We start from the raw sequence: 217,935 nt of genomic DNA, 5'->3' as shown, positions 1-217,935 counted from the left end.
GCGGATGGGGCTGTGCCGCGCGTTCGGCACCGATCTGCCTGCCGCGCTGGTCGAGGATCTTGCGGCAATCGGCGTCGCCGCGTTCGTGGCGGCATCGCTATGAGCCGGAAATTCGATGCGATCGTGATCGGCGCCGGACAGGCGGGGACGCCGCTGGCCGGGCGGTTGAGCGACGCCGGCATGTCGGTGGCTTTGATCGAGCGGCATTTGCTCGGGGGCACCTGCGTCAATACCGGCTGCAAGCCGACCAAGACGCTGGTCGCCAGCGCCTATGCCGCGCACATGGCGCGGCGGGCGGCCGATTTCGGCGTGACGATCGGCGGCGAGGTCGGCATCGACTTCGCCAAGGTGCGGGGGCGGGCGGACAAGATTTCGGCAGATTCGCGGGCCTCGCTGCAAAGCTGGATCGACGGGATGGCGCATTGCACGCTGCTCTTCGGCGAGGCGCGGTTCGAATCGCCGCACCGGGTCCGCGTCGGCGACGAGGTGCTGGAGGCGGACCGCATCTTCCTCAACGTCGGCGGCCGCGCGCTGGTGCCGGACATGCCGGGCGTCGACGACGTGCCGCTCCTCACCAACAGCACGATCCTCAAGCTCGACGCGGTGCCGCGGCACCTGGTGGTGGTCGGCGGCAGCTATATCGGGCTGGAGTTCGGCCAGATGTTCCGCCGCTTCGGCGCCGAGGTTACGATCGTCGAGAAGGGGCCCAAGCTGATCGGCCGCGAGGATCCCGAAATCTCCGACGCGGTGCGCGACATCCTGGAAGCGGAGGGCATAGCCGTGCGCACCGGCGCCGAGTGCATCCGCTTCGCCGCGCAGGGCGAGGACGTGCTGGTCGGCGTCGACTGCCATGAGGGCAGCCCCGAGGTGCTCGGCAGCCATGTGCTGCTGGCGGTCGGGCGGGTTCCAAATACCGACGATCTCGGGTTGGAGGCTGCGGGGGTGGCAACCGACGCGCGCGGCTATGTGCAGGTCGACGATCGGCTGCGTACCAATGTCGCGCATATCTGGGCGATGGGCGACTGCAATGGCCGCGGTGCCTTCACCCACACGGCCTATAACGACTTTGAGATCGTCGCCGACAATCTGCTCGATGGCGCGGACCGCAAGGTGACCGACCGCATCCCCGCCTATGCGCTCTACATTGATCCGCCGCTCGGCCGCGTCGGCATGGGCGAGGCCGAGGCCAAGAAGGCCGGGCACCGCATCGAGGTCGGCAAGCGTCCGATGACGCGCGTCGGCCGCGCGGTGGAGAAGGACGAATCGCTCGGCTTCATGAAGCTGGTGAGCGACGCCGATACCGGCAGAATCCTCGGCGGCGCGATCCTCGGCACCAGCGGCGACGAGGCGATCCACGGCGTGCTCGACCTGATGGTGAAGCAGGGCACGGCCACGGACCTGGCGCACGCGGTGCATATCCACCCGACCGTCTCCGAGCTATTGCCTACCATCGCCGGTGAGCGGAAGCCGGCCTGACAGGGGAAGCGCATAATGGACGAGGACAGCAAGCTCACCCGCTCCAAGCGCGCCTGGGCGGAGGCGGGCAAGTTCCTCACCGGCCGCACCGCGCGCCCCGACACCGAGCGGCTGCCGCCGGGCCAGCACCTCGTCACCAACTGGCCGGTGCTCGATCTCGGCCGCCAGCCCGAGGTGCGGCCCGAGCGCTGGCGGCTGACGATCGACGGCATGGTCGCCCGGCCGCTGACGCTCGACTGGCCGGCCTTCGAGGCACTCGCCACCGACGAGCGGACGAGCGACATCCACTGCGTCACCAGCTGGTCGCGCTACGACAATCGCTGGGCGGGCGTCGCCACCGCGCGGCTGCTCGAAATGGTCGAGCCGCGCGAGGAAGCCGCGGCGGTGATGCTCCACGGCTATGACGGCTATACCACCAACCTGCTGCTCGCCGACTTCGCCGCGCCCGACGCGCTGATCGCGCATCGCTGGGAGGGCAAGCCGCTCCACCGCGACCATGGCGGCCCAGCACGGCTGGTGGTGCCGCACCTCTATTTCTGGAAGAGCGCCAAGTGGATCTCGCGGATCGAGGTGATCGGGCGGGACCGGCCGGGCTTCTGGGAAGTGAACGGCTATCACCTGCGCGGCGACCCCTGGGCCGAGGAGCGCTATTCGCGCTGAGCCGAGCGCCAATACGTAGCTATCCGCATGACGCTGCAGATGCGGGCCGCATATTTTGGCCCCATGCGTTCTAGCGTCTGCCTTTCTCTCCTCCTTCCGCCGCGCGGGGTGCGCGCATGAAGGAGGGCGTGCCCATGCTCTCGCGAGGTGTGCGCGAACGCGTGCTGCTGGTCGATTCGCAGGACGATTCGCGCCGCGCGCTGCAATTGCTGCTCCAGGGCTGCGGGATGGACGTGCGCGCCTTTGCCTCCGCCGCGGCGGCGATGGCGGAAGCGACCCTCGAGCAGATCCGCACGCTGCTGATCGCGCGCGATCTGTCCGACGGCGATGCCGTCCACCTGCTCCGCCAGCTGGCGCTGCGCGGCTGGAAGGGGCGGGCAATCCTGATCGGCCAGAGCCATGCCGAACTCGACGACGAAGCCCGCGCTGCAGGGTTCGCGGGCGTGGTGAAGAAACCGGTCGGCCGGCTCGAGCTGCTCGGCGCGCTCGCGCGATGAACTTCCCGCTGCCGCCGTTCGACATGCCGGCGCCGGTGACGCTGGGCGGCCGGCTGCGGCGGCGCATCCCGGAGGCGATGGCGACGCTGCTGCTGCTCGTCTCCGGCCTGGCGCTGGCGCCGTTGGTCTCGCGCGGCGAGCGCTATGTGCTGGTCGGCGTGCTGCTGGCCTGGGTTGCGGCGATCCTGCTGCTCGCCTCGTACAGCCGCGCGCTGCGCCGCCGCCTGCGCGCCGAGGAGGCCGATGCCCGGAGGCGGGCCGATCGCGCCGACGAACTCGCCGCCGAGCTCAACCTGCTGATTGACGGCGCGGTCGGCTATGCGATCTACACCGTTGATCCCAAGGGCCGCGTGTCCTTCTGGAACGAAGGCGCGCGCCGGCTGAAGGGCTGGGGCGAGGAGGAGGTGCTCGGCCGCGACATGGCGTTGTTCTATCCGGGCTCGGCCGTGGCGGCGGGCAAGCCGCGCGCCGACCTCGACGCGGCGCTGCGCGACGGCAAGCTGGAGGAAGAGGATTGGCGGCTGCGCAAGGATGGCAGCGAATTCCTCGCCCAAGTGCTGATCACACCCTTGCGCGGCCCCGACGGGCGGCTGCGCGGCTTCGGCAAGGTGATCCGCGACATCACCGAGCAGCGCGCCAGCGAGCGCCAGGCGAGCGCCGCCGCGAACCATCTCCGCTCGATCCTGGCGACGGTGCTCGACGCGATGGTGATTATCGACGAGCGCGGCAACATCGTCTCGTTCAGCGCCGCCGCCGAGCGGATGTTCGGCTATGCCGAGGACGAGGTGGTCGGCGCGAACGTCAGCCTGTTGATGCCCACCGGCGACGGCGCGCGGCACGACGGCTATATCCGCCGCTATCTGGCGACCGGCGAGCGCCGGATCATCGGCACCGGCCGTACCGTCACCGGGCGGCGGCGCGATGGCAGCACCTTCCCGATCGAGCTGTCGGTGGGCGAGGCGATGACCGAGGGCGAGCGCGTCTTCACCGGCTTCATCCGCGACCTGAGCGACAAGCAGCGCGCCGAGCAGCGCATCGAGGAACTCCGCTCCGGTCTGATTCACGCCGCCCGCGTGAGCGCGATGGGCACCATGGCCTCGACGCTGGCGCACGAGCTCAACCAGCCGATCACCGCGGTGGTGAACTATGTGCGCGGCGTCTCGAACCTGCTCGATGCGGGCGATCCGGAGGACCTGCCGATGATCCGCGAGGCGCTCGACGATACCGCGCAGGAGGCACTGCGCGCGGGCACCATCGTCCGGCGCCTCCGCGAATTCGTCGCGCGCGGCGAGGTGGAGAAGAGCGTCGAGCAGATCCCCGATCTGGTCGACGAGGCCTGCAAGCTGGCGCTGATCGGCGCGCGCGAGAAGGGCGTCGTCGCCGAGTTCCTGTTCGATCCCGCCGCGGGGCCGGTGTTGGTCGACCGCATCCAGATCCAGCAGGTGCTGATCAACCTGATGCGCAACGCGATCGAGGCGATGGCCGATTCCCCCGAGCGGCGGCTGACCGTCTCCAGCCGGCTTGAGTCCCCCGGCTTTGTGCGGGTGACGGTGGCGGATACCGGGCCGGGCGTGGCCGCCGAAGTCGCCGACGACCTGTTCCGCGCCTTCCACAGCACCAAGGTCGACGGCATGGGCCTCGGGCTGTCGATCTGCCGCACCATCGTCGAGGCCAATGGCGGCCGCATCTGGCTGGCGCCGCGTGAGGGCGGCGGCAGCTGCTTTCACTTCACCCTCGTCCAAGTAGAAGGGAATACTCTGTGACCGACAAGCGCCTCGTCCATATCGTCGACGACGAGGATGGCGTCCGCCGTTCCGCCAGCTTCATGCTCAAGACCTCGGGCTTCGCCGTGCAGACCTGGCCCTCGGGCGTCGCCTTCCTCAAGGAAGCGCGCCATGTCGAGCCGGGCTGCGTGCTGCTCGACGTGCGCATGCCGGAGATGGACGGGCTGGAGGTGCAGCAGGAACTCCATGCCCGCGGCATCGCGCTGCCGGTGATCGTGCTGACCGGCCATGGCGACGTGTCGCTGGCGGTCAAGGCAATGAAGGCAGGCGCGGTCGACTTCCTCGAAAAGCCGATGGAGAGCCGCGCGCTGATCGATGCGATCAATCGCGGCTTCGAGCGGCTGGAGGCGGCCGAGGACGTCAAGACGCGCGCCGCGGACGCCGAGACGCTGCTCGGCGCGCTGACCGTGCGCGAGCGCGAGGTGCTGGACGGGCTGGCGCAGGGCTATCCGAACAAGACCATCGCCTATGACCTCGGCATCTCGGCACGCACGGTCGAAGTGCACCGCGCCAATGTGATGGCGAAGCTGGGCGCCAAGAGCCTGTCCGAGGCGCTCAGAATCGCGTTCGCGGCGGGGATGGGCGCAAGTTAAACGATTGCACAGCCGTGCATCCTTGGCGCTCTCGTGATAGGATCGGGGGACTCGGGAAAAACACGGAATCACGCACGCTGAGGAGCGGGAATGATGACGATGCACAGCGAACCGAACGCCATGGCAGCGGTGCTGCCGGAAGTGGAAGAGAGGCTGCGGTCCTGGTCGTCGGGCCTGTTCACCGCCTGGTGCGACGCGGTGGTGACGCCGTGGAACCTGGTGCCGCAACCCACCACCCATGAGGTCAGCCGCGGCGATCGGCTGACCATCCCCGAAGCGCTGGAAAGCGGGACGCTGTCGCTGTTCGCCTGAGGCGGCGCAGCAGGGGAAAGCCGGTTCTCAGCAGGCGTGCTCACCGGCGCAGATCGTGCTCGCGGTAGAAGTCGGCAATCGCTCGGGGCGAGGCAAGCAGAGCCTTCGGCAGCGCGATCTCTTCAAACATCCGTCGATAGCGTGCGCGATGGGCGCGGGTGGCGATCAGGATATAGTGGAGCATTGCCCATTTCACGCTGTCCCGCGCACCGGCAAGCGCGCCGTGGCGCTCGCGCCCGAACCAGCAGCGCCGGACATAGCGATAGAGGCTGACCGAGGTCGGCACGTCGAGCAGCAGCACGCCGGTCGCCCGCGCCAGGCGCTGCGGCAGCAGCCGGGTATAGTTGCCCTCGATCACCCAGCGGTCGCCGAGGATCGCTGCGTCGTGCAGGGCGGCGAAGTCGTCGGCGGGGCGGGGAAGCCAATCCGTGTGGGGGAGATGGTGGAGCTGATCGAGATGGATCGGCGGCAGCCCGCGTGCGGCGGCGATCGCGACGGCCAGCGTGGACTTGCCGCTGTTCGACGGCCCCAAAATGCAGAGGCGCGGGCCGAGTTGGTCGAGGGTCACGGCGGAAGCTCCTGCGCTGTCGACTGGCCTGTTCGCCGCCCCGCCATACCGATCCTGTGCCTGGAGGGGCTCGGCTACAGGACGTCCCGCTTGAGTATTTTCTTCGCGATGCGGGTGCCGCCCTTCTCGTTCGACTCGTCGGGGCAGGTGCCGGTGATCCGCGTCGCATGGATCGCGCCGCGATCGGCGCGGACCCGCAAGGTGGTTTCCTCCTCGGCGCCGTGATCGCCGCACGGCCAGTCGGCAAGCTCGGCCGGGCGCGGGTTGCGGGCCAGCGCCTCCCATTGCCAGCGATAGAGCGCCAGCGGGCGTTCGGGATGCTCGGCGCTGGTCAGCGCATGGAGGCCGGGATGCGCGCGCGAGGTGCCGACCGCCACCATCAACTGCTTGCCGCAGGGCAGCGCATCGATCTGCAGCAGGAATTCGCCCGCGACGCCGTCATGGTCATAATCGGCGAGCTTCAGGATCGGGACCGGGGGCCGGGCGCGGATCGCCTTGGGCGTGACCTCCTTCGAGACATCATCGTCGCCCATCGGCCAGCGTGGCAGGACTGCGGCCGGGCCGCCCGCGTCGGACAGCATCTCGGACCCGGCGAACAGCGGCGCCAGTGCCATTCGCTCGGGCCGTGCGCCGGGGCGCTGCCGTTCCAGCACCAGATCGCCGGTCTGCGCATAGGCGACGCCGCTGCACGGGCAGGTGATCGCCATCTCGGGATCCCGCGGGCCGCACATGCCGTCGTCGCGCGGCGCCCCGCGCCAGACCAGCCGCCAAACCTCCGGCACGCCGCCGATGGTGACGCTGCGCTGCTCGCGCACCAGCTCCGTGCCGGGCGCGGCGAGCAGCGGGGCGGCGACCAGCGCCAGCAGGGCGAGCAGGGGGCGGAACGGCATGCGCCCTTATGTCATGGGCGGCAGCGTGCCGGAAGCGTCTCCAGGTCGGTGCCGCCGCAGTTCGAGGGAACCAGCGCAGCGCAACGCTGCCAACCGCGTCGCTCCGCCTGGGGGGAACATCGCCGAACGATATAAGGAGCGGCCGCTTCCAGCAAAAAGCCGCAGGATAAACCTACGCTTAGAACGGATTTTGCAGACCGTCGTTCATCCTATGGTAACCGCATCGTACGAGACGGAAGCCGAGACGCTGTAGCGTGGGGAAGGTCAGAATGTCACATTACATGCCGACGGCTGCGATCGATATCTATGAAGTCGAAAACAACTTCCACCTGCGTTCGCACCCCTCGCGCATCGCCAAGCTTTTGGCGCACTATGAGCTTTACAAAAAGATCGTCGACATTCCAGGTTCGATCCTGGAAGTGGGTGTGTACAAAGGCGCGTCTTTCATGCGGTTCGCGAGTTTCCGCGAAATACTGGAAAATTCCTATAGCAGGCCGCTGGTCGGTTTCGACGCATTCGGCGCATTCCCGACTGACGGAGTTCAGGAGGAGACGGATCAAAGCTTCATCGAGAGGTTTGAAGCTGCGGGCGGTCCGGGTATTTCTCGAGAGTCCCTGAATGATCTTGTGGCGGCGAAGGGGTTTAGCAATACGACGCTCATCGAAGGCAATATTTTCCATACTGTTCCTGCGTATCTAAAGGAACAACCTGCCCTCAAGATCGCGCTCCTTCACCTGGATGTGGACGTCTATGAGCCGACCGCATTCGCCCTCGATCACTTTTTACCTCACATGTCTCGGGGCGGGCTGGTCGTGTTCGATGATTACGGCCTAGTCCAGGGCGCCACTCGCGCGGCGGACGAAGCTTCGGCAAAGCTCGGCGTCCGGATGAAGAAAATGTCCAATTACGTGATCCCGAGTTATTTCGAGATTCCCTGAATACCATCGGGTCCCGAGATGGCGCGGCATCGTTCCCGGAATGGCCCGCCAGATGGACGGACGATCGCTTCCGCGGGCTTGGGTGGTCGCGCTTATCAGCAGCCGAGGGGGCTAAGGCCGAAATGTCCCTGAGAACCCTTTCCCTTACCCCACCGGCGGCAGTGCCGCGAAGGTCTTGGCGATGTTCAGCACGCCGTTGCCATAGACCGGGTCGCGTCCCGGCGTGCCCGCATCGGTGGCGTTGGCGAGCAGCAGCGTCACGATCTGCGCGCCGGTCAGGTTCGGCCGGGCCTGGGCGACCAGCGCGATCGCGCCGCTGATCGCCGCGGCGGCGGGGGAGGTGCCGTCGTGCTGCGCGAGCAGGCCGTCCGAGCCTACCATGTTCACATCGTTGAACAGCGCGGTGAGGTACCAGGCAGCGTCCGGGCCGGTGCCGGCCTGGTTGGCGCGGTCGAAGGCGAAGGTGCCCGTCGCGTCGACGCCGCCGGCGATGATCACCCACCCGGGCGCGGCCTGCGCGAAGGCGCGGGCCATCAGCAGCGGCTGGCGCGGGTCGCCGTCATTGTTGCCGGCGCTGATCACCGTCACGATTCCTGCAGCGGCGGCGCGGCGGACCGCCTCCTCGAACACGTCATAACTCTGGTCGATCGAGAAGGAGAGGTTGATCACCCGCACCCTGGCGGCGATCGCCGCGTCGATCCCGGCGATCAGGCCGGCACTGAGGAAGGTGCACGCGGTCAGCCCGGTGCAGCTGGCCGGGTTGGAGAAGTTGAGCGACACCAAGGTCGCCTCATAGGCCACGCCGTGCATCCCCTGTCCGTCGCGCGCCGCCAGCGCGACGGAGGCCATCATCGTGCCATGCCCGCTGGTGTCCACGAGCCCGCGCGTGCCGGCGACATCGGCGCTGGCGGGGTCGATCCGCCCGGCGAACTCGGACACGCCCGGCGCGATGCCGGTGTCGAGGACCGCGATCTTCACCCCGCGCCCGGTAAAGCCGAGCTTATAGGCCGCCTCCGCCTGGGCGAAGCTGGCGGCGTTGGAGCGCTGGTCCTCCAGCTGCTCAGCGGTGGGGGTGGGCGCCGGCGTGCTCGCCGTCGGCCCGCTGGGCAGGACGACGACGCCCTTGCCCGAGTCGCTGCTGCCGCCCCCGCCGCTGCACGCCGATACCAGCGCCACACAACCCAAGCCGGCAGCGCGCAGCGCCCGAAATCGCTCGTGCATTTTCCCCCTCCCCCAAGACGTCGGGCGGAGAATGACACGGCGATTATGGCAGCAGCATGAATGAAATCTGTGTTTTACAGTGTGCGCGTGAGGAAACGACTATGCGGATCTTCCGCATAACTGCCGAAGGGTGCGCAGGGGACGAAGCCGTAGCGCTGATATAGCCGGTGCGCGGGCGCGAACGCCGACCCGGTGCCCGTCTCCAGGCTCAGCCGCGTCAGGCCGCGCGCCCGGGCGGTGGCGAGGATATGTTCCAGCACCGCCGCGCCGACGCCCTTGCCGAGTTGCGCCGGCACGGTGCGCATCGACTTCACTTCGCCGTGCGTCGCATCGAGCTGCTTGAGCGCGCCCATGCCGAGCAGATCCTCGCCCTCCCAGGCGCTCCAGAAGGTGACGTCCGCCGCCTGGAGGCCCGACAGGTCGAGGAAATGGCAACTCTCCGCCGGCGAGTTGGCGAGCATGCCCGATGCGTGCAGGCGCAGGAGGTCCTGCACCTGCGGCGCATCCAGCCCGCCTTCCCGGATCGTGATCACAGCGTGTCGATCATCCCTGCCAGCGTCTCGAGGCAGGCATGGGCGAGCAGCTTGCTGCGGATCGGCGACCAGCCGAATTCGGGATCGGCGTTCGCGTCATGGTCCTTGAACGGCATTTCCAGCGTCATCGACACCGCGCCGAATCGCTCGGCGACCTGGTTGGTCGACATGGCGAGGTTGGCCTTGCCCGGGGGCGACTTGTCATAGCCGAGCTCGGTCTGGAAATCGGGGGTTTGCGCCGCGAGGCGACGTCCGAATTCGTAGAATTTCTCGCCGAGTTCGTCCGTCCAGCTCGGGATGCCCTCGAAGCCGGCGAGGAAGTTGGCGGGGATGGCCTCATCGCCGTGGACGTCCATGGCGAAATCCACGCCGGTTTCGTCCATCGCATTGCGCACCGCCAGCACTTCCGGGCTGCGCTCCGGCGTCGGCGTGTGCCATTCGCGGTTGAGGTTCACGCCTGCCGCATTGGTGCGCAGATGGCCGCGCCGCGAGCCGTCCGGGTTCATGTTGGGCACGCAGTGGAAGGTCGCCTTGCTGCGGAGTGCCTGCGCCACCGCATTGTCCTCGTCGGTGAGGAACTCGAGCGCGCCTTCCATCCACCATTCGGCCATGCTCTCGCCCGGATGCTGGCGGGCATAGAGCCACACCTGCTTCGGACCCTCGCCCACGGTCAGGCAGTCGATCGGCTGGCCGTCCAGCGTCGTGCCCAGCTGGCGGTGCGTCACGCCCTCGGCCAGCGCGATGCGGCTGACGAGATCGTGGTGCCGCTCCATCGAATAGGGCGCAAAATAGGCGAACCAGGTGAGGTCCGTCTGGAAATGATGGGTGAAGCTGAGGATGCCCCCGGCATAGTCGGTGTCGGTCATCCGCCACGATTCGCGGTCGGCCGACCAGCGCGCCTTGTAGCCGGGCCAGCCGAAGGGATAGGCCGAGCTGCCCGCATTGAGGATGCGGAAGGTCAGCGTCCGCCCCTTCGCGCCGGCGACGCGGAAGTGGAACCACTGGAAGAAGTCCGACTGGTGATCGAGGACGATCTCGCAGTCGACCCGGTCGCCTTCGATGGCGACCACGCGGATGTTGCCGCTGTCGAACGCGGCGCTGATCTGGATGCTCATTTGACCGTCGTAGTGATCCCGGAGTCGCCGGGGAAGTCCTTGAACAGCGCAGCGGCCAGGCGCTGGGCGGTGGCGGCCGGCTGGTTGTCCTTGATGCCGACGCCGGTCGTCTCGGCGCGGCCTTCCCAGATCACGCTCTCGCCGGCGCGGCGGCGCAGCTGCACCCAGAGCTGCGAGACGAGGATCTCGTTCTGCTTGCGCTTGCCGAGGCCGAAGGAAATGCCGCCCCCCAGTCCGACGCCGCCGCCCCGGCCACCGCCGAAACTGCCGCCGCCCAGGCCCACCGATACCGGCGATTGCTCGCGGATCACGCCGCGCGAGGTGCGCGTGAACGAAACCGAGGCGATATAGCCCGCCGGGCGATCGCTGGTGGCGGGAACATAGCCGAGCTTGTTCAGCTCCGCCTGCACCGCATCGGCATAGGCGCGGAATTCGGGGGTGACATCCATCGCGCCCGACATCGGCACGACTGAAACGGTGGTGCGCTCGAACGGCTCGCTGAGGTGATAGCGGGTGACGTCGATCGGCGGACGACCACCGGTGGAGGTGCAGCCGGCGGCGAGCGCGGGCAGGGTGGCAAGCAGGGCAAGACGCAGATACGGATTCACGAACACGCACTCCTGTTTCGTGGGCGGAACGGGTGTATCCTGCCGGCGCGGGCCGGGTCGAGCGGATTTGCGTTGCCCATCGGCGATGGAACGTTCGGAGGGGGCGTTAGGCTGCATGGCGGCTGCATGCGACACACGCGGCCTTGACTTCCCGCCCCCGCGCTTATAGGCGAGCCGCTCTTTCCGGCATTCCAGATAATTTGAGAAGCGAATCGGTCATGAAGATCGTCAATTCATTGAAGTCGCTCAAGGGGCGGCACCGCGACAACCGCGTGATCCGCCGCCGTGGCCGGATCTACGTGATCAACAAGACGCAGAAGCGTTTCAAGGCACGTCAGGGCTGAGCCCACACGTGGGGACTGCGCCGCACGCCGTCATCTTCGACGTCGGCAACGTTCTTTTCCCTTGGGAACCGCGGCGTTTGTACGAGCGCCTGTTCGACAACGAGCAGGCGCTCGACGCGTTTCTGTCGCAGGTCGTCACCAAGGAATGGCATTTCCAGCATGACGCTGGCCGCCCCTTCGCCGAGACATCGGCGGAGCTGAGCGCGCTGTACCCGGAGCATGCCGACAAGATCGCGCTCTGGGGGCCGCGCTTTGGCGAGCAACTGGGGCCGCCGATCCCCGGCATGGCCGCGCTGGTCGAGGAACTCGATTCGGCGGGCATCGCGCTGTTCGGCATCACCAATTTCTCCGGCGAGTTCTGGCGGGCCTGGATGCCCGAGGTCGACTGGCTGTTCGGCCGCTTCCGGGACATCGTCGTCTCGGGTGACGAGAAGCTGGTGAAGCCCGATCCCGCCATCTACGCGCTGGCGCTGGAGCGATTCGGACTGCAGGGCCCGGACGCGGTGTTCGTCGATGATCTGCCGGTCAATGTCGAAGCGGCGCGGGCGCAGGGCATTCACGGCGTGGTGTTCACCGGTGCCGAGGCGTTCCGCGCCGAACTGGTGCGGCTGGGCGTGCTCGCAGGCTGAACGCTGGTCTTATTAATCCCTGCCATCAACGATCCTGCCGGCCCGCGTGCGGCCGCGCGTGCGCCGGGGCTCGCGCTGCCGCGCCGAACGCACGGAAAGATGCATGGAAGAGCAGGCTGTTAACACATGATGCGCTAGGCTCGGGCGATTTCCACGAGGTTTCATGTTCGCCATCGCCTATTGCATCGCCGGCCAGCACGATCTGCGCCTTGTCGCGCTCGCGGCCGGGATGTGCCTCCTGACGACGCTGACGGCCGTGCTGATGCTGCGGCAGAGCACCCGAGCCCCGCATGCCGCGCTGGGCTGGACGATCGGCGGGGCACTGGCGACGGCGTTCGGCATCTGGGCAACGCACTTCATCGCGATGCTGGGCTATGATCCCGGCTTCCAGTTCGGCTTTTCCATCGTCCTCTCGGCGGCCTCGCTTGCCGTCGTGGCCACGGCGATGCTGGCGGCCTTCTTCGTCGTGGAGCGTCGGAGCGGCGCGACCCGCCTCGCGGGTGCCGGCCTGCTCGCGGTCGGCGGCATTGCAACCATGCACTATATGGGCATCGCCGCCATCGACATGCCGGCGCACGTCCAGTGGCGCCCGGGCTATGTCGTGCTGTCGGTGCTGCTCGGGTGCGTGCCCTTCATCGCCGCCCTGCACGTTGCCGTACGCCGCAACTCGCTGCGCTCCGGACTCGGTGCCGCCTTGCTGATGCTCGCGGCGGTGGTCAGCCTGCACTTCACCGGCATGACGGCCATCCATCTGATCCCATGGCAGCGCGAAGCGGGTGGCGCCAATCTCTCGCCGCGCTCGATGTCGGTCGTGCTGTCGATCATCACCGTCGCGCTGCTCGCGGTGTGTTTCGGCAGCTGGTGGATCGCCCGGCGCGCCCGAGCGGCGATCGCTGCAAGCGAGCGGCAGTTCAGCATCCTGGCCAAGGGGATTTCGGACTGTGCGCTGTACATGCTCGATCCGCAGGGCCGGGTCGCCAACTGGAATACCGGCGCGGCGCGGCTGAAGGGCTATACCGAGGCCGAAGTTGTCGGCAGCCATCTCGCGCGCTTCTACACGCCAGAGGACCAGGCGGCCGGCGCGGCCGATGCGGCCCTCGCCACTGCCGTGCGCGAGGGCAAGTTCTCCGGCGGGGGGTGGCGCGTGCGCAAGGATGGCACCCGCTTCTGGGCGCATGTGACGATCGAGCGTATCCAGGACGAGGGCGGCCGGTCGCTTGGCTTCGCCAAGATCACCCGCGACATGACGCAGTACAAGCTGGACCAGGACCGCATCGCCGAGGCGCATCGCCATCTCGACGCGGCGCTGGAGAACATGCACCAGGGGCTGTGCCTGTTCGGCCCCGACGAGCGGCTGCTGCTGCGCAACGAGCGGTTCCTGAAGCTCTGGCAATTGCCGCCGGAAGCCTGCCCGCCCGGCACCACGCTGCTGGCGGTGATCCGGGCTGCGCTGGAGGGGCGCACCGGCGGCGCAGTCGCGGAAGCGCGCGTCGCCGAAGCGCGGCAACGCATCCTCGATTCGCTCGACGAGGGTGCGGATCCCACCATCGTCGCCGAATATGATGCCGATTTCGTGCTCTCCGTCGATAACCGCAAGCTGCCGGACGGCGGGTGGGTGACCACGGTCGAGGATATCAGCGAGCGGCGCCGCTCGGAGTCGCGCATCGCGCACATGGCGATGCACGATGCGCTGACCGGGCTGCCCAATCGCGTACAGTTCCATGGCTGGCTGGACGCGGAGCTTGCCCGGACGGCCAATGATCGCGCCAAGGTGGCGGTGGCCGCCATCGATCTCGACAGGTTCAAGGAGATCAATGACTCGCTGGGGCACAGCGAGGGGGACCGGGTGCTGCGCGAAATAGGCCAGGGGCTGGCGGGCGCGCTCCAGGAACAGGAGATCGCTGCGCGGATGGGCGGTGATGAGTTCGCCGTCGCCAAGCGATTCGAGCAGGCGGCGGAGCTGGAAGCCTTTGTCGCGCGCCTGGAAGCCAGTGTGTTCGGCGGGTTCGCCGCGCACGGCTCGCTGTCCGTAGGAGCGAGCATCGGCGTTGCGGTCTATCCCAGCGATGCGCCGGACCGCGAGACGCTGCTCAACAATGCCGATCTTGCCATGTATCGCGCCAAGGCCGATTTCGCCGAACGCATCTGCTATTACGAGCAGGGCATGGACGAGCAGGCCCGGCACCGCCGGGTGATCGCGAACGATCTGCGCTATGCAGCGGCGCGGGGCGAATTGCGGCTGCTGTACCAGCCGCAGCGCTCGCTGCTCACCGACGACGTGGTGGGGTACGAGGCGCTGCTGCGCTGGGCACATCCGCGGCTGGGCAACATCCCGCCGATGGACTTCATCCCGATCGCCGAGGAAACCGGCGAGATCATCCGGCTCGGCGAATGGGTGCTGCGCACCGCCTGTGCCGAGGCGGCGGGCTGGTCGTCCGGGCAGAATGTCGCGGTCAACCTCTCTCCGGTGCAACTGCTCAAGCCCGACCTGCCCGAGCTGATCACCGCGATCCTGGTCGAGACCGGGCTGGCCCCGACGCGGCTCGAACTGGAGATCACCGAAACCGCGCTGATCGCCGACAAGGCGCGCGCGCTGCACAGCCTGCGCCGCATCAAGGCCTTGGGCATCCGGGTGGCGATGGACGATTTCGGCACCGGCTATTCGTCGCTCGACACGCTCCACTCCTTCCCGTTCGACAAGATCAAGATCGACAAATCGTTCCTGGCGGATTCGGAGCGGAGCGAGCAAGCGCGGGCGATCATCCGCGCGATCCTGGCGCTGGGCCGCAGCCTGTCGATCCCGGTGCTGGCCGAAGGGCTGGAGACCGACTCGCAGCGCGAACTGCTGCTGCGCGAGGGCTGCGAAGAGGCGCAGGGCTATCTGTTCGGCCGGCCGGCACCGATGCAGGACGCGGGCGCGCTGGCCCGGACCGGGTCGTAAGGTGCGAGCCTAGCGCGACCAGCGCGCGAAGATCGCCGTCGGCAGCTCCAGCCCGCGCGCCTCTTCGCGCACCGTCAGCTCGCCCGCTTCCACCGTGCCGCCCTTGTCCGCCATCGCCTGGCGGACCAGTTCCCCGATCGCCAGCGCCGACATGCGCACCGCATAGACGGTGAGGAACAGGAAGCGCGAATCGGCATCGAGCAGCTTGGCGACGTCCTCGATCAGGGACGGCAGGCCTTCCTCCAGCTTCCACACCTCGCCGTTGGGCCCGCGGCCCCATTTGGGCGGGTCGAGGATGATGCCGTCATAGCGCCGCCCGCGGCGCACCTCGCGCGCGGTGAACTTCATCGCGTCGTCGATCATCCAGCGGATCGGCTTGTCGGTCATGCCCGAAAGCTCGGCATTGGCCTTGCCTTCCATCACCGACTTCTTGGAGGCGTCGACATGCGTCACCTTCGCCCCCGCCGCGGCCAGCGCCAGCGAGCCGACGCCGGTATAGCCGAACAGGTTCATGCACTCAGGGCTGTCCATGCCGTCGATGCGGCTGCGCATCCAGTCCCATACCGGCGCCATGTCCGGGAAGAAGCCGAGGTGGCGGAAGGGCGTGGTCTGGGCGGTGAAGCGCACCTCGCGCCATGCCAGCGGCCAGCCCTCGCGCGGCGTGGCCTTCAGATACTCCCAGCGGCCGCCGCCATCCTCGTCCGAGCCGGGGACGAACTCGGCATGCGCGTCCCAGTCGGCCGAGGCGGGGGCCCACATGGCCTGGGGCTCGGGGCGGATGAAGCGATAGGCGCCGTAGCGCTCCAGCTTCCGCCCATGGCCGGAGTCGATCAGGCCATAGTCGGCCCAGGGCTCGCCAGTGAGGGTAACGAGCTTCATGCCTTGGCGTGGGCCCGCTCGGCGATATAGCCGGTGATCGCATCGAACGTGGCGGGCAGGGTGTCGTAGCGCTCCTGGCGCTCGAACAGGTCGCCGACGCGATTGGGCACGTGCGGGCGGACGCCGGTGGCGCGCTCGACGGCGTCGCGGAACTTGGCGGGGTGCGCGGTGGCGAGGGTCACCACGGGCACGTCCTGCGCCAGCCCGGCGCGCTGGGCGGCGGCGAGGCCGATCGCGGTGTGCGGGTCGATCACCTGGCCCGCTTCGGCGCAGGCCCAGCGCATCGCTTCGTTCATGCCGTCGGCATCGATCGCGTCGCTGGTGAACAGCTTCGACGCGCCTTCGCGCTGCATGTTGGTGAGCTGCATCGCGCGGCTGCTCTCGAAGCCGCGCATCTGCTCCGCGATCGGCGCGCCTGCGAGGTCGGCCAGCAGCCGCTCGAAGTTGGAGCTGACCTGGATGTCCATCGAGGGCGCGGCAGTGGGGGTGACGGTGCCCGCCGAATAGTCGCCGGCGGAGAGCGCCCGGTGGAGGATGTCGTTGACGTTGGTCGCCACGACCAGCTTGGCCACCGGCAGCCCCATGCGCGCCGCGACATAGCCGGCGAAGACGTCGCCGAAATTGCCGGTCGGCACCGAGAAGGCGACCGCCCGCTCCGGCGCGCCGAGGCGCACGGCGGCATAGAAATAATAGACCACCTGCGCCATCAGCCGGGCCCAGTTGATCGAGTTGACGGCGCTCAGCTGGAAGCGGCCCGAAAAGTCCGCATCGTTGAACATCGCCTTCACCAGCGCCTGGGCATCGTCGAAGCTGCCGTCGATGGCGATGTTGTGGACGTTGGGGGCGAGTACGGTGGTCATCTGGCGGCGCTGAACGTCGGACACGCGGCCCTGCGGATGCAGCATGAAGATGTCGACGCCGATGCGGCCCGCCACCGCGTCGATCGCCGCGCTGCCGGTGTCGCCCGAGGTCGCGCCGACGATGGTGAGGTGCTGGTTGGTGCCGACGAGGAACTTCTCGAACAGCAGCCCCAGCAGCTGGAGCGCCACGTCCTTGAAGGCGAGGGTAGGACCGTGGAACAGTTCGAGCAGCCAGTGCTGCTGGTCGATCTGGACCAGCGGGGTCACCGCCGCATGGGCGAAGCGGCCATAGGCCTGGGTGCAGAGCTGGCGCAGCTCGTCTTCGCTCAGGTCCGGGGTGACGAAGGGCAGCATGACCCGAACCGCCGTCTCGACATAGGAGAGGCCGCGGAATCCCGCGATGTCCTCGGCCGAGAAGCGCGGCCACTGAGTCGGGACGTAGAGGCCGCCGTCGCTGGCGAGGCCGGTGAGGGTGACGTCGCGAAAGCCCAGCAAGGGCGCGCCGCCGCGGGTGCTGTGATACTGCATGGCCGTCCGCGTTACCGGGCGAGGGGCGGGACGACAAGATAGCTGTCCTTGGGGGCGGCTTGCCATTGTCGGCATGCCAGGGTGTTCCGTGCTGGACCCTGCCTGCGTATAGGCGCGTTCGACCAAGCATTCCCGATGGAGAGACACGATGGCCTATCCCCAGCCCTGGCACGCCGATGCCGACCGTTATGATGGCCGCATGCCCTATCGCCGCTGCGGCGTGAGCGGGCTCGACCTGCCGGCGATCAGCCTGGGGCTCTGGCAGAATTTCGGCGGCACCGACGTGTTCGAAAATGCCCGCGCGATGCTGCGCCGGGCGTTCGATCGCGGCGTGACCCACTTCGATCTCGCGAACAATTACGGCCCGCCCTACGGTTCTGCGGAAGAGAATTTCGGCCGCGTGCTGGCAACCGACCTCGCCAGCCATCGCGACGAGCTGATCATCTCGACCAAGGCGGGCTGGGACATGTGGCCTGGACCCTATGGAGACGTCGGCGGCAGCAAGAAGTATCTGATCGCCTCGTGCGACCAGAGCCTCAAGCGCATGGGCCTCGACTATGTCGACATCTTCTACTCGCACCGCGTCGATCCGAAGACGCCGCTGGAAGAGACGATGGGCGCGCTCGCCCAGATCCACCGCCAGGGCAAGGCGCTGTACGTGGGTATCTCCAGCTATTCGCCCGAGCTGACCCGCCAGGCGGCGGCGATCCTCGCGGACTACAAGGTGCCGCTGCTGATCCATCAGCCGAGCTATTCGATGCTCAACCGCTGGATCGAGGAAAGCCTGCTCGACACGCTGGAGGATCTCGGCACCGGCTGCATCGCCTTCTCGCCGCTGGCGCAGGGGATGCTGACGCGGAAGTACCTCAACGGCGTGCCCGAGGATGCGCGCGCGGCCAAGGGCGGCACCTCGCTCGACACGCGGCTGCTGTCGGACGAGAACATCGCCCGGATCCGCGCGCTCAACGCCATCGCCGAGAAGCGCGGGCAGACGCTGGCGCAGATGGCGATCGCCTGGGTGCTGCGCGATCCCCGCGTGACCTCGGCGCTGGTCGGCGCGCGGACGGTGCAGCAGCTCGACGATTCGCTCGATGCGGTGAAGAATCTCAGTTTCTCGGCGGAGGAACTGGCCGAGATCGACACCCATGCCACCGAAGGCGCGATCGATCTGTGGAAGGTCTCGTCGACGCTCGAGGAGCTGCCCCAGCGATGAGCGTCGCCTTCCGCCGCGAGAGCGACGAGGAACATAAGGAACCGAAGTTCGAGCTGCCGCTGCCGGCCGGGCCCAATCTGGTCACGGCGGCGGGCCCGGCGCTGATCGCGGGCAAGGTCGCGGCGCTGGAAGCCGCGATCGGGGGGGAGGGCGATGCCGAGGCCAAGGAAGTGCTCAAGCGCGAGCTCCGCTACTGGAACACCCGCGCCGCCACCGCGCAGGTCGCGCCGCCGATCGAGGACGGCGTGGCGGGGATCGGCGCGCGGGTGCGGATCAAGCTGAACGGCCGCGAGCGGGTGATCGAGATCGTCGGCCATGACGAGGCCGATACCGCGGCCGACCGGCTGGCCTTCCAGGCGCCACTGGCGCACGCGCTGCTCGGCGCGGAGGAAGGCGAGCGAGTCGATTTCGGCGGCAAGGCCGAGGCGATCGAAGTGCTGGCGGTGGAGGCGATCTAGAGCTTTGGGGGAAGTTTCCCCCTCACCCTTCCGCGCCTTCGGCGCTCCCTCCCTCTCCCACAAGGGGAGAGGGAGCAGTGCTTCCAAACTCCCTCTCCCCTTGTGGGAGAGGGAAGGGGCCCGCTGCCGAAGGCAGTGGGAAGGGTGAGGGGGACGTTTCCTCCTTCAGCTCACCCCTCCAGCTTCGCCAGGTCGAACGCGATCACGTCCTGGCGCTGGGTGCCGAGGCCGGTGATCCCCAGCTCCATCACGTCGCCGGGCTTGAGGAAGATCTTGTCCGGCTTCTGGCCCTCGCCGACGCCCGGGGGCGTGCCGGTGATCAGCAGGTCGCCGGGGTGGAGCGTGATGAAGCGGCTCATATACGCGATGCATTCCGCCACCGGGAAGATCATCGTCGACGTGTTGCCGGTCTGCATCCGCTTGCCGTTGAGGTCCAGGTACATGTCGAGCGCCTGGCAGTCGGCGACCTCGTCCGGGGTGACCAGCCACGGGCCGACGGGGCCGAAGGTGTCGCAGCCCTTGCCCTTGTCCCACTGGCTGCCGAGCTCCTTCTGGAAGGCGCGCTCCGACACGTCGTTGGCGAGGACATAGCCGGCCACGTGGTCCAGTGCATCGGCCTGGTCGACATGGCGGCAGGTCTTGCCGATGATCACGCCCAGCTCGACTTCCCAATCGGTCTTCTGCGAACCCTTGGGGATCATCACCGGATCGTTCGGGCCGGTCAGGCACGAGATCGCCTTGGTGAAGAAGATCGGCTCGGGCGGCGGCTCGAGGCCGGCTTCGCGGGCGTGATCGGCATAATTGAGGCCGATCGCGAGGAACTTGCCGATATCGGCGACGGGCACGCCGAGGCGCGGATTGCCTTCGACCAGCGGCAGCGTGGTGGGATCGACCGCGCGGATCCGCTCGATCACGTCGACGGTCAGGTCGGGCACCAGACCGGTCAGGTCGCGGATGCGGCCCTCGGCGTCCAGGATGCCGGGCTTTTCGCCCCCGCGCGGGCCGTAGCGAAGCAACTTCATGCAAGCGTCCTCATTCAGGAAAGACAGACGATTGCGCCCTAGCGCGGGCAGCCGCCTCGCCAAAGCGGGATTTGCCGATTTGTAGGATTATTAGAGACGGAGCCGGGGCGAGCGGAGGGCGGCTTTGCCCGCACCATGCAACATCAACACCCGTCATCCCGGCGGAAGCCGGGATCCAGGCGCCACTAGGGTGTGGCAAAAGCCGCGACGGCGACTCCAATGGACCCGGGCTTTCGCCGGGGTGACGGCGGTCGGACGGCGTCCGCGCTCAGCTCACGCGGCGGAGGTGCTTGCCGCCATAGCGCTGCCCCAGATAGTCGGCGAGGCGCTGGATATAGTTGCGCGCGTTCGCCGCCTTGTCCGGGCAGCAGGGCAGCGGGTTCTTGCTCACGCCCGCGGCGCGGCGCTCGACCTTCTGGCAGAGCAGCTCGAGATCCTGGCGCGAGAGCAGGTTCTTTTCCCGCATCACGCAGAGCAGGCCTTCAAGGATGATCATGCTCTCGTCGGCGGTCTGCACCGGCAGCGGCGGCAGATCCTGCTCCTGGTTCGGGTGCACTTCGTTCAGCGACACGACACCTCTCCTTCTCCTATTGGATCCAGAGAGTATGCCGATTTTCGCAAGTGGCAAGCGTCTAGTCGAGCCCGCCGCCTAAGGTTCTGTACAGGGTCACCAGATTGCTCGCGCGGGTGAGCCGGGTGGTGACCAGGCTCTGCTCGGCGGCATAGGCGCTGCGCTGCGAATCGAGCACGGTGAGGAACGAATCCACCCCCGCCCGGTAGCGCGCGTCGGACAGCCGCGCCGCGACCTCGGCCGCATTGGCCCGGGCGCTCTGCGCGCGCAGCTGCTCCTCGATCGTACCGCGCTGGGCAAGCGCATCGGCGACTTCGCGGAAGGCGGTCTGGATCGTCTTCTGATAGGTGGCGACGGCACCTTCGCGGGCGGCCCGGTAGTAATCCAGATTCGCCTGGTTCTTGCCGAAATCGAAGATGTTGACCGAAGCCGACGGCGACACCGAATAGGTATCGCTGCCGCTGCCGAACAGCTTCCCGAGCGTCGCGCTGATCGTGCCGACCGTCGCGGTGAGCGAGATGCGCGGGAAGAAGGCCGCGCGCGCGGCACCGATATTGGCGTTCTGCGCGATCAGCTCGTGCTCGGCCTGGAGCACGTCGGGGCGACGCAGCAGCACTTCGGAGGGCACGTTGCCGGGCAGTGCGTCGATCGTCGCCTTGGCGTCGCCCAGCGTCTCGGGCAGCAGCTCGGCTGCGACGGGGGCGCCGGTGAGCAGCTGGAGCGCGTTGATGTCCTGCGCGATCCGGGTCTGCGCCGTCGCGACGTCGTTGCGCGCGGATTCGTAGCTCGTCTCGGCCTGGCGCGACTCGAGTTCGGACGCGGTGCCGATGCGGAACTGCGCACGGGTCAGATCCAGCGACTGCTGGAAGGCCTTGAGCGTGTTCTGCGCGATGGCGAGCTGCTCGCGATCCGAGGCGAGGGTGAGCCAGGCGCTGGCGATCTCGCCGATCAGCGTGACGCGGGTGGCGCGCTGCGCCTCGGTGCTGGCGAAATATTGTTCCTGCGCGGCGGTGCTGAGATTGCGCAGCCGGCCGAACAGGTCGACCTCGAAGGACGAGATGCCGGCATTGAGGTTGAAATACTGGATGTCGGCGACGCCACTGCCCGCCGCGCCTCCTGCGCTGGCGGCGAAGGAGGCGGTGTTGGTGTAGGTGCCCGCGCCGCTGACGCCCAGCGTCGGCAGGATATTGGCACGCTGGCCGCGATATTGCGCCCGCGCCTGCAGCACATTGGCGGCGGCGAGGCGCAGGTCCTGGTTGTTGTCCAGCCCCAGCTGGATCACCCGGCGCAGGCGATCGTCGACGAAGAAGTCGCGCCAGCCGATCTTGCTGATGTCCGGCGCGTCGGAGGCGGCGGCCGGGTAGACGTCGCCCTGGGGCAGCGCCGCCGGGATCGCTGGCTGGGGCCGGCTGTACTTGGGCGCCAGGTTGCAGGCCGAGAGCGCGGTGCTCGCGGCCAGCGCGAGGAGCAGGGGAAAGCGGTTGGTCACGGCCGTCAGGCTCCCTGCGGCGCCGTAGCGCCGCCATCATGGTTGGTATCCGGGCCCGTCTGGTTCCGGTTGCGGCGGCGATCGAACAGATTGCGCACCACCACGAAGAACATCGGCACGAAGAAGATCGCCAGCACCGTCGCGGAGAGCATCCCGCCCACCACCGCACGGCCGATCGCGTTCTGGCCGCCGGCGCCCGCGCCGGTGGAGATCGCCAGCGGCAGCACGCCGAAGATGAAGGCAAGGCTGGTCATCAGGATCGGGCGCAGACGCAGCTTGGCGGCTTCGATCGCCGCGTCGAAGGCGCTCATGCCCTCGCGCATCCGCTCCTCGGCGAACTCGACGATCAGGATCGCGTTCTTCGCCGAGACGCCGATCGTGGTGATCAGGCCGACCTGGAGGTAGATGTCGTTGTTGAGCCCGGTGAGCCATGCCGCGAGCAGCGCGCCGAGCACGCCGAGCGGCACCACCAGGATGACCGAGATCGGCACCGACCAGCTCTCGTAGAGTGCAGCGAGGCAGAGGAACACGATCAGCAGCGACAGCGCGTAGAGCGACGGCGCCTGGCCGCCCGACAGGCGTTCCTCATAGGAGAGGCCCGTCCATTCGAGCTGCGTGCCCGGCGGCAGCTTGGCATGGATCGCCTCCATTGCCGCCATCGCGTCGCCGGTCGAGGTGCCGGGGGCGGGCGAGCCGAGGATTTCCATCGAAGGCAGGCCGTTATAGCGGGTGAGCTGCACCGGCGCCTGCGCCCAGCTGAGCGTCGAGAAGGCGGTGAACGGCGTCATCGTGCCGGTCGGCCCGCGGACGAACAGGTTGGCGATGTCCTCCGGCGTCAGGCGATAGGGGGCATCGGCCTGGACATAGACGCGCTTGACGCGGCCACGATCGATGAAGTCGTTGACGTACGAACCGCCCCAGGCGGTGGCGATGGTGCTGTTGACCGAGGCGAGGTCGAGCCCGAGCGCCTTGGCCTTGTCCTGGTCGATGTCGACCTTGAGCTGCGGCGCGTCGTCGAGCGCGTTGGGGCGCACGCCGACCAGCCGCTTGTCCTGCATCGCCATGCCCAGCATCATGTTGCGCGCCTGGAGCAGGCGCTCATGGCCGATGCCGCCGGTATCGACGAGTTGGAGGTCGAAGCCGGTCGCGTTGCCCAGCTCCTGCACCGCGGGCGGGGTAATCGCGAAGATCAGGCCGTCGCGATATTGCGAGAACACGCCCATCGCGCGACCGACGATCGAGCTGGCGGCATTCTTGCGGCCGGGGCGATCGGACCAGTCGTTGAGCGGCATGAAGGCCAGGCCGCTGTTCTGGCCGGCGCCGGCGAAGCTGAAGCCGTTGATCGTGAAGACGCCCTTCACATTGCCCGCTTCCTCCTTGAGGAAGTGGTCGCGGATCAGGTCGAGCCCCTTGTCGGTACGCGCCGAGGTTGCGCCCGCCGGCCCTTGCACCAGCGCGATCACGATGCCCTGGTCTTCCTCGGGGAGGAAGCCGCCGGGCAGGCGCAGGAACAGGAAGCTCATGCCGCCGATGATCAGCAGATAGATCAGGCTCGACCGCTTCCAGCTGCGCGCGGTGCTGCGCACGCCCTTCTCGTACTTGGCCTGGCCTCGGTCGAACTTGTCGTTGAACCAGCGGAAGAAGCGCGCGAGCGGGCCGTTGCCTTCCAGCTTGTCCGGATTGTGCGGCTTGAGGATGGTGGCGCACAGCGCGGGGGTGAGCACCAGCGCCACGAACACCGACAGCGCCATCGCCGAGACGATGGTGATCGAGAACTGGCGATAGATCACGCCGGTGGAGCCGCCGAAGAACGCCATCGGCAGGAACACCGCCGACAGGACGAGCGCGATGCCGACGAGTGCGCTGGTGATCTCTTCCATCGACTTGCGCGCGGCATCGATCGGGCTGAGATGCTCGGTGGTGATCAGGCGCTCGACATTCTCGACGACGACGATCGCGTCGTCGACGAGCAGACCGATCGCCAGCACCATGCCGAACAGGGTGAGCGTGTTGATCGAATAGCCGGCGATCGCCATCACCGCGAAGGTGCCGAGCAGCACCACCGGCACCGCGATCGTCGGGATCAGCGTGGCGCGGAAGTTCTGCAGGAACAGGAACATCACCAGGAAGACGAGCACCACCGCTTCGATCAGCGTGTGCACCACCTGCTCGACCGACAGGCGGACGAACGGGGTGGTGTCGTACGGGTAGATGACCTTGATGTCCGACGGGAAGGTCTTGGCAATCTCGTTCACGCGAGCCTTGACCAGGTCGACCGTGGTCAGCGCGTTGGCGCCGGGGGCGAGCTTGATGCCGATGCCGGCGCCGGGCTTGCCGTTCCATTTCGAATCGAAGCCATAGCTTTCCGCGCCGATCTCGACACGCGCGACGTCGGCCAGGCGCACCACCGACCCGTCGGTGCCGCTCTTCAGGCGGATCTGCGCGAACTGGTCGGGCGTGGTGAGCCGCGACTGGACCGACACCGTGGCGTTGAGCATCTGCTCCTTCGGCGCGGGGCGGGCGCCCAGCTGGCCGGCCGAGACCTGCGCGTTCTGCGCACGGATCGCGGTGGTCACGTCGTCCATGGTGAGCGCGTATTTGTTGAGCTTCACCGGATCGACCCAGACGCGCATCGCATATTGCGAGCCGAAGATCTGGGTATCGCCGACGCCGTTCACGCGCGACAGCGGGTCCTGCAGCTTGGACACGGCATAGTCGGCGAGATCGGTGCCGCTGTGCGCGCCGTTCTCCGAATAGAGGCCGATCACGACGAGGAAGTTCTGCGTCGCCTTGGCGACCTGGATGCCCTGCTGCTGCACTTCCTGCGGCAGGAGCGGGGTGGCCGCCTGCAGCTTGTTCTGCACCTGCACCTGGGCGATGTCGGGATTGGTGCCCTGCTCGAAGGTCAGCGTGATCGTGACGGTGCCCGCCGACGAGGAGGAGGACGAAAAGTAGCGAAGGTGATCGATGCCCTTCAGCTGCTGCTCGATGATCTGCGTCGTCGTGTTTTCCAGCGTCCGGGCATCGGCACCCGGATAGGTGGCGGTGATCGAGACGGCAGGCGGCGCGATCGCCGGGAACTGCGCGATCGGCAGGCTGCGGATCGCGAGGATGCCCGCCAGCATGATGATGATCGCGATGACCCAGGCGAAGATGGGCCGATCGATGAAATAGCGCGACATGGGGCTTTACTTCCCTTGGGCAGGCGCGGCGGCACCCGGCTGGCCCTGGGCGGGCTTGGCATTCGGGTTCCACGGCTGCGGCGTGACCGGCATGCCCGGGCGCAGCATCATCGCGCCCTCGACGATCACCTTGTCGCCCGGCTTCAGGCCGCTGGTGACGATCCAGCTGTCGCCGGCGGTGCGGCTGGTCTGGATCGGGCGCGGCTCGATCTTGTTTTCGGCGCCGACGATCAGCACCGTCGGGTTGCCACGCTCGTCGCGGCTGACGGCGCGCTGCGGCACCAGCATCGCATTCTGCTGGGTGCCTTCGACCAGGTGCGCGCGGACGAACATGCCCGGCAGCAGCAGCCCATTGGGGTTCGGGAACAACGCGCGGATCACCTGGCTGCCGGTCGTCTCGTCGACAGTCACGTCGGCGAAGCGCATCGTGCCCTGCGGGCCGTAATTGGTGCCGTCCTCCAGCGTCAGCGCTACCTTGGCGTTGCCGTCGCGCGCGACCTGGCCGGCCATGATCGACTGGCGCAGCTTGAGGATGTCCGCGCTCGACTGCTGGATGTCGACATAGATCGGGTCGAGCCGCTGGATCGTGGTCAGCGCATTGGTCTGCGAGGCCGAGACCAGCGCGCCCGTGGTGTAGAGCGAACGGCCGATCTTGCCGCTGATCGGCGCGCGGATCGTGGTGCGGGCGAGGTCGATCTCGGCGGTGCTGAGCGCCGCGCGCTGGGCGGCGACATCGGCGCGGGCCTGCGCGGAGGTGGTCAGCGCGTTCTCATATTCCTGCTTCGAGATCGCGTTGATCTTGACCAGTTCGCCATAGCGACGCGCGAGCGCCTCGTTCGACGCGATCGCCGCCTGGGCGCGGGTCAGCGCGGCGCGGGCGCTGGCGACGGCGGCGCGATACGGGGCGGGGTCGATGCGATAGAGCGCCTGGCCCTGGCGCACCATGTCGCCTTCGGTGAACAGCCGCTCGAGGATCAGCCCGTTGACCTGCGGGCGCACGTCCGAGCTCTCGAAGGGGCTCAGCCGGCCGGGCAGCTCGCTGGTGAGCGGCACCGCCTGCTGCTGGACGACGACATAGGAGACGGGGGGCGGGGCGGCCTGCTGTCCGCCCGCGCCGCCTGGGGCCCCGGCACCCTGCTGCTGGGACTGACCGCCACAGGCGGCGAGGACAAGCGCGAGAGCCGGCGCGGTGTGACGGAAAAAAGTCATGCGGAAGCCTGCCGTTGTGTTATATGTGAGTGAACGTTCGCTCACATTCGCCGCTACTGCGAAGTGAGGTAAGCGGTCAAGACGGTTTCAAGGGTAACACGGATGGCAGAAGCCACGGAAGCAGGCGGGGCTCCGCACCGCGATAAAGCGCTGTTGCGGCGCGAGAAAATCGTCTCCGCAGCACGCAGGTTGTTCATTGCGAACGGTTTTCACGCCACGGGTGTGGCCCAGATCGCCAAGGAATCCGGCATTGCGATAGGTCAAATCTATCGCGATTTTTCTTCGAAGGAGGCGATCGTGAAGGCGATCGTCCACGCCGATTGCAGGGAATTCCTCGCGCACGAGTCGCTTCGGCAGGGGATCGAGCGCAACAATCCGGAGGCGGTCTGGGTATGGTTGCGCGAATTTCTCGACTCGCAACCGGACGAAGCTGACCCGCTTTTCGCCGAAATCCTTGCCGAATCCGCCCGTAACGCGCGAGTCGCGGCAATCTTCGAAGAGGTCCGCGACGAGGTGCGCGAAGCCATGCTGGCGGCACTTGCCGCATTGGCGCCCGGCAACGCGTTCGGTGAGCGCCGCTCGGCGCTCGCCAACCTCGTCCTCGCCACCTCGCTGGGCCTGAAGCAGCACCGCTTTCTCAACGATCCCCGGGAAACCCAGTGCGCTGCGGATCTCGCGCTCAAGATGATTCAGGCGGAGATCGCGGCCATGCGCGCGGAGCAGGGCGGCGACTGAGCATGGTTGATGGAAGACCCGGCGAGGATGTGCCACTAGGCGGCATGTCGTTGCGTACTCCGGCTCGCGTCGCGCTGTTCGTCACCTGCCTCGTCGATGCGATGCGGCCGCGCATCGGCTTCGCTGCGCTGCGGGCGCTGGCCGATGCCGGGTGCGAGGTGGTGGTGCCCGAAGCGCAGACCTGTTGCGGCCAGCCGGCGCTGAACTCGGGCGACCGCGCGACCGCGACCGACTTCGCGCGGCGCAACGTCGCGATGCTGGAAGCCTATGACGCGGTCGTGATTCCCTCGGGCAGCTGCGCCGGCACGATCCGCTGCCACTATCCCGAACTGCTGGCCGACGATCCCGAATGGTCGGTGCGGGCCGAGGCGGTGGCAGCGAAGACCTGGGAAATCCTCGCCTGGCTCGACGCGCGCGGCTGGCGGCCTGAAGGCGTGACGCTGCCAGCGAAGGCGACCTATCACGACAGCTGCTCGGGCCTGCGCGAACTCGGCATCAAGGCGCAGCCGCGGCGGTTGCTGGGGGCTGTGGACGGGCTCGACCTGGTGCCGCTCGCGGGCGAGGAAACCTGCTGCGGCTTCGGCGGCACCTTCTGCGTGAAATACCCGGCCATCTCGAACGCCATCGCCGACGAGAAGGCGGCGGCGGTGGAGGCAAGCGGCGCCGGGCTGCTGCTCGCGGGCGATCTCGGCTGCCTCATGAACATGGCGGGCAAGCTTCACCGGCGCGGCTCCGAGGTGCGCGCCTTCCACACCATCGAGGTGCTGGCCGGCATGGCCGACGGGCCTGCGATCGGGGAAGCGCAATGAGTCGCGCCTTCGATGCGCGGGTGGAGGCGGCGCTTGCCGACCGCCAGCTCAAGATCGCGGTTGAGCGCACCGCCGGGACTGCCGAGGCCAAGCGCAGCGCGGCGATCGGCGCGTGGCCCAGCTTCGCGGCGGCGCGCGAGCGGGCGGCGGCGATCAAGGACCATGTGATCGCCAATTTGGGCTCGTACCTCGTCCAGTTCGAGGCGGCGGCGACCGCGGCAGGTGCGACGGTGCACTGGGCCGCCACTGCCGACGAGGCGTGCGCGATCGTGGTCGAGATCTGCCGCAAGGCGGGGGCGAAGAGCGTCGCGCGCTCCAAGTCGATGCTCGGCGAGGAGATCGGCCTGCCCCACGCGCTGGAGGCGGCGGGGATCGGCCGGGTCGAGACCGATCTGGCCGAACACATCATCCAGCTCGCCGGCGAGCGGCCCTCGCACATCATCTGGCCGGCGATGCACAAGACGCGCGAGCAGGTCTCCGAGCTGTTCCACGCCCGCCACCGCGAGCCGCATGTCGAGGAAAGCATCGTCGCGATGGCGGCGAGCGCCCGGCGGCAGCTGCGGGGCGAGATGCTGGGCGCGGATGTCGGCATCTCGGGCGCCAATTTCCTGATCGCGGACAGTGGCCAGGTCTGCACCGTCACCAATGAGGGCAATGCCGAACTCTCGCTGGTGCCGCCGCGCGTGCATATCGTGACGGCCGGGATCGAGAAGCTGGTGCCCTCGATGGACCACGCCGTGCATCTGCTGCGGCTGCTCGCCCGCTCGGCCACCGGCGCGGCGTTGACCCAGTACACCACTTTCTATGCCGGGCCGAAGCGGGCAGGGGACCGCGATGGGCCCGAGGAGATGCACATCGTGCTGGTCGACAATGGCCGCAGCGCGATGCGCGACGAGGGGCTGGCGGAGATGCTCCGCTGCATCCGCTGCGGCGCGTGCATGAACCACTGCGTGGTGTTCCGCCAGATCGGCGGCCATGCTTATGACGGTACCTATCCGGGGCCGATGGGATCGGTGCTGACCCCGGCGCTCGACGGACTGGCGGCGAGCCGCGATCTGCCCAATGCGTGTACCATGAACGGCAAGTGCCAGGAGGTTTGTCCGGTCGCGATCCCCCTGCCGACCTTGCTGCGCGGCTGGCGCGAGAAGAGCTGGCGCGAGGGGCTGGAGCCGGTGACGCTGCGCTCAGGGCTGGGCCTCTGGGCCTGGGCGGCGCGGCGGCCGTGGCTGTACCGGGCAGGGGTGCGCTGGGCGATCCGGGCGATGCGGCTGGCCGGGCGTGGCTGGATTGCGAAGCTGCCGCTGGCCGGCGGGTGGACCGGCGGGCGCGACTTCCCCGCACCCGCGGCGGAGAGCTTCATGGACCGCTATCGAAAGGGCGAACGATGAGCGCGCGCGACGCCATCCTGGCGCGGCTGGGACCGGCGGCCGATCCTGCGGTGCTGGCGGCCGAGGCGGCGTGCCTGTTGGCGGGCGAGGAACGCGAGCGGCCGGCGGGGCCGGAGGATCTGGTGGCGCGCTTCCTCGCGCAGCTCGCGCTGCCGAGCGTGGCGGCGACGCATGCGCGGATCGGGTCGCTGGCGGAATTGCCGGGGGCGGTGGCGGGGTATCTCGCCGCCGAGGACGCGGCGCCGACGCTATGGCTGCCGCCCGATGCGCGGGTGGCGGGGCTCGACTGGCCCGGGCTGACCCGGCTGGCGGAATGCCCGATCGACGACGGCGCGGTGCTCGCCTTCGCCCGCGCCGGGGTGGCGGAGACGGGCTCGCTGGTGTTCGAGACGTCGCCGGAAGCGCCGATGCTGCCCAATTTCCTGGCGCTGCGGCACATCGTCGTGCTGGAAGTCGCCGGGCTGGTCCGCTGGCTGGAGGATGCCGCGCCGGGCGGGCCGAGCCCACGCGCGCACTACTGGGTAACGGGCGTCAGTGGCACGACCGACATCGAAGGCACCTATGTCCGCGGCGCGCATGGCCCGCGGTTTTTGCACGTGGTGCTGGTGGGTCAGCCTTCTTAAGCCCCTCCCCTTCAGGGGAGGGGTTGGGGTGGAGGACTTCGCTTCAAGCGTGGGGCTTGCTTCTCAGTCATGCCCCACCCCCAACCCCTCCCCTGAAGGGGAGGGGCTTCAGGGAGCGGTACGCGGCAGCCATTGCTGGTCCACCAAACGATCGTCTAGCATCGCATCATGGCCTTTCGCAGCACGCCCGAAGACGAGGCCATCTTCTACGCCTTCGGTGCCGGAATCATGCCGGTCCTGATCCCCGGCATGCTTCTAGTGTTTGGCATCATCTATCTGGCCATGCCTCGAAGCGTACCGCCGCCGCAATCCTGGGCGGACGGGACGTACGTCAACGTGTGCTGCGCGCCCTTGGTCTTACGAAACGGCGTTTTGGAAACGCAGGGCAGAAGCACGCGGTACGTCGTCTCGGAGGCGAAATACGGCTATCAGCTGGAGGTGCCGACCGGCATCGGCGTTCAACTCGGCGTCGTTCGCTTTGAAGGAAGCGCGGTGATCGTACACTTCAACAATGACAGCATGGCGCGCCCGGCACTACGTGAAGCTAAATCGCTGCATCTCTTCGATCTCGACAAGCTCACGAGCTACGAGTTCGTGAAAGTCCGGTAGGCCCGCGTTCCTCCCCTGTAAGGGGAGGTGGCAGCCCGAAGGGCTGACGGAGGGGTGTCGACGCTGGGGGCGCGGGCCTCCGCCGCAGGCCGGGACACCCCTCCACCACCGCCTTCGGCGGCGGTCCCCCTCCCCCTCCGGGGAGGATCTTATGCGCCGCTCAATGCCCCGCCGGTGCCAGTTCCACGTCCCCCGCCGTCCCTGTCGCACGCAGCCCAAACCCCAGCACCACCAGGAACGCCACCGCCGGCACCAGCAGCGCGAGGTTGATCCCCGCGAGGTCGGACACATGCCCCATCGCTGCGGTCAGCACCGCGCCGCCGATGATCGCCATCACGATCAGCGAGGCGCCGATCTGCTTGAGCGGTCCCAGCCCGCCGATGCCGATCGCGAAGATCGTCGGGAACTGGATCGACATGAAGAAGCTCGCCGCGACCAGTGCGTAGAGCCCGGTCGTCCCGCCGACGAACACCGCCACCGCCGCCAGCGCCGCCGACAGCCCGGAGAACACCACCAGCAGCTGCGGCGCCGAGACCTTGCCGAGCATCGCGGCGCCGACGAAGCGGCCGATCCCAAACAGCACCAGGCTGGCGAACAGATAGTCGGCCGCGCCCTGTTCGGTGAGGCCGGGCAGGTTCACCTGGGCGTAGCGGATCGTGTAGCTCCACAGCCCCACCTGCGCGCCGACATAGAAGAACTGCGCGATCACCGCGAACAGCAGGTTCCGGTCGCGCAGTACGGTGCGTAGCGCTTGCCCCGTCGGCACGGCCGGAGCGTCGCCGTCCTTGCGGTTGTCCGGGAAGGCGATCAGCGCGGCGGCGAGGGCGAAGGCGAGCACCACCAGCCCGATCACCAGATAGGGCGTCTGCACCGAGGCGAGCTCGCCCCGCAACGTCGCGGTCCGCTCGGCGGCGGACATCGCCGCAAGCGCCTTGTCGTCCTGCGCGAAGCTCGAAAGGATGAAATATTTGCCCACCAGCACGCCGAAGATCGTGCCGAGCGGGTTGGCCGCCTGGGCGAAGTTGAGCCGGCGCGCGGCGCCCTCGGGGCTGCCCAGTTCGGCGATCAGCGGGCTGGCCGAGGTCTCGAGAAAGGCGAGACCGCAGGCGATCACGAACAGCGCGGCGAGGAACCAGCGATATTCGCCGAAATGCGTCGCCGGATAGAAGAGCAGCGCGCCGATCGCGTAAAGCGTCAGCCCGGTGACGATCGCCGCCTTGTACCCCCGCCGCCGCGCGAGCATCGCTGCCGGCGTCGCGAGCAGGAAATAGCCCATGTAGAAGGCCTGCTGGACGAAGCTTGTCTCGAAATCGCTCAGCGCGAAGGCGCGGCGGAAATGCGCGATCAGGATGTCGTTGAGGTTGTTCGCCATGCCCCACAGGAAGAACAGCGAAACCGTCAAGATGATGGCGGGGGTATAGCGTCCGGCCTTGCTGGCCATGTGTCCTCTCCTTGGTGCGACGCCCCTGTTGGGGTCATTCGATGGCGCGGTCCAGATGCGTGTAGCCGCCGTCGACGAACAGCCACTGGCCGGTGGTATGGCTGGCCCGCTCCGAAAGCAGGAACAGCGCGGTGTCGGCGATTTCTTCCGGGGTCGTGAAGCGGTGGCCGAACGGCACGCGGCGCTCGATCTCCTCGCGCCGGGCGGCGGGGTCGTCGAAGCTCTTCAGCCATTCGGCATAAGCGGGGGTCTCGACTTCGGCGGGCACGATCGCGTTGACGCGGATGCCGTCGCCGCGCAGCGCCACCGCCCATTCGCGGGTCAGCGCCAGCACCGCGCCCTTGGCGGCGGCGTAGGCCCCGGTATGCCCCTGGCCGGTGACCGAGGTCTTCGAGCCGATATTGACGATCGCCCCGCGCGCTGCCTGCAGGTGCGGAAGGGCAGCGCGCGCCATGCCGAAATAATGGACGAGGTTGATGTCGAGCGAAGCGCGGAACTGCGCCGGGGTCGCCTCGAAGCCGAGATTGTCGTTGAGCCCGGCATTGTTGACCAGCCCGTCGATCCGCCCGAAGCGCGCCGCCACCGCGTCGACCGCGGCGACCACGGCATCGTCCTCGGCCAGCTCGCAGGGGTGGAACAGCCAGTCCTCGCCGAGCTGCGCGACCAGCTCGGGCCGGGGCGGCTCGCGCGAAACGATGGCGGGGAACGCGCCTTCGCGCGCCAGTCCCGCCGCGATCGCTGCGCCGATCCCCGACGATCCGCCGGTGACGATCACGACCTTGCCGGCGAGCCCCAGGTTCATGCGCCGAACCGATACTGGACGAGCGTCTCCGGCTTCATCTCGATCGAATAGCCGGGGCGCTGCGGCGGCATGTACGCCGCGTCCCTGATCACGCAGGGCTCCAGGAAATGTTCATGGAGATGATCCACATATTCGATGACCCTGCCGTCCATGGTGCCGGCAAAGCACAGATAGTCGATCATCGACAAGTGCTGGACGTATTCGCACAGCCCCACGCCGCCGGCATGCGGACACACCGGCAGGCCGTAGCGGGCGGCGAGCAGCAGCACCGCCAGCGCCTCGTTCACCCCGCCGATGCGGCAGGCGTCGAGCTGGATCACGTCGACCGCGCCGACGCTCATGAACTGTTTGAACAGGATGCGGTTCTGGCACATCTCGCCGGTCGCGACCTGCACCTGGCCGATGCCGTCGCGGATCGCCTTGTGGCCGAGCACGTCGTCGGGGCTGGTCGGCTCCTCGATGAACCAGGGCTTGGCGAAGGCGAGGGCGTTGACCCAATCGATCGCCTGGCCGACTTCCCAGACCTGGTTGGCGTCGATCATCAGCTTGCGATCGGGGCCGAGCACCTCGCGGGCGATGCGGACGCGGCGGATATCGTCCTCCAGGTCGCGGCCGACCTTGAGCTTGATATGGTGGAAGCCGGCATCGACCGCCTCCTGCGCGAGGCGGCGGAGCTTCTCGTCGGGATAGCCGAGCCAGCCCGCCGAGGTGGTGTAGCAGGGATAGCCGTTCGCTTTGAGCGTGGCGATACGCTCGGCCTTGCCGGCGGCCCGCTCGGTGAGCAGCGCCAGCGCCTGTTCGGGCGTGATCGCATCGGTGAGGTAGCGGAAGTCGATCGCGCGGACGAGCTGCTCGGGCGTCATGTCCGCGACGAGCTTCCACACCGGCTTGCCCTCTGCCTTGGCCCAGAGGTCCCAGATCGCGTTGACCACCGCGCCGGTGGCGAGGTGCATCGCGCCCTTGTCCGGGCCGATCCAGCGCAGCTGGCTGTCGCCGGTCAGGTGCCGCCACATCCGCGCGGGCTCCTCGGCGATCCAGGCAAGGTCGAGGCCGATGACGAGGTGGCGCATCGCCTCGATCGCCGCGACGCAGATGTCGTTGCCGCGGCCGATGGTGAAGGTGAGGCCATGGCCTTCGAGGCCGGGGACGTCGGTTTCGAGGATGACATAGGCCGCCGAATAATCGGGGTCCGGGTTCATCGCGTCCGAGCCGTCGAGCGAGGCGCTGGTCGGGAAGCGGAGGTCGACCGTGCGCAGGCCGGTGATGCGTGCCTTGAGCGCCGCGGGGGTCGTGGTCGCCATGTCCATCAGTTCACCCACCCGCCGTCGATCACATGCACCGCGCCGGTGGTGAAGCTGGCCTCGTCGCTGGCAAGATAGCAGATCAGCGCGGCGATCTCGTCTTCCTGGCCCAGCCGGCCCATCGGCTGGCGGGCGACGAAGGCGGCATGCGCTTCCTCGACGGTGATGCCCTGCTGGCCCGCCTGTTCGGCGACGCGCTGGCGGAGACTGGGGGTGTCGACCGTCCCCGGACACACCGCATTGCAGCGGATGCCCTTGGCAACGAAGTCGGCCGCGACCGATTTGGTCAGGCCGATCACCGCCGCCTTGGAGGCGCCATAGGCGTGGCGGTTGGGAATGCCCTTCACGCTGGAGGCGATCGACGACATGTTGACGATCGCGCCCCCGCCCTTGGCCAGCATGCCCGGCAGGAAGGCGCGGATCATGCGGTGCATGGCATGAACGTTGAGGTCGAAGGACAGCATCCAGTCGGCATCGGTGCCGTCGAGGATCGATCCCGCCGCCACGAAGCCGGCGATATTGGCGAGCACGTCGACCTGGCCGATCGTCTCCGGAAGCGCGGCGATGGCGTCGGCATCGAGCAGATCGAGCACCACGGGTTCGATACGGTCGAGCGTCGCGAGCGCGGCAGCGTCGCGGTCGAGCGCAAACACCTTGGCGCCTTCATCGCGCAGCCGCAGCGCGGTCGCGCGGCCAATGCCGTGCCCGGCCGCGGTTACCAGCGCGGTCTTGTTGCCGAAACGCATCGCCTCCCCAACTCCTCTAGAACGTTTTCATAGGTCAAAATGACTTTCACGTTCTTAGGCCCAAGCCGAGATCTTTCGCAAGTGGCATGACACCGCTGATCGCATTGGTTAGCGTAGTGGTCATGACCGAGATTGCATCTGCCGTTCCGGCTGACAAATCGCCCGCGTACGCCGCTCCCGCGCTGGAGAAGGCGATCGACGTGATCGAGCTGCTGGGCAGCGAGCCCCAGGGCCTGACGATCAGCGAGATCGCGCAGCGATTGGGCCGTTCGATCAGCGAGCTGTTCCGCATCATCGTCGTGCTCGATCGCCGCGGCTGGCTGCATAAGGATGGCGGCAGCGATCGCTACCGCGTGACCTATCGCGTGCTGGAGATCGCCCACCGCGCAACGCCGGCGCAGGAACTCACCCATGTCGCCTCGCCGCTGATGCACAGCCTGGCGGCGGCGACGGTGCAGTCCTGCCATCTGGTGGTGGTGAACGGCACGCGCGGTCTGATCGTCGCGCGGCAGGAGAGCCCGGGCCAGACCGGCTTCGCGGTACGGCTCGGTACCGAGATCGACCTGCTGACCAGCTGTTCCGGGCATGTGCTCCTGTCGGCGATGGACGAGGATCGGCGCGCGGCGCTGTACCCGAAGGGACTGCCCAAGGGGCTTGCCGAGCGGCTCGAAGCGGTGCGCGCCAAGGGCTATGAATCGATTCCCAGCGCGCGGATGGCGGGGGTGTCCGACATGAGCTGCCCGATCTTCGGGTTCGACGGCCATGTCGTCGCGGCACTGACCATCCCGTTCCTCGCCGCGATCGACGATGCGCCGCACGTCTCGCACGAAGAGGCGCTGGCCATGCTGCGGACGACGGCGACGGCGATTTCCTCGGCGCTCGGCTGGTTCGACCGCGTCGAGGCGCCGGTGGTGCCGAGCCTCTCGGTCGCCAGCCCGGTCCGCCGCCGCCGCGCCCGCGCGGACTAGGCTCAACCCGGGGTCACGGCATAGTAGATGTTGTAGCCGACGAATACCGTCGCGATGATCGCCAGCACGATCAGCGCGACGGCACCGAAGCCCCTGCGGGCGCGCTTCTCGATGGGTTCGTGCCTCGGGTCCACACAGCGTCTCCTCTTTGATTCTACAAGGAAAAGACGCTTCGGCGGGCGGATCGTTGCGCTCAGCCGGCCAGCAATCCCAGCCGCCGCGCATAGGCAGCGAACAGCATCGGCCATACCGAGGCGGGCACGGTCTTGGGCAGGCGCACGCCGAAGCCATGACCGCCCTGGTCGAACGCATGGAGCTCGCCCGGGCGCTTGGCAGCGAGCAGCGCCTGGTAGAGCGCGATGCTGTTCTCGATCGGCACCAGCCCGTCGTCGCTGGCATGGGTGAGGAAGATCGGCGGCGTGTCGGCGGTGACGCGAGTCTCCACCGAGGCGGCGATGAGCGCCTTGGGATCGGCACCGGTGCCGAACAGCTGGTCGCGCGAGCCGAGATGGGTGAAGGGCGCGCTCATGCTCACCACCGGGTAGATCAGCCCGGCAAGGTCGGGACGGGCGGAGAGCTGGTCGGCAGCGTCCACCGGCGTGTAGACCCGTTCGGCGTGGCGGGTCGCCAGGCTGCCGGCGAGGTGGCCGCCGGCGGAGAAGCCGATCACCAGCAGCTTGGTGGGATCGACACCGTAGCGCTTGGCCGAGGCGCGGATCAGCCGCAGCCCGCGCTGGGCGTCGGCGAGCGGCACGGTCGAACGGTTGGCCCAGCCGTCGGTGGGGATACGGTAGCGCAGGATGAAGGCAGTGATGCCCAGCGCGTTGAGCCAGCGGGCCTGCTCCTCGCCTTCATTATCGAGCGCGAGGAAGCCATAGCCGCCGCCCGGCATCAGCATCACCGCGGTGCCGTTGGGGTTGGCGGCGCGACGCACGGTGAGCGAGGGGCGATCGATGCCGCGCAGCCAGCGATCCGGCGCGGCGGGGTCCTTGGAGCGCTGCTCGGTGCTCGGCTTGGGCAGCGGGGTGGGGGCGCCGGGGGGCGAGCCGGGCCAGAGCGGCAGCACCTCGTCTTCGCCCGCAGCATTGGCCGGCAGCGCGGCAATCGTCGCGGTGGCGGCCATGCCGGTGAGCATCGTTCGGCGCGTGAGGTCTTCGAACACGGGCATCCTCTCTTCTGCAACCCGGCAATGCATCGGTGAAAATCCAGCCTTCGCGGTGCGTTGCCGCTGAATTTGGTAGCGGTACCGCGTGGTTGCAGAATCGCGATCGGCGCGCAACCGCGCAACCGATCCGCGTTCCCAAGACAAGAGCGTTGACGCGCGGCTGCGGTATCAAGATGGTATGGCCGTGGTTCAGCGGAGGTAGCAATGATCAGATCAGGGTGGCGACGGCGCGGGGTGCTGGCGGGGCTCGCCGCCATGCCGGCAGTGGCGCGGGCGCAGACGACTGCACAGGGGCCGGTGCAGGCCAACTGGCCGTCGCTGGTGGCGAACTATCGCTACCCGGACTGGTTTCGCGATGCGAAGTTCGGGATCTGGTCGCATTGGGGGCCGCAATCGGTGCCCGAGCAGGGCGACTGGTATGGGCGGCACATGTACATCCAGGGCCACCCGGCCTCGGACTTCCACCGCAAGGCCTATGGCCATCCCGCCGATGTCGGCTTCATGGAGGTCCAGAACCGCTGGTCCGCCGAGCGCTGGGATCCCGAGGCGCTGATGCGGCGCTACGTGAAGGCAGGGGCGAAATATTTCGTGTCGCTGGCCTGCCATCACGACAATCTCGACTGCTACGACAGCGCGTACCATCCGTGGAACAGCCTGCGCGTCGGGCCGAAGCGGGACGTGGTCGGCACCTGGGAGAAGGTGGCGCGTGCCGCTGGCTTGCGCTTCGGCGTCTCCAACCATGCCGCCCATGCCTGGCACTGGTTCCAGACCGCCTATGGCTATGACCCCGAAGGCGCGCGCAAGGGGCAGCGCTACGACGCCTTCCGCCTGAACAAGGCGGACGGCGCGGGCAAATGGTGGGAAGGGCTCGATCCGCAACTGCTCTACACCGGCAAGCACATCGTCGCGCCCGACGGCATCGACACGATGCAGGCGATGGGCAAGTGGCATGAGCAAAATGACGGCCAGTGGGTGGAGCATGGCCCCGCCGGCGACGCCGCCTATGCGACCCGCTGGCTGCAGCGGCAGGTCGACCTCGTCACCAAATACCAGCCCGATCTCTGCTATTTCGACGATTACGAGCTGCCCTTCGGCCCTATCGGGCTGGCGGCGGCGGCCGACTATTACAACCGCTCGATCGCGAAGAGCGGCAAGATAGACGTGGTGCTCAACGCCAAGCAGCTCAAGTCCTATGCGCGGTTCGGGCTGGTGCAGGACGTCGAGCGCGGCTTCGCCGATCGGCTGTGGGACGAACCCTGGCAGACCGACACCTGCCTCGGCGACTGGTTCTACAAGCGCAGCCTCTACACCGAGAAGCGCTACAAGTCGGCGAACGACGTGCTCCAGCGGCTGGCCGATGTGATCTCCAAGAACGGCAATTTGCTGCTCTCGGTGCCCCAGCGGGGCGACGGATCGATCGACTCGGAGGAAGAGCGCATCCTCGACGATCTCGGCGCCTGGATGGCGGTGAACAGCGAGGCGGTGTTCGGCACCCGCCCGTGGCGCGTCTATGGCGAAGGGCCGACCCAGCTCGCCGCGGGCATGCAGAACGAGGATGGCTTCAAGGGCTTCACCGAACGCGATGTGCGCTTCACCACCAAGGGCGACACGCTGTACCTGTTCTTCCTCAAGGCACCGAGCGCGCCGGTGACGGTGGAGGCGCTGGGGCTGAAGGCGGGCCGCGTGGCGCGGGCGCGGCTGCTGGGCGGCGGCGACGTGGCGTTCCGGCAATCGCAGGCCGGGCTGACGGTCACGCTGCCCCAGGGGCTGGGCACGGTGCCGGTCGTGCGGATCGACGGGCTGCGGCGCGGGTGAGGGGTGCTGGGGGTGGGGGCGGTCGGGTACGATCGCTCCCCGCCAGCTACTCGTCATTCCCGCGAAGGCGGGAATCCATTTGCCAGGGCGTTTGAGGCAGGAGCCGCGAATGCAGCGCCAATGGATCCCCGGCTTCGCGGGGATGACGTTGGTTTGAGGGAGGGCGCGCGTGCCCTCACCGTCGGCGGGTGCCCTTGCGGGCAAATTCTTCTGTCAGAAGGGGAAAATGGTGCTGCCGGCGAGGATTGAACTCGCGACCTCAGCCTTACCAAGGATGCGCTCTACCACTGAGCTACGGCAGCACTGTTTTCCAACCGCGGCGACCAGCGCCGTGCGGGAGGGGCCTATTTGCTTGCAGACCCGTGATTGTCAACCCGCATCGCCAAGGTTTATCGCTTTTCGCATGAAGGATGTGGATAAGCAGGCCCGGCTGGCCGAAAAACTGCGCGAAAACCTGCGGCGGCGGAAAGCCCAGGCGCGGGGCGTGAAGGCGGACGGGGCCGGGCAGGAGGCGGAAACCCCTCCCGAATCGGCGGACTCAAAGATCCTCCCCTGAAAGGGGAGGTGGCGCGCGCAGCGCGACGGAGGGGTGTCGACGCTGATTTGTCTCGCGTCACTGCAGCGGGGACACCCCTCCACCACCGCCTGCGGCGGCGGTCCCCCTCCCCTTGCAGGGGAGGATCAGGACGGGTTCACCCGATCGGCGCGCACTTGGCTTCCAGCCATGCCCGCTCCTCGCCCTCCAGCTGCGGGCCGACGATCGCCAGCACCTCGGCATGATAGGCGTCCAGCCAGGCGCGCTCCTCGGGGCTGAGCAGTTCGGGCAGGATCAGGCTGCGCTCGATCGGCGCGAAGGTGAGCGTCTCGAACGCCAGCATCGGCTTGTCGCCGCCGGGGATCGTCCGCTCGACGATATGGACGAGGTTCTCGATGCGGATGCCGTATTCGCCCGCCTTGTAATAGCCGGGCTCGTTCGAGAGGAACATGCCGGCGCGCAGCGGCTCCAGCGCCTGGCCGCCCGGATAGGAGGGCGGGGCGATGCGCTGCGGACCCTCGTGCACCGCAAGGTACGCCCCGACGCCGTGCCCGGTGCCATGCGCGAAATCGAGCCCCGCCTCCCAGAGCGGCCGCCGCGCGAAGCCGTCGATCTGCGCGCCGGTGGTGCCGTCCGGGAAGATCGCGGTGGCGATGGCGATATGGCCCTTGAGCACGCGGGTGAAGCGGTCCTGCATCTCGTGGCTCGCCTCGCCGACCGGCATCACGCGGGTGACATCGGTGGTGCCGTCGCCATATTGCCCGCCCGAGTCGATCAGGAACAGCTGGCCGCGCTCGATCGGCAGGCTCGATTCCTCGGTCACCTTGTAGTGCGGGATCGCGCCATTCGGCCCGGTGGCGGAGATGGTGTCGAACGACAGGTCCTTCAGCCGGCCGGTCGCCTCGCGGAATTCGCGCAGCTTGTCCGCTGCGGACATTTCGGTGAGGCCGCCCTGCGGTGCGGTTTCCTCGAACCACTTCAGGAAGCGGCTGAGCGCGGCGCCGTCGCGCGCCTGCGCGGCCTTGTGCCCGGCGACCTCGGCGGGGTTCTTGATCGCCTTGGCGAGGATCACGGGATCACGCAGCGCGACCACGGTGGCGCCGCCAGCTTCCAGCGCATCGAAGATCGCGGATACCGCCGTGCCCGGATCGGCGACGACGCGCTTGCCCGCGAACCCGCCCAGCGCCGGTGCGAACGCCGCGCGATCCTGGATGCGCACGGCGTTGCCGAGATGCTGGCGCACCGCATCGGTCACCTTTTCGGGCGCCAAGAACAGGTCGGCGGTGCCATCGGCATGGATCACGGTGTAGGCGAGCGCCACCGGCGTATGGGTCACGTCGCCGCCGCGAACGTTGAAGGTCCAGGCGATCGAATCGAGCGCGGCGATCACCACCGCGTCGGCGTTCCGCCCCTGCAGCCAGTCGGCGATCTCGGCGCGCTTGGCGGCGGAGGACTTGCCGGCCAGCGCCTCGTCCAGCACCGCGAGCGGCGCGTCGGACGGGCGGGGCTGCTCGGCCCAGACTGCGTCGATCGGGTTGCGGGTGACCGGCACGAGCGTCGCGCCCTTCTCGGCCAGCGCCGTGCGGGCTTCCTCCACCCAGGCGCGGGTGTGCAGCCAGGGATCATAGCCGATGCGGCCGCCGTCCGGGGCATGCGCGCCCAGCCAGTCGGCGACGCTGGTCGCCGGCACGCCGACATATTCCCACTGATCGGCGGAGACTTGCTGGCGGACCTGGAGCGTATAGCGCCCGTCGGTGAAGATCGCCGCTTCCTGCGGCAGCACCACGGCGGTGCCGGCCGAGCCCTGGAAGCCGGTCAGCCAGGCGAGTCGCTGCGCATATTCGCCGACATATTCGGACATGTGCTCGTCGGTGAGCGGCACGACGAAGCCGTCGAGCGCATCCTGCGCGAGTTGCGTGCGCAACGCGCTCAGACGATCGGCATAGCTGGACATAGGCGTTTCCTGCATCTTGGGGGCTGGCGCTCGGCGCCGCGACATAAGGCCGGTTACTGGCCGATGCAGGCTATTTTGGAAAGGGGCGGGACCAGGCCCGCCCCAGCCGATCGGTCAGCGGCGAACCTTGACGTAGTGGCAGCGATCCTTCGCGGTGATGGTACGGTCGATCGCGCGGCCACCCAGCGCGCCGGCGACACCGCCCGCCGCAGCGCCGAGCAGGCCGCCGCCGACCACCGACGGGCCTGCCAGCGCACCGGCGACACCGCCGGCGATCAGGCCGGTATGGCCCTTCGACTTGCGGCACGTCTTCACATAGCGATAGCCGCGGCTGGACTTGGACTTGCCTTCGTAGCGCGACTGGGCGCTGGCGACGCCGATCGGCATTGCGACGGGCGTGACCAGGGCAAAGGCGGCGAGCGCGGCGATTGTCTTACGCATATTCGGACCCCATCTTCGGTTCGTGTTCGATGCGTATCAATGTGTCATGCCACATTTCGGTTGCATGAACCCGCAACGATCGGGGCAGATCCGGTGATTTCCGGAGGCTCCCGGGCGCGCGGCGCAGTGGCGGCGATCGCGGTGGAGGCGCTGCTGGCGGCGCTGCTGTTCGCGGGATTGCGCGCGCAGACGCTGGTCCGCACCGATCCGGATGCGAACCTGCTGAGCTTCGACGTGCCGCCACCCCCGCCGCCGCCCGCGCCCGAGCCGGCCAAGCGGCGCGCGGCGCCCAAGGCCGAAGGGGCCTCGGCACCGCCCAACCGCGTTTCCAAGGCAACCGAGGTCGTCGCGCCGCCACCGCCGGTGGTGCTCCAGCCGCCGCCGCTGGTGACCGCGCCCAAGCCGGCGACCGCCAGCGATTCGTCCTCCGGCGCAGCGCCGGTGGCGGGGCCGGGGACCGGCGCGGGCGGCGAGGGCGATGGCACCGGCAGCGGCGGACGCGGCAATGGGCCGGGCGGCGGGGGCGGGGTGCCGCTGCGCTGGGTCGGTGGGCGGATCACCGACGCCGATTACCCGCGCGGCGCGCTCAACGCCGGGGCGAGCGGCACGGTGGGGCTGCGCTTCGTGGTGGGCGTGAACGGACGGGTATCAAGCTGCACGGTCACGCGGAGCAGCGGCAATCGCGACCTCGACGAGACCACCTGCAAGCTGATCCAGAAGCGCTTCCGCTATGTGCCGAGCAGGGATGCAGCGGGGCGGCCCTATGCCGATACGGTGACCGGCGAACATCGTTGGGATCTGTACGAGCGGCCGGATGGGGAGTGACTACCGTAAATCCTCCCCTGCAAGGGGAGGTGGCATGCCGAAGGCATGACGGAGGGGTGTCCACGCTGCGATTGCTGCCCGCCGCCGCCACGTTGACACCCCTCCACCACCGCCTTTGGCGGCGGTCCCCCTCCCCCTCCGGGGGAGGATCACACGCTACCCCTTCACCAGCGCGTCGATCGCCGCCGCCAGTTGCAGGTCCCGCGTCGACAGCCCGCCGGCATCATGGGTGGTCAGCAGGATGTCGACCCGGTTCCACACGTTCGACCATTCGGGATGATGGTCCGCCTTCTCGGCGATCAGTGCGACGCGGGTCATGAAGCCGAACGCCTCGGTGAAATCGGCGAACAGGAAGCGGCGGGTGATCGCGTCGCGCCCCGGCTCGTAGTTCCAGGCCGGCAGGGCCGCGAGCGACTCCTCGCGCAGGCCGTCGGTCAAACGCGCTACCATATATCCCCTCCTTGCTCCTTCTCTGCCGCTCCGCCTATGCATTCGGCCATGCCGGAGCAAGCGCCAACCTTCGCCCCCGATGCTGCCCTGATCGAGCGCCTCGCCCGCGCCGCGCTGGCCCGCATCCCCGCGCCCTTCCAGCCCCATCTGGCCGACGTGGTGCTGCTGGTGGAGGAGTTCGCCGACGAGGAGACGCTCGACGCGCTCGGCATCGACGACCCCTTCGCGCTCAGCGGCCTGTATCATGGCCGGCCGATCGGCGAGAAATCGGCGTTCGATTCGGGCGGACTGCCCGATCGCATCCATCTCTATCGCCGCGCGATCCTCGACGAGTGGGTGGAGAGCGGGGAATCACTCGAGCGGCTGGTCCATCATGTCGTGGTCCATGAGGTCGGCCATCATTTCGGCCTGTCCGACGAAGACATGCATGCGCTGGAAGAAGCCGCGGATTGAACCTCGGCCTCGCCTTTGACGACGTGACCTGCCTGCGCGGCGGGCGGATCCTGTTCGAGGGGCTGTCCTTCGCGCTGGCGCCAGGCGAGGCCGGGCTGGTGCTGGGACCCAACGGCGTCGGCAAGTCGAGCCTGATCCGCATCGCCGCCGGGCTGCTCGCACCGCTGGACGGACGGGTGGCGGGGGACGGCGCGCGGGCGCTGCTCAGCGAGACCGCTGCGCTGGATACGGAGCGGACGCTCGCGGGCGCGCTCGGCTTCTGGGCGGGGCTCGACGGGCGCGGGGACGCGGTCGCCGATGCGCTGGACGCCGTCGGACTGGCGGATATCGCCGATGTGCCCGTGCGGCTGCTCTCCACCGGCCAGCGGCGGCGCGCGGCGTTCGCGCGGGTGCTGGCGAGCGGCGCGCCGGTGTGGCTGCTCGACGAGCCGGGCAATGGCCTCGACACTGCCTCGGTCGCGATGCTGGAGGCGCGGATCGCGGCACATCGCGCGGAAGGCGGAATCGTGCTGGTCGCGACCCACCAGCCGATCGCGCTGCCGGACGCGCAGGAGATCGCGCTGTGATTGCCCTGGTCTGGCGCGAGCTGCGGCGGGCGTGGAGCAGCGGCGGGCTGGTGCTGCCGATCGCCTTCTTCCTGCTGGTCGCGATCCTCTTTCCCTTCGCGGTCGGCCCCGACGGACGCCTGCTCGCGCGGATCGGCGGCGGGGTGATCTGGGCAGCGGCGCTGCTAGCGGCGCTGCTCCCGGTCGAGCGGCTGGTGGCGCCCGATGCCGAGAGCGGGGTGCTCGATCAGCTGGTGGTGCGCGGCTATTCGGATGCCGGCATCGCGGCGGCGAAGATGCTGGGGCATTGGCTGGGCTTCGGGCCGGCGCTGCTGGCGGCGACCTGCGTCGCGGCGGCGCTGCTGCACGTGCCGGGGACGGCGCTGGCGACCATCCTGCTCGGGCTGGCGATCGGCACGCCGGGGCTGGCGGCACTGGGTGTGGCGACGGCGGCGCTGGTGGCGGGGTTGCGCGGGGCGGGGGCGCTGGCGGGGCTGGTGATGCTGCCCTTCGCGGTGCCGCTGCTGATCTTCGGCGCGGGCGCCACCGGCGGCGAGCCCGGCGCGATCAAGCTGCTGGCGGCGATCAGCCTGGTGCTGGTGGCAGGATGCCCCTTCGTCGCCGGCGCGGCGATGCGGATGGGGCGGGGGTAGGCAAGGGATAATCCTCCCCCGCCAGGGGGAGGTGGCGCCGAAGGCGACGGAGGGGGAGGATGCCAGACCCTCTCGAGCGGCGTGCTTCCGCCCCCTCCGTCAGGCTGCGCCTGACACCTCCCCCTGGCGGGGGAGGATTGCGGGGGTTAGTTCCCCTCCGGCCCTGTATAGCTGGTCAGCTCGTCGCCGAGCAGCGTCACCACGTGGAGCACGTTGGTCGAGCCCGGCGTCTTGAACGGCACGCCGGCGCAGACGATCACCCGGTCGCCCGCCTTGGCGAGGCCGTGGCGCAGCGCCATGCGCTTGGCCTTGCCGACCATTTCCTCGAACGAGTCGACATCGCGGGTCTGCACGGCATGGGTGCCCCACAGCAGGCCCAGACGACGCGCAGTGTCGCGCTCCGGGGTCAGCACCAGGATCGGCACCAGCGGCCGCTCGCGGGCGATGCGGCGCGCGGTCGAGCCCGAGCTGGTGAAGCAGATGATCGCCGAGGCCGAGACCGTCGCCGCGATATTCTTCGCCGCTTCGGCCAGTGCGTCGGCGGTCGTCGGATCGGGCTTGGTAACGGTGAAGTGGACGCGGTCGCCATGCGCGGGATCGCGCTCCACCGCATCGGCGATCGAGTTCATCATCGACACCGATTCCACCGGCCACTTGCCCGCGGCGCTTTCGGCCGAGAGCATGATCGCGTCGGCGCCGTCATACACCGCGGTCGCCACGTCCGACACTTCGGCGCGGGTGGGCGAGGGGCTGTCGATCATCGATTCGAGCATCTGCGTCGCGACGATTACCGGACGGCCCAGGCGGCGCGCCGATTCGACGATCCGCTTCTGCAGCGGCGGCACGGTCTGCGGTGGCAGCTCGACGCCGAGATCGCCGCGGGCGACCATCACGCCATCGCACTGCTCGAGGATTTCCTCGAGACGCGCGATGGCGCTCGGCTTCTCGATCTTGGCGAGCAGCGCGGCCTTGCCGCCGATCAGGCGGCGGGCTTCCATCAGATCCTCGGGGCGCTGGACGAAGCTGAGCGCGATCCAGTCGGCACCCTGCTCCACCGCGAAGCTGAGGTCGCTGCGGTCCTTCTCGGTGAGCGCGGCAAGCGGCAGCACCATGTCGGGGACGTTGAGGCCCTTGTTGTTCGACAGCGCACCGCCGACCTCGACGATCGTGGTCAGCCGGTCGGGCGTCACGTCGGTCACGCGCAGCACCAGCTTGCCGTCGTCGAGCAGCAGCCGGGCATCGGGGTGCGCGGCTTCGAAGATCTCGCGGTGCGGCAGCTCGACGCGGGTGGCGTCGCCCGGCGTGGGATCACGGTCCAGCGTGAACTGGTGGCCGGTGACCAGCATCACCTTGCCCTCGGCGAACTTGCCGACGCGGAGCTTCGGGCCCTGCAGGTCGGCGAGGATCGTGGTCGGGCGGCCGGTAGTCGCCTCCATGCCGCGGATCGCTTGGAACAGCGGGATCTTCGAGGCCTGGTCGCCATGGCTCATATTGATGCGGAACGCATCGGCGCCGGCGCGGAACAGCTTCTCGATCATTTCGGGGGACGCGCTGGCGGGTCCCAAGGTTGCCAGGACGCGCACCTTGCGCGAGCGGGGGGAGATCGCCTGTGTCATCGTTGTCTTCCTCGGCTTGTGCGTGCCCGCCTCTAGCCCCAAATGCGTTAACATCAACTCCGGAGGTGCCGAATGGATGAACTTGATCGCCTGGACGACGCAATTGCGGCCAAGGCGTTCCGCCGGCTGGTGCGCCATCTGCGCCACCGTCACGATGCCCAGAACATTGATCTGATGGGGCTTTCGGGCTTTTGCCGGAACTGCCTGGGCGACTGGATCCATGAAGCGGATCCGAGCATCGCCAAGGCCGATGCGCGCCGAATCGTCTATGGGATGGAGCAGTCCGAGTGGAAGGCGAAGTACCAGAGCGAGGCCACGCCCGAGCAATTGGCCCGCATGGAAGAGAGCCTGAAGAAGAACGAGGGCCGCGACGCGGAGCTCGACGAGGCGCTTGACGAGAGCTTCCCGGCCAGTGATCCTCCCAGCATGACCGACCCCCACGCCTGAGGCGGGCCTGAACCGGGGGCGCGACAGTGGGGAGACGGGAATGAAGACGTTGTTGCTGGCCGCGCTGGCCTGTTCGGTGGCCGTTCCCGCCCTTGCTCAGTCTTCCTCCAAGGTCACCTATGTCCAGGCCGGGCGGCTGCTCGACCGGCCTGGCCAGGCGGCGCGCGGCAATAGCACCCTGATCCTGCGCGATGGCAAGGTCGCCGAAGTCCGCGACGGCTTCGTCGCGCCCGAGGCCGGGGCGACCCTGGTCGACCTGCGCGACAAGTTCGTGCTGCCGGGGCTGATCGACCTGCACGTCCACCTCTTCTCCGAGGGCGACCCGGTGAAGGAGCGGATGAACGCGCTCACCGAGGACGAGGCCGACGAGTTCGTCATCGGCATCGAGGATGCGCGACGCGATCTTGAGGCAGGGTTCACCACGGTCCGCGACCTCGGCAGCAACCCCCGCGCGATCCGGGCGCTGCGGGACGCGGTGGAGCGCGGCGCGATCGCGGGGCCGCGAATCGTCAATGCCGGGCGGATGATCTCGGTCTCGGGCGGGCATGGCGACGGCACCAACGGGCTTGCCGAGGAATTCGCCGAGGCGGTGGCGCACCGCCAGATCAACACCTGCGACGGCGCCGACGATTGCCGCCGTGCGGTCCGCCAGCAGATCGGGCTGGGCGCGCAGGTGATCAAGTTCGCCGCCACCGGGGGCGTGCTCTCGAATGTCGCCGGGGGCCTGGGCAAGCAGATGTCCGACGAGGAGATGAAGGCGATCGTCGATACCGCGCACGCCTTCGGCCGCCGCGTCGCGGTGCATGCGCACGCCGCCGAGGGCGTGCGCGGTGCGGTGGAGGCGGGGGCCGATTCGATCGAGCATGGCAGCTTCCTCGACGATGCGACCATCGCGGCGATGAAGGCGCACGGCACCTGGCTCGTCCCGACGATGATCGCCCCGGTCACCGCGCTCGCTAATGCCCGCGCCGGCAAGCTGCCGCCCGCCACCATCCCCAAGGCCGAGGCGGCTGCTGCGGCTGCCGCCGCCAGCCATGCCAAGGCGATCAAGGCAGGGGTGAAGGTTGCGTTCGGCACCGACACCGGCGTGTCGCGCCACGGCGAGAATGCGAAGGAATTCGCGCTGCTGGTCCGCGCGGGGCTCACGCCGGCGGGCGCGATTCGCGCGGCGACACTCGACGCTGCCGATGCGCTCGGTCGCAAGGACCAGCTCGGCTCGCTCGAACCCGGCAAGGCGGCGGACCTGATCGCGGTGGCGGGCGATCCGCTGCAGGACGTCACCGTGCTGCAGCATGTCGACACGGTGGTGCGCGCCGGCGTGGTGCACAAGCTCGGCGGCAAGCGGCAGGTGTTCCCGCAGGACTAGAGCGTGATGGCATGGTTGCGACGCGCCGTGACGGAGCCGATTTTGGCTTGTGGCTAGGAGCGAGGAGGGAGCGGGGCTTTGCCCCCGTGACCGACGAGGGACGACGCCACGGGCCAAAATCGGCCCGCCGCTTCGCGGTTGCCCTGCGCCGCCCGCCGCACGTCGTCGCACCGCTTGCACGGGCCACCAGCCCGCGCTGCGCGATGCTCCTAGCCGACGAACGGCGCAGGGCAATCACGGCGTGTCGAAACCATGTCATCACGCTCTAAGGTTGAGCGAAGGCGCCGGCTGGCGTACAGGGCCCGCCGGATTCCTTTCCCTTCGGACGATCCGGCCGGCGCGACTCTCGCGCGGCGTGCCTCGTCCGATCCCATGCTTCAGGAGCTAGAACACCCATGTCCGACAATATTTCCGCCGAGCAGCTCCGCCTCCTGATCGAGCGTGTCGAGCGTCTCGAAGAGGAGAAGAAGGGCATCGCCGACGACATCAAGGACGTCTATGCCGAGGCCAAGTCGACCGGCTTCGACGTGAAGACGATGCGCACTATCGTCCGCCTGCGGAAGATGGAAAAGCATCACCGCGAAGAGGCCGAGATGCTGCTCGAGACCTACAAGCAGGCGCTGGGCATCTAAGCCCCGCGATGGCGCTCGCCGGGCTTCCGCGCTAAGGCGAGCGCTTTCCACCTTCTCCAAACCGCAGGCAGTTCGGGTTCACCATGGCAGGCCATTCCAAATTCAAGAACATCATGCACCGCAAGGGCGCGCAGGATAAGAAGCGCTCGGCGATGTTCTCCAAGCTAAGCCGCGAAATCACCGTGGCGGCAAAGATGGGTCTGGCGGACCCGGACATGAACCCGCGCCTGCGCGCCGCGATCAACGCCGCCAAGGCGCAGTCGATGCCCAAGGACAATATCCAGCGCGCGATCGACAAGGCGAGCAAGGGCGAAGGCGATAATTACGAAGAGATCCGCTACGAGGGCTTCGGCCCGGCGGGCGTCTCGCTGATCATCGAGGCGCTGACCGACAACCGCAATCGCACCGCGACCAACGTGCGCACCGCGGTGTCGAAGAATGGCGGCAACCTGGGCACCGCCGGTTCGGTGAGCCACGGCTTCGATCGCCTGGGGCTGATCTCCTATCCGGTAAGCGCCGGCGACGCCGAGAAGGTGTTCGAGGCGGCACTGGAAGCGGGCGCCGAGGACGTGACCAGCAGCGAGGACGGCCACGAGATCTGGACCGCGCAGGGCGACCTGCACGAAGTCGCCAAGGCGCTGGAGGCGGTGCTCGGCGAGTCCGAGGGCGCCAAGCTCGCCTGGCGGCCGCAGACCATGGTGACGGTGGGCGCGGACGACGCGGCGACGCTGTTCAAGCTGCTCGATGCGCTGGATGATGACGACGACGTCCAGACGGTATGGGGGAACTACGAAATCCCCGACGACGTGATGGAGAAGCTGGGCTAGCTGGCGATCTACTAGCCCCTCCCCTTCAGGGGAGGGGTTGGGGTGGGGCATGACCGAGTAGCCAATTGCTCCGCTGTTGGTGCATCCTGTTTCCTGAGGGAGGGCAGCGATGGTCACCGAAGCCGAGCTATACGCGCGTGCAAAGGAAATGCGGCGGAACCCTACGGAACTGGAGAAGCGCCTGTGGCGGCATCTCTCCAACACCCAGCTCGGCCACAAATTTCGTCGCCAGCAGGTAGTCTTTCCCTATATCTGCGACTTCTTCTGCCCGGCGAAGGGGCTGGTAGTTGAAGTCGACGGCGACACGCATGATCCAGTGCGCGATGAGCGCCGGGACGCGCACCTTCTAAGCCAAGGATTTCTCGCCCTGCATTTTTCCAATCACGACGTATTCGACAATATGGACGGCGTGCTCGCGGCAATTGTGGAAGCTCTCCAAACCCGTCCGGATCGCTGGTCCGCCAGCCCCCACCCCAACCCCTCCCCTGAAGGGGAGGGGCTTGAGTGGTGATCATCCTGGGTCTCGATCCCGGCCTGGGAACCACCGGCTGGGGCCTCATCCGGGCCGAGGGGAACCGTCTTAGCCATCTCGGCCATGGCAAGCTGGTCACCGACACCAAGGCCACCCTGCCGCGCCGGCTCGCCCATCTCGATGCGATGCTCGCCGCGCTCATCACCGATCATGCGCCTGAGGCGGCGGCTGTCGAGGAAGTGTTCGTCAATTCCAATGCGCAGTCGACGCTCAAGCTCGGCCAGGCACGCGGGGTGGTGCTGTGCGCCGCGGCGCGGGTGGGCATCGATGTCGGCGAGTATAAGCCGAGCACGGTGAAGAAGTCCGTGGTCGGCGTGGGCAATGCCGACAAGGAGCAGGTGCATGCGATGGTCTCGCGGCTGCTGCCGGGGGTGAAGATCGTCGGCGCCGATGCTGCCGACGCGCTGGCGGTGGCGATCTGCCATGCGCATCATCTGGCGAGCGCGCGGTTCGGGGTGCTTCGGTAGGTTTTAGCTATCCCCACGCACCCTCACCCTTCCGGCGCTTACGCGCCTCCCTCCCTCTCCCGCCTGCGGGAGAGGGAGGGGACCCACCGCCGAAGGCGGTGGGGAGGGTGAGGGTGTGTGGGGTTCGCCCATACCTCACCCAAACAAAAAGGCCGGAGCGTCGCCGCCCCGGCCCTTCCGTAAACCCATCCGCGACGGGATCAGTACACCCGCTTCTTCGGCTTGATATATTCGATCGCGTCGGTGAGCGTATAGTCGTGCACCGGACGGTAGTCGATCGCGGTGGTGCCGCCCTTGCCGCCCCAGCCGTCGAACGTCGCGATGGTGTGCTTCATCCACTCGGCGTCGTCGCGCTCGGGGAAGTCCTCGTGCATGTGCGCGCCGCGGCTTTCCTTGCGGTTGATCGCGCTGCGGATCGTCACCATCGCCTGGCCGAGCAGGTTGTCCAGCTCGAGCGTCTCGACGAGATCGGTGTTCCACACCAGCGAGCGATCGCTGACATGCACATCCTCCAGGCCCTTGTAGACCTGGTCCATGTGGGCCACGCCCTCGGCCATCAGCTCCTCGGTGCGGAACACGGCGCAGTGGCGCTGCATCGTCTTCTGCATGTCGGCGCGCAACTGCGAGGTGCGGGTGCCGCCATTTGCGTTGCGGAAGTGATCGAGGCGACCCAGCGCCAGCGCTTCCGAATCCTTCGGCAGCGGGTGGTGCGGGGTGTTCGGCTTGAGGATGTCGACGATCCGCTTGCCGGTTGCCCGGCCGAACACCACGAGATCGATCAGCGAGTTGGAGCCGAGGCGGTTGGCGCCGTGCACCGACACGCAGGCCGCTTCGCCGACCGCGAACAGGCCGGGGACCACCGCATCCGGATTGCCGTCCTTCAGATGGACGACTTCGCCGTGATAGTTGGTCGGGATGCCGCCCATATTGTAGTGGACGGTCGGCACCACCGGGAGCGGCTGGCGGGTGAGGTCGACACCGGCGAAGACCTTGCCGGTCTCGGTGATGCCGGGCAGGCGCTCGGCGAGGATCTTCGGGTCGATATGGTTCAGGTGAAGGTAGATATGGTCCTTCTCCTTGCCCACGCCGCGGCCTTCGCGGATCTCCATCGCCATCGAGCGCGACACGACGTCGCGGCTGGCGAGATCCTTGGCGGACGGCGCATAGCGCTCCATGAAGCGCTCACCCTCGGAGTTGGTGAGATAGCCGCCTTCGCCGCGCGCGCCCTCGGTGATCAGCACGCCCGCGCCGTAGATGCCGGTCGGGTGGAACTGGACGAACTCCATGTCCTGCAGCGGCAGGCCGGCGCGGAGCACCATCCCATTGCCGTCGCCGGTGCAGGTGTGCGCCGAGGTGGCCGACTGGTAGACGCGGCCATAGCCGCCGGTCGCCAGCACCACCGCATGGCTGCGGAAGCGGTGGATCGAGCCGTCGTCCATGCACAGCGCGATCACGCCGCGGCACTCGCCATTTTCCATGATCAGGTCGAGCGCGAAATATTCGATGAAGAAGTCCGCGTCGTACTTCAGGCTCTGCTGGTACAGCGTGTGCAGCATCGCATGGCCGGTACGGTCCGCCGCGGCGCAGGTGCGCTGCGCGGGCGGGCCTTCGCCCATGTTCTGCATCATGCCGCCGAACGGACGCTGGTAGATCTTGCCCTCGTCGGTGCGGCTGAACGGCATGCCGGCATGTTCGAGCTCGTACACCGCGGCAGGCGCCTCGCGGGTGAGATACTCGATCGCGTCCTGGTCGCCGAGCCAGTCGGAGCCCTTGACGGTGTCGTACATGTGCCAGGTCCAGTGGTCCGGACCCATGTTGCCCAGGCTGGCGGCGATGCCGCCCTGCGCCGCGACCGTGTGGCTGCGCGTCGGGAACACCTTGGTGATGCAAGCGGTCTTGAGGCCCGACTGCGCCACTTCCATCACCGCGCGGAGGCCCGAGCCGCCCGCGCCGACGACGACGGTGTCATAGATATGGTCGATGATCTTGTAGGCGGCGGGCATCAGGCAGCCACTCCAACGGAGGTGAAGGCGATCTTCAGGATCGAGAAGATCGCGAGCACGCGGACGGTGATCGTGAAATATTCGAGCAGGACGATCAGCACGAAGCGCGTCTCGTTGTGCTGATAGTCCTCGATCACGACCTGCAGGCCGTGACGGAAGTGGGAAGTGACGCTGAGCACCAGGAGGATCAGCGGCACGGCGACCAGCGGCTGGGCGATCCAGGCCTGCATCGTCGCATAGTCATAGGCGGGCAGCAGGGCGATCGAGACGATCAGCCACAGCACCAGCAGCAGGTTCGATCCCGCCGAAACCTTGTGCTTCCACCATTCGCCCGCGCCTTCGTGCGCCGAGCCGAGGCCGCGGACGCGACCGAGCTGGGTTCCGTTACCCATGCGCCTTCTCCAGAAGCACGACCCAGAAGATCGCGGTGGCGAGGATGCTGACCGCGAAGGTGGTCAGCGCGGTGCGCTTGTTCGCGCGCAGCTCGAAATTCGCGCCGGCGTCGAGGAACAGGTGGCGCACGCCCGAGGCCATGTGCTGGAAGAAGGACAGGCTCATCCCGATCCCGACAATATAGCCGAGGATGTTGAGCTTGCCGTTCGACAGCGTGAACACGTCGAGGAACGTCGCATAGGCATCGGGGCCATAAGCGAGCGCGACCAGCCACCAGACGAACAGTCCGGTGCCCACGGTCGCCATGCCGGAGCCGGTGGCGCGGTGGATGATCGAGACCGTCATGTGCGGCCCCCAGGTATAGATGCCGAGATGCGGCGACAGCGGTCGCGCCGTGTTGCGGACGTTGGCCAACGATAAATCCTTTCGGTCGACGCGGGCTTCCTTAATCCCGCCAGACGAGGATGCAAGACGGATTGCCCTTAGGTTCAGCCGGGCGGTGGGCGCAAGATGGTGCGGATCCACCCTGGCACACCCGCTCCTAACCGCCTCTTAACCACTGAAGCGACATAGCTTGGCCGGATGCGGCCGAAGCCCGGCCGCCGACCGGGGATGAGACGTAGGTGAGCGATTCGGTTTCCACCCAGGCGCTGGCCGCCGCCGGCACGATGAGCGCGCGGATCGACGTGGCGGCGCGGCTGCACGTGTTCGATTTCGAAGGCTCGCTGCAGCAATCGAGTCGCGAATGCTGGGAGGTGCTGGAGCCCGAGATCGAGGCGGTCTCCGCCGCCTATTGGCATCAATGGGTCCGCTGCTTCCCCGAAGAGCGCGATTGGGCGCCGTCGGATACCGCAAAGATGATCGACGTTGGCGTGGTGTTCCTGCGCGCGCGCTTCCTGGAGACGACGACCAAGAGCTGGATCGAATCGATCGAGCGCTCGGTCGCCGCGGCCTATGAAAAGGGCGTGCCGCCGATGGCGCTGCTCTCGATGATCAGCGCGAGCGACCGTGCGGCGCTGGAAGTGCTGATCCGCCGGGTGGGCGGCGCCGATCCGCGGCTGCCGGTGCTGGTCGACACGCTGATGCGGCTGTCGGCGCTGGAAGCAGACATCACCGTCGAGATCTACAACATGTATCGCGAGCACAGCGCCCAGGTGGCGCGTGACCGGCTGGCGACCGAGTTCCACACGTCGATCGGCGCAACCGTGGAGCAGGCGTCGCGCGGCGGCGAAGCGTTGCGCGGTCAGGCGGTGCACACCTCCGCTTCGGCCCGGGGCATGCTGGGCAAGGCGAGCGAAGTCGCGGCGGCGGCCGAACAGTCGGCGGTGGCCATGCGCGAGGCGGCGATGACCGCCGCCGGCCTGATCCGCGCGATCGAGGATGCGCGTACCGAAGTCGAGGCGGCGGCGGCGATCGCGACGCGCGCGAGCGGCCAGGCGAGCGACGCGGTGGGCATGAGCGAGATGCTCTCCGACCATGCCAAGTCGATCGAATCGATCCTCGGCCTGATCCGCGACATCGCCGGGCAGACCAATTTGCTCGCGCTCAACGCGACGATCGAGGCGGCCCGAGCCGGCGACGCCGGGCGCGGTTTCGCGGTGGTGGCGCAGGAAGTGAAGAGCCTCGCCAGCCAGACCGCGCGCGCGACCGACGACATTGCCGCCAAGATCGCCGCGATCCAGTCGGCGACGCGCTCGACGGTGGAGACCAACGCCTCGATCCGCGCGACCGTCTCCGAAGTGCAGGAAAGCGCCAACCGCATCCGCAGCGCGATGGAAGTGCAGGCGCAGACCGTCACCGCGATCACCGCGGCGGTCGACGAGACCGCGCTCGCGGCGGATTCGATGTCGGCGACGATCAGCGCGATCCGCGCCGATACCGAGGCGGTGGCCTCCGAGATCGACCGGGTCGGACAGGGATTTGCGACGCTCGACGAACAGCTCGGCGCGCTGAAGGGCAGCGCCGGCGAGTTCGTCGCCAAGGTCGCTGCGTGATGGAGTCTGCGATGTCGGAAAGCCGCAAACCCGGCCAGTGGAGCGGCGGCGCGCGCTCCTTGGGCGAGCACCGCAAGGACTATGACTGGGACGGCACGTTGCTCGCCAGCTGCGCCGAGATCGCCGCGTTGCTCGAGCAAGAGCATGAGACGATCGCCCGGCGCTCGCAGCAGCATCTGCTCAGCGGCCGGCTGAGCAGCCAGATGCGTGCGGAGATCGAATCCGAGGCGCACGTCCTCGACGGCGCGCGGTACGATCGCGTGAAGTTCGAGCAGCCGTTCAGCGAGGAATGGGCGCAGATGGTCTGCGACTATGCCGCGCGCACCTATCTGCTCGGCGTGCCGCTGCCGGTGCTGATCTCGCACTTCGCCTATGCCCATAGCCAGACGCTCGACGTGCTGCGGAGCAAGGTGGACGGCGATCTCGATCGCTACGCCCGCCTCAGCGACGCGGTGCAGCGTATCGCCATGGCCGAGGTGGACCTGATGGCGGCGCATCTCGGCGCGCGCGACGCCGAGTCGGTGCATGACGAACGCCGCGCACGATCGGACCAGTTCCGCGCGAGCATCGCCGAATCGATCGAAGGCGCGACGATGCTCGGCAACCGCATCCGGGTGCAGGCGCAGGGCGCCTCCAGTGCGGCGCGCGGCATGTTGGGCAAGGCGAGCGAAGTCGCGGCGGCGGCCGAGCAGTCGGCGGTGGCGATGCGCGAGGCGGCGATGACCGCGGCCGGGCTGATCCGTGCGATCGAGGACGCGCGCACCGAAGTCGAAGCGGCGGCGGGCATCGCCACGCGCGCCTCGGGCCAGGCGAGCGAGGCGGTGGGGATGAGCGAGATGCTCTCCGAGCACGCCAAGTCGATCGAATCGATCCTCGGCCTGATCCGCGACATTGCCGGGCAGACCAATTTGCTCGCGCTCAACGCGACGATCGAGGCGGCACGGGCAGGGGATGCGGGCCGCGGCTTCGCGGTGGTGGCGCAGGAAGTGAAGAGCCTCGCCAGCCAGACGGCACGCGCCACCGACGACATCGCCGCCAAGATCGCGGCGATCCAGTCGGCCACGCGCTCGACGGTCGAGACCAACGCCTCGATCCGGGCAACGGTGTCCGAGGTGCAGGAAAGCGCCAACCGCATTCGCACCGCGATGGAAGTCCAGGCGCAGACGGTGACCGCGATCACCGCCGCCGTCGACGAGACCGCGCTGGCGGCGGACTCGATGTCCGCCACGATCGGCGCGATCCGCGAGGACACCAAGAGCGTCACCAGCGAGATCGACACGCTCCAGCACGACGTGACCGAGGTCGACGACCGGCTGAACCAGCTGCGTGCTGCGGCGGACGACTTCTCGACGGCGGTGGCGGCCTAGGCGCGGCGCACGGTCAGGCCTTGGGGATGCGCGCCACGACCTTGATCTCGAAGTCGTAGCCGGCAAGCCAGGTGACGCCTACTGCGGTCCAGCTCGGGAAGGGTGCCTGAGGGAAGGCATCGGCCTTGCACGCCATGATCGTCGGGAACTGCGTTTCCGGATCGGTGTGGAAGGTCATGACGTCGACGACGTCGTCGAAGCTGCAGCCGGCGGCCGCCAGCACCGCCTCCAGGTTGCGGAACGCCTGCCGCACCTGATTTTCGAAGCCCGGCACCGGCTCGCCGTCGAGACCGCTGCCGACCTGGCCTGAAACGAACAGGAGGTCGCCGGCACGCACGGCGGGCGAATAGCCGTGCTTGTCGTACAAGGCATGGCGGCTTTCGAGATGGATGGCGTCACGAGGCATGGGAGCTTTCCTTTGCTGCGTTGAGCCGATCGTTCGACGGGACTTCCAGTCGCCCGCAGCGAACTATATACGGCGCGTATGTGAAACTGGCGACATACGTGCCGTATGTCAAATCAAATACGCCACGTATGTGAACTGGAGCGACGAACATGCCTCCCATCAAGCGTGCCCAGACCATGGCCGAAAACCGCGCCAGGCTCCTCGCAGCGGCGCGGCACGCCTTTGCCACGCAGGGGTTCGCCGATGCTTCGATGGACGAGTTGACTGCCGCTGCGGGGCTGACGCGGGGAGCGCTCTATCATCACTTTGGCGACAAGAAGGGGTTGCTCGCCGCGGTGGTCGCGCAGATCGACGACGAGATGGCGGCGCGTGCGCGGCAAGCGGCGCAGCAGCAGTCGAACGATTGGGATGCGCTGATCGTCGAGGGTACCGCCTATATCGAGATGGCGCTCGACCCGGAGATCCGGCGCGTCGTGCTGCTTGATGGTCCCGCCGTTCTGGGGGACCCTTCGCAGTGGCCGAGCCAGAATGCCTGCCTGGACCTCACGCAGCAGAGCCTGGCGCGCCTGGCATCGGAAGGCCTGCTCAAGCCGGTCGACGTCGAGGCGGCGGCGCGGCTGCTCAACGGTGCGGCGCTCAACGCGGCGCTGTGGGTCGCAGCGAGCGACGCGCCCGCGGCGACGCTGCCCAAGGCGGTCGCGGCGTTCAAGGCACTGGCCGCCGGGCTGCTGGCTGAGGCGCGCTGACGCACGGATCGCCGCAGGCGGCTGCGTCGGGCTTGATTGCCGATCCCCGCCCGTGTCATCGCTGCTTGGATGTCCCGCACCTTTCTTTGTGCCGCGCTTCTGTTGCTCATTGGTGTCGCTCCGGCGCGCGCGCAGCAGGAAGATCGGCAGGCCTGGGAGCAGCTCAACGTCATCGTGCCGATGACCAAGCAGGTCCGCGTCACGCTCGAGCAGATTGCGCGCACGAGCGATCGGCAGGACGGCATCTACACCACCGAATATGGCGCGCTTCTGGGGTGGCAGGTCGCCAAGGGTATCGAGATCGGCGTCGGCTATCGTCGGGTGGGCTTTCACAGCGCCAACCTCGCGCCCGACGAGGACCGCGTGCGCCAGCAGATCGTGTTCAATCGCGGGCGGTTTGCCGGGCGGTTCCGGATCGACGAGCGGTTCAGCACGGTCGGCAGCGGCATCGGCGTGCGGATCCGGCCGCTGCTCCGCTACAATCTCCCGCTCGGGCGGCCGCGACTGGCCCTGTTCGCCAGCCATGAGAGCTTCCTGCTGCCCAACAGCACCAGCTGGGGCCAGCGGGCGGGCTATGAGCGGATGCGCAACCTGCTCGGCCTCGCGGTGCCGCTGGGCAAGGCGCTGAATGCGGATATCGGCTATCTCAACCAGTATCGCTTCGGGCGAAACGGCGCGCGGCCGCAGATGGACCATGCGCTGAGCGTGCAGCTGACGGTAAACCTGGGCGCGCTGGGCGTGGCGGTGCTGCACGACTGAGCCCGCCGTGCCGGGGTGACGCGCCACCGCGCCCGCGCTAGGGCTTGCCCCATGAAGACCCATATCCTCCTCACCGGCAGCAGCCGGGGCATCGGCGCGGCGACGGCCTCGCTGCTCGGCAACGACGTGCGCGTGACGCTGGTCGGCCAGGGTACCCGCAGCGGCATCCCCGCCGACTTCACCGATCCCGCGGCACCCCAGCAGCTCTGGCAGCAGGCGCTCGACGCGCTCGACGGCCGGATCGACGTGGTGATCAACAATGCCGGCATCTTCGAAGCCAATCCGCTCGACGCCGAACATGACGACTGGGTCGAAGGCTGGGAGCGCACGATGCGCGTCAACCTCACCGCCTCGGCCGAGCTCTGCCGGCTGGCGGTGCGCCACTGGCAGGAACGCAAGAGCGGCGGCCGGATCGTCAACGTCGCCAGCCGTGCCGCCTATCGCGGCGACAGCCCGGCGCACTGGCATTATGCCGCCTCCAAGGCGGGCATGGTCGGCATGACCAAGTCGATCGCGCGTGGCTATGCGGGCGAGGGCATCCTCGCCTTCGCGATCTGTCCCGGCTTCACCATGACCGGCATGGCCGAGGACTATCTGGCGAGCCGCGGCGGCGACAAGCTGCTGGCCGACATCCCGCTCGGCCGCGTCGCCAGCCCGGAGGAAATCGCCGCCATCGCCAAATTCTGCGCGCTCGATGCGCCCCCCTCGATGACCGGCGCGGTGCTCGACGCCAATGGAGCCAGCTATGTCCGCTGAGATCGACAGCTGGAAGGTCAGCCTGCCCTGCACCCGCGCCGAGGCCGAAGCGATCGACGCGGGCACGATCGAGATCGACGCGGTGCTGATGACCACCGAGACGGTGGAGGACGATGTCGAGCATTGGCGGCTCGACGCCTATATGGAGCAGGAGCCCGATGCGGCGATGCTCGCGGCGCTCAAGGCGCTGGTGCCGAGCGCCGCGGGAATCGAGCCCGAGGTCGAGGCGCTGACCGCGCAGGACTGGGTGACGCTGAGCCAGGAAGGCCTGGAACCGATCCGCGAGGGCCGCTTCGTCGTCCATACCAGCGCGCATCCGGTGGAGGCACCGGCAGGCGGCCGCGCGTTCCTGATCGATGCGGGCCGCGCCTTCGGCACCGGGCACCATGCGACGACCTCGGGCTGCCTGGCGATGCTCGACGGGCTTTCGGACCGGCAGTTCGCCAACATCATCGATGTCGGCACCGGCACCGGGCTGCTGGCGTTCGCCGGCGCGCATCTCTGGCCCGCGGCCAAGGTGATGGCGACCGACATCGACCCTGCAGCCGTGGACGTGACGCGCGAGAATGCGGTGGCGAACGGCATCGAAGGCGTCGACCTGGTGGTGGCGGACGGTGCGCTATCGGACGCGATCACCGCCAAGGCGCCGTATGACCTCGTCATCGCGAACATCCTTGCGGGGCCGCTGGTCTCGATGGCGCCCGAGCTCGCCGCGATCGCTGCGCCGAACGCGACGATCGTGCTGGCCGGGCTGCTGGAGACGCAGCGGCCGCAGGTGGTGGAGGCGTTCGAGGCTTGCGGCTGCACGCTGGAGGCCATCGACCGCCGCGGCGACTGGACGATCCTGCGGCTCGCCGCCGGGGCGGTGCGCTACGTGCCGGTCACCCCGCCCGACCCCAAGGGCCGCGACGGCTGGGCGCTGGATATTTGAGACTCGGCGACGTCATGCCTCACGGACAAGGAAGGGGTCCCGCGTAGGGGATTGGGGAGCGGGTCCCTCAAAAACCATCGTCATTCCCGCGAAGGCGGGAATCCATTCGCCTGTGCGCTGGTAGAAAGAAACGACGCATCAGCGCCAATGGATCCCCGCCTTCGCGGGGATGACAGAGTAGTTTGCCAAGCGACTGCTCTGCTTTGATGGCGGGGCAAACGGCCGCCCCCTCAGCCTCGATGCTGGCTCACGTAGTGTACGATGTCCTCCGGCGTACGGAACACCGCGTCGGGGGACATGCCGGTCAGCAGGTCCTCCGCGGCATAGCCCCACAGCACCGAACCCGCCCGCATGCCAACTTCGCGCGCGGCATCCACGTCCCGGGTCTCGTCGCCGATCGCCAGCGCGGCTTCGGGTTGGACCCCCATCTTGCGCAGCACGCGGCGGAACTTGGGCGCCTTGCCGAACAGCGAGGAGCCACAGGCAAAATAATCGATCTTGGCGGCGTGGCGCGGACCCAGGATCTTGCGGGCATTCTCCTCCGAGTTGGAGGTGACCAGCGCGAGCTTGACGCCGCTTTCGACCAGCCGTTCCAGCAAATTGGGCGTGCCGGGGAAGAGCTCGATCCGGTGCGCCTCGCGGCTCACCAGCTTGCGCACATAGCGGGCGATCCACGGCATCTTCCACCGGGAGATGCCGAGAAAGTCGATGACTTCGCGCGAGCTCTTGCGGCGAAGCATCTCTACTTCCTCGGGCGCGATCTTGCGGAAGCGGAAACGCTCGGCGAGGTCGTTGGCGACCGAGACGAACCAGTCGCCGCTGTCGGACAGCGTGCCGTCGAAATCGAAGATGACGAGATCCAGCGGGCGGGCCGCTATGGCGCTCGTCTCAACCATGTCCGCTACCAGGTCCATGCATCCGGCACTCCGCCCCGTTGCCCAACTCTATCTGTACCGTACTGTGCTCGATCCGGAAATCGTCCGCGAGCCGATGTTGAAGATGAATTAGAAATGCGTCACCGGGATGACCATCGGGCATGACCAGATGCGCGGTGAGCGCCGCCTCGGTGGTGCTCATCGGCCAGACATGGAGATCGTGGACGCGGGTGACGCCGGGCTGGGCGAGCAGCGTCTGCTCCACCGCCTCCAGGTCGATCCGGTCCGGCACCGCCTGCAGCGCCATGGTGAGCGATTCGCGCAGCAGCCCCCAGGTGCCGACCAGAATGACCACGACGACCACGAGGCTGATCGCCGGATCGATCCAGCGCAGCCCGGTCCACCAGATCAGCGCCCCGGCGACCACCACCGCCGCCGAGACGCCGGCATCGGCCGCCATGTGGAGATAGGCGCCGCGGACATTGATGTCGTGGTCGCGACCGCGGGCGAAGAGCAGCGCGGTGCCGAGGTTCACGACGATGCCCGCCCCCGCCACCAGCATCACCGGGATGGGCGCCACGGCGGGCGGGTCGGTGAAGCGCTGAACGGTTTCGAGCAGGATCGCGCCGATCGCGATCAGCAGCAGCAGCGCATTGGCGAGCGCGGCGAGGATCGAGGAGGCGCCGAGGCCATAGGTGAAGCGCGGCGTCGCCGGCCGCTTGCCGAGCTCGGCGCCCACCCAGGCGATCAGCAGGCCGAGCACGTCGGAGAGGTTGTGGCCGGCATCGGCCAGCAGCGCCATCGAATTGGTCCACAGCCCGGCGCCGCCTTCGAGTACCACGAAGGCGATGTTGAGCGCGGTCCCGATCGCGAAGGCGCGGCCGAAATCGGCGGGCGCGTGGCTGTGGCCATGACTGTGCGAGTGGCCGTGGCTATGCCCGTGTGAATGGCCATGGTGATGGCCGTGCGCGTGATTTCCCGACATGTCGGGCGATCCTAGCGGGCGTCCCCCATGTGATGCTAGCGCATTGCGGCAAAAGTGTTTCGGCAGCCGTGCCCCTGCAGCCGTGCCCCTGCGAAAGCAGGGGCCCAGGGTAGGAGAGGACGCCGCTTGTGGCCCTGGGCCCCTGCTTTCGCAGGGGCGCGGTAAGGCACGCTCAGCGGCGCTTGCGCTTGCCGTCCATCGGGTTGAACGCAGGCGGGCGGATCGTCACCAGCTCGCTGCGCTCGATCACCCCGTCCTTGTTCTTGTCGAACCGCGCCCAGATCAGCGCGAAGCGGTCCTGGAATTCGGTCCAGCTGACCTTGTTGTCGCCGTCGCGGTCCATCTCGAACGGGCTGGGCAGGGTGTTGCGATCGCCCATCCAGCGCAGCGACCAGTCCGAATAGGCGATATAGCCCAGGCTCCCGGTGTGGCCGGTATCGGCGCTGTCGAAGCTGCGCTTGAGCCCTGCGTCGAACTCGGCGCGGGTGACGCGGGCGTCGCCATCGCTGTCGAACCCGGCGATCAGCAGCGCCACCGGCTCGGCGATCACCGTCGCCTGGGGCTGCGCGCCGGGTGCGTTGACCGTGATCGCGTCGGGTGCGGGCCGTTGCTGCGCGGCGGCGGGCAGGGCGGCGGTGCAGGCGGCGAGCAGCAGGAACAGGCGCATCGATTTCCCTTTAGCGGGCGGGCAGCAACAGGCTGGAATCACCATAGCTGTAGAAGCGATAGCCGGTTTCGATCGCATGGGCATAGGCCGCCTGCATGCGATCCAGCCCCATCAGCGCGGAGACCAGCATGAACAGCGTCGAGCGCGGCAGATGGAAGTTGGTGACCAGCCCGTCGACCCCCTTGAAGCGATAGCCGGGGGTGATGAAGATGGCGGTGTCGCCCTCGAACGGCTGGATCACGCGAGTCTCGTCCGCCGCGCTTTCGAGCAGGCGCAGGCTGGTGGTACCCACCGCGATGATGCGGTTGCCCGCGGCGCGCACGGCGTTGAGCCGATCGGCGACCTCAGGGGTGATGCGGCCCCATTCGGCGTGCATCTTGTGGTCCGCCGTATCCTCGGCCTTGACCGGCAGGAAGGTGCCCGCGCCGACATGCAGCGTCAGCGTGGTATGGCCGATGCCCGCCGCTTCCAGCGAGGCCATCAGCGCCGGGGTGAAGTGCAGCGCAGCGGTGGGCGCGGCGACGGCGCCCGGCTCTGCCGCGAACATCGTCTGGTAATCGTCGGCATCGCGCGCGTCGGTCGGGCGCTTGGAGGCGATATAGGGCGGCAGCGGCATGCGGCCGCAGCGCTCCAGCAGCAGCTCGACCGGCTCGTCGCCCTGGAAGTCGAGTGCGAAGCTGCCGTCCTCGGCGCGGTCCGAGGCGATGGCGATCGCATCGGGGCCGAAGGTGATCGCATCGCCGTCGCGCAGCCGCTTGGCGTTGCGGATGAAGGCACGCCAGCGGCGCGGCCCCTCGCGCTTGTGCAGCGTCGCGCCGATCCGCGCCTCGCCGCGCGTCCCCTCCAGCTGGGCGGGGATGACGCGGGTGTCGTTGAACACCAGGCAGTCGCCGGGGCGGAGCTGGGCGGCGAGCTCGCGGACGATCGCGTCGCGCGTCTCCGCACCGTCCAGCACCAGCAGGCGGGCGGAATCGCGCGGGGCGGCGGGGCGCAGCGCGATCCGTTCGTTCGGCAGTTCGAAATCGAAAAGGTCGACGTTCACGAGGAGAGGTCGATCACTTCTTCTTCGGTGCCGGCTTCTTCGCGGCAGGCGCCGGCTTGGCAGCCGGTGCGGCCGGGCCCACCGGGATCAGCGTCGGGCCGGTCGCCGCCGGGGTGGCGGGCGCCAGCGGCTGATAGGGCGGGGGATTGTCCGACTCGATATAGGCGTGGATGATCACGGTCGGGTGCTGCGGCGGCTCGCCGCGCTCGATCTTGTCGACCCATTCCATGCCCGAGGTGACGCGGCCGAACACGGTATAGTCGTGGTCGAAGGCGAGCTTGGGCTGCATCATGATGAAGAACTGGCTGTTCGCGCTGTTCTCCGCCTCGGTCTTCTGCTCGGCCGTGGCGTTGTCGGCCGCGCCGCGGCGGGCGGCCGAGACGGTGCCGCGGACGTGCGGCAGCGAGCTGAACTCGGCGGGCACGTTGGGCAGGTCCGAATCGCCGGTGCCGTCGCCCTTGGGATCGCCGCCCTGGGCGATGTTGTAGGGATCGTCGACCACGCGGTGGAAGGTCAGGCCGTCGTAGAAATGCTTGCGGGTGAGCGTCTTGATCCGCTCGACCATCTTCGGCGCGACGTCCGGGCGGAGCCGGATCAGCACGCGGCCGCCGGTCGACAGGTCCAGCGCCCAGGTGTTCTCCGGGTCGGCGGGAACCAGCACGGCGGGGCGGGTGTTCACATCGGCGTTGACGCCCTTGAACGGTTCGATGACGGGCTTCGGCTTGCCCCCGCCGCCTTGGGCCAGCGCCGGCACGGCGAACAGCGTGGCGGCCATGGCGGCCATCGTGGCTAGGAAACGCATCGAACTTCCCACTCGTTTTTGGTGAATGCGCGGCTCTACCGCAATCGCCGGGCAGCGCAAAGCCCGGCGCACGTCAGGTTGATGTTAGTTGCTGCCCTTGCGGCCGAGCAGCTCGACGCGGGCGGCGACATCGGCCTGGACCGCCTCGGTGACGAAGCGGTGGATCGGGCCGCCGTACATCGCGATCTCCTTCACCAGCCGGCTGGCGATCGGCTGGAGCGACACGTCGGCCATCAGGAAAACCGTCTCGATCCGGTCGTTGATCTGCTGGTTCATGCCGGCCATCTGATATTCGTATTCGAAGTCGGCGACGGCGCGCAGGCCGCGGACGATCACGCTGGCGCTCTCGCGCTCGGCAAAGTCCATCAGCAGCGAATCGAAGCTGACCACCTCGATCGTGCCGGGCAGCCCCTCCACTTCACGGCGCACCATCGCCATCCGCTCCTCGACCGTGAACATCGGCGACTTAGAGGGGTTGGTGGTCACCCCGATCACCAGCCGGTCGACCAGCTTCGCGCCGCGCCGGATGATGTCCATATGGCCGCGGGTGATCGGATCGAAGGTGCCGGGATAGACCCCGATACGGCTGTGCATATGGTCTCTCCCCCCGGCGCCGCTCAGCGGTCGCGTTCGAGCGTGAAGCGCGCCACGTCGCGCAGCAGATCGGCCTCGGGGCCGAAGGCGTGGAGATGAGCGATCGCCTGGTCGACCAGCATCCGCGCCTGTTCGCGGGCGCGATCGATGCCGAGCAGCGACAGGAAGGTCTCCTTGCCCGCCGCGCCGTCCTTGCCCAGCTTCTTGCCGACCAGTGCCTCGTCGCCTTCGGCATCGAGAATGTCGTCGACGATCTGGAAGGCGAGGCCGATGTCGCGGGCATAGCCGCGCAGACCGGTGCGGCCCTCGTGCGCCACGCGGCCCAGGATCGCGCCGCATTCGACCGCGCAGGAGATCAGCGCGCCGGTCTTGAGCGCCTGGAGGCGGGTGACGGTGGCGAGATCGAAGCTGGCCTTCTCCGCCTCGAGGTCCATCATCTGGCCGCCGGCCATGCCTGCAGGCCCAGAGGAGCGGGCGAGTTCGGAGATGAGCTCGACGCGCACGAACGGGTCGGCATGGGTCGCCTCATGGGCGAGCAGCTCGAAGGCGAGGTCGTGGAGGCAGTCGCCAGCCAGGATCGCAGTGGCCTCGTCGAACGCCTTGTGCACCGTGGGCTTGCCGCGGCGCAGGTCGTCGTCGTCCATCGCGGGCAGATCGTCGTGGATCAGCGAATAGACATGGATGCATTCGAGCGCGGTGGCGACGCGCGCCGCGCAGCTCTTGTCGACCGCGAACAGCTGCGCGGTGGCGAACACCAGCAGCGGCCGCAGCCGCTTGCCGCCGCCGATCGCGGCGTGGCGCATCGCGCGGTACAGGTCGGCGCGGGGATCGTCCGGCACTTCGAGCAGCCGGTCGAACTGGGCGTCGATCTCGGCCGCGACCTGGCGCAGCGCCGATTCGAGCGCGAGCGATGCGTGCGTCACGCTCGCCACGCCTCAGCCGGCCGCGAAGGGCGTGGTGCCGGCGGCGCGGCCGTCGGCATCGGTGCGGATCGCGTCGATCCGGGCCTGCGCCGCGTCGAGCCGTGCGGCGCATTGCCGGCGCAGCTGGTCGCCGCGCTCATAGAGGTCGATCGCCTCCTGCAACGCCGCTTCCCCGCTCTCCAGCCGGCTCACGATCTTCTCCAGTTCCTTCAGCGCCTCTTCGAAGGAGAGCGCCGTGATATCCGCTTGGTCGGTCATGGTGCCGCTATGCGGCAGGGTGGGGCCCGATGGCAACCGGGCCCCGCCGCAATTTACTGGCCGGCAGGCTTGGTGCGGTAGCGATCGAACCAGGCGAGGATCGCGGAGGCCTTGGCCGCCGACTGGCTGGGCCGCGCCGCGATGCCGCCATGGCTGGCGCCGGGCACCTTCACCAGCGCGGTGGGCACGCCGCGGATCTGGAGCGCCGCATAATATTGCTCCGATTCGCTCACTGGCGTGCGGTAGTCCTCGCTGCCGACCACGACGAGCGTCGGCGTCTTGACGTTGCCGACCAGGCTCAGCGGCGAGCGGTTCCAATAGCTCATCGGGTCTTCCCAGGGCTGCTTGGCGAACCAGTAGCGCGAGGTGAAGCCGGTCGCGTCCATGGTCAGCGCCTCGCTGATCCAGTTGATCACCGGCTTCTGCGTGGCGGCGGCCTTGAAGCGATCATTCTTACCGACGATCCAGGCGGTGAGCACGCCGCCGCCCGATCCGCCGGTGACGAAGAGGTTGTCCGGATCCGCCACGCCCGTAGCGATCGCGGCATCGACGGCAGCCATCAGGTCCCCGTAGTCGTCGCCGGGATATTTCTTGTCGATCAGGTCCGCGAATTCTTCGCCGTACGAGGTGCTGCCGCGCGGGTTGGCGTAGAGCACTGCATAGCCGTGTGCGGCATAGAGCTGGTAATCGGTCGAGAAGCCGGGGCCATAGGCGGTGTGCGGGCCGCCATGGATCTCGAGGATCGTCGGCACGCGGGTGCCGGGCTTCACCCCGGGCGGCGTGACCAGCCAGGCGTCGATCTTGCGCCCATCCGGTGCGGTCACCGCCAGCGGGGTCACCGGCGCGAGTGTCTTGGCGGCGAGGACGGTGTCGTTGAGATGGGTAAGGCGCTTGCCGTTCACATAGATGTCGGCCGGGTGCAGTGCATCGCCGCCGGTATAGGCGATGGTGCCGCTCGCCGAGACGGTGAAGTCGCCGCCGGTATAGGGCCGGTCGAGCCCGCCGCCGGTGAGACCGGTCGCGACCGTCGATACCTTGCCGTCCAGCCCGATGCGGGCAACCTGCTTGCGGCCGTGATCGTCATAGGAAACGAACAGGCTGCGGCCGTCCTTGGCCCACACCGCGCTGTCGATGCTCTTGTCGAGCGCGGCCGTAAGCACGCGGCTACCGCTACCGTCGCGATTCATCACGTAGAGCTGCGTGTTCTGGAAGCTGCGATGCGTATCGTCGAAACCAAGATAGGCGATGCGGGCCCCGTCGGGGGAGAGCACCGGCGCGGCATCGGGGCCGTAGCGCCTGGTGATCTGGGTCAGCGTGCCCGAGGTGACGTCGACTGCGTAGATCTCGCTGTCGTTGGGCTCGCGCTCCCAGTCCTTGCGGCGGTTGCTGCCGAAGAAGAGCGTGCGCCCGTCGTTCGACCAGGCGAGCGGGCCGGCATCGTCGAACTTGCCGAAGGTCACCTGGCGCGGCGCGCCGCCATCCGCCGATACGACGAAGATATGGTCCGAGCCGGGCTTGAGATAGCCGCCGCCATCGGCGCGGTAGGTGACGCGGTCGATCACCTCCAGCGGCTCGGCCCATTTGGCGCCTTCGGGCTTGGGCGGCTGGCTGCCGAGGTTCATGCCCTCGCCGGGCACGGTCATCGTATAGGCGATCTGGGTGCCGTCGGGCGACCAGGCGATGCCCTGCGGGCTGTCCGGCAGGCCGGTGACGCGGGCGGTGGCGCCGGTCGCCATCCAGCGGACGAACAGCTGCGGCGCGCCACCCTCGGCGCTGGAGACATAGGCGAGGCGGGTGCCGTCGGGCGACCAGCGCGGCTGGCTGTGTGAGCCGGTGCCGGCGACCAGCGGCGTCTGCTGGCCGGTCTTCACATCGACCAGCCAGATGCTCGCACGGCCGCGATCGGCCATGATGTCGGCCGACTGGCGGACATAGGCGACCTTGCTGCCGTCCGGGCTGATCTGCGGATCGCTGGCCTGTTCGAGCGCGAACAGGTCGCTGCCGGTGAACAGGCGGGTCGGGCCGTCCTGCGCGAGTGCGGCCGCGGGGATCGCGGCGCTGAGGAGAAGGGCAAGGGGAACGAGGCGCATGAAGGTCTCCGGCAGGACAGATGCGGCATCGTGTTCGGGCGCGGGGCGCTTGGCAAGTCGTTCCGCGCGCAATGGACGGCAGTATGATTGCCGCCCTTGGCACCCTGCGCCTAGGTCCGCGTTGGGAAGCGCGAAGGAGACTTGCAGATGTTCGAACTCATCAACCCGGCGACCGGCGAAACCGTGAATCGCATCGCCGAGCTGGACGATGCCGGGATCGAGGCGGCGCTGGCGCGTGCTGCGGGCGGGTACAAGCAGTGGCGCGGAACCTCCATCGAGACGCGCACCGCGCTGCTATCGAAGATCGCCGATGCGTGGGAAGCCAACAAGCAGCACCTCGCCGAGCTGGCGGTGCGCGAGATGGGCAAGACGATCACCGCGGGTCTGGCCGAGGTGGAGAAGTGCATCTCGGGCTTCCGCCATTATGCCGAGCATGGCCCCGGCTATCTGGAACCCACGACCGTCAAGACGCCGACCGGCCATGCCGTCGCACGCTGGCTGCCGCTGGGGCCGGTGCTGGCGGTGATGCCATGGAATTTCCCCTATTGGCAGGCGGTGCGCTTCCTCGCACCGACGATCCTCGCGGGCAATGTCGCGCTGCTCAAGCATGCGTCGAGCGTGCAGGGCTGCGCGGCGGCGATGGAGGACATGGCGCGCAAGGCGGGCGCCCCCGAGGGGCTGTTCCAGAACCTGGCCATCAAGTCGGGCAAGGTCGACGCGATCATCGCCGACAAGCGGGTGGTGGCGGTGACGCTCACCGGCTCGGAAGGCGCGGGTGCCAAGGTGGCCGAGGCCGCCGGGCGTGCGCTCAAGAAGGTGGTGCTCGAGCTGGGCGGCTCCGACCCATTCATCGTCATGCCCTCGGCCGATCTCGATGCGGCGGTGAAGACCGCGGTGACCGCGCGCGTGCAGAATGCCGGGCAGAGCTGCATCTGCTCGAAGCGGATGATCGTCCATGCCGATGTGTACGATGCCTTCCTGGCGAAGTTCGTCGCGGGGATGGAGGCCGTGAAGATCGGCGATCCGATGGACAAGGACACGGTGATGGGGCCGCTCTCCAGCGTGCAGCAGCGCGACACCGTGCTGGAGCAGGTGGAAAAGGCCAAGGCGGCGGGGGCGAAGCTGCTGACCGGCGGGACGAAGATCGAGCGTGAGGGCGCCTGGATGACGCCGGGCGTCCTGGTCGATCTCGATCCGGAAAGCGACGTCGCCAAGGAGGAGATCTTCGGGCCGGTCGCCGCGGTCTACAAGGTGGCAGATATCGACGAGGCGATCGCGGTGGCGAACGACGTACCGTACGGGCTTGGCTCGTCGGTGTGGACGCAGGACGATGCGGAGGTGGAGCGGTTCGCCCGCGATATCGAGGCGGGGATGACGGCGGTGAACGCGCTGCTCGCCTCGGTGCCCGAAGCGCCGTTCGGTGGCGTGAAGCTGTCCGGCCATGGGCGAGAGCTCGGGCCGTGGGGGCTGCATGAGTTCATGAACCTGAAGGCGGTGATGTTTGGGGGTGGGAAGGCTGGGGATTGAGTTCGTAGTCTTCTTAGCCCCTCCCCTTCAGGGGAGGGGTTGGGGTGGGGCAGTTTCTCGCAGAGACCAAGCTGCGTCCTGGAATCCCTCCACCCCCAACCCCTCCTCCAAGGAGAAGGGGCTAGAGGATGGGACTCACCGCCCCGCCTTCACCTCGTTCAGCAGATCCTTGCGGCTGAGCTTGCCGATCATCGTCTTCGGCAACGCATCGCGGATCACCACTTCCGCCACCCGCTCATGCTTGCCGAGCTGCGCGTTGAGCCAGCCGCACATCTCCTTCGCATCCGCCGTCATGCCCTCGTTGAGCGCGACATAGGCGTGGGGCAGCTCGCCATGGTACGGATCGGGCAGCCCGAGCACGAGCGTCTCCTTCACCGCCGGATGGGTGTAGAGCACCGCCTCGATCTGACTGGGGAACACCTTGAACCCGCCGACCGCGATCATGTCCTTCAGCCGGTCGACGATGTGGATATAGCCGTCCTCGTCGATGATGCCGACATCGCCGGTGCGCAGCCAGTGATCGTCGACGAAGGTGCCGACATCCGCCTCGGGCCGGTTCCAATAGCCCTGCATGATCTGCGGGCCCTGGACGACGATCTCGCCCGGCTCGCCCTCGGGGGCGGGCTTGCGCGGATCTTCCTTGTCGACCAGCCGCACCCGGGTGCCGGCGATTGGCTGGCCGATCGTGCCGCTCTTGTTCAGCCCGACATAGGGGTTGGCCGAGACGACGCCCGAGCTTTCGGACAGGCCATAGCCTTCGATGATGTGGGCACCCGTGACCGATTCCCAGTTGAGCTTGAGCTGCTCCGGCAGCGGCGCGCCGCCCGAGATGCAGAAACGCAGCGAGGCGAAGTCCGACGGCTTCATCCCCGGCGCATCGAGCAGTGCCTGGTACATGGTCGGCACGCCGGGCAGCGAGCGCGGCTTGGTGCGGCGCAGTTCGGTGAGCACCTGCTGCGCGTTGAAGCGCGGCAGCATGACGATCTTGCCGCCGGTGATCACGGTGCGGTTGAGCACGCAGGTGTTGGCGAAGACATGGAAGAAGGGCAGCACGCCGAGCACCGAGTCGTCCGCCTGGCCGAGTTCCGGATCGAGCTCCGCCACCTGGCGGGCGTTGGCGGAGAGGTTCTGGTGGGTGAGCACCGCGCCCTTGGGCGTACCGGTGGTGCCGCCGGTATACTGGATCAGCGCGACATCGCGCTCGGGATCGATGGTCGGATTGATGCAATCGCCCTTGTTGGCGATCAGCTTGGAGAAGGCGAGGATGCGCGGATCATGCGGGCGGGCGGTCACTTCGCTGCCGCGGAACAGCTGGTAGAAGAGCGACTTGGCGGTAGGCAGCGCGCCGGCGACCGAGCCGACGACGAGGCGCTCCAGCCCGCTCTTCTCCAGCACCTTGAGCGCGGTGGGGAGCAGCGCGGTGGCCGAGAGGGTGAACAGCATCCGCGTGCCCGAGTCGGCGACCTGGGCGGCCAGTTCCTCCACCGAGTAGAGCGGCGAGAAGTTCACCACCGTCGCGCCGAGCTTGAGGATGCCGTAATAGGCGGCGACATAATGCGGCACATTGGGCAGGAACAGCCCGATCCGGTCGCCCGGGCCATAGCCCAGCGCGCGCAGCCCGCAAGCGACGCGGTTGGCGCCGTCCAGCACCTCGCCATAGCTGTAGATGCGACCCATGAAATCGAGGAGCGGAGCATGCGGATGGGCCGCCGCGCTCTCCTCGAACAGGTCTACCATGGACCGTAGCGCGTAGCTGCGATCCCACTCTCCTGGATGCCGATAGGCGGTCTTCCAGACCATTTCGGGCTTTGTCATTGACATCAGTGTAAGCAACCCGATTTTGCCATGCAAGCGCGGTTTTTACGCGCACGCAGACGGCCCGCGCACGCTGCGCGTCCTGTCTCTACGGCAATTTCCGAGGTTGGTTCCGCGCCTCAGTGCGCGATACCGCCGCTCCAGGTGACCAGCACCGAGATGGCGAGCACGCCGAGATCGACCGCTGCATGGACCTGCTGGGGCGCGGTGTCGCCGACGCGGTGCATCAGCAGCTCGAAATCGGCACGCGGGGGCGACGGGCGCGCGATGGCGACGACCAGCGCGACAGCTCCGGCAACCAGCAACAGGCGCTTGCGACGCGGCATCGTCCCCATTCTCCCTGCCGCTACGGTACACGTGCCTGCCGGCGCAGGCAAGCTCAGGCCGCGTCGAGTCGCAGCGCGCGGGCGCGGTCGCGACCGGCGGCCTTGGCCTCGAACAGCGCGGAGTCGGCGCAGCGATACAGCGCCTTCCAGTCGAGATCGGTCGCGAGCATGCCGGTGCAGCTGCCGATGCTGGAGGTGATCGTCATGTCGAACGGCATCCGGATCCGGCGCAGGCTGGCGAGCAGCGCCTCGGGCTCGATCCGCTGGACGGCGGGGGTGAGCAGCGCGAACTCCTCGCCGCCCATCCGCGCGATCAGCACCGGCTCGGGCGCGGCGTGGCGCAGCGCGGCGGCGAACAGGCGCAGCACCTCGTCGCCGCCGTCATGCCCTAGCGTCTCGTTGACGCGCTTGAAGTGATCGATGTCAACGAGCAGCAGCTGTTGCGCCTCCTCGCGGCCGATCGCACGCTGCAGGAAGGCACGGCGGTTGAGCAGGCCGGTGAGCGGATCGATGTCCGCCAACTTGCGCGCGATTACCTCGCGGGTGATCGCGGCGTCGCGCTCGTCGCGCAGGAACTTGATCCGGTAGGCCACCGCCAGCGAGGAGACCAGCGCCTCCAGTCCCATCGACAGGATGGTCGAGTTGTCGATCCAGAAGTTCCAGGGGAGGAAGTGCAGCGCGGCGGCGATCCGCACCGCGGCGAGCAGGATCGGCGCGCTCCAGGCGACCGCGAACAGCCAGAGGAAATGGGAGCGCTGGCGCCACGCGCCCCACAAGGTGGGCACCACGATCGCCAGCAGCCCGGCAAAGGCGAGGGTGTAGAGCAGGTCGGCGACGCGCAGCTGCACGGCACCGAGCAGCGCGACCGCCAGCGCCGAGAGCGGCACCGCCATCGCGGCGATCCGACTGGCGCGATCGAGCCAGCGCGGCATCGGCTGGTCCTCGAAGAAGCTGCGGGTGAACAGCGCCGCCGCCCCGCCCGCGAGGCCGATGAACAGATAGTTGAGCCGCAACCGGTCGTTGTTCGCAAGCATCGGCGCCACCCAGGCGAGCGCCCCCGAGGAGGTGAAGGTATAGCCGAGCAGCGCACCCAGCAGCAGGCAGTAATGGAGCTGGAAGCGGTGCCGCATCGCGCACCACAGCGCGAGATTGTACACGATCAGCGCGGCCGCCATCCCGGCGAAGGCGGCGTAGAGCCCGGCGAGGACGAGGTTGGCGTGTTCACTCTCGTCGTGGGTGGCGATGCGCAGCCCTGTGGCGACGCCGCGCAGATTGGCGGCGCCCTCGACATGGAACAGCACGCGCACCAGCGCGGGATCGCGGACCGGCACGGGCAGTTCCGCCACCGCGCCCAGCTGGATCAGCGGGCTGATGCCGCGCCGGTCGCTCTGCCAGCTGCGGACGGCGCCGTCCGCATAGAGGAAGTGGATCGTCTGTTGCGCCTGCCACAGGCTGGCGAAGCGCAGGGCAAGCGGGGTCGCGAAGGTCGAGCGGCGGTCGATCGTGTCCGATATCGCCCAGAAATCGCCGGAACCGAATCGATGCTGCGGCGTCGTACAGTCGAACCGTTCCGGGTGCCGGATCAGTTCGTCTTCCCGCTGCCCCTTGTCCGCCAGCAGGCACACGCCAAGCGGTTGACCGGCAACGCCCGCTTGGGCATGTGCCGGGGGCACGATGCACGCGAGCACCGCGACGAGCGCGATGCAGAGCAGCCGGCGGGATAGGGCGCTAACCATGATGGCGTGGCTACGCCTGTCGGACAAAGAAGACGTAAATGAGGCCGATGCCGGGCACTGCTGACACTGCCGGAGCGCCTCGCAACAAATCTGCGGAACCAGGATCGGGCGGCGCAGCCGCTGCGCCTGCCGGTCGTCTGGACGTTGTCGACGTGCTGCGCGGCTTCGCGCTGATGGCGCTGTTCCTCGTCCATGTCATCGAAAGTTACGAGCTGTTCTGGGCGGTCGAAAAGCCCGGCCTGATCACCGACATCGTCTTCGCGCTGTTCATGGGGAAGAGCTTCTCGCTGCTGGCCCTATGCTTCGGGTTCAGCTTCTTCATCCTGATGGATCGCGCCGCCAAGCGGGGGCAGGACTTCACCGCGCGCTTCGCCTGGCGGCTGCTGCTGCTGGAAGGCATCGGTTTCCTCCACTCGCTGATCTATCGCGGCGACATCATGCAGACGCTGGCGGCGATCGGCTTCCTGCTGCTGTTCTTCAACCGGATCCGCAGCAATGCGGTGCTGCTGGGTGGTGCGGTGTTCTGCCTGATCGGCCCCAGCCTGATCGTGCAACTGGTCGCCGGCGCGCTCGGCGCAGGCTGGGCCAATGCCCCGGCGCAATCCTCGGTCGATCCGGGCATGCCGGTCTATCTGGGCGGCGACCTGTGGCAGGTGCTGCGGGTGAACCTGTGGGCCGGGCAGCAATCCAAATACTGGTTCTTCCTCGAATATGGCCGGATGGTGCAGATCCTCGGCCTCTATCTGCTCGGGTTGGTGCTGGGCCGAACCGATTTCTTCGGCAATCTGGCCAAGAGCCGCCGCTGGCGCCGACCCGCCCTGCTCGGCGCGGGACTGCTCGCGATGCTGCTCTTCCTCACCCGCGAGCCGCTGCGCGTTTCCTTCTCGGGTCTCGGCTTCGGGCTCGGCGCCGATCGTGCCTTCTGGGCGCTGCTCAACATGTGGCTGGACCTTGCCGGCACCGCCTTCTGGGCGCTGCTGGTGATCGCGCTGTACGACGGTCCCGCCCGCCGGCTGGTGCAGCCGCTCGCCGCGCCGGGGCGGCTGACGCTGACCTACTACATCCTGCAATCGGCAGTCTTCGTGCCGATCTTCTACCATTACGGCCTGGGCAAATATGACGACTGGGACGCGGCGACGCGGCTATGGGTCGCGCTGTTCGCCGTCGCGGTGCAGATCGTCGTCGCGCATTGGTGGCTGGCGCGCTTCCAGTACGGCCCGATCGAATGGGTGTGGCGCGCGCTGACCTATCTGCGGCGCGACGTGCCCTTCCGCCGCAAGACCCCGGCGCGCGGCTGACGCGCCGGGGTCGCTTCGCTCAGATGTCCTGGACGAGCCGGCCGTACAGCTCCGGACGGCGATCGCGGAAGAAGCCGAAGGCGGCGCGGTGGCGCTTCACCCGGTCGAGGTCGAGCGTCGCGGTGATCACGCCCTCTTCCGCGCGGTCCAGCTCGGCGAGGATGTCGCCGCGCTCGTCGGTAATGAAGCTGGTGCCGTAGAAGGTCTGGCCATGTTCGGTGCCGACGCGGTTGGCGGCGATCACCGGCACGACGTTGGAGACCGCATGGCCGACCATCGCGCGGCGCCACAGACGGGCGGTGTCGAGGCTGTCGTCATGCGGCTCGCTGCCGATCGCGGTGGGATAGAACAGCACTTCCGCGCCCATCAGCATCATCGCGCGCGCGGTTTCCGGATACCATTGGTCCCAGCACACGCCCACGCCCAGCTTGGCGCCGGGGCCGTCCCACACCTTGAAGCCGGTGTTGCCGGGACGGAAGTAGAACTTCTCCTCATAGCCCGGGCCGTCGGGGATGTGGCTCTTGCGATAGACGCCGGAGACCTTGCCGTCGGGGCCGATCATCGCGAGGCTGTTATAGTGATGCGGCCCATCGGCTTCGAAGAAGCTGGTGGGAATGTGGATGGCCAGCTCGGCGGCGAGCGCCTGCATCGCCAGCACCGCCTTGTGCTCGGTCACCGGCTTGGCCGTGGCGAACAGGCCCTCGTCCTCGACCCGACAGAAATATTCGCCCTCGAACAATTCGGGCGGCAGCACCACCTGCGCGCCGCGGCCGGCGGCCTCGCGGACCAGTTCGGTCACGCGCGCGATGTTCGCGTCGATATCGTTCGAGAAGGCGAGCTGCAGCGCGCCGACGGTAATCTCAGTCATGACGGTCCTCAGAGCGTGATGCCGAACCGGGCGAGCGCCGCGGCGGTCAGGAAATACAACAGGATCGTGAGCCCGATGCCCGCGAGCAGGGCGGGCGTGAAGCCGACCCCGGATCGCATGAGCGCCGGCACGAGCAGGAACATGGGGAGCGAGGGCAGCACATACCAGAAGGTCGCCTGGAGATGGTCCGCGACGCGCACCGGATCCTGCGTGTCGCGCCACAGCCACACCACCCCGAGCAACGAGATCAGCGGCAGCGACGCGACCAGCGCGCCGAACGCGGGACTGCGCCGGGCGATCATCGCCACCACGGCGACGATCAGCCCGGAGAGCAGCGCGCGGACGGCGAAGGCGGTCATCCGATCGTCGGGATCTGCTGCGAGATGCAGTGGAAGCTGCCCCCGCCGGTGAGGATATGGTCCGCCCGCTGGCCGACGATCGCGCGGCCGGGGAAAAGGCCCTGCAGCGTCTCGATCGCGGCCCCATCGTTCGGCTGGCCGTAGAGCGGCACCACCACGGCGGCATTGCCGATGTAGAAGTTCATGTAGCTCGCCGGGATCACCTCGCCGTCCTCGTCCAGCACCGCGCCGGGGGAGGGCATCCGCACGACGTCCACGCCGAATGCCTCGGCGCGGGCGACCGCATCGGCATAGATGGCGGCGTTGGGATCGTCCTGGGCCGGGGTCGGGATCAGCAGCCGGTTGGGGCCGACGAAGCGGGCGAGATTGTCGACATGGCCGTCGGTGTGGTCGTTGGCGAGGCCGTCTCCCAGCCAGAGCACGCGAGTGTAGCCGAGGTCCGCCGCCAGCTTCGCCTCGATCGCGGCACGGTCGAGGTCCGGGTTGCGGTTGGGGTTGAGCAGGCACTGCTCGGTGGTGACGCACAGCCCGGTGCCGTCGCCGTCGATCGCGCCACCTTCGAGGATCCAGCCATGCTTGGCGGTCGCAAGCTTGCGATGCGCGGCGAGGCGGGCGCCGATCGTGTCGTCGCCTTCCAGGTCGTACTTGCCGCCCCAGCCGTTGAAGCCGAAATCCTGCGCGACGCCGTCGCCGGTGACGATGCCGGCGGTGTCGCGCAGCCAGATGTCGCCGAACAGCTCGGTCACCACCTCGGCGGCGTCGCCGGCCATGGCGCGGGCGACGTCTGCGGCGGCGTCATCGGCGGCAACCAGGATCACGCGCTCGCCGCGGCCTTCGGCATGCACCGCGCGGGCAAAGGCGATCACTTCTTCGCGGGCGGGCTCCAGGTCTTCGACCCAGAGGTCGCCATGGCTGGGAAAGCCGATCCAAACCGCGTCGTGCGGCGCCCATTCGGGGGGAGGGGTACGAGTCATGGCGCGGCCTTTAGCCCTGTAGCGTGACAGGGGAAAGGCCGGGCGTCCTCCAACCCCCGGCCGTCATCCCCGCGAAGGCCGGGATCCATTGGCCTGTGCGTTCGCAGCAGGCGCCGCGCCGTCCTGGCAAATGGATTTCCGCCTTCGCGGGAATGACGAGGTGAGGGTCAGGGAGGCGGGGGTTACTGCCCCGCCCGCGCCTTGTCGCGGATGCTGCGGAATTCGGCGTCCTTGAACCAGTTGGGCCAGCTGCTGCCCTCGGCCAGTTCGCGGCCCAGGCCGTAATAGATCCGCAGGTCCGACAGCGCGCCGTCCCAGTTCCAGTTGGGATCATATTCGTCCTGGGGCTTGTGGTAGCGCTGGTCGGTATAGTCCTCCGCCGCCTTGCCCCCGACGACCAGATCGTCACCGCTCTCGCCATAGAGCATCGGCACGCCGAGCTTGGCGAAGCTGAAATGGTCCGAGCGGTAATAGCTGCCCTTTTCGGGGGTCGACTCCACGCCGATCACCCGGCCCTCGGCGGCGACCAGCGGCTTGACCATCTTTTCCAGCTCGGACTTGCCGGCGCCGACCAGCACGAAGTCCTTCGCCTTGCCGTGGATGTTGAGCCCGTCCATGTTCACGCCGCCGACGGTCTTGGCGAGCGGATAGACCGGATGCTCGGCATAATATTGCGAGCCGATCAGCCCCTGTTCCTCGGCGGTCACCGCCAGGAATACCATGCTGCGCTTGGCCGGCCCTGCCTTGGCATTTGCCTCGGCCAGCGCGACCAGCCCGGCGGTGCCGGTGGCATTGTCGACCGCGCCGTTGCAGATGTCGTCGCCATTCACCGGCTTGCAGTGACCGAGATGGTCCCAATGCGCTGAGAACAGCACCACCTCGTCCGGCTTCGCGGTGCCGGGCAGGATGCCGACGACGTTCTTCGAGGCCTGGCGCTTGATCCCCACGCCGAAGCTGGCCGATGCCTTCACCCCCAGCGGCACCGCCTTGAAGCCCTTGTGCTTGGCCGCCTCGACCAGCGCGGCATAATCCTTGCCCGCGCTGGCGAACAGCGCCTTCGCCGAATCCTGCTGGATCCAGCCGATCAGCTGCGACTGGTCCGCATGGTCGCCCGGCGTGTCCTGCTCGAGCTTGGGGCCGCCCCAGCTGCTTTCGACCACGCCCCAGCCATAGGCGGCCGGCTCGGTATCGTGGATGATGATCGCGCCCGCCGCACCCTGGCGCGCTGCTTCCTCATACTTGTACGTCCAGCGGCCATAATAGGTCATCGCCCGGCCGCCGAACGGACCGTCCAGCGTCATCGTCTGCCAGTCGGGATCGTTGATCAGGATGACGACCGTCTTCCCCTTCACGTCGAGCCCGGCATAGTCGTTCCAGCCGCGCTCGGGCGCGTTGATGCCGTAGCCGACGAACACGACCTCGCTGTCCTTGAGGTCGATCTTCGGGGTGACGCGGTAGGTGGAGAACACCGCCTCGCTGCCATAGGCGAGCGACACCGGCGTCTTGCCGCCGGTGAAGGCGAGCTTGCTGGGCGCCTGCACGCTGAGTTCGACCAGCGGCACATCCTGCACCCACTGGCCCTTGTTGCCGGGCTTGAGCCCCGCCTTCTGGAAGCGCTCGATCAGATAGGCGATCGTCTTGTCCTCGCCCGCCGTGGTCGGCTTGCGCCCCTCGAACGCGTCGGACGACAGCGTTTGCGTCACGGTCTTCAGCGTGTCGAGCGACAGGGCGGGGGCAGCGGTCTGCGCCTGGGCGGCGGCAGTGGTCGAGAGCAGGGCAAGGGCAAGCAACGAAAAGCGCATGGAATTCCTCCTGGTGCGCCTGTTCTGCGGACTCCCGCCGGTCCGCACAACGAAAAAGGGCGGCCCCGAAGGACCGCCCCGTTCCTCGTTTCCCGAAGGAAGCCGAATTAGCGCGAGTAGAACTCGACGACCAGGTTCGGTTCCATCTTCACCGGGTACGGCACTTCGTCGAGCGTCGGCACGCGGGTGAAGGTGACCTTTGCCGCACCGTCCGGCGCGACATAGTCGGGGATGTCACGCTCGGCGAGGCTCTGCGCTTCCATGACCAGCGCCATTTCCTGCGCCTTGCCGCTCAGGCTGATTTCCTGGCCCGGCTTGATGCGGCGCGAACCGATGTTGCACTTCTCGCCGTCGACGCGGACATGGCCGTGGTTGACCAGCTGGCGGGCCGCGAAGATCGTCGGCGCGAACTTGGCGCGATAGACGATCATGTCGAGGCGCTGCTCGAGCAGGCCGATCAGGTTCTGACCGGTGTCGCCCTTCATCTTCGAAGCGTCTTCGTACGAGCGCTTGAACTGCTTCTCGGTGATGTCGCCGTAATAGCCCTTGAGCTTCTGCTTGGCGCGCAGCTGGATGCCGAAGTCCGACATCTTGCCCTTGCGGCGCTGACCGTGCTGGCCCGGACCGTATTCGCGCTTGTTCACCGGGGACTTCGGACGACCCCAGATGTTTTCGCCCATGCGGCGATCGAGCTTGTGCTTGGCGCTGGAGCGCTTCGACATGTCAATTCCTTACCAATTGCTGTGACGTTGACCCGGGCGGCAAGCCGTCCTGATCGCGATCCCGGTTTCGCCTGTGCTTCTCTTGCGGGAAAAGCGCAGGGCCACCGCTTCACCGGGGGTGCGGGGCCAATTGCGAAGCGGCGCGCCTAGCGGGGCAGGCCGGCGGAGTCAAGCATTCAGCTGTTCTTGCTGCCCTCGATCGCGAGCGAGCGATTCTGCAAGGCGCGGACGGCGGCAGGATCTTCGCGGCCTTGCAGCGCGCGCCATTCCTCGCGGGTGTGGCATTCCCGCTTCCCCATGTTGGAACCGGTGACAGGCACGCGGCGGCAAACCGGCTTTTCGACCGCCGGCGCGGCCGCGGCAGGTGCCGGCGCCGTCTGCGCGGCAAGCGCCGGCGAAGCGATCAGGCAGCACGCGAAGGCATGAATCAAACGCATAACGAGTCTCCCCCAGTGGAAGGGGCGAAATATCGCGATTCCGCACCTGCGAAAACAGAGAAATTACGAGGAAGTCACCATAGGCTTATCCTGCGCATCCTTTCGATCAGCGATCGCGGTTTGCCGCGTTACTGCCATTCCGCACGTGCGAGAGGATCTGGCTCCGCGCTCGCCCGCGCCGTGCGCTCTTCCTTCCACCGTACGGGCGCCAGTTGCCGAAGCGCCCAAATGGCCGCCCCTCGCACTACGGGGTCGGGATCGTCGAGCAGCGCCGTGACCGGTGCCACCAGCCGCGCGCTGCCGCTGTTGCCCGCCGCGATCAGGCAGTTGCGCACCATCCGGTCGCGGCCGATCCGCTTGATCGGGGAGCCGGCGAAGACCGCGCGGAAGCTGGCATCGTCGAGCGCCAGCAGATCGGCGAGGTAGGGGACAGTCAGCTCGGCCCGCGGATGAAAGGCCAGGTTCGCCTGCGCGGCGGCGGCGAACTTGTTCCACGGGCACACCGCCAGGCAGTCGTCGCAGCCATAGATGCGGTTGCCGATCCCTGCGCGCAATTTGCGTGGGATCGGGCCTTTGTTCTCGATGGTGAGGTAGGAGATGCACCGGCGCGCATCGATGCGATAGGGAGCGGGGAAGGCGTTAGTGGGGCAGGCGGTTTGGCAGGCGTTGCAGCTGCCGCAGCCGCCGCCGCTCGGGCCATCCGATGACAGGTCGAGTGTGGTGTAGATCGCGCCGAGGAACAGCCAGCTGCCATGGCTGCGGCTGACCAGATTGGTATGCTTGCCCTGCCAGCCGAGCCCGGCCGCTTCGGACAGCGGCTTTTCCATCACCGGCGCGGTATCGACGAACACCTTCACGTCCGCGCCCGGCGCCTCGGCGACCAGCCAGCGGGCCAACTCCTTCAGCCGGCGCTTGATCACGTCGTGATAGTCCGCACCCTGCGCGTAGACCGAGATGCGGCCGACTTCGCCTTCGTTCGCCAGTGCCAGCGGATCGGTGGCGGGGGCGTAGCTCATGCCGAGCGCGATCACGGAGCGCACCTCGGGCCAAAGTCCCCTGGGGCTGCCGCGCTGCTCGGCGCGTTCCTCCATCCACAGCATGTCGCCATGCGCGCCGTCGTCCAGCCATTGGCGGAGTCGTTCGGCGGTGCGCGGCGCCGCATCGGCATGCGCGACGCCGCAGGCCGCGAAGCCGATCTCCGCCGCCTTCGCCTTCAGCCGTTCTTCGATGGACTTGTCTTGTCGCACGCGCACCCGCTACCACGTTGGGATTGCTAGGGGGAGGCATCGTTGCAGCAACTCGCCGTCAGTGCCTCCGGGCTGGTCAAGCGCTTCGGCGACCGGCGTGCCGTCGACGGCGTCGGCATCGCGGTGCCCAAGGGGCTGATCTATGGGGTGCTCGGCCCCAACGGCGCGGGCAAGACCACCACGCTGCGCATGCTGCTCGGCATCATCGAGCCGGACGAAGGCGAGCGCACCTTGCTCGGCAGCCGCCATCCGCGCGACCGGAGCGACCAGGTCGGCTATCTGCCCGAGGAGCGCGGGCTCTACCCCAACATGAAATGTCGCGAGGCGATCGCCTTCATGGGTGCGCTGCGTGGCCTACCCTGGGCGACCGGGCGCAAACGGGCAGGGGAGTTGCTCGAAGGTGCGGGGCTGGGCCACGCAGCCGACGACAAGATCCGCAAGCTCTCCAAGGGCATGGCGCAGCTGGTGCAACTGCTCGGATCGGTGGTGCACGAACCCGACTTGCTGGTGCTCGACGAACCCTTTTCGGGGCTGGACCCCGTGAACCAGGAGCGGCTGGAGCTGCTGATCCGCGGCCAGCGCGATCGCGGTGCCACGATCCTCTTCTCCACCCATGTGATGGCGCATGCCGAGCGGCTGTGCGAGCGTATCTCGGTGATCGCCGGCGGCAAGGTGCGGTTCGAGGGGACGGTGGACGAGGCGCGCGCCCTGCTGCCGCTGCGGGCGCGCTACACGCCGCACCACGATGCCGACGCGATCGGGGCGATGCTGCCGGCCGATGCGGTGCGTGAGGGCGGCAGCTGGCGCTTCACCGTGCCCGACGGCGGCATCGAGGCACTGCTCGTCCGGCTGATCGACGCCGGGCACGGCATCTCGGGACTTTCGATCGAGCGGCCGGGGTTGCACGACGCCTTCGTTCGCATCGTCGGTGCCGAGGCGCTGGCCGACCAGCCGGAGACGATCGCATGATGCCGCGCTTCCTCCGCCACGCACTGACCATCGCGCGGCGCGATCTCACCGCGACGGTGATGACGCCGACCTTCCTGCTCTTCCTGCTGAGCCCGCTCCTGATGATCGGCTTCGGCATCATCGGCGGCCTCAGCGGCCAGGCGGCGGGTGCGGCCGGTGAGGCCCGCCAGGTCCTCGTGGCGATCGCGCCGGTCGGCCAGCAGGACGGCGTGCGCGCCGCCGACCGCGAACTGCGCAGCGTGTTCAGCCGCGATTCCGCGCGGCCCAGGCTGCAGCTGGAAGCGCCGCAGGGCGATGCGGCGCGACAGGCACGGGCGCTGTTCAACTCCGACGCGATCGAGGTTGCGGCCGTCCTGTACGGCCCGCTCGATCATCCGACGGTGCTGCGCCGCGCCGGTGCCGAGGCGGAAGGGCGCTATCTCGCCGCGCTCGCCACCCAGACGTTGCGCGCCGAACACGCCCCCGGCGTCCGCAGCACCGCGCGCTTCGAGACCATCGCCGTGCAGGCGCCGACGGTCAGCGGGCGTGGGCAGGCGGCCTATTTCTCCACCTTCGCGATCTTCCTGGTGACGCTGATGCTCTCGGGCCAGGCCGTCGGCGCGATGGCCGAGGAGCGCTCGAACAAGGTGATCGAGATCCTCGCCGCCGCGGTGCCGCTGGAAAGCGTGTTCTTCGGCAAGCTGCTCGGCGCGTTCGGCTCGGCGCTACTGTTCGTCGCCTTCTGGGGCACGCTGGTCGCGAACCTGCCCAAGCTGATGCCCGCGGGCATGGCGGGGGCGCTCGGCGACCTGAGCGTCGCGGTGGGGCCGATCTTCCCGTTGCTGCTGATCGGCTATTTCGTGATGGCCTATCTGCTGCAGAGCGCGGTGTTTCTGGGCGTGGGCTCGCTCGCCTCCACCCAGCGCGAGATCCAGATGCTGTCGCTGCCGATCACCATCTTCCAGTTCGCAATGTTCGGGATGGCCTCCTACGCGGCGGGCAATCCCGAGAGCTGGGTGGCGATCGCGGCGGAGATCGTGCCGTTCAGCTCGCCCATGGCGATGGCGGCGCGGGCGGCGAACGCGCCGGAGCTCTGGCCGCATGCGCTCGCCTTCGCCTGGCAGTCGCTGTGGGTGGCGATCACGCTGACCATCGCGGCGCGGCTGTTCCGGCGCGGGGTGTTGAAGTCGGGGAGCCCGAAGCGGGGGAAGAAGGCGGTGGCGTAGCGTAATCCTTGGCCGCTCTTGTCCCCCTCCCGCTTGCGGGAGGGGTTAGGGGAGGGTGCGACGTGGAGGTTCTATCTGCGCCGGCATCGCCTGCTTCCCTCTCTCACCCTCCCCCAACCCCCTCCCGCAGGCGGGAGGGGGCTTTTGATCATTGCGCTGCGTCGTCGATCGCGTTGCCCGTCCGATCCACGCCGTTGGCCAGCGCATCGCCGGTATCGTCGGCGCCGTCACGGATCGCGCGACCGGCGGCATCGGCACGGTTCTCGATCCGATCGCCCAGCCGGTCCGCCGCGTTGGCGAGCGAATCACCGGTGCGGTCGAGCGAGTTGTCGACCCGGTCTTCGGTGCTCGGCGAGCAGGCGGCGAGGCCGAGTGCCAGCGCGGGAAGCAGGACGGACAGAGTCTTCGGCATATGGTCTCCTGGGTGTCTAGCCAGCGGGCGCACACGCGCGTAGAGGGCGCGCCATGTCACATCGCATCGCCCTCGCCTCGGATCACGCCGCTTACGGAATGAAGGCAGAACTCGCCGATTGGTTGCGCGGTTCCGGCCATGACGTGCTCGATCTGGGCACCAACGGACCCGAGAGCGTCGACTATCCCGACTATGGCTACCGGCTCGGCAAGGCGATCGAGACCGGCGAGGCGGCCTTCGGCATCGCGCTGTGCGGATCGGGCATCGGCATCTCGATCGCGGTCAACCGCAACCCCGCCGCCCGCTGCGCGCTTGTCTCCGAGCCGCTCTCCGCCGGCCTTGCGCGCGAGCATAACGATGCCAATGTCATCGCCCTCGGCGCCCGGATGATCGGCATCGAGATGGCCAAGGCGTGCGTCACCCAGTTTCTCGAAACGGCTTTCCTCGGCGATCGGCACGTCCGCCGCGTGGAGAAGCTGAGCAACCCCGAAAGGAGCCCCGCATGAGCACCAACCCCGTTACGGCAGGCCTTCAGCCGGATGGCTTCTTCACCAAAACCCTGAGCGAAGTCGATCCGGCGGTGTTCGCCGGCGTCGAGCACGAGCTCGCCCGCGAACAGTATCAGATCGAGCTGATCGCCAGCGAGAACATCGTCTCCAAGGCGGTGCTCGAGGCGCAGGGCTCGGTATTCACCAACAAGTACGCCGAGGGCTATCCGGGCAAGCGCTATTATCAGGGCTGCCACCCGTCGGACGAGGTGGAGCAGCTGGCGATCGATCGCGCCAAGCAGCTGTTCGGCTGCGACTTCGCCAACGTCCAGCCGCACTCCGGCGCGCAGGCGAACGGCGCGGTGATGCTCGCGCTGACCAAGCCGGGCGACACCATCCTCGGCCTCAGCCTCGATGCCGGCGGCCACCTGACCCACGGCGCCCGCGCGGCGATGAGCGGCAAGTGGTTCAACGCGGTCCAGTATGGCGTCCGCCCCGACGATCACCTGATCGACTATGACCAGGTCGCCGCGCTCGCCCGCGAGCACAAGCCCAAGCTGATCATCACCGGTGGCTCGGCCTATCCGCGCCACATCGATTTCGCCCGCTTCCGCGCGATCGCGGACGAGGTCGGCGCGATGTTCATGGTCGACATGGCGCACTTCGCCGGCCTGGTCGCCGGCGGCGTGCACCCGACGCCGTTCGGCCATGCCCATGTCGTCACCACCACCACGCACAAGACGCTGCGTGGGCCGCGCGGCGGGATGATCCTGACCAATGACGAGGCGATCGCCAAGAAGATCAACTCGGCGGTGTTCCCGGGCCTGCAGGGCGGCCCGCTGATGCACGTGATCGCCGCCAAGGCGGTCGCGTTCGGCGAGGCGCTGCAGCCCGAGTTCAAGAGCTATGCCGCGGCCGTCGTCGAGAACGCCAAGGTGCTGGCGGCGACGCTGAAGGAGCGCGGTGCGAACCTCGTCTCGGGCGGCACCGACACGCACCTCGCGCTGGTCGACCTCACCCCGCTGGGCGTGACCGGCAAGGACGCCGACGAGGCGCTGGAGCGCGCGGCGATCACCTGCAACAAGAACGGCATCCCCAACGATCCGCTGCCGCCGATGAAGACCAGCGGCATCCGCGTCGGCTCGCCGGCGGGCACCACCCGCGGCTTCGGCCCGGCCGAGTTCCGCGAGATCGGCAACATGGTCGCGGATGTGCTCGAGGGGCTGCGCACCAAGGGCGAGGCGGGCGACGCCGCGGTCGAGGCCGATGTGAAGGCCCGCGTCCGCGCGCTGTGCGAACGCTTCCCGATCTACGGCGGCTAAGCTGGCTGCTCACCCTCACCCTTCCGCGCCTTCGGCGCTCCCTCCCTCTCCCAATGGGAGAGGGAAGGGGCCCGCTCGGCGCAGCCAAGTGGGAAGGGTGAGGGTGACCAACCCTCAGGCGGACTGAGATGCGCTGCCCCTTCTGTTCCAATGAAGCCAGCCAGGTAAAGGATAGCCGCCCCACCGACGACGGGGCGGCGATCCGCAGGCGCCGGCAATGCGAGGCGTGCGGCGCGCGCTTCACCACCTTCGAGCGCATCCAGCTGCGCGACCTGACCGTCGTGAAGAGCGGCGCCAACGGCATCGAGGGGCGGCGCGAGCCGTTCGAGCGCGAGAAGCTGATGCGCTCGGTCTCCACCGCGTGCCGCAAGCGGCCGATCCAGCCCGCCCAGATCGAGCGGCTGGTCTCCGGCATCCAGCGGCAATTGGAGACGACGGGCGAGAGCGAAATCCCCTCCCAGCGGATCGGCGCGCTGGTGATGGAGGCGCTCAAGGGCCTCGATTCGGTGGCCTATATCCGTTTCGCCAGCGTGTATAAGGATTTCCGCGAGGCGAAGGACTTCGAGGAATTCGCCGGTAACGTCAGCGAGGTCGGCAAAAGTTGAATTCCCCCGTGATCGTGCTCGTCCGCCCGCAGCTGGGCGAGAATATCGGCAAGGCCGCGCGCGCCATGCTCAACTTCGGGCTGACCGAGATGCGGCTGGTGAGCCCCCGGGACGGCTGGCCGAACCCCTCGGCGGGGCCTGCGGCGAGCGGCGCCGACATCGTGCTCGAAAAGGCACAGGTGTTCGAGAGCGTCGCCGATGCGGTCGCGGATTGCACGCATGTCTATGCCACCACGGTGCGCAAGCGCGGCGTGACCAAGCCGGTGGTGACGCCCGAAGTCGCCGCGCGCGAGATCCACGGTGCGCCCACCCGCAGCGCGATCCTGTTCGGGCCCGAACGCTCCGGGCTGGAGACCGATGATGTGGCGCTGGCCCGCACGATCATCACCGTGCCGATCAATCCCGAGTTCGGCTCGCTGAACCTGGCCCAGGCGGTGATCCTGGTGGCGTATGAATGGTCGAAGCATGTCGGGCTGGAGAGCCCGCCCGCGGTCGATCTCGACCCGCCGGCGTCGCAGGAGGAGCTGGACGGGATGATCGGCCAGCTCGACGCGATGCTCGAAGACTCGGGCTATTTCTTCCCCCCGGCCCGGGTGCCCTCGACCAAGCGCACGCTGCGCACGCTGCTGACCAAGCCGCGCTGGTCGAGCCAGGAACTGCGCACGCTGCGCGGGGTGCTGTCCGCGCTGGATGGCCGGAAGCGCCACCGGGCGGAGTAGGCGGGCCGATTGCGGCGCGCGTTTAACCCATAGCCGTCATTCCCGCGAAGGCGGGAATCCATTCGCCTGTGCGTTCGAGGAAAGAACCTCGGCCTCAGCGCCAATGGATCCCCACCTTCGCGGGGATGACGACGGCATTTTATGAGGATGAGCGCCCCCCATCGGAAGGGGGCGCGTCACATCTTCAACGCCCGCGCGGCGGGCCCTTGCGGAAGCCGCCGGGCTTGCCGTTGGCGTTGCTGCGATTCGCCGGCGGTCCACGCCGCACCGGGCCATCGGCACGCGCGCCCGGCTGCGGCGCATCGGTCGCCCGCTCGATGCGGATGCCGTCATCGTCGTCGCCCGCCGTGCGCGCGAACTTGTCGACCGAAGCCGCGAATTTCGCCGCCAGCGGGGCCGGGATCTGGAAGTGCGTCTCGTTCGCCGCGATGCGGATCGCGCCAACTTCGTTGCGGGTGATGTGGCCGCGGCGGCAGATCAGCGGCAGGATCCAGCGCGGATCGGCATTCTGGCGACGGCCGATATCCATGCGGAACCACACCGTGTCGTCGAAGCCGGGGCGATGCCGCTCCTGCTGCGCGGCGCGGCGTGCTTCCGGCGTTGCCTCGATCAGCTCTTCCGGCTCGGGCAGCTGCGAGCGGTGCGCGCGGACCAGCGCGGCGGCGATCTCGGCCGGGGTCTTCTCGGCGAGCAGGCGCTCGGCGAGTGCGACGTCTTCCTCGTCGGTCTCGATCGGCTGGAGCAAGGCGGCGATCAGCCGCTCGCGATCCGCGGCGCGGATCTGCTCGGGGGTCGGCGCCTCGATCCACACCGCCGGAATGCGCGCGCCCTGCAGCATCTGCTCGACGCGGCGGCGGCGCGGATAGGGGACGATCAGCACCGCGGTGCCCTTCTTGCCCGCGCGGCCGGTACGGCCCGAGCGGTGCTGCAGGGTTTCCGCGTCGCGCGGAAGCTCCACGTGCACCACCAGCGTCAGCGTCGGCAGATCGATGCCGCGCGCGGCGACGTCGGTGGCGACGCACACCCGGGCGCGGCGATCGCGCAGCGCCTGCAGCGCATGGTTGCGCTCGGACTGCGAATGCTCGCCGGAGAGGGCGACGGCCGCGAAGCCGCGCTCCATCAGGCTGGCATGGAGATGGCGGACATTGTCGCGCGTCGCGCAGAACAGGATCGCCGTCTCCGCCTCGTGCAGGCGCAGCAGGTTGATCACGACATGCTCGATATCCGCCGGCGCGACCGTCACCGCCTGGTAGCTGATGTCGCCGTGCCCGCGATCGTCGCTCTTGGTCGTGATCTGGAAGGCGTTGCGCTGGTAGCGCTTGGCCAGCGCCACGATAGGACGCGGCATCGTCGCCGAGAAGAGCAGCGTGCGGCGGTCTTCGGGCGTCGCGTCGAGGATCGCTTCGAGCTCCTCGCGGAAGCCCATGTCGAGCATCTCGTCGGCCTCGTCGAGCACCGCGGCGCGCAGGCTGGACAGGTCGAGCGCGCCGCGCTCCAGGTGATCGCGCAGACGACCGGGGGTGCCGACGACGATATGCGCGCCGTGGTTGAGCGTGCGACGCTCCTTGGAGGCGTCCATGCCGCCGACGCAGGTGGCGATGCGCGCACCGGCCGGGCTGTACAGCCAGATCAGCTCGCGGCTGACCTGCAGCGCCAGCTCGCGCGTCGGCGCGATGATGAGGGCCAGCGGCGCGCCGGCGGGCGGCAGCATCTCTTCGCCGGCGAGCAGTTCGGGCGCCATGGCGAGGCCGAAGGCGACCGTCTTGCCCGAGCCCGTCTGGGCGGAGACGATGAGGTCGCGGCCCGCGGCCTGGTCTTCCAGGACGGCGGACTGAACGGGGGTCAGCGTGGAATAGCCACGCTGTTCCAGCGCCTCGGCGAGGCGCGTCGGTAGATTCGAAATAGACATTGAGACCCTAAAATTGGGGCTACGCGCGGCGCACCGCAAGCCCGATACAGTGTTGCAGGCGCGCCCCTCTAACCTCGCGCGCGATCGATCAGCCAGACGGCGAGCGTGAGGGCGAACCCCACTGCCAGCCCGGCCAGCAGCCCCACCGTCGCTTCTCCGCGTAGGGCCCCGGCCACTGCGCCGACGAGAATGCTCGCCGTCAACAGGAAGCCGCCGGCCATCGGCGTGCGCGAAGGGGTGGACTGCATGATGCCCCTTGCCACGAATCTGCGCGAAGCGCCAGCCTTTGCCATGGTTTCCCGATCGTTCACCAGCATCGTCCACCGGAGCGGAAGGGAAACCGGTGTATCAGGCCGGCACGGGCACGGGGGCTCGCCCATGTGTTGGAGTAGCAATGGACGTCTATCCCTATCTCAGCGATCGGGACGAAGTGCACGACGCGGCCGATCTGATTCGGCGCTTCGGCCATGCCGCCTGCGGCGAAGCCGCGGCGCGCGCCGAGGCGAGCCGGGATCTCGGCAATGTCGTGCATTTCTGCCGCTGGCGCCAGATCGAACGGCTGGTGGTGCTGCTCTCCGTACCCAAGGTGCTGGGCACGGTGCATTGAGGCTGTGATCGATCCTCCCCCGGAGGGGGAGGGGGACCGCCCGCAGGGCGGTGGAGGGGTGTCCCCGCCGGTCATGGCGGGAACCCTCGCCAGCGGGGATACCCCTCCGTCAGGCCTTCGGCCTGCCACCTCCCCTTGCAGGGGAGGATCTGGTTCGCGCCCCGGTTCCAACCTCGCGTCGCAGAATAACTTGCGGGGGAGGAAACACTAACCAGCCGGACATCGTCGAAGCTACTTTGAGCGCAGGCGCCGGGACGTTCCAGGCGCCGACGCCAGCTATGCCTCTCCGCATCCAAGGAGACCGACATGGCATTTCGCATTCAAGGCATCGATCCCGCACCGTTCGAGCACCTCAGAGGGCTTTCCGACGAAGCCTTGGCCGAGCGGGGCATCCGGCGCTACACCGTCGATGCAAAGCCCGGCTTTCCCGACCGCATCGAAGTGCGCGATCTCGAACCCGGCGAGACGGCACTGCTGCTCAACTACGAGCACCAGCCGGCCGACACGCCGTACCGCGCCAGCCACGCGATCTTCCTCGGCGAGCAATCGCGAACCCGGCTCGACCTGATCGACGCGTTGCCCGAGGCGATCCGCATCCGGCCGATCTCGCTGCGCGCCTTCAATGCGGCGGGCGAGATGGTCGATGCCGATCTCGCGGACGGATCTGCGCTGGAGCCGCTGATCCTCCGCTTCCTTGCACGCACCGACGTCGCCTATCTCCACGCGCATTATGCCAAGCGCGGCTGCTACGCCGCGCATATTGAGCGAAGCTAATGACATCGCGGCGCTAAGGCCGGACCCAAGACCCGTGGGCGGCGTTCCATCCTCGCACCCCTGTCGCGAGGTACGCTTGACCACACCCCAGATCCTGTCGCTCGTCGTGCTGGCCGGCATGATGCTGCTCTTTGTCTGGGGAAAGCTGCGCTACGACATGGTGGCGGTGCTGGCGCTGCTCGCGGCGCTGGCGGTGGGGGTGGTGAAGCCCAAGGAGGCCTTCACCGGTTTCTCCGACGACATCGTCATCATCGTCGCCTCGGCGCTGGTGCTTTCCGCCGCCGTTCAGCGATCGGGCGTGATCGAGCGGGCGATGCTGCTGCTCCAGCGGCGGGTGACGCGGGTGCGGTCGCAATTGCTGCTGCTCAGCGCGAGCGTGGGCTTCGCCTCGGCACTCGTGAAGAACATCGGCGCGCTGGCGATGATGATGCCGGTCGCCTTCCAGATGGCCAAGCGCTCCAAGGCCTCGCCCGCCACCTTCCTGATGCCGATGTCGTTCGCCTCGCTGCTCGGCGGGCTGATCACGCTGATCGGCACATCGCCCAACATCATCGTCAGCCGCGTGCGCGAGGAGATGACCGGCAAGCCTTTCGGCATGTTCGACTATGCCCCGGTGGGGCTTGGGCTGACGCTGGTCGGGCTGGTGTTCCTCCGCTTCGCCTATCGGCTGATCCCGCGCGACCGCCGCGCCGCGCCGACGCTGGGCGAGGCGATGGACATCGAGGATTATGTCACCGAGGCTGCGGTGCCCGAAGGCTCGGAAGCGGTGGGCGAGACCGTCGCCGAATTCCGCGAGCGCCACGACCATGCGGTGGCGGTGACCACCATCCTGCGCGGCGGCATCCGCAGCACGCCCTTTCCCGACAACAAGCTGCGCGCCGACGATGTGCTGATCCTCACCGGCGCGCCCGACGACCTCGAACGCGTGATCGCCACCGACGCGCTGCTGCTGGAGGGGCAGGACCGCGCCCAGCCCGAGGGCAATACCAGCGAAGTCGGCGTGATCGAGGCGGTGATCGGCACCGACTCCGCGCTGATCGGCCGCACCGCCGGTCGGCTCGGGCTGCACGAGCGTTTCGGGGTCAACCTGATCGCGGTGTCGCGGCAGGGCGAGCGGCTCTCCGCCCGGCTCGGCGACATCGAGCTGCGCGCCGGCGACGTCATCGTGCTGCAGGGCCCGCTGGACCTGCTGTTCGAGCGATTGGGCGAGCTCGGCTGCCTGCCGCTGGCGCAGCGGGAATTGCGGCTGGGCAGTGCGCGCAAGGGGCTGTTGCCGCTCGCCATCCTCGGCGTGGCGATGGCGGCGACGGCGACGGGCTATGTCCCCGTCGCGGTGGCGTTCTTCGCGGCGGCGGGGCTAACCATCCTGCTCGGCGCGCTGCCGGTGCGCGAGGCCTATGAGCATATCGAATGGCCGATCCTGGTGATGCTGGGCGCGCTGATCCCGGTCAGCGATTCGCTGCGCACCACCGGGGCCAGCAAGATCATCGGCGACCAGCTCGGCCATATCGCCGCGACCCTGCCGCCCTGGGGCGCCGTCGCGATGATCCTCGCGGCGGCGATGGCGGTGACGCCGTTCCTCAACAACGCCGCGACCGTGCTGGTGATGGCGCCGATCGCCGCGACCTTCGCGGGCGAGCTCGGCTACCGGCCCGAGGCGTTCCTGATGGCGACGGCGGTGGGCGCGGGCTGCGACTTCCTCACGCCGATCGGCCACCAGTGCAACACGCTAGTGATGGGGCCGGGCGGCTACAGGTTCGGGGATTATGCGCGGCTGGGCGCACCCTTGTCGTTGCTGGTGCTGCTGATAGGCACGCCGCTGATCATGGCCGTATGGCCGGTGCATTGAGAGACGGAGTTTCCATGGAACAGATGATTCGCTTCGAGCAGACCGGCGGCCCCGAGGTCCTGCAATGGGTCGAGGTCGACCTCCCCGAGCCCGGTCCCGGCGAAGTGCGGCTGCGCACGGAGGCGGCGGGGCTCAACTTCATCGACGTGTACCACCGCACCGGCGTCTACCCGGCGCAGCTGCCCTCGGGCATCGGCGTGGAAGGCGCCGGCGTGATCGAGGCGGTGGGCGAGGGCGTCACCGGCTTCGCGGTCGGCGATCGCGCGGCGACCTTCGGGCCGGCGCTCGGCTCCTATGCGACCGCTCGCAACCTGAAGGCCGACGCGCTGTTCAAGTTGCCCGAGGACATCAGCAGCGAAACCGCCGCCGCGGTGCTGCTCAAGGGCTGCACGGTGGAGTTCATGGTCGAACGCGCCGCCAAGGTGCAGGCGGGCATGACGGTGCTGGTGCACAGTGCCGCCGGCGGGGTCGGGCAGATCGCGGTCGGCTGGCTGAAGGGCATCGGCGCGACGGTGATCGGCACGGTGGGGCATGAGGCCAAGGTGGAGAAGGCCAAGGCGGTCGGCTGCGATCATGTCCTGCTCTCGCGCGGGCAGGAGGATGTCGCCGCGCGCGTGCGCGAGATTACCGGCGGCGAAGGCGTGCCGGTGGTGTTCGACGGTATCGGCAAGGCGACCTGGGAAGCCTCGCTGGGGTCGGCGGCGCGGCGCGGGCTGATTATCAGCTATGGCAATGCCAGCGGATCGGTGGAGGGGGTGAAGCTCGCCACGCTCAACCAGCATGGCTCGCTGTTCGTCACCCGGCCCAAGCTGTTCGATTACTATGTCACGCCCGAGGAGCGCGCAGCGGGTGCGGCGCGGCTGTTCGAGATGCTGGAGAAGGGCGCGGTGAAGCCCGAGATCGGCCAGCGGTTCGCGATCCGGGATGCGGCGGAGGCGCACCGCGCGATCGAAGGCGGACAGACGACCGGGTCCACGATCCTGCTGCCGTAGGATCGTTTTGGCGCCGCGGCGTCAGACACAACAGCACGTCATCCCCGCGAAGGCGGGGATCCATTGGCGCTGAAGCCGCGATTCTTTCCCCGGAGGCACAGGCGAATGGATTCCCGCCTTCGCGGGAATGACGACGGTTTCGTGGGGGCTGGCGTACTGCGCCTTTACTTCCGCTTGCTCAGCGCCGCGACGCAGCTCGCCTGGTCGAGCGGGCTGCCGTTGCGCTGCCGGGCGTCCACCCAGGTGACACTGGCCGCCCCGCCGCCATGCTCGGGCGGATAGAGATAGGCGTCGAGCACGCAGATCGGCCCGACGAACTGCAGCTTGCGTCCCTTGCCTTCGGTCAGGTCGAGCCGCGGCTGGCCGAACCGGGCGAGCAGTTGCGGTGCGGTCAGCCCGCGGATCGGCGCCAGGTTTGCGGGCTGTTCGGGCACGCGTCCCGGCACCGGCAGCGGCGCCGCCGGGCGCGCGGTGGGTACGGTGCCCGAACAGGCGGCGAGCAGCAGCGCCGAAAAAGGCACGGACGACTTGGCGATACGGACAGCGTTCAAACGGTTTTCCCTTGGTTGCACTTGTATCTGCCTCTCTCTAGGGCGACGCCCAGTATCATTGGAGCCCTGAACCTTGACCAACCCCAGCTATGACGTGGTCGCGATCGGCAACGCGATCGTCGACATCCTCGCCCAGGCCGACGACGCCTTCATCGAATCGATCGGCGTGCCCAAGGGTTCGATGCAGCTGATGTTCTCGCCCGAAGAGGCAGACGCGCTCTACGCCAAGATGGGCCCGGGCCGCGAGGTTTCCGGCGGTTCGGCAGCGAACACCGTCGCGGGCATCGCCGCGCTCGGCGGCAAGGCGGCGTTCATCGGCCAGGTGGCGGACGACCAGCTCGGCACCGTCTTCGCGCATGACATCCGCGCGGCGGGGGTGCATTTCGACACCGCGGTCCGCCCCGGCCAGCCGACCACCGCGCGCTGCCTGATCTTCGTGACGCCGGACGGCCAGCGCACGATGAACACCTTCCTCGGCGCCTCGCAGTTCCTGCCCGCCGCCGCGCTCGACGAGCAACTGATCGCCAACGGCGCGATCCTCTATCTCGAAGGCTATCTGTGGGATCCGGAAGAGCCGCGCGCCGCGATGCGCAAGGCGATCGACATCGCTCGCGCCGCCGGCCGCAAGGTCGCCTTCACCCTGTCCGACGTGTTCTGCATCTCGCGCCACGGCGACGATTTCCGCAAGCTGATCGAGGACGGCCTGATCGACATCCTGTTCGCCAACGAGGCCGAGCTGCTCGCCTTGTGCGCGCATGAGGATTTCGAAGCGGCGGTGCAGCACATCCATGGCAAGGTGCCGCTACTCGTCGTCACCCGCAGCGAGAAGGGTGCCTTCGCCCTCCAGGGCGACGAGCGGGTCGAAGTTCCCGCCGAGCCGATCGGCGCGCTGGTCGACACCACCGGCGCGGGCGACATGTTCGCCGCCGGCTTCCTGCACGGCCAGGCCCAGGGCAAGGGGCTGAAGGAATCGCTCCAGCTCGGCGCGATCTGCGCGGCGGAGATCATCCAGCATTACGGCGCCCGCGCCGAGAAGGACCTGAAGGCCCTCGCCGCCGCCAAGATCGGCTGAGGCTGATGATGCCACCCTCACCCTCCCATCGCTGACGCGGTGGAGGCGCGAAGCGCCGGAAGGGTGAGGGTGATAGAAAAAGAAAGGGCCGGAGGATCGCTCCTCCGGCCCTTTCTTTTTGTCTGCCGATCCTCGGATCAGGCGTCCTTGTAGCCCGGTGTATGCGCGTCGCCGATCGGCGGCACCGGCTGCGGCGGGGCGTCCGTGTCGGCTTCATGCACGTCGATGATGCCCCGGCCGACATAGCTGCGGCGATAGCTATAGGCGTAATAGACCACCAGGCCGACCGCGGCCCAGCCGAAGAACAGCATGATCGTCGGGCCCGACAGGCTGACGAACAGATAGAGGCAGCCCGCGATCGCGATCGGTGCGGTCACCATGATCGCCGGGGTGCGGAACGGGCGATGACGGGCCGGATCGGTCTTGCGCAGCACCATCACCGCGATCGAGACGGCGGCGAAGGCGAACAGCGTGCCCGAGTTCGACACGTCGGCCAGCAGGCCCACCGGGAAGAACGCCGCGAACAGCGACACGAAGATGCCGGTCAGGATCGTGATGACGTGCGGGGTGTGCCACTTCGGGTGCACGCGCGAGAAGAACTCGGGCAGCAGGCCGTCGCGGCTCATCACGAAGAAGATGCGGGTCTGGCCGAACATCATCATCAGGATGACCGAGGGCAGCGCGATGATCGCCGCAGCACCCACCAGCCAGCCGAGGAACGGATGGCCGATCGAGCGCAGCGTCCAGGCGAGCGCTTCCTTCGAGCAGACCACGGCCTGTTCGCCCATCGCGCGGCAGGCTTCCGAAAGCGCCGGCGTGCCGGGCGAGAGGACCTCGCCGGCGGGGCCGTGGACCGGCTGCGCGCCGACGGTGCCGATCACGCCTGAGGCGACCAGCATGTAGAAGATGGTGCAGATCGCGAGGCTCCCGATCAGGCCGATCGGCATGTTGCGCTGCGGGTTCTTGGTCTCCTCGGCCGCGGTCGAGACCGCGTCGAAGCCGACATAGGCGAAGAAGATCGAGGCCGCGGCGCCCGAGATGCCGGCGAAGCCGAGCGGCGCGAACGGGGTGAACTGGCCGGTCTTGAGCACCGGCAGGGTGACGATCACGAACATCGCCAGCGCGAGGATCTTGATGCCGACCAGCACCGCGTTGACCGAGGCGCTTTCCTTGGTGCCCTTGACCAGCAGCGCGGTGACGATCGCGGCGACCGCCATCGCCGGCAGGTTGATCATGCCGCCGTCGAACGGCCCGCGGATCAGCTGCAGCGGCACGACGATGCCGAAATTATTCTGGATGAAGCCCATCATATAGCCGGACCAGCCGACCGAGACGGCCCCCGCCGCGATGGCATATTCGAGGATCAGCGCCCAGCCGACCATCCAGGCGACCAGCTCGCCCATCACGGCATAGCTATAGGTATAGGCGGAGCCCGAGACCGGCACCATCGCCGCCATCTCGGCATAGCAGAGCGCCGCGACCGCGCAGACGAATCCGGCGATGACGAACGAGATCATCATGCCCGGCCCGGCCTTCTGCGCGGCCTCGGCGGTCAGCACGAAGATGCCGGTGCCGATGACGGCGCCGATGCCGAGCATGGTCAGCTGGAAGGCGCCCAGCGATCGGTGGAGGGATTTCTTTTCAGCTGTCGCCAAAATGGCATCGAGAGGCTTTACGCGCCCGAATATCATTGCATGGACCCCTATGCGGCGACCGTTGCGCCGCCCCCAAATTGGTAAAGGCGCGAGCCTAGCCGCAAACACGCGGTGCGCAATCCCCTACGGCGTACCGGCACGAAACAATGTTGCGTGTCTGCGCAATCAGCGCGCGAGCATCGGCCCGAGCGGCTGGCCGGCGAAGAGATGGACATGGAGGTGCGGCACCTCCTGGCCTGCGTCGAGCCCGGTATTGGCGAGCAGCCGGTAACCGGGTTCGACGAACCCCGCCTCGCGCGCCACCTTGCCGACGGCGCGGACGAATCCGGCGATCTCGGCTTCGGAGGCGCGGGCCGAGAAATCGTCCCAGCTGACATAGGCGCCCTTGGGGATCACCAGGATATGGTGCGGTGCCTGGGGCGCGATGTCGTGGAAGGCGAGGGCGTGCTCGTCCTCATAGACCGTCTTCGCCGGGATCTCGCCGCGCAGGATCCTGGCGAAGATGTTCTGGTCGTCATAGGGCTTGGTGGCATCGATCGGCATGATGGGCTCCGTGACTTAGATCCTCCCCTGCAAGGGGAGGTGGCGCGCGCAGCGCGACGGAGGGGTGTCACCGCCTGAATCGCAGTCCCCGCCATCAGCGGGGACACCCCTCCGTCAGGCCTGCGGCCTGCCACCTCCCCTTACAGGGGAGGATCAAGGGGCGGGAAGTGCTTAACCGTTCCGCGCCGCCTTTTCGGCAATTCCGGACACGCCCTCGCGCCGCGCCAGCTCGGCGCGGACGTCGTCGAGGCCCAGCCCCATGTCGGCCAGCAGCACGAGCAGGTGGAAGAGCAGGTCCGCCGATTCCTTCACCAGCTCCGCGCGATCGTCCTGGATCGCGGCGATCACCGCTTCGGTGGCTTCCTCGCCCAGCTTCTGCGCGATCTTGGCGCGGCCGCGGGCGGTGAGCTTGGCGACATAGCTGGTCGCGGGATCGCCCAGGCGGCGGTCGCGGATGGTCTGTTCGAGCGTGTCGAGAAGGTCGGCCATGGTCTCCGGCTGCGGGAGCCGTGCGGCGCTGTCAATCCTGGGGCGCGGGATTGCGGGGCTTCCCTTATGGTAGCTGCGAGCGATTCGCGGCAGCAGGGCAGGATGACGATGGTGCAGGAACGCGAATCGGGGGCGGGGCAAGGGCGGCTGTCACGACCCTTGTGGCTGGTGCTGGGCTTGGTGTTCGTCGCACTCGGCTTCATCGGCGCGCTGCTGCCGCTGATGCCGACGACGATCTTCCTGATCCTCGCCGCCGGCTGCTTCGCCCGCTCCTCGCCGCGGCTGGAGGCATGGCTGCTCGACCATCCGCGATTCGGGCCGACGCTGGTGGCGTGGCGCGAACAAGGCGCGATCCCGCGCAAGGGCAAGGCGATGGCGTTTGCAGGCATGGCGCTCGGCTACGGCCTGTTCGCCTGGGGCGCGCGGCCGGGGCCGTGGCTGGCGGCCGGCGTGGCGGCGGCGATGCTGGGGTGCGCGTGGTATGTGCTGAGCCGGCCGACGGCGGTGTAGGTGGGTAGATTCAAGTCCGCCCTTGGAAGGAAGCGCTCGCGACGGCGGCATTGACGCCATCCCTGAATCAAATAGCGTCAGACCATGCTTGGTGCGATCCTAAACCTCGTCCTCTCTTGGCAAGATGTTCCGCTTGCTCGCAGTGTTCCGGCGCGCGCGGAACAGGGATGGGTGCTCGATGGTCGGCGAATTTGCCGATTTGACGGTCGAGATCAAGACGATGCATGCTTGCAATATCATCAAGAAATCGAACACCGGTTGAGTGACGGCCGCTTGTGGAGCGAATACAGGTGGATGTGGAGGGGCACGCTGGGCGAAGAGGTTCTCTATATGTCGCGGCAAGGCTCGGTAGGCATTAGCACCTTCACCATAGGCACGTTGCGCGATCCGCGCTCCAACTTGCCTGGGCATGGTAGCGACAATGCCGTGTCGTACGCGCCGAGCCGGGAAGCGTTGATAATCGGCGTGCCCGGTGAAGGTTACGAATTCTCGGTGAAGGGCGGCCTTTAACGCAGGGGCTCTGTGTACCCAGATAACTGTGTGGAACTCTTCAGTTTGATCGTGAGCGCATATGCGTTCACCCCCTCACCGGAATCCCCGCCGCCGCCAGCGCCGCATGCGCCTCGGCGATCGTGGCCTGGCCGAAGTGGAAGATTGACGCCGCCAGCACCGCCGAGGCATGGCCGTCGCGGATACCCGCGACGAGATCGTCCAGCCCGCCAACGCCGCCCGAGGCGACCACCGGCACCGTCACCTGGTCGGCGATGGTGCGGATCAGGTCGAGGTCATAGCCGTCGCGGGTGCCATCGCGGTCCATCGACGTGACGAGCAGCTCGCCCGCGCCCAGCTCGGCGAGGCGCAGCGCGTGCTCGACCGCGTCGATGCCGGTTTCGCGGCGGCCGCCATGGGTGAACACCTCCCAGCGCCCCTCGCCGGTCCGCCGCGCGTCGACCGAGGCGACGACGCACTGGCTGCCCATGCGGTCGGCGATCTCGGCGACCACTTCGGGCCGCGACACCGCCGCGCTGTTCACCGCCACCTTGTCCGCGCCCGCCAGCAGCAGCGCGCGCGCATCGTCGACACTGCGCACGCCGCCGCCGACGGTGAGCGGCATGAAGCACACCTCGGCGGTGCGGCGCACCACGTCGAGGATGGTGCCGCGCGCCTCGTGGCTGGCGGTGATGTCGAGGAAGCAGAGCTCGTCGGCGCCCGCCGCGTCATAGGCGCGGGCCTGCTCGACCGGATCGCCGGCGTCGCGCAGCTCGACGAAGTTGACGCCCTTGACGACGCGGCCGTTCGCCACGTCGAGGCAGGGGATCACGCGGGCGCGGACGGTCATGCTCGAGGCTCCAGCGTTGGGGCAGGATGGATTTCACGCGAAGGCGCGAAGGCGCGAAGAAAAGGCTTTTGGTTCGCGCAGAGGCGCAGAGGTGCGCAGAGGTGCGCTTGCCGCGCTCGTGGCATTGACTCCGAAAGGGGCTCGCGCGCTGCTGCCCAGTTGACAGCGGCTGACGCCGCCACGCTCCGCGCCTCCTCTGCGTCTCTGCGCCTCTGCGCGCAAAAACTCTTCGCGCCTTCGCGCCTTCGCGTGAACCTCATGCGTCCCCGCGCCCCGCCGCGATGGCCTCGGCCAGATCGAGCCGGCCGTCATAGAGCGCGCGGCCGGAGATCACGCCCTCGATGCCGTCGCTCACGTGCTTCCGCAGCGCATGGATGTCGTGGATATCGGTGACGCCGCCGCTGGCGATCACCGGGATCGACACGGCGCGGGCCAGCGCCACCGTCGCCTCGACATTGCACCCCTTGAGCAGCCCGTCGCGGCCGACATCGGTGAACAGCAGCGCCGCGACCCCGGCATCCTCGAAGCGGCGGGCGAGATCGACGACGCTCACGTCCGACACATCGGCCCAGCCATGCGTCGCGACCATGCCGTCGCGGGCATCGACGGCGACGACGATCTGGCCGGGATGCGCGCGGGCGGCCTCGCGGACGAGGTCCGGATTCTCCAGCGCGGCGGTGCCGATCACGACGCGGGTCACGCCCATGTCGAGCCAACGCGCAATCGACTCGCGGTTCCGGATGCCGCCGCCGAGCTGCACCTTGGCAGGCGTCTTCGCCAGGATGTTGGCGACCGCGAGGCCGTTGACCGATTCGCCCGCGAACGCGCCGTCGAGGTCGACGACGTGGAGCCACTCGGCACCGGCTTGCGCGAACAGCTCGGCCTGGGCGGCGGGGTCGTCGCCATAGACGGTGGCGCGCGCCATGTCGCCCTCGGCGAGGCGAACGACCTGACCGGCCTTGAGATCGATGGCGGGGAAGATGTGCAGGGTCATTGGTGTTTCCAAACTGCCTTGTCGTTTGAGGCAGGCTTATCGCGACGGATGTCGAAGGGGAAAGCGCCCGCCAAGAAACCGCCGTCATTCCCGCGAAGGCGGGAATCCATTCGCCGGACCGCCGGGGGAAGGAACTTCGAATTCAGCGCCAATGGATCCCCGCCTTCGCGGGGATGACGGGTAGGTTTGCGACCCCCGACAGCTCCACAACACACGGGAATGCGGCAAGGCATTCTAAGGCTTCCACGCCAGGAACCGCTCCAGCAGCGCGATGCCGTAGCGCTGGCTCTTCTCGGGGTGGAACTGCAGGCCGACGATATTGTCGCGGCCGATCGCGGCGGTGACCGGACCGCCATGTTCGGTGGTGGCGAGCACGTTCGCGCCGTCGAAGGCAAAGCTGTGGAGGAAATAGGCCTCGCCACGCTCGATCAGCGGGTGGTCGGCGGTGGGTACCACATCGTTCCAGCCCATGTGCGGCACGCGCAGCTCCGGCGAAGCGGGGAGCTGGCGCACCGTGCCGGGGATCCAGCCGAGCCCGGCATGACTGCCCAGCTCTTCCCCCGTCGTCGCGAGCAGCTGCATGCCGACGCATACGCCGAGGAACGGCACCGCTTCGTGCAGCACGCGGGTCTCCAGCGCCTCGATCATGCCCGGCAAGGCGCGCAATCCCGCGGCGCAGGCGCCGAACGCACCCACGCCGGGCAGTACCACCCGGTCCGCACCCCGCACCACCGCCGGGTCCGCCGTCACCGCGATGTCGGCAGCGCCCGCCGCCTTCAGCGCATTGTGCACCGAGTGGAGGTTGCCCGCGCCGTAATCGATCAGCGCGACGCTCACTGGCCGAGCGCTTCCAGCCCCGGCGCGAGGATGCTCGGGGCGACTTCGACGAACGCATATTCCGCGGCGCCAGCGGTGGCGAAGGGGTCGCCCGCGGCCCAGGCCTGCACTTCTTCGAGCGAGCCGCGCGCCATGAAGAAGCCGCCGGTCACCGGCACCTTGCGGCCCGCCACCAGCAGGCGGCCGTCCGCCACGCCCTGCTTCAGCCAGTCGACATGCGCCGGGCGCAGTTCGTCGATCTTGGCGATATCCACCTTGTAGGTCAGCAGCACGAGGATCATCACAGCACTCCCTTGGTCGACGGGATGGCATCCGCCTTGCGCGGATCGATCTCCACCGCCTCGCGCAGCGCGCGGGCGAGGCCCTTGAACGCGGCTTCGGCGATATGGTGGTTGTTGCTGCCGTAGAGCGTCTCGACGTGCAGCGTCACGCCGGCGGTCTGGGCGAAGCTGTGGAACCAGTGCTCGAACATCTCGGTGTCCATCTCGCCGAGCTTCTTCTGCGAGAATTCGGTCTTCCACACGAGATAGGGGCGGCCGGAGATGTCGATCGCGACGCGGGTCAGCGTCTCGTCCATCGGCGACAGCGCGTCGGCGTAGCGACGGATGCCCTTCTTGTCGCCCAGCGCCTTGGCGATGGCCTCGCCGATCGCAAGCCCGGTATCCTCCACCGTGTGGTGCTGGTCGATATGGAGGTCGCCCACGGTCTTCACGTCCATGTCGATCAGCCCGTGGCGGCTGAGCTGCTCGAGCATGTGATCGAAGAATCCGATGCCCGTGCTGATGTTGTAGACGCCGGTGCCGTCGAGGTTGACGGTGACGTCGATCGAAGTTTCGCTGGTCTTCCGGCTGATCGTCGCGGTGCGCATGGGGCTGCACATAACGCCGATAGCGACGCATGCAATCTTGACCGTAATTTTCGATCCGCTACCCAAGGGGCATGAATGCCTCCGTGCCCGATAGTTTGATTCCATATGACGAGATCGTGCAGGAAGCCCTGCGCGCCGTGGTGGGCCGTGTGCTCGGCTCGGTGGCGCAGTCGGGCGGCCTGCCGGGCGCGCATCATTTCTACATCACCTTCAAGACGCAGGCGCCCGGGGTCGACATCCCGCAGCGGCTGATGGAGCGGTTCCCGGACGAGATGACCATCGTCCTCCAGCACCGCTACTGGGACCTGACGGTGGACGACCGGAAATTCTCGGTGGGTCTCAGCTTCAACCAGATTCCGTCGATCCTGACGATCCCGTTTGCGGCGATCACCGGCTTCCACGATCCGGCGGTGAATTTCGAGCTGCGCTTCCAGGCGACCGAAGGCCCCGACGGCCCCGAACCGCACGAGCATGACGACGCCGAGAATGACGGCGACGGCCCGGTGGCCAAGCCCGCCGAGGACGGCTCGAACGTCGTGTCGGTGGACTTCAAGCGGAAGAAGTAGGGGCTTCCCCGATCCTCCCCCGCCAGGGGAGGGCAGTCGCAGATGGCAGTCCCATGCCGTCATCCCCGCGAAGGCGGGGATCCATTGGCGCCGGAGTTTCGGTTCTTTCCGCGGGCGTCCTGGCAAATGGATTCCCGCCTTCGCGGGAATGACGGCGTAATTTGGGGCGAGCGCGACCTCATCTATATGCGTTGCCTGGCCCTGACGGGGTGGGTGGGCTGCCTCCCCAGCGTCCCCTACATCAGCCCCTTCGCCCGCAGACTCGCATGGCCTTCGCTGCCGATGATGATGTGGTCGTGCACCACGATGCCGAGCGGCTTGCCCGCTTCGGCGACCTTGCGCGTCACGTCAATGTCGGCGCGGCTGGGGCTCGGGTCGCCCGAGGGGTGGTTGTGGACCAGGATCAGCGCCGCCGAGCCCAGATGCAGCGCGCGGGCGATCACCTGGCGGACATAGAGCGGCGCCTCGTCGATCGAACCTTCGTTCATCAGCTCGTCGCGGATCAGCATGTTGCGGGTGTTGAGGTGTAGCACGCGCACCCGCTCGATCGCGTGCGGGGCCATGTCGGCGCGCAGATAGTCGAGCAGCGCCTGCCAGTTGGCCAGCACCGGCTGTTCGCGCACCCGCGCCTGGAGCAGCCGCAGCGCGGCCGCGTGTACCGCCTTGAGCGCGGCGATCTGGGTGTCCTTCACGCCCTCGATCCGCAGCAACGCCTCGGCATCGGCGGCGAGCAGCCCGGGCAGGCCGCCGAATTCCTTGAGCAGCGTCTTGGCGAGCGGCTTGGTGTCCTTGCGCGGGATGGTCAGCGCCAGCAGATATTCGACCAGCTCGTGATCGAGCAGCGCCTCCGGACCGCCCTCGAACAGGCGCTTGCGCAGGCGGGCGCGGTGGCCGCTATTGTCGGGAGTGTCGTCGGACATCGCCGCGACTATGCAGGTGCGGCGGAAGCCCTGCAATCCGCCGGAACGAATAGCGCGCGGGCCGGCAGCCTTGCGGCCGACCTGTTGCACCGCAACGGATACAATTGGCGGATTTCCGCGGATGCGAAGGCTGCGGCCACGCATGAAGCGGCAATGAAGCGCAGTATGCTGCAACGGTTGACTCGGTCGATTGGTCTTCCTAAAGCGCCATCACGTCGCGGCCATCGGCTTGCGATGCTGTTTGTCGCCCGCCCTATGCGCGGCGGCTTTTTCATATCTGGATCGCCGTGCTCGCTTTGTCTGACGACCCTATCCGTTCCGACCTCGACCGTCGCATCGCCGATGCGAAGGCGGCGGTGCGCGAGGGTCAGACGCCGGTGCGCAAGCCCGAAAAGGGCTATAAGCAAGGCTCGCGGGTGCTCGCCGAACTGATCGGCGCACCGCTGGGCGGCGGGGTGATCGGCTTCGCGCTGGATCGCTGGCTGGGAACGAGCCCCTGGGCGCTCTTGATCCTGCTGGCGCTCAGCGTGGTCGTGGCGTTTCGCAACATCTACAAGATTTCGAAGGAGCGCGCAGAGTGAGCGCCGGCAAAATCGATCCGATGGAGCAGTTCAAGGTCGAGCCCGTACTGGGCCGGCATATCGACCTGTTCGGCTATGACATCTCCTTCACCAACTCGGCGCTGTTCATGTTCGTGGTCGCCGCGCTGCTGTTCATCTTCATGGTGGGCGGCCTGCAGCGCAAGCTGATCCCGGGCAAGTGGCAGCTGATGGTGGAAGGCGCGGTCGGGTTCATCGACTCGATGGTCAACGTGAACATCGGCAAGGGCGGCAAGAAGTTCGCGCCGTACATCTTCTCGCTGTTCTTCTTCATCCTGTTCGCCAACCTGGTCGGCGTGCTGCCGCTGGCGGTGCTGCCGGGGCTGCACACCTTCGCGGTCACCAGCCACATCACCGTCACCGCGGTGCTCGCCTTCTTCTCGTTCGGCATCGTCCTCGCGGTCGGGCTGATCAAGCATGGCGTGAAGTTCTTCTCGCTGTTCGTGCCGCACGGCGCGCCTGTGTGGCTGATGCCCGTGATCGTGCCGGTCGAGCTGATCTCGTTCCTGGTGCGTCCCTTCTCGCTGGGCCTGCGACTGTTCGTCGCGATGACCGCGGGGCACATCCTGCTCGAGGTGTTCGGCAGCTTCGTGGTCCAGGGCCTGAGCAGCGGCACGCCGCTGGGCGGCGTGGTCGGCGTGCTGAGCTTCGCGATGATCGTCGGCGTCAGCGCGCTCGAACTGCTGGTCTGCGCGATCCAGGCCTATGTGTTCGCGCTGCTGACCTCGCTGTATCTCCACGACGCGGTGCACCTGCACTAAGTCGTTCCGTTTCGAATTATCGTTTTTACCGAATTATCTAGGGAGCTAGAAATGACTGATCTGGGTGCAATGTACATCGGTGCCGGCCTGGCTGCGATCGGTATCGGCCTCGCCGCGCTCGGCGTGGGCAACGTGTTCGGTTCGTTCCTCGAAGGCGCGCTGCGCAACCCGGGTGCGGCTGACGGCCAGCAGGGCCGCCTGTTCATCGGTTTCGCCGCGTCGGAACTGCTGGGCCTGATCGCGTTCGTCGTCGCGATCCTGATCCTCTTCGTCGTCAAGTAAGCAGAACGGAGGCCTCGGCCGATGCCCCAGTTAGATCAGATCCCGGAGATCTACGCCTCGCAGGTCTTCTGGCTCGCGATCGTATTTGCCCTGATCTACTTCGGGATCGGCAAGGCGATGGTGCCGAAGATCGAGCGGACGATGGAAGATCGCTCCGCCCGTATCGCCGGCGACCTCGCGGCAGCCGAAGCGGCGCGCGACGCCGCCAAGGCTGCGGACGAGGCCTATCAGGCGGGGCTGGAAGCTGCCCGTGCCGAGGCGCTGCGGGTGACCGCCGGCGCCAAGGCGCAGGCGGCGACCGCCGCTGAGGCCAGGCTCAAGGCCGCCCACGCGGCCGATGATGCGCGGCTGGCCGATGCGACCCGCACGATCGCCGAGCGCGAGCAGGCGGCGATCGGCGAGATCGAAGCCGCGACCGTCGAGGCGGTCGAGGCGATCGTCGCCCGCGTGTCGGGCGTCGCGGTGGACCGTCTGAGCGTTGAACAGAAGGTGAAGGCGGCGCTTGCCCATGGCTGAACAACCTCATTCCATGAACGCGGAGGTCGGCACCGTGGAACTCCATCATGAGCCGGCCGTGTTCGGCATCACCGCACCGGGTTTCGTCGCGCTGTCGATGCTGGCGGTGGTCCTGATCATCTTGGCGAAGAAGGTGCCGAGCATGATCGGCACCATGCTCGACAAGCAGATTTCCAAGATCCGCACCCAGCTCGACGAAGCGTCGAAGCTGCGCGCGGAAGCCGAGGCGATGCTGGCCGAGGCGAAGGCCCGCACCGCGTCGAGCGATGCCGATGCCAAGGCGGTGATCGCCAACGCCCAGGCCGAAGCCGCAGCGATGCAGGTCAAGGCCGAGGCCGATGCGGCCGAGCTGATCGCGCGCCGCACCCGCATGGCCGAAGACAAGATCGCCGCCGCCGAGCGCAGCGCGATCCAGGCGATCCGCACACGCGCCGCCGATGCCGCAACGAGCGCAGCGGCTGCGGTGATCGCGGAGAAGCACGGCGCCGAGGCCGACAAGGCGCTGGTCGACAAGGCCATTGCCGGGCTGGGTCGGCTCAACTGAGCTGGCCTGCCACGCTGCCCGTGCTAAGGGCGAGCGATGGCGGAACATAAATCCTATCGCTGGCTGAGCGCCGGTGCCCTGGTGGCACTGGCGCTCGCTGCGTTTGTGGCGGTGGTCGCGCTGCGCCACGCGGCCGACGATCACACGCGCACCACCGACGTGAAGGTCCGTGCGGACCAGGCGATGCAGCGGATCGAGGCCGAGGTCGATCGTCTCGAGAACGAAGCCGCCACGCCCTGAATCTGTCGCGGCATCCAAGGTTGGTTGCTGCACCAGCTGCATGCCCGACAGCGCTCAGTTTCGTGAAAATGACGGATCGATGACCGCGGCCTACGCAAGTCTCCTATAAGGAGAGTGCGGGGTTTGTCGGGGCAATTCCACAAAATTTCAAGCGCTTATGGTCGCTATGTCGCAAACGCGGCTTGGGTGAGCCGTTGCGCCCTATGAAGACGTGGAAGGGTTGGCGAACGGCCGCACGAAACGTGCAGGGTAGCTTAGGGGCAATATGCAGAAGTTTGTTGAAGGTGCGCGGGCGCAGGGCGTCGTCGCGCAGAAGGTTCGTCGTGTCCGCGGCATGCTGGCAGCATCGACCATGCTGGGGCTGCCGGTCGCGGCCGCCGCGCTCGGACTGATCGCGCCGCTCGCGGCGCATGCACAGTCGGATATTCTCGCGGGCAGTTATATAAAGGTCGGCATCAACGGCACCATCGGGTCCCTGGGCTATGACGGCAACACCTCTCCGGGCATCCTGTACGACGGCACCGGCAGCGGCACCTTCAATCCGGCCTATGACTATCTGACGCCGGGCACGCCCTATGAGGGCTTCGTCGTGACGGCAGACGGCATGGCGGCGGCGATCAACAACAATCGCGGCACCTCCAACGTCGTCGGCTCGCTGACCAACTACAGCGGCGTCGCCTATGGCGGCAGCACCTATGACCAGCGGGCGGTGTGGTCCGGCACCTACGGCAGCTATTTCACGATCACCAACGACTATTATTTCAACAACAACAGCCAGCAGGTCGGCATCCGCACGACCATCACCGCGCTGAGCGACCTGACCAACCTCGCCTTCTCGCGCGCGCTCGATCCCGATGCCCGCGCCGCCGACGGCGACAGCAGCGCGACGAACAACTTCCGCGGCAATGGCGGCGTCTCCGTGAACGACCTGGTCTATGCCGAGGCGCTGGCGTCCAAATACGTCATCGGCCTGTTCACCAACTCCAGCTACGCCCACAACTCGGCGGTCACCCGCTGGGAGATGGACACCGCAACCTATCTGGCGGGTACCGACGTCGGGAATGGTGACAACGTCATCGGTCTGGGCTTCAACCTGGGGTCGCTGCTGACCGGCGCGTCGGCGGTGATCGACTATTCGTACATCTTCGGTACCGACATCAGCAAGGCGATCGCCGATGCCGGCGGCGGCCGCGGCAACATCGCGACCGATGTGACCGCGGGCGACGTGGCGGTGGGCAATTTCAACCCGGTGCTCTCCGGCGGCAAGATCACCTTCGAGGCCGACCAGGCGCTCGGCAACGACCTCACCGTCGAAACGTCGGGCGGGACGATCGACACGACCAGCGCCAATGCGACGCTGTCGGGCGTCATCTCGGGCGAGGGCGGGATCACCAAGACCGGCACGGGCACGCTCACCCTCACCGGTACCAACAGCTATTCCGGCGGCACCACCGTTGCGGAAGGCAAGCTGGTCGGCGACACCGGCTCGCTCCAGGGCACGATCGTCAACAACGCCACCGTCGAATTCGCCCAGGCGAATGCCGGCACCTTCGCCGGCACGCTTGCCGGCACCGGTTCGGTGGTGAAGTCGGGCGCGGGTACGCTCACTTTGGCGGGCACGGCACAGCGTCTGACGCTCGACGTCACCCAGGGCAAGGTGATCGCGGCCGACCAGGCGGCGATCGGCAGCGACGGCGGCGCGATCCGCCTGCAGAACGCCAGCACGCTGGCGGCGGGCTCGAACCTCACCATCACCCAGGCGGTGCTGGTCGGCGACGGCGGCGGCGTGATCGATACCGGCGCGAGCACGGTGCGCCTCACTGGCGGCAGCATGGGCGGCAACTGCCTGATCAAGCAGGGCAGCGGCACGCTGGTGCTGGCATCCGACGCGGCCAACGCGATCGGCGCCTGCGTCGAGCAGGGCACGATGAGCTTCGATTCGACCTTCGCCGGCAATGTGTTCGTCGACGCCGCGGGTACCGCGCGCGGCAACGGCACCGTGCAGGGCAGCATGGAGGTTGCGGGCACGCTGGCACCGGGCAACTCGCCGGGTCGCCTGGTCGTCGCGGGCAGCGTGACCCAGGGCGCGGGCAGCACGCTCTCGATCGACGTGGATGGCACCACCGCAGGCGTGGGTGCCGGCCACTACGACACGCTGGTCCTAACCGGCGCGACGAGCGTCTACACCGCCGCCGGCACGCTGGCGCCCAAGCTGCGCGGCATCACCGGCGATGCCACCAACAGCTTCACGCCGACGGTGGGCCAGACCTTCGAGATCGTCACTGCCGAGGGCGGCGTGACCGGCAGCTTCGCCGCGCTGACCCAGCCGAGCGCAGGGCTTGCCGCCAACACCCGCTTCGACGTGCTCTATGGCAGCAAGGCGATCCTGCTGGCGGTGACGCCGGACAGCTATGCCCGCTATCTCGCCACCGGCGCGGGCTCGAACGCCGTCGCCGCAGCGACCGCGCTCGACGCAGTGCGCCCGGCGGCCGGCGTGCGCACCGCAGGGACCACGGGGGCGCTGTTCGCCAATCTCGCCACGCTTCCGGGCGGTGCGATCGGCACCAGCTTCCAGCAGCTTGCCGGCGGCCTGCATGCCGATGCCATCGAGGCGCAGTTCCAGGCCAACCAGGCGCTGCGCGACACGATGGTCCAGCGCGTCCGCAGCCGCGGCGCGGTGGCAGGCGAGGGCGCCCGCAAGTCCGGCCTGTGGGGCGCGTTCAACGCCCAGCGGATCGACGTGGACGGTGATGCGACCGGCAACGGCTATCGCGCCACCAGCTATGGCTACACGCTCGGCGTCGATCACCAGGCGACCAACACCCTCGTGCTCGGCCTGGCCGCCAGCTACAAGGATGTCGACACCCGCGCCACCGCGCTCGGCACCGCCAAGGTCAAGGGCTATGGCGGCGCGCTCTACGGCGTGTGGAACAAGGGCGCTGACTATGTGACCGGCGTGATCGACTTCAACGTCGACGACTATACCGTCCGCCGCAACGTGCAGCTGGGCGGCGGCGTCGAGGCGCTGAAGGGCGACGGCAAGGGCTTCTCCTTCGGTGCGGACATCGAGGCGGGCCACCGCTTCGACCTGGGCGCGCTGGGCGTCACCCCCGTTGCGGGCATCGCCTATGACCGCGTCGAGCGCGATGCGTTCGGCGAGACCGGCGGCAGCGCGGCACTGCGCTTCGACGGCGAAGGCCGCACCGGCTGGACCGGCCGCGCCGGCGTCCGCGTCGATGGTGCGGTGGGCAGCATGGTCCGTCCGTTCGTCTCGGCGATGGCGGTGCAGCAGCTGGGCGACAACCGCACGGCGCTGCAGGCACGGCTGGTCGGCGCGCGGATCGACACCCGCTCGGTCTCGGTCGGCGACACCCAGCTCCGCGCCGAAGCGGGACTGAGCGCCAACCTGACCGGCGGCGTCTCGGTGGACCTGCGCTACCGCTATACCGGCCTCGGCCATGCCGATGCGCATTCGGGCAACGCGGCGATCAGCCTGCGCTTCTGAGCGCCAAGCGGTTGAGGGGGAGGGGCCGGTGCGGGGGACGCGCCGGCCCTTTTCCTTTCCTGTTCGTGCGCGTGGCAATCCGCGCCCGCCGCCCCTACATCGGCGGCAATGAACGACCCCAATTCCCCCGATCGATTCAACGAGGAAAAGGCCACCTTCGCGGTTCGCGGCGCCGAGACGCCCGACCTGGAGGCCGGCGTCGCCGCGATCCGCAACGTGCTGCAGACATTGCCGATCCGCCCCGGCGTCTACCGGATGCAGGATGCCCGCGGCGATGTGCTGTACGTCGGCAAGGCGCGCGCGCTGAAGAACCGGGTGACCAATTATACCCAGGTCAACCGCCTGTCGAAGCGGCTGCAGCGCATGGTCGCGCAGACCCGCTCGATGACGATCGTCACCACCAACAACGAGGCCGAGGCGCTGCTGCTCGAGGCGCAGCTGATCAAGCGCTACCGGCCGCCCTACAATGTGCTGCTGCGCGACGACAAGTCGTTCCCGTTCATCCTGCTGCGGCAGGACCATGACTTCGCGCGCGTCCAGCTCCATCGCGGCGCGCGGCGCGCCAAGGGCGATTATTTCGGACCCTTCGCCGGCGCCGGGCAGGTGCGCAAGACGCTCAATGCGCTGCAGAAGCTGTTCCTGCTGCGCAGCTGCACCGACGGCTTCTTCGCCAGCCGCGATCGGCCGTGCCTGCTCTACCAGATCCGCCGCTGCTCGGCGCCCTGCGTCGGGCGGATCGACCAGGACGGCTATGCCGAGCTGGTCAACGATGCGCGCGACTTCCTCCAGGGCCGCTCGACCAAGGTCCAGGCCAAGCTGGGCGAGCAGATGCAGGCCGCCGCCGAGAATCTCGACTTCGAGCTGGCCGCGATCCTGCGCGACCGGCTGAAGGCGCTCACCTTCATCCAGGGCAGCCAGGCGATCAACGCCGAGGGTGTGGGCGATGCCGACATCTTCGCGCAGGCGGCCAAGTCCGGCGTGATCGGCATCGAGGCCTTCTTCATCCGCGGCGGCCAGAATTGGGGCCATCGCAGCTTCTTCCCCAGCCACACCCAGGACGTGCCCGAGGACGAGGTGCTCGCCGCCTTCCTGATGCAGTTCTACGAGGAGGTGCCGCCCGCGCGGAACGTGTTCGTCGATCGCGAGCTGCCCGAGGCCGAGCTGCTTGCGGAAGCCATGAGCGAGCGCGCCGGGCACAAGGTGGCGTTGTCGGTCCCCCAGCGCGGCACCCGACGCCGCCTGCTCGACCAGGCCAAGCGCAACGCCGAGGAGGCGCTCGACCGCCGCCTGGCGGAAAGCACCACCCAGGCCAAGCTGCTCCGCGAGATGGCCGACCTGTTCGATTTGCCGGAGCCGCCCAATCGCATAGAGGTCTACGACAACAGCCATATCCAGGGCACCAATGCGGTCGGCGCGATGATCGTCGCGGGGCCCGAAGGCTTCCGCAAGAGCCAGTATCGCAAGTTCAACATCAAGCGCCCCGAGACGATCGCCGGCGACGATTACGGGATGATGCGCGAGGTGCTGAGCCGCCGCTTCGCCCGCGCGCAGGACGAGGATCCCGATCGCAGCCAGGGCGACTGGCCGGACCTGGTGCTGCTCGACGGCGGCAAGGGCCAGCTCAATGCCGCCAAGGCGGTGCTGGAGGAAATGGGCATCGAGGATGTCTGCATGGTCGGTGTCGCCAAGGGCCCGCACCATGGCCGCGACGGGCGCGAAGTCTTCCACCTGATGGACGGCAGCGAGCGGATGCTGCCGGTCAACGCGCCTTTGCTCTTCTACCTGCAGCGGCTGCGCGACGAGGTCCACCGCTTCGTCATCGGCGCGCACCGCGACAAGCGCGCCAAGGCGATCGGCGCCAGCCCGCTCGACGAGGTGCCCGGTATCGGCCCGGCGCGGAAGAAGGCGCTGCTGATGCACTTCGGCACGGCGCGCGCGGTGCGCAACGCCAGCCTGGAGGACCTGCAGAAGGCGCCGGGGGTCTCGGCGGGCGTGGCGCAGCAGGTGTACGACTTCTACCACAGCCGCTAGGCGCCACGGTTCGTCGCTCGTAAAGGGCACTTGAGCGACGTTCCGCATCCGCTACTGTCTCCCCTCGATTTGAGGGGGAGTTGCATGTCGGGGCGTCGAATGTTGGTGGCCGTGTTGTTGTCCACGGCCGGGGTGGCGCATGCCGGGGACAAGCCGCTCTACCAGCCGGCGCCCGCCTGGGTGCTGCCAGCGCCGGCGGTGGACACCGCCAAGCTCGACGATTCCGCGCCCGTCCTGCAGATCTTCGACCAGCAGCAGCGGCTGGAGGACGGCCAGGTCGCGATCTATTTCGAGAGCGCGATCCGCATCGCCTCGCCGCAGATGCTCACCCAGAGCGGCACGCTGCCGCTGCAATGGGATCCCGCCAAGGGCGACCTGATCGTCCACAAGCTGCAGATCCTGCGCAAGGGCGAGCGGGTGGACCTGCTCGCCAAGGGCACCCGCTTCACCGTGCTCCAGCGCGAGCAGAAGCTGGAGCAGGCGTCGCTCGACGGCATGCTCACCGCCACCGTCGCGCTGGAGGGGCTGCGCGTCGGCGACGTGATCGACGTCGCCTTTTCGGTCACCCGCAAGGACCCGGTGCTCGGCAAGGAGATGATGAGCGTCGTCCCGATGGTGCCGGCGCCGACCAAGCTCGGTTTCGGTCGCGCGCGCGTGCTGTGGAAGGACGGCGTGCCGCTGGCGTGGCGCGACTATTCGGGCGGCGTGGTCGGATCGGCCGAGCGCAGCAAGGCGGAAGCCAAGCTGATCGCCGGCGGATATCGCGAGCTCACGCTGCCGCTGCCCGCGGCCAAGCCCGCCGAGCTGCCCGACGACGCGCCCGCACGCTACAAACCGCTGCCGATGCTCGAGCTGAGCAGCTATTCCGACTGGGCGGCGATCTCGCGCGGCATGGCGCCCTATTATCGCAGCGAGGGGGCGATCCCGGCGGGCAGCCCGCTCGCGGCCGAAGTCGCGCGGATCGCCGCCGCGAGCACGGACCCGCGCACCCGGGCGGCGCTGGCGCTGCGGCTGGTGCAGGACCAGGTCCGCTACCTGTTCCGCGGCATGGACAATGGCAATTACCGGCCCCAGACCCCGGCCGACACCTGGTCGCTGCGCTATGGCGACTGCAAGGCCAAGACGCTGCTGCTGGTGTCGCTGCTCCGTGCGCTCGAGATCGAGGCCGAGCCGGCGCTGGTCAGCAGCGGGCTGGGCGACCTCGTCGAATCGCGACTGCCTTCGCCGGGTGCGTTCGACCATGTGATCGTCCGCGCCACCATCGCCGGAAAGACCTTGTGGCTGGACGGCACCCAGGGCGGCTCGCGCGCCGAGGATCTCGACGACGTGCCGCCGTTCAAGACCGCGCTGCCGATCCGTGCCGCCGGGGCCGGGCTGGAGGCGATGCCGATGCGGCCGCCCGCGCGACCGGCGCAGCAGGTGTCGGTGACGCTCGACGCTACGGCGGGCATCGAGTTCCCCCAGCTCTACACCATCAAGATCGTCTATAGCGGCGCGATGGCGGAAGCGCTGCGCGGCGCCCGCTCGCAGATCGACAAGGAGAAGCTGACCGCCTTCCTCGATCCGCAGATCAGCGCGGTGATCGGCAATCACAGCAGCTACGACCAGAAGATGGAGGACGACGCCACCGGCGGCACCGTGACGGTGAGCGCGGCGGGCGTCGCCTATCAGGACTGGAACTATGATCGCGCTCGCTTCCGCCAGACGCTGGACACCACGGCGGCGTCGCTGAACTTCGCGCCCAACCGCGCGCGGACCGCGTGGAAGACGATTCCGGCGACCAGCGGCGCGCTCAGCGACGTGTGGGTCGAGCGCCGCTGGCAGCTGCCGAACGGCGGCACCGGCTTCACGCTGGAGGGCCAGCAGACCCTGCCCGCTGCCGTGGCGGGGATGCAGCTGGCGCGCAAGGTGACGCTGGCCGACGGCTGGCTGTCGCTGCAGGACCGCACCACCACCGGGCTGGAGGAAGTCCCCGCCGCACAGATCCCGGCGGCACGCGCCGAGGTGGCGCGGGTCAAGGCCAACCCGCTGCGGCTGGTGGCCCCTGCCGACCTCCCGCCGCGCTGGGCAGCGGTCAGCGCCGCAAAGCAGGGCATCCGGCTCAAGCCGATCTTCGAGGCCTATGCCAAGGCGATCGCCGCCACGCCCGACGATCCCGACAATTACACCAACCGCGCCTGGTTCTACGAGACGCTCTACGAGCGCGAGGGCGCGATCGCCGACCTCAGCAAGGCGATCGAACTCGCCCCCACGGCGGACACCCTGGTGCGCCGTGCCCAGGCCTATTACGCGCTGCACCAGGACGACAAGGCGCTAGCGGACGTGCAGGCAGCGCTGGAGCTGGAGCCCGATTCGGCGAGCGCCACCGCCTTTTCCGCCACCCTCAAGCGCGACAAGGGACAGCTGGACGAGGCGCGCGCGCTGATCGAGGCGCGGATCGACCAGGGCGGCGAGAAGAAGCTGGGCTGGCAGATGCAGCTGGCCGACCTGCTGGCCGAGGCGGGGAAGGTCGACGATGCCGTTGCCGTGCTCGATGAAGCGATTGCGGCCGCCCCGCGCAACGCCGCACTGCTCAACAGCCGCTGCTGGATACGCGCGACGCACAATGTCGCGATTCCGCAGGCGCTGCAGGATTGCACCAGCGGCGTGGAGCTGAGCAGCAGCTCGGCATCGGTGCTCGACAGCCGGGCCATGGTCTATTTCCGCATGGGCAAGCTCGACGCGGCGCAGACCGATCTCGACGCGGCGCTCCAGTCCGAGCCTGAACAGGCAGCCAGCCTCTACATGCGCGGGGTGATCGGCAAGCGGACCAAGGCCAAGGATGCCGATGCCTATCTCGCCGCCGCGCGGATGATCGAGCCGCGGATCGACGAGCAGTTCGCCCGCTACGGGATCAAACCCTAGAGCATTTTCAAGTTGACCGTTTACGGTCAACGACTCGGAAAATGCGGCTATCGAAAACCTAGAGCGTGTTCGCCCAAGGTGAAAACGCTCTAGGCGCTTTGCCATTTGTTCACGCGGGCGGGGGTAGGACGGGGACGATGGTCCCCGTCTCCGGGGCGCTTGCGAGACGCGCCTGCATGCCCACCCAAGTCTTCCTGACGATCGATACCGAGCTGATGTGGCGCCACCACGTCGCCGGGCTCGATCTGGCGGAGATGGCGGCGCGCTCGTTCGAGCCGGCCGGGGTGGGCGTCGGCTGGCAGCTCGAGCGGCTGGCGGCGCATGGGCTCAAGGCCTGCTTCTTCGTCGATCCGATGCCGGCGCTGATCCATGGCCTCGCGCCGATCGCCGCAGTGGTGCGGGCGATCCGCGCGGCGGGGCAGGAGGTGCAGTTGCATCTCCATCCCAACTGGACCGGGGCAAGCGCGGCGGATCGCGCGAAGATGCCGGCGAGGTTCGATCTGGTCGATTACGGCGCCGAGGAACAGCGCGCGCTGATCCGCCAGGCGCGGGCGCTGCTGATCGAGGCGGGCGCGCGGCCCCCGATCGCGTTCCGCGGCGGCAGCTATTCGGCCAACGACGCGACGCTCGCCGCGCTGGCGACCGAGGGTTTCGCCTATGATTCCAGCCACAACGGCTCCGAGCACCCCTGGCCGAGCGGCATCGGCCTGTTGCCGCAGCGAATCGCGCCGGTGCTGCACCAGGGCGTGATCGAGGTGCCCGTGACGCTGATCGACGCGGGCCCGCAGCTGCGCCACTTCCAGATCTGCGCGCTGTCGGCCCGCGAGATGCGCGCGGCCCTGGACCATGCGGTGGCCGAGCGCCACGCGGCAGTGACGATCGTCAGCCACGGCTTCGAGCTGGCCAACCGCACGGGCACGCGCCCCAATGCGGTGCATGTCCGCCGCTTCGAGGCGCTGTGCGCCATGCTCGCGGCGCGGCGCGCGGTGCTACCGACCGCGCATTTCGCCGACCGGCCTGCGCTGGCCCTAGACCAGGACGACGCGCCGCTCGCCCCCAGCATGCTGCGCACCCGGCTGCGCCAGGCCGAACAGCTCTGGTCCAACCTCGTCGAGGAGCGGGCGGGGTGAGCGACGCGCAGACGGTGGCGCTGCGCTTCATGGTCGGGGCGCGGACATTGGCGACGGTGCGGCGGCGGCTGGTGCGGGTGCCGCTGACGCTGGCCGAGGCACGGGCGGGGGATAGCCCTGCGCTGCCGCCGCTCTCGGCCGATGCGCAGGGCTTTGTGGTGACCTCGCTGCCCGAGGTACAATGCGCGGCGCTGCTGGGTGGCGGGATGCTGGGAATTGTCCGCCAGCGCTACACGCGCTTTTACGTGGACCTGTCGCTGGGGTTCGACGCGTGGCTCGCCGGGCTCTCGGCGAACACGCGGCAGGGATTGAAGCGCAAGGCCAAGCGGCTCGGCGGCGCGGTGCGCTGCTATCGCACGGCGGCGGAAATGGCCGACTTCTACCCGCTCGCCCGCGCGCTGTCGGCGCGGACCTATCAGGAACGGTTGCTCGGCGCTGGCCTGCCGGACGACCTGGCGGGCCTGCAGCGGCTGGCGGCGGCCGACGCGGTCCGAGCCTGGCTGCTGCTGCTGGAGGATCGGCCGGTGGCCTATCTCTGCTGCTCGGCGGTGGGGGATACGCTGCTCTACGCCCATGTCGGGCACGACCCCGACTTCGCCGCGCTCTCCCCCGGCGCAGTGCTGCAGCTGGCGGCGCTGCGCGACCTGTTCGCCGAACGCCGCTTCGCCTGGTTCGACTTCACCGAGGGCGAGGGCCAGCACAAGCGCCAGATGGCAAGCGGCGGGGTGGCCTGCGTCGACCTGCTGCTGCTGCGCCCGACGCTGGCGAACCGGGCGCTCGTCGCGGCGCTGGCGGGGTTCGATGGCGGCGTGGCGCTGGCCAAACGGGCGGTGCGGCGGCTGGGTGGCGAGAGCGTCGCCAAGCGGTTGCGGCGCGGGTGAGCGGAGGTTTTCTAGTGTTTCCTCCCCCGCCAGGGGGAGGTGGCAGGCCGAAGGCCTGACGGAGGGGGAGGAAGCAAGCAGGCCCGAAAGGTTCTGGCATCCTCCCCCTCCGTCGCGCTTCGCGCGCCACCTCCCCCTCGCGGGGGAGGATACGCTTTGATTTTGACCCGCCGGCTAGGCCCTCAATCCAGCGGCACGCGGTCCACGCGCGCGGCGGAGAGGCCGTAATAGTTGGAAACGCGATCGGCATAAGCCTGGGTGAATTCGGGCGCGTTGCTCGCCCAGCTCGGGCCGCCCTCCAGTACGCGGCGGTCGATCGTCACGATGTAATCGTCGCCGGTCGCATCGTAGGAGATCAGCTCGAAGGGCAGGGGGTAGTAGCTCTTGCCCATGCCGAGAAACCCGCCGAGGCTGAGCACCGCGTAGAGCGTGTGGCCGCTGCCCTTCTCGACCATGAACGCCTGGACCTGCCCCAGCGAATCGCCATCACGGCTGCGCACCTTGAGCCCGTCGACGCGGGCAGTGACGAGCAGGCTGGTGGTTTCGGGTGTATCGGACATGGACGGACTTCCTTCTGGGAACTTGCGCCTCTTGGAATGCACGAGCCCGGCATGTCGTTCCGCAGACGGGATGACCGGGCCGACGTTTGGGGCAACCGGCATAGGGCTCGTGCAGATCGGGATCGTAAGCGGCTGAGACTGGTGGGAAGCGGACGTTGAAGTTACGCTAGCTCGATAGGAGTTTGCGACGCCTCATCAGCGATCTGGCGCAGCCCATCCAGAAGCGAAAATCCTCTTCTAACTTGGAGCGCCGCTAGTTCTGTTGAATGCTTGAAGACCAACTTTGCCGGTCCAGGCCAACCCGGGCCGCCATGCTCAATAGCGTCCCAGAACGCATCGAGATTGCGCCCAAAAACCGTCGCGCCTTCGGGGTTGGCTGCATCGATATAGCGCTGCCAAACGTCGTCAGCACATTTCACGCCTTCACAGTCGATGTAAATGGTCGGCATTGCATTTGAATCGCGCGTTCGGCGAATGTCCGCAAGTGGGGCGAAAACGGACGACGGATTTAGCGGCGCTGATCGGAGGCAAGCTGCCGAGCGCACAGGCCCCGGGGATGCCACGCGTGCGTGAGCGTCGTCGGCGGCTGATCGGCGTCATGCAGGATCAGCGCGAAGCCTTTCCGACGAACCCGCCCGATTGCCATCAGCAGCATCGGCGGTCCGGCTTCGATCATCAAGCTATTGCCCGTCCCGCGGCCGATCCGAACGCCGTCGGGGGTTTCGAGGCATGTATCGCCCTCGACGGCAAAGAACGCTTCCGGGCCGGAGTGAACATGCAAGGGCGCCGTCGTGCCGGGTTCGAAAACGGATCGGATATAGTCGGCCGTGTAGCCGGCTGCCGGCGTCACCGGCAGCGGCCCGATCGTCGACACGTGCCGGCCGCCAAGCGGACGCCACCTCGCCCTCGCAATCGTGAAAAGCCACACCGAACCGAATGCCTCCGCGACGACACTGGCCGTCGTTGCAGCGCGTTGTGCTTCCTTGGTCGCGGTGAAACGGTCGAGGTGCCAATACACCTTGCCGCGCGGCAGGGATGCGAGGTGCTTTCGTGCCAGCAGACAGGCCGGGCCCGCGCTCTCGTCCGGACCGCACGGGCGGGTCGTCGCCTGGGCGAACGCGACCGAAGGCCAAGCTACGGCTGCAGCGCAAGCGACCGTGCTGAAGATCTTCCACATGTGCCCACCCCGCAATCGCAAGCCGGAGCATGACAATGTCTGCTTTTCGACGACCGCACAAGCATGCCGACGGTCGCGCTCCAGGCGGAGCCGCCCTGGACTCCGACCCGTCGAGGCCGGGCCCGGTCAGCCCGACAGCCCCGTCAGCGCCGCTGGCCGAACCAGATGACGTGGCGCGGGCCCTTGCCGTTCTGGCGGGCGCGCACCGCGACTTCCTCGACCTGGAAGCCGCTGTCGCGCATCCGGCGGGCAAAGGGCGCGTCGGGCGCCGCCGACCATACCGCGAGGATGCCGCCGAGGCGGAGCGCCTGGCGGGCGGAATCGAGGCCGCGCATCGAATAGAGGCTGTCGTTGCCGACGCGCGTCAGCCCGTCCGGGCCGTTGTCGACGTCGAGCAGGATCGCGTCATAGGCATTCTGCCCATCGGCGATGACGCGCCCGACATCGTCGAACACCAGTTTCACGCGCGGATCGTCCAGACACCCGTTGGTCAGCGCCGCCATCGGCCCGCGCGCCCAGTCGACGATCTTGGGGACCAGTTCGGCCACCGTCACCTTGGCATTGCTGCCGAGCACCGCCAGCGCCGCACGCAGGGTGAAGCCCATGCCGTATCCGCCGATCAGCACCCGCGCCTCGCGCTTGCCGAGCCGCTCGAGCGTCATCACCGCCAGCGCCTCTTCCGAACCGCTCATCCGGCTGTTCATCAGCTCGTTGCGTTCGAGCACGATCATGTGATCGTCGCCCCGACGGAACAGCCGCAGCGGTTCGCCGCCGGGAACGTCGGCGGTGTCGAGCAGTTCGCGCGGGGTCATGCGGGGAAGGCGCCCGGCATCAACCGAGCGCCGCCTTCAGCTTGGCGAAGAAGCCGCTCGACTGCGGGCATTCCTCGCCCGTCTCGGTCTTGCGGAATTCCTCGAGCAGTTCGCGCTGGCGGCCGCTGAGCTTGGTCGGCGTCTCCACCTCCAGCCGCACGACCAGGTCGCCGCGGCCGCGGCCCTGCAGCACCGGCATGCCGGCGCCGCGATGGCGCATTTCGCGACCCGACTGCGTGCCGGCATGGATCTTGATCACATGCTCCTCGCCGTCGAGGCCCGGGATGCGGATCTCGCCGCCCAGTGCCGCCGTCGTGAAGCTGATCGGCGCATTGGCGTACAGCGTCGTGCCCTGCCGCTCGTAGAGCGAATGGCGCGTCACATGGAGGAAGATGTAGAGATCGCCTGCCGGTGCCCCGCGCGCGCCGGCCTCGCCCTCGCCGGTCAGGCGGATGCGGGTGCCTTCGTCGACGCCGGGCGGTATCTCGATCTTGAGCGTCTTCGTCTTGTCGGTCCGGCCCTCGCCGCGGCAGGTGCGGCAGGGTTCGGCGATCACCTCGCCGGCGCCGTGGCAGGTCGGGCAGGTGCGCTCGACCATGAAGAAGCCCTGCTGCGCGCGCACCTTGCCGTGGCCGGCGCACGTCGTGCAGGTCTTTGCCTTGGTGCCGGGCGTGGCACCCGAGCCCTGGCAGCTGTCGCAGGGACCCGAGACATCGATGGTGATGTCGGTCGAATGGCCGTGGAACGCCTGTTCGAGCGAGATCTCCATGTCGTAGCGCAGGTCCGCCCCGCGCCGCTGGGGCCGGCCGCCGCCGCGCCCGCCGCCCATGAACTCGCCGAACACGCTTTCGAAAATGTCGCTGAACGCGCCGAAATCGCCCTGGCCGCCAGCATGGCCGCCGCCGCCGTTCTGGAAGGCGGCATGCCCGAAGCGGTCATAGGCTGCGCGCTTCTGGGGGTCCTTCAGGCAGTCATAGGCTTCGCTGATCGCCTTGAACTTGGCCTCGGAATCCTTGCACCCGGCATTCTTGTCCGGGTGATATTTCATCGCGAGCTTGCGGTAGGACGACTTGATCGTCGCATCGTCCGCAGTGCGCTCGATTTCGAGCAGTTCGTAATAATCGACTTCGGTGGTCATCCAGCAAGCCCTCTCCCCATCAGGGGACAGGGAGAGGAACTACACCGATGCCGGATCGCATCGATCATGCCCGCTCCCCCCAATCCCCGGCCCTCTCCCCGGCGGGGAGAGGGAGGGGCAATAGTTACGCCTTGTTGTCGTCCACTTCCGAGAACTCGGCGTCGACCACTTCCTCGCCACCGGCTTCGCTGCCGGCCGCGGCACCCGCGTTCGGCGAGGCGTTTTCGGCAGCCTGCTTCTCGTAGATCGCCTGGCCGAGCTTCATCGCCACCTGGGCGAGGTTCTGGGCCTTGGCGGTCATCGCATCGGCATCGCCGCTCTCGATCGCCGACTTGGTCTCGGCGATCGCCGCCTCGATCTCGCCCTTCAGCGACGCGTCCACCTTGTTGCCATTCTCGGCAAGCTGACGCTCCGTGGTGTGGACGAGGCTCTCTGCGTTGTTCTTGGCTTCGGCCGCGGCACGACGCTTCTTGTCCTCTTCGGCGAACTTCTCGGCATCGCGCACCATCTGCTCGATGTCGGAGTCGTTCAGACCGCCCGAGGCCTGGATGCGGATCTGCTGCTCCTTGCCGGTGCCCTTGTCCTTGGCGGACACGTTGACGATGCCGTTGGCGTCGATGTCGAAGGTGACTTCGATCTGCGGCACGCCGCGCGGCGCCGGCGGGATGCCGACCAGGTCGAACTGGCCGAGCATCTTGTTGTCGGCCGCCATCTCGCGCTCGCCCTGGAAGACGCGGATCGTCACCGCCTGCTGATTGTCGTCAGCGGTGGAGTAGACCTGCGACTTCTTGGTCGGGATCGTGGTGTTGCGGTCGATCATGCGGGTGAACACGCCGCCCAGCGTCTCGATGCCGAGGCTCAGCGGAGTCACGTCGAGCAGCAGCACGTCCTTGACGTCGCCCTGGAGCACGCCGGCCTGGATCGCCGCGCCGATGGCGACGACTTCGTCCGGGTTGACGCCGGTGTGCGGCTCCTTGCCGAAGAAGTCCTTCACGACCTGACGGACCTTGGGCATGCGGGTCATGCCGCCGACGAGCACGACTTCGTCGATCGCCTCGGCCTTGACGCCCGCATCGGCCAGCGCCTTGCGGCACGGCTCGAGGGTGCGCTTGATCAGGTCGTCGACCAGACGCTCCAGATCGGCGCGGGTGATCGTCTCCACCAGGTGCAGCGGGGTGGTCGCGCCACCTTCCATGCGGGCGGTGATGAAGGGCAGGTTGATCTCGGTCGTCGCGGCGGACGACAGCTCGATCTTCGCCTTCTCGGCCGATTCCTTCAGCCGCTGCAGCGCCAGCTTGTCGGTGCGGAGGTCGAGGCCCTCCTTCTTCTTGAACTGGTCGGCCAGGTAATCGACGATCTTGTTGTCGAAATCCTCGCCGCCGAGGAAGGTATCCCCGTTCGTCGCCTTCACTTCGAACACGCCGTCGCCGATTTCCAGCACGGAGATGTCGAAGGTGCCGCCGCCAAGGTCATAGACCACGATGGTCTTGTTGTTGTCCTTGTCGAGGCCATAGGCGAGCGCGGCCGCCGTCGGCTCGTTGATGATGCGCAGCACTTCGAGGCCCGCGATCTTGCCGGCGTCCTTGGTCGCCTGGCGCTGGGCGTCGTTGAAGTAGGCCGGCACGGTGATCACCGCCTGCGTCACGCTCTCGCCGAGGTACGACTCGGCGGTTTCCTTCATCTTCTGCAGGATGAAGGCCGAGATCTGCGACGGGCTGTACTCTTCACCGCCGGCCTTGACCCACGCATCGCCGTTCGTGCCGCGCGCGATCGTGTAGGGCACCAGCTCGGTGTCCTTCTTGGTCACGGGGTCGTCGAAGCGGCGGCCGATCAGGCGCTTCACCGCGAAGATGGTGTTGTCCGGGTTGGTCACCGCCTGGCGCTTGGCCGGCTGGCCGATCAGACGCTCGCCATCCTTGGCGAAGGCGACGATCGACGGCGTGGTGCGTGCGCCTTCGACATTCTCGATGACCTTGGGCTTGCCGCCTTCCATCACCGCAACGCAGCTGTTGGTCGTGCCCAGGTCGATACCGATAACTTTAGCCATGGTCCTCGTTGGCCCCCACAATCGAAACAAAAGGGTTCATAAGCGTTACCTGGATGCCGGCCCCAGAAGAGGCGACCGCCGTCCAGATGTCCGAGGGGGGATATAGGTGCGTCGTGCCTTGCCGCAAGACGCCTGGGTTTCTACAAGATTTCCCAAATCAAAGAGGGAGGATGCCGAATGCGCACTCTGGCGGGACTTGTAGCGGTTCTAGGGCTGGGGGCGTGTTCGCCCCAGGCGGACGGCGTGAAGGTGGATGGCGCGTGGATTCGGCTGCCGGCGGTGGCGGGCCAGCCGGGGGCGGCGTATTTCACGCTGCACGGCGGGCGCGAGGCGGAAACGCTGGTCAGCGTCTCGACCCGCGCGGCCGACAAGGCGGAGATTCACGAGAGCGACAAAGACGCGGCCGGCATGGCGAAGATGACCCAGCTCGCCAGCCTCGACCTGCCGGTCGGCTCCGAGGTGAAGTTCGCGCCCGGCGGCAAGCATGTCATGCTGTTCGGGCTGGTGCCCAATGTCCATGCCGGCGAGAAGGTGCCGCTGACGCTCCACTTCGCCAGCGGGCACGAGGCGACCGCGGTGGCCGATGTGGCGGTGCCCGGCGCCGAGCAGCGGTAGCGGCCAGAACACCCTCTCCCCGCCGGGGAGAGGGAGGGGCCCGCCGCCGCAGGCGGTGGGAGGGAGAGGGGCAAAGCGAGGCGCTGCCTCGCGCGGCAGCTGCGCAGCCGCTCACCCTCTCCAAGCTTCGCTAGGCAGCACGCTGCCAAGCTACGCTATCCTCCCCCTCGAGGGGGAGGATCGAAGCACGCTTCAGAACGACAGCCGTGCCCGCCCCAGCACGCGGTTGCCGCTGTGCCGCAGGTCCGCGTACGGCGACGACACCGCGCGGTTGGTGTCGATGTCGGTCCCGACATAATCGACGCCGAGCGTCAGCGGCCCGCTGACATGCTCCACGCCGATCCGCCAATCGGTGTAATCGCCGGTCGGGCGCAGCCGCGCCGCGCGAAGGTCGTCGGTGCTGCCGGTCGTGTGCCCGATCGACCCCGACACGGTGAACGGCGTCGAGGGCACGCCCACCGCGGCGCCCGCGTGCAGGTAGAGATTGTCGCCGCCGATCGGCCCCTGGTCCGGCGCGTAGGTCGCGCCGCCGTTCAGCTGCAGCGGGCCGAGCGAGAACCTGCCGTCCGCGCCCACTTCCACATAGTCCATGGCCCGCGCCGCGCCGGTGAAGACGTGGCCGGTGACGAAGCCGCGCAGCTTGAACAGGCCGATGTCGAAGCCATGGCCAGCCTCCAGGTCGAACACCGTGTCGGCGCCGGCATGGCGGCGCGATTCGCGCACCATCGCCACGCGTGCCGAGGCGTCGAAGCCGAGGATGCCGGCGGACAGGTCACCCGAGGCGCTGAGCTGGTTCTCGCTCCAGCTCAGGCCGCGGCGGCTTTCGTCGGTCGAGAGTTCGACGCCGCCCGAGACCTTGGGCAGGACCTGGGCCTGGGCGGCGAGCGGAAGGGCGAGCGCGGCGAAGGCGGCAACGGTAAGCGGGATACGCATCAGGTGTTTACACGTCCTATTTGATCGAGTTCGGCGCGCAGCATCTCGGCATCCTGGCCGGCGAGCGCTTCGACCGCGCCTCGCATGTCCTTGGTCGCGCTGGCAACGTCCTTCGCGATCGCCGCGCGGTTGGCGGTGCACCAGCCGGGACGGCTGCCGGCGGCGACACCTTCCTGGCGCAGCGCGCGCTGGAGCGTGCCGGCAGCGTGGCGCGCGTGCCGGTCGACCACCAGATCGGCCTCCCAGCGGCAGCGCAGCGTCGAGGCGCGACCGCCGGGGGCGGCAACGCCGAGCTGCTGGTGGCGGACGTCGACGCGCATGCGATAGTCGGCATGGACCGGGCCGGCGGGGTGGTCGATGCGCACGCTGTGCGCGATCTCGGAAAAGGGGGCGGCGAGCAGCAGCCCCAGAATCAACGGGATCATGGCTCTTCTCCTGCGGTTGCCCCGGCTGTTGTCGCCGGTGGCACGGTGTCTTTGCGCGCTGCCTTCGCCGGAATGCAAGTTACCAAGTGTTTCTCAGGGCTTGGCCGCCGCCGCTGAAATGCCGACTGTCATACGGGTTGTGGGGCGGGGCAGGCGGCCTACATCGCGGACAAACCAAGCGGAGAAGCACATGACCGGCACGCGCACCGAAACCGATTCGATCGGCGCGATCGAAGTTCCCGCCGACGCCTATTGGGGCGCCCAGACCCAGCGATCGATCCAGAACTTCCCGTTCGGGCCCGAGGAGCGGATGCCGATCGGCATCGTCCATGCGCAAGCCATCGTGAAGCAGGCGGCGGCGCGGGTGAACGTGAAGCACGGGCTCGACCCCAAGATCGCCGAGGTGATCGACCAGGTCGCGCAGGAAGTGATCGACGGCAAGCTCGACGACCAGTTCCCGCTGGTGATCTGGCAGACCGGCAGCGGCACCCAGACCAACATGAACGTCAACGAGGTGATCGCCGGCCGCGCCAACGAGATCCTCAGCGGCAAGCGGGGCGGCAAGAGCCCGATCCACCCCAATGATCACGTCAACATGGCGCAGTCGTCGAACGACAGCTTCCCGACCGCGCTGCACATCGCCGCGGCGCGTGCGGTGACGCTCGACCTGTTCCCGGCGCTGGAGCGGCTGCACAGCTCGCTCGACCGCAAGGCGCACGACTGGGATCACATCGTCAAGATCGGCCGCACCCATCTGCAGGACGCGACGCCGCTGACGCTGGGCCAGGAATTTTCGGGTTACGCCGCGATGCTCGCTTCGGCGCGGGCGCGGTTCCAGAGCGTGCTCGAGCTCGACATCTTCAAGCTGGCGCTGGGCGGCACCGCGGTGGGCACGGGGCTGAACTCGCCGCAGGGCTATGCCGAGGACGTGGCGGCGGAAATCGCCAAGATCACCGGGCTGCCCTTCGTCTCGGCACCCAACAAGTTCGAGATGCTGGCGACCAAGGACCAGCTGGTGAACCTCTCGGGCGTCTGCAACACGCTGGCGGTATCGCTCACCAAGATCGCCAACGACATCCGCCTGCTGGGCTCCGGCCCGCGCTCGGGGCTCGGCGAGCTGGAGCTGCCGGCGAACGAGCCGGGCAGCTCGATCATGCCTGGCAAGGTCAACCCCACCCAGAGCGAGTCACTCACGATGGTCGCAGCCCAGGTGATCGGCAACCACACCGCCGTCACCGTGGGCGGCATGCAGGGGCATTTCGAGCTCAACGTGTTCAAGCCGCTGATCGGCGCCAACGTCCTGCGCTCGATCACGCTGATGGCGATCGGCATGACCAACTTCGCCGAGCGCGCGGTCGATGGCGCGGTGGCGAACGAGGCGCGGATCAAGGAACTGGTCGACCGCTCGCTGATGCTGGTGACCGCCTTGGCTCCCGCCATCGGCTACGACAATGCGGCGAAGATCGCCAAGAACGCCCATGAGAAGGGCCTTACCCTCAAGGAATCGGGCCTGGCGCTCGGCCTTGTCGACAGCGCGACCTTCGATAAGTTCGTGAAGCCGGAGACGATGATCGGCCGTTGATCGGCTGCGGCGAGCGGCGGGAACGCTGCCGCCGCACCGCCGTTCTTGCGGGGAAGGAGAAGACAATGATCGGCAAGTTGATTGCAGGCTGGATCGGCAGCAAGATCGACCGGCGCGACGGCGAGGGCGGCGCAGTGGGCGCGGCGGTCGGCGTCGCGACTTGGGAAGTCGCCAAGCGCGTGGTGCCGGCGGCGTTCGTGCTCGGCGCGGGCGCGGTGGGCGCGGCCTATCTCAAGCGCAAGCTGACCACCGAACACGGTCCCGATACGGGGCTGGGCGCGTAAGCCGCCAAACGGTGCCCGGGCTTGACGGCCCGGGTGCCGCTACGCCAAAGGCCCGCATGGCCCATTCGCACCAGAACGACCCGCATGGATTCCATCGCCGCGGGGTTTTGTTTGTCCTTTCCTCGCCCTCGGGCGCCGGCAAGTCGACCATCGCCCGCAAGCTGCTGGCAGCCGAACCCGATCTCGCCGTCTCCGTTTCGGTGACCACGCGAGAGCCGCGGCCGGGTGAGGTGAACGGGGTCGACTATACGTTCGTCGATGTCGAGCGGTTCCGCGAGATGGTCTCGCAGCACCATTTCATCGAATGGGCGCACGTCTTCAAGCATCGCTACGGCACCCCCAAGGGCCCCGTGGACGCGGTGCTCGCCACCGGTCGCGACATGCTGTTCGACATCGACTGGCAGGGTGCGCAGCAGCTCCACCAGACGATGGGCGGCGACGTGGTCCGCGTGTTCATCCTGCCGCCGTCCATGGCCGAGCTGCACCGCCGCCTGGAAGGCCGCCAGACCGACACGCCCGAAGTGATCGCCCACCGCATGGCCCGCGCCTCGAACGAGGTGAGCCACTGGGACGGCTATGATTACGTCCTGGTCAACGACGATGCCGATGCGTGCTTCCAGGCGGTCCACACCATCCTCAAGGCCGAACGGCTCAAGCGTTCGCGCCAGACCGGCCTGATCGGCTTCATCCGCGGCCTGATGAAGCGCGGCGACCCCACCGGGGAATCCTCAGACGTTCTCTGACCTGCCTTACAGCAGGCTGAGGAATCGCACGCCTGCGTCGAAGTCAGCCTGCCGGACCTCGCGGGCCCGTACCGCCAGCGGGTCCTCGCCCCATTGTTCGGCTTGCCAGTCCTCGTCGAGCTGGGCGGCGCGCCAGATCGTCTGGGGATCGACGGCGCCTTCGAGCAGCGCCAGCGCCGCTACCAGCGAGCCGCTGATCGTGACCAGCGGGCTCAGTGCGGCGAGGCGGAATGGATCGAGCGCCGCTACCACCTCCTGCAATCGCGCGATCGTCGCCGGCGGCTGCGGGCGATGCATGACGCCGGCGGTCGTCTCGAAATGCACGTCGTAGCGCGCACGCGCCCAGTCGAGCAGCGGGTCCCATCGCGCAGCCTGGCGCTCGACCAGCGGCTCGGGAAGCTCGGCCCGGTAGCAGAGCAGGTCGCTTTCGCCATAGCGGGCGAGGTCCGCCGCGAAGGGGGCGGGGTTCGGCGCGATCTGGTCGATCGCGGCGTTGGCGAGGCCCGTCAGCGGCATTGCGCGGGGATCGATCTCCTCGCCGACGCTGCGCCATTCCTCGGCCACCGCTTCGGCCAGCTGCGGCGTGGGCAGCGTCAGCGCGGCGCGGGCAGGGGTGCGGACGGGGCGGCCATCGAGTGCGATCGCGCCGTCGACGATTGTCACGGTCTTCCAGAAACGTTTCATGCTTCGGGGGGTGTCCTCCAGCGGCGGGCGAGCATCCTAGGGATTGCCGCCATGACCCAGAACGAGGCGAGCATCAGCGCGATGCCCAGCATGGTCATCTCGGTTGTCTTGGCGCGGCCCAGGATGAGCAGCGCCAGCACCGCGCCGGCGACGCCGACGCAGTTTGCGCCCATCATCAGAAAATAGCGGTTGCGCGCAAGGCGATCGGCGTCGGTCACAGGGCCTCCAGATGCGCCTGGATCGCCGACGCATGCTCCACGACCCGCACCGCGCCGGCCGCGTGGAGATCATGGGGAGTGTGGTAGCCCCATGCAACACCCAAGGGGTGCGCGCGGGCGGCGACGGCCATTGCCATGTCGAAGCTGGTGTCGCCGATCATCACCGTCGTCTCGGGCGCGGCGCCTGCTTCGGCGATCGCGGTTTCGATCATCGACGGGTGCGGCTTGGAGGGGTGGCGGTCGGCGGTCTGCAGCGTGACGAAGCGCTGGCGCAGGCCGTGCGCCTCCAGCACACGGATCAGCCCGCGGTCGGACTTGCCGGTGGCGACGCCGAGCAGCCAGCCATTGGCATCGAGTGTCTCGATCGCTTCGAGAATGCCGTCGTAGAGCGGCTCGTCCTCGATATGACCGGCGGTGCGCAGCGCGAAATAGGCGCGCTTATATTCCTCGGCGAGGTGCCGGTGGAGATCGTCCTCCGCTTGCGGAAGCAGCTGGGCGATCGCCTCGACCAGGCTGAGCCCGACGATGCGGCGGATCGACTCGCGGGCGGGGGGCTCCAGCTTCTGGCCGGCGAAGCAATGCTCCATGGCAAGGCAGATGCTCGCCTGGCTATCGACCAAGGTGCCGTCGCAGTCGAACAGGGCGAGGCGGTTCATGCGCCCCCGATCCTCCCCCGGAGGGGGAGGGGGACCGCCGCGGGCGGTGGTGGAGGGGTGTCCCCGGTGGTGAAGGTGGTACGAGCCATCAGCGTCGACACCCCTCCGTCAGCCCTGCGGGCTGCCACCTCCCCTTGCAGGGGAGGATGTTGCCCGATCACTTCTTCTCGCCCCGGCCCCGCCGTTCGCCGCGGCGTTCCTTGCGGTAGTTCTTGGCGTGCGCCTTGGCCTTCTGCTTGAGCAGTTCCTTGCTCATCGGCGGCGGGCCGTCGTCGATCTCCAGCGCATTGCCCACCGCCAGGTCGAAGCCGAGCGTGTGCATCGACTCGGCGAAATGGTGCGGCAGGTCGGCGCGGACGTCGATGCGGCCGCCATCGGGATGGTCGATGCGAATGCGCCGGGCATGGAGGTGCATCTTGCGGCTGATGCCCCCGGTGAGGAACGCCTCCTGCAGCCCATATTTGCCGTCGCCGACGATCGGGTGGCCGATCGCCGCCATGTGAACGCGCAGCTGGTGGGTGCGGCCGGTGAACGGCTGGAGCTCGACCCAGGCGCAGCGATTGCCGGCCATCTCGATCACCCGATAGCGGGTGCGGGCGGGCTGGCCCTCTTCCATGTCGACCTGCATCTTCTCGCCGCCGGTGCCCGGTTGCTTGCCGATCGGCAGCTCGATGAAGCCGTCCTCAATGTCCGGCACACCCATCACCAGCGCCCAGTAGATCTTGCGCGCCGTGCGGCTGGAGAAGCTCTTCGAGAAGAAGGCTGCGGCGCGTGCCGAGCGGGCGACGAGCAGCGCGCCAGACGTATCCTTGTCGAGCCGGTGGACCAGCTTGGGCCGGCCCTCCGCCTCGAACCACAGCCCGTCGAGCAGTTCGTCGACATGCTCGAACGTCTTGGTGCCGCCCTGGGTCGCGAGACCCGGCGGCTTGTTGAGCACCAGCGCCGCGTCGTCGCGGTGGATCACCAGCGACTTGGCAAAGGCCGTCTGCTCCTCGCTGAGCGGCTTGGGCGCGCGCTTGGCGCGCGGGGCAGCGGCGGCGGCGGCCTTGGCCGGCTCGGCCGGGGGCACGCGGATCTGCTGGCCGGCTGCAATGCGGTCGCCCGGCGCGGCGCGCGAGCCGTCGACGCGGAGCTGCCCGGTCCGCGCCCAGCGCGAGACGAGGTTGAAGCTCACGTCCGGCAGATGCCGCTTGAACCAGCGGTCGAGCCGGATGCCGTCATCGTCATAGCCGACGACGAACTGGCGGACGCCGTCCTCGGAGCCGCTCATGCCGTCACCGCCCGGGCCAGCGCCATGCCGATGGCGACCGCGCCGATCGCGCCGATCACCGAGGCGAGGACATAGCCGATCGCCACGACGAGGTCGCCGCGCTCGATCATCGCGAAGGTCTCGAGCGAGAAGGAGGAAAAGGTGGTGAAGCCGCCGAGCACGCCGACGCCGAGCAGCAACCGCGCCTGTTCGGCATTGGGGCCGAAGCGCAGCAGGCTGGCGCCGAGCAGCCCCATCAGGAAACCGCCGACAAGATTGACGGCAAGGGTCCCCCAGGGGAAGGCCGGGCCGAGCAGGGCGACGCCGGCGCGGCCAACGCCGTAGCGGGCCGCGGAGCCGATGGCCCCGCCGAGCATCACGAGAAAAAGATTGGGCATCGTGCGCCCCTAGCGCGAATCGGGGCAAAGGGGAAGTTTCGGGGTGCGCGCCGATTCGCAGGTTCGGGACGGCCGCCTCGGCGGGTGGCCGCTACGGGGCTAAGTTCACGCACTTGCGCCGGTCGGCAACGCTAGCGCGCTGCGACGTGCAGCATCAGCGTATCCGCGATCGCGAGGGCGGCCGGGCCAAGCTCCGCGTCGGGTAGCTCGCCAGCCGACCAAAACGAAAGGGCGCCTCGAAAGGCGAATGCGAGCTGCCGGGGCAGCTCCTTGACGAAGGGCTCGGCTGGGCCCGGCATGCCCGGCTCACCCTCAAGAGCGCGTTCCCAATAGGCCGTGGATCGTACCAGCGCGTCGGCTTGCGCCGGGCCGGCGGTGCCGATCGACCCCATCACCGCGCGATTCACGGCTGGCTCGTCCAGCATGACGGCGACTGCCACCTCGACCGCCAGCCGAACCCGCCGAGCCGAGTTGGCGGGGGGAGAAGCGGCTGCATAGCGCGACGTCATGGTCTCGATGCGGCGCCCGGAAAGTGCATGCATAATCCCCGCTTTGCTGCCGAACTGATTGAACGGGGTTGCGAAGCTGACACCCGCTTCGGCGGCCAGGTCGCGCATCGAAAACTCGGCCTTGCCGCTGCGCAGCAGCCGTTCCGCCCCATCGAGCACCCGCTGACGGACCGGCTCCCCCTTCTCAACAATGCGTCCGTCGGGCTTGTGGAGGGTCATGCAAACTCTATATCATGATATACTTGAACATGCCCTGGAGCTTATCGCATGACCACCGCCTCTCCCAAGACATTCCTCATCACCGGCGTCAGCTCGGGCCTGGGGCGCGCTTTTGCACAGGGTGCGCTCGATGCCGGCCACCGCGTCATCGGGACCGTGCGGAAGCCGGAGGATGCGGCGGTGTTCGCCGCCCTCGCCCCCGACCGCGCCCATCCGCTCATCCTTGACGTTACCGATTACGACGCCATCCCGGCAGCCATCGCCGACGCTGAGAGCCGCGCCGGTTCGATCGACGTGCTCGTCAACAATGCGGGCTATGGCCATGAGGGCGTGATGGAGGAGTCCGCGATGGACGACCTCCAGCGCCAGTTCGCTGCCAATGTCTTCGGCCCCGTGGCGATGATGAAGGCGGTCCTGCCAGGCATGCGCGCGCGGCGCAGCGGCCACATCGTCAATGTCACCTCGATGGGCGGATTCATCACCATGCCCGGCATCAGCTTCTACTGCGGCAGCAAGTTCGCGCTCGAGGGCATTTCGGAGACGCTTGGCAAAGAGGTGGCGTCCTTCGGGATCCACGTTACCGCGCTTGCGCCCGGCCAGTTCCGTACCGACTGGGCGGGGCGCTCCATGGACCGCACGCCGCGCAGCATTCCCGATTACGATGCGGTGATGAACCCGCTGCGCGAGGCGCGACTGGCCAAGAGCGGCAATCAGCCGGGCGATCCGGCAAAGGCCGCGCGGGCGCTGCTCGCCTTGATCGAAGCCGAGAATCCGCCGACGCGGCTCTTCCTCGGCGCGGATGCGCTGGCACTGGTCGATCAGAAGCTCGTCGCGATGAAAGTCGAACGCGACCAGTGGGATGCGCTTTCCCGTTCGACCAGCTTCGAAGCCTAGGCCCGTCGCCGGCGTGGCCGTGCTGGTCCCGCCGGTATTCGGCCCGCCTGGGTCCCGCAAACGCATCTTGCGCGCTGCTGACTGCGTACAGACCTGACGCCGTGCTATCTTGATAACACACCACAGCCACGCCATATGCAGGCCATGTTCAACGCAATATCGCTGCTGATCGGGCTGGTGGCGCTGCCCTTCGCGCTGGTGGGGATCATTCCGTTCCCCTTTGTGCCGCTGGTCAACTGGATCGCCTTCCCGATCGCGCTCGCGGGCACGGTGGTGGGAATGCTCTCGCGCGGCACGGCGGGGCGGAACCTCAATTTGCTGATCCTGATCATCAGCGGCGTGCGGCTGATGCTCACGGGCGGGTTCATCTAAGCATAAAAAAGGGGCCCGGCGAACCGGACCCCTCTTTCTGCAAGCCCCAGGAACTCAGCGGCAGCGGACGTTGCCGCGGTCCACCGACTGGCCGAGCGCGCCGCCCGCCACGGCGCCGAGCAGCGTGCCGAGCGTCGCATTGCCGCCCGAGGACAGCGCGTTGCCGAGCAGGCCGCCGCCCAGGCCACCGACGATCAGGCCGGTCGTGCCGTCGTTGCGGCGGCAATAATAGCGGTTGTCGCGGCCGCGATAGATGCGGTCGTTCCGGCTCAAGCGGCGCTCCTGATAATAGCGGCCGTCGCGATAATATTGGTCGGCATAATAGCGGCGCTGCCCCGGCGGCAGGCGGTTATAGTCATAGTTGCGCCAGCGGCGCCAATCGCCACGATCGGCACCATGGCCGCGGCCCGGGCCGCGATCGTTCCAGCGGCCGTCGCGGTCGCGGCCATGGTCGCGATCCTGCCAATGGGCGTCGCGATTCTGCCAGCCCTGCGCCATCGCGGGCACCGTCGGCAGGGTCAGCGCCGCCGCCGCGGCGGCTACGAACAACATGCGCATCGGGACATTTCCTTGTCGTTATCGATGCGTGCCGAACGTACGCACGCGGCGGCAGGTTGCGTGAATATGAAACTACGCCCGGTTCATTCCGCGTCCATTGTTGGGACTCGGGTGTCGCCCGGATAGGCGAACAGCAGGTCGCTGCCGACCTCGGCGTGCAGCTCGACATGGCCTTCCAGCGTCAGGCACTCGCCCGCCTTGAAGGCGATGCCGTCGACCGCGCCTTCGCCCTTCACCGGTATCAGCCAGCCGGTGGCGCCTTCCGGCAAGTCGAAGCGGCGATGCCCGCCTTCCCAGCGCTCGAGCACGAATTTCGGCCCCTCGACCAGGATCGTGCGGCTCGGCGACACCGCGCCCGGCATCGGGTGCGGCACGAACGGCACGGGCTCGGCGACGGCGATGCCCGCATCCAGGTGCAGTTCGCGCGGGCGGCCATAATCATAGAGGCGGTAGGTGGTCTCGCTGTTCTGCTGCACCTCGATCAGCGTGATGCCCGCGCCGATCGCGTGAATGGTGCCGGAGCCCGAATAGAAAAAGTCGCCGGCCTTGACCGGCTTCCAGTCGAGCAGGTCTTCGATCGATCCGTCGAGCGCGGCCGCGCGCAGCGCCTCGCGGTCCACCGGCTGCTTGGTGCCGAGCGCGATCGTCGAATCGGGCTGGGCGTCGAGGATCACCCAGCATTCGTCCTTGCCGCGCGGCAAGCCGGCGGCATGCGCCTGCTCGTCGTTCGGGTGGACCTGGACCGACAATTTCTCGCTGGTGAACAGATACTTGATCAGCAGATCGGGGGTGCTGTCGCCGGGCGTCTGGAACCACACTTCGCCGACCGGATCGCCGTCCTTGGCGGGATCGGCAAAGCCCGGATACAGGGTGTGGCGGCCCCAGGGTTTTTCGACGCGGTGGGTGGCGAGAAGCGTGGCGGGCACGGAAGATCCCCTTCAATTACGGTCACGGAAACGGGAGCGCATGTGGCCCGAAGCAGGTTCCGCCGCAATCCCGCCCCGAAAAGGATTGTTTGCAGCCACGGCCCCGGTCTAAGAACCCCGCCATATGCGTAGTCCTCTGCCTCGCGCGCTTGCGTTCGCGCTTCTTCCGGTGTTCGCCCTTTCCGTCGCCGGCTGCGCCAAGCGCGGCGGGGTGAAGGATCTTCCCTATGTCGCCCGCGACGTCGGCACGCTGTACAGCACGGCCAAGCAGAAGCTGGACCAGCACCAGTACAAGCTCGCCGCCGCGCTGTTCGACGAAGTCGAGCGCCAGCACCCCTATTCGGTGTGGGCGCGGCGCGCGCAGCTGATGGGGGCGTTCAGCTATTATCTGAACCGCGACTATGCCGAAGCGATCGCCTCGGCGCAGCGCTTCCTGGCGGTGCACCCGGGTAACCGCGATGCGCCTTATGCCTATTATCTGGTCGGCATTTCCTATTACGAGCAGATCAGCGACGTCACCCGCGACCAGAAGATCACCCAGCAGGCGCTCGACTCGCTCGGCGAGCTGATTCGCCGCTACCCCAATTCGAAATACGCCGCCGACGCCCGCCTGAAGCTTGATCTGGTGCGCGATCACCTGGGCGGCAAGGAAATGGAAGTCGGCCGCTTCTACGAGACCCGCGGCCAGTGGCTGGCGGCGGCGCTGCGCTTCCGCAACGTGGTCGACAACTACCAGATGACCACCCATGTGCCCGAGGCGCTGATGCGCCTCACCGAGAGCTATCTCGCGATGGGCGTGCCGGAGGAGGCCAACAAGGCGGCCGCCGTGCTGGGTGCCAATTATCCGGGCACCGACTGGTACAAGCACGCCTATCAGCTGATCCAGGACAATCAGGACAAGGTGGCGGCAGCCGCCAAGGCCAGCCCGCCGCCCAAGCCCGCGAGCTAAAAGCACTTTCGTTCTACTCCTGTTCCTGCGATAGGGGGCCCCGATGCTGACCGCGCTATCCATTCGCGACGTGGTGCTGATCGAGGCGCTGGACCTGGAGTTCGGCGAAGGGCTCGGCGTGCTGACCGGCGAGACCGGCGCGGGCAAGTCGATCCTCCTCGATGCGCTGGGGCTGGCCCTGGGCGCGCGCGCCGATAGCGGGCTGGTCCGCAGCGGGGCGGCGCAGGCGGTGGTGGTGGCGAGCTTCGTGCCGCCCGCCGCCGATGGCGAGATCGCCAATCTCTTCACCCAGAACGGCATGGAACTGGAGCCGGGCGAGCCGCTGCTGGTCCGCCGGCTGGTCAAGGCCGATGGCGGCAGCCGCGCCTTCGTCAACGACCAGCCTGCCTCTGCCGGGTTCCTGCGCGAACTGGCGCCGCACCTCGTCGAGATCCACGGGCAGCACGACGATCGCGGGCTGCTGAACCCGCGCGGGCACCGGCTGCTGCTCGATTCCTTCGGACGCTGCGACGTGGGGCCGGTGGCGATCGCCCACCGCGCCTGGCGTGCGGCCGAGGACGCGCTGGCGGTGGCGCGGGCCGAGCAAGACAGCGCCGAACGCGATCGCGAATGGCTGGAGCATGCCGTCACCGAACTCTCGGCGCTGGCGCCGGAGGAGGGCGAGGAGGAGCGGCTCGCCGAACGCCGCGCCTCGATGCAGCGCGGCGAGAAGATCGCGACCGACCTGCAGGGGATCGCCGATCTGCTCGAAGGCTCGGACGGCGGGCTCGCTCGGTTGCGCCAGGCGGCGCGCATCCTGGAGCGCGTGTCGGATGATCACGAAGCGCTGGCCGAGGCGCTCGCGGCGATCGACCGGGCGATCACCGAGGGCAGCGAAGCGCAGGCGCAGGTCGATGCCGCCGCCGAGGCGCTGGCCTTCGATCCCGCCGCGCTGGAAGCGGACGAGGCGCGGCTGTTCGAGCTGCGTGGCCTGGCCCGCAAGCACCGCGTGCAGCCGGACGAGCTGCCAGCGCTGCTCGCCGAGCTTTCCGGCCGGATGGAGCGGCTGACCAGCGGCGGCGCGGGCATCGCCAAATTGGAGAAGGCGGCGGCCCAGGCGCATGCCACTTATCGCGAGGCGGCGCAGACCCTATCCGCCATGCGCACCATGGCAGCGGCGCGGCTCGATGCGGCGGTCGCGACCGAGCTCAAGCCGCTCAAGCTCGATGCCGCGCGCTTCCGCACGGTGGTGGAGCCGCTCGACGAGAATCAGTGGAGCGCCGCCGGCATGGACCGGGTGGAGTTCGAGGTCTCTACCAATCCGGGCGCACCCTTCGCCCCGCTGATGAAGATCGCCAGCGGCGGCGAGCTGTCGCGCTTCATCCTCGCGATGAAGGTGGCGCTGGCGGAAGAGGGCGGCGCGCGGACGCTGATCTTCGACGAGATCGATCGCGGCGTCGGCGGTGCTGTCGCCGATGCGATCGGCGAGCGGCTGGCGCGGCTGGCGCAGGGTTCGCAGCTGCTGGTGGTGACGCACAGCCCGCAGGTCGCGGCGCGCGGGGCGCGGCATCTGCTCATCGCCAAGAGCCATGACGGCATCGTCACCCGCACCGGCGTGACCCCGCTCACCCCCGAGCAGCGGCGCGAGGAGATCGCGCGGATGCTGTCCGGTGCGGAGATCACCCCCGAGGCGCGCGCCCAGGCGGAGCGGCTGCTCGCGGCCTGAACCTGAACGAACGTCTCCGACTTGCGACAATTGGTGACGCAAAATCGCGGGTGGTGGGACAAAATCGCGACATCGGCGTTCCACAACGGCTCTCGACCGCAGGGGCGGTCCAGTCGAATTGAGGAGTATCCGATGAAGAAGTTCATGCTGCTGATCGCAGGCCTGGGTGTCGCCACCGCCGCCGTTCCCGCATCGGCGCAGCCGGGCTGGCAGAACATCAATGCTCGCCAGGATCGCATCGAACAGCGCATCAATCAGGGCATCCGCTCGGGTTCGCTGAGCCGCCGCGAGGCGACGCAGATCCGCAACGAATATCGCGGCCTGGTGCGCCTCGAGGCCCGCTATCACGCCTCGCGCCCCGGCCTGACCATGCAGGAGCGCCGCGACCTCGACCGCCGCTATGACGCGCTGTCGGCCAAGACCCGCTACGAGCGTCACGACCGCAACAACCACCGTCGCTGATCGCGGCGATTGATGAACAAGACGGGCCTCGCCGCATGGCGGGGCCCGTTTCGTATCTGCTGTCTATGCCCTGGGCGGCGAAAGTCGCTGGAGCAGCAGCCGCCACAAGGGAATCGTCGCCAGCGTCATTTGCGAGGCGAAGGGGAATATCAGCGCCATCGCGAAGGCGGACATGGTGCCGAGCAGCGTCGCGATCCCGCGCTGGCGGATCACCCGGCAATGTGCCTTCGCCACCCGCTCGCCGACCACCGGCGGCGAGGTCGCCAGCCGCTGCACCCAGATATTGGCGACCGCGATCAGCATCATCCAGAAGGCATAGAGCGCCGAGGGCACCCGGTGCCCATAATATTCGGACGAGAAGGCGGTGAAGAACGGCATCGCCGCCACCGTGCTGAGCATGAAGAGATTGGGCAGGATCAGCCGGGGCGACCAGTGGCGCGCGCAATCGAAGGCGCGGTGATGCCCGGCCCAGAAGGCGCCGATCACGAAGAACGAGACGAAGAAGCTGAGGAACTCCACCCCCAGCGGTGCCAGCGCGCGCAGGAACGCCGCATCGGTGAAGGGCGGGTGCACCTCCGGCACATGGATCTCGATGATCAGCAGGGTGATCGCAATCGCGAACACCGCGTCCGAGAAGAAGATCAGGCGCTCGATCGCATGGCCGGGCCCATGCGTGTCGGGCGCGTGCGTGGTCTGCATGCCGTGTCCCCCTGGTTGCCCCGGCAGTCAGGATAGCAGGCGATCAGCTCTCCGTCTTGGGCGGCGTGCGGCGGGTGCGCGGCTTGGCGGTCGTGTCGGCCTTCTTGCGGGTGCGGCGCGGCGGGGGTGCCTTGGCGACCTTTGCGGGCTTGGCTTCCGTGGCGGCGGGTGCCGCGACGGGTTCAGCCGCGGCGGCAGGCTTGGCTGCCGTGGGCTTGCGGGTGCGACGGACCGGCGCGGGCTTGGCGGCGGGCGCGGCTTCGGCCGGCGCGGCGGCGGTGGCCGGCTTGCGGATTCGCTTCACCGCCGGCTTGGCAGGCGTTGCCGCCGCTTCGGTCGCGGCCGGTGCAGGCGCGGCTTCGGGCTCGGTCGCCGGCGCCTCCTCAGTCTTGGCGCCATCGCCCTTGATACGATGGGCGAGCGCGACCAGGCCGGAGGCGAGCAGATCGGCGATAACGGGGTGTTTGGCGAGGGCAGTGAGCTGGCGGCGGGCGTCCTTGGGTAGCTTGATGCCGTCGATCACCTTGGGCAGGAATGACGTCTTCTTGCCGTCCTTCTTCGCCTTCTTCTCTTTTTTGCCGGCCATGCCGCACCTCCCTTTCTGGGTGAAGCGGCCAGCTTCCGCCAAGCGATTCGCGCTGTCAACGTTTGGAGGGCAGCGCTCAGTGGTGGGTGGGGCCGTCGGCCTCGAATTCGAAGACGATGTCGAAATCGGTGTCGACCGGCGCGGCGGCGGCACGACGCAGGCGGCGCGGCGGCAACGCGTTCGGGGACGGGTGTCGGCGCGGCGATCGATAGGGCTTGGGCTTCTGCATCACGGGCTCCTTGCGTCTTCCCGGTAGCTACGAACCCCTGCAGATACGCTCAGGTTCCCCGATGCCGGGCGACGAGCCGTTCCAGGTGCCGGTGCAATCGTTCGCTATTGGCCTCCCAGGTGAAAGGGGCGGCGATACGGCGGACATCCTCAGGGGAAGGGGCCGCGGCGAGCAGATCGGCGATGCCGGCGGCCAGCGCCACCGGGGTGCGCTCCACGATCCGGCCAGCGCTGGGCCCGGTCACCACCTGCCGCGCACCGCCCACGTCCGGGATCACGATCGGAGCCCCGCTGGCGAGCGCCTCGAGCCAGGCATTGGCGAGTCCTTCGGAAGACGAGGCGAGCGCCATCACGTCGGCAGCCGCGAGCAGTTCGGCGATCCGGTCCGGGGGCAGGGGGCCGCAGAGGCGGATGCGGTCGCCGCAGCCGAGCGCGGCGATGCGCGCGGCAAGCCGCTCCGCTTCCGGTCCCTGGCCGGCAATGGCGAGGTGGACGCCGGGCAGGCTCGCGACCGCGTCGATCAGCAGGTCGTGCCCCTTGAGCGGGATCAGCGCGCCGACCGAGGCGACCAGCGGTCCGTCAATCCCGAGCGCCTGCTTGGCGGCGGCGCGATCGCGCGGGGCGAAGCGGGCGAGGTCGACCCCGGTGACGATGCAGTCGGTGCGCTCGGCCGGCATGCCGAGCGCGATCATGTCGTCGCGCAGCGCCAGCGATACCGAGAGCAGGCCGTCGGCTGCCTGACCTGCGCGCACGATCTGGCGGGCGATGGCGGGGCGGCGGGTCCATTGGTGGATGTCGGACCCGCGTGCCTTGATCGAGACCGGCACGTCGAAGGTCTTGCCGAGCGCGACGGCGGCGGGGCCGTCCGGAAAGAAGAATTCGGCGCTGATCACGTCGAAGGGGAAGCTGCGGCGCAGCTCGGCCAGCATCGGGCGGAGCGCGCGGGCGAGCATCGCGGCGTGGAAGCGGCCGCCGGTGCCGGGGAGGTTGAGGAAACGCGGGCGATGAACGGTCAGGCCGTTCCAGTCTTCGCGCGGGGGCTGAGCGGCGAGCGCGGCATAGCGCGGGTGGCGATCGAGCGGGAAGGGAGGGAGCCCGCGCGGGGCGACCATCCGGACCTCCACCCCGTCTCGCGCCGCCAGCGCCCGGGTTTGGCGCTCGACGAAGATGCCGAAATTCGGGCGCGCGGCGTCCGGGAACAGGGTAGAGAGAACGAGGACGCGAAGCATGTCCCGGGGTGTCTACCACCCCGGGGTTAATGCTTCAGCGCATCAGCGGCAGTTGCTGCCGCCCTTTTCGATCGCGCGGCCGGCCAGTGCGCCGGCGACGCCGCCGAGCAGGGTGCCCGTCATGCGGTCACCATCGGTATCGATGGTGCGGCCAAGCAGCGCGCCGCCGACCGCACCGACCACGGTGCCGGTGGTGCCGTCGGGCTTGCGGCAATAGCGGCGGCCGTCGCGGCCGCGCCACTCGCGATAGGCATAGCGGCGATTGTCGTCGCGGTAGCGGCGGTCGTCGCGATAGCGGCGGTCGTCATGGCCGCGATAATAGCGGTCTTGGCCGATCGACGCCTTGGCCTCTGCCTGGGTGGCGGGCAGCACGACCGCGGCGGGAATGGCGAGCGCGGCGGCGCTGAGCGAAAGCAGAAGGGTACGCATGGGATACTCCCCGAGTTGTTGTTGATGAAGCGAACGTGCGGGGTTTAACTGCGGTTGCATGAACCCAATACTACGTCGCGTTCAGGCAGGAGGCAGGCAGTTGGACGAGGCGCGGGCGATCATCGAGCGACTGGGGCTGGCGGCGCATCCCGAGGGCGGCTGGTACCGCGAGACGTGGCGAGCCCCCGCCGAAGGGGAAAGCCGCTCGCGGGGCACCGGAATCCTCTTTCTGCTCGAGGCGGGGCAGCGCTCGCACTGGCACCGGGTGGACGCCGATGAATTGTGGCTGTGGCACGCCGGATCGCCGCTCGAGCTGCTGGTCGAAGGCGCGGATGGGGCAATCGAGCGCATCGTGCTCGGCGGCGACGTGCTGGCCGGGCAGGTGCCGCAGGCCCGTGTGCCGACCGGACGCTGGCAGGCGACCGAGGCGTCGCAGGGTTGGGGTCTGGTGAGCTGCGTGGTGGTGCCGGGCTTTGACTTTGCCGGGTTCGAGCTGGCCGCGCCCGGCTGGGTGCCGCCGGGTCTCTGACCGCGGGTTATCCCCGTTATCCACAGTATCAACAGCCGTTGCCGCTTGGTGCGACTCGCCGTGGGTGAGACCATCGACCCTGCAGGAAGGCTGGTGGCGCGGAGGGAAACCAAGGCAAAATCAGCAGCTTGCAAGCCGGTGTCGGCGCTGGTGCCTTCGGGAAACCGCGCGACCCGGCAGGTGCGCGACGATCGCCCCTCCCGGTGGCGGTTCGCGTGCCGATCCGGTGAGCGTCCCCCTGCCGGGGCGCTTGCTGCAGGCCGCCGACGGGCCAGGCGATGCGCTTCGGCGCACCACCCGACCGGCCGGCGACATGGGGGGCTGGCGGCAATGCCGGCCCCCCTTTAGCTTCCGGCCCGCAGACCGAGGTATAGCCCCGATTGGCAAGCGCCCGGCGCGCGCGCATAGCGGCCCCCACACGGATCGGGAGCATCGGCTTGGGACGGATTTTCGAACGGTTCGCGCAGAGCGTCGCGGCATGGGCGGGGCGCCCGCCGGCCTTCGTCTTCGCCTTCCTGATCATCATCGTCTGGGGCTTCAGCGGGCCGGTGTTCCACTGGTCGGATACCTGGCAGCTGGTGATCAACACCGGCACCACCATCGTCACCTTCCTGATGGTGTTCCTGATCCAGAACGCGCAGAATCGCGACGCCGCCGCGCTGCAGGCAAAGCTGGACGAAGTGATCCGCGCGATCGCCGAGGCCCGCAACGAGTTCATCGGCATCGAGCATCTCAGCGAGAAGCAGCTGCTCGACATCCGCGACCGGCTGGAGCGCGAGTTCGGCGAGGCCGATCCGGCGCGGCACGAATCGATCGAGAAGGTGCTCTCGCGCCGCTGAGCGGGGTCAGCGCACCTGCCGGCGGATTGCGGCGAGGCGCGCGAGGGCGGCGGGAATCACAGGGCCGCCGCAATTGACGAGACTTCGCGAAAACTGCGCTTGGGTGACCTTCAGGCCGGTCTCGTCGATGGCGCGCTTGCGCAGGATCGCGGCGCGCGAATCGCTGTCGTGGCCGACGCCTTCCGGGGCGAGCATCACGCGCGGCGGGTCGGCGATCACGCGCTCCATCGGTAGGTGGCCGGTATGGGTGAGGCCGTAGTGCGCGGCCTGGTTGGAGAAGCCGGCGGTGGTCATCAGGTCGTCGAGCAGCGTCTTGCCGCCGGTGACGAGGTTGCCGCCGATCCAGAGTAGGGCGGGGGCCTTGGGGCCGCTCCAGCGGGCGGCGTCTACGGCAGCGTCGATGCGCGCGTTGAGTGCGGCGCCCTTGGCCGGTTCGCCCACGGCCGCGGCGAGTTCGGTCACCTGCGCCTTGCTGTCGGCGATCGAGGGCGGGATGCCGAGGTACAGCACCTTCAGCCCGGCGCGGGCAAAGGCCTCGCGGGTGGAGGGCGCGGTGAAGCTGGTGGCCACCACCAGATCGGGCTTGAGGCCGATGACCTCCTCGGCAGTGCCATCGTTGCCGCGGAAGCGGCGGGCGACCTCGAGCGGAATCGAGGTGGAGTCCGCGCGCTGCGAGTAATGGCTGATCGCGGCGATCCGCGACGGCGCCACCAGCTCCAGCAGCGTCGCATCGGCGCAGGGGTTCATCGAGACGATGCCCCCGCCGCCGGTGGAAGGCGGCGCCGCACAGCCCGCGAGCCCCAGGCAGGCGAGCCCAAGGCAGGCGAGGAACGCGGCGCCGAACCTCACTGGAAGCGCACCCGCACGCCGCCAAAGGCAGCGCGGCCATAGGTGCCGTAGCCGGTGATCTGCTGGTAGCGCACATCGCCGATATTATCGACGCGGCCATAGACCGAAAGCAGCTTCGTCACCGGCATCTCCGCGCGCACGCTGGCAAGGGCATAGCCGTCGATCGGGGTGGTGTTGCCGACATCGTTGAAGCTGTCGCCCACCATCGTCACCGTGCCGCCGATCGCCAGCCCGAAGGGGAAGCGATAGTCGGCCGACACATTGGCGGTGTCGCGCGGGCGGCGCGGCAGGTCGTTGCCGAGATAGCCGGCGCTGCGGTTCTCCGAGAAGACATGGGTGACGTTCGCGCGCACCGTCAGCGCGGTGACCGGCTGGAGCATCGCCTCGAGCTCCACCCCCTCAGCGCGGGTCTTGTTGAGGTTGTAGTAGGTCGAGGTATCGAAATTATAGTCGATCTGGTTGTCCGAATCGCGGTGGAACCAGGTGGCGCCCAGCGCGACCTTGCCGCCCGCCAGCGTCTGCCGCACCCCTGCCTCGTAGCTTCTCGCGGTCTCCGGGCGGAGGGCGCGATCGCCATAGGCGCTGTAGAGCTGGTAGAGCGTCGGCGCCTTGAAGCCCTCGCCGAAGCTGGCGTGGAGCACCGTGCTGGCGGTGGCGCGCACCGCGAGGTCGCCGTTCCAGGTCCAGTGGCCGCCGAAGGTATCGTGATCGTCATGGCGGACGCCGCCGGTCAGCGTCACCGGGGCGATCGGCGTGACGATCGCCTGGCCGTAGAAGCTGGTGATCCCCACCGAGTACCGCCCGGCGCTGCCGAAGCCCTCGTCATAGCGGATGCGGCTCTGCTCATGCTCGGCGCCGAACACGAGGCGGAGCTGCTCGGCCAGCGTCGCGTCGCCCTGATAGGTGTAGCGCTCGGCGCGGCCCCGGTAGCGATAGGCGATCGACGAGTCGTCGTTATAGCCGTCGCGGTGGATGTCGGAGAGGGTGAAGCCCAGCCGGTTGTGCAGTCTGCCGCCGAACGCCTCGTTCTTCAGCCCGGCATAGCCGTAGATCTCCTGCGTCTTGGCGTACTCATTCGTGTCGCCGAAGTCGTAGGTCGGGGGCGCATAGCCGTCGAGATCGACCTTGCTGTCGGCATAATAGCCGCGCAGGTCGAGCGCGAGGCCGGGGGCCAGCTGCACCTCGACATTGCCGGTCGCACCGAGCTGGCGATAGCCGTCCGCCTCCCTGCCGTTCGCCGCCGCGGAGATGCCGTCGGTGGTGAGATAGCCCGCGGTGAGCCCCGCGGTGATCCGGTCGTTGCCCCCGGCGATCGCGGCGTTGCCGTTAAACGTGCCGAACGATCCGCCCTCGGCATTGCCGCGGACATGGAGCCCCTGCGCGCCCTGCAGCGTGGTGACGTTGACCACGCCGCCGATCGCCTGGCTGCCCCAGATCACCGAGTTCGGCCCGCGCAGCACCTCGACACGCTCCACCGAGCCAGCGAGCAGGCTAGCGAAGTTGTACGCGCCGCCCGTCGCGGAGGGATCGCCCACGCGGATGCCATCGATCAGCACCAGCGTCTGGTCGCTCTGCGCGCCGCGGATGCTGAGTGCCGTCGCGGTGCCGAGCCCGCCATTGCGGACGACGCTGACGCCGGCCGTGGTGGCGAGCAGGTCCGAGAGCGCGACGGTCTGGCGCTGCTCGATCTCTTCGCGGTCGATGGTGGTGATCGAACGCCCCACCGTATCGGCGCGCTGGGCGACGCCGCTGGCGACGACGACGATACGGTCGTCGTCGGGATCGGCATGGGCGGCCAGCGGCGCAAGCGCGGCGGTGGCGAACAGGGAAAGCTTGAAGACGTTCATTACAGACACCCGGGATGGGGAGCGTGATGCTCCCGCATGGTTTGGTGTCGCTCACACGGGGATTTCAGCCCCGCTCACCCGGTGCACCCCGCCCGCGTGAAGGAATCGACCGTAGCGGGCAGGTCTCCTGGCTCCCGGGTCGTCGCAGGCGCGCCGCCTTCCCGGAAGCATGCGGCTCCAGTGGCAGATTGGCACGCCGGCTCACCGGCTACAGTTGCGGGGGCAGCGCCGGACTTCGGACCGGCTTCCCTTTTCACCCTCCCGTCTGCGGGAGGGCACCCGTTACCCGGCGGCCTTTAGCGGCAAGCGGGGCAGGGCGGCAACCCACCGTGGAATCACCACAATACGCCGGCCTTGTCGGGCGTCGCCGGTTCGGGAGCAGGGTCGCCGATCGATTGCAGCAGGTCGATCTCGATCGTGCGGCACATTGCGTTGAGCGGCAGGTCGTGCACGGTGTTGGCGAAGGGATCGACCAGGTCGTCGCCGATCGCGAGCACGGCTAGGAACATCAGTCCCGCCACGGTCGAGCCCAGCGGGGTCGCCACCCCCAGCGTCTCGACGAGCCCGATCGGCAGCAGCACGCAGAAGATATGGGTGAACACCGTCGGCACGAAGCGGAATTGCATCGGCAGGGGCGTGTTCTTCAGCCGCTCCATGCCGCCCTGGGCATTGGCGATGTCGATCAGCACGCGCTCCATCGAGTTCTGCTGCATCGAATCGATCCAGCCCTTCGATCGGGCGATCTCGATCCTTCGGCCGGTGCCGTCGACGATGCCGTTGGCGATGTTGGTGCGGGCCAGCGCATAGTCCGCCTCACCACGCGAGAGGAAGCGCAGCACTTCCTGGTCGGCGGGCTGGCGGCGTAGCTGGCAGCGCAGCGCATTCACATAGGCGATCTGGCGCAGCACGATGGTGCGCTTGAGGTCCACCGCCTCGCCCTCGGGCAGATAGTTGCGCGCCATCCGCGCGAGGTTGCGGCTGGCGTTGATCATCAGCCCCCACAGGCCGCGGCCCTCCCACCAGCGCTGATAGGCCGAGTTGGAGCGGAAGCCGAGGAACAGTCCCAACACCGTTCCGAACAGCGTCAGCGGCAGCGAGGGCGCGCGAAAGGGCAGCACGAAGTAGATGATGGTGACGACCACGTCCCAGAGGAACAGCAGCGCCAGCGGCATCCAGATCTCGCGCAGGACCTGCTTGGCGCGGGGAGCGGTGGTGACGATCATGGGCGGACTATACGCGCGAAAACCTTTGCGGGTCCGGTCAGCCGTCGTTCCGGTCGGGTGCCGGGCTGGACGCATGGGACATGGCCGCGGCCGTGCCGCTGGCGGGACGCAGGTGGAACCATTCGGGGCGATCGATCGCGATCAGGAAGGCGAGCGTTCCCAGCCCGAACAACAGCAGGGCGATCGAGCTTCGCAGGCGTTCCATGCGGCGGGTGCGTTCATCCTGGTGCATCGTGGGAGTCCTTTTGAGCGTGAGGCACGAAAGCTAAGGGCCGAATTTAACCGGCAAATGGATGGTGCGTAACGTAAGTTTGCGCGCCGCACCAATCGCGCTGCGCCGCACCAATCCATCGACGAAACGTGCCGAACGAAAGTACTCCAGGCTCTTCCAATTCTAACTTATGATGCTAACTCAAATACATATGCTCCTCGTTTCGGAACGCCACCGGGGGCGGGGCGTTCGGTCCCGGAAACGAGGAGGTCTGTATGATGAAGAAGCACCTGTTGATCTTGAGCGCTGCCCCGATCTTCGCGCTCGCTGCCTGCGGCGGCAACAGCAATGGCGGCACCGACGCCATGAATAGCGGCGACACCGTCACCAACGTTCCCGCCGGCGAGACGATGGGCGATAATATGGGCACGATGAACGGCATGGACGGCAACGCCATGACGGCCGCGCCGATGACCGGCCAGGATTTCGCCAATACGGTCGCGGCGAGCGACGCCTATGAGATCGCCGCCGGCAAGCTCGCCCAGCAAAAGGCGACGGCCGCCGACCTGAAGAGCTTCGGCAAGCAGATGGTCGACGACCACACCAAGTCCACCGCGATGCTGAAGACCGCAGCGGGCAAGGCCAGCCCGGCGATCACCCCGGCGCCGGCAATGACCGACGAGCAGCAGGCGAACCTGAAGACGCTCGAATCGGCGACCGGCACCCAATTCGACACGGCGTACAAGAGCCAGCAGGTGGTCGCGCACCAGAAGGCGCTCGCTGCGGTGCAGGCCTATGCCAAGGGCGGCGACGTGGCGCAGCTGCGCGACTTCGCGAAGGATGCGGCGCCCGTGATCTCCAAGCACTACGACATGATCAAGGGCATGTGAGTCCCGGAGGAAGGGGCTTCAGGCCGCTTCCTCGCTCGCCTTGACCAGCACCGGCGGCGCGACCGTGGCGGTCGTGCCGCCGATATGCTTGAGCCGGCCGTCGATATGGCCGCCCTGTTCGACCATGATCGTCTCATATTCGACGTCGCCGGTGACCCGCGCAGTGCGCTCGATGGTGAGCTGGCGGGCGCGCACCGATCCTTCGACCGACCCGGCGAGCCGCGCGTCCTCGGCCTCGACTCGGCCGAAAATCTGGCTTTCGGCGCCCTGCACCAGGCTGCCGCAGCGAACATCGCCCTCGATCCGGCCGTCGATATGCAGATCCGAGGTGGCGACGAGATTGCCGGTGATGACGATGTCGGCCCCGAGCACCGAGAACTGCCCGCGCCGCGCATTGGCCTGCGCGGTGCTCCCGCCGGACGCTGCGCGATCCTCCCGATTGCGATTGCCGTTGAACATGCGCCACATCCCCATGTTGAACCAATTCGGCACGCGGGCTAGCACAGCTGCCGCCGGGGAGCAGCCCCTGGAAAGGGTTAACGCCGGTGCTGCGGCGGCCCGAGGGCGGCGGAGTTGACCGGATGGCCCCGCATCGGTATAGGCCGCCCGGTTCCGGGTAGGGCGATTCCTGCCTTGGGTACAAAGAGCTGAACGTTGCTGGAGACGCAATCGCCCGGGGGGCTGAGGCCTTCGGGGCTTTTTCGTATTCTGTCCAACAGGGCTCCAGCAAAGTAACCATCTGAAAGGTGAAGGGCTTCATGCCGACGATTAACCAGCTGGTCCGCAAGGGCCGCGAACCGCAGAAGGCCAAGTCCAAGGTCCCTGCGATGGAACAGAACCCGCAGAAGCGCGGTGTCTGCACCCGCGTGTACACGACGACCCCGAAGAAGCCGAACTCGGCACTCCGCAAGGTGGCCAAGGTTCGCCTGACCAACAGCCGCGAAGTCATCAGCTACATTCCGGGTGAAGGCCACAACCTGCAGGAGCACTCGGTGGTGCTCATCCGCGGCGGCCGTGTGCGCGATCTTCCCGGCGTCCGCTACCACGTCCTTCGCGGCGTGCTCGATACGCAGGGCGTCAAGGATCGTAAGCAGAGCCGTTCGAAGTACGGCGCGAAGCGTCCGAAGTAATCAGGCCATAGTAAGCCCCGGACGTGTTCCGGATCGGCTGAAGTTCAGAAGGAATTATGTGAGATGGCACGTCGTCGTCGTCCCGAAAAGCGGGAAATCCTGCCCGATCCCGTCTATGGTGATCAGGTTCTGTCGAAGTTCATGAATTCGGTCATGCTGGACGGCAAGAAGGCAGTCGCGGAAGCGATCGTCTATGGCGCCCTGCAGACCGTCGAGCAGCGCGCGAAGCGCGAGCCGATCGGCGTGTTCCATGACGCGCTGAACAACGTGAAGCCCGGCATCGAAGTCCGCAGCCGCCGCGTCGGCGGTGCGACCTACCAGGTTCCGGTCGAAGTCCGTCCGGAGCGTGCGCAGGCGCTCGCGATCCGCTGGCTGATCACCTCGGCCCGCAACCGCAGCGAGCACACCATGGCCGCCCGTCTTTCGGGTGAGCTGATGGATGCGGCGAACAACCGCGGCAATGCGGTGAAGAAGCGCGAAGACACGCACCGCATGGCGGAAGCGAACCGCGCCTTCAGCCACTACCGCTGGTAACTTTCGTACCTACATATTGGGGAGCTGGACGGTCCGGCTCCCCAAATTTTCAAGGAAACCACGATCATGGCCCGCAGCCATCCGCTCGAGCGTTACCGCAACATCGGCATCATGGCCCATATCGACGCCGGTAAGACGACCACGACCGAGCGTATCCTTTATTACACCGGCAAGTCCTACAAGATCGGCGAAGTGCACGAAGGCACCGCGACGATGGACTGGATGGAGCAGGAGCAGGAGCGCGGGATCACGATCACGTCTGCTGCTACCACGTGCTTCTGGCGCGCTGCCGACGGCAAGGGCGAAGAGCACCGCATCAACATCATCGACACCCCCGGCCACGTCGACTTCACCATCGAAGTCGAGCGTTCGCTGCGCGTGCTCGATGGCGCGGTTGCGTGCTTCGACGGCGTTGCCGGCGTTGAGCCGCAGTCGGAAACCGTGTGGCGCCAGGCCGATAAGTACGGCGTGCCGCGCATGTGCTTCATCAACAAGCTCGATCGCACCGGCGCCGACTTCTATTTCTGCGTCAACTCGATCGTCGATCGCCTGGGCGCGCGTCCGGCGGTGCTGTATCTCCCGATCGGCATCGAGGGCGGCTTCAAGGGTCTCGTCGACCTGGTCGAGAACCGTGCGATCATCTGGCTCGAAGAGAGCCTGGGCGCGAAGTTCGAATATCAGGAAATCCCGGCCGATCTGGCCGAGAAGGCCGCGAAGTATCGCAGCGACCTGATCGAGATGGCCGTCGAGCTCGACGACGAGCTGATGGAAGCCTATCTCGAAGGCAACGAGCCGAGCGTCGCCGACCTCAAGCGTCTGATCCGCAAGGGCACGCTCGAGATGGCGTTCGTTCCGGTCGTCTGCGGTTCGGCGTTCAAGAACAAGGGCGTGCAGCCCCTGCTCGACTCGGTGATCGACTATCTGCCGAGCCCGCTCGACGTTCCGGCGATCAAGGGCGTGAAGCTCGACGGCGAGACGCCGGACGAGCGTCCGTCCTCGGATACCGAGCCGTTCGCGGCGCTGGCGTTCAAGATCATGAACGACCCGTTCGTCGGCACCCTGACCTTCGCGCGCATCTATTCGGGCAAGCTCGAAGCGGCCACCACCGTGATGAACTCGGTGAAGGACAAGAAGGAAAAGGTCGGCCGCATGCTGCTGATGCATGCGAACAGCCGTGAGGACATCCAGGAAGCCTATGCGGGCGACATCGTCGCGCTCGCCGGCCTCAAGGATACCACGACCGGTGACACGCTCTGCGCGCAGAACGCCCCGATCATCCTCGAGCGGATGGAGTTCCCCGAGCCCGTGATCGAGCTGTCGGTGGAGCCGAAGACCAAGGCGGACCAGGAAAAGATGGGCGTCGCGCTCAATCGCCTTGCCCGCGAGGACCCGTCGTTCCGCGTCTCGTCCGACTCGGAGAGCGGCCAGACCATCATCAAGGGCATGGGCGAGCTCCATCTCGAGATCCTGGTCGACCGCATGAAGCGCGAGTTCAAGGTCGAGGCCAATGTCGGCGCGCCGCAGGTGGCGTATCGCGAATATCTCGCGAAGCCGGTCGACATCGACTATACGCACAAGAAGCAGTCGGGCGGCACCGGCCAGTTCGGTCGCGTCAAGGTCAAGCTGACGCCGGGCGAGCGCGGTTCGGGCTTCGTCTTCAAGGACGAGATCAAGGGCGGTAACATTCCGAAGGAATATATCCCCGCGATCGAAAAGGGCTTCCGCGAGACGGCAGCCACAGGCTCGCTGGTCGGCTTCCCGATCATCGACTTCGAAGTGCTGCTGTATGACGGTGCGTACCACGACGTCGACTCGTCGGCGCTGGCCTTCGAAATCACCGCCCGTGCAGCGATGCGCGAAGCGGCGCAGAAGTCCGGCATCAAGCTGCTCGAGCCGATCATGAAGGTCGAAGTCGTCACCCCGGAGGACTATCTGGGCGACGTCATCGGCGACATGAACAGCCGTCGTGGCCAGATCCAGGGCACGGACACCCGCGGTAACGCGCAGGCCGTCACTGCCATGGTGCCGCTGGCGAACATGTTCGGCTATGTGAACGCGCTCCGCTCGTTCACCCAGGGCCGCGCGCAGTACACGATGCAGTTCTCGCACTATGACGAAGTGCCCGCCAACGTCGCCGACGAAGTGAAGGCAAAGCTGGCGTAATCGGAAAACAGCCGCTATGGGGCCGCGTTCTCGCGAGTCCCCATGCGGCACGGGAAATTGAATCAGAAGGTAGGAAGACAATGGCGAAGGCAAAGTTCGATCGGAGCAAACCGCACCTCAACATCGGCACCATCGGTCACGTCGACCATGGCAAGACGTCGCTGACGGCTGCGATCACCAAGATCCTCGCGGAGAACGTTGCGGGTAACGCTGCGGTCGATTTCGCGAACATCGACAAGGCGCCGGAAGAGCGCGAGCGCGGCATCACCATCTCGACCGCGCACGTCGAGTATGAGACCAACAGCCGTCACTACGCGCACGTCGACTGCCCGGGTCACGCCGACTATGTGAAGAACATGATCACCGGCGCGGCGCAGATGGACGGCGCGATCCTGGTGGTGGCAGCGACCGACGGTCCGATGCCGCAGACCAAGGAGCACATCCTCCTGGCCCGTCAGGTCGGCGTGCCGACCATGGTCGTGTTCCTCAACAAGGTCGACCTGGTCGACGACGAGGAAATCCTCGAGCTCGTCGAGATGGAAATCCGCGAAGAGCTGTCGCGTCGTGAGTTCGACGGCGACAACATTCCGATCATCCGTGGTTCGGCGACCGCCGCCCTCTCGGGTTCGGACGACAAGCTCGGCAAGGAAGCGATCCTGGCCCTCATGGCAGCGGTCGACGAGTCGATCCCGCAGCCGGAGCGTCCGCTCGACAAGCCGTTCATGATGCCGATCGAAGACGTGTTCTCGATCTCGGGTCGCGGCACCGTGGTGACCGGCCGTGTCGAAACCGGCATCATCAAGGTTGGTGAAGAAGTCGAGATCGTCGGCATTCACGACACCCGCAAGACCACCGTCACGGGCGTCGAAATGTTCCGCAAGCTGCTCGACCAGGGCCAGGCCGGCGACAACGTCGGTGCGCTGCTGCGCGGCGTCGCTCGCGACGAAGTGGAGCGTGGTCAGGTTCTGGCGAAGCCGGGCTCGATCAAGCCGCACACCGAGTTCAAGTCGGAAGTGTACGTCCTGTCGAAGGACGAGGGTGGCCGTCACACGCCGTTCTTCGCGAACTATCGTCCGCAGTTCTACTTCCGTACCACGGACGTGACCGGCACCGTCGAGCTGCCCGAGGGCACCGAGATGGTGATGCCGGGCGACAACATCGCCCTGGGCGTCAAGCTGATCGCGCCGATCGCTATGGACGTCGGCCAGCGCTTCACCATCCGTGAGGGCGGTCGTACCGTCGGCGCGGGCGTGGTTGCCTCGATCGACAAGTAAGCATCTCGCCGGCTCCGGCCGGCAGGTGACTGCAAAAAGGTTCCGCCCGGCACTCGAAAATGAGTGTCGGGCGGTTGCCTTTTTATAGAAGGGCCGTTAAAGGCGCGCCCTTCGAGTTTTGAGTTCAACAGCAAGAGGCGGCCATCCAGCCGCCGTTCCGGTTCAACCGGCGCCGCCCGAATCGCTCCAGCAGCGGATGGGGCAGGGGCCGGGGCTTCGCCGGGATGGCAATTGGGTGCGTTGCCCCGCTCTTTCGCATCGGTAGGACCATGGAAACGCAGAATATCCGCATTCGCCTCAAGGCGTTCGATCACCGCGTGCTCGATCAGGCTGCCGGCGACATTGCCGACACCGCCCGCCGTACCGGCGCGCTCATCCGTGGCCCCATCCCGCTCCCGACTCACATCGACAAGTTCACGGTCAACCGTGGCCCGCACATCGATAAGAAGTCGCGCGAGCAGTTCGAGACGCGCACCTACAAGCGCATGCTCGACATCGTTCAGCCGACCCCGCAGACCGTGGACGCGCTCATGAAGCTCGACCTGGCCGCCGGCGTCGACGTCGAGATCAAGCTGGCCTGAGCCGGCTCCGGCCCCCGCGTTTCGCGGGGGCTTTTGGCGTTCACCCTTTAATGCGGTGGACATGGAAGCGTAGCTGACGTAAAGGCGCCGCTTCCTCGAGATTCGCGGCTCCATGCTTGGAGTCGTCATCCTCCTCGACCGGATCGTTTCCCGATCCAACGCAAGGAGTGGCGGGCCGGATCGGCCCGCAGCGACAAGGGATACCGCCGGCGGCTTTCGAGTGGCCGGGCCTGCGTCCCCCGTCTCTCCCGCCGCAAGGCGGGGGTTCAGCCCGGACGGGGGCTTCGCAGTAAAAACTCTAGGGCTGAACACGCACCCGCGGGAATGGTCCCGGGGGTGCCTCTGTAATAGGAGCAACAGGCCGATGCGCACTGGCGTTATCGCGAAGAAGATGGGGATGACCCGCCTGTTCCAGGACGACGGCCGGCACGTGCCGGTGACCGTTCTGGCACTGGAAGGCGTCCAGGTGGTGGCACAGCGCACCACCGACAAGGATGGCTATGTGGCCGTTCAGGTCGGCGCCGGCACGGCGAAGGCAAAGAACGTCGCCAAGCCGCAGCGCGGCCACTTCGGCAAGGCCGAAGTCGAGCCGAAGGCGATCCTCTGCGAATTTCGCGTCGAGGAAGATGGCCTGCTGGACGTGGGCGCCGAAATCTCGGCCGACCATTTCGTCGCAGGCCAGCTGGTCGACGTGTCGGGCCGTACCCAGGGTAAGGGTTTCGCCGGCGCCATGAAGCGTTGGGGCTTCGGCGGCCTGCGCGCCACCCACGGCGTTTCCGTCTCGCACCGTTCGCACGGTTCGACCGGTAACCGCCAGGATCCGGGTCGCGTCTTCAAGAACAAGAAGATGGCCGGTCACATGGGCGACCGCAATCGCACCCAGCAGAATCTGGAAGTGGTCGGCACCGATGCCGAGCGCGGCCTGATCTTCGTCAAGGGTTCGGTTCCGGGCTCGAAGGGTGGCTGGCTGATCGTGAAGGACGCCGTCAAGGTCGCCCGTCACGCCGAAGCGCCGTACCCCGCCGGTCTGAAGACCGTCGCGAACAGCAACGAGGCTCCCGCCGAAGCGCCCGCAGTGGCGGCTCCGGAAGCCACCGAAGGCCAGGAGGTCTAAGTGAAGGTCAAGGTTCAAACCCTCGACGCCGCCGAGAAGGGCGATATCGAGCTCAACGACGAGATCTTCGGTCTCGATCCGCGCGCCGACATCCTGCACCGCGTCGTCACCTGGCAGCTCGAGAAGCGTCGCGGCACTGCCCGCGGCACCCGCGAGCGTTCGGACGTTGCGCGTACGGGCAAGAAGTGGGGTCGCCAGAAGGGTGGCGGCACTGCACGTCACGGCGATCGCCGCGCTCCGGTGTTCATCGGTGGTGGTAAGGCGCACGGCGCCCGCGTCCGCGACTTCAATCCGTCGCTGAACAAGAAGATCCGCACGCTGGGCCTGAAGATGGCACTGTCGAGCCACGCCAAGGCTGGTTCGCTGATCGTCATGGACAGCCTGGTCGTCGAGAACGGCAAGACCAAGGTGCTCGTGGGCAACCTGGAAAAGCTGGGCTTCGGCAAGAAGGCGCTTGTGATCGACGGTGACACCGTCGAGACCACGTTCGCGCTGGCGGCAGGCAATCTGCACCAGGTGAACGTGCTGCCGGCGATCGGCGCCAACGTCTACGACATCCTGAAGAGCGACACGCTGGTCCTGACCCGCGCTGCCGTCGAGAAGCTGGAGGCGCGCTTCAATGGCTAAGCAGTCAAAGCCGGTCGACATCCGTCACTACGACGTGGTGCTCGCCCCGCACATCACCGAAAAGTCGACGCTCGTCTCCGAGGCGAACGCCGTGGTCTTCAAGGTCGCCAACGACGCGACCAAGCCGGAGATCAAGGCTGCCGTCGAGGCGCTGTTCAACGTCAAGGTCACCGGCGTGAACACCCTCGTCCAGAAGGGCAAGACCAAGAAGTGGAAGGGCGCGCCCTACCGCCGTTCGGACTTTAAGAAAGCGGTCGTGACGCTCGCCCAGGGCGAACAGATCGACGTGACCACGGGGATCTGAGACCATGGCGCTCAAGAACTATAATCCGACGTCGCCGGGCGTCCGCGGGCTGATCCTGATCGACCGCTCGCAGCTCTTCAAGGGTCGCCCCGTCAAGGCGCTGACCGAAGGCAAGACGAAGACCGGCGGCCGCAACAACAAGGGCCATGTCACTTCGCGTGGCATCGGCGGCGGTCACAAGCAGCGCTATCGCATCGTCGATTTCAAGCGTCGCCTGTGGGACGTCGAAGGCACCGTCGAGCGGATCGAGTATGACCCGAACCGCACCGCCTTCATCGCGCTGATCAACTACGGCGCCGACGAAGCCGGCAAGGATCGCGTTGCCTACATCATCGCTCCGCAGCGTCTCGCTGTCGGCGACAAGGTGATCGCGGGCAAGAAGACCGACGTGAAGCCGGGCAACGCCATGGAACTGGGCCAGATCCCGGTCGGCACCATCGTCCACAATGTGGAGATGAAGCCGGGCAAGGGCGGTCAGATCGCCCGTTCGGCCGGTGCGTACGTCCAGGTCGTCGGTCGTGACCGCGGCATGGTGATCGTGCGTCTGGGCTCGGGTGAGCAGCGCTACATCCACGCCGCCTGCATGGCGACCGTGGGTGCGGTGTCGAACCCCGACAACCAGAACCAGAACTTCGGCAAGGCCGGTCGTAGCCGCTGGCAGGGTTCGCGTCCGCTTACCCGCGGTGTCGCGAAGAACCCGGTCGACCACCCGCACGGCGGTGGTGAAGGCCGTACCTCGGGCGGCCGTCACCCGGTTACCCCGTGGGGCAAGCCGACCAAGGGTGCGCGCACCCGCCACAACAAGGCGACGGACAAGATGATCATCCGTTCGCGTCACGCGAAGAAGAAGGGCTGATAGATGGCTCGCTCCGTATGGAAGGGTCCGTTCGTGGACCTGCATCTGCTCAAGAAGGCAGAGACCGCTCAGGAGGCCGGCACCCGCGCTGGCCCGATCAAGACCTGGTCGCGTCGCTCGACGATCCTGCCGCAGTTCGTTGGCCTGACGTTCAACGTCTACAACGGCCGCAAGTTCGTGCCGGTGTCGGTCAACGAGGACATGGTCGGCATGAAGCTCGGCGAGTTCGCGCCGACCCGTTTCTTCCCCGGCCACGCCGCGGACAAGAAGGGTAAGCGCTAATGAGCAAGCAGGCAGCCCCCCGCAAGGTTGGCGACAAGGAAGCCCTTGCCGTCGCCACCCAGATCCGCGGTTCGGCGCAGAAGCTGAACCTGGTCGCCGGCCTCATCCGTGGCCGCACCGCGGCTGAAGCGATGAACATCCTCGCCTTCTCCAAGAAGGCGATGGCGGTCGACGCGCGCAAGGTTCTGGCTTCGGCCATCGCCAATGCCGAGAACAACCACAACCTCGACGTCGACGCGCTCGTCGTCGCCGAGGCGTCGGTCGGCAAGTCGATCACGATGAAGCGCTTCGCGACGCGCGGCCGTGGCAAGTCCACCCGCATCCTGAAGCCGTTCAGCCGTCTGCGCATCGTCGTGCGCGAGCAGGAAGAAGCATAATGGGTCAGAAGAGCAATCCCATCGGTCTGCGTCTGCAGATCAACCGCACCTGGGACAGCCGCTGGTTCGCAGAGGGCGCCGATTACGGTCGGCTCCTGCTTGAGGACCTCAAGATCCGCAAGTTCATCGTCAAGACGCTGCCCCAGGCCGCGATCTCGAAGGTGGTCATCGAGCGTCCGGCCAAGCTGTGCCGCATCTCGATCTTCGCGGCACGCCCCGGCGTGATCATCGGCAAGAAGGGCGCGGACATCGAGAAGCTTCGCAAGAAGCTGGGCGAGATGACCTCGTCGGACGTGTCGCTGAACATCGTCGAGATCCGCAAGCCGGAAGTCGATGCGAAGCTCGTCGCGCAAGGCGTGGCGGACCAGCTGGAGCGCCGCATCGCGTTCCGTCGTGCGATGAAGCGCGCGGTGCAGTCGGCACTCCGTCTCGGCGCCGAGGGCATTCGTATCACCTGCGCCGGCCGTCTGGGCGGCGCGGAAATCGCCCGTACCGAATGGTACCGTGAAGGCCGCGTTCCGCTGCACACGCTGCGCGCGAACGTCGACTATGCCGAGGCCGAAGCCCACACCGCCTACGGCGTATGCGGCGTGAAGGTCTGGATCTTCAAGGGCGAAATCCTCGGCCACGATCCGATGGCGCAGGACCGGCTGAACCTCGAGGCACAGACCTCGGGCGTGCGCCCGTCGCGCGACGATCATCGCCGCTAAGGACTAGGACAGAACAATGCTGCAACCGAAGCGCACCAAGTTCCGTAAGGCCTTCAAGGGCCGCATCCATGGCGAAGCCAAGGGTGGCACGGCGCTCAACTTCGGCTCCTATGGCCTGAAGGCGATGGAGCCCGAGCGGATCACCGCGCGCCAGATCGAGGCGGCTCGCCGCGCGATCACGCGTCACATCAAGCGTCAGGGTCGTCTCTGGATCCGCATCTTCCCGGACGTCCCCGTTTCGTCGAAGCCCGCCGAAGTCCGCATGGGCTCGGGTAAGGGTTCGCCGGAATTCTGGGTCGCCCGCGTCAAGCCCGGCCGCATCCTGTTCGAGCTGGACGGCGTTCCCGGCCCGCTCGCGGCGGAAGCGTTCGAGCGCGCTGCGATGAAGCTGCCGATCAAGACCAAGGTCGTCGCCCGCCTCGGCGACACGACGCACCTGGAGGGCTGAGAGAAATGACCAAGGCAACCGACTTTCGGGCCAACACCGACGACCAGCTCGCCGAGCAGCTGGGCAACCTGAAGCGCGAGCAGTTCAACCTGCGCTTCCAGGCGGCCACCAGCCAGCTCGAGAAGCCGACCCGCGTGCGGGAAGTGCGTCGCGACATCGCCCGTATCAAGACGCTGCAGAACGAGCGCTCGCGCTCGACTGCCAAGTAAGAGGACCGAGACCATGCCGAAGCGCGTGCTGACCGGAAATGTCGTCTCGGACAAGGGCGACAAGACCGTGGTGGTTCTGGTGGAGCGTAAGGTGAAGCACCCGCTCTACGGGAAGATCATCCGCCGCTCGAAGAAGTACCACGCCCATGACGAGGCGAATGAGTACAAGGCCGGCGAGACCGTGCGCATCGAAGAGACTGCGCCGATCTCCAAGCTGAAGACCTGGAAGGTGATCGGGCGGGTCGATACCCACGCGACGCCGAACACGGTCGACGCATAATCGTCATCTCCGCTCTTGCGGAGAACTCAAGTTGCGGTCATAGGCCGCCGCTTTGGTGCCCCGGCCGCGAGGCCGGGGTGACGCATTAGAAACGGAACCACCGGGCGCGTCCCGGCAGGCCAAACGAGAAGGAACCGGATCGATGATCCAGATGCAGTCCAATCTCGACGTCGCTGACAACAGCGGCGCGAAGCGGGTGCAGTGCATCAAGGTGCTGGGCGGGTCGAAGCGTCGCTTCGCCGGCGTGGGCGACGTCATCGTCGTCAGCATCAAGGAAGCCGCTCCCCGCGGCAAGGTTAAGAAGGGCGACGTCCACCGCGCGGTTATCGTCCGCACGGCGAAGGACATCCGCCGCACCGACGGCTCGGTGATCCGTTTCGACGGTAACGCCGCCGTGCTGGTCAACAAGAACGAGGAGCCGATCGGCACCCGTATCTTTGGCCCGGTGGTCCGCGAGCTCCGCTCGAAGGGCTTCATGAAGATCATTTCGCTCGCCCCCGAGGTGCTGTGATGGCTGCTGCCAAGATCAAGAAGGGCGACCGCGTTGTTGTTCTGTCCGGCAAGGACAAGGGCAAGACCGGTGAGGTCGTCAAGTCGCTGCCGAAGGACGACAAGGTCGTCGTTTCCGGCGTGAACATCGCCGTGCGCCACAAGAAGCCGACCCAGGGCGAGCCCCAGGGTGGCCTGGTGCGCATCGAGGCGCCGCTCCATGTCTCGAAGGTCGCGCACGTGACCGCCGACGGCAAGGCGACGCGCGTCCGCTTCGAAACCCGCGACGGCAAGAAGGTTCGTGTCGCCGTCAAGACCGGGGATGTCATCAATGGCTGATTCCTACACCCCCCGCCTGCGCAAGCTCTATGACGAGCAGATCGTCAAGGCGATGACCGAGAAGTTCGGCTACAAGAACGTCATGGAAATTCCGCGCATCGAAAAGATCGTGCTGAACATGGGCGTTGGCGAAGCCACCCAGGACAAGAAGAAGGTCGAGCAGGCCGCTTCTGAAATGGAACTGATCGCCGGCCAGAAGCCCGTCGTGACCAAGGCGAAGAAGTCGATCGCGCAGTTCAAGCTGCGTGAAGGCATGCCGATCGGTGCGAAGGTGACCCTTCGTCGCGAGCGCATGTACGAGTTCCTCGATCGTTTCATCACGATCGCGCTCCCGCGCGTCCGCGACTTCCGCGGCCTGAACCCGAAGTCGTTCGACGGCCGTGGCAACTATGCCTGCGGCCTGAAGGAACAGCTCGTGTTCCCCGAAATCAACTATGACCGCATCGACAAGGTGCGCGGCATGGACGTGATCGTTACCACCACTGCCAAGACGGATGACGAGGCTCGCGAGCTTCTCCGTCTCTTCGGTTTCCCGTTCCCGCAGGCGGACGGCGAAACGAAGCAGGCGGCGTAAGGAAGGAAGAACTTAAGTCATGGCGAAACTGAGTTCGATCAACAAGAACGAGCGTCGCAAGCAGCTGGTGAAGAAGTACGCCGGCAAGTACGCGAAGCTCAAGGCGATTGCGAACGACGAAAGCCTGGATGAGACCGAGCGTCTCATCGCACGGCTCAAGATGGCCGAGATTCCCCGCAACGGGAACCCGACCCGCATTCGCAACCGGTGTGAGCTGACGGGTCGTCCCCGCGCTTATTACCGCAAGTTCCGTCTCGCACGTGTCATGCTGCGCGATCTGGCCAACAAGGGCCTGATCCCGGGTGTCACGAAGTCGAGCTGGTAAAGGACACGCAAGATGGCAGTGACCGATCCCCTGGGTGACATGCTCACCCGCATCCGCAACGGTCAGCGCGCGCGCAAGGACTCTGTCCTCACGCCGGCGTCGAAGTTGCGTGTCCGTGTCCTCGACGTGCTTCAGCGCGAGGGCTATATCCGTGGCTACAGCGAAGAGCAGATGGGCCCCGCGGCCGGCATCCGCATCGAGCTGAAGTATTTCGAGGGTCAGCCGGCGATCAAGCACGTCGCGCGCATCTCGAAGCCGGGCCGCCGTGTCTATTCGGGTTCGCAGGAGCTTCCGCGCGTCCGTAACGGCCTCGGCATCACGATCGTCTCGACGCCTCGCGGCGTTCTGTCCGACGCCGAAGCGCGCGAACAGAATGTCGGCGGCGAAGTGCTCGCGGAGGTGTTCTGATGAGCCGCATCGGTAAGAAGCCGGTTCCCGTCCCCGCGGGCGTGACCGCGCAGGTCGAAGCCGGCCAGATCTCGGTGAAGGGGCCCAAGGGCACCCTCACCATGCCGCTGGCCGACGACATCAAGTACGAAGTGACCGACGGCGGCATCTCGGTGCAGCCGGCGAACGAGACCAAGCGCGCGCGTGCCTTCTGGGGCATGCAGCGTACCCTGGTGCAGAACCTCGTCACCGGCGTGACCACCGGCTTCACCAAGAAGCTGCTGATCACCGGCGTGGGCTACCGCGCTGCCTCGCAGGGCAAGGTCCTGAAGCTGCAGCTCGGCTATTCGCACGACGTCAACTTCGACATCCCGGAAGGGATCGAGATCAAGACGCCGGATCAGACCACGGTCGAGATCTCGGGCATCGACAAGCAGAAGGTCGGCCAGGTGGCCGCGGAAATCCGCCGTTGGCGCAAGCCGGAGCCCTATAAGGGCAAGGGCATCAAGTACGATGGCGAATTCATCTTCCGCAAGGAAGGGAAGAAGAAGTGATCAGCACCAAGGGTCTTTCGCTTTTCGAAAAGCGTCGTCGCCGCAACCGTACCGCGCTTCGTGCGCGGGCCGGTGGCCGTCCGCGTCTGTCGATCCATCGCTCGGGCAAGCACATCTATGCCCAGGTGATCGACGACGCCGCAGGTCGCACCGTCGCCTCGGCCTCCACGCTCGAGAAGGACGTGCGTGGCCAGACCGGCGCCACGATCGCCGCGGCACAGGAAGTGGGCAAGCGCGTTGCCGAGGCCGCCAAGGCTGCAGGCATCACCCAGGTCGTCTTCGACCGCGGTGGCTTCCTCTACCATGGTCGCGTCAAGGCGCTGGCGGATGCCGCGCGTGAGAGCGGATTGGAGTTCTAAGATGGCCGATGAAATCAACACGACCGAAGCACCGGTCGAGGCGCAGGACGCCGGCCAGGCGGCTCCCGACCAGCAGCAGCAGGGCCGTGGTTCGCGTGGCGGCCGTGGCCGTGGCGGCCCGGGCGGCGGCGGTGACAATCGTGGCCGTGGCGGCCGCGACGGCAACCGTGGTCGCCGCGACGATCGTCGCGGTGGTCCGCAGGACGACGGTGGCGAGGAGCTGATCGAAAAGCTCGTCCACATCAACCGCGTCTCGAAGACGGTGAAGGGCGGCAAGCGCTTCGGCTTCGCAGCACTCGTCGTCGTCGGCGACGGCAAGGGCCGTGTCGGCTTCGGTCATGGCAAGGCGCGCGAAGTGCCGGAAGCCATCTCGAAGGCGACCGCTTCGGCGAAGAAGGCGATGATCCGCGTTCCGCTGAAGGAAGGCCGTACGCTGCACCATGATGGCAACGGCCATTTCGGCGCAGGCCGCGTGACCGTCCGTTCGGCGCCCCAGGGTACGGGCATCATCGCCGGCGGCCCGATGCGCGCGATCTTCGAATCGCTCGGCGTTGCCGATGTGGTGACCAAGTCGGTCGGCACGTCCAACCCGTACAACATGATCCGCGCCACGTTCGAGGCACTGGGTGAGCAGACTTCGCCGAAGTCGGTCGCGCAGCGCCGTGGCAAGAAGATCGCCGACCTGCTCGGCCGCGGTGGTTCGCAGACCGCCGAGGCGGACGCTGCGGCCGTTACGGAGTAAACGATCATGGCGAAGATCAAGATCAAGCAGATCGGCTCGCCGATCCGCCGCACCAAGGATCAGCGCGCCACGCTGATCGGCCTTGGCCTCAACAAGATGCACAAGGTTTCGGAGCTGGAAGACAGCCCCGAGGTCCGCGGCATGATCCGCAAGCTGCCGCACATGGTCGAGGTGATCGAGGGCTGAGCCTTCGGTCGGCCGACCTGGCGACAATTGGAAGAGGGCGGTGGGCAACCACCGCCCTTTTTCGTTTTGGAGGTTCGTGCGGAGCCAGGGGGAGTGGGCTGTCAGAGCCCGTAGTTTTCGCCTTCGACCCGTAGGCCGGTATTCGGCAGGAATGCGCTACGGCCGGTAGTCGTGCGTGCCGATCTGCAAAAGGATCTTGAGCGAGCAATCCGCGCCGCGCCGCCACAGACGCAGTCCGCCGCCAGAGGTCACGCCTGCCCGGTCCCGGGCACGCCAGTGCACCGCGAACTTCGAATATTCGAGGATGTGGCCATCGATGATCTCGAAGCCGTCGTTTCCGACGTCGACGCGCTCGAAGGTCGTTCCCCGGCCTCTCTCGATATAGGGCTTCAGATGGGACCGGATGGCCGAAATGCCCATCTGTGGCTGGTCCGCAAAGGGGAGGTACACGGCGTCATCGGCATATTGTCCGATCCGCGCATAATCGTGCTTGCGCACCGAGGCGGCGTTCGACGCGTTTAGCAGGTCCAATTCGGCTGCCACCTCGGCGCTCGGGACATGGGCGTTGGGCTCGCCTCGGGCGAGGCTGGGGAACCAATGGGAGGAAGGGTCGTCGAGCGGCTTCAAATATCCCCACACTTCCGCTGTCAGCTTCAGCGTTCCATCGGCCTGGCGGCGCCACAGATGCAGATATTTGCCGACCAAGGTCGACGACGCAGAGCCGTCGGTCGCGCCGCGGACGACTTGAAACGTGCCCCATTCCAGTCGCCGCCGTCCAGGGGGACGATATCCATTATCGTGAAGGTCAGCGCGCGCTCGGGAAGCCGCGCGAGATACGCGCGATAATATGCGGTGCCCTGCGCCACGCCGTAGAGGCGAGGCTGGTGCTCCGGCATGAACACGCTGTCCGGCGCATAGTTCGTCATCAGCGCGTCGACCCGTCCCGCGAGGCGCGCCGTGACCAGGTTAGCGTTGCGTTGGCGTATCTCCGCCCGGAGCGATTCGCTGGCGACGCGAATGGGTGAGGGTTTGCAGGCGTGTGCTGATCCAGCGGGCGGCGGCGCGAAGGCGGCCGATAGCAAGGCGAGAAGCGGAACGATCATGCGGCGCTCCCTCGAGATCGAGATGGAAACCTATAGCATGATCACCATTCCGCAGATACGACTGAAGCGTAGGACGGGGAGGACTGCGGCGCATGGTCGGGTGCGGCCGCGTGCCACAAGCTCGAGTCGCCGCCTGTGGCAAACAAGAGTCGACATTCCCCCCGCTCGCCGCTATGAGCCCGCGCTTCCCATCAACGCGCGACAAAAGCGAAAGCGAGTGCACACATCATGAAGCTGAACGAACTCAACGACAACCAGGGCGCCCGTCATCGCCGCATGCGCATCGGCCGTGGTATCGGCTCGGGCAAGGGCAAGACCGGCGGCCGCGGCGTCAAGGGTCAGAAGAGCCGCGAAGGCGTCTCGATCAAGGGCTTCGAAGGCGGCCAGATGCCGCTCCACATGCGTCTGCCGAAGCGTGGCTTCAACAACATCTTCGCCAAGGACTATGCCGAGGTGAACCTGGGCGAGATCCAGAAGGCTGTTGACGCCGGCAAGCTGACCGCGACCGACATCGACCACGCCGCGCTGAAGGCCGCTGGCCTGGCCCGTGGCGGCAAGGACGGCGTCCGTCTGCTCGGCAAGGGTTCGCTCACCGCGAAGCTGAACTTCACCGTGCAGGGCGTTTCCGCCGGCGCGCGCGAAGCAGTCGAGAAGGCCGGTGGCTCGGTCACCGTGCCGGAGATCGTTCCGGCCGCCGACAAGCACAAGGCGAAGCACCGCACGGCCCAGGCCGCTGCCAAGGCCGCCAAGCAGGGCTGACGAAATGCGAAGGCGGGGCTCCCAAGGCTCCGCCTTCCTTCGTGCTGGGCCTGGGTATGCGCGCGTCGTGAGCGACGCCTTCCACCATGTCCGTCATCCCGGCGAAAGCAGGGATCCATTCGCCGCTACGTTGCGGCAAGCGCCGCGCCGGTGACCCCGATGGATTCCGGCTTTCGCCGGAATGACGCGGGTTTGGGCGAAGGTCGGGGCAGGTGTCGGTTTCTTTCCGCGCCCGCAGCCATTAGACAAGCCGCGCACAACCCCTATATGCGACTCCGCAGGGCGGGGGAGCGCCCGTCACTTATCCGGGACGAAGATACGAAATGGCATCCGCAGCCGACCAGCTGGCCTCCAGCATCAATCTGGCGAAGTTCAGCAAGGCCACCGACCTCAAGAAGCGCCTGTGGTTCACCCTCGGCGCGCTGATCGTCTTCCGCATGCTGAGCTATGTGCCGCTGCCGGGCATCGACCCGACCGCGCTCGGCCTGCTCGCGCAGCAGACGCAGGGCGGCGTGCTCGACTTCTTCAACAACTTCACCGGCGGCGCGCTGTCGCGCATGTCGATCGTGGCGATGGGCGTGATGCCCTACATCACCGCGTCGATCGTCGTGCAGCTGGCGACCTCACTGTCGCCGCAGCTCAACGCGATCAAGAAGGAAGGCGAGAGCGGCCGCAAGCGGCTGAACCAGTATACGCGCTACGGCACGGTGCTGCTCACCTGCGTGCAGGGCTATTTCCTGGTGCAGGGCCTGGAAGCCGCCGGCGCCGCCAAGGGCCTGAGCCCGGTGGTCGAACCCGGCCTGGCCTTCACCCTCACCGCGGTGGTCAGCCTCGTCGGCGGCACCATGTTCCTGATGTGGATCGGTGAGCAGATTACCAGCCGCGGCATCGGCAACGGCATCTCGCTGATCATCATGGCGGGCATCGTCGCCCGCCTGCCGGTCACGCTGGTCCAGTTGTTCGAGAGCGGCCGTTCGGGCTCGATCGATCCGCTGCGCCTGATCTTCGTGATCGTCGGCGTGGTGCTGCTGGTGCTGTTCATCTGCTTCATGGAGCGCGCCCAGCGCCGCATCCTGATCCAGTATCCCAAGCGCCAGACCGCGCGCGGCGTCCAGGCCGAGCGCAGCCACCTGCCGCTCAAGCTCAACACCGCCGGCGTGATCCCGCCGATCTTCGCCTCGTCGCTGCTGCTGCTGCCGCTGACGATCACCCAGTTCGCCGGCCAGTCCGCGGGCGACAACTGGTGGGGCGACCTGATCGCGAACCTCAACATCTGGCTGCGCCACGGTTCGCCGATCTACATGTCGCTCTACGCGGCCGGCATCATCTTCTTCTCGTTCTTCTACACCGCGGTGGTCTTCAACCCCGAGGAAACCGCGGACAATCTGAAGCGCTATGGCGGCTTCGTTCCCGGCATCCGGCCGGGCAAGAACACCGAGCTGTATTTCGACTATGTGCTGACCCGCATCACCGTGATCGGTGCAGCCTATCTGACCATCATCTGCCTGGTCCCGGAATGGGCGTTCTCCGCGATGAGCATCCCGTTCCTGATGGGCGGCACTAGCCTTCTCATCGTCGTCAACGTAACCATGGATACGGTGACGCAGATCCAGTCGCATTTGCTGGCCCACCAGTATGGCGATCTGATCAAGAAGGCGAAGCTCAAGGGCGGCCGCGCGCGCTGATTTGCGCGCGGCACTAGGGGAGGTACCTGTTGAATATCATCCTGTTGGGTCCGCCGGGGGCCGGTAAGGGCACCCAGGCGAAGCGTCTCGAGACCGAGCGCGGCATGGTGCAGCTGTCCACGGGCGACATGCTGCGCGCCGCAGTGAAGGCGGGGACGCCCACGGGCCTGAAGGCCAAGGCAGTGATGGAGGCGGGCCAGCTCGTCTCCGACGAGATCGTGTCCGGCATCATCGGCGAGCGGCTCGATATGGCCGATACCGAGAAGGGCGCGATCTTCGACGGCTATCCGCGTACCTATGCGCAGGCGGAGTCGCTCGACGGGCTGCTCTCTGAACGCGGTCGCAAGCTCGATTATGTGATCGAGCTGCTGGTCAACGAAGAGGCGCTGGTCGATCGCGTCGAGGGCCGCTTCACCTGCGCCAAGTGCGGCGAGGGCTATCACGACAAGTACAAGCTGCCCAAGGTGGACGGCGTGTGCGACGTGTGCGGCTCGACCGAGTTCAAGCGCCGCCCCGACGACAATGCCGAGACGGTGCGCACCCGCATGGCGGAATACCGCGCCAAGACCGCGCCGATCCTGCCCTTCTACGAGGAGAAGGGGCTGGTCCGGCGAGTCGACGGCATGGCCGATATCGACGAAGTGACCCGGCAGATCGCCGCGGTGCTCGGCGGGCAGGGGTAACGGGAAGGGCGGGGGAAACCCCGCCCTTTTTGATTCTGGGGGATCGCGACGTCGGCCTCCGCCCAGGATCGGACGTTACCCTCTGCGTCCACCTTCTGTGCGTCGGAACGAAGATAAATGGTTGCTGCTTGCTTTCCCTCTCCCGCCTGCGGGAGAGGGAGGGAGCCGCCGCCAGGCGGCGGAAGGGTGAGGGTGTGTGGGGCGAATGCGGCCCTTTTCTTCGCCCGAGTCACCCTCACCCCGGCCCTCTCCCGCAAGCGGGAGAGGGAGATGGATACACCGATGCCCCCGTCCGCCACCTGAGGACGTCTAAATTCAGTTTTTCTGACGGGAGCGTATGACCGCTTCCCACCACAAGCCGCCGTCATCCCCGCGAAGGGGGGATCCATTGGCGCTGATATTGCGGTTCTTTCCCCCGGTGCACAGGCGAATAGATTCCCGCCTTCGCGGGAATGACGATGGGATGTCAGGATGAAGGGGCGAGCCGAAGGATCGACGGATCGATGGGCCCAGTTCTTAGCGGGGACGGGTAGCTGGAAGGTGGGCGCCCTCTTTTCACGCCGTCAGATCCTCCCCTGCAAGGGGAGGTGTCGCGAAGCGACGGAGGGGTGTAACCGTTGCAACCAGGGGCTCCGTTGCAGCGGTTACACCCCTCCGTCAGCCCTTCGGGCTGCCACCTCCCCTTGCAGGGGAGGATCGGCGCTATCCTATCCGAATCGGGACGCGCTTCACCGCCGCAACCGCTCGCCGCGCTTGGCCTGCCGGGAACCTTGCTATATAAGGAGGGTTCAGCATTTTCCGGCTCCGCGGCGCTTGACAGTTCGCCTGCGGCCCCGTATCTCGCCCAACTTCCGGAACAGTAGATTACGGCGGCGCTCCCTGCGTGCGTCGTGCCACTGCATTTCGGAAGGCAACGCTACGAGATGGGGCGCCGCTGCCATGCAGTGCCCCGTGGAGCTGGGAGAATATATTTCATGGCACGTATTGCGGGTGTTAACATCCCGACCAACAAGCGCGTCGTTATCGCGCTGCAGTATATCCACGGCATTGGCGCGACCAAGGCCAAGGAACTGACCACCCAGCTGGGCATCGCGCCGGAGCGCCGCGTGCAGGACCTGAGCGACCAGGAAGTGCTGCAGATCCGCGAAGCGATCGACGCCGGCTACACCGTGGAAGGTGATCTTCGTCGCCAGGTGGCGATGAACATCAAGCGCCTGATGGACCTGGCCTGCTATCGCGGCCTGCGTCACCGCAAGGGCCTGCCGGTCCGCGGCCAGCGCACGCACACCAATGCGCGCACCCGCAAGGGCAAGGCCAAGCCGATCGCCGGCAAGAAGAAGTAAGCAGCGCTCCCCAGCGCGCACTTCTTCCCCCGAGGCCCAGCGCCTCCAGGCACCAAGCTTCTAGGTCAGGAAATTCCAAATGGCACGTGAACCGCAGCGTATTCGCCGTCGCGAACGCAAGAACATCACCGCCGGCGTCGCGCATGTGAACGCCAGCTTCAACAACACCATGATCACCATCACCGACGCGCAGGGCAACGCGATCAGCTGGTCGTCGGCCGGCATGATGGGCTTCAAGGGCTCGCGCAAGTCGACCCCGTACGCCGCCCAGGTCGCCGCCGAAGACGCCGGCCGCAAGGCCGCCGAGCACGGCGTTCGCACCCTCGAGGTCGAAGTCAAGGGCCCGGGTTCGGGCCGTGAGTCGGCGCTCCGCGCGCTGCAGGCTGTCGGCTTCCAGATCACCTCGATCCGCGACGTGACGGCGATCCCCCATAACGGCGTGCGGCCGTCGAAGCGTCGCCGCGTCTGATACGTCCTGCTTGCACCGCGGGCCCTGAGGCGGGTCTCGCGGTCTTGCAGTAAATACCTGGCGGGGAATGCCTCTTCCCCGCCCAACATGAGGAAAGCCCGTGTCGGTCAACGCTAAGAACTGGCAGGAACTCAAGAAGCCCAACGGCCTCGAGAAGAAGCCCGGTGGCGATCCCAAGCGGAAGTCGACGTTCGTCGCCGAGCCGCTGGAGCGGGGCTTCGGCCTCACCCTCGGCAACGCGCTGCGTCGCGTGCTGCTGTCGTCGCTGCAGGGCGCGGCGGTCACCTCGATCAAGATCGAGAACGTGCTGCACGAATTCTCGTCGCTCGCAGGGGTCCGCGAGGACGTGACCGACATCGTCCTCAACGTGAAGCAGATCGCGCTCAAGATGCAGGGCGAAGGCCCGAAGCGTCTCCAGCTGTCGGCCACCGGCCCGGCGGAAGTGAAGGCGGGTGATATCGCGGTTTCGGGTGACATCGAAGTGATGAACCCCGAGCTGGTGATCTGCCACCTCGACGACGGCGCGACGCTGAACATGGAACTGACCGCGGACGTCGGTAAGGGCTATGTGCCCGCTACCGCGAACCGCCCGGCCGATGCGCCGATCGGCCTTATCCCGGTCGATGCGCTGTTCAGCCCGGTGCGTCAGGTGTCGTACAAGGTCGAGAACACCCGCGTCGGCCAGGAGCTCGATTACGACAAGCTCACGCTGACCGTCGAGACCGACGGCACGGTGACCCCGGAGGACTCGCTGGCCTATGCCGCGCGGATCCTGCAGGACCAGCTGGCGCTGTTCGTCCACTTCGACGACTCTTCGGTTACCCGGGCAGCCCCGGTCGGCATGGCGCCGGCAGCGGCTCCGGCGGAAGGTGCTGCGGGCGATGCCGCGCAGATCAACCGCTATCTGCTCAAGAAGGTCGACGAGTTGGAGCTTTCGGTCCGCTCGGCCAACTGCCTCAAGAACGACAACATCATCTATATCGGTGATCTGGTCCAGAAGACCGAAGCCGAGATGCTGCGCACGCCGAACTTCGGCCGCAAGTCGCTCAACGAGATCAAGGAAGTCCTCTCCAGCATGGGCCTGCGCCTGGGCATGGAAATCCCGGGCTGGCCGCCCGAGAATATCGAGGAAATGGCCAAGAAGCTCGAGCAGGAGATCATGGGCTGATGGTCCATTCCTCCCCCGGCAGCGCCGGGGGAGGGGGACCATTCGCGCAGCGAATGGTGGAGGGGCGCCGCGGCACGCGGCGATCGGTTTCCTCCAGACGCTGCACCGGCCTTCGGCCGGCCCCTCCACCACCGCCCTTGGCGGTGGTCCCCCTCCCCGAGACAAGCTCGGGGAGGATCAGGCAAAGGGCAGCCGCCTCAAGTGCTGCCTGGCTGGGGGTACCGTCAGACGGCCCCCTGACGAACGAAAGGATTGAATTATGCGCCATCGTGTAGGCGGTCGTAAGCTGCAGCGTACCTCGGCTCACCGTATTGCCCTGTTCCGCAACATGAGCGCCGCGCTCATCAAGCACGAGCAGATCACCACCACCGTCGCCAAGGCGAAGGAACTGCGCCCGTACGTCGAGAAGCTGATCACCCTCGCCAAGAAGGGTGGCCTGTCCAACCGTCGTCTGGCCCATGCGCGCCTGATGGACGACGCCCAGCTGGTGAAGCTGTTCGACGTGCTCGCCGCGCGCTACGCCGATCGCAACGGCGGTTACACCCGCATCATCAAGGCCGGCATCCGCGCCTCGGACGCGTCGCCGATGGCGATCATCGAGTTCGTCGACCGCGACGTCTCGGCCAAGGGTCAGGATTCCGGCCCGGTGATGTCGGACGAGGATTTCGACGAAGCCGCCTGATCGGCACTTCGTTCGGATCGAACAAGGGAAGGGCGGTCGCTGGTGCGGCCGCCCTTTTCGTTTTGGCAGACTTTATTGCCGTCCCCCAAGTTTCGTTTCGCTTGCAATCCCTCCGGCGCTCCCCATTTTCGCCGCCGAACAGGGTGCGCCGCCCCGTCTGGCAGCGCTGGAGAACTACCATGTCTCGCAAGTCCAAACGGGCGCGCAGCGCTGCGCCCATCGATGTCGGCGCGTGGATCGCCGCGCTGCTGGCGCTGTCCCCGCTCGCCGCCTTTGCCTGGGCGATCGAATGGGCCGGCTTTGCTTGAGCCGAAGGGCAGGGCTGCCTAGGGTAGGCGCATTCTTTGGGAGCCCCTGCATGCGCCGCGCATTGATCCTGCCGTTACTCTTCGCCAGCCCCGCTTTCGCCCAGACCCCCAAGCCGGAGATGAATGCGCCGATGACCAAGTTCGCCTATCCCGAGACCCGCCGTGTCGATGTGGTGGACGAGCAGTTCGGGGTGAAGGTCGCCGATCCCTATCGCTGGCTGGAAAACGACGTCCGCAACGACAAGGAGGTCGCCGCCTGGATCGAGGCCGAGAACAAGGTCACCGACGCCTATCTGGCGACGCTGCCGGGGCGCGAGGCGCTGAAGGCCCGCATCAAGCAGCTGTTCGATTACGAGCGCTTTGGCCTCCCCGAGCAGAAGGGCGGCCGCTATTTCTACGCGCACAACAGCGGCCTGCAGAACCAGGCGGTGCTGTTCGTCCGCGACGGCCTGAAGGGCGAGGGGCGCGTGCTGATCGACCCCAATGGCTGGTCGAAGGACGGCGCCACCGCGCTCGCCGAATGGCTGCCGAGCGAGGACGGCAAGCTGCTCGCCTATTCGATCCAGGATGGCGGCACCGACTGGCGGACGATCAAGGTGCTCGATGTCGCCACCGGCAAGGAGACGGGCGACACGGTGAGCTGGGCCAAGTTCACCATGGGCGTGGCCTGGGCCAAGGACGGCAGTGGCTTCTTCTACTCGCGCTATCCCGAGCCGCCCGCGGACGCCAAGTTCCAGGCGCTCAACGAGAACCACCGCGTCTATTTCCACAAGCTCGGCACCCAGCAGAGCGCCGACCGGCTGGTCTACGAGACCCCGGCGGCGCCCAAGCAGAGCCATTATGCCGGCATCACCGACGATGGCCGCTATCTGGTGATCACCACCAGCGAGGGCACCGACAACAAGAACCTGGTCCATATCGTCGACCTGCAGGACTCCGCCTGGAAGGCGAAGACGGTCATCGGCAAGCTCGAGCATGACTGGTCGGCGATCGGCAATGTCGGCACGAAGTTCTGGTTCGCGACCGACGACGGCGCCCCGCGCCAGCGCATCGTCACCATCGACCTCGCCGACCCCGCGCTGACCCCGCACGAGGTGGTGCCCGAGCAGAAGGAGACGCTGGCCGGCCAGTCGATCGTCGGCGACCGGCTGATCCTCAGCTACATGGTCGATGCCGCCACCGAGGTGCGCCGCTACACGCTGGACGGCAAGGCCGATGGCAAGGTGGCGCTGCCGGGCATCGGCACCGCGAGCGGGTTCGGCGGGCATCCGCATGAGGGCGAGACCTTCTTCGCCTTCACCAGCTTCAACTATCCGACGACGATCTTCCGCTACGACGTGAAGACCGGCAAGGCCGAGCCCTGGGCGCAGCCGAAGGTGGCGTTCGACCCGCAGGACTATGCGGTCGAGCAGCGTTTCTATGCGTCCAAGGACGGCACCAAGGTGCCGATGTTCATCGTCCGCAAAAAGAGCGTCACCGGCCCTGCGCCGACGATCCTCTACGGCTATGGCGGGTTCAACATCCCGATCACCCCGGGCTTCTCGGCGGGCCGGCTGGCCTGGCTGGAGCAGGGCGGGGCGTTCGTCGTGGCGAACATCCGCGGCGGCGGCGAATATGGCAAGGCGTGGCACGATGGCGGGCGCCTCGCCAACAAGCAGAATGTGTTCGACGATTTCGTCGGCGCGGGCGAGTTCCTGATTAAGGAAGGCATCACCGGCAAGGGCCAGCTGGCGATCCAGGGCGGCTCCAACGGCGGCCTGCTCGTCGGTGCGGTGACCAACCAGCGCCCGGACTTGTTCGCCGCGGCGCTGCCTGCGGTGGGCGTGATGGACATGACCCGCTTCGACCGGTTCACTGCCGGCCGCTACTGGGTCGACGATTATGGCTATCCGTCGAAGGAAGCGGACTTCAAGCGGCTCTATGCCTATTCGCCCTATCACAATATCAAGAGCGGCGTGGACTATCCCGCCATCCTGGTGAGCACGGCGGATACCGACGATCGCGTGGTGCCCGGCCACAGCTTCAAATACGCGGCGGCGCTGCAGCATGCCCAGATCGGCGACCGTCCGCACCTGATCCGCATCGAGACCCGCGCCGGCCATGGCTCGGGCAAGCCGACCGACAAGGTGATCGAGGAAACCGCCGACCTCTGGGCGTTCGCCGCCAAGTGGACGGGGCTGGCCATCAAGTAAGCAGGGGAGGGCGGCCATGTCCGGCGAGGATCCGCGACGGGGCCGCCCCCTTACCGATGCCGAGCGTGCGCTGGCGCGCAGCATGTTCGGCGACGCGATTGACCTCGATCCGGTGCGCATCTACCGGCGGAAATGGTTTCCCTTCCAGCCGCGCAACGTGACAATGGCGCCGCGCGGGCATCTCCACTTCCACCCGGCGGGGGATGCCTATCGCGACTGTTTTGCCAGCGCGGGGCTGGGGCTGCAGGGGCATCTGATCCACGAGCTGGTGCATGTCTGGCAGCACCAGCAGGGGCTGAACCTCGTGCTGCGGCGGCATCCCTTCTGCCGCTACCATTACAGCATCAAGCCCGGCTGGACGCTGGCGCGTTACGGCATCGAGCAGCAGGCGGAGATCGTGCGGCACGTCTTCCTGCTGCGGCAGGGTGCGGTGGTGCCGGGCGCGCCGCCGCTGGCGACGCTGGAATCAATCCTGCCATTCGGGACGGGGTAGGCGTAGGGCGCCGCCCCTAGCCGTCATCCCCGCGAAGGCGGGGATCCATTGGCGCTGAAGCCGCGGTTCCTTCCTCCAGCCTCCTGGCAAATCGATTCCCGCCTTCGCGGGAATGACGAAGGGGGTGGGGCGGACGTGTGTCCACCTGCCGATGCGAAGGACCTGCGCTTGGCGAGGGGTGACCTACTCCGCCGGTGCTTCCCACAGCTCGATCGGATTGCCTTCCGGATCATGGATGCGCGCAAACCGCCCGGTCTCCGGCGAGTCCCACTCCGCCCGCGTCTCGATCGCCACGCCCGCGGCGTTGAGCTGCTCCAGCAGCCCGTCGAGATCGATCACCCGCAGGTTGAGCATCACCTGCTTGTCCGTCGCGAAATAGCTGCTGTCCGCCGGGAAGGGCTGGAACACCACGCCGCCGGGCTCGGGATACCAGAACCACGGGCTCGCCTGCCCGCTGGCATCGGTACCGCAGCCGCCGCCGACGCCCAGCATCTCCTGGTACCAGCTCTTCAGACCATCCGGATCCTGCGCACGGAAGAAATAGCCGCCCAGCCCCACTACCGGCATATCCGTCCCCCGATCAGGCGGCCTGGGCGATCTCCTCGCCGGCCGCGGCCTCCAGCAGACGCCGCTCGATCGTCTTGAGTCGCGACGTCGAGCTGATCTTATCCCCGATCAGGTCGGTCAGATAGAAGGTATCCACCGCGCGCTCGCCATAGGTGGCGACATGCGCCGAGTGGATCGTCACCTTCGACTGGAACAGCGCGTTGGCGAGACTGTAGAGCAAGGCGGGCCGATCGCGCGCATTGACTTCGATGACGGTGAACCGGTTCGACGCCTTGTTGTCGATGAACACATTGGGTTCGATCGAGAACGCATCGGCACGCGGCCGCACTGGCGCCTTGGTCTTGAGCCGTTCGGAGAGCCGGCCGCGATTGGCGAGCGCATCGGCGATGCCGGTCTTGAGCCGGGTGAGCCGCGCCTCTTCGTCGAAGGGCTGGCCGAACGGATCCTGCACCAGGAAATTGTCGAGCGCCATGCCGTCGCGCGTCGTGTGAATCCGCGCGTCGATGATATTGCCCCCGGCGACGTGGATGGCGCCGGCGATGCGGTAGAACAAGCCGGGATGGTCGGCGGCATAGACCGTGACCAGCGTCGCGCCGCGATCGGGATAGACCTGCGCCTCGACATGCAGCGTCGCGTCGCCCGCTGCGGCGACCATCGCCGCGTTGCGCTCCAGCACGTCGCTCGGCTCGGCGATCCAATAGCTTTCAGTGAAGCGCTTCTTGAACGCTTCGAACCTGGCCGGCGCCCAGCCGAGCGCGGCGCCGAGTTCGTCCTGCTTGGCGGCGATCCGCTCGGTGCGGCCGCGCTGCTTGTGGCCCAGACGGAGGACTTCCTCTGCCGCTTCGTACAGCCCGCCGAGCAACTGGCGCTTCCAGCCGTTCCACACGCCGGGGCCCACCGCGCGGATATCGACCACGGTCAGCGCCAGCAGCATGCGCAGGCGCTCGGCGCTCTGCACCTGGGCGGTGAAGTCGAGGATGGTCTTGAAGTCGGCGAGGTCGCGCTTGAACGCGGTGGCGGACATCAGCAGGTGCCAGCGCACCAGCCAGGCGACCATCTCGGTCTCGCCGGGGGTGAGGCCCAGCCGCGGGCAGAGCCGCTCGGCGACTTCGGCGCCGAGGATCGAATGGTCGCCGCTGCGGCCCTTGGCGATGTCGTGGAGCAGCACCGCGACGTACAGCGCGCGGCGCGAGGTGAGCTGGTGGAGGATGCCGCTCGCCAGCGGATGGTCTTCCTTCAGCTGGCCCTTCTCGATCTTGCTGAGCAGCCCGATCGCGCGGATCGAATGCTCGTCCACCGTATAATGGTGGTACATGTCGAACTGCATCTGCGCGACGACGCGGCCGAAGTCCGGCACGAAGCGGCCGAACACGCCCGCCTCGTTCATCCAGCGCAGCACGGTTTCCGGATCACGCGGCGAGGTCAGCACGTCGAGGAACAGCGCGTTGGCGCGCGGATCGGTGCGGACGTCGTCGACCAGCTTGGCGTCGCGGGCGGCGGCGCGCATCGCCAGCGGGTGGATCTCCAGCTCGTGCTGGTCGGCGAGGGCGAACAGCTCGATGAGGCGGACCGGGTCCTCGCGGAAATAGGTGTCGCGCGGGATGGCCAGCCGACCGCGCTCGAGCACGAAGCCCTTCAGCTTGCGCCGCCCGCGCCACAGCGCCGGGAAGCCGAAGCGGCGGCCGCGCGCGGCGAACTTCTCGTCGAGATGCGCGAGGAAGACGCCCGTCAGATCGCCCACCACCTTCGCCTGGAGGAAGTAATAGCGCATGAAGCGCTCGACCTTGGACATGCCCGGCCGGTCGGCGAAGCGCATCCGCTCGGCGATCTCGCGCTGGACGTCGAAGGTCAGGCGATCCTCGGGGCGGTTGGTGATCAGGTGCAGCTGGCTGCGCACCGCCCAGAGGAAGTTCTCGGCGCGGCGGAACTGGCGGTATTCGGTGGGGGTGAGCAGCCCGGCCTCGACCAGCTCGGCGGGCTCGCGGACGTTGTAGGCGAACTTGCCGATCCAGAAGAGCGTGTGCAGGTCGCGCAGGCCGCCCTTGCCCTCCTTCACATTGGGTTCGACGACATAGCGGCTGTCGCCCATCTTCTTGTGGCGCGTGTTGCGCTCTTCCAGCTTGGCGGTGATGAAGCCGCGGGCGCTGTCGGCCTGGATCTCCGCCTTGAAGCGCTTCGCCGCCTCGTCATACAGCTCGGTATCGCCCCAGACGTAGCGCGCCTCGAGCAGCGCGGTGCAGACGGTGACGTCGGCCTTGGCCTGGCGGACCATTTCGTCGAGCGAGCGCGACGAATGCCCTACCTTCAGCCGCATGTCCCACAGCGAATAGAGCATCGATTCGATCACCTGCTCGCTCCAGCCGGTGACCTTCCAGGGGGTGAGGAAGCCGATGTCGATGTCCGAATGCGGCGCCATCTCGCCCCGGCCATAGCCGCCCACCGCGATCAGCGTCATCCGCTCGGCGGCGGTGGGGTTGGCATTGGGGTGGAGCCGTTCGACGGTGAAGTCCCAGAGCAGGCGCAGGATCTGGTCGGTGAGGAACGCGCCTGCCGCAGCGGCTTCCAGCCCGCGCGAGGGGTGTTCGGCGAGGCGGCGGGCGATCTCGGCCTGGCCCGCGGCGAGCGCGGCCTTGAGCTCCGCAGTGCCGGCCTGGCGCAGCGCGGCGGTGTCGCGCGCCTCCAGCGCAGCGAGGCGTTCGGCGACGGCACGGCGATCGATCAGGGCGCGGCGGTGGGGCACGGAAGCGAAGCGGGTCGGCATGGGGAGTCAGATAGGAGGATTTGGGGGGAAGTTCACGTGGGAAGGGAGGGGGGATGCATTTCTCTCTTAAGCCCCTCCCCTTCAGGGGAGGGGTTTGGGGTGGGGCATGACGGATCCACCGGTACTGCCCTTGTCGGTCATGCCCCACCCCAACCCCTCCCCTGAAGGGGAGTGGCTATGGCGAGCGACGCCGTCGCGGAACAAAATCCAGGCTGCAAGGGTAGGGCGCGGCAACTTCCTGCGGAGACGCCGTTTGCCTCTGAAAACCTGCTCCATCGCCGCGACGCTGCTGCTCCTGGCACCGCTGGCCGCCTGCAACAGCCCCCAGCCGACCGACAACGCCGTCATGGCGAACGTCGAGGCATCGCTCGTCGCAACGCCCAGCCCGACACCAACTCCCAGCACCACGCCGGTGGCGAAGGACGATACCCCGCCCCACTCCGCCGCCAAGCAATGCTACTTCGAGGTCGACGGCAAGACGCTGCTCGACGGCCGCTGCCAGGTCTATCCGATGGGGGATGGCGGCTACACGCTCAACACCTGGAGCGCCGGCAAGCCCGCCCAGTCGCACTTCGCCGTGGTCACCACGCGCCCCGACGGCAAGGCCGACGCCACCTGGAATGCCGATCCCGACGACGACAGGGCTGGCGACCTGCTGGGCACCGTCACCCGCAAGGACGGCTGCTGGGTGAACCAACGCACCCGCATTTGCGCCCGCTGATCGCGGATCGCTCGGAACACGCCCGCATCCCGGCCCGTTGACCGTGCCGTAACCGAAAGGAGATTTCGATGGCAACCGCCAGCAAGACGCCCAAGACCCCCACGCCGCGCAAGCGCACGCCCAAGGCCGCGACCACCGCTGCAGCCGCCGACACCAAGGCCGAGCCCGCCGCCGCCAAGCCCGCCCCCAAGGCGCGCCCGAAGCGCACCCCCAAGGCAGCCGCGCCGGCGACCAAGGTCCGCAAGCGTTCGTCGCTGGGACGGACCGGCATCGCGGCCATCGCCGCCGCCGGACTGGGTGCCATCGGCGCCATTGCCCTCGGTACGCTGTGGAGCCGCCGTGGCGCTTCCGAGCCGGGCACCGTGCCGACCGACCTGATGGGTGACAGCCACCCCGATGGCAGCCAGCGCGCGATCGAGCAGTTCCGCCCCGATCCCACCGCATCGATCCCGGCCAACGAGCGCGAGGCCTTTGCGCCGGCGCTGGCAGGCGGTTCGGCCCCGACGCTGGTCGCCGGCCAGGCCGACGAGCTCCGCCGCAACGATGCGGCGCCTTCCTGATCCTCCCCGGATCGGCACGGCCGCGCAACCTTCCGCGCGGCCGCGCATTGCCCACGCTTATCAACATGGATCAGGAGAGAGACCCGATGCGCATCTTCGCTCTGAGCATGGTTGCTGCGGCGACCTTGGTTTCCGGCTGCGCCGAAGGCGGCTACGGCCCCGGCTATGCCGGCGGCGGCGGCTATCGCCAGTACGACTATAACCGCCCGGACCCGGCCTATAACGGCTATTATGCCGACCGCTATTATCGCGAGAATTCGCGGGCCCGCGAGCGCCGCCTGTCGCAGAACGACCGTGTCTATCGCGGACAGGATGGCCGTTATTATTGCCGCCGCAACGACGGCACGACCGGCCTGATCGTCGGCGGCGTAGCGGGCGGCCTGCTCGGCAACGTCATCGCGCCGGGCGGATCGCAGACGCTGGGCACGCTGCTCGGCGCCGCAGCCGGCGCAGCGGCGGGTCGTTCGATCGATCGCAACAACGTCACGTGCAAGTGATAGAAGCGGGCCGGGGTCGATTCCCCGGCCCGACCTTTTCCAGGAGCCTGCCATGACCACCCGCACCGCCACCGCCCGCTACACCGGCTTCGGCAAGACCGGCAAAGGCCAGCTGACCAGCCCCTCGGGCGTGCTGGAGGCGACTCCCTACAGCTTCAACACCCGCTTCGGCGACGAGAAGGGTACCAACCCGGAAGAGCTGATCGCGGCGGCGCATGCCGGCTGCTTCACCATGGCGCTCAGCTTCGCGCTTGCCCAGGCGGGGTTCAGCGACGGCACGCTCGAGACGACGGCAGCCGTGAAGCTGGAGCAGGACGGCGACGGCTTCACCATCACCCGTTCGGACCTGAAGCTGCGCGCCGAAGTGCCCGGCATCAGCGAAGAGCAGTTCGAGGCGCTGGCCAAGGGCGCCGAGGCGAACTGCCCGGTCTCCAAGCTGCTCAAGGCCCAGATCGCGCTGGAGTGGGAACTGGCCTGAACCCTATCCCCAATGGGGTGTGGAGAGGGCGGGCGGGTGCAGCAGGCTGCACCCGCCCGTTTTCGTATCAGCGCAAGGGTGCCACGCGTAGCGAGGCCATCGGCGCGTCCTTGGTGCGGGTGTCCACCTTCCAGGCGATCACCTTGTCGCTGCCGACGGTCTCGGCACCGGCCTCGTTGTTCTGGCTGATCACCTCGGCATCGGTGGTGAGGGTGAAAGTGCCCTCCATGCGATCGGCCGCCTCTGCGCCTGCGGCCATGCCTCCGCCCATGCCGCCGAGGCCCGCGGCCTCGTTCTTCTGGCGAGCGAAGCCCTGCGCCTTCACGCGCACCGCATCCTTGCCGCGCAGCTCGATCGCGATCCAGGGCAGGATGATTTCGTTGTCCTGATTGTACGGGTAGACAAAGGCATGATCGAGCACGCCCGACAGCGCGAAATCGACATAGAAGATGCCGTTGCCGCGATATTCGACGCTGCGATAGCCGGCTTCCTTGGCAAGCTCGACCGCCAGCTTGCGATATTCCTCGTCGCGCTTCGCCTGCTCGGCCGCCTTGACCTTAGTCGGATCGGCCGAGCCGTTCTTGCCCTTCTTGCCGCCTTCTTCCTCGGCGATCTTCATGAAGTCGCCGCCCAGCCCCTTGAGGTCGAGGGCGACGACTTCACCCTTGTAGGTGAAGGTGAAGCTGCGATCGCGGTGGATGGTGAGCGCGGAATCGAACTTGCCGGGCACGAACAGGCAGCTCGCCAGCACCAACGGCGCGAGCACCACCAATGCCAGCGCTCGCAGCATCCTGGTCATGCGTGTGCTCCTCAGCCGCGCGTGTTCACCGCGTAGAGCGCCACGGCTGCGGCGTTCGACACGTTCAAGCTCTCCACCTTGGGCGAGATCGGCAGGCGGGCGAGCTGGTCGCAATGCGCCTCGGTGTTCTGGCGCATGCCCTCGCCCTCGGCGCCGAGCACCAGCGCGACGCGGCCTTCGCCCATCACCTCGCCCAGCGTCGCCTTGGCATGGCCGGTGAGGCCCACCCGCCAGAAACCGGCCTCGGCGATCTCGTCGAGCGCGCGCGACAGGTTCACCACGCGGACCCAGGGCACGACTTCCAGCGTCCCCGCCGCCGAGCGGGCGAGGGTGCCGGTCTCGGGCGGTGCGTGCCGGTCCTGCGTCACGATGCCAAGCGCATCGAACGCCGCCGCCGAGCGCAGGATCGCGCCGACATTGTGCGGATCGGTCACCTGGTCGAGCACCAGCAGCGGGCGCTTGTCCTCCGAACCCTGCTCGAGCAGATCGCCCAGCCAGATCTCCTCGAGCGGATCGACTTCGGCGACCAGCCCCTGGTGCGGCGCATCGGACGGCACGAGGCGGCCGAGATCGGCCGCGTCGGCATAGGTGATCGGGATGATCGGGGGCAGGTCCAGCGCCGACAGCGCCTCGCGCGTGCCCCAGATCTTGCGCACCGTCCGCTCGGGATTGGCGAGTGCCGCGAGCACCGCGTGGCGGCCGTAGAAACGCGGCCGCGATGCAGGTGCCTGGCTGGGACGATGGCCTCGACGTTTCATCAGTGTGCAGACTCCGGGAAGGGATAGAATTGATCGGCCGGGGTCGGCGCGGTCGCAAGCGGCGCGCGCGGCAGCGGCTGATCGCTGTTGGCGGCGTTGATCAGGAATGCGGCGAGGATGGTTGCGCCTTGGCGCATATCGTCGGCCTTCAGATGATCGAACGTATCGACGTCCGTATGATGCACCATGGAGCCATAGTCGAGGGGGTCCTGGATGAACTGGAAGGCCGGGATGCCCACCGCGTCGAAGAAGACATGGTCGGTGCTGCCGGTGCGCCGCGCCGACACTTGCGTCGCGCCCATCGCGTGGAAGGGCGTGAACCACTGTTCGAAGATCGGCATCACCGCGGTGTTGCCCTGCGCGTAGATGCCGCGGATCTTGCCCGAGCCGTTGTCGAGGTTGAAATAGGCGGCGAGCTTGGCGTGATCCGGACCGGGGGTGATCGGGAAGGCGCGGCTCCACGTCATGTAGCGGACGATGCCGCTGGCGCCGGCGTCGACCGGGCGCTTGGCGATATGGGCCTCGACATAGGCCATCGAGCCGAGCAGCCCCTGTTCCTCGCCGGCCCAGAGCGCGAAGCGGATCGCGCGCTTGGTCTTGATGCCCGAGGCTCGGATGATGCGCGCGGCCTCCATCACCATCGCGCTGCCCGCGCCATTGTCCGCCGCGCCGTCGCCCATCGCCCAGCTGTCGAGATGCGCCCCGGCCATCACATAGCCGGCCTTGGGATCGGTGCCGGGGATGTCGGCGAGGATGTTGTAGCCCTTGGTATCGCTGTCCTCGAAGCGGTTGACCGCGTCGATCTCCAGCGTCGGCTTGCCCCCCATCTTGGCGAGGCGGGCGAGGCGGCGATAATCCTCCGCCGCGATCTCGATGCCCGGCAGCGCGCCCGACTGGCCGACCTGGAACTGGCTGTTCTGGCCATGCACCAGCTTGCCGTTGCGGCTGGACATGATCGCATAGCCGATCGCGCCCTCTGCCTTGAGGAAGGCGTCGCGCTTGCCCGCGAAGGTGTAGCGTGCAGTATTGAACGGCCGTTCGCCGTCACCATTGGGCAGGTCGTAGAAGTCGCGCTTGGCCAGTTCCTCGACGCTCCAGCGCTTGAACGGCGCCTCGGTCGCCTCCTCCAGTTCGCGCGGCTCGGTGATCAGCACCAGCTTGCCCTTCAGCTTGCCCTTGTACTGGGCGAAGGCGGCCTCGTCGGCGAGCGGGGCGAGGACGACCTCGCCGGTGATCGCGCCATCGGTGCCCGGGGTCCAGGGCAGGGGGGCGGCGACCAGCTGGAGCGGGCGGGGGGCGACCATGCGCACCGCCAGCTTCTCGTTCGACCAGCCGCGGCCGAATTCGAAGCCTTCCTTGTGGACGTTGACCAGCCCCCATTCGCGGAACTTGGCCTGGGTCCAGTCCTCGGCCTTGCGGATGCCGGGCGAGTTGGTGAGGCGGGCGCCGATCACATCGGTGAGGTATTGCGCGATTCGCATCACCTCCGAATGGTTGGTGCCCTGGTCGATCACGCGGTCGGTGGCGCTGGTCTGGATCGTCTGGGCGGCGATCGGTGCGCTGGCGAGCAGCGCGGCGGTGAGTGCAAGCATGGTGCGACGCATTTGTTATCCCCCCAAAAAGTGACGGCGGGACGCTATGCGGGCAAAAGAGTGCACGCAAGGCGTTGACAGGTTCGATTCGCTTCGGCATTGGGCCCCCTCGCTCGCAAGCGGCGGTCTCCATGGATAGGTGGCCGAGTGGTTAAAGGCAGCAGACTGTAAATCTGCCGGGCTTCGCCCTACGGTGGTTCGAATCCATCCCTATCCACCACCGCCGCTGCGAGCGATCCTCCCCAGGATCGCCAACGCCGCATGCGCCAGGCAAAAGGCGCGATCAGCGGTTTCCGTACATCGCCAATGTCCGGTCGCGATATTCGATCAGCTGCAGAAGATGGTCGAGTTCGCAGATCTGCTGCGCTGGCGCACCTTCGCGGATGGCGGTTTCGATCTGATCGAGCAGATAGCGTGCGCTGCCGGTGCCATGGGTCAGGTAGATGGCTTCGGCGCGCTCCAGGAGCGTAGAAAGCGGGGTCACAGGCCTTCCTTGCATCAAAGCAAGGTTAATATCCAAAACGGATGTAGTGGCGCAATGCACAAAGACTTGCGATTGCGTTAGAACGTGCACTAGGTGTGTCCCGCGTCGGGATTATTCCTGACTTGTCCATGCGTAGCCGAAAATCCAATACGGATATAAAGATACGCGAGTTATTGAAGCAATGGACGAACGGGGCGCAGGTATCGAGACGGTGTGTACGCACCTGGTGGACGCGATCGCGCTTCTCGACCTTCTGGGGGAAGATGCGGAGGCGGCCAACGTCTCGCTGTCGCTCGAACGCCTGACCACCAAATACGGGATTATGGCGCCGTCGGGTGCGCTGCGCGATCCAGGATGAGATCGAAATAGCGATCCAGCGCCGTGCCGGTTTTCTCGGTCAACTCCAGGTAGGTAAAGCGGCGGTCCGTGGCGAGGCTGCGCTTGTGGATCATGCCCCGCCGGGCGAGCGCGTTGATCCAGCGCAGCGCCGTCGTCGTCGGTACGCCGGAGGCGGTGCAGGCCGCCGAGGTCGACACGTCCTTGCCGTCGGCGCGGTTGACATAGAGCGTCAGCAGGATGTTGAAGGCGGGATCGGCGAACAGATCCTTGGCGACTTCGCGCTCCAGCAGCGTTCGGCCCCATAAAATCATCCGGGCGAGTTCCAGCCGACCAAACGAACCGACCGGCGATTCGCCGGCGGCCGCAGGGGCGTCACCGGCGAACTGCGTGAAAAGCCGCTTGATTTCGCTCAGCCGCGCATCGACTTCATCGAATAGTTCGGTGCCGCGCACCCCCAATTTGTCCTCCATCGTCGCCTGTGCTTAGGCAGCGATCGTTACTCGATCAACATATGGACGTCGTTAGGATAGCTTAAACCTTCGATGCCATGAATATCGTTGCAGCCGCAACAGACGCTTCTCAGAAGACCGAAGCGACCAACTGGCGGAAGGCGTCGGCGCGGTGGCTCATGCCGTGTTTTGCCGCCGGTTCCATTTCGCCAAACGTTTCCGCGTGCCCCAGCGGCACGAACATCGGATCATAGCCAAAGCCCTTTTCACCACGCGGCGGCCAGACGAGCTCGCCGTGGACCCGGCCTTCGAACCATTCGACATGGCCATCCGGCCAGGCGAGCGCCAGCGCGCAGACGAAATGCGCGGCACGGCTGGTCTCGGGCGGCAGCGCCGCCAGCTTGTCCTCCACCCGCTGCATCGCCAGGCCGAAATCGCGGCCCTCGAACGGCGCGACGGGTGCGAGCCCGTCCATGCCCGGCGCCGCCATGCCCCAGCGCGCGGAGTAGATGCCGGGGGCCAGCCCCAGCGCCTCGACGCACAGCCCCGAATCGTCGGCGAGGGCAGGAAGCCCGGACAGGTCCGCCGCCTGCAGCGCCTTCAGCTCGGCATTGGCGACGAAGCTGGTGCCGGTCTCCTCGGGCTCGGGCAGGTCGAGTTCGGCGGCCGAGACCGGCTCGATCCCATAGGGACCGAGCAGCTCGCGGATTTCGCGCACCTTGCCTTCATTGTGGCTGGCGATCACCAGCCGGCCCGGCGCGAGCTTGCGGATGGCCTGCGGGGTTTCGCCCTCGCCGCTCATCCGATGGCCTTCAGCTGGGCGTCGAAGATGCGGGTGCAGCCGATGCGCGCCAGGCGGAGCAGGCGCAGCAGGCCTTCCTCGTCATAGGTCGCGCCCTCTGCGGTGGCCTGCGCCTCGGCGATGTTGCCGTTGGCGAGCAGCACGAAATTCGCGTCCGCATCCGCCGACGAATCCTCGGGGTAATCGAGGTCGAGCACCGGCGTGCCCTGGTAGATGCCGCAGCTCACCGCCGCCACCTGGGTGGTGATGGGATCGGTGGTGATCGCGCCGTCCGCCATCAGCTTGTTGACCGCGAGGCGCAGCGCCACCCAGGCGCCCGAGATCGCCGCGGTGCGGGTGCCGCCATCGGCCTGGAGCACGTCGCAATCGAGCGTGATCTGGCGCTCGCCGAGCAGCTTGAGGTCGGTGACCGCACGCAGCGAGCGGCCGATCAGCCGCTGGATTTCCTGGGTGCGGCCGGACTGCTTGCCCTTGGCCGCTTCGCGCTGGCCGCGGGTGTGCGTGGCGCGGGGGAGCATGCCGTATTCGGCCGTCACCCAGCCTTCGCCCTTGCCGCGCAGGAACGGCGGCACGCGCTCTTCGACGCTGGCGGTGACGAGCACGCGGGTGTCGCCGAAGCCGATCAGCACCGAGCCTTCGGCGTGGCGGGTGAAGTTCGGGGTGATGGTGATTTCCCGCATTTCGTCGGGGGCGCGGCCGGATGGGCGCATGCGATTCAGTCTCCCTAAAGGTCGAGCCGGGCACCTAGACCGTGGCGGCGCGTTCCGCCAGTCTTGCACGATAAGGGGAGAAAGACACGCATGCGCCTGTTGGTTGCAATGGTTTTCGCTGGGGTTTTCGGCGGAGCGATGCTCGGCGGCTGCATTCCGCAGGTGGGGGCGCCCGAGGGCCCCGCGCGCCCGGCGCCCGCCAGGCCCTCCCGCCCGGCACCGCCAACGCCGCCGCCGGTGAGCAGCGGCGTGCCCGCGGCGCCGACCGCACTAATCGTGCGCGGCGAGATGATCCGCTACACCACCAGCCCGTGCGGCGGCGCCTGCCCGGTCTACACCGTCACCGTGCGGCCGGACGGCACCGGCACCTTCGAGGGGCAGCGCTTCACCGCGGTGACCGGCGCGCGCGACTTCCGGGTGTCGCCGGCGCAATATGAGGCGTTCCTCACCCGGCTCGCCCCCTATCGCCCGCGCAGCGGCAGCGTCCGCACCGCGCCGGGTACGCCCGCCTGCGGCCAGCATGCCACCGACATGCCGAGCGTCGAGGTCCAGTGGGACGGAAAGGCGGGGCATCGCGCGCTCTCCTATTATTTCGGCTGCGATCGCACGCGGAGCCCCGGCGTCGCCGACGCGCTGGGTTCGGCGCCCGATCTGCTGCCGATCGCCGGCCTGATCGGCGCGCGGCCTTGAAGCGTACCCGTGGCACCGCCTAGATAACGGCCACCATGATCACGCCGCCGATCCACGAGCTGACCGACCGCGCGCGCGACGTGTTTCGCATCGTGGTGGAATCCTATCTCGACAGCGGCGCGCCGGTGGGATCGCGCACCATCTCGCGCATCTCGGCGCTCAACCTGTCGCCGGCGTCGATCCGCAACGTGATGCAGGATCTGGAGGAGCTGGGCCTGCTCGCGGCGCCGCACACCAGCGCCGGCCGCATGCCAACCGAAAGCGGGCTGCGCCTGTTCGTCGACGGGATGATGCAGGCGAGCGAGCCTTCGGTCGAGGAACGTGCGGCGATCGAGGCGCGTGCCGGTGCCGGCGGCCCGGTCGAAGATGCCATTGCCGGCACCACGGCGGCGCTCTCCGGGCTGTCCGCCTGCGCCGGCCTTGTCCTCGTCCCCAAGGCCGAGACGGTGCTGCGTCAGTTCGGCTTCGTGCCCCTGAGCCAGGATCGCGCGCTGGCCGTACTGGTCGGCGAGGACGGCTCGGTCGAGAACCGGGTGGTCGAGCTGCCCGGCGGGGTCGACCCGATGTCGCTGCAGCGCGCGGCCAATTACATGAGCGCCGCGCTCGCCGGCCTGACGCTCGCCGAGGCGCGCGGCCGGATCGAGCGGGAGCTGCGCCAGCAACAGGCCGCCCTCGACGCCGCTGCCTCCGAGCTGGTCGAGCGCGGCCTTGCGGTGTGGAGCGAGGACAGCGGCCGCCGCCCGGTGCTGATCGTCCGCGGCCAGGCCCGGCTGATCGACACCAGCGCCACCGAGGATCTCGACCGCGTCCGCCAGCTGCTCGACGAGCTGGAGGGCAAGGAGGAGATCGCCCGGCTGCTCGACAGCGCCCGGGAAGGCGAGGCGGCGCGGATCTTCATCGGCTCCGAAAACAAGCTGTTCGCGCTTTCCGGCTCGTCGGTGATCGCCAAACCGGTCCGTTCGCTCGACGGCCGGGTGGTCGGCGTCGTCGGCGTGATCGGCCCCACCCGGTTGAACTATGCCCGCGTCGTGCCCATGGTGGATTTCACGGCGGCCACATTGGCCCGTTTGCTGGCCTGAAGAAAACAGGGAACCATGTCCGAGAACATCGAAAATACCGAACCGACCCAGGGCGAAACGCTGCGGGAAGAAACTGCTCAAGCCGCGCCGGAAGTGGCCGAGCAGGACCGTGTCGCCGAGCTGGAGGCGCAGCTGGCCGAGGCCAAGCAGGCGCATCTCTACGTCCAGGCCGACATGCAGAATCTCCGCCGCCGCACCGAGAAGGAAGTGGCGGATGCCCGCGCCTATGCCGCGACCAGCTTCGCTCGCGACATCCTCTCGGTCGCCGACAATCTCGGCCGGGCGCTGCAGGCCATTCCGCCCGAGCTGCGCGAGGACGAGAAGATGAAGGGCCTCGTCACCGGCCTGGAGGCCACCGGCCGCGAGCTGGAGGCGATATTCGGCCGCCACGGCATCTCCAAGGTGGTGGCGCTGGGCGAGGCGCTCGACCCCAACAAGCACCAGGCGATGATGGAAATGCCCGTTGCCGACAAGGCGCCCGGCACCGTGGTGCAGGAAATCCAGTCCGGCTACATGATCAAGGACCGGCTGCTGCGCCCGGCGCTCGTCGCCGTCGCCAAGAAGCCCGACTGACCGGCCTTCGCCCCGCTCCAAAAGGGGCGGGGCTCCGTCCTGCAGGTCCGGCAACCCGGCGCAGTTCCTGGCGCTGCCATTGCATTCCCTCCCATAAAAGCCCACATAGAGCGGGCTGAAGTCGCAAATCGTTGGTCTCTGGTGCTTTGCGGCTCCGTTTTCCTTCCATCCCTGCCCTGAAGCGCGAGGTCCGCCCGCACGGGGCGCGCCGACAATGTAAGGAAAACACCCATGAGCATCACTGGCACCGTCAAGTTCTTCAACGCCGACAAGGGCTATGGCTTCATCGCGCCGGATACCGGCGGCAACGACGCCTTCGTCCACATCACCGCGGTGGAGCGCGCCGGCATGATCACGCTGCAGCAGAACCAGCGCGTGACCTACGAACTGGAACAGGATCGCCGCGGCAAGATGGCGGCGGTCAACCTCCAGGCGGCCGACTGACCTGAACCCCAAGACGGCGGTCCCATCTGGGGCCGCCGTTTTCGTCTGTCCCTCCCTCTTTCCCAGCGAGGCACCCCCGCCGATGACCGAAATCGAACTGTTCCGCGCCCGCGCCGACGAAGCCGGCTCCGCCGCCGCCGGATGCAACCTCGACAATGTCCGCGAGCGGCACCTCCGGTCCCAGGCGGCCTGGGAAGCGATGGCCGTCCGCGCCGAGCGGGTCGCCACCCAGCGCGCCCTCAACGAAGCCGAGAAGGAAGCCCGCGCGGTTTCCTTCTGATCAGCGCGGCGCCCGGACCTCGACCAGCCGGGCAATCTCCGCATGCAGCGAATCGATCTTCGCGTGCAGCTCCTCGATCTGCGCCTCGGCGCGCAGGTTGGTCTCGTAATCCATCCGCGCCTCTAGCCGGTCCTTCGCCGCCTGGCGGTTCTGGCTCATCATGATGATTGGGGCCTGGAGCGCGGCGAGCATCGACAGCATCAGGTTCAGGAAGATAAACGGGAATGGGTCGAACGCGTGCGCCGCCAGCACGACCGTGTTGAGCACCGCCCAGGCGCCGAGAAACACGCCGAAGCCGATGATGAACCCCCACGACCCGCCGACCGCCGCGACCCGATCGGCGAGTCGCTCGCCGACGGTCAGGCGTTCGTCGAACACCGCGTTGAGGTCCCGCGACGCACCGCCGATCCGGCGCAGGTCGTTCAGGAAACGAATGGCTGCATTCATGGTACACCTCACTGCCGACCGGCCCCCCGGGGCCGGCGCGAGTGACGTGACCCAGTCGGATCAGTTCAGCGCGGCGGCCCTGGCAGGCGCGGTCGGTCTACTTTGATCGTTACTGGGCATGGTTCCTTCTCGGATCCGTTGGCGTTTGGCCGCACCCCTGGCGCGACCGGAGCGGGAGATGGGCGCGTCGGCCGGGGGTGTCAAGCTAGGGGCAGCCGCAGCCGTCCAGGGTTGCGACGAAGCGGGTGGGGGAGGGGCGGGGGCGGGGCCGCGATCGATCAGCGCATCGAGGCAGAACAAGTCGCCGCCATCGGGATGGGGCGGGAGGATTTCGGCGAGGTCGGGCATGTCGCGTCTCCCGTAAGTCCAAGGCGACTCGCCAGATATGCCGGAACGGGCGCTGTCGGGAAGCGATTTGTTGCTGGTTTCTTCTTCTTCTAGGGGTGCGGGGTGGTCCTGTATCCTCCCCCGCCTGGGGGAGGTGGCGCAGGCAGGCGACGGAGGGGGAGGATGCCAGACCCTCTCCGGCCTGCGCGCGTCCTCCCCCTCCGTCAGGCCTGCGGCCTGCCACCTCCCCCTGGCGGGGGAGGATTGCTCGGAAGCATCAGCGCGGCCGGTGGGTGGTGCCGATGCCGGGGGTGATGAAGATCGCGGTGCAGGTTTTGCCCGGCGCGACATCGGCGGTGTGCCACGTCCCCGGCGGGTTTATGGCATAGTCGCCCGGGGCGAGCGTCACGCGCTCGGTGCTGCCGTCGGCATGTTCCTGGTGGAGCGTGCAGGCGCCCTGGGTGCAGATCACGAGTTCCGCGCCGTGCGGGTGCATCTCCCACGAGTCCCAGCGTTTCGAAAAGGCGAACTGCGAGACCAGCCGGCCCTCCTGCCCGTCCGCGGCATGGCGGGCGGCATAGGCCTCGAACCAGTCGGGTCCGGTGAAGTCGGACTCGACGGAGGCGCTGGCGGCGCGGCCGAGATGGGCGGGGTTGGTGGGGAGGTGGGGCATGGGGGCGTCAGTCCTGCGGCTTTTTGTGCCGGTCGAGGATCGCCTGCACCTGCGCCATCACGACCGCGTGCGGGATGCCGGGTCGGGGATCGGCGAGCGCCTTCTCGATCTTGGCGCGGAACCATGCGTCATAGGCTTCCGGCGAAGGGATCGGCCCCGGCGGGGCGTAGTCGGAGTCCGGGAAGTCGGAGTCGTCCTCGGGCATGGCGGGAGGATATCGCGAAGAGGCACAAGGAAGAAGGGTTTTGCGCGCAGAGGCGCGGAGGCGCGAAGAAGGGAAGGCGCGAAGAGGTGCTGGCTTCGGCCGCCCCCTGCCGTGCTCCTGCGAAAGCAGGAGCCCAGGGTTGCGCAGGACACCGCCTGTGACTCTGGGCTCCTGCTTCCGCAGGAGCACGGGGAGAGAGCCTCGACGAAGGGATCAGCGTACTTCGATCACCCGCTCGCCTTCGCTGAGCCGCGCTTCGATGACCGGCCAGAGCGGATCGAGCCAGAGCCGAAGGCCGCGATTGCTGATGTTGCCGCAGCGCAGCCAGAGCAGCCGCGAGCGCACCGGCGGATAGCGCAGCAGGAAATCGTCGTCCTTGGTGACGAGGATCAGCGCATGGGTTTCGACATGCTCGTGGATCGCGCGGTCCGGCGTCTGGCCGCCGAGCAGGTCGCGCACATGCGCTGCTGCGAGGCCACGCTCCTCGAACCATCCGCAGAGCGCGGGCGGAAGCTGGGCATCGACCAGCAGCCGCATCAAGCGGCGCGCACCACCGTGTGATCGACGGCGCGCGCGGCATAGGCGAGGCAGGCGTGGACGTCCTCGCGGACGATGTACGGGAAGTCCGCGAGCAGTTCCTCGACGCTGACGCCATCGGCCAGCGCATCCAGCACGTCGCTGACGCGCATCCGGGTGCCGGCAACGATCGGCCGGCCGCCGCAGACTTGCGGGTCGATGGTGATGCGCGTGGTCATGACAGGAAGATGCGAGGTGGGAAGCAAAGCGTCAAGGCAAGCAGGATCGTTCGCGACAGCTTCGACACTCTGTCCCAGAATGCGGAGGCGCTTAGTGGCGTGTTTCCTGCCCCGAGCCGAGTGCCTCACGTTCGATGCGGGCGATCGCCGACGGTTCATCACCCCTGAAGATGGGAAGCGCCGCCAACCGGTTAGCAGCACGCCTGCGCAGGTCGTGGCCAATCACGTTTTCTCGCTCGAGCAGGGCAATCACTTGCAAGTCTTCATGCACTTCATAGAGGGCCTGCATCTGAAGAAATATCGCGTCGTTAACCCGCTGCGGTGATGATCCGAAAAATACTGCGACCGGTGACCTATCCCGTGCTCGGATAACCATGTCTGGGATAGTGTCAGAAAGCGTGGGGCTGACCGCAACATCCTGTTCCACGATCGCTCGTCCATCCACCTTCTCTATGATTCTAGCGGCCGCATCTTCTTTGAATGTGCTGGTGACACGATCCTTAGTGAGAAGCAGGAAATCGTTGATGCGTAGCATGAACGAGAGGAAGCGCATTGCGGCCTTGGGTAGATCCTCCTCATGCATCGACGGCGTGTGGAGGAGCATCTCGTCTTCATCAAATTCAACGCCGTGACCATTCAATAGCGCTGAAAAGGCTTCAGACCTGGTTTCAGTCGAGAAATCTACGCCGGCACCTTCCATGAAAGCTATGGTCGAGCCGTCATCTTCGATGCGATACACTCCGGGGCGTGCCTTATCACGCACGATGTAAAACGCGACCGAATCGCCGTCGTCACGGCGGAAAGTTGTCGTGACCGCATAGCCGACCGGAACATCGGTCAGTTTAAGATCACCGCAGAAAGCTTGGCAGAGGGCCTCTTTCACCCGAACATATCCTCATTCCGGAGACGGAAGAATCTCACGGTTTCAGACCAAAGGAAAGCCTTCAAGCCGCCGTGAGCGTCGCGGTTGAAGCCGGTTCGGCGATGTGGAGACCGCGCACCTGGAAGTCGCTTAACCCACGGCCCGTGCACAAGGGTGCCCGTCGGTGCCGCGTCTAGGTCATTCCGCTCGCCGCATAAAGTGTGAAGATGCCAGCCTGTCACATGGTCTGGATGATATTCGTAACAACAGACCACGGCGGTATCGCGCATGGTTCGCATGCCGAGATGGATGTGGGCTTTGCTTTTGCCCTCGCAGACCAAGATGCGAATGACAAACTGCCTGCCCTCGCACTCAAACTCCGCAAATCTCCAATCCCAAGATGAGCCGAACGACCACGCCTTCTTGCCAGCCTTGGATAAAGGGAACTTGCCTTTCGGTGCCTTACCGCTTCCCCAGTCGCCGACCGATAGGTTCAGCTTCTGCCCCCGAATGACGTCCTGAACGCGCATTGTTGATGAGTGCGCTACTCATTTTGATCCGTCAACCATCTCACCCCCGTGCACTTTCTATAGCAGATCACCCAGTCTGGTGTTGCGCAGTATTTGCGATTGGAGGCGGGGAGTGCCGCGCTCCGCCCTCACTCCGCCTCCGCCCTCGCCACCTGCTCCGGCGTGCCTAGGCGACGATCTCGCCGCCCTGCATCAGACGAGCTCAGCGACGATGTGGAAGCGCTGATCGCGCCGCTCGGTGCGGCACCGGGCCAAGTATTTGGCGTAGATAATCACGCTCTCCACCGGAAAGCGCAGCGTCCGCCCAGACGGGTCCAGCTCGTCGATCACTTCGTAGATGCCGTGCCGGTACGTGACCACTTGCGCGTGCATCGTCACCGCGTCGACCGCGCCGGTACGCAGCGCAAGCAACTGCTCGAAGGGATAGGGATTGTCGGGCTGCGCGAAAGCGCAGTCGCTGCAGCAATTCCAGAGCGCCCGGTTGAGGTCGGTGGTGCCGCCCGGCTCCACCTCGCCCCGCTCAGCATTCCAGCGCAGATGGCATTCGTGCTGCTGCATTTCCGTCCTTGCCCCCGTCTGGACTGGCTGGCGCGGGCGTTGCGTCGCTTAGGCCGCGTGCCCGGCGGCTCCGTCAGGCCCCACCCCAACCCCTCCCCTGAAGGGGAGGGGCTAAGGTTGGATCACTCCGCCGCCACTTTCGCCGCTTTCCCCCGCGGCTTGAGCAACGGCGCCAGATACCGCCCGGTATAGCTCCCCGGCACCTTCGCCACCTGCTCCGGCGTGCCTTCGGCGACGATCTCGCCGCCCTTCACGCCGCCTTCGGGGCCGAGGTCGAGGATCCAGTCGGCGGTCTTGATGACGTCGAGATTGTGCTCGATCACCACCACCGTGTTGCCCTGTTCCACCAGCGCGTGGAGCACTTCCAGGAGCTTCCGCACATCGTCGAAGTGCAGTCCCGTGGTGGGTTCGTCGAGGATGTACAGCGTCTGCCCGGTGGCGCGGCGCGCCAGTTCCTTGGCGAGCTTCACCCGCTGCGCCTCGCCGCCCGACAGCGTCGTCGCCTGCTGGCCGACCTTCACATAGCCCAGGCCCACCTCGGCGAGCATCGCCATGCGGTCGCGGATCGGCGGCACGGCCTTGAAGAACTCGACCGCGTCTTCCACCGTCATGTCGAGCACGTCGGCGATCGACTTGCCCTTGAACTTCACCTCCAGCGTCTCGCGATTGTAGCGCGCGCCGTGGCACACGTCGCAGGTGACATAGACGTCGGGGAGGAAGTGCATCTCGATCTTGAGCACGCCGTCGCCCTGGCACGCCTCGCATCGGCCGCCCTTGACGTTGAAGCTGAACCGGCCGGGCTTGTAGCCGCGCGCCTGCGCCTCGGGGAGGCCGGCGAACCAGTCGCGGATGTTGGTGAAGGCGCCGGTATAGGTCGCCGGGTTCGAGCGCGGGGTGCGGCCGATCGGCGACTGGTCGATGTCGATCACCTTGTCGCAGTGCTCGAGCCCGGTGATCTTGTCGTGCTTGCCGGCGAGCACGCGCGCGCCGTTGAGCTGGCGCGCCGCCGAGGCATAGAGCGTGTCGAGCGTGAAGCTGGACTTGCCCGAGCCGGAGACGCCGGTGATGCAGGTGAAGGTGCCGAGCGGGATGCTGGCGGTCACGCTCTTGAGGTTGTTGGCGACGGCGTTGTGCACCGTGATCTTCTTGCCGTTGCCCTTGCGGCGCTTGGCCGGCAGCGGCACTTCGCGGGTGCCGTTGAGATAGTCGGCGGTGACACTGCCTTCGGTTGCCAGCACCTCGTCGAGCGTGCCCTTGGCGACGATCTCGCCGCCATGGACGCCGGCGCCCGGCCCCATGTCGATCACATAGTCGGCGGTGCGGATCGCATCCTCGTCATGCTCGACGACGAGCACGGTGTTGCCGAGGTCGCGGAGGCGCTTGAGGGTGGCGAGCAGCATGTCGTTGTCGCGCTGGTGGAGGCCGATGCTCGGCTCGTCGAGCACGTAGAGCACGCCCGACAGCCCGCTGCCGATCTGGCTGGCGAGGCGGATGCGCTGGCTCTCGCCGCCGGACAGCGTGCCCGAGGTGCGATCGAGGTTGAGATAATCGAGCCCGACATTGTTGAGGAAGCCGAGCCGCTCGTCGATCTCCTTGAGGATCGCGCGGGCGATCTCGCGCTGCTGCGGGGTGAAGGTGGCGGGCAGGGTCTGGAAGAAGCCGAGCGCGTCGACCACCGAGAGATGGGTGGCATAGGCGATGTCCTGCCCCGCCACCTTCACCGCCAGCGCCTCGGGCTTGAGACGCGCGCCGCCGCAGACCTCGCAGGGGTGGCTCGCCTGGTACTTGCCCAGTTCCTCGCGCATCCAGGCGCTTTCGGTCTGCAGCATGCGGCGGTTGAGGTTGCCGATCACGCCCTCGAACGGCTTCTTGACGTCGTAGCTCTTGCGGCCGTCGACGAAGGTGAGGGTGACGGGCTTGCCGCCCGTGCCGTGGAGGATGATGCGCTGCACCTCGGCCGGCAGCTCGCCCCACGGGGTGTCGAGCTTGAAGCCGAACTCGCGGGCGAGGCTGCCCAGCACCTGCATGTAATAGGGCGAGGGCGGGTTGGACTTGGCCCAGGGCACCACCGCGCCCTTCTTGATGCTGAGATCATGGTTGGGGACGACGAGATCCTCGTCGAACTCGAGCTTCTCGCCGAGGCCGTCGCACGCCGGGCAGGCGCCCTGGGGGGCGTTGAACGAGAAGAGGCGGGGCTCGATCTCAGGGATGGTGAAGCCGGAGACCGGGCAGGCGAACTTCTCGGAGAAGACGATGCGGTTCTCGGGGATGCCGGTGTTCTTCATCCCCTTCTGCTTCTTAAGCCCCTCCCCTTCAGGGGAGGGGTTGGGGTGGGGGCTATCCTGTCGTTCTGCTGCGAACGTCTGGGGTGCCTCCCGGACAGCCGCGCCCGTGCCCTGCAGCGCTTCCACCGTGGTATCCACCAGATCCACATAGGCCAGCCCCTCGGCCAGCTTGAGCGCGGTCTCGAAGCTCTCCGCCAGCCGCGTGCCGATATCGTCGCGCACCACCAGGCGATCGACCACCACTTCGATGTCGTGCTTGAACTTCTTGTCGAGCGCCGGGGCTTCCTCGATCAGGTACATCTCGCCGTCGATGCGGACGCGGCTGAAGCCTGCCTTCTGCCACTCGGCGAGCTCCTTGCGATACTCGCCCTTGCGCCCGCGCACGACCGGCGCGAGCAGCAGCAGCCGGGTGCCCTCGGGCAGCGCCAGCACGCGGTCGACCATCTGGCTCACCGTCTGCGCGCTGATCGGCAGCCCGGTGGCGGGGGAGTAGGGCACGCCCACCCGCGCCCAGAGCAGGCGCATGTAATCGTAGATCTCGGTGACCGTCGCCACGGTCGAGCGCGGGTTGCGGCTGGTGGTCTTCTGCTCGATCGAGATGGCGGGGCTGAGGCCCTCGATATGCTCGACATTGGGCTTCTGCATCAGCTCGAGGAACTGGCGCGCATAGGCCGAGAGCGACTCGACATAGCGGCGCTGCCCCTCGGCATAGATGGTGTCGAAGGCGAGGCTCGACTTGCCCGAGCCCGACAGCCCGGTGATCACCGTCAGCGTGTCGCGGGGAATGTCGATGTCGACGCCCTTGAGATTATGCTCGCGCGCGCCGCGGACGGAGATCGTGGTGAGTGCCATAGGGAAGGGTTCTATCTTTGTTCTGAATGGTTTTCCAGAGCCCAGATAGGAACGCCCCCCGCGCTTCGCCACCCGTCCGCGGGGGACGGGTGGCGGGATGCGCAATGGTTACTGGCGCTTGCCGATGGCGGCGCCTTGAAGGAACAGGTTGTCATTGGGGTTCGCGGCATTCGGCGACCATGTGCCGCCGAAGTTCAGGCCCGCTTCCTGCGCCGTGGGGCCGAAAAAGCGGCCCGTGAGCGTAACGGTAGTATTGCTCCCCCCGCTGATCATCGGCGTAGCGGACCCATAGAATGTGTTCGCCGTGGGAGCGAAGCCGATCGACGCCATGATCTGCAATCCGCCGAAATCGAGCGATGTACCCCCTCCGACTGGGGTGAAGAGCGGACGCAACTCGCCACCGATCATACGGCTTACGAAGTTTACGGAGATGCTCGCGGTCCCGCGCATGTCGTACGCCGCAAACCCGTTGCGAACGGCGGCGCCGTAAATCTGCCCGACATAGGTGGCGGTGCCGGTCCGTGGCACGTTCGAAGACTGCGTTTCGACCCCATAGACCGACCACAGCCGCGCCATGGAATCGGTGGTACCGGTGGCGGGCTGCTGCACGGCCATATAATCAGCGAAACCCGAATAGGTCAGTGCGATCGAGCCATTGGTGCCGTTCGGCGTATAGATGCGCAGCGTGGCTGTCTTGTCACCGTCGACCTGCCGGTAGGTCTTCACGCCCTCACTGCTTTCTGCGGCGACGACGTTGGCTGCAGCGAAGGTGCGCCCGTCAAACGTGTAGCTCTTCGCGGCGGGATCGAAGCCTAGGCTGGTCCATGCGGCATTCGGGGCAATGTTCGTGCTCACCACCTGGCCAGGCTGGGCGCCGCGGCTGTTTTGCACCGTCGCGGCAATCATGGAGCCAGGTGCGGGAAGGGTGAACATCTTCGCGCTGCTGATATTCGCCAGCGGGGTAAAGGCGCCGTCGACCGTGCCAGCCTGCTTTCGCCCGGTGATGGTCCCGACGTCTCGCGTGAAGCCGCCGCCGCCTTCCGTTCCGATCGCGAAGCTCGCGCCGACCTCATCCGCCGCGGGCCCGAAGAAGCGGCCGGTCAGCTGGCCGGGCGTACCCAGTTCGATCCGCATCTCGCCGGTAAACGCGGCCGTGCCCGAGGTGATGCCGGCGTTGCCGCTGAAGGTGAAATTGTTTTTCACCGCAAAGCTTTGCGGGAGCACCGAGGCCCGGACGCCCGTGCCGCTGAAGAGAAGTTGCCCGCCAGCGAAATCGACGTCCATCGTGCCGGAGCCGGCGAGTGCCCAAAGCTGCGGCATGGCGCCGGTTTCGACGCCGATCAGGTCGATGGCATAGCTGCCGAGACCGGTGCGCGGCATTGCCGAGTCCTTGGTGCGAATACCATAAGTGAACGCATCGAAGGTGCCGTTCACGGCGCCGGCGTTTTCCTCGATCTGCTGCCAGTAGCCGCCGCCGACATATTGATAGGTGAACGCGCCCGATGTGCCGACGGCGGTCAGCGCGAGCGTGTCGGTCTTGTTGCCCGACACGCGTTTGAACATGCTAAGCTGCGCGGTGCTGGTCGTGGCGTCGCGGTCCGATGGCAGGAAGGTCTGGCTGCGGCTGCCGGAGGTGATGGTGTAGCTGCGCGCGCTGGCGTCGTAAGCAACCGAAATCGGTGTCGCTGCGACGGCTAAGGTGGGCAACGCGTTGGGGCCCGCGAAGTTCGCCGTCGCCGTCGCGCCGTCGTTGGTGAAGGTCTCGCTGCTGTTCAGTGCCAGCAGCGAGCCGTTGGGCGCCGGCGCGGTGCCCGTGCCCGGCGCCGAACCGCCGGGCGAACCAACGCCACCACCACCACCGCCGCCGCTGCACGCGGACAAAACCAAGCCAGACGCGAGCGCGGCGACGCTAACCGAAAATTTCCGCATGTCGCCCCCTTTTGCTAGCGCTGTAGCCACGCAAGCAGAAGTTGGGCAAGGCTTGGAATCGTCCTGCAATCGGACGGGCGCCAACACCCGACCACCGGTTCCCGCACCCGCCCGAGCCATGCCGCTACTGGCGCTTGCCCAGTGCGATTCCGTTGATGGTCATCCCGTCCAGCAGGGTTCCGGCCGCACCATAGGTGCCGGTGAAGGCGACCGACGATTCCTGCGCGCCCGGGCCGAAGAAGCCGCCGGTGAAAAAGCCTTGGAACAGCCCCTTGCCCGTCGGCGCGGTCAGGCTGCCAGACAGGTAGTTGCTGCTCCCGGAAAGCTGCCCGCGCATCGTCAGCGAGCCTGTGACCGACGACCCGTCCCTGGCGGTGAAGGTCGGGCGGAGCGTGCCCGTGATAGTCCGCTGCTCGAACGCGACCGTCCAGTCGCCGGTGCCGGTCATGTCGTAGGCGCCGACATTGAGGGAGCGGATCGCGTTGCCGTGGATCTCGGCCGCATAGTTGCCCGTCCCGGACCGGGGGATCGCGGAAAGCGGCGTCTCTACGCCGAACGCGATCCAGCTTCGCTCGACGAGCGTTCGGGCGCCGCTGGCGATCCGCGACTCATAATCGGCGAAGCTCGAATAGGTAAGCTGCAGCGCGGTCGTGCCCGGCCCGGCGACGCGAAGCGTATACTGGTCGCTGCCGTCCATCTGGCGGTACGCCTCGCCAGCGCCGATCAGCGCGTCGGCGGCGGTGAAGGTGCGGCCGGCATAGGTATAGCTGCCGTTGGTTCGATCGGCGAGCAGCGCGCTTGGCAGGACGTCTGCCTGGTTGTTCGTCAGCTGCTGCCATTCGCTGCCGTCGCCGGATCCGGTCTGCGCCGTCCAGCCCATGCGCGCGATGGTGCCGTAGAAGCTGCGTGCGCCGACGATCTGCGACAGCGTCTCGAGGACCGGATCCACCGTCGAGCGGCCGGTGAGCGTGCCGACGCCGTGCGAGGTGCCGCCGTCATTGTTGAAGGCGAAGGTGAGGCCCACTTCCTCGGCACCCGGGCCGTAGAAGCTGCCGTTCGCCGCGCCCCTGCCATATCCGCCGGCGTTGATGGAGCCGCTGAACCCTGCGGTGGCGCCGTTCAGCACGGCATTGCCGGTGAAATCGAAGCTGGGGTCTTCCGCACCGGCGCCGTCCACCACCTTGCCGTAGAAGCGCAGCTCCCCGCCGGCCAGGTCGACCACCATGCCGCCTTGCCCGGACATGGCGAATACGCCGTCGCCCAGCTGGTGGACGCCCATCACGTCGAGCGCATAATTGGCGGTGCCGGTGCGCGGCATCGCCGCATCGGGCGTGCGGATGCCGTAGGTGAAGGCGTCGATGCCGTTGGGCCCGGCGTCGTCATTCTGGTCGAGATGCTGCCAATAGCCGGCACCGACATAGCGATAGCGGTAGCTGCCCGAGGTACCGGCGCGGGTGAGCGCCACCACGTCGGTGCCGCTGGCGCCTGTGCGCTCGTAAACGTCGAGCAAGTCGCTTGATTCGGCAGCGCGATCGGCGGGGGCGAAGGTCTGGCTGCGCTCGCTGCCGGTGATGGTGTAGCCGTGCGTCTCCGCGTCATAGGCGACGCTGAACGGCGCGGTGGCTGTGGTTGCGGACGCGCCCGACGACCGCGTCGACAGGGTCGCGCCATCGGCCTTGAAGGTTTCGCTGACGACCAGCGAGAGCAGCGACGTGTTCTGGGTTGGCGTTGGCGCGGGGGTGGGCGTGGGTTCCGGTGTCGGTGTCGGAACCGGCGTCGGCGTAATCGTGGGCACCGGCATCGGCATGCCGGCCCCGCCAACTACCTCGGTGGGCGTAGGCGTAGGCGTGGGGGCCGCGACGGGCGTTGCCGTCGGCGAGGGGGAGGGGATCGCTGCCGGCGTGGGCGTGGGCGCCGGGCTGGGAGCAGGCGTCGTGCCGCCACCTGCCGCACCCGAGGCGGGTGCCGCCGATCCCGACGAGCCGATCCCGCCACCACCGCCGCCCCCGCTGCAGGCAGACAGCACCGCACACGCCGCGAGCGCGACGACGCTTACCGAATTTTTCAGCATGTTTCCCCCCATGTTGTTAACACGCAATTAACCAAATCGGGAGACGGGCAGCAAGGCCGTTTTGCACGCGGAATGTCCCACCTCGACGAGAGCGGGTCGCGGTGCACGCAGGCGCCCCGGACGCGGCGGAACCGCTATTGGCGTTTGCCCGCCGCGACGCCAATGACGGTCAACGGATCGGTGCTGCCGTCGGGGCGGGTTCTGGGGAAGGCGCCCTCGAAGGCGAACGCCGCCTCCTGGGCGACCGGCCCGAAGAAGTTGCCGAGGAATCTGCCGGAGAATTCGGGCCCGCCGGCCTGTTTCTGTGTCAGCACGCCGTCGATTCGATTCTGCGCGCTCGCATAAATGCTGCCGCGTATCGCCAGCGTGCCGGCGTCGAATGCGGTGCTCGCGCCCACCGGCGCGAGCACCGGCGACAGGGTGCCGCTGATCGCGCCGCTGTCAAAGGCTACGGACCATGTCGCGGTGCCGCGCAGATCATACCGGGCATTCGCGCCGGTGCCATAGGCACTGCCGACGACCACACCCGCATAGTTGCCGGTGCCGGTCTGCGGGAGGGGATCCCGGGTCATCAGTCCGTAGGGGGTCAATATGCGATCCCGAACCTCGTAGCCCGTCTCCCGCGAGGTGATCTCGTAATCGGCGAAGCCGGTATAGCTGAGCAGGAGCGTGCCGTCGCTGCCGACGGGCTGGTACACACGCAGGGTCTTGCTGATCGTGCCGTCGTCTTGGCGATAGGTGCGCACGGCCGCGGTGGTTTCGGCGGGCACGATGTCTTCTGGCGTGAAGAGGGTGCCGGTACCCGGGGACATCCCCATGCGATAGGTGTGCGCCAGCGGATCGACGTGCATCGACCCGACGGACAAGGCCAAAAACGGGAGACTCGTACTGACCGTCTCCGGTACGTCGTCATGCGCGTACATCAGGCCCCAGTGCAGGGAGTCGCCGTTGAGGCTGAAGTCGGTCGGCGTCGCGAGCGCGGCGAGCGTGGGACCGGCGCCGGGAGTCTGCCGCCCGGTCAGCGTGCCGACCGTGTAGCCGTCCACGCGCGAGGCGACCTTGAAGGTGGCCCCGATTTCCTCCGCGCCGGGGCCGAAGAAACCGCCGGTGATCGTGCCGCTGCCGTCGAAGAAGTTTGTCTGCATCGTGCCGGTGAAGCCGGTGGTGCCGCTGGTAAGCCGGGCGGTACCGCCAAAGCTGAAATCGCCTTGCCAGAGGCCGCGCACAGCGGCCGACCTGCCCGTGCCACTGAACTCGATATCGCCACCGACGAAATCGACGTTCATGCGACCCGTGCCTGTCACGCTGGCGAGCGCGTCCGGCGCCGCCTGCAACCCCAGCAGGTCGATGGCGTAGGAGGCATAGCCCAGGCGCGGGCGGACCGAATCGGGGGTGCGCAAGCCGTAGGTGAACGCATCGAAGGTGCCGACCACGCCGTCGCTTCGCTGGTCGGTGCGCTGCCAATAGCCGCCGGCGACATAGCGATAGGTGAACGCTCCTGCGCTGCCCGCATTGGTGAGCGTCAGCGAGTCGGTGACGTTGCCGGCGGTGCGCTTGTAGATGTTGAGCTGGGCCGCGCCGCTGGTGGCGACGTCCTTGTCGGCGGGCAGGAAGGTCTGGCTGCGGTCGCCCGAGCTGATCGTGTAGCTGTGTGTGCCGGCATCATAGGCGATGGCGATGATCGCCGCGTCCGCAGTGACGGGCCCGTACGGCGCATAGCGCGCGCTGGCGGTCACGCCTTCGGTGATGAACAACTGGCTGTCGGCGAAGGTGAGCGGCGACGTGCTGGGGGCCGGGACCGGCGTCGGGGTCGGCGTCGGTGAGGGGGATGGTGTCGGACTGGGCGTCGGGCTTGGCACCGGGATCGGGCTGGGCGTCGGGCTCGGCACCGGCGTAGGCGAAGGCGACGGGGTTGCTGCGGGTGTCGCCGCGGGCGACGGCGTGGGCGTCGCCGCCGGAGAGGGCGTCGGCGTGGGGGATGGGGTCGGGCTGGTGCCGCTGCCGGTGGTGCCTGCGGGCGCTGGCGATCCCGCCGAGCCGACTCCCGCGCCCCCGCTCCCCCCGCTGCATGCGGACAGCACTGCGCAGGCCGCGAGCGCGGCTACGCTTACCGAATGTTTCAGCATGTTCCCACCCCGTTTCTAACGGCACGTTAACCAGTCTGTCGCGCCGCGCACAAGCCGGTTCCGCGGTGAAAACGTTCTGCCCCGCGGAGCCGGGCTGCGACTGCAGGCAAGCCAGGCGGGCGGCCGATCGGCATCGCGCATGATCGCGACTTTGGCGGCCTGCCCGCCCTCCCAAATCGATCGGCAAGCATGCCTTCCGCGACCGATTCTTTTCCGATCTGTGACGCGCGTCACACGGTGGGATTGCTGCTGCGTGGCAAAGGGCCTCCAGCGCTGGAGCTTGGGCTCGCGGCGCACCAGGTCTCCCAAGGACGCCGCATTCGGGGGAAGGCGGCGTCCCGTGCGAGCGGGCATGCCCAGGCCGGGGGGCTGGACATGCCCGCTCGCCCTCGTTCGGGGAACGGTGCCGACGCCAGTCTCAGTCGGCCAGTGCGCGCAGCGCCTGCACCGTCGCCCGAGCGCCCGCACTCGGCCCGGGGGCGCCCGCCGCCTGGAAGCTGTTGGCCTGGCGGGCGAGCTTGTCGACCTCCCGCGCCAGGTTCTGCGCCGCCGCCGAGGTTTCCTCGACCATCGCGGCGTTCTGCTGGGTGGCGCGGTCCATCTCGCCGATCGTTTCCGACACTTCGCTGATCGCCCCGGCCTGGGTCTGATTGTCGCTGGCCATGCCCGAGACCAGCTCGTTCACCGTCGCCACGTCGCCGGCGATGTTGGACAAGGCGCCGTCGACCTTCTCGACCATGCCGACCGCCGCGACGATGTCCGCCTGGGTGGCGGTGAGCTGGTCGCGGGCGCGGCCGGCCTCTTCCTCCGCCCGCATGGCGAGCGCCGAGACCAGATCGGCCACCACCGCGAAGCCGCGCCCCGCCTCGCCGGCGCGGCCCGCTTCCACCGCGGCGTTCATCGCGAGCACGCGGGTCTGGAAGGCGATCTTGTCGAGGCCCTCGATGACATTGTCGATGCCCTTGGCGCTTTCGGAGACCCGCTCCATCGCGGCGACCGCCTGCTCGGTGATCGCGCGGCCGGTATCGACCGTCGCCTTGGCGCCGTCGGCACGCTCGACGGTGCGGCGGGCGCTCTGCGCGGTGGCCTTGAGGCGCTGGTCCATCTCCTGCACCGAGGCGGCGGTTTCGGCGAGGCTGGCGGCATTGGCCTCGGTGCGGCGGGACAGATCGCCCGAGGCCTGGGCGATTTCCTGCGAGCCGGTCCGGATCGCGCCGACCGTGTCGTTGATCGCCTCGAGCAGCGCCGCGAGCGATTTCTCGCGCTCCTGCAGCGCTTCCATCGCCTTGGCGCGGCCCGCCTGTTCCTGCTCGAAATAGATCGAGACCGACATCTCCAGGTCGATCAGCGCGGCGGTGACGATCGCGCGGAGCTGGTCGAAGCGGGGATCGAGCTTGCTGCGGCCGAAGGGAAGGCGGGGGCCGCCGCCGCTCATCGCGGCAAAGCTCTCGATCATCGAATCGAGGATGATCGCGTAGCTGCCGATATACCATTGCGGCGTAAGCCCGATCTGGGCGTGGCGGGCGCCGATGCGCTTCACCCGCTCGACATAATCGGCATCGAAGGCGGCGCCGGAGAGGTGCGCCCAATGGTCGGCCTGGAGCTGCTTGGCCTTGGTGATGTGGCTGGGGCCCGAGAACATCTTCGCCGTCTCGGGATGCGCGGCGATCTGGGTGTAGAGCCGGTCGAGCGCGGGGGCGAGCGCGGCCTGGATCGTGTCGCGCGCCTCGGCGAGGATGGCGCGCTTGTCTGCGGTATAGCCGACGAAATCGAGGCGGGTGGTGAGTTCGGGGTGCACGATCCTGCTCCTGGAAGGGGCATTACGCCCTTTCCGGGTATCATAGCGGCGCGCAGGGGACCGGCGTGGGCGACCCCCCGTGCCCCTTGGGACATTCCGGGGCCGCCCGGAGGCGGATCAGAACGCCCGGGTGAGCCCGATCGTCGCCGCCTTGCGGGTGAAGTCGTAGATGCCGACCGTGGAGCTGTTCCGCTCCCAGTCGAGCCGGATCAGCGGCGCGAAGCCGTGGATCTGGAGGCGGCGGAAGGTAGCGCCGGCGCCGAGGCTGATGTTCCAGTCCTTGCGGCGTTCGGGGAAGAGGAACAGCCGCGCGTCGCCCTCCAGTCGGCGCAGGCCCGCCGTGGCATAGACGGTGGTGCGGCCGAACTCGCGCCAGGCGAGCAGGCTGCCCGCACCCGAGGCAGTGGCATAGCCGGGATCCTCGGCATTCTGGCGGGTGGCGGAGACGGTGATGCTGCCGCCCGCGCGGGCGCTGAACGCGCGCTCGTACGACACGCCGCCGTTGAGCAGCAGGCCGTCCTGCAGATGGTTGCCGCGATACTTCGTGTCGGCGACGGTCACGCTGGTGGTGAGCTGCGCCTTGGTGCCGAGCGGATGCTGCCAGTCGATCGCGGCGGTGGCGGTGCGGGCATAGGGGCTGCCGCCATACCAGCGCTGGGTGCCGCCGACCGAGGGGCGCAGACGATCGCGGCCGAGGCTCCATTCGAGGCCGACCAGCCCCGAAGCGGAGACGTCGTTGAAGCGGCCCTGGCGGTAGAAATCCCCCTGGCCCGAGACGCGCGGGACCAGCGACAAATTGGTCGCGATCGGCACGCGCGCATAAAGCTGGCCGCCGGCATGCGCGCCGATCCCGGATTGCTCGCGGGCGTCGCGCGAGAGCTGGAGCGGCGCGAGCACGGTATCGAGCGTCGCCGCATCGGTGGCGCGGTTGACGTTGCTGTCCGGCACCAGCGCGACTTCGAGGCTGGCGCCCCAGGGCTTGCGCGAGCGCAGCGCCGCGGCGAACTGGTCGACGATCTGCGCGACCTGCGGCGGCAGCCCGCCGGCCTGGGCGGCGCGCAGCTCACGGCGGGCGGCGCCTTCGTCGCCGAGCTGGGTGAGCAGCCGGGCAAGCTCGAGCCGGACGCGGGCGGCGCCGGGCTTCTCATCGAGCAGCGCGCGATAGGTGGTCGCCGCCTCGCGCTTGCGGCCCAGCCGCTCGAGCAGCTGGCCGAGCCGGAAGCGGGCCTCGGCGCGAACCTCCGAATCGGGATCCTTGGCGAGCGCGCGGTACATTGTCTCCGCCTCTTGCCCGCGGCCGGCGCCCTCGGCCTGGGCGGCGAGCGCGAACAGCTCCACCGCCGAGACCTGGCGCTGTTCGGGTCGGGGCTCGGTGCCTTGGGCGAGGGCGGGGATCGGCGCGAGCAGGGCTAGCGCCAGAGAGACGGAGATGCGGTGGGTCACGGCGCCTTCTTAGCGAGCGTTGCGCCGTTGAGAACCGCCTTGTCGCCATTGGAGAACGTTTGGACTGTATCGAAACGAGCGCCGATCTCCTGCGCCTGCGGTCCGAAGAACCAGCCGGTGAGGGTGCCGCTGCCGCCGGACCCGCTGAGTGCGCCGGTGAAGCCGTTCGCCGAGATGCCCGCGCCGGTGAAGCCGAGGCTGCCGAAGTCGCGCGTGCCGGCCGCGCCGATGCCGGTGATCGCGAGCCTGCCGCTGGCGCTCGCGCGGGCGAAGTCGACCGCGAAGCTGCTGGTGCCGCCAAGCGTGTAGGATGCCGCGCCCACCGTGCCGGTGCCGAACACCTGGCCGGCATAGCTGGCGGTGCCGGTGCGGGGCATCTGGTCGGCGGTGGTGCGCTGGCCGAAGGGCAGATACCAGCGCTGCGGATCGCTCCCCGCCGTGGCGTCGCTGGCGAGAGTGGCGAGCTCGGCGAAGCTGGCATAGCTGAGCGCGAGCGGGCCCTTGCCGGCATCGTAGATGCGCGCCTGCACCGTGCCGGCGGCGAGCGTCTTGCGATAGACGTCGAAGCCGACATCACTGGTGATCGCCTCGCGATCGGCGGCGGTGAGCAGCACCAGCGTCTCCGACATACCGGGGAGGCCCGTTACGCTATAGCCGCTGGCCGCATCGCCGCTGACGTCCGGCGCGGCGAGCACCCTGCCTGCGGCGAGCGTGCTGCTGCCCTTGCCGCCGACCAGGCTGACCGCGGCGGCCTCGCCGCTCGCATCGGTGAGCGCCGCGGCGGCGCCGACCTCGTCGGCCGCAGGGCCGTAGAAATGGCCGGTCAGCGCGCCGTTATAGCCGCCGAACAGCGCGAGGCTGAGATTGCCGGCGAAGCTGTTGGCGTTGCTCGACAGCGTCGCCGATCCGGTGAAGCTGCCATTGGTGGTGCTGGTCGCGTTGGCAGCGTTGGTGAAAGCCGCGCTGGCGCTGCCGCTGGTAGTGATCGCGCCGCTGGCGAAATTGGCAGTGAGCGTGCCGCTGCCCGTCACCGCTAACGGGCCGGGCTTGCTGGCATCGGCGAGGCTGCCCGCCAGCCGAACGGCATAGCTCGCCGATCCGGTGCGGGGCACGCTGCCGGCGGGCGTCATCATGCCGAAGGCGAAGGCATCGGTCACACTGGTGGTGATGCCGTTGGCGGCGGTGGTGGTGGTCCAGCGGCCGGCGCGGACATAGCGCATGCCGTTCAGCGCATCGAGCGTCAGCTGGTCGGGCGAGCCGGCCACCGGGTTGGCCGGGAAGATGCCGGTGCGCGCGCCCGAAATGACGAGGTAGTTGCCCGAGGCGGCGTCGTAGCTCACCGTCACCGGCTGCGCGGCGGCAGACGGGGCGGCAAGCTCGCCGCTGGCATCGACATAGCGGGCGGTGAGCGTCGCGGCTTCGCCGGTGAAGATCTGGCTGGCGGTGAGGCTGGCGAGGCTGGCATTGCCGGTCTGCGCGCCCGACTGGCGGCCGATCAGCACGCCCGCGGCGGCGCGGCCGTCGGCATTGGACGCGCTCCAGGCGGCGCCGACTTCCTGCGCGGCGGGGCCGTAGAAGCGGCCATCGAGCGCGCCGGCCAGCTCGCCGCCCGAAAAGGCGAAGATGCCCGCGAACACGTTGTTGCTTGCGCCGAGCTGGGCGAGGCCGACGAACGCCGAGCTGCCGGTGGTCGCGCCGCTGGCTGTGGAGACCTGGCGCACCTCGCCGCTGGTGACGATCTTGCCGCTGGCGAAATCGATCTGCAGCGTGCCGCTGCCGACCAGGCTTTCTAGCATGCCGAAGCCCATCGAGCCGACCAGATCGACCGCATAGGCGCCGTTGCCGATGCGCGGCTGGGCGGCGTCCGGCGTCTCGACGCCATAGGTGAAGGCGTTGAAGCGGAAGGCGCTTTCGCCGGTGGTGGCGATGTCTGCGCGCTGCCAGAAGCCCGCGCCGACATAGCTGTAGCTGAGCGCGCCGCTGGTGCCCGGCAGGCTCAGCGTCAGGGTATAGTCGCTGGTGGCGCTTGCATGGCGATAGACGCGCAGCACCGCGTTGGACTGCGTCGAATCGACATCGCCGGGCAGGAAGGTCTCGGTGTTGGTGCCGTCGCTGACCGTATAGCCGCCGTTGGCGGGATCGAACCGGATGGTCAGGTCGCGCGCGGCCGCCAAGCAGCCGCAGGCGCGCGCATCGGGGTAGAAGGTGCCGGCAAAGCCGCTGGCGTAATTGTCGAAGCTCTCGGCCTTGGTCGGCGTGAGCAGGTTGGGGTTGATCTGCGGCGTGGTCGGCTTGGCGACGATGCCCGGCGTTGGCGTGGGCGTCGCGCTGGGCACCGGGGTCGGCGAGGGGCTCGCCTCGGGGGCAGGCTGGGGCGCCGCCGGCGTGCTGGCAACGCCGCCGCCGCCGCCGCTGCACGCGGTGACCATCGCCAGTGCCGAAACCATCGTCGGAAGCAGGATCGCACGCCGCATGCCGAGTCCCCTGAAATACGCGTTAACCATGGCGCGGCTATGCGGCTGCGGCCGCTAAGTTTTGGTTAATGTGACGTTTTTCAAATTGTTGCCGGCGATCGCAGCATTGTCATGCTTTGTTCACCGCGGCGGGCGGATGGTGGCGGCTCGACGTTGGACAGGACCAGGATATGGCACGGATCACCCCATGGCTGCTCGGCACCGCGCTGCTCGCGGCGGGCGCGCATCCCGCGGCCGCGCAGAACGGGTCGATCGTCACCGCCGGTTCGGCCGAGGTCGATGCCGAGGGCGAGAGCAGCTATCGCTGGATCGATCGCGCCCATGCGCTGTGGGACACGCTGGGCGACGCGCCCCCCGATGTCAGCTTCCGCTTCGACGGCGGCGCCCCGGTCGCCTGGGAATTGCGTGACGGCTATTGGGTGGTGGCGGAGGACCAGTCCGAGGGCGCGCGCACCTATTTCTTCGCCCCCGGCGAGCGCGGGCCGTTCCTGGTGCGCGAGGCCGATCGCAGCTTCGGCTATCAGGACGGCAATGTCGCCGCGGTCTATGACGGCGGCGGCAAGCTGCTGCCGCGCGGTGCGGGCGTCCGGTCGGTCGACGAAGGCGAGCGGCTCTACGAGCGCGGGCGGCGGCTGCGCGATGCGCTGCTCGACCGGCAATGGGATGCGGTCGACACCACCAGCTGGGGCGACATGAACCTGTTCTTCGTCGGCATCGATCCCGGCTGGGATTCGGGCTGGCAATATCGCAGCACGGGCTTCGAGTTCGCCCAGCAGCAGCGCTGGGCGGCCGAGCGCGCCCGCCGCGCGGCGATGGCGTCGGCGTTTGCCCGCTGGCGCAGCGGCGGCTTCAACGGTCCGCCCCCGCCGGGACTCGGCCAGCATTGGCAGCATCGGCCGCCGCGGCCGGGCCGTCCGCCGCACGCCGGTCCGCCGCCCGCGGGTGGGCAGCCGGCTTCGCCGCCGGGCACCGGCAAGCCGGGGCGGCCATGGATGTGGGGCGGGCTGCCGGGGCAGCGGCCCGATCGGCCGGATCGGCCCGATCGTCCGCAGGGCGGCACGCGGCCTGCGCCGCCGCCGGGCACCGTTACGACGACGCCGGGGCCGGGCGCGGTCACGTCGGGGCAGCCGCTTGCCCGCGGTGCGCCGAACTGGGGTGCGGGACGTCCGCGCCCGGATGGCTGGACCGCGCGCCCACCGCGCGGCGACGGCGATGGTCGCCCCGGCTGGCAGGGCCCGCGGCCCGGCTGGCAAGGGAGCCGCCCAAGCGCCGGTGCGCCGCAACCTGCTTCGCCCCCGGTTGCGGCACCTGCACCCGCTGCGCCTGCACCAGCCGCCCCCGCGAATGCAGGCCCGCGCCGCGGCAGCGGCTGGATGTCGCCGGGCTGGATGCGTCAGGCACGCCCCGAAGGCGCCGGCCTGCAGCCGCCGCGCCCGGCCTTCCAACCGCCGGCCGCGCATCCCGCCGCCGCGCCGAGCCGCCCGGCTCCGCCGCCCGGCGCAACGCCGACACCACGGTCGCTTCCGCCGGCCGTCCGCGCACGGCGCGAGGCACGGGGAGACTGAAGCGGTGGATTGCCATCGTCCGAGTCTCGAATAGGGGATAGTGCAACCGGAGGTCGGATGTTGCGGTTGCAATATCCTGCGCCCGGGGTGACGTGATTACGTAATGCGTATCGGCAACAAGTCCCGTCACTCAATATCCCCGTTGAGCGATTCACAGGGCGTGCTGTTCAATGTCCGATCCTATTCCGCTCAAGTGGAATTATGAAGAGTATCGTCGCGTCATCTGTTCGAATAAAAAGGTTAGCAATCAGGATGTGAGTGACATTGTAGATTGGGCCATAAAGAACATCATGACCGTGAATTTCAGGCTATGGTCTGGCGTTCATGGCGAGCCCATAGGAATTATCTCGGTAGAGGACGAGGAGTTCTATAAGACGGACAAAAGAAATCTGACGCTGAAAACGCGCTCCTGCCGGGTGAAGGTGCATCAGATGTTCTGGGAAACCATGCCTCCGGAAGAGATGCGCGTGCATCTCAGGGATCCGACAACGACGGTGATACTGGGCTGGTGCTACAGCGAGGGATTCATCCCCACGGGCTTCCAGCCCTAACAGGGTTGGCTCGGCTTGAGCCTTGGTGAGAGACCTGAAACGTCCCGCTGCTTCGCCGGCCGGTCGTTGTGCTTTCCTTGCGCCGCCCATTCGGGGGGTATCGCTTCACCCCCTTCGGGATTGCCGCGCGGCGTCCCATGCGGCACGCCTGTTGCGAAAGGATCGCAACCCATGACCCGCCTCGCTCCCGCGCCCGAAGCGCAGCCCGTCGTGCTGGTGGTCGATGACGATCCACTGGTGCGGGGATCGCTCGACTCGCTGTTCCGCTCGGTGGATTTCGCAGTGCGCAACTATGGCTCTGCGCAGGAATTGCTCGATGCGCCGCTGCCGGAGACGCCGTGCTGCCTCGTCGTCGACGTGCGGATGCCGCACATGGGCGGGTTCGAGTGCCGCGATCGCCTGGCCGAGCGTGGGGTCGATCTGCCGGTGATCTTCCTCACCGGGCACGGCGACATTCCGATGTCCGTCAAGGCGATGAAGGGCGGGGCGGTGGACTTCCTCACCAAGCCGTTCCGCGACCAGGACATGCTCGACGCGGTCAATGCCGGGCTCGCCCGCGCCGCCGAGCGTCGGACCGCCGCGCAGGAAAGCGAAGGCGTGCGCCAGCGCTTCGCCACGCTCACCGCCCGCGAAAAGCAGGTGATGGAGGGCGTGGTGCGCGGGCTGCTCAACAAGCAGATCGCCGGCGAGCTGGGCATCGCCGAGATCACCGTGAAGCTCCACCGCGCCAGCCTGATGCGCAAGATGGGGCTGCGCACCGTGCCCGACCTGGTCCGCGCCGCGGAGGCGCTGCCGTCCTCCGACGGGAATGCGTAGTTTTCCGAATAACCAAGCGTATAGCTTACGGGCGCGGCATACCTCCCTATCCTTGCAGTTGGTCCCGGATGGCCCGGGAAGGATGGAGCGTAGCGCGTGCCGGACAGCCTGGTTGCCGTGGTGGATGACGATGCGCTGGTGCGCGACGCGGCGGCGAGCCTGATTCGCTCCTTCGGCTATCGCACCGCGATCTACGCGTCGGCCGATGCCTATCTCGATGCCGGCGACGATGCCGCGGACTGCGTGCTCACCGACCTGCAGATGCCCGGCCGGTCGGGGCTCGAGCTGCGCCAGACCTTGCGTGCGCGGGGTTCGACGGTGCCGGTGATCCTGATGACCGCCTATCCCACTCCCGACCTGCGCGCCCGGGCGGCCTCGCTCGACCTGGTGGCGCTGCTCGACAAGCCGGTGGATCCCGATCTGCTCTCCGGCGCACTGGAGCGGGCGATCGGCGGGTAGCTCAGGCTGCCAGCGGCAGCTCGATCGCGGCCAGCGCGCCGCCATCGGGATGGTTGCTCAGCGCGATCCGGCCGTCGTGGAGCTCGACGATCGAGCGGCAGATCGACAGGCCCAGCCCCATGCCGCCGGGCTTGGTGGTGGCGAAGGTCTCGAACGGCTCGGCGATGCCGGGCGCGATGCCCGGGCCATGGTCGCGCAGCAGCAGCAGCACATGATCGTCGTTGGCGTGGAGCGTCAGGTCCATGCGCTTGTCGGCGACTCCGGCGCTCTCCATCGCCTGCAGCGCATTGGTGATCAGGTTGAGCAGCAGGTGCTTGAGCAGGATCCGATCGCCCACCACGGTCGGCTCGCCCAGCGCGGCGACATGGATGCGCGCGCCGTGCGCGTCGATGTCGCGTGCGGCAATGGCGAGCGTGTCGGCGACGAGGCTGCCCAGCTGCAGCGGCCGCATCTCGCCCTGCGCGCCGCCCACCAGCGAGCGCACCCGCTGGATCACCGCATGGACGTTCGCCACGGCCTGGTGGAGCCCCGCGAGCGACAGCCGCACCTCGTCCAGGTCGGGCTCGGGGCGGGCGAGCCAGCGCGCGGCGGAATCGGCATAGCTCTGCACCGCGGAGATCGGCTGGTTTATCTCGTGCGCGATCGAGGCGGACATCGCGCCGATCGCGGCGGTGCGCTGGACGCGCTCCAGCTCGATGCGGGTGCGCTCGACGGTGGTCTCCAGCCGCTTGCGCTGGCGGATGTCGAGGATGCTGCCGGGCACGTGCGCCAGGCAGGTGCCGGGGGCGAGGCTGAAGGCGACGATGATGTCGATCGGCGAGCCGTCGGCGGCGATCACCTGGGTCTCGGCCTGGAACATCGGCCGGCGCTCGTCGATCGCGACGATGCACTCGGCGAAGCTGGCGTCGGTTTCGGGCAGGAAATCGCCGAGCCTGCGGAAGAAGGCGGCCTTGTTCGGCACGCCCATCATGTCGAGCGCGGTCTGGTTGACGTCGGTGATGCGTACCTGGCGGCGGATATGAGCGACGAATTCGGGGTGCGCGCGCAGATAGGCGCGCAGGTCGCTGACGCCGCTGGCCCGCAGCGCCTGGATGGCGGCGTCGACGCAGCTGAAATCATGTTCCCAGATGGCGATGGCCAGCGTGTCGGTCATCGTCGCATAGCGGCGCTCCTCGCGGGCGACGCGCTGGTCGAGCACGATGCGGTGGAGCAGCAGCGCGGTGGTGACGGCATTGGCGGCGAGGCTCACCACCAGCCGCAGCACGGCTTCGGTGCTGGGGTCCCAACGGTGGACGATCACGAAGCTGGCGAGGGTCAGCGCCGCGCAGGACAGGCTCCAGCCGACCAGCTGCCGCCGATCGAGCCGAGGGCCGGCCAGCAGCAGGACGAGCACGTAGAGCGTCGCGATCGCGCTGTGGAAGCTGGTGAAGCTGTCGATCCAGAAGATGCCGAGCGCGAGCAACGCCGCGGCCAGCGCGCGCAGGCGGGTACCGTCCAGCGCGGTGCTCGGCCACATGCTGCCCGACAAGGCGCCGCTCCCGCCGCCCCTGGCCCGATCCCCGAAATCCGACATGGGCGAAGGATGCCGCGATGACCGCGATGTCACCAGCCCAAGGCGAGCAACCCGCTACCCCCCATTTGGGGGTTGTGGGGGGAGCGAAGGGCCGCTGCCTCCCGAATACGCGTCATTCCCGCGAAGGCGGGAATCCATTTGCCAGGGCGCTGGAGCAAGAACCGCGGCACCTGCGCCAATGGATCCCCGCCTTCGCGGGGATGACGGCGATATTGGATCTTTCAGCCTCTCCTCCTTGGAGGAGGGGTTGGGGTGGAGGGATTCCAGAACAGAGGTTGGTCTCGGTGAGACACTGCCCCACCCCAAACCCCTCCCCCGAGGGGGAGGGGCTTAAGTGTGCTTAGATCGCGTTTTCCTCGCTCACCGCCTCGGCGGTGCCCATCAGGGCGGGGAAGAAGCCCTCATGCGCCGTGCGGAGGTCCGCCAGGCTGACGCAGAAATCGCCTTCCTCCATCTCGAAGATGATGCGGTTGGCGATGGTGCGGCCGATCGGGTCGGCGGCGAGGCCGGCCTTGTCGGCGGCGACCAAGAAGTCGGCCAGCGACTCGTCCTTTACGGTGACCACGTACAGGCCCTGATCCTCGCCGAACCAGCTGCCGGCGATGCCGAACGGCTGGGGCTGGTCGAGGATCGCGCCGATGTTCGATGCCAGTGCCATCTCGGCGATGGCGACCGCCAGGCCGCCGTCCGCCACGTCGTGGCAGGCGGTGATCGCGCCGCCGCAGATCGCCGAGCGGATGAAGGCGCCGGTGCGGCGCTCCATCATCAGGTCGACGGGCGGGGGCGGGCCTTCCTCGCGGCCGCAGATCTCGCGCAGCCAGATCGACTGGCCGAGATGGCCGCCGCGCTCGCCGACCGCGATGATCACGTCGCCGGTGCCCTTGAAGGCGATGGTGCAGTTCTTCTGCCAGTCCTTGAGCAGGCCGATCGCGCCGATCGCCGGGGTCGGCAGGATTGCCGAGCCGCCGCCGGTGGCCTTGCTCTCGTTGTAGAGGCTGACATTGCCCGAGACGATCGGGAAGTCGAGCGCGCGACACGCCTCGCTCATCCCTTCCAGCGCGCCGACGATCTGGCCCATGATCTCCGGGCGCTGCGGGTTGGCGAAGTTGAGGCAGTTGGTCACCGCCAGCGGGGTTGCGCCCACCGCAGAGAGGTTGCGCCACGCTTCCGCAATGGCCTGCTTGCCGCCTTCGACCGGGTCCGCGAAGCAATAGCGCGGGGTGCAGTCGGTGGTGATCGCCAGCCCCTTGGTCGTCCCGTGGACGCGCACGACCGCGGCGTCGCCGCCCGGGCGCTGCACGGTGTCGCCGCCGACCATGTGGTCATACTGCTCCCAGATCCAGCGGCGGCTGGCGATGTCCGGCGAGCCCATCAGCTTGACGAGATCGGCGGCGGGATCGGTGCATTCCGGCACATTCTGCAGCTCGGGCTGCTTCGGCGTCGGCACGTGCGGGCGATCATAGAGCGGGGCATCGTCGGCGAGCGGGGCGAGCGGGATGTCGCACACGACGTCGCCCTTCCACTTGAGCACCATGCGGCCGGTATCGGTGACATGGCCGATCACCGCGAAATCGAGCTCCCACTTGCGGAAGATCGCTTGCGCAAAATCCTCGCGGCCGGGCTTGAGCACCATCAGCATGCGCTCCTGGGACTCGGAGAGCATCATCTCATAGGGCGTCATGCCGGTTTCGCGCTGGGGCACGTCGTCCATGATCAGCTCGATGCCGACGCCGCCCTTGGACGCCATCTCGACGCTCGAGGAGGTGAGACCCGCCGCGCCCATGTCCTGGATCGCGACGATCGCGTCCGAGGCCATCAGCTCGAGACAGGCTTCGATCAGCAGCTTCTCGGTGAAGGGGTCGCCGACCTGAACGGTGGGGCGCTTCTCTTCCGAATCCTCGCCGAAATCGGCCGAGGCCATGGTGGCGCCGTGGATGCCGTCGCGGCCGGTCTTGGAGCCGACATAGACGATCGAATTGCCGACGCCGCTCGCCGCCGAATAGAAGATCTTGTCGGTATCGGCGATGCCCACGGTCATCGCGTTGACCAGGATGTTGCCGTCATAGGCCGGGTGGAAGTTGACCTCGCCGCCCACGGTCGGCACGCCGACGCAATTGCCATAGCCGCCGATGCCGTGGACCACGCCGGCGATCAGATGCTTCATCTTGGGATGATCGGGCCGGCCGAAGCGCAGCGCGTTCATGTTGGCGATCGGGCGCGCGCCCATGGTGAACACGTCGCGCAGGATGCCGCCCACGCCGGTCGCAGCACCCTGATAGGGCTCGATGTAGCTCGGGTGGTTGTGGCTCTCCATCTTGAAGATGGCGGCCTGGCCATCGCCGATGTCGACGACGCCGGCATTCTCGCCGGGGCCGCAGATCACCTGCGGGCCGGTGGTGGGCAGCTTCTTCAGGTGGATGCGGCTGGACTTGTAGCTGCAATGCTCGGACCACATCACCGAGAAGATGCCGAGCTCGGTCAGGTTCGGCTCGCGACCGAGCGCCTTGAGGACGCGGTCATATTCTTCGGGCGAAAGGCCGTGCTCGGCCACGATCTCGGGCGTGATCTGGGTCATGGCCGGACCCCTTAGCGGGGTGTTGCGCGCGCGTCACCCCGGGAGTTGCGGAGGCGGTGGGGAACGGTGCGTTAACGGTGTCCGTGCTAACGTTTGGCATGCTCATCCAGCCCCTTCTCGGCAAAGGACTGCGCGCCGGCGATCCGCTGATCCCGCTGCCGGCCGCCTGGGAGTGCGATCTGGCAACCGAGGCGCTGCGCTGGTCGCCGGGAGTCTACGACCTGTTCGGCGTCCCACGCAACGAGCCGCTGTCCCGCGACGACGTGGTCGGCATGTACACGCCGGAATCGCAGGCGCTGCTGGCGCGGGTGCGGAACAAGGCCGTGGCGGAAGGCGCCAGCTTCACCATCGATGTGACGATCCGGCGCCGCGACGGCGCGCTCCGCAAGATGCGGCTGACGGCGGACGTGCAGTTCGAGAACGGCCGCCCGGTGCGGCTCTACGGCACCAAGCAGGACGTGACCGACGAATAGGGGCGTGCTGTTCGATCCTCCCCCTGGCGGGGGGAGGATCATATTACAGCACCGCCCACAACGTCAGCAGCAGCGCGGTCATCGCTGCGTTGAGGGCCATGCCGATGCCGGCGAAGGTGCCGCCGATCTCGCTCACCTGGAAGGCGCGGGCCATGCCGATGCCGTGCGCCGCGACCCCGGTGGCAAAACCGCGGACACGGTAATCCTCGATACGGAGCGCGTTGAGCACCGGCGTCGCGATCATCGCGCCGAACACGCCGGCGATCGGCACGACGATGGCGGCGAGCGCGGGGATGCCGCCAAGCTGCTGCGCCAGCGCCATTGCCACCGGCGTCGTCACCGAGCGCGGCGCGACGGTGGCCAGGATCTGCACGCTGCCGCCGAACGCCCAGACTATGGCCGTGACACTGAGGATCGCGGTGAGCGAGCCCGCGGTCAGCGCGAGCAGCAGCGGCCCGGCGGCGCGGCGGACAAGCGCCCGGTTGCGCCAGAGCGGCACCGCCAGCCCGACGGTCGCGGGACCGAGCAGGAAGCCGAGCACCGCGGTGTTCTGCGCATAGATGGGGTAGGGGGTGCGCGTCGCCAGCAGCAGGGCGATCAGCACCGGCGTCGCCAGCAGCACGGGGTGGCAGAGCGGGTGGCGCTTGCTGCGCTTCGACAGCCGGTCGGCGCCCTCGAACACGAGCAGCGTGACGGCGAGCCATAGCAAAGGCGTCGCCTGGAGGTTGGCCCATAGGCCGGTCATGCGCCGCGCTCCTGCCGGGCGAGCGCCCAGCGAAAGACCAGCGCCGTCACCGCAACCGTGAGCAGCGTCGAGGCGAGGGTGGCGACGACGATCGCGACGCCGTTGCGCGCCAGCACCGGGCCTTCCTCGATCAGTCCCACGGCGGCGGGGACGAACATCACCGAGAGATGCGCGGTCAGCCAGGCCGAGACCTGCACCAGCGTCGGCCGCTCGCCGGGGCGGAGCAGCAGCCAGCCGAGCAGCAGGAACATGCCGAGCACGGCGCCCGGCAGCGGCAGCCCGGTGAGCAGATGGATTCCCTCGCCGAGCAACTGGCAGAGGAGCAGGGTGGCGATGGCGGCGATCATGGCCGGGTGCCATGCCATGGGAACGCGGCGCGGTATACTGCGGGGGACGTAAGGGCCGGTTGCGGACGGCGTAAGCGGGTGCGGACCTGCAAGGCGAAGGCCCGCGGCCACCACACCCCGGTCGTCATTCCCGCGAAGGCGGGAATCCATTTGCCAGGCCGCCGGGGATGGAGCGGCACCACCTGCGCCAATGGATCCCCGCCTGCGCGGGGATGACGGCAGGGGAAGAGGGTAGCGAACCTGCTACTCCGCCGCTTCGTCCAGCGCCCCGGCCGGCATCAGCGCGGCGATGTTCGCCTGGATCCACTCGACCAGATCCTCGACCTTCGCCGCTGCGGCCTCGCCGAGCGGGGTCAGCGTGTATTCGACATGCGGCGGCACCACCGGCAAGCTGCGGCGGACGACCAGCTGGTGCGCCTCCAGCTGCTGCAGCGTCTGGGCGAGCATGCGTTCGCTCACCCCGTTCACCCGGCGGCGAAGCTCGCTGAAGCGGCGGGTGCCGTCGCGGAGCGCCACCAGCACGAGCAGGCCCCAGCTGCTGGTGATCCGCTTGAGCACCGCGCGCGAGGGGCAATCGGGGACGAACACGTCGCCGCGCGCCATCATCGCGGCAAGGGTGCGGGGCGTCTCGTCCGACATTTTTGATACTTACCTTTATGTGCGTACTTACGATTCGTAAGTGGGGCGCTAGATCGTGGGCGTCAATCCATGATTGGAAGGAACTGCCAATGTACGCCGTTACCGGAGCTTCGGGCCAGCTGGGCCGCCTCGTTCTCGAATCGCTGCTGCAGAAGGTGGCGCCCGGGGAGATCGTCGCACTCGTGCGCAATCCCGAGAGCGTCGCCGACGTCGCCGCCAAGGGCGTCGTCGTGCGCCGCTTCGACTATGATGCGGCCGAAACGCTGGCGCCCGGGCTGGCGGGCGTGACCCGGCTGCTGCTGGTATCGGGCAACGCCATCGGCAGCCGCGTGCCCCAGCACAAAGCGGTGATCGAGGCGGCCAAGGCAGCGGGCGTGCAGCTGATCGCCTATACCAGCCTGCTCCGCGCCCAGACCTCGCCGATGCAGATGGCGGTCGAGCACAAGGCGACCGAGGACCTGCTCGCTGCCAGCGGCATCCCCGCCGCGCTGCTCCGCAACGGCTGGTACACCGAGAATTACCTGATGAGCGCCGGCCCGGCGATCGAGCACGGCGCGCTGATCGGCAGCGCGGGCGACGGGCTGGTCTCGGGTGCGGCGCGGGCGGACTATGCCGAGGCGGCGGCGGTGGTGCTGGCACGTGGGCAGGCGGGAACGTTCGAGCTGGCCGGCGACACCGGCTTCACCCATGCCGAGCTGGCAGCAGCGCTGGCCGAGGCCTCGGGCAAGCCGGTGGCGTATCAGGACCTGCCGCAGGCCGATTATGCCAAGGCGCTGGAAGGCGCGGGGCTGCCGGGCCCGTTCGCGGCGATCTTGGCGGACAGCGATGCGCGGGTGGCGGATGGAGCGCTGTTTGATGAGTCGAAGACGCTGTCCGGGCTGATCGGCCGCCCGACCACGCCGTGGCGCGAGACGATCGCCGCGGGGGTAAAGGGCTGAGAAATTCCTCCCCGGAACGGGGAGGGGGACCATTCGCGCCAGCGAATGGTGGAGGGGCCGCGCCAAAAGGCGCGGAACCCTCAAAGCGGGGGATACCGCCGCGTGCGCGGCGGCCCCTCCACCACCGCCTTCGGCGGCGGTCCCCCTCCCCGTGCCGGGGAGGAGCTTTTTACAGGATCTCCCGCACCTTTTCCGGCGGCCGACCCAGCCGAACGCCGCGCTCGGTGACCACCAGCGGGCGTTCGATCAGGATCGGATTGGCCGCCATTGCGTCGAGGATGGTGTCGTCGTCCGCGCCCTTGAGCGGCTTGGCGGCGTCCTCGGCGATGCGCAGGCCTTCGCGCGCGGTCATGCCGGCGCGCTTGTACAGCTCCGCCAGCGTCTCGCGGCTCGGCGGCGTCTTCAGATATTCGATTACCTCAACCTCGGCGCCGGCATCCCGAAGGATCGCCAGCGCCTCGCGCGACTTGGAGCAGCGCGGGTTGTGGTAGATGGTCGCCTTCACGCGGCGGTGGCCTCGTCTTGGCGAGCCAGCCACTCCTCGAGCCACTTGATCGTATAGTCCCCCTTCAGGAACTCGGGATCGTCGAGCAGCGCCTGGTGGAGCGGGATCGTCGTCTTGATGCCGTCGACCACGAACTCCTCGAGCGCGCGCTTCAGCCGCAGGATGCAGCCCTCGCGGGTGCGGCCATAGACGATCAGCTTCGCGATCATGGAATCATAATAAGGCGGGATCCGGTACCCCGAATAGATGCCGCTATCGACACGGACGTGCATGCCGCCCGGCGCGTGGAAGTGGGTGATCGTGCCGGGCGAGGGCGCGAAGGTTCGCGGGTCCTCGGCGTTGATGCGGCATTCGATCGCGTGGCCGCGGAACTCCAGCTCCTCCTGGCGCACCGACAGGCCGTGCCCTTCGGCAACGCGGATCTGCTCGCGGACCAGATCCATGCCGGTGATCATCTCGGTCACCGGATGCTC

At 67.8% G+C, this 217,935-nt stretch carries 244 protein-coding genes, 2 tRNA genes and 1 riboswitch (2 of these 247 cut by a window edge); of the genes, 128 read left to right on the top strand and 118 right to left on the bottom strand.

The window, feature by feature from the left end; genetic code table 11:
* The 7 genes from BM009_RS05840 to BM009_RS05810 form a co-directional block, all read left to right on the top strand.
* Positions 1–103 carry the 3' portion of a DUF4126 domain-containing protein gene (locus tag BM009_RS05840; RefSeq protein WP_093294677.1) on the top strand. It extends 359 nt beyond the left edge of the window, so only the last 103 of its 462 coding nucleotides appear in the window; the start codon falls outside the window, past its left edge; the stop codon is at positions 101–103.
* Positions 100–1,476: an FAD-containing oxidoreductase gene (locus BM009_RS05835; protein WP_093294482.1), complete on the top strand. Its 1,377-nt coding sequence runs from the start codon at positions 100–102 to the stop codon at positions 1,474–1,476. The genes BM009_RS05840 and BM009_RS05835 overlap by 4 nt, the downstream gene beginning before the upstream one ends.
* A 15-nt stretch (positions 1,477–1,491) precedes the next feature.
* Positions 1,492–2,136 (top strand): sulfite oxidase-like oxidoreductase, encoded by a 645-nt coding sequence (locus BM009_RS05830; RefSeq protein ID WP_093294481.1) that lies wholly within the window; start codon positions 1,492–1,494, stop codon positions 2,134–2,136.
* Positions 2,137–2,270: 134 nt separating this feature from the next.
* Positions 2,271–2,633 carry a response regulator gene (locus BM009_RS05825; protein WP_093294675.1) on the top strand — a complete coding sequence of 121 codons (363 nt, stop codon included), beginning with the start codon at positions 2,271–2,273 and terminating at the stop codon, positions 2,631–2,633.
* Complete coding sequence (locus tag BM009_RS05820; RefSeq protein ID WP_093294479.1) at positions 2,630–4,396, top strand: PAS domain-containing sensor histidine kinase; 1,767 nt, start codon at positions 2,630–2,632, stop codon at positions 4,394–4,396. The genes BM009_RS05825 and BM009_RS05820 overlap by 4 nt, the downstream gene beginning before the upstream one ends.
* Positions 4,393–5,010 (top strand): response regulator transcription factor, encoded by a 618-nt coding sequence (locus BM009_RS05815; protein ID WP_093294478.1) that lies wholly within the window; start codon positions 4,393–4,395, stop codon positions 5,008–5,010. Before BM009_RS05820 ends, BM009_RS05815 begins: the two co-directional genes overlap by 4 nt.
* A 90-nt stretch (positions 5,011–5,100) precedes the next feature.
* Positions 5,101–5,322: a hypothetical protein gene (locus tag BM009_RS05810; protein ID WP_093294476.1), complete on the top strand. Its 222-nt coding sequence runs from the start codon at positions 5,101–5,103 to the stop codon at positions 5,320–5,322.
* Between the two features lie 40 nt (positions 5,323–5,362).
* Here BM009_RS05810 and BM009_RS05805 read toward each other — a convergent pair whose 3' ends face one another.
* Both BM009_RS05805 and BM009_RS05800 read right to left on the bottom strand, forming a co-directional pair.
* Positions 5,363–5,890 (bottom strand): P-loop NTPase family protein, encoded by a 528-nt coding sequence (locus BM009_RS05805; protein WP_093294474.1) that lies wholly within the window; start codon positions 5,888–5,890, stop codon positions 5,363–5,365.
* A 74-nt stretch (positions 5,891–5,964) separates the two neighbouring features.
* Positions 5,965–6,780 carry a hypothetical protein gene (locus tag BM009_RS05800; RefSeq protein WP_093294473.1) on the bottom strand — a complete coding sequence of 272 codons (816 nt, stop codon included), beginning with the start codon at positions 6,778–6,780 and terminating at the stop codon, positions 5,965–5,967.
* A 269-nt stretch (positions 6,781–7,049) separates the two neighbouring features.
* Between BM009_RS05800 and BM009_RS05795 the strand changes: the two genes are divergently transcribed.
* Positions 7,050–7,718: a TylF/MycF/NovP-related O-methyltransferase gene (locus BM009_RS05795; RefSeq protein WP_093294674.1), complete on the top strand. Its 669-nt coding sequence runs from the start codon at positions 7,050–7,052 to the stop codon at positions 7,716–7,718.
* 144 nt (positions 7,719–7,862) lie between these two features.
* Here BM009_RS05795 and BM009_RS05790 read toward each other — a convergent pair whose 3' ends face one another.
* The 4 genes from BM009_RS05790 to BM009_RS05775 form a co-directional block, all read right to left on the bottom strand.
* The gene (locus BM009_RS05790; protein WP_093294471.1) at positions 7,863–8,939 is read right to left on the bottom strand and encodes a S8 family serine peptidase; all 1,077 of its coding nucleotides are present in this window, start codon (positions 8,937–8,939) and stop codon (positions 7,863–7,865) included.
* 74 nt (positions 8,940–9,013) lie between these two features.
* Positions 9,014–9,472 (bottom strand): GNAT family N-acetyltransferase, encoded by a 459-nt coding sequence (locus BM009_RS05785; protein ID WP_093294470.1) that lies wholly within the window; start codon positions 9,470–9,472, stop codon positions 9,014–9,016.
* A complete protein-coding gene (locus BM009_RS05780) occupies positions 9,469–10,587 on the bottom strand; it encodes a M14 family metallopeptidase (RefSeq protein ID WP_093294468.1) in 1,119 nt (372 codons plus the stop codon). The genes BM009_RS05785 and BM009_RS05780 overlap by 4 nt, the downstream gene beginning before the upstream one ends.
* Positions 10,584–11,201, bottom strand: coding sequence for a DUF4136 domain-containing protein (locus tag BM009_RS05775; protein ID WP_093294467.1), 618 nt, complete (start codon positions 11,199–11,201; stop codon positions 10,584–10,586). Before BM009_RS05775 ends, BM009_RS05780 begins: the two co-directional genes overlap by 4 nt.
* A gap of 212 nt (positions 11,202–11,413) precedes the next feature.
* On the opposite strand from BM009_RS05775, the gene ykgO reads away from it, so the two are divergent.
* The 3 genes from ykgO to BM009_RS05760 all read left to right on the top strand — a co-directional run bounded on the left by ykgO (position 11,414) and on the right by BM009_RS05760 (position 15,109).
* Positions 11,414–11,539, top strand: a complete 126-nt coding sequence (ykgO, locus tag BM009_RS05770; protein ID WP_010543750.1) for a type B 50S ribosomal protein L36 — start codon at positions 11,414–11,416, stop codon at positions 11,537–11,539.
* Between the two features lie 8 nt (positions 11,540–11,547).
* Positions 11,548–12,168 (top strand): HAD family hydrolase, encoded by a 621-nt coding sequence (locus BM009_RS05765; RefSeq protein WP_093294465.1) that lies wholly within the window; start codon positions 11,548–11,550, stop codon positions 12,166–12,168.
* 163 nt (positions 12,169–12,331) lie between these two features.
* Positions 12,332–15,109 carry a bifunctional diguanylate cyclase/phosphodiesterase gene (locus tag BM009_RS05760; RefSeq protein WP_093294463.1) on the top strand — a complete coding sequence of 926 codons (2,778 nt, stop codon included), beginning with the start codon at positions 12,332–12,334 and terminating at the stop codon, positions 15,107–15,109.
* A 9-nt stretch (positions 15,110–15,118) separates the two neighbouring features.
* Here the strand turns inward: BM009_RS05760 and BM009_RS05755 are convergent, their stop codons facing one another.
* Positions 15,119–15,988 carry a class I SAM-dependent methyltransferase gene (locus BM009_RS05755; protein WP_093294461.1) on the bottom strand — a complete coding sequence of 290 codons (870 nt, stop codon included), beginning with the start codon at positions 15,986–15,988 and terminating at the stop codon, positions 15,119–15,121.
* Positions 15,985–17,376, bottom strand: coding sequence for a threonine synthase (gene thrC, locus BM009_RS05750; RefSeq protein ID WP_093294459.1), 1,392 nt, complete (start codon positions 17,374–17,376; stop codon positions 15,985–15,987). Before thrC ends, BM009_RS05755 begins: the two co-directional genes overlap by 4 nt.
* Before the next feature lie 148 nt (positions 17,377–17,524).
* Here thrC and mgrA point away from each other — a divergent pair, with 148 nt between their 5' ends.
* Both mgrA and BM009_RS05740 read left to right on the top strand, forming a co-directional pair.
* The gene (gene mgrA / locus BM009_RS05745) at positions 17,525–18,589 is read left to right on the top strand and encodes an L-glyceraldehyde 3-phosphate reductase (RefSeq protein WP_093294457.1); all 1,065 of its coding nucleotides are present in this window, start codon (positions 17,525–17,527) and stop codon (positions 18,587–18,589) included.
* Entirely contained in the window at positions 18,586–19,047 is a 462-nt protein-coding gene (locus BM009_RS05740) for a GreA/GreB family elongation factor (RefSeq protein WP_093294455.1), read from the top strand. The genes mgrA and BM009_RS05740 overlap by 4 nt, the downstream gene beginning before the upstream one ends.
* A gap of 170 nt (positions 19,048–19,217) precedes the next feature.
* On the opposite strand, the gene BM009_RS05735 is transcribed toward BM009_RS05740, so the two are convergent.
* From BM009_RS05735 to BM009_RS05715, 5 genes are all read right to left on the bottom strand, one after another.
* Positions 19,218–20,069, bottom strand: coding sequence for a fumarylacetoacetate hydrolase family protein (locus BM009_RS05735; protein WP_093294453.1), 852 nt, complete (start codon positions 20,067–20,069; stop codon positions 19,218–19,220).
* Positions 20,070–20,337: 268 nt separating this feature from the next.
* Positions 20,338–20,640, bottom strand: a complete 303-nt coding sequence (locus BM009_RS05730) for a hypothetical protein (RefSeq protein ID WP_254772152.1) — start codon at positions 20,638–20,640, stop codon at positions 20,338–20,340.
* 61 nt (positions 20,641–20,701) lie between these two features.
* Positions 20,702–22,129: an efflux transporter outer membrane subunit gene (locus BM009_RS05725; protein ID WP_093294451.1), complete on the bottom strand. Its 1,428-nt coding sequence runs from the start codon at positions 22,127–22,129 to the stop codon at positions 20,702–20,704.
* 5 nt (positions 22,130–22,134) lie between these two features.
* A complete protein-coding gene (locus tag BM009_RS05720) occupies positions 22,135–25,311 on the bottom strand; it encodes an efflux RND transporter permease subunit (protein ID WP_093294449.1) in 3,177 nt (1,058 codons plus the stop codon).
* Positions 25,312–25,317: 6 nt separating this feature from the next.
* A complete protein-coding gene (locus BM009_RS05715; protein ID WP_093294448.1) occupies positions 25,318–26,520 on the bottom strand; it encodes an efflux RND transporter periplasmic adaptor subunit in 1,203 nt (400 codons plus the stop codon).
* Between the two features lie 102 nt (positions 26,521–26,622).
* Between BM009_RS05715 and BM009_RS05710 the strand changes: the two genes are divergently transcribed.
* From BM009_RS05710 to BM009_RS05690, 5 genes are all read left to right on the top strand, one after another.
* Complete coding sequence (locus BM009_RS05710) at positions 26,623–27,255, top strand: TetR/AcrR family transcriptional regulator (protein WP_093294446.1); 633 nt, start codon at positions 26,623–26,625, stop codon at positions 27,253–27,255.
* Between the two features lie 44 nt (positions 27,256–27,299).
* A complete protein-coding gene (locus BM009_RS05705) occupies positions 27,300–28,064 on the top strand; it encodes a (Fe-S)-binding protein (RefSeq protein WP_093294445.1) in 765 nt (254 codons plus the stop codon).
* Positions 28,061–29,452: a lactate utilization protein B gene (locus BM009_RS05700; RefSeq protein WP_093294443.1), complete on the top strand. Its 1,392-nt coding sequence runs from the start codon at positions 28,061–28,063 to the stop codon at positions 29,450–29,452. Before BM009_RS05705 ends, BM009_RS05700 begins: the two co-directional genes overlap by 4 nt.
* The gene (locus BM009_RS05695; RefSeq protein ID WP_093294441.1) at positions 29,449–30,075 is read left to right on the top strand and encodes a LutC/YkgG family protein; all 627 of its coding nucleotides are present in this window, start codon (positions 29,449–29,451) and stop codon (positions 30,073–30,075) included. The genes BM009_RS05700 and BM009_RS05695 overlap by 4 nt, the downstream gene beginning before the upstream one ends.
* Before the next feature lie 168 nt (positions 30,076–30,243).
* Positions 30,244–30,684, top strand: a complete 441-nt coding sequence (locus tag BM009_RS05690; protein WP_093294440.1) for a hypothetical protein — start codon at positions 30,244–30,246, stop codon at positions 30,682–30,684.
* A 160-nt stretch (positions 30,685–30,844) separates the two neighbouring features.
* On the opposite strand, the gene fucP is transcribed toward BM009_RS05690, so the two are convergent.
* The 4 genes from fucP to BM009_RS05670 are packed head-to-tail and all read right to left on the bottom strand — an operon-like array spanning position 30,845 to position 34,974.
* Positions 30,845–32,125 carry an L-fucose:H+ symporter permease gene (gene fucP, locus BM009_RS05685; RefSeq protein ID WP_093294438.1) on the bottom strand — a complete coding sequence of 427 codons (1,281 nt, stop codon included), beginning with the start codon at positions 32,123–32,125 and terminating at the stop codon, positions 30,845–30,847.
* Between the two features lie 34 nt (positions 32,126–32,159).
* Entirely contained in the window at positions 32,160–32,927 is a 768-nt protein-coding gene (locus tag BM009_RS05680) for an L-fucose dehydrogenase (protein WP_093294437.1), read from the bottom strand.
* The gene (locus BM009_RS05675; protein WP_093294671.1) at positions 32,924–34,228 is read right to left on the bottom strand and encodes an L-fuconate dehydratase; all 1,305 of its coding nucleotides are present in this window, start codon (positions 34,226–34,228) and stop codon (positions 32,924–32,926) included. Before BM009_RS05675 ends, BM009_RS05680 begins: the two co-directional genes overlap by 4 nt.
* Before the next feature lie 5 nt (positions 34,229–34,233).
* Entirely contained in the window at positions 34,234–34,974 is a 741-nt protein-coding gene (locus tag BM009_RS05670; RefSeq protein ID WP_093294435.1) for an SDR family oxidoreductase, read from the bottom strand.
* Between the two features lie 122 nt (positions 34,975–35,096).
* On the opposite strand from BM009_RS05670, the gene BM009_RS05665 reads away from it, so the two are divergent.
* Complete coding sequence (locus BM009_RS05665) at positions 35,097–35,942, top strand: IclR family transcriptional regulator (protein ID WP_093294434.1); 846 nt, start codon at positions 35,097–35,099, stop codon at positions 35,940–35,942.
* 2 nt (positions 35,943–35,944) lie between these two features.
* Here the strand turns inward: BM009_RS05665 and BM009_RS23095 are convergent, their stop codons facing one another.
* Together BM009_RS23095 and BM009_RS05660 are read right to left on the bottom strand one after the other, a co-directional pair.
* A complete protein-coding gene (locus BM009_RS23095; protein ID WP_302847351.1) occupies positions 35,945–36,076 on the bottom strand; it encodes a hypothetical protein in 132 nt (43 codons plus the stop codon).
* A 59-nt stretch (positions 36,077–36,135) separates the two neighbouring features.
* Entirely contained in the window at positions 36,136–37,065 is a 930-nt protein-coding gene (locus tag BM009_RS05660) for an alpha/beta hydrolase (protein WP_093294669.1), read from the bottom strand.
* 246 nt (positions 37,066–37,311) lie between these two features.
* On the opposite strand from BM009_RS05660, the gene BM009_RS05655 reads away from it, so the two are divergent.
* On the top strand, positions 37,312–38,922 hold the full coding sequence (locus BM009_RS05655) for an alpha-L-fucosidase (RefSeq protein WP_093294432.1): 1,611 nt from the start codon (positions 37,312–37,314) through the stop codon (positions 38,920–38,922).
* A gap of 227 nt (positions 38,923–39,149) precedes the next feature.
* Here the strand turns inward: BM009_RS05655 and BM009_RS05650 are convergent.
* Positions 39,150–39,224, bottom strand: a tRNA-Thr gene (locus BM009_RS05650).
* Between the two features lie 101 nt (positions 39,225–39,325).
* Between BM009_RS05650 and BM009_RS22520 the strand changes: the two genes are divergently transcribed.
* Positions 39,326–39,478: a hypothetical protein gene (locus tag BM009_RS22520; protein WP_175487897.1), complete on the top strand. Its 153-nt coding sequence runs from the start codon at positions 39,326–39,328 to the stop codon at positions 39,476–39,478.
* A gap of 136 nt (positions 39,479–39,614) precedes the next feature.
* Here the strand turns inward: BM009_RS22520 and BM009_RS05645 are convergent, their stop codons facing one another.
* Complete coding sequence (locus tag BM009_RS05645) at positions 39,615–41,411, bottom strand: aminopeptidase P family protein (protein WP_093294431.1); 1,797 nt, start codon at positions 41,409–41,411, stop codon at positions 39,615–39,617.
* Between the two features lie 114 nt (positions 41,412–41,525).
* Positions 41,526–41,852, bottom strand: a complete 327-nt coding sequence (locus BM009_RS05640) for a hypothetical protein (RefSeq protein WP_093294429.1) — start codon at positions 41,850–41,852, stop codon at positions 41,526–41,528.
* Between the two features lie 126 nt (positions 41,853–41,978).
* Here BM009_RS05640 and BM009_RS05635 point away from each other — a divergent pair, with 126 nt between their 5' ends.
* Positions 41,979–42,677 (top strand): energy transducer TonB, encoded by a 699-nt coding sequence (locus BM009_RS05635; protein WP_254772151.1) that lies wholly within the window; start codon positions 41,979–41,981, stop codon positions 42,675–42,677.
* Between the two features lie 156 nt (positions 42,678–42,833).
* Here the strand turns inward: BM009_RS05635 and BM009_RS05630 are convergent, their stop codons facing one another.
* A complete protein-coding gene (locus BM009_RS05630) occupies positions 42,834–43,127 on the bottom strand; it encodes a 4a-hydroxytetrahydrobiopterin dehydratase (RefSeq protein WP_093294428.1) in 294 nt (97 codons plus the stop codon).
* 48 nt (positions 43,128–43,175) lie between these two features.
* On the opposite strand from BM009_RS05630, the gene BM009_RS05625 reads away from it, so the two are divergent.
* From BM009_RS05625 to BM009_RS05615, 3 genes are read left to right on the top strand one after another with little or no spacing between them, the layout of a single operon-like run.
* The gene (locus BM009_RS05625; protein WP_175487895.1) at positions 43,176–43,580 is read left to right on the top strand and encodes a metallopeptidase family protein; all 405 of its coding nucleotides are present in this window, start codon (positions 43,176–43,178) and stop codon (positions 43,578–43,580) included.
* On the top strand, positions 43,577–44,146 hold the full coding sequence (gene ccmA, locus BM009_RS05620) for a heme ABC exporter ATP-binding protein CcmA (protein ID WP_093294425.1): 570 nt from the start codon (positions 43,577–43,579) through the stop codon (positions 44,144–44,146). Before BM009_RS05625 ends, ccmA begins: the two co-directional genes overlap by 4 nt.
* A complete protein-coding gene (locus BM009_RS05615; RefSeq protein ID WP_093294423.1) occupies positions 44,143–44,778 on the top strand; it encodes a heme exporter protein CcmB in 636 nt (211 codons plus the stop codon). Before ccmA ends, BM009_RS05615 begins: the two co-directional genes overlap by 4 nt.
* A 146-nt stretch (positions 44,779–44,924) precedes the next feature.
* On the opposite strand, the gene pyk is transcribed toward BM009_RS05615, so the two are convergent.
* Positions 44,925–46,394, bottom strand: coding sequence for a pyruvate kinase (gene pyk / locus BM009_RS05610; RefSeq protein WP_093294422.1), 1,470 nt, complete (start codon positions 46,392–46,394; stop codon positions 44,925–44,927).
* A 72-nt stretch (positions 46,395–46,466) separates the two neighbouring features.
* Between pyk and BM009_RS05605 the strand changes: the two genes are divergently transcribed.
* The 6 genes from BM009_RS05605 to ruvC all read left to right on the top strand — a co-directional run bounded on the left by BM009_RS05605 (position 46,467) and on the right by ruvC (position 50,665).
* Positions 46,467–46,841: a DUF1244 domain-containing protein gene (locus tag BM009_RS05605; RefSeq protein ID WP_093294420.1), complete on the top strand. Its 375-nt coding sequence runs from the start codon at positions 46,467–46,469 to the stop codon at positions 46,839–46,841.
* Between the two features lie 40 nt (positions 46,842–46,881).
* Entirely contained in the window at positions 46,882–48,207 is a 1,326-nt protein-coding gene (locus BM009_RS05600) for a metal-dependent hydrolase family protein (protein ID WP_093294419.1), read from the top strand.
* A 395-nt stretch (positions 48,208–48,602) separates the two neighbouring features.
* Positions 48,603–48,839, top strand: coding sequence for a DUF2312 domain-containing protein (locus tag BM009_RS05595; RefSeq protein ID WP_010543233.1), 237 nt, complete (start codon positions 48,603–48,605; stop codon positions 48,837–48,839).
* Positions 48,840–48,922: 83 nt separating this feature from the next.
* Positions 48,923–49,666: a YebC/PmpR family DNA-binding transcriptional regulator gene (locus BM009_RS05590; RefSeq protein WP_093294418.1), complete on the top strand. Its 744-nt coding sequence runs from the start codon at positions 48,923–48,925 to the stop codon at positions 49,664–49,666.
* A 109-nt stretch (positions 49,667–49,775) separates the two neighbouring features.
* The gene (locus BM009_RS05585; RefSeq protein ID WP_093294416.1) at positions 49,776–50,177 is read left to right on the top strand and encodes an endonuclease domain-containing protein; all 402 of its coding nucleotides are present in this window, start codon (positions 49,776–49,778) and stop codon (positions 50,175–50,177) included.
* Positions 50,174–50,665 carry a crossover junction endodeoxyribonuclease RuvC gene (gene ruvC, locus BM009_RS05580; protein ID WP_093294666.1) on the top strand — a complete coding sequence of 164 codons (492 nt, stop codon included), beginning with the start codon at positions 50,174–50,176 and terminating at the stop codon, positions 50,663–50,665. The genes BM009_RS05585 and ruvC overlap by 4 nt, the downstream gene beginning before the upstream one ends.
* Before the next feature lie 200 nt (positions 50,666–50,865).
* On the opposite strand, the gene sdhA is transcribed toward ruvC, so the two are convergent.
* Genes sdhA through sdhC form a run of 3 tightly spaced genes read right to left on the bottom strand, consistent with a single transcriptional unit; the run spans position 50,866 to position 53,475 of the window.
* Entirely contained in the window at positions 50,866–52,668 is a 1,803-nt protein-coding gene (sdhA, locus tag BM009_RS05575; RefSeq protein ID WP_093294415.1) for a succinate dehydrogenase flavoprotein subunit, read from the bottom strand.
* Positions 52,668–53,060, bottom strand: coding sequence for a succinate dehydrogenase, hydrophobic membrane anchor protein (sdhD, locus tag BM009_RS05570; RefSeq protein ID WP_093294413.1), 393 nt, complete (start codon positions 53,058–53,060; stop codon positions 52,668–52,670). The genes sdhA and sdhD overlap by 1 nt, the downstream gene beginning before the upstream one ends.
* Positions 53,053–53,475 carry a succinate dehydrogenase, cytochrome b556 subunit gene (gene sdhC, locus BM009_RS05565; RefSeq protein WP_093294412.1) on the bottom strand — a complete coding sequence of 141 codons (423 nt, stop codon included), beginning with the start codon at positions 53,473–53,475 and terminating at the stop codon, positions 53,053–53,055. The genes sdhD and sdhC overlap by 8 nt, the downstream gene beginning before the upstream one ends.
* 254 nt (positions 53,476–53,729) lie before the next feature.
* Between sdhC and BM009_RS05560 the strand changes: the two genes are divergently transcribed.
* Together BM009_RS05560 and BM009_RS05555 are read left to right on the top strand one after the other, a co-directional pair.
* Positions 53,730–55,055, top strand: a complete 1,326-nt coding sequence (locus BM009_RS05560) for a methyl-accepting chemotaxis protein (protein ID WP_175487910.1) — start codon at positions 53,730–53,732, stop codon at positions 55,053–55,055.
* 11 nt (positions 55,056–55,066) lie between these two features.
* Positions 55,067–56,422, top strand: coding sequence for a methyl-accepting chemotaxis protein (locus BM009_RS05555; protein WP_093294663.1), 1,356 nt, complete (start codon positions 55,067–55,069; stop codon positions 56,420–56,422).
* Positions 56,423–56,435: 13 nt separating this feature from the next.
* Here the strand turns inward: BM009_RS05555 and BM009_RS05550 are convergent, their stop codons facing one another.
* Positions 56,436–56,828 (bottom strand): RidA family protein, encoded by a 393-nt coding sequence (locus BM009_RS05550; RefSeq protein WP_093294410.1) that lies wholly within the window; start codon positions 56,826–56,828, stop codon positions 56,436–56,438.
* Between the two features lie 149 nt (positions 56,829–56,977).
* Here BM009_RS05550 and BM009_RS05545 point away from each other — a divergent pair, with 149 nt between their 5' ends.
* From BM009_RS05545 to BM009_RS05530, 4 genes are all read left to right on the top strand, one after another.
* Positions 56,978–57,574, top strand: a complete 597-nt coding sequence (locus BM009_RS05545) for a TetR/AcrR family transcriptional regulator (protein ID WP_254772150.1) — start codon at positions 56,978–56,980, stop codon at positions 57,572–57,574.
* 69 nt (positions 57,575–57,643) lie between these two features.
* Positions 57,644–58,333, top strand: a complete 690-nt coding sequence (locus tag BM009_RS05540) for a DUF2490 domain-containing protein (protein ID WP_093294407.1) — start codon at positions 57,644–57,646, stop codon at positions 58,331–58,333.
* A 51-nt stretch (positions 58,334–58,384) separates the two neighbouring features.
* Positions 58,385–59,089 (top strand): SDR family NAD(P)-dependent oxidoreductase, encoded by a 705-nt coding sequence (locus BM009_RS05535; RefSeq protein WP_093294406.1) that lies wholly within the window; start codon positions 58,385–58,387, stop codon positions 59,087–59,089.
* Positions 59,079–60,020 (top strand): 50S ribosomal protein L11 methyltransferase, encoded by a 942-nt coding sequence (locus BM009_RS05530; RefSeq protein ID WP_093294404.1) that lies wholly within the window; start codon positions 59,079–59,081, stop codon positions 60,018–60,020. Before BM009_RS05535 ends, BM009_RS05530 begins: the two co-directional genes overlap by 11 nt.
* Before the next feature lie 230 nt (positions 60,021–60,250).
* On the opposite strand, the gene BM009_RS05525 is transcribed toward BM009_RS05530, so the two are convergent.
* The 9 genes from BM009_RS05525 to BM009_RS05485 all read right to left on the bottom strand — a co-directional run bounded on the left by BM009_RS05525 (position 60,251) and on the right by BM009_RS05485 (position 68,256).
* On the bottom strand, positions 60,251–60,934 hold the full coding sequence (locus BM009_RS05525) for an HAD hydrolase-like protein (protein ID WP_254772149.1): 684 nt from the start codon (positions 60,932–60,934) through the stop codon (positions 60,251–60,253).
* Complete coding sequence (locus BM009_RS05520) at positions 60,909–61,880, bottom strand: cation diffusion facilitator family transporter (RefSeq protein ID WP_093294401.1); 972 nt, start codon at positions 61,878–61,880, stop codon at positions 60,909–60,911. Before BM009_RS05520 ends, BM009_RS05525 begins: the two co-directional genes overlap by 26 nt.
* 172 nt (positions 61,881–62,052) lie before the next feature.
* The gene (locus BM009_RS05515) at positions 62,053–62,547 is read right to left on the bottom strand and encodes an EF-hand domain-containing protein (protein ID WP_093294399.1); all 495 of its coding nucleotides are present in this window, start codon (positions 62,545–62,547) and stop codon (positions 62,053–62,055) included.
* Positions 62,548–62,557: 10 nt separating this feature from the next.
* Positions 62,558–63,589, bottom strand: a complete 1,032-nt coding sequence (gene queA, locus BM009_RS05510; protein ID WP_093294398.1) for a tRNA preQ1(34) S-adenosylmethionine ribosyltransferase-isomerase QueA — start codon at positions 63,587–63,589, stop codon at positions 62,558–62,560.
* A 13-nt stretch (positions 63,590–63,602) separates the two neighbouring features.
* Positions 63,603–64,391, bottom strand: a complete 789-nt coding sequence (locus BM009_RS05505) for a peptidylprolyl isomerase (protein WP_254772148.1) — start codon at positions 64,389–64,391, stop codon at positions 63,603–63,605.
* A gap of 84 nt (positions 64,392–64,475) precedes the next feature.
* Positions 64,476–64,985, bottom strand: coding sequence for a pantetheine-phosphate adenylyltransferase (gene coaD, locus BM009_RS05500; protein WP_093294396.1), 510 nt, complete (start codon positions 64,983–64,985; stop codon positions 64,476–64,478).
* A 23-nt stretch (positions 64,986–65,008) separates the two neighbouring features.
* On the bottom strand, positions 65,009–65,908 hold the full coding sequence (locus BM009_RS05495) for a polyprenyl synthetase family protein (RefSeq protein WP_175487894.1): 900 nt from the start codon (positions 65,906–65,908) through the stop codon (positions 65,009–65,011).
* A 12-nt stretch (positions 65,909–65,920) separates the two neighbouring features.
* Entirely contained in the window at positions 65,921–66,166 is a 246-nt protein-coding gene (locus BM009_RS05490) for an exodeoxyribonuclease VII small subunit (RefSeq protein ID WP_093294393.1), read from the bottom strand.
* 53 nt (positions 66,167–66,219) lie between these two features.
* Positions 66,220–68,256 carry an alpha/beta hydrolase family protein gene (locus BM009_RS05485; protein ID WP_093294660.1) on the bottom strand — a complete coding sequence of 679 codons (2,037 nt, stop codon included), beginning with the start codon at positions 68,254–68,256 and terminating at the stop codon, positions 66,220–66,222.
* 147 nt (positions 68,257–68,403) lie between these two features.
* Between BM009_RS05485 and BM009_RS05480 the strand changes: the two genes are divergently transcribed.
* Positions 68,404–69,783, top strand: a complete 1,380-nt coding sequence (locus BM009_RS05480; protein ID WP_093294392.1) for an NAD-dependent succinate-semialdehyde dehydrogenase — start codon at positions 68,404–68,406, stop codon at positions 69,781–69,783.
* A gap of 135 nt (positions 69,784–69,918) precedes the next feature.
* Here the strand turns inward: BM009_RS05480 and BM009_RS05475 are convergent, their stop codons facing one another.
* The 3 genes from BM009_RS05475 to BM009_RS05465 form a co-directional block, all read right to left on the bottom strand.
* Positions 69,919–71,598 carry a long-chain-fatty-acid--CoA ligase gene (locus tag BM009_RS05475; RefSeq protein ID WP_093294390.1) on the bottom strand — a complete coding sequence of 560 codons (1,680 nt, stop codon included), beginning with the start codon at positions 71,596–71,598 and terminating at the stop codon, positions 69,919–69,921.
* Positions 71,599–71,717: 119 nt separating this feature from the next.
* On the bottom strand, positions 71,718–71,924 hold the full coding sequence (locus BM009_RS05470) for a hypothetical protein (RefSeq protein WP_093294389.1): 207 nt from the start codon (positions 71,922–71,924) through the stop codon (positions 71,718–71,720).
* 53 nt (positions 71,925–71,977) lie between these two features.
* Positions 71,978–73,660, bottom strand: a complete 1,683-nt coding sequence (locus BM009_RS05465; RefSeq protein WP_254772147.1) for a GGDEF domain-containing protein — start codon at positions 73,658–73,660, stop codon at positions 71,978–71,980.
* Between the two features lie 38 nt (positions 73,661–73,698).
* On the opposite strand from BM009_RS05465, the gene BM009_RS05460 reads away from it, so the two are divergent.
* Entirely contained in the window at positions 73,699–74,958 is a 1,260-nt protein-coding gene (locus BM009_RS05460) for a DUF418 domain-containing protein (RefSeq protein WP_254772146.1), read from the top strand.
* A gap of 19 nt (positions 74,959–74,977) precedes the next feature.
* Here the strand turns inward: BM009_RS05460 and aguB are convergent, their stop codons facing one another.
* The 7 genes from aguB to queG form a co-directional block, all read right to left on the bottom strand.
* The gene (gene aguB / locus BM009_RS05455) at positions 74,978–75,826 is read right to left on the bottom strand and encodes an N-carbamoylputrescine amidase (protein ID WP_093294386.1); all 849 of its coding nucleotides are present in this window, start codon (positions 75,824–75,826) and stop codon (positions 74,978–74,980) included.
* Positions 75,827–75,834: 8 nt separating this feature from the next.
* Positions 75,835–76,185 carry a DUF3147 family protein gene (locus BM009_RS05450; RefSeq protein WP_093294384.1) on the bottom strand — a complete coding sequence of 117 codons (351 nt, stop codon included), beginning with the start codon at positions 76,183–76,185 and terminating at the stop codon, positions 75,835–75,837.
* The gene (locus tag BM009_RS05445) at positions 76,182–77,159 is read right to left on the bottom strand and encodes an agmatine deiminase family protein (protein WP_093294383.1); all 978 of its coding nucleotides are present in this window, start codon (positions 77,157–77,159) and stop codon (positions 76,182–76,184) included. The genes BM009_RS05450 and BM009_RS05445 overlap by 4 nt, the downstream gene beginning before the upstream one ends.
* Positions 77,160–77,341: 182 nt before the next feature.
* Positions 77,342–78,961, bottom strand: a complete 1,620-nt coding sequence (locus BM009_RS05440) for a M28 family metallopeptidase (protein WP_093294381.1) — start codon at positions 78,959–78,961, stop codon at positions 77,342–77,344.
* A 107-nt stretch (positions 78,962–79,068) separates the two neighbouring features.
* The gene (gene rpsD / locus BM009_RS05435) at positions 79,069–79,683 is read right to left on the bottom strand and encodes a 30S ribosomal protein S4 (RefSeq protein ID WP_066720121.1); all 615 of its coding nucleotides are present in this window, start codon (positions 79,681–79,683) and stop codon (positions 79,069–79,071) included.
* A gap of 176 nt (positions 79,684–79,859) precedes the next feature.
* Positions 79,860–80,120: a hypothetical protein gene (locus tag BM009_RS05430; RefSeq protein ID WP_093294380.1), complete on the bottom strand. Its 261-nt coding sequence runs from the start codon at positions 80,118–80,120 to the stop codon at positions 79,860–79,862.
* Positions 80,121–80,248: 128 nt separating this feature from the next.
* The gene (gene queG / locus BM009_RS05425; protein ID WP_175487893.1) at positions 80,249–81,367 is read right to left on the bottom strand and encodes a tRNA epoxyqueuosine(34) reductase QueG; all 1,119 of its coding nucleotides are present in this window, start codon (positions 81,365–81,367) and stop codon (positions 80,249–80,251) included.
* A gap of 42 nt (positions 81,368–81,409) precedes the next feature.
* On the opposite strand from queG, the gene BM009_RS05420 reads away from it, so the two are divergent.
* Positions 81,410–82,336 (top strand): ABC transporter ATP-binding protein, encoded by a 927-nt coding sequence (locus tag BM009_RS05420; protein ID WP_093294378.1) that lies wholly within the window; start codon positions 81,410–81,412, stop codon positions 82,334–82,336.
* Positions 82,333–83,541: an ABC transporter permease gene (locus BM009_RS05415; RefSeq protein ID WP_093294376.1), complete on the top strand. Its 1,209-nt coding sequence runs from the start codon at positions 82,333–82,335 to the stop codon at positions 83,539–83,541. Before BM009_RS05420 ends, BM009_RS05415 begins: the two co-directional genes overlap by 4 nt.
* Before the next feature lie 148 nt (positions 83,542–83,689).
* Here BM009_RS05415 and BM009_RS05410 read toward each other — a convergent pair whose 3' ends face one another.
* Positions 83,690–83,953: a hypothetical protein gene (locus tag BM009_RS05410; RefSeq protein WP_093294375.1), complete on the bottom strand. Its 264-nt coding sequence runs from the start codon at positions 83,951–83,953 to the stop codon at positions 83,690–83,692.
* Positions 83,954–84,006: 53 nt separating this feature from the next.
* On the opposite strand from BM009_RS05410, the gene rpiB reads away from it, so the two are divergent.
* The 4 genes from rpiB to BM009_RS05390 all read left to right on the top strand — a co-directional run bounded on the left by rpiB (position 84,007) and on the right by BM009_RS05390 (position 87,087).
* Positions 84,007–84,459 carry a ribose 5-phosphate isomerase B gene (gene rpiB / locus BM009_RS05405; protein WP_093294373.1) on the top strand — a complete coding sequence of 151 codons (453 nt, stop codon included), beginning with the start codon at positions 84,007–84,009 and terminating at the stop codon, positions 84,457–84,459.
* A complete protein-coding gene (gene glyA / locus BM009_RS05400) occupies positions 84,456–85,763 on the top strand; it encodes a serine hydroxymethyltransferase (RefSeq protein ID WP_093294371.1) in 1,308 nt (435 codons plus the stop codon). The genes rpiB and glyA overlap by 4 nt, the downstream gene beginning before the upstream one ends.
* Before the next feature lie 128 nt (positions 85,764–85,891).
* Complete coding sequence (gene nrdR / locus BM009_RS05395) at positions 85,892–86,368, top strand: transcriptional regulator NrdR (RefSeq protein ID WP_093294370.1); 477 nt, start codon at positions 85,892–85,894, stop codon at positions 86,366–86,368.
* Positions 86,369–86,376: 8 nt separating this feature from the next.
* Positions 86,377–87,087 (top strand): RNA methyltransferase, encoded by a 711-nt coding sequence (locus BM009_RS05390; protein WP_302847350.1) that lies wholly within the window; start codon positions 86,377–86,379, stop codon positions 87,085–87,087.
* A 184-nt stretch (positions 87,088–87,271) separates the two neighbouring features.
* Here BM009_RS05390 and BM009_RS05385 read toward each other — a convergent pair whose 3' ends face one another.
* Positions 87,272–88,996, bottom strand: a complete 1,725-nt coding sequence (locus BM009_RS05385; RefSeq protein ID WP_093294367.1) for a DEAD/DEAH box helicase — start codon at positions 88,994–88,996, stop codon at positions 87,272–87,274.
* A 68-nt stretch (positions 88,997–89,064) separates the two neighbouring features.
* On the bottom strand, positions 89,065–89,307 hold the full coding sequence (locus tag BM009_RS05380; RefSeq protein WP_139216539.1) for a hypothetical protein: 243 nt from the start codon (positions 89,305–89,307) through the stop codon (positions 89,065–89,067).
* Positions 89,308–89,390: 83 nt separating this feature from the next.
* Here BM009_RS05380 and BM009_RS05375 point away from each other — a divergent pair, with 83 nt between their 5' ends.
* The 4 genes from BM009_RS05375 to BM009_RS05360 all read left to right on the top strand — a co-directional run bounded on the left by BM009_RS05375 (position 89,391) and on the right by BM009_RS05360 (position 93,218).
* Positions 89,391–89,603 (top strand): hypothetical protein, encoded by a 213-nt coding sequence (locus BM009_RS05375; RefSeq protein ID WP_066720093.1) that lies wholly within the window; start codon positions 89,391–89,393, stop codon positions 89,601–89,603.
* 306 nt (positions 89,604–89,909) lie between these two features.
* A complete protein-coding gene (locus tag BM009_RS05370; RefSeq protein WP_093294364.1) occupies positions 89,910–90,377 on the top strand; it encodes a DUF1203 domain-containing protein in 468 nt (155 codons plus the stop codon).
* 76 nt (positions 90,378–90,453) lie between these two features.
* On the top strand, positions 90,454–92,226 hold the full coding sequence (locus BM009_RS05365) for an SLC13 family permease (RefSeq protein ID WP_093294362.1): 1,773 nt from the start codon (positions 90,454–90,456) through the stop codon (positions 92,224–92,226).
* 14 nt (positions 92,227–92,240) lie between these two features.
* Positions 92,241–93,218, top strand: coding sequence for a quinone oxidoreductase family protein (locus BM009_RS05360; RefSeq protein ID WP_093294361.1), 978 nt, complete (start codon positions 92,241–92,243; stop codon positions 93,216–93,218).
* 164 nt (positions 93,219–93,382) lie between these two features.
* Here the strand turns inward: BM009_RS05360 and BM009_RS05355 are convergent, their stop codons facing one another.
* Positions 93,383–93,769 carry a hypothetical protein gene (locus BM009_RS05355; RefSeq protein ID WP_093294359.1) on the bottom strand — a complete coding sequence of 129 codons (387 nt, stop codon included), beginning with the start codon at positions 93,767–93,769 and terminating at the stop codon, positions 93,383–93,385.
* A gap of 73 nt (positions 93,770–93,842) precedes the next feature.
* On the opposite strand from BM009_RS05355, the gene BM009_RS05350 reads away from it, so the two are divergent.
* Positions 93,843–94,841, top strand: coding sequence for an adenosine kinase (locus tag BM009_RS05350; protein ID WP_093294358.1), 999 nt, complete (start codon positions 93,843–93,845; stop codon positions 94,839–94,841).
* Between the two features lie 137 nt (positions 94,842–94,978).
* Here BM009_RS05350 and BM009_RS05345 read toward each other — a convergent pair whose 3' ends face one another.
* The 3 genes from BM009_RS05345 to BM009_RS05335 all read right to left on the bottom strand — a co-directional run bounded on the left by BM009_RS05345 (position 94,979) and on the right by BM009_RS05335 (position 97,528).
* Positions 94,979–96,532 (bottom strand): amino acid permease, encoded by a 1,554-nt coding sequence (locus BM009_RS05345; protein WP_093294356.1) that lies wholly within the window; start codon positions 96,530–96,532, stop codon positions 94,979–94,981.
* 129 nt (positions 96,533–96,661) lie between these two features.
* On the bottom strand, positions 96,662–97,039 hold the full coding sequence (locus BM009_RS05340; protein WP_093294355.1) for a histidine triad nucleotide-binding protein: 378 nt from the start codon (positions 97,037–97,039) through the stop codon (positions 96,662–96,664).
* Positions 97,040–97,210: 171 nt separating this feature from the next.
* Complete coding sequence (locus BM009_RS05335) at positions 97,211–97,528, bottom strand: phosphoribosyl-ATP diphosphatase (protein ID WP_093294353.1); 318 nt, start codon at positions 97,526–97,528, stop codon at positions 97,211–97,213.
* A 102-nt stretch (positions 97,529–97,630) separates the two neighbouring features.
* Here BM009_RS05335 and BM009_RS05330 point away from each other — a divergent pair, with 102 nt between their 5' ends.
* Both BM009_RS05330 and BM009_RS22130 read left to right on the top strand, forming a co-directional pair.
* Positions 97,631–98,038 (top strand): YbaN family protein, encoded by a 408-nt coding sequence (locus BM009_RS05330; protein WP_217644165.1) that lies wholly within the window; start codon positions 97,631–97,633, stop codon positions 98,036–98,038.
* Positions 98,039–98,122: 84 nt separating this feature from the next.
* On the top strand, positions 98,123–98,548 hold the full coding sequence (locus BM009_RS22130) for a hypothetical protein (protein WP_139216538.1): 426 nt from the start codon (positions 98,123–98,125) through the stop codon (positions 98,546–98,548).
* 67 nt (positions 98,549–98,615) lie between these two features.
* Here BM009_RS22130 and hisF read toward each other — a convergent pair whose 3' ends face one another.
* From hisF to hisB, 5 genes are all read right to left on the bottom strand, one after another.
* The gene (gene hisF / locus BM009_RS05320; RefSeq protein ID WP_093294350.1) at positions 98,616–99,377 is read right to left on the bottom strand and encodes an imidazole glycerol phosphate synthase subunit HisF; all 762 of its coding nucleotides are present in this window, start codon (positions 99,375–99,377) and stop codon (positions 98,616–98,618) included.
* 256 nt (positions 99,378–99,633) lie between these two features.
* The gene (hisA, locus tag BM009_RS05315) at positions 99,634–100,371 is read right to left on the bottom strand and encodes a 1-(5-phosphoribosyl)-5-[(5-phosphoribosylamino)methylideneamino]imidazole-4-carboxamide isomerase (protein WP_093294349.1); all 738 of its coding nucleotides are present in this window, start codon (positions 100,369–100,371) and stop codon (positions 99,634–99,636) included.
* A 234-nt stretch (positions 100,372–100,605) separates the two neighbouring features.
* Complete coding sequence (hisH, locus tag BM009_RS05310) at positions 100,606–101,208, bottom strand: imidazole glycerol phosphate synthase subunit HisH (RefSeq protein WP_093294347.1); 603 nt, start codon at positions 101,206–101,208, stop codon at positions 100,606–100,608.
* Entirely contained in the window at positions 101,205–101,489 is a 285-nt protein-coding gene (locus BM009_RS05305; protein ID WP_093294346.1) for a YciI family protein, read from the bottom strand. The genes hisH and BM009_RS05305 overlap by 4 nt, the downstream gene beginning before the upstream one ends.
* Positions 101,489–102,076, bottom strand: coding sequence for an imidazoleglycerol-phosphate dehydratase HisB (gene hisB / locus BM009_RS05300; protein ID WP_093294344.1), 588 nt, complete (start codon positions 102,074–102,076; stop codon positions 101,489–101,491). The genes BM009_RS05305 and hisB overlap by 1 nt, the downstream gene beginning before the upstream one ends.
* 71 nt (positions 102,077–102,147) lie before the next feature.
* On the opposite strand from hisB, the gene BM009_RS05295 reads away from it, so the two are divergent.
* Entirely contained in the window at positions 102,148–102,642 is a 495-nt protein-coding gene (locus tag BM009_RS05295; RefSeq protein ID WP_093294343.1) for an SspB family protein, read from the top strand.
* A 236-nt stretch (positions 102,643–102,878) separates the two neighbouring features.
* Here the strand turns inward: BM009_RS05295 and radC are convergent, their stop codons facing one another.
* The gene (gene radC, locus BM009_RS05290) at positions 102,879–103,562 is read right to left on the bottom strand and encodes a RadC family protein (protein ID WP_093294341.1); all 684 of its coding nucleotides are present in this window, start codon (positions 103,560–103,562) and stop codon (positions 102,879–102,881) included.
* 296 nt (positions 103,563–103,858) lie between these two features.
* On the opposite strand from radC, the gene BM009_RS05285 reads away from it, so the two are divergent.
* The 11 genes from BM009_RS05285 to BM009_RS05235 all read left to right on the top strand — a co-directional run bounded on the left by BM009_RS05285 (position 103,859) and on the right by BM009_RS05235 (position 116,955).
* Positions 103,859–104,143 carry an AtpZ/AtpI family protein gene (locus BM009_RS05285; protein ID WP_093294340.1) on the top strand — a complete coding sequence of 95 codons (285 nt, stop codon included), beginning with the start codon at positions 103,859–103,861 and terminating at the stop codon, positions 104,141–104,143.
* Complete coding sequence (locus tag BM009_RS05280) at positions 104,140–104,922, top strand: F0F1 ATP synthase subunit A (protein WP_093294338.1); 783 nt, start codon at positions 104,140–104,142, stop codon at positions 104,920–104,922. Before BM009_RS05285 ends, BM009_RS05280 begins: the two co-directional genes overlap by 4 nt.
* 69 nt (positions 104,923–104,991) lie before the next feature.
* Complete coding sequence (locus BM009_RS05275) at positions 104,992–105,204, top strand: F0F1 ATP synthase subunit C (protein ID WP_010544368.1); 213 nt, start codon at positions 104,992–104,994, stop codon at positions 105,202–105,204.
* 21 nt (positions 105,205–105,225) lie between these two features.
* The gene (locus tag BM009_RS05270) at positions 105,226–105,720 is read left to right on the top strand and encodes a F0F1 ATP synthase subunit B family protein (protein ID WP_093294337.1); all 495 of its coding nucleotides are present in this window, start codon (positions 105,226–105,228) and stop codon (positions 105,718–105,720) included.
* A complete protein-coding gene (locus tag BM009_RS05265; protein WP_093294335.1) occupies positions 105,713–106,264 on the top strand; it encodes a F0F1 ATP synthase subunit B family protein in 552 nt (183 codons plus the stop codon). Before BM009_RS05270 ends, BM009_RS05265 begins: the two co-directional genes overlap by 8 nt.
* Positions 106,265–106,300: 36 nt before the next feature.
* A complete protein-coding gene (locus tag BM009_RS05260) occupies positions 106,301–106,504 on the top strand; it encodes a hypothetical protein (RefSeq protein ID WP_093294333.1) in 204 nt (67 codons plus the stop codon).
* 265 nt (positions 106,505–106,769) lie between these two features.
* Positions 106,770–110,009, top strand: coding sequence for an autotransporter outer membrane beta-barrel domain-containing protein (locus BM009_RS05255; RefSeq protein ID WP_093294332.1), 3,240 nt, complete (start codon positions 106,770–106,772; stop codon positions 110,007–110,009).
* Between the two features lie 108 nt (positions 110,010–110,117).
* A complete protein-coding gene (uvrC, locus tag BM009_RS05250; protein WP_093294330.1) occupies positions 110,118–112,040 on the top strand; it encodes an excinuclease ABC subunit UvrC in 1,923 nt (640 codons plus the stop codon).
* A gap of 99 nt (positions 112,041–112,139) precedes the next feature.
* On the top strand, positions 112,140–114,944 hold the full coding sequence (locus BM009_RS05245; protein ID WP_254772178.1) for a DUF3857 domain-containing protein: 2,805 nt from the start codon (positions 112,140–112,142) through the stop codon (positions 114,942–114,944).
* 176 nt (positions 114,945–115,120) lie between these two features.
* Complete coding sequence (locus tag BM009_RS05240; RefSeq protein ID WP_093294327.1) at positions 115,121–116,074, top strand: polysaccharide deacetylase family protein; 954 nt, start codon at positions 115,121–115,123, stop codon at positions 116,072–116,074.
* Positions 116,071–116,955 (top strand): GNAT family N-acetyltransferase, encoded by an 885-nt coding sequence (locus tag BM009_RS05235; protein ID WP_254772145.1) that lies wholly within the window; start codon positions 116,071–116,073, stop codon positions 116,953–116,955. Before BM009_RS05240 ends, BM009_RS05235 begins: the two co-directional genes overlap by 4 nt.
* A gap of 182 nt (positions 116,956–117,137) precedes the next feature.
* On the opposite strand, the gene BM009_RS05230 is transcribed toward BM009_RS05235, so the two are convergent.
* The 6 genes from BM009_RS05230 to dnaK all read right to left on the bottom strand — a co-directional run bounded on the left by BM009_RS05230 (position 117,138) and on the right by dnaK (position 122,689).
* Positions 117,138–117,515: a PRC-barrel domain-containing protein gene (locus BM009_RS05230; protein WP_093294326.1), complete on the bottom strand. Its 378-nt coding sequence runs from the start codon at positions 117,513–117,515 to the stop codon at positions 117,138–117,140.
* Between the two features lie 161 nt (positions 117,516–117,676).
* Positions 117,677–117,964 (bottom strand): barstar family protein, encoded by a 288-nt coding sequence (locus BM009_RS05225; RefSeq protein ID WP_093294324.1) that lies wholly within the window; start codon positions 117,962–117,964, stop codon positions 117,677–117,679.
* A gap of 59 nt (positions 117,965–118,023) precedes the next feature.
* Positions 118,024–118,692 (bottom strand): cupin domain-containing protein, encoded by a 669-nt coding sequence (locus BM009_RS05220; RefSeq protein ID WP_093294323.1) that lies wholly within the window; start codon positions 118,690–118,692, stop codon positions 118,024–118,026.
* Positions 118,693–118,835: 143 nt separating this feature from the next.
* Positions 118,836–119,504 carry a spermidine synthase gene (locus BM009_RS05215; RefSeq protein ID WP_093294321.1) on the bottom strand — a complete coding sequence of 223 codons (669 nt, stop codon included), beginning with the start codon at positions 119,502–119,504 and terminating at the stop codon, positions 118,836–118,838.
* A 19-nt stretch (positions 119,505–119,523) separates the two neighbouring features.
* A complete protein-coding gene (gene dnaJ, locus BM009_RS05210) occupies positions 119,524–120,642 on the bottom strand; it encodes a molecular chaperone DnaJ (protein WP_093294320.1) in 1,119 nt (372 codons plus the stop codon).
* 124 nt (positions 120,643–120,766) lie between these two features.
* A complete protein-coding gene (dnaK, locus tag BM009_RS05205) occupies positions 120,767–122,689 on the bottom strand; it encodes a molecular chaperone DnaK (protein WP_093294318.1) in 1,923 nt (640 codons plus the stop codon).
* A 177-nt stretch (positions 122,690–122,866) separates the two neighbouring features.
* Between dnaK and BM009_RS05200 the strand changes: the two genes are divergently transcribed.
* The gene (locus tag BM009_RS05200; RefSeq protein ID WP_093294317.1) at positions 122,867–123,304 is read left to right on the top strand and encodes a copper chaperone PCu(A)C; all 438 of its coding nucleotides are present in this window, start codon (positions 122,867–122,869) and stop codon (positions 123,302–123,304) included.
* A 192-nt stretch (positions 123,305–123,496) separates the two neighbouring features.
* Here the strand turns inward: BM009_RS05200 and BM009_RS05195 are convergent, their stop codons facing one another.
* Entirely contained in the window at positions 123,497–124,237 is a 741-nt protein-coding gene (locus BM009_RS05195; protein WP_093294315.1) for a TorF family putative porin, read from the bottom strand.
* Positions 124,237–124,662, bottom strand: coding sequence for a hypothetical protein (locus BM009_RS05190; protein WP_093294314.1), 426 nt, complete (start codon positions 124,660–124,662; stop codon positions 124,237–124,239). Before BM009_RS05190 ends, BM009_RS05195 begins: the two co-directional genes overlap by 1 nt.
* A 190-nt stretch (positions 124,663–124,852) precedes the next feature.
* Here BM009_RS05190 and fumC point away from each other — a divergent pair, with 190 nt between their 5' ends.
* The 3 genes from fumC (at position 124,853) to gmk (ending at position 127,271) form a co-directional block, all read left to right on the top strand.
* Positions 124,853–126,244 (top strand): class II fumarate hydratase, encoded by a 1,392-nt coding sequence (gene fumC, locus BM009_RS05185; RefSeq protein ID WP_093294312.1) that lies wholly within the window; start codon positions 124,853–124,855, stop codon positions 126,242–126,244.
* Positions 126,245–126,309: 65 nt separating this feature from the next.
* A complete protein-coding gene (locus tag BM009_RS05180; protein WP_093294653.1) occupies positions 126,310–126,528 on the top strand; it encodes a hypothetical protein in 219 nt (72 codons plus the stop codon).
* A gap of 56 nt (positions 126,529–126,584) precedes the next feature.
* Positions 126,585–127,271: a guanylate kinase gene (gmk, locus tag BM009_RS05175; protein WP_093294311.1), complete on the top strand. Its 687-nt coding sequence runs from the start codon at positions 126,585–126,587 to the stop codon at positions 127,269–127,271.
* Between the two features lie 6 nt (positions 127,272–127,277).
* Here the strand turns inward: gmk and BM009_RS05170 are convergent, their stop codons facing one another.
* The 6 genes from BM009_RS05170 to BM009_RS05145 form a co-directional block, all read right to left on the bottom strand.
* The gene (locus BM009_RS05170) at positions 127,278–127,955 is read right to left on the bottom strand and encodes an ATP12 family chaperone protein (protein ID WP_093294309.1); all 678 of its coding nucleotides are present in this window, start codon (positions 127,953–127,955) and stop codon (positions 127,278–127,280) included.
* Positions 127,952–128,173: a hypothetical protein gene (locus BM009_RS05165; RefSeq protein ID WP_093294307.1), complete on the bottom strand. Its 222-nt coding sequence runs from the start codon at positions 128,171–128,173 to the stop codon at positions 127,952–127,954. Before BM009_RS05165 ends, BM009_RS05170 begins: the two co-directional genes overlap by 4 nt.
* Entirely contained in the window at positions 128,170–128,829 is a 660-nt protein-coding gene (locus BM009_RS05160; RefSeq protein ID WP_093294306.1) for an HAD-IA family hydrolase, read from the bottom strand. Before BM009_RS05160 ends, BM009_RS05165 begins: the two co-directional genes overlap by 4 nt.
* A gap of 157 nt (positions 128,830–128,986) precedes the next feature.
* A complete protein-coding gene (locus BM009_RS05155) occupies positions 128,987–130,099 on the bottom strand; it encodes an RluA family pseudouridine synthase (RefSeq protein ID WP_093294304.1) in 1,113 nt (370 codons plus the stop codon).
* Positions 130,096–130,476 (bottom strand): fluoride efflux transporter CrcB, encoded by a 381-nt coding sequence (gene crcB, locus BM009_RS05150; protein WP_093294303.1) that lies wholly within the window; start codon positions 130,474–130,476, stop codon positions 130,096–130,098. Before crcB ends, BM009_RS05155 begins: the two co-directional genes overlap by 4 nt.
* A 131-nt stretch (positions 130,477–130,607) precedes the next feature.
* Positions 130,608–131,204: a TetR/AcrR family transcriptional regulator gene (locus BM009_RS05145; RefSeq protein WP_093294301.1), complete on the bottom strand. Its 597-nt coding sequence runs from the start codon at positions 131,202–131,204 to the stop codon at positions 130,608–130,610.
* Positions 131,205–131,252: 48 nt separating this feature from the next.
* Between BM009_RS05145 and BM009_RS05140 the strand changes: the two genes are divergently transcribed.
* Both BM009_RS05140 and BM009_RS05135 read left to right on the top strand, forming a co-directional pair.
* Positions 131,253–132,098 (top strand): oxidoreductase, encoded by an 846-nt coding sequence (locus BM009_RS05140; protein WP_093294300.1) that lies wholly within the window; start codon positions 131,253–131,255, stop codon positions 132,096–132,098.
* 144 nt (positions 132,099–132,242) lie between these two features.
* A complete protein-coding gene (locus tag BM009_RS05135; protein WP_093294651.1) occupies positions 132,243–132,470 on the top strand; it encodes a hypothetical protein in 228 nt (75 codons plus the stop codon).
* A gap of 54 nt (positions 132,471–132,524) precedes the next feature.
* Here the strand turns inward: BM009_RS05135 and BM009_RS05130 are convergent, their stop codons facing one another.
* Complete coding sequence (locus BM009_RS05130) at positions 132,525–133,028, bottom strand: glycine zipper 2TM domain-containing protein (RefSeq protein ID WP_093294299.1); 504 nt, start codon at positions 133,026–133,028, stop codon at positions 132,525–132,527.
* Positions 133,029–133,111: 83 nt separating this feature from the next.
* Complete coding sequence (locus BM009_RS05125) at positions 133,112–133,954, bottom strand: class I mannose-6-phosphate isomerase (RefSeq protein ID WP_093294297.1); 843 nt, start codon at positions 133,952–133,954, stop codon at positions 133,112–133,114.
* Positions 133,955–134,078: 124 nt separating this feature from the next.
* Between BM009_RS05125 and BM009_RS05120 the strand changes: the two genes are divergently transcribed.
* The 3 genes from BM009_RS05120 (at position 134,079) to BM009_RS05110 (ending at position 137,070) form a co-directional block, all read left to right on the top strand.
* A complete protein-coding gene (locus BM009_RS05120) occupies positions 134,079–134,903 on the top strand; it encodes an outer membrane protein assembly factor BamD (protein WP_093294296.1) in 825 nt (274 codons plus the stop codon).
* 43 nt (positions 134,904–134,946) lie between these two features.
* The gene (gene recN / locus BM009_RS05115; protein WP_093294294.1) at positions 134,947–136,608 is read left to right on the top strand and encodes a DNA repair protein RecN; all 1,662 of its coding nucleotides are present in this window, start codon (positions 134,947–134,949) and stop codon (positions 136,606–136,608) included.
* A gap of 132 nt (positions 136,609–136,740) precedes the next feature.
* On the top strand, positions 136,741–137,070 hold the full coding sequence (locus BM009_RS05110; protein ID WP_093294293.1) for a hypothetical protein: 330 nt from the start codon (positions 136,741–136,743) through the stop codon (positions 137,068–137,070).
* 63 nt (positions 137,071–137,133) lie between these two features.
* On the opposite strand, the gene BM009_RS05105 is transcribed toward BM009_RS05110, so the two are convergent.
* From BM009_RS05105 to BM009_RS05090, 5 genes are all read right to left on the bottom strand, one after another.
* The gene (locus BM009_RS05105) at positions 137,134–137,769 is read right to left on the bottom strand and encodes a TMEM175 family protein (RefSeq protein ID WP_093294291.1); all 636 of its coding nucleotides are present in this window, start codon (positions 137,767–137,769) and stop codon (positions 137,134–137,136) included.
* A gap of 43 nt (positions 137,770–137,812) precedes the next feature.
* Entirely contained in the window at positions 137,813–138,355 is a 543-nt protein-coding gene (locus tag BM009_RS05100; protein ID WP_093294290.1) for a hypothetical protein, read from the bottom strand.
* Between the two features lie 76 nt (positions 138,356–138,431).
* Entirely contained in the window at positions 138,432–138,584 is a 153-nt protein-coding gene (locus BM009_RS22515) for a hypothetical protein (protein ID WP_175487892.1), read from the bottom strand.
* Between the two features lie 49 nt (positions 138,585–138,633).
* Entirely contained in the window at positions 138,634–139,812 is a 1,179-nt protein-coding gene (locus BM009_RS05095; RefSeq protein WP_093294288.1) for a glycosyltransferase, read from the bottom strand.
* A gap of 42 nt (positions 139,813–139,854) precedes the next feature.
* Positions 139,855–140,241 carry a glycine zipper 2TM domain-containing protein gene (locus BM009_RS05090; protein ID WP_093294287.1) on the bottom strand — a complete coding sequence of 129 codons (387 nt, stop codon included), beginning with the start codon at positions 140,239–140,241 and terminating at the stop codon, positions 139,855–139,857.
* Positions 140,242–140,299: 58 nt separating this feature from the next.
* Between BM009_RS05090 and BM009_RS05085 the strand changes: the two genes are divergently transcribed.
* Together BM009_RS05085 and BM009_RS05080 are read left to right on the top strand one after the other, a co-directional pair.
* Positions 140,300–140,770 carry a cupin domain-containing protein gene (locus tag BM009_RS05085; RefSeq protein WP_093294285.1) on the top strand — a complete coding sequence of 157 codons (471 nt, stop codon included), beginning with the start codon at positions 140,300–140,302 and terminating at the stop codon, positions 140,768–140,770.
* Positions 140,771–141,207: 437 nt separating this feature from the next.
* On the top strand, positions 141,208–141,609 hold the full coding sequence (locus BM009_RS05080) for a low affinity iron permease family protein (protein ID WP_093294284.1): 402 nt from the start codon (positions 141,208–141,210) through the stop codon (positions 141,607–141,609).
* Positions 141,610–141,615: 6 nt separating this feature from the next.
* Here the strand turns inward: BM009_RS05080 and BM009_RS05075 are convergent, their stop codons facing one another.
* From BM009_RS05075 to BM009_RS05060, 4 genes are all read right to left on the bottom strand, one after another.
* On the bottom strand, positions 141,616–142,458 hold the full coding sequence (locus BM009_RS05075) for an ABC transporter substrate-binding protein (RefSeq protein WP_093294282.1): 843 nt from the start codon (positions 142,456–142,458) through the stop codon (positions 141,616–141,618).
* Positions 142,455–144,305, bottom strand: a complete 1,851-nt coding sequence (locus BM009_RS05070; protein ID WP_093294281.1) for a TonB-dependent receptor plug domain-containing protein — start codon at positions 144,303–144,305, stop codon at positions 142,455–142,457. The genes BM009_RS05075 and BM009_RS05070 overlap by 4 nt, the downstream gene beginning before the upstream one ends.
* 99 nt (positions 144,306–144,404) lie before the next feature.
* Positions 144,405–144,603: riboswitch (cobalamin riboswitch) on the bottom strand.
* A 37-nt stretch (positions 144,604–144,640) separates the two neighbouring features.
* On the bottom strand, positions 144,641–145,528 hold the full coding sequence (locus BM009_RS05065) for a bestrophin family protein (protein WP_093294279.1): 888 nt from the start codon (positions 145,526–145,528) through the stop codon (positions 144,641–144,643).
* 37 nt (positions 145,529–145,565) lie between these two features.
* Positions 145,566–145,760 carry a hypothetical protein gene (locus BM009_RS05060; RefSeq protein ID WP_093294278.1) on the bottom strand — a complete coding sequence of 65 codons (195 nt, stop codon included), beginning with the start codon at positions 145,758–145,760 and terminating at the stop codon, positions 145,566–145,568.
* A 254-nt stretch (positions 145,761–146,014) separates the two neighbouring features.
* On the opposite strand from BM009_RS05060, the gene BM009_RS05055 reads away from it, so the two are divergent.
* Positions 146,015–146,629, top strand: coding sequence for a DUF4142 domain-containing protein (locus BM009_RS05055; protein WP_093294276.1), 615 nt, complete (start codon positions 146,015–146,017; stop codon positions 146,627–146,629).
* A gap of 18 nt (positions 146,630–146,647) precedes the next feature.
* Here BM009_RS05055 and BM009_RS05050 read toward each other — a convergent pair whose 3' ends face one another.
* Positions 146,648–147,088 (bottom strand): bactofilin family protein, encoded by a 441-nt coding sequence (locus tag BM009_RS05050; protein ID WP_093294650.1) that lies wholly within the window; start codon positions 147,086–147,088, stop codon positions 146,648–146,650.
* Positions 147,089–147,387: 299 nt separating this feature from the next.
* Here BM009_RS05050 and rpsL point away from each other — a divergent pair, with 299 nt between their 5' ends.
* The 24 genes from rpsL (at position 147,388) to rpmD (ending at position 161,473) form a co-directional block, all read left to right on the top strand.
* Positions 147,388–147,759, top strand: a complete 372-nt coding sequence (gene rpsL / locus BM009_RS05045) for a 30S ribosomal protein S12 (RefSeq protein WP_010545715.1) — start codon at positions 147,388–147,390, stop codon at positions 147,757–147,759.
* A 63-nt stretch (positions 147,760–147,822) separates the two neighbouring features.
* Entirely contained in the window at positions 147,823–148,293 is a 471-nt protein-coding gene (rpsG, locus tag BM009_RS05040) for a 30S ribosomal protein S7 (RefSeq protein ID WP_064313343.1), read from the top strand.
* 66 nt (positions 148,294–148,359) lie between these two features.
* Positions 148,360–150,456, top strand: a complete 2,097-nt coding sequence (gene fusA, locus BM009_RS05035) for an elongation factor G (RefSeq protein WP_064313342.1) — start codon at positions 148,360–148,362, stop codon at positions 150,454–150,456.
* 80 nt (positions 150,457–150,536) lie between these two features.
* Positions 150,537–151,730: an elongation factor Tu gene (tuf, locus tag BM009_RS05030; RefSeq protein WP_093294275.1), complete on the top strand. Its 1,194-nt coding sequence runs from the start codon at positions 150,537–150,539 to the stop codon at positions 151,728–151,730.
* 269 nt (positions 151,731–151,999) lie between these two features.
* Positions 152,000–152,311 (top strand): 30S ribosomal protein S10, encoded by a 312-nt coding sequence (rpsJ, locus tag BM009_RS05025; RefSeq protein WP_010545719.1) that lies wholly within the window; start codon positions 152,000–152,002, stop codon positions 152,309–152,311.
* Between the two features lie 364 nt (positions 152,312–152,675).
* Positions 152,676–153,425: a 50S ribosomal protein L3 gene (gene rplC / locus BM009_RS05020; protein WP_093294273.1), complete on the top strand. Its 750-nt coding sequence runs from the start codon at positions 152,676–152,678 to the stop codon at positions 153,423–153,425.
* Positions 153,426–154,052, top strand: a complete 627-nt coding sequence (rplD, locus tag BM009_RS05015) for a 50S ribosomal protein L4 (RefSeq protein ID WP_093294271.1) — start codon at positions 153,426–153,428, stop codon at positions 154,050–154,052. It begins immediately after the preceding gene.
* Entirely contained in the window at positions 154,045–154,356 is a 312-nt protein-coding gene (locus BM009_RS05010; protein ID WP_010545722.1) for a 50S ribosomal protein L23, read from the top strand. The genes rplD and BM009_RS05010 overlap by 8 nt, the downstream gene beginning before the upstream one ends.
* Before the next feature lie 4 nt (positions 154,357–154,360).
* The gene (gene rplB / locus BM009_RS05005) at positions 154,361–155,212 is read left to right on the top strand and encodes a 50S ribosomal protein L2 (RefSeq protein WP_093294269.1); all 852 of its coding nucleotides are present in this window, start codon (positions 154,361–154,363) and stop codon (positions 155,210–155,212) included.
* Between the two features lie 3 nt (positions 155,213–155,215).
* Entirely contained in the window at positions 155,216–155,494 is a 279-nt protein-coding gene (gene rpsS, locus BM009_RS05000; RefSeq protein WP_066719904.1) for a 30S ribosomal protein S19, read from the top strand.
* A complete protein-coding gene (gene rplV / locus BM009_RS04995) occupies positions 155,494–155,871 on the top strand; it encodes a 50S ribosomal protein L22 (RefSeq protein ID WP_010545725.1) in 378 nt (125 codons plus the stop codon). Before rpsS ends, rplV begins: the two co-directional genes overlap by 1 nt.
* Entirely contained in the window at positions 155,871–156,581 is a 711-nt protein-coding gene (rpsC, locus tag BM009_RS04990) for a 30S ribosomal protein S3 (RefSeq protein ID WP_093294268.1), read from the top strand. The genes rplV and rpsC overlap by 1 nt, the downstream gene beginning before the upstream one ends.
* Positions 156,582–156,597: 16 nt before the next feature.
* The gene (rplP, locus tag BM009_RS04985; protein WP_010545727.1) at positions 156,598–157,029 is read left to right on the top strand and encodes a 50S ribosomal protein L16; all 432 of its coding nucleotides are present in this window, start codon (positions 156,598–156,600) and stop codon (positions 157,027–157,029) included.
* Between the two features lie 5 nt (positions 157,030–157,034).
* The gene (gene rpmC / locus BM009_RS04980; protein ID WP_010545728.1) at positions 157,035–157,238 is read left to right on the top strand and encodes a 50S ribosomal protein L29; all 204 of its coding nucleotides are present in this window, start codon (positions 157,035–157,037) and stop codon (positions 157,236–157,238) included.
* Between the two features lie 13 nt (positions 157,239–157,251).
* On the top strand, positions 157,252–157,518 hold the full coding sequence (gene rpsQ, locus BM009_RS04975; protein ID WP_064313337.1) for a 30S ribosomal protein S17: 267 nt from the start codon (positions 157,252–157,254) through the stop codon (positions 157,516–157,518).
* Between the two features lie 142 nt (positions 157,519–157,660).
* Positions 157,661–158,029, top strand: a complete 369-nt coding sequence (rplN, locus tag BM009_RS04970) for a 50S ribosomal protein L14 (RefSeq protein ID WP_010545730.1) — start codon at positions 157,661–157,663, stop codon at positions 158,027–158,029.
* A complete protein-coding gene (gene rplX, locus BM009_RS04965) occupies positions 158,029–158,346 on the top strand; it encodes a 50S ribosomal protein L24 (RefSeq protein ID WP_093294266.1) in 318 nt (105 codons plus the stop codon). The genes rplN and rplX overlap by 1 nt, the downstream gene beginning before the upstream one ends.
* On the top strand, positions 158,339–158,920 hold the full coding sequence (gene rplE, locus BM009_RS04960) for a 50S ribosomal protein L5 (protein WP_093294265.1): 582 nt from the start codon (positions 158,339–158,341) through the stop codon (positions 158,918–158,920). Before rplX ends, rplE begins: the two co-directional genes overlap by 8 nt.
* 19 nt (positions 158,921–158,939) lie before the next feature.
* Positions 158,940–159,245, top strand: a complete 306-nt coding sequence (rpsN, locus tag BM009_RS04955; protein ID WP_010545733.1) for a 30S ribosomal protein S14 — start codon at positions 158,940–158,942, stop codon at positions 159,243–159,245.
* 12 nt (positions 159,246–159,257) lie between these two features.
* On the top strand, positions 159,258–159,653 hold the full coding sequence (rpsH, locus tag BM009_RS04950; RefSeq protein WP_010545734.1) for a 30S ribosomal protein S8: 396 nt from the start codon (positions 159,258–159,260) through the stop codon (positions 159,651–159,653).
* Positions 159,653–160,186 (top strand): 50S ribosomal protein L6, encoded by a 534-nt coding sequence (rplF, locus tag BM009_RS04945; protein ID WP_093294263.1) that lies wholly within the window; start codon positions 159,653–159,655, stop codon positions 160,184–160,186. The genes rpsH and rplF overlap by 1 nt, the downstream gene beginning before the upstream one ends.
* On the top strand, positions 160,186–160,545 hold the full coding sequence (rplR, locus tag BM009_RS04940) for a 50S ribosomal protein L18 (RefSeq protein WP_174539078.1): 360 nt from the start codon (positions 160,186–160,188) through the stop codon (positions 160,543–160,545). Before rplF ends, rplR begins: the two co-directional genes overlap by 1 nt.
* A 1-nt stretch (position 160,546) precedes the next feature.
* Positions 160,547–161,287 carry a 30S ribosomal protein S5 gene (rpsE, locus tag BM009_RS04935; RefSeq protein WP_064313333.1) on the top strand — a complete coding sequence of 247 codons (741 nt, stop codon included), beginning with the start codon at positions 160,547–160,549 and terminating at the stop codon, positions 161,285–161,287.
* Between the two features lie 6 nt (positions 161,288–161,293).
* A complete protein-coding gene (gene rpmD / locus BM009_RS04930; protein ID WP_019369689.1) occupies positions 161,294–161,473 on the top strand; it encodes a 50S ribosomal protein L30 in 180 nt (59 codons plus the stop codon).
* Positions 161,474–161,629: 156 nt separating this feature from the next.
* Here the strand turns inward: rpmD and BM009_RS04925 are convergent, their stop codons facing one another.
* Together BM009_RS04925 and BM009_RS04920 are read right to left on the bottom strand one after the other, a co-directional pair.
* Entirely contained in the window at positions 161,630–162,178 is a 549-nt protein-coding gene (locus BM009_RS04925; RefSeq protein WP_139216536.1) for a Cif family virulence factor, read from the bottom strand.
* Positions 162,127–162,576, bottom strand: a complete 450-nt coding sequence (locus tag BM009_RS04920) for a YybH family protein (protein WP_093294260.1) — start codon at positions 162,574–162,576, stop codon at positions 162,127–162,129. The genes BM009_RS04925 and BM009_RS04920 overlap by 52 nt, the downstream gene beginning before the upstream one ends.
* 228 nt (positions 162,577–162,804) lie before the next feature.
* Here BM009_RS04920 and rplO point away from each other — a divergent pair, with 228 nt between their 5' ends.
* The 10 genes from rplO (at position 162,805) to BM009_RS04875 (ending at position 172,358) form a co-directional block, all read left to right on the top strand.
* Complete coding sequence (gene rplO / locus BM009_RS04915) at positions 162,805–163,335, top strand: 50S ribosomal protein L15 (protein ID WP_093294259.1); 531 nt, start codon at positions 162,805–162,807, stop codon at positions 163,333–163,335.
* Positions 163,336–163,658: 323 nt separating this feature from the next.
* The gene (gene secY / locus BM009_RS04910) at positions 163,659–165,020 is read left to right on the top strand and encodes a preprotein translocase subunit SecY (RefSeq protein ID WP_093294257.1); all 1,362 of its coding nucleotides are present in this window, start codon (positions 163,659–163,661) and stop codon (positions 165,018–165,020) included.
* 29 nt (positions 165,021–165,049) lie between these two features.
* Entirely contained in the window at positions 165,050–165,703 is a 654-nt protein-coding gene (locus BM009_RS04905) for an adenylate kinase (protein ID WP_093294256.1), read from the top strand.
* A gap of 974 nt (positions 165,704–166,677) precedes the next feature.
* A complete protein-coding gene (rpsM, locus tag BM009_RS04900; protein WP_066719859.1) occupies positions 166,678–167,046 on the top strand; it encodes a 30S ribosomal protein S13 in 369 nt (122 codons plus the stop codon).
* A 79-nt stretch (positions 167,047–167,125) separates the two neighbouring features.
* The gene (gene rpsK, locus BM009_RS04895) at positions 167,126–167,515 is read left to right on the top strand and encodes a 30S ribosomal protein S11 (protein ID WP_019368402.1); all 390 of its coding nucleotides are present in this window, start codon (positions 167,126–167,128) and stop codon (positions 167,513–167,515) included.
* 100 nt (positions 167,516–167,615) lie between these two features.
* Positions 167,616–168,683, top strand: coding sequence for a DNA-directed RNA polymerase subunit alpha (locus tag BM009_RS04890; RefSeq protein WP_093294254.1), 1,068 nt, complete (start codon positions 167,616–167,618; stop codon positions 168,681–168,683).
* Positions 168,684–168,942: 259 nt separating this feature from the next.
* Positions 168,943–169,365 (top strand): 50S ribosomal protein L17, encoded by a 423-nt coding sequence (gene rplQ, locus BM009_RS04885; protein ID WP_019368405.1) that lies wholly within the window; start codon positions 168,943–168,945, stop codon positions 169,363–169,365.
* A gap of 179 nt (positions 169,366–169,544) precedes the next feature.
* Complete coding sequence (locus tag BM009_RS23090) at positions 169,545–169,673, top strand: hypothetical protein (protein WP_302847349.1); 129 nt, start codon at positions 169,545–169,547, stop codon at positions 169,671–169,673.
* 50 nt (positions 169,674–169,723) lie between these two features.
* Positions 169,724–171,865 (top strand): prolyl oligopeptidase family serine peptidase, encoded by a 2,142-nt coding sequence (locus BM009_RS04880; RefSeq protein WP_093294253.1) that lies wholly within the window; start codon positions 169,724–169,726, stop codon positions 171,863–171,865.
* A gap of 16 nt (positions 171,866–171,881) precedes the next feature.
* Complete coding sequence (locus BM009_RS04875) at positions 171,882–172,358, top strand: vgr related protein (RefSeq protein ID WP_093294251.1); 477 nt, start codon at positions 171,882–171,884, stop codon at positions 172,356–172,358.
* Between the two features lie 183 nt (positions 172,359–172,541).
* Here BM009_RS04875 and BM009_RS04870 read toward each other — a convergent pair whose 3' ends face one another.
* A complete protein-coding gene (locus BM009_RS04870) occupies positions 172,542–172,925 on the bottom strand; it encodes a VOC family protein (protein ID WP_093294250.1) in 384 nt (127 codons plus the stop codon).
* Between the two features lie 13 nt (positions 172,926–172,938).
* On the bottom strand, positions 172,939–175,686 hold the full coding sequence (locus BM009_RS04865) for a [protein-PII] uridylyltransferase (protein WP_093294248.1): 2,748 nt from the start codon (positions 175,684–175,686) through the stop codon (positions 172,939–172,941).
* A gap of 253 nt (positions 175,687–175,939) precedes the next feature.
* On the opposite strand from BM009_RS04865, the gene BM009_RS04860 reads away from it, so the two are divergent.
* The 4 genes from BM009_RS04860 (at position 175,940) to BM009_RS04845 (ending at position 177,942) form a co-directional block, all read left to right on the top strand.
* Positions 175,940–176,407, top strand: a complete 468-nt coding sequence (locus BM009_RS04860; protein ID WP_093294247.1) for a hypothetical protein — start codon at positions 175,940–175,942, stop codon at positions 176,405–176,407.
* Positions 176,408–176,475: 68 nt separating this feature from the next.
* Positions 176,476–176,967, top strand: a complete 492-nt coding sequence (locus BM009_RS04855) for a hypothetical protein (RefSeq protein WP_093294245.1) — start codon at positions 176,476–176,478, stop codon at positions 176,965–176,967.
* An 86-nt stretch (positions 176,968–177,053) separates the two neighbouring features.
* A complete protein-coding gene (locus BM009_RS04850) occupies positions 177,054–177,464 on the top strand; it encodes a glycine zipper 2TM domain-containing protein (RefSeq protein ID WP_093294244.1) in 411 nt (136 codons plus the stop codon).
* Between the two features lie 52 nt (positions 177,465–177,516).
* Positions 177,517–177,942: an OsmC family protein gene (locus BM009_RS04845; RefSeq protein WP_093294242.1), complete on the top strand. Its 426-nt coding sequence runs from the start codon at positions 177,517–177,519 to the stop codon at positions 177,940–177,942.
* A 67-nt stretch (positions 177,943–178,009) separates the two neighbouring features.
* On the opposite strand, the gene BM009_RS04840 is transcribed toward BM009_RS04845, so the two are convergent.
* Genes BM009_RS04840 through BM009_RS04830 form a run of 3 tightly spaced genes read right to left on the bottom strand, consistent with a single transcriptional unit; the run spans position 178,010 to position 181,103 of the window.
* Positions 178,010–178,741: a hypothetical protein gene (locus tag BM009_RS04840; protein WP_139216535.1), complete on the bottom strand. Its 732-nt coding sequence runs from the start codon at positions 178,739–178,741 to the stop codon at positions 178,010–178,012.
* An 11-nt stretch (positions 178,742–178,752) separates the two neighbouring features.
* The gene (gene rlmB, locus BM009_RS04835; RefSeq protein WP_093294239.1) at positions 178,753–179,499 is read right to left on the bottom strand and encodes a 23S rRNA (guanosine(2251)-2'-O)-methyltransferase RlmB; all 747 of its coding nucleotides are present in this window, start codon (positions 179,497–179,499) and stop codon (positions 178,753–178,755) included.
* Positions 179,499–181,103 carry a M20/M25/M40 family metallo-hydrolase gene (locus BM009_RS04830; RefSeq protein WP_093294237.1) on the bottom strand — a complete coding sequence of 535 codons (1,605 nt, stop codon included), beginning with the start codon at positions 181,101–181,103 and terminating at the stop codon, positions 179,499–179,501. Before BM009_RS04830 ends, rlmB begins: the two co-directional genes overlap by 1 nt.
* A 121-nt stretch (positions 181,104–181,224) precedes the next feature.
* Between BM009_RS04830 and BM009_RS04825 the strand changes: the two genes are divergently transcribed.
* A tRNA-Tyr gene (locus tag BM009_RS04825) sits at positions 181,225–181,311 on the top strand.
* A 63-nt stretch (positions 181,312–181,374) separates the two neighbouring features.
* Here BM009_RS04825 and BM009_RS04820 read toward each other — a convergent pair.
* Positions 181,375–181,575 (bottom strand): hypothetical protein, encoded by a 201-nt coding sequence (locus BM009_RS04820; protein ID WP_093294236.1) that lies wholly within the window; start codon positions 181,573–181,575, stop codon positions 181,375–181,377.
* A gap of 181 nt (positions 181,576–181,756) precedes the next feature.
* On the opposite strand from BM009_RS04820, the gene BM009_RS22510 reads away from it, so the two are divergent.
* Positions 181,757–181,933 (top strand): hypothetical protein, encoded by a 177-nt coding sequence (locus tag BM009_RS22510; RefSeq protein ID WP_175487891.1) that lies wholly within the window; start codon positions 181,757–181,759, stop codon positions 181,931–181,933.
* On the opposite strand, the gene BM009_RS04815 is transcribed toward BM009_RS22510, so the two are convergent.
* The 3 genes from BM009_RS04815 to rph all read right to left on the bottom strand — a co-directional run bounded on the left by BM009_RS04815 (position 181,896) and on the right by rph (position 183,875).
* Positions 181,896–182,366 (bottom strand): helix-turn-helix domain-containing protein, encoded by a 471-nt coding sequence (locus tag BM009_RS04815; RefSeq protein ID WP_254772144.1) that lies wholly within the window; start codon positions 182,364–182,366, stop codon positions 181,896–181,898. The genes BM009_RS22510 and BM009_RS04815 overlap by 38 nt on opposite strands.
* 127 nt (positions 182,367–182,493) lie before the next feature.
* Positions 182,494–183,165: an RdgB/HAM1 family non-canonical purine NTP pyrophosphatase gene (gene rdgB / locus BM009_RS04810; RefSeq protein ID WP_093294233.1), complete on the bottom strand. Its 672-nt coding sequence runs from the start codon at positions 183,163–183,165 to the stop codon at positions 182,494–182,496.
* The gene (rph, locus tag BM009_RS04805; RefSeq protein WP_093294231.1) at positions 183,162–183,875 is read right to left on the bottom strand and encodes a ribonuclease PH; all 714 of its coding nucleotides are present in this window, start codon (positions 183,873–183,875) and stop codon (positions 183,162–183,164) included. Before rph ends, rdgB begins: the two co-directional genes overlap by 4 nt.
* Before the next feature lie 90 nt (positions 183,876–183,965).
* Between rph and BM009_RS04800 the strand changes: the two genes are divergently transcribed.
* From BM009_RS04800 to BM009_RS04780, 5 genes are all read left to right on the top strand, one after another.
* Positions 183,966–184,565: a DUF6438 domain-containing protein gene (locus tag BM009_RS04800; RefSeq protein WP_093294230.1), complete on the top strand. Its 600-nt coding sequence runs from the start codon at positions 183,966–183,968 to the stop codon at positions 184,563–184,565.
* Between the two features lie 35 nt (positions 184,566–184,600).
* Complete coding sequence (gene hrcA / locus BM009_RS04795) at positions 184,601–185,644, top strand: heat-inducible transcriptional repressor HrcA (RefSeq protein ID WP_093294228.1); 1,044 nt, start codon at positions 184,601–184,603, stop codon at positions 185,642–185,644.
* 15 nt (positions 185,645–185,659) lie between these two features.
* Positions 185,660–186,217, top strand: coding sequence for a nucleotide exchange factor GrpE (gene grpE / locus BM009_RS04790; RefSeq protein ID WP_093294227.1), 558 nt, complete (start codon positions 185,660–185,662; stop codon positions 186,215–186,217).
* A gap of 231 nt (positions 186,218–186,448) precedes the next feature.
* The gene (locus BM009_RS04785) at positions 186,449–186,661 is read left to right on the top strand and encodes a cold-shock protein (RefSeq protein ID WP_010544313.1); all 213 of its coding nucleotides are present in this window, start codon (positions 186,449–186,451) and stop codon (positions 186,659–186,661) included.
* A gap of 82 nt (positions 186,662–186,743) precedes the next feature.
* The gene (locus BM009_RS04780) at positions 186,744–186,941 is read left to right on the top strand and encodes a hypothetical protein (RefSeq protein WP_093294225.1); all 198 of its coding nucleotides are present in this window, start codon (positions 186,744–186,746) and stop codon (positions 186,939–186,941) included.
* Here BM009_RS04780 and BM009_RS04775 read toward each other — a convergent pair whose 3' ends face one another.
* The 11 genes from BM009_RS04775 to BM009_RS04725 form a co-directional block, all read right to left on the bottom strand.
* Positions 186,942–187,388 (bottom strand): DUF1003 domain-containing protein, encoded by a 447-nt coding sequence (locus BM009_RS04775; protein WP_093294224.1) that lies wholly within the window; start codon positions 187,386–187,388, stop codon positions 186,942–186,944.
* 604 nt (positions 187,389–187,992) lie between these two features.
* Positions 187,993–188,388 (bottom strand): cupin domain-containing protein, encoded by a 396-nt coding sequence (locus tag BM009_RS04770; RefSeq protein WP_093294222.1) that lies wholly within the window; start codon positions 188,386–188,388, stop codon positions 187,993–187,995.
* Positions 188,389–188,395: 7 nt separating this feature from the next.
* A complete protein-coding gene (locus BM009_RS04765) occupies positions 188,396–188,593 on the bottom strand; it encodes a type II toxin-antitoxin system RelB family antitoxin (protein ID WP_093294221.1) in 198 nt (65 codons plus the stop codon).
* 213 nt (positions 188,594–188,806) lie between these two features.
* The gene (locus BM009_RS04760; protein WP_093294219.1) at positions 188,807–189,130 is read right to left on the bottom strand and encodes a DUF5615 family PIN-like protein; all 324 of its coding nucleotides are present in this window, start codon (positions 189,128–189,130) and stop codon (positions 188,807–188,809) included.
* On the bottom strand, positions 189,130–189,348 hold the full coding sequence (locus tag BM009_RS04755) for a DUF433 domain-containing protein (RefSeq protein ID WP_093294218.1): 219 nt from the start codon (positions 189,346–189,348) through the stop codon (positions 189,130–189,132). The genes BM009_RS04760 and BM009_RS04755 overlap by 1 nt, the downstream gene beginning before the upstream one ends.
* A gap of 91 nt (positions 189,349–189,439) precedes the next feature.
* Positions 189,440–190,231 carry a DUF1828 domain-containing protein gene (locus BM009_RS04750; protein ID WP_093294216.1) on the bottom strand — a complete coding sequence of 264 codons (792 nt, stop codon included), beginning with the start codon at positions 190,229–190,231 and terminating at the stop codon, positions 189,440–189,442.
* Positions 190,232–190,932: 701 nt separating this feature from the next.
* On the bottom strand, positions 190,933–191,298 hold the full coding sequence (locus BM009_RS04745; protein WP_093294215.1) for a hypothetical protein: 366 nt from the start codon (positions 191,296–191,298) through the stop codon (positions 190,933–190,935).
* Positions 191,299–191,420: 122 nt separating this feature from the next.
* Complete coding sequence (uvrA, locus tag BM009_RS04740) at positions 191,421–194,435, bottom strand: excinuclease ABC subunit UvrA (protein ID WP_093294213.1); 3,015 nt, start codon at positions 194,433–194,435, stop codon at positions 191,421–191,423.
* 108 nt (positions 194,436–194,543) lie between these two features.
* A complete protein-coding gene (locus BM009_RS04735) occupies positions 194,544–196,364 on the bottom strand; it encodes a transferrin-binding protein-like solute binding protein (protein ID WP_139216534.1) in 1,821 nt (606 codons plus the stop codon).
* Positions 196,365–196,488: 124 nt separating this feature from the next.
* Positions 196,489–198,435 carry a transferrin-binding protein-like solute binding protein gene (locus tag BM009_RS22765; RefSeq protein WP_217644164.1) on the bottom strand — a complete coding sequence of 649 codons (1,947 nt, stop codon included), beginning with the start codon at positions 198,433–198,435 and terminating at the stop codon, positions 196,489–196,491.
* A gap of 134 nt (positions 198,436–198,569) precedes the next feature.
* A complete protein-coding gene (locus BM009_RS04725; RefSeq protein WP_139216533.1) occupies positions 198,570–200,189 on the bottom strand; it encodes a HupA family protein in 1,620 nt (539 codons plus the stop codon).
* Here BM009_RS04725 and BM009_RS22505 point away from each other — a divergent pair.
* The gene (locus tag BM009_RS22505; protein WP_175487890.1) at positions 200,179–200,580 is read left to right on the top strand and encodes a hypothetical protein; all 402 of its coding nucleotides are present in this window, start codon (positions 200,179–200,181) and stop codon (positions 200,578–200,580) included. The two genes, BM009_RS04725 and BM009_RS22505, sit on opposite strands and share 11 nt — an antisense overlap.
* A 399-nt stretch (positions 200,581–200,979) precedes the next feature.
* Here the strand turns inward: BM009_RS22505 and BM009_RS23210 are convergent, their stop codons facing one another.
* The 3 genes from BM009_RS23210 to BM009_RS23085 form a co-directional block, all read right to left on the bottom strand.
* The gene (locus BM009_RS23210; protein WP_093294209.1) at positions 200,980–202,359 is read right to left on the bottom strand and encodes a globin-coupled sensor protein; all 1,380 of its coding nucleotides are present in this window, start codon (positions 202,357–202,359) and stop codon (positions 200,980–200,982) included.
* Positions 202,360–202,476: 117 nt separating this feature from the next.
* A complete protein-coding gene (locus BM009_RS04710) occupies positions 202,477–203,802 on the bottom strand; it encodes a surface lipoprotein assembly modifier (protein WP_093294207.1) in 1,326 nt (441 codons plus the stop codon).
* Positions 203,799–206,276 carry a transferrin-binding protein-like solute binding protein gene (locus BM009_RS23085; RefSeq protein WP_093294206.1) on the bottom strand — a complete coding sequence of 826 codons (2,478 nt, stop codon included), beginning with the start codon at positions 206,274–206,276 and terminating at the stop codon, positions 203,799–203,801. Before BM009_RS23085 ends, BM009_RS04710 begins: the two co-directional genes overlap by 4 nt.
* A 170-nt stretch (positions 206,277–206,446) precedes the next feature.
* Between BM009_RS23085 and BM009_RS04700 the strand changes: the two genes are divergently transcribed.
* From BM009_RS04700 to BM009_RS04685, 4 genes are all read left to right on the top strand, one after another.
* A complete protein-coding gene (locus BM009_RS04700) occupies positions 206,447–207,841 on the top strand; it encodes a hypothetical protein (protein ID WP_139216532.1) in 1,395 nt (464 codons plus the stop codon).
* Between the two features lie 170 nt (positions 207,842–208,011).
* Entirely contained in the window at positions 208,012–208,392 is a 381-nt protein-coding gene (locus BM009_RS04695) for a hypothetical protein (RefSeq protein ID WP_093294203.1), read from the top strand.
* Between the two features lie 171 nt (positions 208,393–208,563).
* The gene (locus BM009_RS04690) at positions 208,564–209,208 is read left to right on the top strand and encodes a response regulator transcription factor (protein ID WP_093294201.1); all 645 of its coding nucleotides are present in this window, start codon (positions 208,564–208,566) and stop codon (positions 209,206–209,208) included.
* Between the two features lie 96 nt (positions 209,209–209,304).
* Positions 209,305–209,667, top strand: coding sequence for a response regulator transcription factor (locus tag BM009_RS04685; RefSeq protein WP_093294199.1), 363 nt, complete (start codon positions 209,305–209,307; stop codon positions 209,665–209,667).
* A 1-nt stretch (position 209,668) separates the two neighbouring features.
* On the opposite strand, the gene BM009_RS04680 is transcribed toward BM009_RS04685, so the two are convergent.
* Positions 209,669–211,195 (bottom strand): sensor histidine kinase, encoded by a 1,527-nt coding sequence (locus BM009_RS04680; RefSeq protein ID WP_175487889.1) that lies wholly within the window; start codon positions 211,193–211,195, stop codon positions 209,669–209,671.
* A gap of 385 nt (positions 211,196–211,580) precedes the next feature.
* The gene (gene purL, locus BM009_RS04675) at positions 211,581–213,815 is read right to left on the bottom strand and encodes a phosphoribosylformylglycinamidine synthase subunit PurL (protein ID WP_093294196.1); all 2,235 of its coding nucleotides are present in this window, start codon (positions 213,813–213,815) and stop codon (positions 211,581–211,583) included.
* Positions 213,816–213,913: 98 nt separating this feature from the next.
* On the opposite strand from purL, the gene BM009_RS04670 reads away from it, so the two are divergent.
* The gene (locus BM009_RS04670) at positions 213,914–214,288 is read left to right on the top strand and encodes a PAS domain-containing protein (protein WP_093294195.1); all 375 of its coding nucleotides are present in this window, start codon (positions 213,914–213,916) and stop codon (positions 214,286–214,288) included.
* A 43-nt stretch (positions 214,289–214,331) separates the two neighbouring features.
* Here the strand turns inward: BM009_RS04670 and BM009_RS04665 are convergent, their stop codons facing one another.
* The 3 genes from BM009_RS04665 to BM009_RS04655 all read right to left on the bottom strand — a co-directional run bounded on the left by BM009_RS04665 (position 214,332) and on the right by BM009_RS04655 (position 216,019).
* On the bottom strand, positions 214,332–215,033 hold the full coding sequence (locus BM009_RS04665; protein WP_093294193.1) for an LrgB family protein: 702 nt from the start codon (positions 215,031–215,033) through the stop codon (positions 214,332–214,334).
* Positions 215,030–215,380 carry a CidA/LrgA family protein gene (locus BM009_RS04660; protein ID WP_093294191.1) on the bottom strand — a complete coding sequence of 117 codons (351 nt, stop codon included), beginning with the start codon at positions 215,378–215,380 and terminating at the stop codon, positions 215,030–215,032. The genes BM009_RS04665 and BM009_RS04660 overlap by 4 nt, the downstream gene beginning before the upstream one ends.
* 243 nt (positions 215,381–215,623) lie before the next feature.
* Entirely contained in the window at positions 215,624–216,019 is a 396-nt protein-coding gene (locus tag BM009_RS04655) for a winged helix-turn-helix transcriptional regulator (protein WP_093294190.1), read from the bottom strand.
* Positions 216,020–216,108: 89 nt separating this feature from the next.
* On the opposite strand from BM009_RS04655, the gene BM009_RS04650 reads away from it, so the two are divergent.
* Positions 216,109–216,957, top strand: coding sequence for an NAD(P)H-binding protein (locus tag BM009_RS04650; RefSeq protein WP_093294188.1), 849 nt, complete (start codon positions 216,109–216,111; stop codon positions 216,955–216,957).
* Between the two features lie 169 nt (positions 216,958–217,126).
* Here BM009_RS04650 and arsC read toward each other — a convergent pair whose 3' ends face one another.
* Positions 217,127–217,462 carry an arsenate reductase (glutaredoxin) gene (gene arsC / locus BM009_RS04645; protein WP_093294186.1) on the bottom strand — a complete coding sequence of 112 codons (336 nt, stop codon included), beginning with the start codon at positions 217,460–217,462 and terminating at the stop codon, positions 217,127–217,129.
* A protein-coding gene (accC, locus tag BM009_RS04640) for an acetyl-CoA carboxylase biotin carboxylase subunit (RefSeq protein ID WP_093294185.1) crosses the window boundary here: on the bottom strand, positions 217,459–217,935 show its 3' end. 888 nt of this gene lie beyond the right edge of the window; the window shows 477 of its 1,365 coding nt (coding positions 889–1,365); its start codon lies off the right edge, out of view; its stop codon occupies positions 217,459–217,461. Before accC ends, arsC begins: the two co-directional genes overlap by 4 nt.

It is taken from the genome of Sphingomonas sp. NFR04 (assembly GCF_900114095.1).
Lineage (GTDB): Bacteria > Pseudomonadota > Alphaproteobacteria > Sphingomonadales > Sphingomonadaceae > Sphingomonas.
Note: the sequence above shows the minus strand (reverse complement) of the source record. Positions and strands in the feature narration are given on the sequence as shown.

Coding starts and splice junctions, on each gene's coding strand:
- BM009_RS05835 (WP_093294482.1), top strand. CDS start 100: ATGAGCCGGAAATTCGATGCGATCGTGATCGGCGCCGGACAGGCGGGG.
- BM009_RS05830 (WP_093294481.1), top strand. CDS start 1,492: ATGGACGAGGACAGCAAGCTCACCCGCTCCAAGCGCGCCTGGGCGGAG.
- BM009_RS05825 (WP_093294675.1), top strand. CDS start 2,271: ATGCTCTCGCGAGGTGTGCGCGAACGCGTGCTGCTGGTCGATTCGCAG.
- BM009_RS05820 (WP_093294479.1), top strand. CDS start 2,630: ATGAACTTCCCGCTGCCGCCGTTCGACATGCCGGCGCCGGTGACGCTG.
- BM009_RS05810 (WP_093294476.1), top strand. CDS start 5,101: ATGATGACGATGCACAGCGAACCGAACGCCATGGCAGCGGTGCTGCCG.
- BM009_RS05800 (WP_093294473.1), bottom strand. CDS start 6,780: ATGCCGTTCCGCCCCCTGCTCGCCCTGCTGGCGCTGGTCGCCGCCCCG.
- BM009_RS05795 (WP_093294674.1), top strand. CDS start 7,050: ATGTCACATTACATGCCGACGGCTGCGATCGATATCTATGAAGTCGAA.
- BM009_RS05790 (WP_093294471.1), bottom strand. CDS start 8,939: ATGCACGAGCGATTTCGGGCGCTGCGCGCTGCCGGCTTGGGTTGTGTG.
- BM009_RS05780 (WP_093294468.1), bottom strand. CDS start 10,587: ATGAGCATCCAGATCAGCGCCGCGTTCGACAGCGGCAACATCCGCGTG.
- ykgO (WP_010543750.1), top strand. CDS start 11,414: ATGAAGATCGTCAATTCATTGAAGTCGCTCAAGGGGCGGCACCGCGAC.
- BM009_RS05760 (WP_093294463.1), top strand. CDS start 12,332: ATGTTCGCCATCGCCTATTGCATCGCCGGCCAGCACGATCTGCGCCTT.
- BM009_RS05755 (WP_093294461.1), bottom strand. CDS start 15,988: ATGAAGCTCGTTACCCTCACTGGCGAGCCCTGGGCCGACTATGGCCTG.
- thrC (WP_093294459.1), bottom strand. CDS start 17,376: ATGCAGTATCACAGCACCCGCGGCGGCGCGCCCTTGCTGGGCTTTCGC.
- mgrA (WP_093294457.1), top strand. CDS start 17,525: ATGGCCTATCCCCAGCCCTGGCACGCCGATGCCGACCGTTATGATGGC.
- BM009_RS05740 (WP_093294455.1), top strand. CDS start 18,586: ATGAGCGTCGCCTTCCGCCGCGAGAGCGACGAGGAACATAAGGAACCG.
- BM009_RS05735 (WP_093294453.1), bottom strand. CDS start 20,069: ATGAAGTTGCTTCGCTACGGCCCGCGCGGGGGCGAAAAGCCCGGCATC.
- BM009_RS05720 (WP_093294449.1), bottom strand. CDS start 25,311: ATGTCGCGCTATTTCATCGATCGGCCCATCTTCGCCTGGGTCATCGCG.
- BM009_RS05715 (WP_093294448.1), bottom strand. CDS start 26,520: ATGACTTTTTTCCGTCACACCGCGCCGGCTCTCGCGCTTGTCCTCGCC.
- BM009_RS05710 (WP_093294446.1), top strand. CDS start 26,623: ATGGCAGAAGCCACGGAAGCAGGCGGGGCTCCGCACCGCGATAAAGCG.
- BM009_RS05705 (WP_093294445.1), top strand. CDS start 27,300: ATGTCGTTGCGTACTCCGGCTCGCGTCGCGCTGTTCGTCACCTGCCTC.
- BM009_RS05700 (WP_093294443.1), top strand. CDS start 28,061: ATGAGTCGCGCCTTCGATGCGCGGGTGGAGGCGGCGCTTGCCGACCGC.
- BM009_RS05695 (WP_093294441.1), top strand. CDS start 29,449: ATGAGCGCGCGCGACGCCATCCTGGCGCGGCTGGGACCGGCGGCCGAT.
- BM009_RS05690 (WP_093294440.1), top strand. CDS start 30,244: ATGGCCTTTCGCAGCACGCCCGAAGACGAGGCCATCTTCTACGCCTTC.
- fucP (WP_093294438.1), bottom strand. CDS start 32,125: ATGGCCAGCAAGGCCGGACGCTATACCCCCGCCATCATCTTGACGGTT.
- BM009_RS05680 (WP_093294437.1), bottom strand. CDS start 32,927: ATGAACCTGGGGCTCGCCGGCAAGGTCGTGATCGTCACCGGCGGATCG.
- BM009_RS05675 (WP_093294671.1), bottom strand. CDS start 34,228: ATGGCGACCACGACCCCCGCGGCGCTCAAGGCACGCATCACCGGCCTG.
- BM009_RS05670 (WP_093294435.1), bottom strand. CDS start 34,974: ATGCGTTTCGGCAACAAGACCGCGCTGGTAACCGCGGCCGGGCACGGC.
- BM009_RS05665 (WP_093294434.1), top strand. CDS start 35,097: ATGACCGAGATTGCATCTGCCGTTCCGGCTGACAAATCGCCCGCGTAC.
- BM009_RS05660 (WP_093294669.1), bottom strand. CDS start 37,065: ATGGCCGCCACCGCGACGATTGCCGCGCTGCCGGCCAATGCTGCGGGC.
- BM009_RS05655 (WP_093294432.1), top strand. CDS start 37,312: ATGATCAGATCAGGGTGGCGACGGCGCGGGGTGCTGGCGGGGCTCGCC.
- BM009_RS22520 (WP_175487897.1), top strand. CDS start 39,326: ATGAAGGATGTGGATAAGCAGGCCCGGCTGGCCGAAAAACTGCGCGAA.
- BM009_RS05645 (WP_093294431.1), bottom strand. CDS start 41,411: ATGTCCAGCTATGCCGATCGTCTGAGCGCGTTGCGCACGCAACTCGCG.
- BM009_RS05640 (WP_093294429.1), bottom strand. CDS start 41,852: ATGCGTAAGACAATCGCCGCGCTCGCCGCCTTTGCCCTGGTCACGCCC.
- BM009_RS05630 (WP_093294428.1), bottom strand. CDS start 43,127: ATGGTAGCGCGTTTGACCGACGGCCTGCGCGAGGAGTCGCTCGCGGCC.
- BM009_RS05625 (WP_175487895.1), top strand. CDS start 43,176: ATGCCGGAGCAAGCGCCAACCTTCGCCCCCGATGCTGCCCTGATCGAG.
- pyk (WP_093294422.1), bottom strand. CDS start 46,394: ATGACACAGGCGATCTCCCCCCGCTCGCGCAAGGTGCGCGTCCTGGCA.
- BM009_RS05605 (WP_093294420.1), top strand. CDS start 46,467: ATGGATGAACTTGATCGCCTGGACGACGCAATTGCGGCCAAGGCGTTC.
- BM009_RS05600 (WP_093294419.1), top strand. CDS start 46,882: ATGAAGACGTTGTTGCTGGCCGCGCTGGCCTGTTCGGTGGCCGTTCCC.
- BM009_RS05595 (WP_010543233.1), top strand. CDS start 48,603: ATGTCCGACAATATTTCCGCCGAGCAGCTCCGCCTCCTGATCGAGCGT.
- BM009_RS05590 (WP_093294418.1), top strand. CDS start 48,923: ATGGCAGGCCATTCCAAATTCAAGAACATCATGCACCGCAAGGGCGCG.
- BM009_RS05585 (WP_093294416.1), top strand. CDS start 49,776: ATGGTCACCGAAGCCGAGCTATACGCGCGTGCAAAGGAAATGCGGCGG.
- sdhA (WP_093294415.1), bottom strand. CDS start 52,668: ATGCCCGCCGCCTACAAGATCATCGACCATATCTATGACACCGTCGTC.
- sdhD (WP_093294413.1), bottom strand. CDS start 53,060: ATGGGTAACGGAACCCAGCTCGGTCGCGTCCGCGGCCTCGGCTCGGCG.
- BM009_RS05560 (WP_175487910.1), top strand. CDS start 53,730: ATGAGCGCGCGGATCGACGTGGCGGCGCGGCTGCACGTGTTCGATTTC.
- BM009_RS05555 (WP_093294663.1), top strand. CDS start 55,067: ATGTCGGAAAGCCGCAAACCCGGCCAGTGGAGCGGCGGCGCGCGCTCC.
- BM009_RS05550 (WP_093294410.1), bottom strand. CDS start 56,828: ATGCCTCGTGACGCCATCCATCTCGAAAGCCGCCATGCCTTGTACGAC.
- BM009_RS05545 (WP_254772150.1), top strand. CDS start 56,978: ATGCCTCCCATCAAGCGTGCCCAGACCATGGCCGAAAACCGCGCCAGG.
- BM009_RS05540 (WP_093294407.1), top strand. CDS start 57,644: ATGTCCCGCACCTTTCTTTGTGCCGCGCTTCTGTTGCTCATTGGTGTC.
- BM009_RS05535 (WP_093294406.1), top strand. CDS start 58,385: ATGAAGACCCATATCCTCCTCACCGGCAGCAGCCGGGGCATCGGCGCG.
- BM009_RS05530 (WP_093294404.1), top strand. CDS start 59,079: ATGTCCGCTGAGATCGACAGCTGGAAGGTCAGCCTGCCCTGCACCCGC.
- BM009_RS05525 (WP_254772149.1), bottom strand. CDS start 60,934: ATGGACCTGGTAGCGGACATGGTTGAGACGAGCGCCATAGCGGCCCGC.
- BM009_RS05520 (WP_093294401.1), bottom strand. CDS start 61,880: ATGTCGGGAAATCACGCGCACGGCCATCACCATGGCCATTCACACGGG.
- BM009_RS05515 (WP_093294399.1), bottom strand. CDS start 62,547: ATGCGCCTGTTCCTGCTGCTCGCCGCCTGCACCGCCGCCCTGCCCGCC.
- BM009_RS05505 (WP_254772148.1), bottom strand. CDS start 64,391: ATGCGTTTCCTAGCCACGATGGCCGCCATGGCCGCCACGCTGTTCGCC.
- coaD (WP_093294396.1), bottom strand. CDS start 64,985: ATGCACAGCCGTATCGGGGTCTATCCCGGCACCTTCGATCCGATCACC.
- BM009_RS05490 (WP_093294393.1), bottom strand. CDS start 66,166: ATGACCGACCAAGCGGATATCACGGCGCTCTCCTTCGAAGAGGCGCTG.
- BM009_RS05485 (WP_093294660.1), bottom strand. CDS start 68,256: ATGCGCCTCGTTCCCCTTGCCCTTCTCCTCAGCGCCGCGATCCCCGCG.
- BM009_RS05480 (WP_093294392.1), top strand. CDS start 68,404: ATGTTCGAACTCATCAACCCGGCGACCGGCGAAACCGTGAATCGCATC.
- BM009_RS05475 (WP_093294390.1), bottom strand. CDS start 71,598: ATGACAAAGCCCGAAATGGTCTGGAAGACCGCCTATCGGCATCCAGGA.
- BM009_RS05470 (WP_093294389.1), bottom strand. CDS start 71,924: ATGCCGCGTCGCAAGCGCCTGTTGCTGGTTGCCGGAGCTGTCGCGCTG.
- BM009_RS05465 (WP_254772147.1), bottom strand. CDS start 73,660: ATGGTTAGCGCCCTATCCCGCCGGCTGCTCTGCATCGCGCTCGTCGCG.
- BM009_RS05460 (WP_254772146.1), top strand. CDS start 73,699: ATGAGGCCGATGCCGGGCACTGCTGACACTGCCGGAGCGCCTCGCAAC.
- aguB (WP_093294386.1), bottom strand. CDS start 75,826: ATGACTGAGATTACCGTCGGCGCGCTGCAGCTCGCCTTCTCGAACGAT.
- BM009_RS05450 (WP_093294384.1), bottom strand. CDS start 76,185: ATGACCGCCTTCGCCGTCCGCGCGCTGCTCTCCGGGCTGATCGTCGCC.
- BM009_RS05445 (WP_093294383.1), bottom strand. CDS start 77,159: ATGACTCGTACCCCTCCCCCCGAATGGGCGCCGCACGACGCGGTTTGG.
- BM009_RS05440 (WP_093294381.1), bottom strand. CDS start 78,961: ATGCGCTTTTCGTTGCTTGCCCTTGCCCTGCTCTCGACCACTGCCGCC.
- rpsD (WP_066720121.1), bottom strand. CDS start 79,683: ATGTCGAAGCGCTCCAGCGCCAAGCACAAGCTCGATCGCCGCATGGGC.
- BM009_RS05430 (WP_093294380.1), bottom strand. CDS start 80,120: ATGCGTTTGATTCATGCCTTCGCGTGCTGCCTGATCGCTTCGCCGGCG.
- BM009_RS05415 (WP_093294376.1), top strand. CDS start 82,333: ATGATGCCGCGCTTCCTCCGCCACGCACTGACCATCGCGCGGCGCGAT.
- BM009_RS05410 (WP_093294375.1), bottom strand. CDS start 83,953: ATGCCGAAGACTCTGTCCGTCCTGCTTCCCGCGCTGGCACTCGGCCTC.
- rpiB (WP_093294373.1), top strand. CDS start 84,007: ATGTCACATCGCATCGCCCTCGCCTCGGATCACGCCGCTTACGGAATG.
- glyA (WP_093294371.1), top strand. CDS start 84,456: ATGAGCACCAACCCCGTTACGGCAGGCCTTCAGCCGGATGGCTTCTTC.
- nrdR (WP_093294370.1), top strand. CDS start 85,892: ATGCGCTGCCCCTTCTGTTCCAATGAAGCCAGCCAGGTAAAGGATAGC.
- BM009_RS05385 (WP_093294367.1), bottom strand. CDS start 88,996: ATGTCTATTTCGAATCTACCGACGCGCCTCGCCGAGGCGCTGGAACAG.
- BM009_RS05375 (WP_066720093.1), top strand. CDS start 89,391: ATGGACGTCTATCCCTATCTCAGCGATCGGGACGAAGTGCACGACGCG.
- BM009_RS05370 (WP_093294364.1), top strand. CDS start 89,910: ATGGCATTTCGCATTCAAGGCATCGATCCCGCACCGTTCGAGCACCTC.
- BM009_RS05360 (WP_093294361.1), top strand. CDS start 92,241: ATGGAACAGATGATTCGCTTCGAGCAGACCGGCGGCCCCGAGGTCCTG.
- BM009_RS05345 (WP_093294356.1), bottom strand. CDS start 96,532: ATGATATTCGGGCGCGTAAAGCCTCTCGATGCCATTTTGGCGACAGCT.
- BM009_RS05340 (WP_093294355.1), bottom strand. CDS start 97,039: ATGCCGATCGATGCCACCAAGCCCTATGACGACCAGAACATCTTCGCC.
- BM009_RS05335 (WP_093294353.1), bottom strand. CDS start 97,528: ATGGCCGACCTTCTCGACACGCTCGAACAGACCATCCGCGACCGCCGC.
- BM009_RS05330 (WP_217644165.1), top strand. CDS start 97,631: ATGACGATGGTGCAGGAACGCGAATCGGGGGCGGGGCAAGGGCGGCTG.
- BM009_RS22130 (WP_139216538.1), top strand. CDS start 98,123: ATGCTTGGTGCGATCCTAAACCTCGTCCTCTCTTGGCAAGATGTTCCG.
- hisF (WP_093294350.1), bottom strand. CDS start 99,377: ATGACCGTCCGCGCCCGCGTGATCCCCTGCCTCGACGTGGCGAACGGC.
- hisA (WP_093294349.1), bottom strand. CDS start 100,371: ATGACCCTGCACATCTTCCCCGCCATCGATCTCAAGGCCGGTCAGGTC.
- BM009_RS05305 (WP_093294346.1), bottom strand. CDS start 101,489: ATGATCCTCGTGCTGCTGACCTACAAGGTGGATATCGCCAAGATCGAC.
- hisB (WP_093294344.1), bottom strand. CDS start 102,076: ATGCGCACCGCGACGATCAGCCGGAAGACCAGCGAAACTTCGATCGAC.
- BM009_RS05295 (WP_093294343.1), top strand. CDS start 102,148: ATGAATGCCTCCGTGCCCGATAGTTTGATTCCATATGACGAGATCGTG.
- radC (WP_093294341.1), bottom strand. CDS start 103,562: ATGTCCGACGACACTCCCGACAATAGCGGCCACCGCGCCCGCCTGCGC.
- BM009_RS05275 (WP_010544368.1), top strand. CDS start 104,992: ATGTACATCGGTGCCGGCCTGGCTGCGATCGGTATCGGCCTCGCCGCG.
- BM009_RS05270 (WP_093294337.1), top strand. CDS start 105,226: ATGCCCCAGTTAGATCAGATCCCGGAGATCTACGCCTCGCAGGTCTTC.
- BM009_RS05265 (WP_093294335.1), top strand. CDS start 105,713: ATGGCTGAACAACCTCATTCCATGAACGCGGAGGTCGGCACCGTGGAA.
- BM009_RS05260 (WP_093294333.1), top strand. CDS start 106,301: ATGGCGGAACATAAATCCTATCGCTGGCTGAGCGCCGGTGCCCTGGTG.
- BM009_RS05255 (WP_093294332.1), top strand. CDS start 106,770: ATGCAGAAGTTTGTTGAAGGTGCGCGGGCGCAGGGCGTCGTCGCGCAG.
- uvrC (WP_093294330.1), top strand. CDS start 110,118: ATGAACGACCCCAATTCCCCCGATCGATTCAACGAGGAAAAGGCCACC.
- BM009_RS05245 (WP_254772178.1), top strand. CDS start 112,140: ATGTTGGTGGCCGTGTTGTTGTCCACGGCCGGGGTGGCGCATGCCGGG.
- BM009_RS05240 (WP_093294327.1), top strand. CDS start 115,121: ATGCCCACCCAAGTCTTCCTGACGATCGATACCGAGCTGATGTGGCGC.
- BM009_RS05230 (WP_093294326.1), bottom strand. CDS start 117,515: ATGTCCGATACACCCGAAACCACCAGCCTGCTCGTCACTGCCCGCGTC.
- BM009_RS05225 (WP_093294324.1), bottom strand. CDS start 117,964: ATGCCGACCATTTACATCGACTGTGAAGGCGTGAAATGTGCTGACGAC.
- BM009_RS05220 (WP_093294323.1), bottom strand. CDS start 118,692: ATGTGGAAGATCTTCAGCACGGTCGCTTGCGCTGCAGCCGTAGCTTGG.
- BM009_RS05215 (WP_093294321.1), bottom strand. CDS start 119,504: ATGACCCCGCGCGAACTGCTCGACACCGCCGACGTTCCCGGCGGCGAA.
- dnaJ (WP_093294320.1), bottom strand. CDS start 120,642: ATGACCACCGAAGTCGATTATTACGAACTGCTCGAAATCGAGCGCACT.
- dnaK (WP_093294318.1), bottom strand. CDS start 122,689: ATGGCTAAAGTTATCGGTATCGACCTGGGCACGACCAACAGCTGCGTT.
- BM009_RS05200 (WP_093294317.1), top strand. CDS start 122,867: ATGCGCACTCTGGCGGGACTTGTAGCGGTTCTAGGGCTGGGGGCGTGT.
- BM009_RS05195 (WP_093294315.1), bottom strand. CDS start 124,237: ATGCGTATCCCGCTTACCGTTGCCGCCTTCGCCGCGCTCGCCCTTCCG.
- BM009_RS05190 (WP_093294314.1), bottom strand. CDS start 124,662: ATGATCCCGTTGATTCTGGGGCTGCTGCTCGCCGCCCCCTTTTCCGAG.
- fumC (WP_093294312.1), top strand. CDS start 124,853: ATGACCGGCACGCGCACCGAAACCGATTCGATCGGCGCGATCGAAGTT.
- BM009_RS05180 (WP_093294653.1), top strand. CDS start 126,310: ATGATCGGCAAGTTGATTGCAGGCTGGATCGGCAGCAAGATCGACCGG.
- gmk (WP_093294311.1), top strand. CDS start 126,585: ATGGCCCATTCGCACCAGAACGACCCGCATGGATTCCATCGCCGCGGG.
- BM009_RS05170 (WP_093294309.1), bottom strand. CDS start 127,955: ATGAAACGTTTCTGGAAGACCGTGACAATCGTCGACGGCGCGATCGCA.
- BM009_RS05160 (WP_093294306.1), bottom strand. CDS start 128,829: ATGAACCGCCTCGCCCTGTTCGACTGCGACGGCACCTTGGTCGATAGC.
- BM009_RS05155 (WP_093294304.1), bottom strand. CDS start 130,099: ATGAGCGGCTCCGAGGACGGCGTCCGCCAGTTCGTCGTCGGCTATGAC.
- crcB (WP_093294303.1), bottom strand. CDS start 130,476: ATGCCCAATCTTTTTCTCGTGATGCTCGGCGGGGCCATCGGCTCCGCG.
- BM009_RS05145 (WP_093294301.1), bottom strand. CDS start 131,204: ATGACCCTCCACAAGCCCGACGGACGCATTGTTGAGAAGGGGGAGCCG.
- BM009_RS05140 (WP_093294300.1), top strand. CDS start 131,253: ATGACCACCGCCTCTCCCAAGACATTCCTCATCACCGGCGTCAGCTCG.
- BM009_RS05135 (WP_093294651.1), top strand. CDS start 132,243: ATGTTCAACGCAATATCGCTGCTGATCGGGCTGGTGGCGCTGCCCTTC.
- BM009_RS05130 (WP_093294299.1), bottom strand. CDS start 133,028: ATGCGCATGTTGTTCGTAGCCGCCGCGGCGGCGGCGCTGACCCTGCCG.
- BM009_RS05120 (WP_093294296.1), top strand. CDS start 134,079: ATGCGTAGTCCTCTGCCTCGCGCGCTTGCGTTCGCGCTTCTTCCGGTG.
- recN (WP_093294294.1), top strand. CDS start 134,947: ATGCTGACCGCGCTATCCATTCGCGACGTGGTGCTGATCGAGGCGCTG.
- BM009_RS05110 (WP_093294293.1), top strand. CDS start 136,741: ATGAAGAAGTTCATGCTGCTGATCGCAGGCCTGGGTGTCGCCACCGCC.
- BM009_RS05105 (WP_093294291.1), bottom strand. CDS start 137,769: ATGCAGACCACGCACGCGCCCGACACGCATGGGCCCGGCCATGCGATC.
- BM009_RS05100 (WP_093294290.1), bottom strand. CDS start 138,355: ATGGCCGGCAAAAAAGAGAAGAAGGCGAAGAAGGACGGCAAGAAGACG.
- BM009_RS22515 (WP_175487892.1), bottom strand. CDS start 138,584: ATGCAGAAGCCCAAGCCCTATCGATCGCCGCGCCGACACCCGTCCCCG.
- BM009_RS05095 (WP_093294288.1), bottom strand. CDS start 139,812: ATGCTTCGCGTCCTCGTTCTCTCTACCCTGTTCCCGGACGCCGCGCGC.
- BM009_RS05090 (WP_093294287.1), bottom strand. CDS start 140,241: ATGCGTACCCTTCTGCTTTCGCTCAGCGCCGCCGCGCTCGCCATTCCC.
- BM009_RS05085 (WP_093294285.1), top strand. CDS start 140,300: ATGAACCCAATACTACGTCGCGTTCAGGCAGGAGGCAGGCAGTTGGAC.
- BM009_RS05070 (WP_093294281.1), bottom strand. CDS start 144,305: ATGAACGTCTTCAAGCTTTCCCTGTTCGCCACCGCCGCGCTTGCGCCG.
- BM009_RS05065 (WP_093294279.1), bottom strand. CDS start 145,528: ATGATCGTCACCACCGCTCCCCGCGCCAAGCAGGTCCTGCGCGAGATC.
- BM009_RS05060 (WP_093294278.1), bottom strand. CDS start 145,760: ATGCACCAGGATGAACGCACCCGCCGCATGGAACGCCTGCGAAGCTCG.
- BM009_RS05055 (WP_093294276.1), top strand. CDS start 146,015: ATGATGAAGAAGCACCTGTTGATCTTGAGCGCTGCCCCGATCTTCGCG.
- BM009_RS05050 (WP_093294650.1), bottom strand. CDS start 147,088: ATGTTCAACGGCAATCGCAATCGGGAGGATCGCGCAGCGTCCGGCGGG.
- rpsL (WP_010545715.1), top strand. CDS start 147,388: ATGCCGACGATTAACCAGCTGGTCCGCAAGGGCCGCGAACCGCAGAAG.
- rpsG (WP_064313343.1), top strand. CDS start 147,823: ATGGCACGTCGTCGTCGTCCCGAAAAGCGGGAAATCCTGCCCGATCCC.
- fusA (WP_064313342.1), top strand. CDS start 148,360: ATGGCCCGCAGCCATCCGCTCGAGCGTTACCGCAACATCGGCATCATG.
- tuf (WP_093294275.1), top strand. CDS start 150,537: ATGGCGAAGGCAAAGTTCGATCGGAGCAAACCGCACCTCAACATCGGC.
- rpsJ (WP_010545719.1), top strand. CDS start 152,000: ATGGAAACGCAGAATATCCGCATTCGCCTCAAGGCGTTCGATCACCGC.
- rplC (WP_093294273.1), top strand. CDS start 152,676: ATGCGCACTGGCGTTATCGCGAAGAAGATGGGGATGACCCGCCTGTTC.
- BM009_RS05010 (WP_010545722.1), top strand. CDS start 154,045: ATGGCTAAGCAGTCAAAGCCGGTCGACATCCGTCACTACGACGTGGTG.
- rplB (WP_093294269.1), top strand. CDS start 154,361: ATGGCGCTCAAGAACTATAATCCGACGTCGCCGGGCGTCCGCGGGCTG.
- rpsS (WP_066719904.1), top strand. CDS start 155,216: ATGGCTCGCTCCGTATGGAAGGGTCCGTTCGTGGACCTGCATCTGCTC.
- rplV (WP_010545725.1), top strand. CDS start 155,494: ATGAGCAAGCAGGCAGCCCCCCGCAAGGTTGGCGACAAGGAAGCCCTT.
- rpsC (WP_093294268.1), top strand. CDS start 155,871: ATGGGTCAGAAGAGCAATCCCATCGGTCTGCGTCTGCAGATCAACCGC.
- rplP (WP_010545727.1), top strand. CDS start 156,598: ATGCTGCAACCGAAGCGCACCAAGTTCCGTAAGGCCTTCAAGGGCCGC.
- rpmC (WP_010545728.1), top strand. CDS start 157,035: ATGACCAAGGCAACCGACTTTCGGGCCAACACCGACGACCAGCTCGCC.
- rpsQ (WP_064313337.1), top strand. CDS start 157,252: ATGCCGAAGCGCGTGCTGACCGGAAATGTCGTCTCGGACAAGGGCGAC.
- rplN (WP_010545730.1), top strand. CDS start 157,661: ATGATCCAGATGCAGTCCAATCTCGACGTCGCTGACAACAGCGGCGCG.
- rplX (WP_093294266.1), top strand. CDS start 158,029: ATGGCTGCTGCCAAGATCAAGAAGGGCGACCGCGTTGTTGTTCTGTCC.
- rplE (WP_093294265.1), top strand. CDS start 158,339: ATGGCTGATTCCTACACCCCCCGCCTGCGCAAGCTCTATGACGAGCAG.
- rpsN (WP_010545733.1), top strand. CDS start 158,940: ATGGCGAAACTGAGTTCGATCAACAAGAACGAGCGTCGCAAGCAGCTG.
- rpsH (WP_010545734.1), top strand. CDS start 159,258: ATGGCAGTGACCGATCCCCTGGGTGACATGCTCACCCGCATCCGCAAC.
- rplF (WP_093294263.1), top strand. CDS start 159,653: ATGAGCCGCATCGGTAAGAAGCCGGTTCCCGTCCCCGCGGGCGTGACC.
- rpsE (WP_064313333.1), top strand. CDS start 160,547: ATGGCCGATGAAATCAACACGACCGAAGCACCGGTCGAGGCGCAGGAC.
- rpmD (WP_019369689.1), top strand. CDS start 161,294: ATGGCGAAGATCAAGATCAAGCAGATCGGCTCGCCGATCCGCCGCACC.
- BM009_RS04920 (WP_093294260.1), bottom strand. CDS start 162,576: ATGATCGTTCCGCTTCTCGCCTTGCTATCGGCCGCCTTCGCGCCGCCG.
- rplO (WP_093294259.1), top strand. CDS start 162,805: ATGAAGCTGAACGAACTCAACGACAACCAGGGCGCCCGTCATCGCCGC.
- secY (WP_093294257.1), top strand. CDS start 163,659: ATGGCATCCGCAGCCGACCAGCTGGCCTCCAGCATCAATCTGGCGAAG.
- rpsM (WP_066719859.1), top strand. CDS start 166,678: ATGGCACGTATTGCGGGTGTTAACATCCCGACCAACAAGCGCGTCGTT.
- rpsK (WP_019368402.1), top strand. CDS start 167,126: ATGGCACGTGAACCGCAGCGTATTCGCCGTCGCGAACGCAAGAACATC.
- rplQ (WP_019368405.1), top strand. CDS start 168,943: ATGCGCCATCGTGTAGGCGGTCGTAAGCTGCAGCGTACCTCGGCTCAC.
- BM009_RS23090 (WP_302847349.1), top strand. CDS start 169,545: ATGTCTCGCAAGTCCAAACGGGCGCGCAGCGCTGCGCCCATCGATGTC.
- BM009_RS04880 (WP_093294253.1), top strand. CDS start 169,724: ATGCGCCGCGCATTGATCCTGCCGTTACTCTTCGCCAGCCCCGCTTTC.
- BM009_RS04875 (WP_093294251.1), top strand. CDS start 171,882: ATGTCCGGCGAGGATCCGCGACGGGGCCGCCCCCTTACCGATGCCGAG.
- BM009_RS04870 (WP_093294250.1), bottom strand. CDS start 172,925: ATGCCGGTAGTGGGGCTGGGCGGCTATTTCTTCCGTGCGCAGGATCCG.
- BM009_RS04865 (WP_093294248.1), bottom strand. CDS start 175,686: ATGCCGACCCGCTTCGCTTCCGTGCCCCACCGCCGCGCCCTGATCGAT.
- BM009_RS04855 (WP_093294245.1), top strand. CDS start 176,476: ATGGCAACCGCCAGCAAGACGCCCAAGACCCCCACGCCGCGCAAGCGC.
- BM009_RS04850 (WP_093294244.1), top strand. CDS start 177,054: ATGCGCATCTTCGCTCTGAGCATGGTTGCTGCGGCGACCTTGGTTTCC.
- BM009_RS04845 (WP_093294242.1), top strand. CDS start 177,517: ATGACCACCCGCACCGCCACCGCCCGCTACACCGGCTTCGGCAAGACC.
- BM009_RS04840 (WP_139216535.1), bottom strand. CDS start 178,741: ATGACCAGGATGCTGCGAGCGCTGGCATTGGTGGTGCTCGCGCCGTTG.
- rlmB (WP_093294239.1), bottom strand. CDS start 179,499: ATGAAACGTCGAGGCCATCGTCCCAGCCAGGCACCTGCATCGCGGCCG.
- BM009_RS04830 (WP_093294237.1), bottom strand. CDS start 181,103: ATGCGTCGCACCATGCTTGCACTCACCGCCGCGCTGCTCGCCAGCGCA.
- BM009_RS22510 (WP_175487891.1), top strand. CDS start 181,757: ATGGACGAACGGGGCGCAGGTATCGAGACGGTGTGTACGCACCTGGTG.
- rdgB (WP_093294233.1), bottom strand. CDS start 183,165: ATGAGCGGCGAGGGCGAAACCCCGCAGGCCATCCGCAAGCTCGCGCCG.
- rph (WP_093294231.1), bottom strand. CDS start 183,875: ATGCGCCCATCCGGCCGCGCCCCCGACGAAATGCGGGAAATCACCATC.
- BM009_RS04800 (WP_093294230.1), top strand. CDS start 183,966: ATGCGCCTGTTGGTTGCAATGGTTTTCGCTGGGGTTTTCGGCGGAGCG.
- hrcA (WP_093294228.1), top strand. CDS start 184,601: ATGATCACGCCGCCGATCCACGAGCTGACCGACCGCGCGCGCGACGTG.
- grpE (WP_093294227.1), top strand. CDS start 185,660: ATGTCCGAGAACATCGAAAATACCGAACCGACCCAGGGCGAAACGCTG.
- BM009_RS04785 (WP_010544313.1), top strand. CDS start 186,449: ATGAGCATCACTGGCACCGTCAAGTTCTTCAACGCCGACAAGGGCTAT.
- BM009_RS04780 (WP_093294225.1), top strand. CDS start 186,744: ATGACCGAAATCGAACTGTTCCGCGCCCGCGCCGACGAAGCCGGCTCC.
- BM009_RS04775 (WP_093294224.1), bottom strand. CDS start 187,388: ATGAATGCAGCCATTCGTTTCCTGAACGACCTGCGCCGGATCGGCGGT.
- BM009_RS04770 (WP_093294222.1), bottom strand. CDS start 188,388: ATGCCCCACCTCCCCACCAACCCCGCCCATCTCGGCCGCGCCGCCAGC.
- BM009_RS04765 (WP_093294221.1), bottom strand. CDS start 188,593: ATGCCCGAGGACGACTCCGACTTCCCGGACTCCGACTACGCCCCGCCG.
- BM009_RS04760 (WP_093294219.1), bottom strand. CDS start 189,130: ATGCGGCTGCTGGTCGATGCCCAGCTTCCGCCCGCGCTCTGCGGATGG.
- BM009_RS04755 (WP_093294218.1), bottom strand. CDS start 189,348: ATGACCACGCGCATCACCATCGACCCGCAAGTCTGCGGCGGCCGGCCG.
- BM009_RS04745 (WP_093294215.1), bottom strand. CDS start 191,298: ATGCAGCAGCACGAATGCCATCTGCGCTGGAATGCTGAGCGGGGCGAG.
- uvrA (WP_093294213.1), bottom strand. CDS start 194,435: ATGGCACTCACCACGATCTCCGTCCGCGGCGCGCGCGAGCATAATCTC.
- BM009_RS04735 (WP_139216534.1), bottom strand. CDS start 196,364: ATGCGGAAATTTTCGGTTAGCGTCGCCGCGCTCGCGTCTGGCTTGGTT.
- BM009_RS22765 (WP_217644164.1), bottom strand. CDS start 198,435: ATGCTGAAAAATTCGGTAAGCGTCGTCGCGCTCGCGGCGTGTGCGGTG.
- BM009_RS23085 (WP_093294206.1), bottom strand. CDS start 206,276: ATGCGGCGTGCGATCCTGCTTCCGACGATGGTTTCGGCACTGGCGATG.
- BM009_RS04700 (WP_139216532.1), top strand. CDS start 206,447: ATGGCACGGATCACCCCATGGCTGCTCGGCACCGCGCTGCTCGCGGCG.
- BM009_RS04695 (WP_093294203.1), top strand. CDS start 208,012: ATGTCCGATCCTATTCCGCTCAAGTGGAATTATGAAGAGTATCGTCGC.
- BM009_RS04690 (WP_093294201.1), top strand. CDS start 208,564: ATGACCCGCCTCGCTCCCGCGCCCGAAGCGCAGCCCGTCGTGCTGGTG.
- purL (WP_093294196.1), bottom strand. CDS start 213,815: ATGACCCAGATCACGCCCGAGATCGTGGCCGAGCACGGCCTTTCGCCC.
- BM009_RS04670 (WP_093294195.1), top strand. CDS start 213,914: ATGCTCATCCAGCCCCTTCTCGGCAAAGGACTGCGCGCCGGCGATCCG.
- BM009_RS04665 (WP_093294193.1), bottom strand. CDS start 215,033: ATGACCGGCCTATGGGCCAACCTCCAGGCGACGCCTTTGCTATGGCTC.
- BM009_RS04660 (WP_093294191.1), bottom strand. CDS start 215,380: ATGATCGCCGCCATCGCCACCCTGCTCCTCTGCCAGTTGCTCGGCGAG.
- BM009_RS04655 (WP_093294190.1), bottom strand. CDS start 216,019: ATGTCGGACGAGACGCCCCGCACCCTTGCCGCGATGATGGCGCGCGGC.
- BM009_RS04650 (WP_093294188.1), top strand. CDS start 216,109: ATGTACGCCGTTACCGGAGCTTCGGGCCAGCTGGGCCGCCTCGTTCTC.